Genomic DNA, 221,962 nt, shown 5'->3' with positions numbered 1-221,962 from the left:
GGCGCGACGCCGGCCTTGTCGCGGGCGATCTCGCCGACGGTGTCGCCGAGGAGGTCGGTGTGTTCGAGCGTGACCGCGGTGATCGCGCTCGCCGCCGGGTCGACGACGCTCGTCGCGTCGAGCGTCCCTCCGATGCCGACTTCGAGGACGGCGACGTCGACGTCCTGTCGGTCGAACTCCCAGCAGGCCATCGCGGTCACCGTCTCGAAGAACGTGGGCGACTGGCCGTCGGCGGCCTGTTCGGTCGCGTACTCGCGGAACTCGCCGACGAACTCGGCGACGGCCGACTCGGTGATCGGCCGGCCGTCGACGCGCACCCGCTCGCGCACGTCGTCGAGGTGCGGCGAGGTGTACAGCCCGACGGAGAGCCCGGCCTCCCGGAGCGCGCGCTCGACCATCCGGGCCGTGCTCCCCTTCCCGTTCGACCCCGCGACCTGGACGCACAGCAGGTCCTCGTGGGGGTCGCCGAGGTGGGCGAGCAGCTCCCGCGTCGGGGCTAACCCCGGCCGCGGCGCGAACCGCCGCAGATCGAAGAGAAAGTCCGCCGCCTCGTGAAACTCCATGCACGTGCGGTTCCAGATGGGTCCGCTTAGACCTGTCGGACTCACCGACGAGCGCGTCGTGACCGCCGACACAGTCGCCACAGAAGGGTCGCGCCGCCGGGTGTGGGCGGCCGGCTACAGGCTTCGCCGTTCGACCGCGGGGTCGATCCCCGCGGCCTCTAGGTCCAGGCGGATCCGGTCGCGCAGCGGCGTCGGCACGGTGTCGCGCCCGACCGGAACCGCCGTCTCGCCGCCCTGCTCGGGCGGTACCTTCCAGTAGATCACGCAGTCGCTCGGGGCGTAGTACTCGACGCTGTAGCGGTCGCCCTCGCCCTCGTAGTGGACCCGGGCGGCCGACCCCTCGACGCGCCAGCCCTCGCGGTCGGCGAGACCGTCCAGGGGGCCGCGTGCTTCGGTTCCGTGTTCGGGACCGTCACTCATCGTCGCGGTCGTCGGCCGGTCCGTCGACCAGCGGGTCCCGCGGGGGGTCCTCGCCGAACTTCCGGACGGCCGCAGCGACGACGGCGAGCGCCGCCAGTCCGACGAGCGCGCCCACGTCGGAGTCGTTTCTCGTCTGTGGCGCGGTCCGCGGCGCGCTGGGGCCCTCGTCCTCGTGGTCTCGGTCGCTACCGGAGTCAGACGCCTCCTGCGCGTGGCGGACGGTCTCGTCGACGGGCCGGTCGGCGTACTCCTCCCGGTCGCGGCTCGGCGCCTTCGCGCGGCGGCGCGCTTCCGGCACGTCGCCGGTCACGTTCTCGGGCGACGGCGACCCGGACTGCTCGTCGTCGCTCCCGAGTTTGTCGCTCGCGACCTTCTTGGCCTTCCCCAGGTAGCGGTAGGCGAGAAAGCCGACGACCGCGAGCACGGCGAGCGCGATGCTCCCCTTCAGGAGGATCGGCTTGAGCTTCTCCTTCCAGCCGCCCTCCTCGTCCGTGTCCTCGGCCCCTGGCGACGGGACGCGGCCGCCGACGGGCCGCTCGTCCCCCGGGCTCGGCGTGTCGGCGCCGGCGCTCGAGCCGGCGCTGGTCCCCACGGGGATGCGCCCGCCCGGTCCGTCGTCGGCGTCGACCGCGTCGTCCACGAGGTCGGTGCCGTCGAGGTCGTCGGTCGGTTCGTCGGTGTCGCGGCGGCCGCTCGCGCCGGTCTCGTCGCGCGGACCGCGTCCGCCGTCGGTGAGTTTCTCCAGTTCCTCCTCCGAGAGCAGACGCTCGACGAATCCCCCCACTGGCGACTCGTCGAGGTCGATCCCCAGCAGCGTCTTTCCCATGTCACGTCGTTGGGGCGTCGCCCGGAAATAACTGGCTGGTCGACGCGCCTCGCCGCCGGGTCAGTTCCGCTCGGCGATGCGCTGGTCGTCGTCAAGGCCTCCGAGTTCGTCGTCGATGGCCGAGACGCGGTCGCGGTGGACTCCCTCCTCGTCCATCACCCGCTGCATCCGCTCCTCGAACTCGAACTCGGAGATGTCGCCGGAGACGTAGCGGTCTTTCAGGCGCTGGATCCGGTCGTCAGCGCGCCGGTCGGGCGAGCGCGAGTCGAAGTGCTCGACGAGGTCCGAGAGGCCGACCAGTCGCGCGATCTCGCTCTCGCGTTCGACGTAGGAGGCGACCTGCCCGAGGCGGACGCCGGCGAACTCGGTCCGGTCGCTGACCGCCGAGGACGCTCGCGTCGCCAGCCCGACCGCCGCGGCGATGAGCGCGACGGCGGTCGCCGGCACGCCCACGACCAGGCCGAAGAGGAACAGCGGCAGTAAGGTCCCGAGCGTCGACGCGCCGCCGAGGCCGAGGAGTGCCCAGAGCGCCCACGCGGCGACGCCGAGGAGCGAGACGGCCGTCAGCGTGCCGAAGACGAGCGACAGCGCGATCGTCGCCAGGAGGTGCTTGCGCGCCCAGTCCGTGAGTCCCATGTCCGTGCCAACGTCGCGGGCACACCTAAGGACACCGGCCGGGTCGCGGTCCGGCGGTCGGCGGAGTGTAGTCCGGCGGTCCGCGGCCGGGAGCGGAACTCACAGTTCGACGTTCTCGCGCGCCTCGGCGAGCAGTTCCTGCACGTCGACGGCCTCGTCGCGCTCGCTGCTCTCGATGGCCGCTTCCACCAGCGCGACCGACTGGAGGTTCGACTCCACGTCGGTCGCCATCGGTTCGTCAGTGTCCAGCCAGTCGAGGAACTGCTCGACGAGCCACGCGTTCGCCCAGTGGTCCTGCTCGTCGAGCGGCACTTCCTCGCCCTCGACCTCGTTCGTGCCGCCGACCGTCTCTTCGGCCTGATCGTAGGGGTAGCGCGTGATCTCGCGGCCGTCGAGGACGAGCGTCTCGTCGCGGCACTCCGCGCGGAGGTAGTCGTTGCCCCACCCGTTGAGCGTGGTCGCGTTGGCCTTCGCGCCCTCCCAGGTGGCGCGGACGCCGTTCTCGAAGCGCATCTGCACTGTGGCCTGCACGTCGTCCTCGTACTCGGCCCACTCGGGGAGCCACGTGTCGGCGTACAGCCGCTCGCACTTCGCGCCGGCCATGTCCGCGAGGAAGTCCAGTTGGTGGACCGCGCCCTCGACGAGCAGCGGGTTGTCCATCTCGTGGCGGAACGCCCCCCACCGGCCGTAGGTGCGGGCGTTACAGGTGAACCGACCGACCAGATAGTCGAGCGGGCCGGGCTCGCCCGAGTGCAGGCGTCGGCGCATCGTCGTCTTGTCCCGGTCGAAGCGGTGACTCATCGTCACGCCCATCTTCAGGCCCGCTCGCTTCACCTTCTCCGCGATACGGACCGACGCTTCGAGCGTGTCGGCGATGGGCTTCTCCGAGAGGACATCGAGGTCGTGTTCGACGGCGGCGTCGACGACCTCCTCGTGCGTCCACGGCGGCGTCACGATTGTACAGAAGTCCGCGTCGGTCTCGGCGAAGGCTGCCTCGGTGTCGGTGTAACAGTCGGACTCGTCGAGACCGAGGTGTTCGACGGCGTTCTCGTGCGCGTCGGCGTCGACGTCGACGGCGGCGACGACGTCGATCCGGCCGCTCTCCACGTGCGGCGGCAGGTACGATTCGCACCAGCGAGCGCCCTGCCCACCGGTCCCCACTTGAATAACGCGGTACGTCATACCCTATCGCGCGCCCCATCGGACCGTAAGTGATACGATCGCGGAAGGTCGGCCGAGTAGGACGGTCCGGACGCTCCGGCGCTCAGTCGTGGCGGAAAGCGCGCTGGCCGGTCATGACCATCGCGATGTCGTGTTCGTCGGCGGCCTCGATCACCATGTCGTCATTCTTCGACCCGCCGGGCTGGATGACCGCCTCGATGCCCGCCTCGGCGGCCTTCTCGATGCCGTCCGGGAACGGGAAGAAGGCGTCCGAGGCCATCACGGCGCCCTCGGCGTCCTTGCCCTCGGCGTCCTTCTCGGCTTTCATGCCCGCGATCTCGACCGCGTCGACGCGGGAGACCTGTCCGGCGCCGACGCCCACGGTCTCGGTGCCCTTCGCGAAGACGATGGCGTTGGACTTGACGTGCTTGATTGTCTGCCAGGCGAACAGCATCGCCTCGATCTGCTCGTCGGTCGGTTCGCGCTCGGTGACGACCTCCAGGTCGTCGGGAGTGAGCGACTGGGTGTCCCGTTCCTGGACGAGTCGCCCGCCGACGAGCTTCTTCTCGGTGACGGCCTCGGTGACGTCGTACTGCTCGCTCACGTCGAGGACTCGCAGGTTCTCCTTCTCGAAGAGCGTGTCCAGCGCGTCGTCCGTGTAGCCGGGCGCGACGACGACCTCCTTGAACGAGTCGATGATCTGGGCCGCGGTCGCCTCGTCGCACTCGCGGTTGAGGGCGACGATGCCGCCGAAGGCGCTCTTGGGGTCGGTCGCGAGCGCGTCGGCGTAGGCGTCGGCCAGCGTGTCGGCGGTCGCACAGCCCGCCGGGTTGGTGTGTTTGATGACCGCGGCGGCGGGCTCGTCGAACTCCTTGATGAGGTTGAGCGCGCCGTCGGCGTCGTTGTAGTTGTTGTAGCTGAGCGCCTTCGCGCCCTCGTTGCGCTGGTCGGCGTGGACGACGCTGGCCTCGTCGACCGTGTTGTCGGCGTAGACCGCGGCGTCCTGGTGGGGGTTCTCCCCGTAGCGCAGGTCGGCGGCGCGGTCCTCGGAACTGAACAGGCGCGAGGGCAGATAGCCGCCGGTGTCGCCCTCGACGGACACCTGGTTCGCCTCGTAGTCGACGGTCACGTCGCCGTCGGCGAACCACTTGACCGCACGCGGGTAGGCCTTGAACTCGCCCTCGTAGAGGACGCGCTCTTTGAGGTCGTCCTCGTCGTCGCCCTCGTAGACGGGGATCGGCTCCTGCGTGACGACCGGGCCGCCGTCGACCTCTTCCTCGATGATCTCGCCGTCTTCGTCGATGGCGTTGGTGACGACGTGGACGGTGCAGCCGACGACCTTCGCGCCGTAGTCGAGCGCGTCACCCCACGCGTCCATGCCGGGGAACGCGGGGAGCAGCGACGGGTGGACGTTCAGCGTCGTCGGCGCCTCGTCGAGGAACGTGTCCGACAGCAGGCGCATGTAGCCGTCCAGCGTCACCAGTTCGAAGTCGTAGTCGGCGAGCGCGTCGAGAATGCGTTCCTCGTGGTCGCGGCGGTCCTCGCCGTCCTCGCGTTCGACGACTTCGGTCGGGATCCCCCGTTCGGCCGCCGCGTCGAGGACGGGCGCGTCGGCGTCGTTCGTGAGTATCACCGAGAACTCGGCCCCTCCGGGGGCGCGGTCGGCGATGTTGAGCAGGTTCCGTCCGCGATTGCTTGCGAGTCCCGCGAGTTTCATGTGTGAACGCCGGTCGCCGCCGCGCAAAGTAGTTGCGAATAGGCTGAGACACAGTCGACACGGACGACACAGTAGCGCCGCCGCTCCGCCGGCTTCCCCGGCGAACGCGGGCGGACCCGCTCGCGGACGCCGACCGATACCCTCTTTGGCCGACTCGCCGCAGGGGCGCACATGACCGACCGTTCGTCACTGCAGGCCGTCTCGCCGCTCGACGGGCGCTACGCCCGTTACACCGAACCGCTGGTCCCCTACGCCAGCGAGCAGGCGCTGATGCGAGCGCGCACTCGCGTCGAAGTGGAGTACCTCATCTCGCTGGCCGACCTCCCGCAGACGCCGCTCTCGATCAGCGGTCCCCAGCGCGAAGAGCTCCGGGCGGTCTACGAGGAGTTCGACGAGGACGACGCGGCGCTCGTCAAGCAGATCGAGACCGAGGGGTACGGCGAGTACTCCGCGACCAACCACGACGTGAAGGCCATCGAGTACTTCGTCCGCGAACGCTTCCCCGAGGACCTGAGCGCCGCCGAGTGGATCCACTTCGGCCTCACCAGCGAGGACGTGAACAACCTCGCCCACCGCCTGCTCGTCAAGCCCGCCGTCGAGGAGGTGCTCGTCCCCGAACTCCGCGAGGTGCGCGACGCGCTGATCGAGATGGCCCGCGAGTACCGCGACCTGCCCATGCTCGCGCGGACTCACGGCCAGCCCGCGACGCCGACGACGTTCGGGAAGGAGCTCGCGGTGTACGCCTCCCGGCTGGGCCGAGCGCTCGGCCGGATCGAGCGCGCGAGCGGCGAGCTGTCGGGCAAGCTGGCGGGCGCCTCCGGCACCTACGCCGCCCACGAGGCGGCCTACCCCGACGTGGACTGGCCCGCCTTCTCCCGGACGTTCGTCCGCGACCTGGAACTGGACCACGAGCCCGTCACGACGCAGGTCAACCCCTGCGACGACCTCGCGGCCGTCTTCGACGCGCTCCGGGGCGCGAACAACGTCCTGCTCGACCTCGATCTCGACGTCTGGCTCTACGTCTCCGACCGCTACCTCGGCCAGGAGGCGGCGGAGGGCGAGACCGGGTCGTCGACGATGCCCCACAAGGTCAACCCGATCGACTTCGAGAACAGCGAGGGCAACCTCTCGAAGGCCAACGCCGACCTGACCTTCCTCGGCGACTACGTCACCAAGTCGCGCCTCCAGCGGGACCTCTCGGACTCGACGGTCAAGCGCAACATGGGCGCCGCGCTGGCTCACTGCCTCATCGGCTACACGAAGCTCCAGAACGGCCTCGACAAGGTCGTCCCCAACGAGCAGGTCATGCGCGACGACCTCGAATCGACGCCGGAGATCGTCGGCGAGGCGGTCCAGACGATCCTCCGGAGAGAGGGCTTCGACGACGCCTACGAGCACGTCAAGAAAGCGACCCGCGGGCGCGACGTGTCGATGGAGGACTTCGCGGCGATGATCGACGACCTCGACGTGAGCGAGGACGTGCGCGAAGAACTGCACGCGCTGACTCCCGCGGGCTACACCGGCGTCGCCAGCGAACTGGTCGACGAGGTCCGCGAGTGAGCACTCGCGCTGCGTCCGCGAGTTGCGGAGCGGAACAGTAGGGTCGGAACGATGTTTTCGGAGATCTAGCAGCACGGGTTCCGAGCAGCGATCGCCGGCCACAGACATTTGCCCGTCAGACGCCTACGCACACCCATGTTCCGCGACCGGACGGACGCGGGTCACCGACTCGCCGACGCGCTGGAAGCGGGGGGGATCGCGGCCGATATCGTCGTCGCGATCCCGCGCGGGGGGTTGCCGCTCGGTCGCGTGGTCGCCGACCGCCTAGGCGCGCCGCTCGACGTGATCGTCGCCTCGAAGATCGGCGCGCCGCGCAACCCCGAGTACGCCATCGGCGCCGTCGCCGAGGACGGCGCCGTCTGGCTCAACGACGAGGCGCTCGCGCGCGCGTCGCCTTCGGAGGAGTACGTAGCGACCCAGCGGGAGCAGGAGCGAGCCGTCGCCGCCGAGAAAGCGAGGACGTATCGCGAGGGCGACCGCCCCGACTTCAGGGGCCAGCGAGTGGTGGTCGTCGACGACGGCGTGGCCACGGGCGCGACGATGCGGGCCTGCCTCCGCCTGGTTCGCGAGGACGACCCCGCCTCGCTGGTGGTCGCCGTTCCGGTCGGCCCGCCGGACACGCTCGAGGAACTCGAAGCGCTCGCAGACACGGTGATCGCTGTCGAGCGTCCCCGACGATTCCGGGCCGTCGGCGCTCACTACAGGAACTTCGGCCAGGTCAGCGACGACGAAGCGATGTCGTACCTGGCGTAGAATGGGCGGGGCCGTCGCACCGGTCAGGCCGCGTTCTCGGCGCGGAGTCGCGGCAACACGACGTGGTAGGCGACGTTGAGTCCCGCGTAGATGAGGACGGCGCCGAACAGGGCTTCCCAGAGACCGAGCGTCGTCTGCCCGGCTGTGAGGTCGTGCACACTCGCTTGCTCTGCGAGCGCGCCGACGACGGTCAGCGCCCCGGCGACCACGACGTAGAAGACAACGCCGAGCACTTCGGCGAGCGGTCCGAACAGGAGTTCTCGCATAGGGGCCCGATATGCGACATCCCCACATATGGTTTGCGTGAGACCGTGTGACGGAGCGACGCGGGAACTTTTTGTGCGGGCGCGAGCCATCGAGAGCCATGACGCAGTACGTGTCCACCGACTACCCGTCGCTCGCGAAGACCGGGTTCCTCCTCGGGGTCTCCCTGTTCGCTCTCGGCGCCGCGGGCGAACTCGTCGGAACGGCAGTCCTCGGCGGGGTCCCGGGCTGGGAACAGACGCTGTTTTTCGACATGGAAGTGCTCGGCATCCTGCTCGGCCTGTTCTCGCCGCTCGTGTTCGGCATCGTCCTCCCGCTGGTCGAATAGCGACTCGGGGACGGACCCCGATAGAGAATCGAAGTCTACAGCAGCGCGTCGACCGCGTCGCGGACCGCTCGCGCGGCCGCTCGGACGTCCTCGCGGCGGACGTACTCGCGCTCGCTGTGAGCGACAGCGCCCTCCTCGTCGGCCAGGTCGCCCGGCCCGAAGACGACCGTCGGCGCGTGCTCGGCGAAGTAGGAAGCCTCCGTCGCGGCGCCGAACGGCCGCACCTCGCCGCCGCTGGCGTTCGCGAGCGACTCGACGAGCGCCTCCGCGGGGTCCGTCGCGAACGCCGTCAGGAACGGCGTCTCCCGCGGCGAGAGGGCCACCTGCAGGTCCATCCCGGTCGGGACCCACTGGGAGAGGTGGTTCTGCAACTCGTCCCGGAACTCCTCGGGCGTCTCCGGCGGGACCGGTCGTCGGTCGAACGTCAGCACGCACTCCTCGGGCACCTGGTTGGACGCCTCGCCGCCCTCGATCACCGTCGGCGTGAGTGTCGGTCGACCGAGCGACTCGTGCTCGCCGGGACCGCGCTCCTCGTCGTACGTCTCCATCGCCTGCAGGATCGGTGCGGCGGCCCGGATCGCGTTCGCGCCGCTCTCGGGCGTGGCCGCGTGGGCGGCCGATCCGGTGATCGCGATCGACCCCTCGTACTGGCCGCGTGCGGCGTTGCAGACGTCCAGCCCGGTCGGTTCGCCGACGACGAACCCGTCGGCGTCGAGGGTCCCCGCGAGGTGGGCGGCGCCGGTCTGGACCGTCTCCTCGTCGGGCGTTATCGCGAGCGTCAGCCGCCCCCCATCGCCCCGCACGCCGGCCGTCAGGAACGCGTCGACCAGCGCCGCGAGCGGCCCCTTGGCGTCGCAGGCGCCCCGGCCCTCGACGACGGCGCCGTCCTCGCGCTCCGCGTAGGGCACGTGTGGCGGTACCGTGTCGATGTGCGTGTTGAGGACGAGGTGCGTGTCGTCCGCGTCGCCGTCGCGCTCGACGGCCGCGTCGCCGGGTTCGAAGCCGTCGACCGTCCGCGTCGCGAGCGTGTTGCCCGCCTCGTCGACCACGGGGTCGGCGCCGGCGGCCTCCAGCGTCTCGACGAGCAGGTCGCGCATCTCGCCGACGGACTCGTGCGATTCCGTCCGAACCGCCTCCTCGTGGAAGTCGAGAACGTCGAAGGTCATCGCCGTCGATCACCCTCCTCGGCGCTCGGCGCCTCGCGTTCGACCCTGGTCACGTCGTCCATCGACTCCCGCCGGCGGACGACCCGCGTCTCGTCGCCCTCGACGGCGACTTCCGCGGGCCGGGGCTGGGAGTGGAACTGGTTGGCGAGTTCGTAGCCGTAGGCGCCAGCGTTCCCGATGGCGAGCAGGTCCTCCCGCTCGGGGCGAGCGATCGGCCGGTCCGTGCAGAACACGTCCGCGCTCGTGCAGCACGGTCCACCGACGGACACCGGCTCCAGCTCCCGGTCGGGCGCGGAGACGTTCGCGATCGGGTGATAGGAGTCGAACATCGCCGGCCGGATGAGCGTCGCCAGCGAGGCGTCGACGCCGACGACGGTCGCCTCCGGCGTCTCCTTGACCGTGTTCACTTCGGTCAGGATCAGTTCGGCGTCGGCGACGACGTAGCGGCCGGGTTCGAGCTTGATCTGCGCGTCCAATTCGCCGACGGCCTCGCGTACCTTCTCGCCCACCGTCTCCACGTCAAGCGGCTCCTCGTCCTCGCGGTAGGGGACCCCGAACCCGCCGCCGAAGTCGACGAACTCCAGGTCGACGCCGGTCTCGGCCGTGACCTCCCGCGCCAGGTCGGCCACCTTCCCGATGGCCCGGCAGTGGTCGTCCAGGTCGTCGTGCAGGACGCCGCTCCCCATGTGCGCGTGCAGCCCGACGAGGTCGAAGCGCTCGCGCAGGTCGTCGGCCAGTTCGACCACCTCGTCGTAGGGGATCCCGAACTTCGCGTCCTTCCCGGTCGCGACCTTCTCGTGGTGGCCCGTGCCGATGCCGGGGTTGATCCGGATGGCGACGCGGCCGTCGTATCCCCGCGCCTCTAGCCGGTCGAACGTGTCGCGCGCGCCGCCGGTGACGGTCAGTCCGGGGTGTTCGGCGCCCAGTTCCGCCGCGTAATCCAGGTCCGCGTCCGGCGGGTTGACCGCGGTGTACTGGAGCGTGTCGGGGTCGGCGCCGGCGCCGATCGCCCGCTGGAGCTCACCGCGCGCCGCGCACTCGATGTCCGCGCCGGCGTCGAGCAGCGTTTCCAGCACCGCGCGGCCGGTGTGGGCCTTCGCGGCGTACATCACGTGGGCGTCCGGGAACGCCGCGGCGAATCGCTCGTAGTTCGCCGCGACGCGGTCGAGGTCGACGACGTACAGCGGCGTGTCGTGCTCGGCCGCGAGCGCCGACAGCTGATCGAAGTCCCAGTCCGTGACGCGGCGGACCGGCGGCGAAGCGTGGCTCATTGGCAGAACTCGGGTGACGGCGGCTAACAAGCCTTGCGAACCATCTTTTTCGCTGGGGGGTCGCTCGCGGTGCTCGCGACCCCCCAGCGAAAAAGATGGGTGAAAAAGGCCGCTCGCGCTCCGCGCGAGCGGGGAACCGCGCCTCACTTCGCTCGGCGCGGATGCTCAGTACAACTCCCTTTCACGAAAGAAGCAGAGTGAGACGACGGACAGAGTCGGTCAGAACCAGCGGGAGACGAACGAGTCGGCCGAGTTGCGGTGGGCCGTCAGTATCGGCTTCGCATCCGTGTTCTGGGTCACCTCGTCCGTGGTCGATCCAAAGAGGAAGCGCCGGAGCGTCCCCTTCTCGGGCGCGCCGAGAACCGTCATGCTGTGGTACCCGGAGTGCTCGATGATCGCCTCGGCCGGGTCCGACGCCCGCAGGACGTGCGTGTCGACGTCCACGTCGTCGTCGAGCCGGTACTGGTACGCGTCGAGGAGTTCGTCCGCGTCCCGCTCGGCCTCCGACGGCGCGTCCTCCGGGACGACGTGGAACAGCTCCATCCAGCAGTCGTACGCTCGGGCGATCGCTTCCGCGATCCTGGTCGCGAGCCCCGAGTGCGGCCCCCTCGCGACCGGGACGAGGATGCTCGACGGCGACTCGAACGCCTCCATGCCCGTTCCGACGACGGTGTGGCAGTCGCCGGGGACGGCCTCTTCGGTCCCCCCGAGCGAGAAAAAGCCCTCCTCCTCGTGGTCGACGACGGTGGTCGTTATCGAGTTCGAGCGGACGAACGACTCGAGCAGCGACTGGGAGTACTCGTCGGTCTGCTGGATCACGGGGACGTCGAACTGGTCCTGGACGTCCCGTTTCAGCTCCACGTGTTCCCGGATCTCGGACGGCCTGGTGACCTCCCCGTCGTCGACGGCGTGGAGAATGTAGAGGCTCCCGTCCGTCCCGAACGCCACGCTCGCCCCGAGAAAGCTCGTCTCTGTGAGGTTCACGGCGTCGTGGAACGGCACCAGGACCCGCTGTTCCTCGGGCGGCCAGTCGACCCCCTCGTGGTCGAGGGTCTGGGGCCACGGACGATCTTCGGAGTTGATGCTCATCGAACAGTGGTCTCTCTCGGGGAATAATAAATGGAACCCCTGTGGACGAGCGACGATACGCCACCACACTGCCTCGCGTCCCGGCCGTAGACGGCCGCTCTCGCGCGGTTGACGGCCGAGCGTCTGACGCGGATCACCGATAGCGCCGGTTCCGCCACGTTCAAATCAGACCGGAGCGACCGTGGGTACAATGACACGGCAAGTGTGGCTGAAGGCCGACGACGAGGTCGGCGACTGGGACGAGCGCAAGCGGCGGATCACCGCCGGACTCGAAGCGGGCGTCGACTGGGTCCTCGTCGACGAGCAGGACGTCGAGCGGGTCCGCGACCTCGGCGCCGTCGACGTCGCGGCGTTCACCAACGGCGACGTGCACGTCATGGACGCCGAGGCCGACGAGGAGGACGAACCCGACATCGCCGTCGTCGGCAAAGACGGCGAGGGCGACGGGTCGATGGACATCCCCGGCGACCTCTCGGGCTCTGCGGATCTGTCCGTCCTCCGCCAGGACGGCAAGGCGACGGCTGGCTACGTCCGCATCTTCGACCAGCGCTACGAGGAGTTCGCCGAGGAAGTCGCCACGGCGGCCGACTACACCATCGTCGTCGGCGAGGACTGGCAGATCATCCCGCTCGAAAATCTCATCGCCCGCATCGGCGACGAGACGAACCTGGTCGCCGGCGTCACGACCGCCGAGGAAGCCCGCACGGCCTACGAGACGCTGGAAATCGGCGCGGACTCGGTCCTGCTTGACACCGACGATCTGGACGAGATCCGCAAGACCGTCGAGGTGCGCGACGAGATGGGCCGCGAGCAGGTCGACCTCGTCGAGGCCGAGATCCAGGAGATCGAACAGACCGGCTCGGCCGACCGCGTCTGCATCGATACCGGCAACCTCATGGAACACGACGAGGGGATGCTCGTCGGGTCGATGTCCCGCGGTCTCTTCTTCGTTCACGCCGAGACCGCCGAGTCGCCCTACGTCGCCTCCCGCCCCTTCCGGGTGAACGCCGGGGCCGTCCACGCGTACGTCCGCACGCCCGACGGCGGGACGAAGTACCTCTCGGAGCTCCGGAGCGGCGACGAGGTGCAGGTCGTCGACACCGAGGGCCGCACGCGCGAGGCCATCGTCGGCCGCGTCAAGATCGAGAAGCGGCCGATGTTCCGGGTCAGCGCCGAGGTCGAGACCGACGAGGGCGTCGACCGCATCGAGACGCTGCTGCAGAACGCCGAGACGATCAAGGTCGCCACGTCCGATGGCCGCAAAGCCGTCACCGACCTCGAAGAAGGCGACGACGTGCTCGTCTACTACGGCGACAAGGCCCGCCACTTCGGCGAGGCCATCGAAGAGAGCATCATCGAGCAGTAACGCGGCCGCGCGCTCTACCGTCGGCTCTCCCAGTTTCTCCCGGTACTGTCTCTCCGTTCCCCGCCTCGGACTCACATCTGAGCTGTCAGTGCGCGTCGAAACGGCTCGGTTTGTGAGTCCGATGTGAGTTGCAGCGCAAAGATTTAAGTACATCATCTGCTAGAACTCACGTCATGGCGAGAGAGGTGCGGATCACTATCGACGACGACGAGGTCTTCGAGCGGATGAAGGCCCGCAAGCGCGAACTCGACCTCTCCTGGGAGGAGGTGCTCCACCGCGGGTTACGCGAGGTGCCCGAGGAGCGACCGGGAGAGCCACAGCCGCCCGGCGCGAGCCCCGGCCGAGAGGGGGACCGCCGCGCGGCGGACGACCGGCGCGGTCACCACGGCCACGACGTCAACGTCGAGTTCGGTTCCGGCTCGGTCGACCACGGCGACTCCATCGGTGCGATGGTCGAGGAGATCAAGGGACAGGTCCACGACCAGGTCCGCGAGTCGCTCCGCGCGTCGATGGAGTCGGTCGAGACGGCGGGCGCGGGCCTCGAACGCGAGATGACGGAGCTCGAACGCGCGGAGGACGCCGTCCTCCGATTCGACGACGTGACCGGCGACGACCCGCGCTACCGGGTGCCGCTGCGCGTCCGCCTGGAGACGAGCCGCGGCGGTCTCGACTTCGAGGTCGTCGCCGTCCGCGGGGGCAAGTCGGTCGCCGGGATGAACCGCTTCGACCGCGAGACCCGCCAGGCGATAAACGAACACCTCGCCCGCGGCGGGACGGCGACGCTGTCGTTCGACAGCGAGGAGGCCTACGAGGTCGGTCCGGCCATCGCCTGGCGCCGCGACGACGACGGGGCGCCGGTCGTCTCCGACGTCGGGATCCCGGAGGTGCTCTTCGATGATGAGTGAACAGGCGAACGGCGGAGACGCGCCCGGCGAGCGCGACGATGCGCGCGGGGTCGTCGGCGCGGATGGCGACGAGCGCGCGGACCCGGCGGCGGTGTCGGACACGTTCACGCTCCTCAGCAACGAGACGCGGGTGCGCATCCTCGCGGCGCTCGCCGACGCCGACGAGGAGACGGTGCGCTTCTCGGACCTGCGCACGCGGGTGGACGTGACCGACTCCGGCCAGTTCAACTACCACCTCGACCGACTCCGCGGCGACCTCGTCGCGAAGACCGACGACGGCTACGCCCTGACCGAGTCCGGACGAGCGGTGGCGAGCCTGCTATGAGGGTCAGCCACTACTTCGAGGGCGAGGGCGTCGTCACCGGCGGGTTCGCCCAGTCAGTCAACAACCAGCGTGCGATCCTCGACGAGCACGACATCGACTACACCACCGACCCCTCCCTCGACGTCGACCTGCTCCACCTCAACAACGCCGGCCCGCGCTCTCTCTACTACGCCAAGCGCGCCCGCCGGCGCGGGATCCCCGTCCTCTTTCACACCCACAACACGGCCGCGGACTTCCGGGACAGCTTCGTCTTCTCGAACGCGCTCGCCAAACCCCTGCGACCCTATCTCGCGTACGCCTACGGCCTCGCCGACCACCTGATCTGTCCCTCAGAGCACAACCAGGAGGTGATCGCCGAGTACACCGACACCCCGTCGACGGTCATCTCCAACGGGTTCGACCACGAGCGCTTCGCCGGCTGGGACGACCCGGCCCTCCGCGAGGAGTACCTGGACCGGTACGATCTGGAGCCGCCGGTCGTCTTCATGTTCGGCCACGTCATCAAGCGCAAGGGTCTGCGGACGTTCGTCGAGACGGCCCGGGCGCTCCCGGAGTACGACTTCGCCTGGTTCGGCTACCTCAACCCCACCGGCGGCCGACTCGACAGGTTCCTCCAGCCCCGCGAGACGCGAAAGCTCGTCGAGTACTCGCCCGAGAACTGCACCTTTACCGGGTACATCGAGGACCCGCGGGGCGCGCCCGCGGCCGGCGACGTGTTCTTCTGGCCGTCGAAAAATGAGAACGAGGGGATGGCGCTACTGGAGGCGATGCACTGCGGGAAGCCGCCCGTCATCCGCGACATCCCGACCTACGAGTGGCTGGACGACGGCGAGGACTGTCGCAAGTGCGCGACGGCGACGGACTTCGCGGACGCCATCGCCCGGCTCTGCGAGGACGCCGACGAGCGCGAGCGGATCGGCGCGAACGCCGCGGCGACCACCGAACAGTTCACGCTCGACGCCGTGGGCGAACAGCTGATCACGCTCTACGACGAGGTCGTGAGCGGGCCGACGAACGAGCGGACGCCGACGGGGTGACCCCTCGTCCGGCGAGGTCGACTCCGCGATTCAGACGCCGGACCCGGAGTCCTCGGACTCCGATTCGGGGGCGATGCGCTCGGTGCACCAGTGGCAGAAGTCGATGTCCGGGTCGACGTCCCGGCCGCAGTTCGGACAGGTCGTCCCCTCCTGGACGGCGGCGTCGCGGTTCTGGCGCTTGGCCATCCAGTAGGCGTCGATCATGCTGAAGACGGTGATGGAGACGAGCGCGAGCGCGGCCTCCGGCGGGATGTTCTCGGCGGCGCGGAAGAGGGCGTCGAGGCTGGTCGTCTCGGGCATCGCCTCCTCGTCCATCAGGAGGGCGAAGCTCGTCACGTTGAGGAAAAACCAGACGAGCGCGCGGAGCCACTCGCGGAGATAGACGTGCCCGAGCCCGGGGTAGAGGAAAGCGAGGACGACCGCCAGCCACGGCCGTGTGTTGTTCCGAGTACTCACTGTTAGTTGCCCGATTTCGGTCGTCCCGCGTTGTTAAGCTTCCGACTCCCCGGCTTTCGGCCGCTCGCTCCGCAGGCGGTCGACGAGCCCCGACAGCGTCGCGAGGTCGTACTGCCCGGGCGCGGTCGCGTCGGCGGGGTCGACCGGCGCGTACCCGATGCGCGAGCCGTACAGCGGTGCGACGGCCCGGGAGTGGCGGCCGGCTTCGCCCATCGCCATCGTCGCGACCGTCTCGCCGGCGGTCGTCGCGTCCCACGTCGCCCCGAGCAGGTCGAGCACGTCGCCGGCGCCCTCGGCGGTGACGGCGAGTTTCGCCACGTCGCCCCAGCGGCTCGCCTCGGCGAGCAGCTCCCGCATCGTGTCGCGATGGGGCGTCTCCGCGAAGTCGTGGGTCGAGACGACGACCGCCGTCCCGCGGTCGCGGGCGTAGTCGACGACGTCGGTCGCGTCACCGTCTTCCAGCGCCGCCAGTTCGACGTCGATCGCGGCGACCGCATCGTGCGCGGCGGCCGTCCGGAGCGCGTCGAGGCGGTCCTCGCCGTCCGCCGCCTCGCCGCCCTCCCAGGTCGGTCGGTTGGTCGCGATCAGCGGCAGGTCGCCGTCGTAGGCCGCGAGCGCGTCGAGCGGGTCGCTCGCCATGTCCAGGCGGAACTCGACGGCGTCGGCGTGGTCGCGCGCGTGCGGTTCGTCGCTCAGGTCCGCGGTCGCGGCCGCGAGCACGAACGACGAGAAATCGATGTCCATGTCCGGTCGTTCGGCGAGGCGAGAAAAAAGCGTCCGGATCCGCGCCGGCCGGTCGGCGCGGGTCACCGGGTCGCCCGCGACTCGGCCTACGAGTCGAGGTCGCGGACGAGGTCCTGGATCTCGGTGATCTGCGCGGTCTGCTGCTGGTTGGCCGCGGCGATGCGTTCGATCTCGCTGGCGACCTCCTCGGCGCTGTCGGCGGTCTGGTCGACCATCGAGGCGACCTCCTCGGTCGAGGCGGCCTGCTCGTCGGTAGCGCTCGCGACCTCCTGGGCGCCCTGGGCGGCCTCCTCGACGGCCGCGTCGATCTCCCGGAGCACGTCGACGGTGTCGTCGACCTGTTCGATCCCCTCTTCGACCTGCTCGTTCGCGTGGTCGATGCTCTCGACGGTGCTCTCGGTGTCGCTCTTGATGTTCGAGACGAGCTGTTCGATCTCCGTGGCGTTCTGCTGGGACTCCTCGGCGAGGCTCTTGACCTCGTCGGCGACGACGGCGAACCCCTCGCCGGCCTCGCCGGCCCGTGCCGCCTCGATCGAGGCGTTCAGCGCCAGCATGTTCGTCTGGTCGGCGATGTCGTTGATCACTTCGACGATGTCGTCGATCTCGTCGATGCGGTCGCGCAGTTGCTCGACGTCGTCGGAGACCTCCGTGTTGGCCTCGTCGACGGCTTCCATCGCGTCGATGGCGTCGTCGGCCATCTCGCGGCCGTCGTCGGCGAGGTCGCGCGCCTCGGTGCTGACCTGACGGACCTGGCTCGCGCTGGAGGCGACCTCTTCGACGGTCGCGCTGAGGTTTGAGATCTCCGCCGCGACCTCCCGCATCGTCTCGGACTGCTCGTTCGCGAGTTCGCTGATCTGCTGTGAACTGCCGGAGACGCTCTCGGAGGCCCGCAAGAGCTCGTCGATCGCGGTCCCCAGTTCATCTATCGTCATGTCTCCCGCCTCGTCGGAGACGTCGAGTGTATCGGAGGCGAGATCGCCGGATTCGGAAGCCATGTGCGTACCGCCGGAAGCGAGCGAATTAAGCGTACCTGCGCGGTTATCAGGCCTGATTCTCGAACGCGCTTCGAGGCGGACCGACGCGTCGCTCGTCGGGGTCGATCAGGAGCTGTCGGGTCCGAGTCGGCGGCCCGGTCCCGGATCGGGAGGACAGGCGGTCGCGGGCGACGTCCCCGTCAGGCCACCGGGAGGCCCTGCTCGGCCTCCAGCAGTTCGTGGTAGCGATTCCGGATGGTGACCTCGGAGATGTCGGCCACCTCGGAGACCGCGGCCTGGGTCGTCTTCTCGTTCGTGAGCAGGGCGGCGGCGTAGACGGCCGCGGCGGCGAGGCCGACGGGCGACTTGCCGGAGTGGACGCCCTGCTCCTTGGCGTTCTGGAGGAGCGTTCGAGCGCGGTGCTCGGCCTCGTCGGACATCTCCAGCGAGGAGGCGAACCGCGGGACGTAGCTCTCGGGGTCGGCGGGCGCGACTTCGAGGCCGAGTTCGCGGATGACGTAGCGGTACGTGCGAGCGATCTCCGACTTCTCGACGCGGGAGACCTCGTTGATCTCGTCGAGGCTACGGGGGACGCCCGCCTGGCGGGCCGCGGCGTAGACCGACGCCGTCGAGACGCCCTCGATGGAGCGGCCGGGCAGGAGGTTCTCGTCCAGCGCGCGGCGGTAGATGACCGACGCCGTCTCGCGGACGTTCTCGGGCAGGCCGAGCGCCGAGGCCATCCGGTCGATCTCGCCGAGCGCTTGTTTGAGGTTGCGCTCTTTCGAGTCGCGGGTGCGGAAGCGCTCGTTCCACTTCCGTAGGCGCTGCATCTTCTGGCGCTGGTTCGAGTTCAGCGAGTTCCCGTAGGCGTCCTGGTCGCGCCAGTCGATGTTCGTCGAGAGGCCCTTGTCGTGCATCATGTTCGTCGTCGGCGCGCCGACACGGGACTTCTCGTCTTTCTCGCTGGCGTCGAAGGCGCGCCACTCGGGACCGCGGTCGATCTCGTCGGTCTCGACGACGAGGCCGCAGTCCTCGCAGACCGTCTCGCCGCGCTCGTCGTCCACGACGAGGGCACCGCTACACTCCGGGCACGACTGGTGGGTTCGCTCGTCGGTCTGTTCGTCTTCCTGTTCGTCCGTCCGCTGGGTTCTGATTCGAGAGTCGCTCATAGCTCTGGGGCGTACTCATCCGGGTCGGGAACGCCGCAAAAATCCCGGACGCGTCCGATGGTGAGACAACCATTCGGAGAAATTTTTATAAATCTGTCGGTCTCACGTTCGCGATCGGACCGAAACTGTATCGAGGCGGGATTTCGGTGAGCATGTGAACGCTTTCCACGCCAGTTAGTTACCGCTTTATGTACCTGCCGTGGGACGTGGCCCGAACCGAGAGCGAAACGGCCAAGCGGTCGGTGACGAGAGCGTTCGGGCATGGAACGCGTCGCAGTCGGGAGCACGAATCCGGTGAAGGTCAGCGCGACGGAACGAGCCACGGCGGCGCTGTTCGACGCCGACGTGACGGGCGTCGATGTCGACTCGGGCGTCTCCGAACAGCCGATCAGCCAGGCGGAGACGGTGACCGGGGCGGAGAACCGCGCGGCACGGGCGCTCGAAGCCGACCCCGAGGCGACCTACGGCGTCGGTATCGAGGGCGGAGTGGCCGAGTTCGACGAGCGACCCGGCCTGTACCTGATCATGTGGGCGGCGGTCAGCGACGGGGACCGACTGGAGCGCGGCGGCGGCCCGAGCCTGCGCCTCCCCGACGGCATCGCCGAGCGGGTCCGCGACGGCGAGGAACTCGGGCCGGTACTGGACGACGTGCTCGACACCGAGGCGATCAGCGAGCGAGAGGGCGCGGCAGGCGTGCTGACCGGCGGCGCCATCGACCGCGAGTCCGCGCTGGCTCACGCCGTCGCGGGCGCGTTCGGGCCGTTCGCCACCGACTTCTACTGAAAACGAGCCGGCGGGCCGAGGCCCCTCAGTCCTCGGTCGCCGCGGCGGCCTCGACCTCGTTTGCTTCGCGGCTCTCCTCGACGGCGGTGGTGAGCGAGACGTTGAGCCACGCCATCGAGGCGAGGCCGCCGACGATGGTGACGGCGTTCTTGACGACGTGGTCGACGATGGAGATGGCGAAGGCGACGTGCGCCGGAATCCCCGTGAGCCCGAAGACGATGAGCGTGAACGCGCCCTCGTAGAGGCCGATCCCGCCCGGAGAGAGCGGGAGCACCTTCGCGAGGTTGCCGACGCTGACCGCGAAGAAGGCGGTGGCGACGAGTGCGGGGGTGATCACCCCACCGAGCGCGGGCCTGATCGCGTCGCCGAACGCGTAGAACACGACCAGCGCCGTCAGCACGTCGACGACCCAGATGACGAGGCTGCCGACGCCGACGCGGGCGAAGGCGCTTCGGTCGCTGATGACCGCCTCGATGTCGCCCACGAACTGCTCGATGACGCCGGCGACGTAGTCCGCGTAGGAGTCGTTGCTGACCGCCGTGACCGCGCGGTGGACGTAGTCGGAGTCCCGGCGGGCGCTGAGTAGAATCGCCGTGACGGCGACGACCGCCGCGCCGCCCACGACCGCGGCGACCTGCAGCGCAGTCCGGGCCGCCGCGCCCGGGTCGATCGTCTCGCCGCCGACGGTGACCGGCGGCACCTCCGCGGCGATGGCCTGTGCGATCTGGTCGGTCCCGCCGGTCAGGACCAGGCCCACGAGTACCGTCCCGGCGAGGACGGTGATCGCCAGCAGGTCGAACACCCGCTCGATCGCCAGCGACGCGAACCCGCTGGGATACGGCACGTCCCGTCGGGCTTTCACCACGTACGCGCGGACGCCGTCACCGAGCCGGGCCGGGAAGACGAGGTTCCCGGTCTGGCTGATGAAGATCGCGCCCGTCAGGAACCACGTGTCGCCGGAGTACCCCAGTCTGTCGAGGATGTCGCGGTAGCGCAGTCCGCGCAGCGGCCACGAGAGCAGGTAGACGACGCCGGAAGCGACGACCCACCGCGAGTCGGCGCCGCTCATCGCGTCGAAGACGGCTTCCAGGTCGAAGACGACGCCGACCGCGACGACGAGCGCGAGCATGACGAGGACCGAGCCGGCGGCCATGCTCACGCGCCGTGAGAGCCGCGGGCTCACGGAGAGTTGCCACCACGTCCGGAGGATCTGGCTCCCCATGCCGAACACGTCCCGGACGAGGTCGACCTTCGTGTCGCCCTTGGGCTCCCAGTCGACGGGGAACTCCTTGACCCGGTAGCCCCGGCGCTGGGCGAGCACGAGCACTTCCGTGTCCCAGAACCAGTGTTCGTCCTCGACCTCGCCGCGGAGCGCGTCGAACGTCTCCCGCGAGATCGCCTTGAACCCGCACTGGTGGTCCTCCAGGTCCGAGCGGAGGAACAGGCGGACGAGCGTGTTGTACCCGAGGCTCGACACCGCGCGCTTGGCCGGTCGCTCGGCCTTGTTCTCGGGCATCCAGCGCGAGCCGGTGGCCACCTCGTACTCGCCGGAGCGCACGCTCTCGACCAGCTCTTCGAGGTGTTTCATGTCCGTCGCGAGGTCGGTGTCGAAGTAGACGAGCGTCGATCCCTCGGCGCGCTCGAAGGCGTACTCCAGCGCGCCGCCGCGGCCGAGGCGCTCGTCGCTGTGGATGTGGCGCACGCGGTCGTCCTCGCTCGCCATCCGCGAGGCGATCTCCGGCGTGCGGTCGTCGCAGCCGTCCTCGGCGACGATCACCTCGAAGGCGTCTGCCGGCAGAAAGGAGGCGAGCGTCTCCAGCGTGACCTCCACCGTCCGCTCGATGGTGGCCTCCTCGTTGTAGGCCGGGAGGACGACGCTCACCTCGACGTCACTCATTGGTGCAGGTAGCGGCAGGCACGGCCAAGAACCTTCTGTTCGCCTGCGCAAGGTCCGGCGGTCGAACGGCGCCAGTCGCCGCCTCCGACGTTCGCGGTCGCCGGTTCGGGGACGGTGGTAGCCGTCTGCTTCTGCCCCCTCAGTCGCCGACTTCTGACTGGCCCGGGGCGTCCGCCACGTCCGCGTAGTCGGCGCGGTCCGGTCGGTCGGCCAGGCCCGGGATATCGACCGGCTCCGCGCCGTCGACCGTGGCGAACGTCGAGAGATCCGCGTCGGTGCCGACGGCGTCGACGGTCTCGTAGGGGCGGTCGACCACGATGTCGCCCGCGGTCGACCGGCCGACGCCGGGGACCGCGCGCAACTCGTCCATCGACGCCGAGTTGAGGTCGAGCGGGTAGGGCACGCCCGTCACCGAGCGGTAGCCGTGGTCGGTGATCGCCACGTCGACGGTCTGCCCGAGTTCGCGCTCGCCGGGAATGGCGACGAGCAGCGCGTAGGTGCCCAGTTGCCGGCCGAATGTCTTGCCGTCCTGGTGGTACTCCAGGTGGACGTCCGGCAGGACGGTCCCCGGCGGCGCGACCCGCTGGAGCATCGCGTTGTCGATCTCTTCCCGCACTTCGCGCTTGTACTGCTTGAACTGCTGTTTGTGGTCGCGGGCAATCTCCGCGCCCGTCTCGCTCATCTCGGTCCCCTCGAAGGCCATCACCTGCCGGATGTTGATCCGGCGGACCATCAGCCCCTCGTCGAGGATGCGCTGCAGGAACCGCTTGTTGTGCTCGAAGGTCTCCGAACGCTCGCCCTTGAGCCCGTGGACGAGGTTGATCCCCGGCAGGAGTTTCGGGAGGCGCCGGGCGGCGTCGTCGCCGAAGTTGGGGGCGGAGTCGCGGTCGCCGCCCGGACGCCAGCCGCCCTCCTCGTTGACGATGCGGACCGCTTCGAGGCACTCCTCGGCGCTCACCAGCAGGTTGTTCTCCTCCTGGACGAGCGGGTCGGCCGATTCGAGGCCGAACGCGGCGGTGTCACCCGGGGTGTTGTGCTCGGCGATGATCCGGATCCCCTCGCGGGACTTCTCCGGGTAGTCCGTGATCGTCACCGGGTTCATGTTGTCGAGGTGCAGCGTCCGCAGGTCGGGCGCCACCTCGCGGATCCCGCCGTAGAGGTCCCGGAGGGCGTCTGGATTCGGTGCCTCGCCGTCGCCGCCGAAGGCGAGGATGTCGGCCTGGCGACCCAGACGGAAGTCCCGGACGCCGTGGTCCGAGAGCGCGTCGACCTCGTCGACGACGGACTGCGCCGAGCGGAACGCGGGGTCGCCGTAGAGCGGTTCCGTGCAGAACGAACAGCGGTAGGCACAGCCCCGCGAGGTCTCCATCTCGGCGATGAGGTAGTCGGGGTGGTTCGGGTGCTGTTCGACGACGAACGCGCCCTGCTCGGCCCAGCGGGCGATCTCCTCGTTGTCGCGCATCCGGTCGCCGAACCCCTCCAGTCCGTTCGCCGCGAGGTCGTACGCGGCGGCCTCGACGTCGCCTTTCGCCACGAAGTCGTAGTCGAGGTCGTCGCGTTCGGTCTCCTCGGCGCCCTTGTTCTCCTCGCCGACGCCGAAGCGGATGGGACCGCCCAGCAGGGTCGTCCCGTCGGCTTCCCAGGTGAGTCGGCGCACCTCGTCCGGTTCGGCGGGGGTGCCGCCGACGTACTTCCCGGGGACAGTCATCCCGCCGACGTAGATCATGAGATCCGCGTCGGCCACGTCCGCCCAGCGCCGGCGCTCCTCGCGGAGCGCGTCGATGGTGTGGTAGGTGATCTGCGACTCGGGAACGCCGGCGTCGACGAGCGCCCCCGCGGTGTAGCGCGGGTACGTCGAGACGTACGGCGGCACGCCGAAGTGCGCCGGCTCGTCGACGTACCCGTCGACGATCGTCACCGAGAGCGTCGCGGGGTCGGTAGTCATCGGAGCGGACTACTGCCTCGACGGGTAAAAGCGCGCGCATCTCTTCTGAGACGGGCTCCGCGGCCCCGACCTGCCGCCCCAGGATCGCGGAGGTATCGGCGAGCGGCGGCACCGACCCGAGCGAGAGCGGCCCGCTCTCACTCCGTCGGGCGCGGTCGCGCGACGAACTGCTTCAGGACGGGACTGAACGGGTTGTACACCGACTGGTGGCACTGGCAGTAGACCTCGTTCGAGGCGTCGAAGTTCGCGCTGCCGGTGAGGACCTTGTACCCGGGGACACAGCAGAAGTGCGTGCACTTGTTGAGCCAGGCGATGAAGTCCTGCTCGGTCGCCGCCTCCACGAACGACCTGGCCTGCTCCGGCACGTTGCTGTAGTCGTAGAACCCCTCGCCGCCCTCGACAAGCGTGCTGATCTCGGGCGACCGGAGCACCTGAATCGGGATCGTCTTCGCGTCCTCCCCCTCGGAGCGCCACCGCCCCCAGGCCGGCTTGCCGAGGCCGTCGACGCCGATGCCGTTGCCCCACTCCTTGTAGTCGTCGAACATGTCGACGGTCAGGACGGTCCCCTCGTCGATGTCCTGTTGCCACTCGTAGGCCGGGGGCGGACTCGACGCCGCGCGGAAGAAGTTGTCCGCGTCCGCGGTGGGCTGGACGCCCTGGTACTGCTCGACGCCGCAGTACTGGAACCACCGCGGCGAGTACGTCACTCCGCCGATCTCCGTCTCGGCGACCGTCCGCTCGACGCCCGCGACCACCTCCGTCTCCGGTTCGGGAAACACCCCGCGGAGTTCGCCCGCGTCGGTCACCTCCATGGGGATTATCGGCATCCCTCGCGGGGCCGGGCCGTCGATGTTCTCGATCGCGACGAACTGCGTCGGGCCGCCCCCGCCGCCGGACGGCGCCGTCGTGAGGTTGATCGCGGCCGCTCCGCCGACGCCGAGGCTAGCGAGCGCCGAGCTCCCGACCACGCCTTTCACGAACCGCCGCCGACCCGTCTCTCCGGGATACTTGTCTTCGTCCAGTGGCATGTGTATCACTCTCGAATAGCTGTCGCCGCAGACCCGGCTCCGTGTCGAGGCGTGCCGCGTATCCGACGGAGACCCGTGTCGTCCTGAGCGGCCGTCGCCGTCGGTGTCCGCTCGCGACCGCTGCGCCGTCCCGCGTTGGCCGGGTCCGACGCGCCGTACCTCCGTTTACGCGAGGACGGGTATGAGTAGCGGGCCTGCATTTCCAGCACCCCGCGAATTCCGGACCGCTGTCGTCGGCATCGGCGCTGCTCGCGACCGACGGCCGTCAGTCGTCCGCGCTCACGGGCCGTTCGTCGGCCTGGGCGTACCACAGGTCGGCGTAGTCGCCCTCGTCGCGGAGCAACGCGTCGTGGGTCCCGCGTTCGACGATCTCGCCGTCGTCCATGACGACGATGCGGTCGGCGTCGCGGATGGTCGAGAGCCGGTGGGCGATGACGAAGGCCGTGCGGTCCTCGACCAGCCGGTCGAGGCTCTCCTGGATGCGCTCCTCGGTCTCGGTGTCGACGTCGCTGGTCGCCTCGTCGAAGATGATGATCTCGGGGTCGTTCAACAGCGCGCGAGCGATGGCGACGCGCTGGCGCTGGCCCCCCGAGAGCTTGATGCCGCGCTCGCCGATCTGGGTGTCGTAGCCCTCGGGGAGGTCCTCGATGAACGCGTCGGCCTCGGCGGCGCGGGCGGCCTCGCGGACGCGTTCGCGCGCCGCGTCGTCCCCGGCTTCCTCGCCGTCGAGTACCTCGCGGTCGCCGTAAGCGACGTTCTCGGCGACGGTGCCCGAGAAGAGGTACGGCTGTTGCTCGACGACGGCGACGTGGTCCCGGAGCGACTGGAGCCCGTACTCGCGTACGTCGCGGCCGTCGACGCTGACGACGCCCTCGTCGGGGTCGTGGAAGCGCGGGACGAGCTTGAGGAGCGTGGACTTCCCCGCGCCCGTGGGGCCCGCGAGCCCGATAGTGTCGCCCGCCGAGACGTCCAGAGAGACGTCCTGAACGACGGGCTCCTCGTCGTATGCAAAGGTCACGTCCTCGAACGCGACGGAGCCGTCGATCCGGTCGGGTTCGTAGGGGTCGTCGGGTTCGGTGACGTCGGGCTCCTGGCCGAGCAGGCCGAACACGCGCTCGGCGCTGGACTTGGCGAGCTGGTACTTGTTCGCGGACTTGCCGACCCGGCGCATCGGGGAGTAGAGCCGGCGGAGGTAGAGGAAGAAGACGGCGAAGGTCCCGGCGCTCAGCGCCGCTTCGCTCTCGGGGTTGTTGATGAGGTCCATCCCGGCGACGTAGAGGATGGCGACGAAGACGACGCCGGTCAGGAGACGCAAGGCGGCGAAGAAGCCCCGGCGGATGCGGAGCGCGGCGACCTTCTCGTCGTGGTACGTCTGGCTCTGGGCCTCGACGCGCTCGCGCTCGAAGTCGTAGCGGTCGAAGGCCTTGATCACCGCCGCGCCGCTGAGGTTGTTCTCCAGGCGGGTGTTGAGCCGCGCGACGGTCTGGCGGATCGACCGGTAGCGCGGTTCGATCCACGTGAGGAAGAGGCCGCTCGCGAGGCCGATGATCGGGACGGGCGCGAGCGCGATGAGCGCGAGCTTCACCGAGTACGTCGAGAGGATGACGGCGATGCCGCCGACGGTGGCGACGACGCGGATGAACTGGCGGAACTCCGTGTTCAGGAACGACTCCAGCCGGTTGATGTCGCTGTTGAGGATGGACATCATCCCGCCGGTCTGGTGGTCGGCGAAGAAGTCCATCGAGAGGTGCTGCAGGTGGTCGTAGGTGTCGTTTCGCAGGTCGCGCTGGACCTTCTGGGCGGTCGACTGGAGGAGATAGCGGGAGGCGAACCGCGAGACCGACCGGACGAGGTACGCCACCGCGGCGATGACGACGAGCCGCTGGAGGAACGAGACCTTCGCGGCCTCGCTCGTGATTTCGCCCGGCGGGAGGATGCCCGCCTGTGTCAACAACCCGGGTTCGCTGTTGTTGAGGACCACGCGGTCGATGGCCGCGGCGACGATTATCGGCGGGACCAGCCGGGCGAAGCGCGTCAGGAACGAAGCGAGGACCCCGACGGTGAGGCGGAGCCAGTACGGCGTCGCGTAGCCGATGAGCCGCCACATCGGGTTGCCGTCGAGGTTCTCGCGAACGCCCTCGAACCCGCCGTGTTCGTCTGCCATGCGGGCCAGTTCGACTCCGGACTGAAATATCCCGGGCTTGCAGCCAACGGCTCCGGTTCGGGTCCGCGGCCGGGTCCGGTCGGCGGCGCGTTCCGCCGCAGTCTGCTCGATTATCGTCTGAAAAAATACGGCAGGTAGCTATAACACCCCGTCCGGGAAATCTATCCTATGATACGTACGTCGTCGATAGACGTGCTCCTCGTCGACGATAGCGGCTTCTTCAGGCAGATCGTCTCGGACAAGCTCGGCGAGTCGGAGGACATCTCGGTGTCGAAGGCGAGCAGCGGCGAGGAGGCGCTGGAGACGCTCGCGGATGGCTCAGTCGACTGCGTGGTGAGCGACTTCGAGATGCCCGGGCTGAGCGGCCTGGAGCTGTACGAGCGCGTCGAGGCCGAGTACGGGCTCCCCTTCATCCTGCTGACGGGCCAGGGCGACGAGCAGACGGCCAGCCGGGCGATCGGCACTGGGATCGACGACTACCTGCGGAAAGACGACATCGCCGAGGAGGGCCAGCTCCAGCTGCTCGCCAACCGGATCGAGAACGTCGTCACCCAGCGCCGCGCCAACGAGAAGTACGAGCTGCTGGTCAACAACACGCCCGACGAGATCACGCAGGTCGCCGCGGACGGGACGATCACCGCCGCCAACGACGCCGCCGCGCGGTCGTTCGACACGACGCGCGAGGAGCTGATCGGGAGCCACCTCACCGACGTGCTCCCGACGGAGTCGGCGGCGACCCGCGTCGAACACGGCCGCAGAGCGCTGACGGCCGGGTCGGCGGTCACCTTCCAGGACGGCTACGGGGTCCGCCACTTCCACAACGTCGCCGCGCCTGTCAGGGTCGGGAGCGAGTCCGACTCCTTCCAGCTCATCACTCGCGACATCACCGAGCAGAAACGCCGCGAGCGGGAGCTACAGACCCGGACAGACGAACTCGCGGTCATCAACAGGCTGGTGCGCCACGACATCAACAACGACGTCCAGCTGCTCATCGCCTGGGCCGACGGCATCGACCGCCACGTCGACGACGACGGCCAGGAGTACGTCGACCGGATCCAACACACCTGCGACCACATCGCGGAGCTGACGAACATCGCGCGGGACTTCGTCGACTCGATCGGCAGCGACGCGGAGTTCGCGCTCACCGGCGTGAACGTCCGGCACATCCTCGAAGACGAGGTCGAGAAGGCCGACCGGCGACACGACGACCTGACGGTCACCGTCGACGGCGAGATCCCCCACGCCGCGGTCAGGGCCAACGAACTGCTCTCGTCTGTCTTCGGGAACCTGCTCAGCAACGCCGCTCGCCACAACGAAGGGGCCGACCCGCGCGTCACGGTCAGCGCCGAGGAGTCCAGGACGGACGTTCGCGTTCGCGTCGCTGACAACGGGCCGGGGATCCCCGACGCGCAGAAGGAGTCCGTCTTCGGCAAGGGCGAGATGGGACCCGATAGCCCGGGGACCGGGATCGGGCTGTACCTCGCGCACACGCTCGTCGAGCAGTACGGCGGCACCATCTCGGTCGAGGACCGTGACCCGGACGGTTGCGTCTTCACCGTCTCGCTCCCGAAACACGCCTGAACGGGTTCTACGAGAAAGCACTGCACGCCGAAGTCCCGAAACCTGACCGTCCGGCCGACTCCGGCCAGCCTCCGGTTCGTCCGGGCGCCGAAAACAGTATCCGTCGGCCGTCCGAACCCGCGACCATGCCACCGACGAAGGAGATCAAGTGCACGAGCGAGGACTGCTTCCTCGACATGTTCGAGAACCACTACACCTACGACGTGCCCGACGATCACTCCGTCGACGACCTGCAGTGCCCGGTCTGCGGCGGGACCGACTGCCTCGAAGAGATCGAGCTGTAGGGATCCCGTTCTCCAGTTCTGTCCTGCGTCCGCGGGCACAATCCTGAAGGGAGCACCGGCCTAACCGCCGGGTATGAGCAAGATCCGCCACATCGGGGAGTCGCTCGGCAACGCCGTCCTGGAGAACGTCGGCCGCGCGATGGGCCGCGCCCAGGAGCGGACGCCGCTGCCCGTCGACCTGCTGGAGAACGACGAGGAGTACCTCGCCGTCTTCGACGCGCCGGGCGTCCGCGGGTCGGACGTGCAGGTGCAGTACGACGACGGCGCCGTCGAGGTCCGCATCGACCGCTTCCGCGGGTTCCACGAGGGCTTCGAGATGCGCTACCCCGGCCGCGGCCTCGCGCTCGACGGTCGCGTCGAACTCCCGGAGCACGCCCGTGTCGACGCCGAGGCCGCGACCGCGACGCTCCGCGACAACGGCACGCTCGAAGTCGAGATCCCGAAGACGGACGAACCAGTCGAGGCCGACGTCGACGAGGCGCTCGAAACCGAGAGCGTCGACGAGGCCGACGCCGACGCGAACGAACTCGACGCCGAACCGACCGCTACCGCCGGCGACGAGAGCGGAACCGACGCGGACGACAGCGCGAACGAAGATACCGACGAATCGGGCTGGTCCGACGCGACGGAATAACGGGCGGCGACCGGGCCGCGATCGCACCGCTTCTCGCCGCTACTCCTCGCCGCTACTCTTCGACGGTCATCCCCTCGACGACCTCGAACGACTCGTCGCCGTCGAAGCGTCGCGGATCGAACGCCTCGATCCCGTCACCACCGAGGATCGCCTCGGCGATCCGCTCGCCGAGTGCCGGCGCGCGCATGAAGCCGTGGCCGTGCCAGCCGGTGGCGACGAACAGGTCGGATTCGACGGGACCGAGTAGCGGGTCGCGGTCGGGCGTGGCCGTACAGAGCCCCGCCCACGACCGACGGATCCCGAACTCGCTCTCTCCCCGCTCCGTACTGACGGTGTCGTCCAGCCAGTCGAGCGACGCCCGCTCGAAAGCGGGGTCGGCGTCGGCGTCGTAGTCGTCGGGGTCGAACTCCCGTTCCTGTGTCCCGTCGCCGACGAGCAGTCCGCCCTCGCGGGGCCGGGCGTAGCGCCCAGCGGTCGCGTCGTAGCAGGTCGGAACCGCGCCGGCGCCGTCGAACGGGCCGGTCGCGAGCGCCTGCACGCGGTAGGGTTTCATCGGGATCGGGACGCCGACGCCGGCGAGCAGGCGCTTGGTGTGCGCGCCCGCGGCGACCAGCACCGCGTCGAACGACTCGGTGTCCGACGGCGTCTCGACTGTGGTGCCGTCGTCGGCGAGCGCGACTTTCGTCCCGGTCTCGACGGCGGCGCCCGCCGCCGCGGCCCGGTCGGCCATCGCCCGCACGTACGACTTGGGATCGAGATAGCCGGCGTTGCGCGCGACGGCGGCGACAGCGACGTCGACCGACGCGATCGCGGGGAACCGGTCGGCGATCGCGGCGGCGTCGAGCAGTTCCACGTCCCGACCGTTCGCTCGCATCCGCTCAACGCTCTCGCGGACGGCGTCGGCGTGGCGCTCGTCGCCCGCTCGCGCGAACCAGACGTAGGGGTGGTCCGCGAACTCGATGGCTCCCTCGGCGTCGAGTTCCCGGAACCGCTCGACCGCGCGCTCGGCGACCGCGGCGTCGACGTCCTCGGCGAAGGCGTCGTACGCGATGCCCGCCGCGCGACCGGACGCGCCGCTCCCCACCTCGTCGCGCTCGTAGAGAGTTGCGTCGGCGCCCCGGACCGCCATGTCGCGGGCGGCGGTCACGCCGAGGGCGCCGCCGCCGACGACGGCCACGCGCCGGGACATCTACAGGACGGGGTCCAGCCCGCGGGCGGGGTAGCCGACGACGTGGTCGGCGCCGGCGTCTCGCAGTTCGGCGACCCGGTCGGCCACGCGGTCGGCGTCGCCGACGAGGCCGTAGTCGCGGACCGCCTGCGAGAGCACCTCGCGGGCGCGGCCGTCGGCGCTCGCGTCCGTCGGCGCGCCGTCGGGGAGCGCGGCGGCGACGGGACCGCGGCGGGCGGCGTAGGCGCCGAGCGCGTCCAGAACCGCGTCTTCCTCGTCGGTCAGGACGGTCGGCGCGTAGACGGCGACCTCCCCCTCGAAGCCGGCCTGTCTGAGCGCGCGGAGCCGGCGGGCGGTGCCGGGCCCGAGCAGTTCGAACTGGGTGCCGCCGACCGCGAGGGCGATGCGTTCGATCCCCTCGGTGCCGACCCAGGGGTCGCGGCTCCGCGCGGCGGCCGCCCGGAGTCGCGGGGCGACCGCTCGCTCGCGCTCGGTGTCGGTGAGATACGCCGGGTGGCCGGCGACCAGCACGCGCCCGACCTCCTCCGGGAGCGCCGTCGCGAGGTCGTCGGCCCCCAGCGGGTCGAAGCCGTCGGCGCGGACGGGCGTGGTGACGCGCACGTCCGCCTCGTCGGCCAGGGCCGCGAGCGTCTCCGGCGACGGCAGGTGCTCGCGGCCCTCGTAGTCGACCGCGAACGCGTCGACGTCGAGGTCGGCCGCGCGCCCGACGTCGACCTCCGCGGGCTTGATGGCGACCGCGTCGATCCCCGCTCGTTCGAGCGTCGCTCCCTGGAGCATCTGTGGTACCCCCCGCTATAGAGCGGCGGGGAAAAGCTCTGTCGCTTCCGCCGAAATCCGCGACCACCGACCGGTTTATGCCGGTCTGCGGCGAACGCCCGGACCGATGCTCTCCGACGGTGACGCCGCGCCCGACTTCATCCTCCCCGGCACCGACGGCGACGCCGTCCGCGAGTACATGCTCGCCGAGCACACGCGCGACGGGCCGGTCGTCCTCAGCTTCTACCTGTTCGACTTCAACCCCGGCTGTACCGACCAGCTGTGCGCGCTCCGGGACGCGCTGTGGCTCGACGGGCGCGACGACGTGACGGTGCTCGGCGTCTCGCGCGACAGCGCGTTCAGCCACCGGGCGCTCGCCCGGGAGCACGACCTTCCGTTCCCGCTGATCTCGGACAGCGACGGCGCCGTCAGCGAGCGATACGGGGTCAGGTACGCCGAACTCGCGGGCCACCGGGACGTGTCGAACCGCGCCGTGTTCGTGATCGACGCGGAGACGACAGTCCGCTACGCCTGGGCCGCCGACGACCCGGAGGAACAGCCCGACTGGGACGCGGTCCGCGCGGCGCTGGACGGGCTGTAGCGGACGCAGCGCCGAGCGCAGGTCGCCGGAGTCGCGCCGCCTACGAGGAGTTGCGACCGATGTCCCGGAAGGTGTCGACGATCTCCTCGAAGTCGGGACGCGACTCCTGGAGTTCCCGGCCCAGCCGTTCGGCCTCGCGCTTTCGCCGCTCGTACTCGTCGCTCTCGGCGAGCTCCGCGGGCGTGAGTTCCTCTTCGAGGACCTCGATCTTCGACACGACGGCGAAAAACTCCTCGAGCTTCGGGTCCCCCGACCGCCTGCTGTCGATCTGCTGGTCGAGCGTCGTCAGCAGCGTCTCCGTCTCGATGGGCTTCGAGAGGTAGTCGTCGAAGTCCATCTCCAGGATGTTCAGGTCCGGGTCGACGGCGGTCGTCATCACGACCACGCAGTCGTAGCCGCGCTCGCGTATCTCCGCGAGCACCTCGTCCCCGTGGATATCTGGCATCCGCCGGTCGAGCAACACCGCGTCGACGGTCTCGTCGATCGCCTCCAGCGCCTCCTCGCCGCCGTACGCGACCCGCGTCTCGTAGTCGTCCCGGAGTTTGAGCGCCAGCACGTCCGCTACTTCTTCCTCGTCGTCGACGACGAGGACACTCGGTCGACCGCCGACACTCGATGGCACGTCTCTGGTACCCCTCGGGACTGCCGGGATTTGACTCTGTTGGCGCGGGACCGCGACCGTCGGCCGCCCGCGCACCGCGGTCCGGACTGTTGCGGCGACAGTGTTATATGTGAACGAGTATCATGGTACGACGGGGATACCGATGCCACAGCACCCAGACTGGTTCCGCGGCGCGGACGCAGCGATCTTGAGCTACCTCTCGCGAGAGCGGCCGACGTACGTGCCGCTCATCGCCAACCGTCTGGGGATGCCGACCGACTACGTCCAGCGCCGGACAGAGAAACTGGTCGAGAGCGACCTGGTCGAACCGGTGAGCGCCGAAGTCGTCTACCGGATCACCGAGGACGGCGAGCGGCACCTGGACGCCTACACCGAGCGCGAGGGCGTCCCGGAGCCCGGCCTGGTCGCCGGCAACTGACCGAGCGCGCCCGCTCGCGTGGCGGTTCCGCCCGGTCCGAGTGAGCTACGCCTTCTCGCGGCGTTCGTAGAGGACGAGCCCGACCATCGAGAGGGCCTCCTCGCCGTCGGCCTCGGTCGTGATCGCGACGGAGACGAGCCCGCTGTCGTCGTCCCAGTCCTCCTTCTCGACGATCTCGGTCCGGACCACGAGTTCGTCGCCCGGCCTGACCGGCCGGCGCCACCGGAGATCGTCGACGCCGAGCGCGCCGCGGGTCGCTCCATCGGCGAGGTGGTTGTCGACGAGCAACCGCATCGTCATGGCGGCCGTGTGCCAGCCGCTGGCGACGAGCCCGCCGAACGGCGTGTCGGCCGCGGCCTCGGGGTCTGTGTGGAACGGCTGCGGGTCGTACTGCTCGGCGAAGGTCGTGATCTCCTCGTCTGTCACCTGGTAGCTGCCGAAATCGGCCGTCTCGCCGACGGACAGGTCCTCGAAGTACTGCATGGAGGCGCTACGGACCGGTCCGTCAAAAGAGCAGCAGCCGCTGGGTGAGGGATCGAGAGCGCAGAGCGAAAACCGGGAAAACGCGCCGCGAGTGGACTTACGGGGAGAGCGCGGCGGTCTCGTTGGCCGCGGTCCCGTTGCCGGCGGTGGCGTTGCCGGCGGTGGCGTTGCCGCCCGAGCCGCCGGAGCCGCTGTTCTCGGCGAGCCAGCTCTGGAACTCCTCCTGGCTCCGCACTTCGACGGTACCGAGCATCTGCGAGTGGCCGACGCCGCAGTACTCGGCGCAGTAGAGCTGGTACTCGCCGGTGTCGGTGGGCTTGGTGAAGATGTAGTTCGACTGCCCGGGGAACGCGTCGGTCTTCAGTCCGAGGCCGGGGGCGTGGAAGGCGTGGAGCCAGTCGGCCGAGGTGACGTTCAACCGGACTGGCCTGTCGGCCGGCAGGACGAGCGTGTTGGCGTTGCTCACCCCCGACTCGGGGTAATTGAACTGCCAGTTGTACTTCTGGGCGGTCACCTGTACGTTGAGGACCTCTGCCTGGTCCTCCCCGAGGTTCTCGGCGACCGTGTCCTGCGTGGCGGTGACGTACGGCTCGGCGAGCACCTGGTAGGAAGCGACGCCGACGAACAGCAGGATGACGGCCGTCGCGACGGTCCAGGTGATCTCCAGCCGACGGTTTTCCTTCGTGGGGAGCGGCGACTCGTTGTTCTTGAACTTCCAGACGGTGTAGAAGAGAATGGCCTCCACGAGGACCGTGATCGGCACGGCGATGTACAGCAGCTGGTTGTTGAGGTCCCAGATGAGTTCCTCCGTGGTCGAGTCGGCCCCGGCCTGCGCGGCGGCGGGCTCGATCGCCACCGCGGCCAGGACGGCCCCGAACAGCGCCAGAAGTGCGACGCGCTTGCCCTTCATTGTTGGATCCGGCTTGGGATTGTCCGCATATTAACGTGCTGAATCCCGTCGCCGTGTCCGAAAGATGATGATACTTCCCGCCTGATTCTTTCCCCGAACGTGTGCGGGCCTCGCGAGCGCTCGACGCCGATCCGACCGCCTGGAGCGGGCCCGAAGCGCGAACACTAAGTGCGGACGCTCCAAAGTCGATGCAACAGCGGGGTTCCCACGTGTTCAATCGCGACGCTCGACCCGACGTCTCCGCGCTGCTCGCAGCGACCGCGATGGGCGTCTACCTGCTCGTCGTCGCCGGCGCGACGGCTTCCATCGCCGACGCCGCGCGGGCCTGCACGAACTGGCCCGTCTGTCGCGGCCCCGTCACGCTCGCCGAGCCCGCTCTCCTGATCGCCTGGGGCCACCGCGCGGTAGCGCTGCTCGTCGGTTGCCTCGCGCTCGCGACCGGCGTCGCCGCCGTCCGCGCCCGCCATCGGTTGCGACCGCGCGTGCTCGCCGCGCTCGCGCTCGGGGTCGTGCTCTTCCCCGTCCAGGTCGGTATCGGCGCCGTCGTCGTCACCTCCGGGCCGACCGACCTCCTGACCACCGCGCACCTCGTCGTCGGCATGGTCCTGTTCACCGCCCTGGTCGTCGCGCTCGCGTGGGAACTCGAACCCGACGCCTCCGACGCGCCGGACGACGGCTGGGCCGTCGAACCCGGCCTCGACTCGTCCGACGAGTCGGACGAACCCACGGTCGCGGCGGACGCAGCGACCACCGCGCCGGCCGACCTCCCGCCGCTCCGCCGCGCGACGGCGACCCTCTCGGCGTACTTCCGCCTGATGAAGCCGCGCCTGATGTGGCTGCTCTGTCTCGTCGCCGCGGCCGGCATGGCGCTGGCCTCCACCGGCGGCGACGACCTGACCGTCCGGGCGGTCGTCCTCACCCTCGGCGGCGGCGTCCTCGCCATCGGCGCCTCGGGCACGTTTAACCACGTGCTCGAACGCGAGAAAGACAAGAAGATGGACCGCACGTCGGACCGACCGATAGCGACCCACCAGATCCCCGTCCGGCGAGCGGTCGCCTTCGGCGTCGGGCTCGCCGGGCTCTCCCTGGCCGTGTTCGCCCAGGTGAACCTGCTCGCGGCGGCGCTGGGCCTCTCGGCCATCCTCTTCTACAGCGTCGTCTACACGCTCGTCCTCAAGCCCAACACCGTCCAGAACACGGTCATCGGCGGGTTCGCCGGCGCGCTCCCGGCGCTCATCGGCTGGGCGGCCGTCACCGGGACCTTCGGCCTGCCGGGGCTGGCGCTCGCGGGCGTCATCTTCCTGTGGACGCCGGCGCACTTCTACAACCTCGCGCTCGCGTACAAGGAAGACTACGCGAAGGGGGGCTTCCCGATGATGCCGGTCGTCCGCGGCGAGGCCGAGACGCGCAAGCACATCCTCTACTACCTCGCCGCGACCCTCGTCGCGGCCGTCGCGCTCGCGGCGATGACCGGACTGGGGTGGGTGTACGCGGCGACCACCTGCGCCTTCGGCGGCGTCTTCCTCTGGGCCGTCCTCCGACTGCACCGCGAGCGCACCGAGTCGGCCGCGTTCCGGGCGTTCCACGCCTCGAACGCCTACCTCGGCGCGCTCCTGGTCGCCATCGTCGTCGACGCCCTGGCGGTCTGACCCATGAGGACCATCGACACGGGGGCGCTCGGCGACGCGCTCCGCCCGCGCCGGGAGACGCTCCTCTGGGGCGCGCTCGTTCTCAACACCGAAGTGATCCTCCTCCTCGCGTACGCCGCGTTCGGCACGCAGGACCTCCTCTCGGTCCGGGGGCTGCGGCTGTGGATCTACCCGTTCGTCTGGATCAACGTCTCGCTGTGGGCGGTCGTCCGCACCGACCCCGCGTCGGCGTCGACCCGCAACCGCCGCATCGGGGCGGCCCTGGCCGTCGGGTACTTCGCGGTCCTGGCGTACACGGGCGGCCTCGTCGGGCCCGGCCACGGGCCGACGACCTACCGGATCTCGTGGGCGCTCCCCCCTGGGTGGTCGCCCGCGGTCCTCTTGAACGGCGCCGGGGTCTCGCTGACGCTCATCCCCTACAAGCTGATCGGCTACGCGACCCTCGCGTATCTCGTCTACGCCACGGTCATCGACGCCGCGCGGTCGGCCGTCACGGGCGTCCTCGGCCTGCTCTCCTGCGTCTCCTGTAGCTGGCCGATCCTCACCTCGATCGCCACCGGCGTCGTCGGGAGCGGCACCGGCGTCGCCGCCGCCGTCTCCAACGGGTCCTACGGCATCTCGACCGCCGTCTTCGTCGTCACCGTCGCCCTGCTGTACTGGCGGCCGTTCGGTCGGGAGTAGGCGTCTCGGCTCGCCGTCCGGCGCAGTATCGCGGCGGCGGTCGCGTCGCACGGCTTATCACCGCGCCAGTCGGAGTGGGTACCATGACGGCCGTGACACTGACCTACTGCGTCCCTTGCGGGTTCAGGGAGCGCGCGCTCGACACGCAGGAAGCGATCCTCACCAGCCTCGAATCGGAGATCGACAGCTTCGAACTCGTGATGGGCGACCACGGCGTCTTCCGCGTCGAGGTCGACGACGAGATCGTCTTCGACAAGGAGGCCGACGACTTCGACATCGACGGTATCGTCCGCGACGTTCGGAACCAGATCTGAGTCCCGACGTTTCACTTAAATCTTTCTCCGACTTGTCGGGCCGGAAAGTCGCGTTCGGTACTTACCGGGTAGGCGGTCCTCGGTCCAACTGCAATGGCCCCTCCCACGCCAGACGCCCGCACCTCGCGGGCCATCGTGCTCGTGTGTAGCCTCGTCGTCGCGCTCGCGCTCCTCCCGGGCGCGGCGGCCGCAGCGCCCCAGGACGCCGACAGAGTCGTCGGTCCGAACGAGACCGTCGGCGGCGACCTGACCGCCATGACCGGGGACGTCCTCGTCCGCGGGACCGTCGAGGGCGACGTGACGGCGGTCGCGGGTTCCGTCGAAGTGGCCGACGGCGGCAGGGTCGACGGCGACGTGACCGCGGCGTCCGGGTCGGTCACGGTCGCCGGGTCGGTCGGCGGCGACGCCACCGCGGCGTCCGGGTCGGTCGAGTTGACCGGCGACGCCCGCGTCGAGGGGAGCGCCAGCGCCGGCAGCGGGTCGGTGACCGTCGCCGAGGGCGCGACCGTCGAGGAAGACATCAGCGCCGGCGGCGGCGACGCCGAAGTCGCAGGCACGGTCGACGGCGACGTGGCGAGCGGGCAGTCGGTCGTCCTCGGTTCGACCGCGACCGTCGGCGGCGACGTGACCTACCACGAGAGCCTCGACCGCGAGGACGGCGCCGCGGTCGCGGGGACGGTGACCGAGAAGTCCAGTTCGGAGTGGCACGTCGGCGGTCAGTTCGGGGTCGGCCCTGACGAGGTGTTCGACGCCGTCTTCTCGCCGCTGTTGGCCGTCTACTGGACGCTGCTGTCCCTGCTGGTCGGCGCGGTCCTGCTGGCGCTGTTCCCCGAGTTCTCGGCCGAACTGGTCGAGACGGCGACCGACGATCCGGCGCGGACCGGCGCCGCCGGGCTGGCGGCGCTGTTCGCCGTCCCCGTCCTCCTGGTCGCGGTGACGCTGACGATCGTCGGTATCCCGCTCGCGTTGGCGGGCGGCGCGCTGTTCTGGCTGGCCGCCTGGGCGGCGCTCGTCTACGGCGAGTACCTCGTCGGCCGGTACGCGCTGACCGCCGCCGACGTCGAGAACCGCTGGGCCGCGCTCGTCGCCGGCGTCGTCGGCGTCGAGGCGGTCGGGTTCGTCCCGTACGTCGGCGGTCTGGTCACGTTCGTCGTCCTCCTGCTCGGCCTCGGCGCGGGCGCGCTCGTCGTCGCCGCCCGCTGGCGGGGCGACGGCGACGACGGCGTCGAGACGCCGCCCCCCGACCCCTCCCCGAGAGCGGCTTGATGTCTTCCACCTTCCCCCGCTGACGCCTGTCGCCCTCTCCGCTGACGCTACCGCCCTCCCCCACTGACGCCCGCCACCTGCTCCCGCTGACGCCTCTATCGGCCCCCCATCGACGCGCCCCCGCTTCCGTCGCGGTCCGCCGGTCGCCGCGCCGCCGACGGCGAACCGAACCGCCTTTGCGACCTCCACTGGTGCGTTCGGCTATGACAGCGACGCTCGTCGCCGAGGACGTGCGGCGGACCTACGGCGACACGGTCGCGCTCGACGGCGTCTCGCTCTCGGTCGGCGCGGGCGAGGTGTTCGCCCTCGTCGGCCCGAACGGCGCGGGCAAGACCACGCTCGTCCGCGCGCTCACCGGGACGACCGACGCCGAGGGCTCGGTGACCGTCTTCGGAACCGACCCCCGCCAGGTCGACCGCGAACGCATCGGCTTGCTCCCCCAGGCGTTCGACCCGCCCGCGCGACTCACCGCCCGCGAACTCCTCACCTACTACGCCGGCCTCTACGACGACAGCCGCGACGCCGACGCGGTGCTGGCCGACGTGGGCCTGACCGAGGCCGCAGACACGTGGTACGAGAACCTCTCCGGCGGCCAGCAGCGTCGGACTTGCGTCGGTGCGACGCTGGTCAACGACCCGGACCTGCTCTTCCTCGACGAGCCGACGACCGGCATCGACCCCGCGGGTCGCCGGTCGCTGTGGGACCTCCTCGAATCGCTCGCCGCCGGCGGGACCACCATCGTCCTCACCACCCACGACATGGCCGAGGCCCACCGGCTGGCCGACCGCGTCGGCCTGCTCGCCGACGGCCGACTCGTCGCCGTCGACGACCCCGACGCCCTCGTCGCGGAGTACGGCGGCGAGAGCCGACTCGTCGTCGAGACCGACGCCGAGCCGGCCGCGCTCGACCTGTCGTATCCGGTCGAGCGCTCGGACGGCGCGCTCGTCGTCTCAGACGTGCCGCCCGAGGCGATCGGCGACGTCGTCGACGCCCTCGACGCGGCGGGGGCGAGCTACGACGCCCTCTCCTGGAGCGAACCGGACCTCGAAGACGTCTATCTGCAACTCGCCGGCGGCGCGGGACGCGAGTACGGCCACGGCGCGGGCGCCCGAGAGGGCGAGCGGTCGTCCGGACGGGCGACCGCGGAGGGCGAGCGATGACCCGGACGGGCCGGATCGCGGCGTCCGTCCGCGCCGGCTGGCACTCGTTCCTCCGCCGGCGGACGGCCGTCTTCTTCACCTTCTTCTTCCCGCTCCTGATCGTCGTCATCTTCGGCGTCCTCGTCCAGACGCAGCCGACAGCCGGCGGTGGCGGCGGGCTGTTCACGGAGCCGGCGGTCTACTACGTCCCCGGTTACCTGGCCGTGGTCGTCCTGTTCACCCCGCTCTCGCGCGTCGGGAGCGAGGTGGCGCGCCACCGCGACGGCAACCGCTTCGAGAAGCTGGCGACGACGCCGCTGTCGCGGACCGAGTGGCTCCTCGCCCAGACGCTCGTCAACGTCGTCGTCATCGGGCTCGCCGCGCTCATGCTCCTCGCGCTCGTCGTCGGCCTGACCGGCGCGGACGTCGCGCTCTCGATACCGGTCGTCGGACTGCTCGTCGGCTACGTCGTCCTCGGGGTGGGGCTGTTCTGCGGGATCGGCGCGCTCATCGGCTCGCTCGCCGACTCCCAGGACGGCGTCATCGCGACGAGCAACTCCGTCGCGCTCCCCCTGCTCTTCCTCTCGGAGACGTTCGTCCCGCTGGACATGCTCCCGGCGTGGTTCCGCCCCGCGACCGCGCTCTCGCCGCTCACCTACTTCGCCCGCGGCGTCCGCGCGACGACCGACGGCGGCGACGTCGTCCCGGTCGGCCCGGTCGCGCCAGAACTGGGCTACCTGCTCGTGGTCGCCGCGCTCGCGGTCGTCTTCCTCGCGCTCGGCGCTCGCGCGCTCCCCCGGACGGACTAAACAGTCCTACCCCCGCCCCGCTCCCCGCCCGCGGACCGCCGAGACGGTCACTCGCTCCCGCCGTCGGCCGGATCGGTCGCTTCTTCGCCGCCCCCGCCTCCACCCCCGCTCCCGTCGGCCGGCGGGTCGTCGGCCTGGGTCCCGTCGGCGGACTGGCCGACCGGCGGTCCCTGGCCGAAGCCGGCACCGGCCGCTCCGCCCTCGCCAGTGGATGGTTCCTGTCCGTCGGCCCCACCCTGACCCGGTTCCGCGCCGTCCTGCGCTTCGGACGCTCCCTGTTCGGGGGGTCCCTCCGGGAGTTCGATGGTGACGATCCCCTCGCCCGCGGTGTACTCGTAGGCGACCCACTTCGGGAGGGTGAGCACGCCGCTCATCTTGCGGACGCGGATCTGCTTGATGAGCGAGCCCTCGACCAGTTCCTCGTCGAGTTTCATCTCGACGATGCCGTCGACCATGTAGTTGAGGTCGTGGGGGAACTGCTGGTCCTCGCCGGTGACGGTCGCGCCGGCGTAGATGGGGACGAAGCGGCTCTTGCACACCTCCGCGCGGACGTCCTTCAGGAACGCGTAGGCCTTGACCGGCTGGACGAGCGCCCCGAACTCCGTCAGCGAGTCGATGACGACGATGCCCCTGTCTTCCATCTCACAGGCTTCCAGCACGCTGTCGAGCCGGTTGTTCAGCTCGCCCAGTTCGGTCGGGTCGCGGACCTGCGTCGTCGCGCCCGCCGCGACGTCCGAGAGGAAGGCGTTCCAGTCGTTGAGCCGGTCGTACATCCGCTCGCGGTTCTCCAGGCGGTAGGTGAAACAGTCGAGGATCTGCAGCTGGCCCGACTCCAGGTAGGGGAGGACGTTCCAGTCCAGCGTGACGAACTCCTGGATGACGGACATCGGCGGTTCGAGGAAGGAGACGAAGACGGCCGGCTCGCCCCGCTGGAGCGAGCGCCAGACCAGTTCCGCCTGGATGGCCTCCGTGCGCGTGCCCGCGAGGTCCGTCAGCAGGACGAACGAGTTGCGCGGGATCCCCTGCGGCAGGCTCTCGTCGAGCGGGGCGACGCCGGTCGGCACCCTCCGGAAGCCGTGGTACTGGGTGAACACCTTCTCGCGTTCCCGCGAGGAGTCCCGACAGGACTTACAGCAGTAGTCGTACTGCTCGCCGTCGCACTCGGCGGTGATCGGCTCTCCCGGGATCGGGAGTCGGCAGAAGTCACAGCGCCCCGTCTCCGGTGCTGGTTGGCCCTTTCCACCGTGGGGGGCGGTCCGCTGTGTCGCGTCTGTTCCGGCCGGCGGGTCCTCGGCAGGTGCGTCGGGCTGCTCGGCCATGTGAGACCGTAGCACGTGCTGCGGGAAAAGGAATCGGACGCGCGGGCCGCGTGCGTCGAGCGCCGCTCACTCGTCGTCGCGACCGGCGACGAACGCCCGGACCGACGGCCCGACGGCGAGCAACAGGAACGCGGCGTGGCCGCGTTTCTCCCACATGTAGACGTGGTTGAGCAGGAGGTAGGTCACGATGCCGAGGAAGAGGCTGAGCGACCACGCGGCGACGGCGATCCGGCCCACGCGCGCGTGAGAGGTATCGCGTAGCTCCGAGGGGCTGTGGGTCAGTCCGAGCACGACGGCGTGGAGGACGACCGGCACGGCCAGCGCCGAGAGGAGGATGTGGACGGCGAGCATAGCGAGGTAGGCGTAGTAGACGACGCCGGAGGCGAGGATCGACTTCTCGAACCCGCCGCCGACCTTCAGCAGGTACATCGTGAGGAAGACGAGGATGAGCGCGAACGCCGTCAGCATCGCCGTCCGGTGTTTCTCCACCTCGCCGCGTTTGATGTACCGGACGCCGATCAGGATCGAGACCAGCGCCAGCGAGTTGACGACCGCGATAGCGTCGCCCAGCAGGATGACCGCGTCGTCGCTGATCGACGGGAACGGCGCGTACGGCGTGAACGCGCCGACGACGAGGAGATACCCGATGGCCGAGAACACGGCCGTCACTCGCCGCGGGTTCGCCCGTGCCCGGGACTGGAGGGAGTCGGCGACTGCCATATCGATCCTGTGGACGCCGTCGGTATACCCGCTTCGGAATCGAGGATGCCGGACGGGACCGGCCGTGGACCGCGGGTCTCGCAAAAATCACCGCAAACGTGAAACCGGAACCGGGACAACTAGCGGGCATGAGCGCAGAGCAGGGACAACGCCAGATCCGCTGTCTCGTCGCCAAGGTCGGCCTCGACGGGCACGACCGCGGCGCGCACGTCATCGCGCGGGCGCTGCGCGACGCGGGCTTCGAGGTCATCTACTCCGGGCTCCACCGCTCGCCGGACGAGGTCGTCCAGGCCGCCGTCCAGGAGGACGTCGACGTCCTCGGCATCTCCATCCTCTCGGGCGCTCACAACACGCTCGTCCCCAAGATAATGAACGGGCTGGAGGAGTACGGCGCCCGCGAGGACACGCTGGTGCTCGTCGGCGGCATCATCCCGGACGACGACAAGGAGTTCCTCTACGACGAGGGCGTCGCCGAGATCTTCGGCCCCGGCGCGTCGATGGACGAGATGATCGACTACATCCGGGAGCACTCCCCCGAGCGACGATGACGGAGGGGGACCCGGACGGCCGGGGAGACGACGCCGAGGCCGCCGACGCCGGGTCAGACGCCGCCGTCGATCCCCTCATCGCCGACCTGCTCGACGGGAGCCACCGCGCGCTCGCCCGGACGATCACGAAGATCGAGAACCGCTCGCCGGGCTACCGCCGACTGGTCTCCCAGCTCCACGCCCACACCGGCGACGCCGACGTGATCGGGATCACCGGGAGCCCCGGCGCCGGCAAGTCGACGCTCGTCGACAAGCTCGCGAAGGCCTACCGCGATCGGGGGCTGACGGTGGGCGTCATCGCCATCGACCCCGCCTCGCCGTTCACCGGCGGCGCCGTGCTGGGCGACCGCATCCGCATGGCCTCGAACGTGGGCGACATGGACGTGTTCTTCCGGTCGATGTCCGCCCGCGGGACGCTCGGCGGCCTCTCGACGGCGACCACGGACGCCGTGAAAGCGCTCGACGCCTTCGGGAAGGACAAGGTGATCGTCGAGACCGTCGGCGCCGGCCAGAACGAGGTCGACATCGTCCGCACGGCCGACACCGTGGCCGTGCTCGTCCCGCCCAGCAGCGGCGACGACGTCCAGATGCTCAAGGCCGGCATCCTGGAGATAGCGGACCTGTTCGTCGTCAACAAGGCCGACCTCGACGGCGCCGACCGCACGGTGCAGGAGCTCCGGGAGATGCTCCAGTTGCGTGACGGCGATATCCAGGTCGGCGGTGGTCACCACGGGTTCGAGGAGACGACCGTCGACGTCGGAGGTGGGGACGGGGACGGGAATCCGGCGGACGGCGACGCGGCGAGCGACGACCCAGCCGGGGACGACGCCGACGCGGTCGAGCCCTGGGATCCGCCGATCGTCGAGACGGTCGCCAACCGCGGCGAGGGTGTCGAGGACTTCCTCGACGCGCTCGCGGCCCACCGCTCGTACCTGGTGGATTCGGGGCGGCTCGAAGCCAAGGCGCGGACGCGCTACGCCGAGGAGATCCGGACGCTCCTGCGCGAGGACGTCCGGGGGCTCCTGGCCGAGGAGATCGAGGCCCGGGGCGGCCTCGACGAGCGAGTCGAGGCGGTGCTCCGCCGGGAGACCGACCCCTACACCGTCGCCGAGGAGATCCTCGAACCGCTCGCCGACTGCGTCGCCGACCGCCGGGACTGAGGCGGCCCAGCGCCGTCTCGCCGGCAGTTCAGACGGACGGCACCGCGAGAGCAGACCGTCGCGGCCGATCTGTGGGCCGGGCATCACTTATATGCGGCAGAGGCCCCTACGTTCGGGCATGAAACTGCGGACTCTCGTCGGAGCGACGTTCGGAGCCGTCGGTGCGGCCGCCGTGACCAACCGTGCGCTCGGCCGTCGAGCGGGCGAGTTGGGACCGCCGCTGCGGGGCAGGTCCGACACCTACCGCTGGCGCGGGTTCGACGTGGCCTACACCGAGGCGGGCGACCCCGACGATCCGGACCTGGTCCTCCTCCACGGCATCAACGCCGCGGCGACGAGCCACGAGTGGCGCGAGGTGTTCGAGGAACTGGCCGAGGACTACCACGTGATCGCGCCGGACCTGCCCGGGTTCGGGCTGTCCGACCGGCCGCCGCTGACGTACTCCGCGTCGCTGTACACGACGTTCGTCCGCGACTTCGTCACCGACATGAGCGAGGACGCCGTCGTCGTCGCCTCGTCGCTCACGGGCGCCTACGCCGCAGACGCCGCCCGCGATCTCGACATCTCGCGGCTCGTCCTGATCTGCCCGACGGCCGACACCGTGCCCGGGCGGCGCGTGTGGCTCCGCTCGCTCGTCCGGGCGCCGGTCGTCGGTCAGGCGATATACAACGCCATCGGGAGCGAGCGGTCGATCCGGTACTTCCACGACGACCACGGCTACTACGACGTCTCGAACCTCGACGACGAGACCGTCGAGTACGAGTGGCAGACCGCCCACCAGCCCGGCGCGCGCTTCGCGCCCGCCTCGTTCGTCAGCGGCCACCTCGACCCCGACATCGACCTGAGCGAGGCGCTCGGCGACCTAGACGTCCCCGTCACGCTGGTGTGGGGCCGCGAGAGCGACATGCCGCCGCTGTCGGACGGGCGCGCGCTCGCGACGGTCGCCGACGTCGAACTGGTCTCCATCGGCGAGTCGGCGCTGCTCCCCCACGTCGAACACCCGACCGAGTTCCTCCGCGTCGTCCGCGGCGAGGCGACCGAGCACCCCGAGATCACCGAGTCCGACGAGTAGCCTTACTCGTCGCGGACTGTTTTCGACACCCCCGGCCCGCTCCCGAGCGGCGCGAGAACCGCACGTCCTCTCCGGGAGGGGTAGTATGAAGGTCCGACAGCGCGACCGTGCCTGAGAGTGACACCACCATGACCCGCGAGATGGAGTCGCTGGACAGAGGGGTCGTCGCAGTGCCGGTCGAGGAGGGCGTGTACGTCCGCTGGCGGCTGTTCGGGACCGACCCCGACGGCGTCGCGTTCGCGCTCTACCGCGACGGCGACCGCGTGACCGACGAGCCGATCACCGGCAGTACCGACTACCGCGACCCCGACGGGACGACCGAGTCGACCTACGCCGTCGCGCCCGTGATCGACGGCGAGGAGGGCGAGCGCTCGGAACCGGTCGATGTCTGGGACCGGGAGTACCTGGAGATCCCGCTCGACAGGCCGGCGGACGCCGAGCACCCCGAGGACGGCTCGACGGTCAGCTACCACGCGAACGACGCGAGCGTCGGCGACCTCACCGGCGACGGCGAGTACGACGTCGTCCTCAAGTGGGAGCCGTCGAACGCGAAGGACAACGCCCACGAGGGCCACACCAACCAGGTGATCCTCGACGCGTACGCGCTCGACGGCACCCGCCACTGGCGGATCGAACTGGGCCGGAACGTCCGCGCCGGCGCCCACTACACGCAGTTCCTCGTCTACGACTTCGACGGCGACGGGCGGGCCGAACTGGTCTGCCGAACCGCGGACGGGACGACCGACGCCGCCGGCACCGTCATCGGTGACCCCGACGCCCTGTATCCCGACGAGACCGGGCGCGTCATCGAGGGGCCGGAGTACCTCACCGTCTTCGACGGCGAGACCGGCGAGGCGCTGGAGACCGTCGACTTCGAACCGGCCCGCGGGGACATCGCTGACTGGGGCGACGACTACGGCAACCGCGGCGACCGGTACCTCGCCGGCGTCGCCTACCTCGACGGCGAGCATCCGAGCATCGTGCAGGCCCGCGGCTACTACGAGAAGACGATGCTCGCCGCGTTCGACTACCGCGACGGCGAGTTGACCCACCGCTGGACCTTCGACAGCACCGACCCCGGCAACGAGGCCTACGAGGGACAGGGCAACCACCAGTTGAGCGTCGCCGACGTCGACGACGACGGCAAGGACGAGATCGTCTACGGCGCCTGCGTCGTCGACCACGACGGCACCGGCCTCTACTCGACGGGGTGGGGCCACGGCGACGCGCTCCACGTCGGCGACTTCGACCCCCAGCGCGACGGGCTGGAGGTCTATCAGGTCCACGAGGAGGCCGACGCCGAGTACGGCGCGTCGATGCGCGAGGCCGGCACGGGCGAACTTATCTGGGGCGAGTACACCGGGACCGACACCGGCCGCGGGATGATCGCCGACATCGACCCGACGCACCCGGGCGCGGAAGCGTGGGCGCCGGCCGGCGTCGGGCTCTGGACCGCCGACGGCGAGAAGATCGGCGACGAGATCCCCCAGTCGTACAACTTCGGGATCTGGTGGACCGGCGACCTCCGGCGGGAGCTGCTCGACCACGACTGGGACGGCGACGCCGGAATCGGCGTCGGGACGATCGACCGCTGGCACCACGAGGCCGGGGAACTGGAGCCGCTCGTCAGCTTCGACGGCACTCGTTCGAACAACTGGACGAAGGGCAACCCCTGCCTCTCGGCCGACATCCTCGGCGACTGGCGCGAGGAGGTGATCTGGCGCGAACCCGACAGCGAGGCGCTGCGGCTGTATGCGACGACCCACGAGACAGACCACCGGATCCCCACGCTGATGCACGATCCGATGTACCGGACGGCGGTCGCCTGGCAGAACGTCGCCTACAACCAGCCGCCGCATCCGAGTTTCTTCCTCGGCGTCGGCATGGACGACCCGCCCGATCCCGACATCGAACCGGTCGGCGAGGACCCGGCCCAGGGGTAGCGCCAGGAACGTAACCGCCTTCAGCGCAGCGGACCTACCGGTTCGTATGGACCCGGCCGTCGTCTTTCTCGGCGTCGTGTTGGTCGGGCTGGGCGTGTTCGCGATCGGGTTCCCGAACTACCTCCGGAGTTTCGTCTCGGCGCGGACCTGGACGGAAGACCCGGAGCGAGCCGAGCGGTATCAGCGGATCTGGGCCTACGGCGTCGGCGTGACCATCGCCGCGCTCGGGTTCGTGATGGTCGTGCTCGGATTCGTCACTTCCTGAGTCAGGGCCGCATGTAGGCGTAGCCCTCGTTTTCCAGTCGCGTCACTTCGACCGCGCCCTCGGGGACCGTCTCGGCGTTCCCGAGGAGTTCGGACTCGTCGATGCCCTCCATCTCCAGCGTGTTGGCGCAGGCCTTGAACGAGGCCCCGTTCTCGGCGAGCGACTCGACCTCCTCAGTGAAGCCGCCGTCGCTCGTGATCGCCTCGATGCCGCCCGCCTGCGCGACGACCGCGACGTCGTCGATATCGCCGGACTCGTCTTCGAGGAGGTTCTTCGCGATGGTGAGCGTCGTCTCCTGTTCGCTCTCGTCGCCCGAGACGAGGTGAAGTACTGATTGCATACACTTCCGCTGGGGACCGGCCAGGGGAACGTCCCGTGCTTGCAGGACACGGGCGGAGAATCTGGGGCGGAGAATCGGGGACGAAGACCGCCCTGCGAGCGCTACCGCGGCCGGAAGACGATGGCTCGGTCTCCCGTCGTCTCGCGCTCACCGACGTCGATGCCGACGGGCATCCCGACCTCGATATCGTCGGGGTCCACGCCGCGCAGCAGGCCCGTCACGCGGACGGGGCCGTAGTCGACGATGGCCGTCGTGTACGGGGTGTCCTCGCTGAACTGCGGGGTGGCGACCGACACCGTCGTGTACGTCGCCACTTCGCCCGAATCGGGCAGCGGCGTCTCGGTCAGCTCGCGGCTGCGACACTCCGGACACACCCGCCGCGGCGGGAGCCAGCCGTGGCCGTTCGCGCACTCCACGTAGTACCCCTCGCCAGCTTCGATCGCGTCGAGCAGGTCGTCGTACTGCCCGTCTCTGGCTTTGTCGCTCATTCCATCACCTCCATCACGTGAACTGTGGCACTCGCGACGGTACCGCCGGCGTTGTGCGCGACGCCGACCCGCGCGTCAGCCACGTCGTCGGACCACGGCGACTCGCCGTCCAGCACCTCCGTCAGCGAGATGATCTGCGCGACCCCTGTCGCGCCGACCGGGTGGCCTTTGGCCTTCAGCCCGCCCGAGAGGTTGACCGGCATCTCGCCGGTCGCGTGGGTCTCGCCCTCGCGCGCGGCGATGATTCCCTCTCCGTCCTCGTACAGGCCCAGCGACTCGACGGCGAGCACCTCGGCGATGGTGAAGCAGTCGTGGACCTCGGCGACGTCCACGTCGGCGGGACCGACGCCGGCGTCGGCGTACGCCTCGTCGGCGGCCTTGGACGCGGCCGGCGACTTCAGGAGGTGATCGCGGTCCTGGAGCGCCATGCGGTCGCTCCCCTGGCCGGTCCCGGTGATCGCGACCGAGGCGTCCAGATCGTGTTCCTCGGCGTACTCGGCGCTGGTCAGGACGGCGGCGCTGGCGCCGTCGGTGATCGGGCAGGCGTCGTAGAGCCCGAGCGGTTCGGCGACCATCGGCGCCTCCAGCGCGTCCTCGACGGTGATCTCCTTGCGGAGCTGCGCGTGCTCGTTGGGCATCGCGTGGTCGTGGTTCTTCACCGCGACGTGTGCGAGGTCTTCGCGCGTACCGCCGTACTCTCGGAAGTACGCGCGGGCCATCAGCGCGTAGGCTCCGGGGAAGGTCATCCCCGCGCGGATCTCGTAGAGGTCGTCCGCGGCGATGGAGAGGGCGTCCGTCGCGCCCGCGGTGCCGATGTTGGTCATGCGCTCGCTCCCCCCGACGAGGATCACGTCGGCTTCGCCGCTGCGCAGGTGCTTGACGGCCTCGCGGACCGCGGCGCCGCTGGAGGCGCAGGCGGCCTCGAACCGCGTCGCGGGCACGTCCAGCCCGACGGCTTCGGCCATCAGCGGGGCCTGGTGGCCCTGGTGCTCGGCGAGTTCGCCCATGAAGTTGCCGTAGAACAGGGCCTCGACGTCGTCCGGGTCGACGCCCGAGTCGTCCAGCGCGGCCAGCCCGGCCTCCGCGAACAGGTCCCGGCCCGTCCGCTCGGAGTGCTCCCCGAAGCGGGTCAACCCGACGCCGGAAACGCGTGGGTGCGTCATCGACTCCCCGTAGGAACTCCAGGCGGTAAAAGGCGCCCGTTACTCCGTGAACCGATCGCACGATCACCGGGTTCGATCGGGAGACGGCGGAGGGATCGACGCCGGCGAGCTACCTTCTCCCGTTCGCCGCTCGGTCTACATCCCCATGTCCGCCGCGGCGTCGGGCACCGGCAGGTCGTGGGGAGCGACGCCGAGCAGTTCGGCGGCGTGGTCCAGCGCCATGTCGAACCCGTAGTAGCGCTCCAGTTCGTCGCCGTCGGCGCTCGGCCGGACCTTCAGCATGGCGTAGCCCTCGACGTTCTGGGCGACCGCCGCCGTCCGGCCGTCGCGCTCGAAGGTCAGCAGCCGCTCGGTGTCTGTCTCCTCGTAGCGGGCCGTGATCCCGTCGCTCGTCGCGGTCGCGTCGGTCATTGCCGAGAGTCGGGCCCGCTGGTAGTCGTAGGCTTCGATCTGTCCCCGTCCATGACGGCGACCGCCCGTCCGGCAACCGCAAGAGTCGAACCGCCCCCGGACCCAGGGGCGGGTATGACCAAGTGGCTCCAGAGCGGGCGCCGCCGGGACCTGACGATCATCCTCGCCGGAGAGGGGCCGCTCCACGGCCAGGCGCTCAAGTCGCGGCTCGAATCGCACTACGACGAGCGCATCGAACCCCGGTCGTTCTACGGTGCGCTCGACACCCTGGTCGACAACGGCCACCTGGAACTCCGGGAAGCGGGCATCCACGACGAGTACGCGCTCACCGACGCCGGCCGCCGGATGGTCGAGGAGCAGTTCGCGTGGATGCGTGGACATCTAGAGGATTCCTGATTTTCGCTCGTCGTTGTGACGGCGGATCCAGCGAACAGCAGGCGTTGAAAGCCCTCGACGCGCTCGCGGTCGCTGAGCGGGATATCCTCGCTCGCTGCGCTCGCTCGGATAGGGCCGCGCTCAGACGACTGAACTACACGCGAGCGCGCCTCGCCCTTTCAGTCCACCAGGGAAACCGCTCCGCACGGCACCGCGCCTCACGCCTCCCCAACCGATTCGCTCCCTGCGGTCGCTCATCCCTCGCACGGCTTCGTCGCGGCATGAACGCCGCGACAGCGCGCGCCACCGCACGCCACTCACTGAGTCACCTCCATCGGAGGCCCCCGTGGTCGAGATGGCACGCTTTTCCCCGCCGGGACCGAACCGCCGATATGGTCACCAGGGACGCGACGTGGGCGTACCGTGACGAGTTCGGCGACCGGTTCGCCCGGACCTACTTCCGGCGGTTCGGCGAGGGGGTCGTCTCCAGCATCGGCGTGGGCACCTACCTCGGCGACCCGACCGACGAGGCCGACGACGCCTACCGCGAGGCCATCGTCCAAGCGCTCGAATCCGGCGTCAGCGTCGTCGACACCGCCATCAACTACCGCAACCAGCGCAGCGAGCGGGTCGTCGGCCGAGCCATCGAGGAGGCCGATATCGACCGCGAGGCCGCGCTCGTCGCGACCAAAGGCGGGTTCGTCCCGTTCGACGGCGAGCGACCTGACAACCCGGGGCAGTGGATCCACAGCGAGTACGTCGACACCGGTATCGTCGACACCGACGACCTCGTCGCCGGCCAGCACTGCATCGCGCCCGGGTTCGTCGACGACCAGCTCGACCGCTCGCTGGAGAACCTCGGTCTCGAAACCATCGACCTCTACTACGTCCACAACCCCGAGACGCAACTGGCCGAACGCCCGGCCGACGAGGTGTACGATCAGCTCGAAGACACGTTCACGCGCCTCGAAGAGCGGGCGGCCGAGGGGGACATCCGCCAGTACGGCGTCGCGACGTGGGAAGCGTTCCGCGTGCCGGCCGACGACGACAGCTACCTCTCGCTGGCGGAGGTCGTCTCGCGGGCGCGGGAGGCGGCCAAGCGGGCGAACAACGCGGCGACGCACTTCCGGGCGATCCAGTTGCCGTTCAACGTCGTGATGGCCGACGCGTTCACCGTGCAGGCCCAGGAAGGCAGCGAGGGGACGCAGTCGACGCTGTGGTTCGCCCACGACGCGGGCCTGAACGTCTTCACGAGCGCGTCGCTCGCGCAGGGACGGCTCGCGTCGGCCGGACTCCCCGAGGACGTGGCCGAGCGAGTGGCTGGCGAGACGAGCGCGCAGAAGGCGATCAACTTCGCGCGGAGCGCTCCCGGGGTCACCTGTTCGCTGGTCGGGATGGGCTCGCCGGAGCACGTCGCCGAGAACGTCGCGGCGGGCACCCATCCGCCGCTCGGTGCGGACTCGTTCGACGCGGTCTTCGAGTGACGAGCGAGCGCGAGAAACGGGCTACTGTCGGGCGGGCGTTCGTCGACGGGAACGCGCCTATCCCACTTTCTTCCACTTGTTGCCGCACTCGGGACAGACCCGAACGGTCCCGATCTCGTCGGGGTCGTTCTCCGTCCCGAGCTCTTCGCCGCACTCGCTGCAGGCGAGTCGCTCGTAGACGTCTTTCTCGATCTCGCCCGAACGGAGCCCCTTCCGGACCGATTTCATGGGCGGGGGTACGATACGGACTCTCAAAAACCCCATGCATAGATCTGGCGCACCGAGGCCCTCGCGGTCGGGCGATACGCCGGAACGGCGGTCGGATCGCCGGTCGCAGTCGCAACGCTTGAAGGGCCGCGCACCAACCCCGCGGTGTGACCCGCCGCCACCTCTTCGGCTCGCTCTGCGGGATGGTGTTCGTCGTCAACCTCGGGCGGGTCGTGTTCGCGCCGCTGCTCGACCCGCTCCGGGCGGCGCTCGCCGTCGACGCCTCGGCCGTCGGCCTGCTCGCCTCGCTCGTCTGGGTCGGCAGCGCGGTCCCGCGCATCCCGACCGGATACCTCCTGACCCGCGTCCCGCGCCACGCCGTCGTCTTCGCGACCGGCGCGACGCTGACCGCGGCCACTGCGCTCGCGTCGGTCGCGCCGGGCATCCGCGCGCTCCAGGCCGCGGCGTTCCTCATGGGGGCGGCCGGCGGCGCGTACTTCATCGCCGCCAACCCGCTGGTCAGCGAACTCTATCCCTCCCGGGTCGGCACCGCGCTCGGCGTCCACGGCACGGCCGCGCAGATCGCAGCAGTCGGCGCCCCGCTGTTCGTCACCGCCGTCCTCGACGCCGGGCGGTGGCCGACCACCTTCCGGGTCATGACCGTCGGGACCGCCGTCGCGACAGTCGCGTTCACCGTCGCGGCCTGGCGCACGGACCTGCCCGAGGCCGGCAGCGAGGACCGACAACTGCTCGTCGCCGTCCGCGCGCAGTGGCGACTCGTCCTCGCCGCCGTCGTCATGCTGGGCGCCACGGGGTTCGTCTGGCAGGGCGTGTTCAACTTCTACCCCACCTACCTCGCGGAGACGAAGTCGCTGACCGAGTCGACCGCGCGGACGGTCCTCTCGGTCGTCTTCGGCGCCGGCGTCCCCGCCATGTTCCTCTCCGGCCGACTGGCCGACCGCCTCGACGTGGTCCGGTATCTGCTCGCGTTGCTCGGCGGGTTCGTGGCCGTCCTGCTCGCACTGACGGCCGTCTCCGGGCTCCTCGGTGTCGTCGCTCTCAGCATCGCGCTGGGCTACGTCACGCACAGCCTCTTCCCGGCGATAGACACCTACCTGCTCGGGTCGCTCCCGGACCGCCACCGCGCGAGCGCCTACGCCGCCTACTCGGGGACGATGATGTTCGTCCAGGCCGGCGGCTCGTACGCCGTCGGCTTCCTCCGCGACGCCGACGTGGCCTTCGACCTGATATTCCGGACCTTCGCCGGCGCGCTCGTCGTCGTCCTCGCCGCCCTCGTCGTTGCCCAGCGGACCGGGCGACTCCCGAGCGGTGCGCGCGCGTGAATCGACCGCGCCGGCTCGCAGTTGCCGGCCCGCGGTCGCCAGCCCGCAGTCGCCGGCCGACCTCGTCCGCCGAAACAGCGAACTATATGGGAATCGAGTCGTTAGCGGGCGTCGATGGAGTACGTCCAGGAGCGGGTGGCGACGCTGCACGACTTCGGCGACGCGAGCCCCGCGGCCCCCGTCGACCGGGCCACCGTCGTCGTGCCCCTGACCGACCGCGACCACGCCAGCCTCGCCGCCGAGCAGGTGCTCTCGACGCTCGGCGACGTCGACCCGCAGTCGGTCCTCGTCGCCCTCCGCGCCGGCGGCGGGACCGTCGACGACGTCCGCGAGTGGGTCGACTCGATCGACGTCGACGCCGACCTGCTGTGGTGTAACGCCCCGGCCGTCCGGTCACTGCTCGACGAGCATGGCCTGAACGGCGAGGCCGGCAAGGGCCGCGACGTGTGGCTCGCGCTCGGCGTCGCCGCCGCCCGCAGCGAGTTCGTCGCCGTCCACGACGCCGACGCGACGACCTACGGTCCGGACCACGTCCCCCGCTTGCTCTTCCCGCTCGCTCGCGACTACTCGTTCGCCAAGGGCTACTACGCCCGCGTCGAGAACCGCCGGCTCTACGGCCGCCTCTGTCGCCTCCTCTACGAACCGCTGGTCGCCGCGCTCGGCGAGTCGCGCGACGATCCGATCGTCGACTACCTCGGCGCGTTCCGCTACGCGCTCGCCGGCGAGTTCGCCGCCACCAGCGACCTCGTCCGCCAGCTACGGCCGCCCCGCGGCTGGGGACTGGAGGTCGCCACCCTCGGCGATGCCTTCCGCGAGGCCGGCTTCGATGGGACCGCGCAGGTCGACCTGGGCATCCACGAGCACGACCACCGCGCCGTCAGCGGCCGCGGCGGGCTCTCCGACATGGCCGACGAAGTCGCGGCCGCGCTGTTCGGCGCGCTCGCCGACCACGGCGTCGCCGTTGACCACGACGCCCTCCGCGAGCGCTACCGGACCACCGCTCGGCGGTTCGTCGACCAGTACGCCGCCGACGCCGCGTTCAACGGGCTGGAGTTCGACCGCGTGGCCGAGCACGAGCAGGTCGACGCCTACGCCGAGTCCGTCCGCCCGCCGGCGTCAGACGACCGACTCCCCGCTTGGACCGAGACGGACCTCGACCCCGACGCTGTCTGCCGGGCGTCCCAGGACGCCCTCGACAGTGTGGCCGGGGAGTGAGCGTCGGCCGATCGACATTTATTCTGGCCGCGCTGTCGCGCGTCTCGTCCCGCGACGGCGCCGTGCGAGGGGTTTCGTCGCTTGCCGTCACCAGCGGTCGAACCCATTCCTAACGAGCGGGTCGAGATCAGATGCGGGACAGAATCACCAACGACCGGAGTACCGGCGACTGCACAGACAGGGAGAACAGCTAGATGTCGCCGGCCATGGCGTCGAACAGCCGATCGACGAACTCCTGGCGGTCGAGGCCGTCGCCGGGGCCGAGGCCCTCCATGTGCTCAACGGAGAGCTGGCCGCCGCCCATGCGGGCGTGGCCGCCGGCATTGGCCATGGGGATCTCCTCGACCACCGCCCTGAGCGTCTTGCCCATGTGGACGCGGTCGTCCCGGGAGCGGCCCGAGAGGTGCAGCGTGTCACCCTTCTGGCCCATCACGACGACGGCGGTCACGCCTTCGAGGCGAGTGAGTTCGTCCGCGGCCTGGGGGATGGCGTCGGCGTTGGACACCTCGCCGACGTCGCTGACGGCGAAGGCGTTGCGGACCGAGCGCCTGTCGATGGCGCGGGCCTTCACGTCGAGGACCTCGGCGTCGACCTGCGGGTTGGCGATGCGGTCGAGGCGGTCCTCGTCGATGCCGTCGTAGAGGTAGGCGCTGGCGGCGAACTCCGCGGCGGAACAGCCCTTGGTGAGGTGTTTGGTGTCCGACTGGATCCCGTAGAGCAGACCGGTGGCGGTGTCGGAGTCGAGGACGCGGTCGGCGTCGCCGTTGACGGCCTCGGCCTCCTCGGGCGAGAGGGCGTCCCAGTCCTGTTGCTCGAAGTACTCGGCGAAGATGCTGGCGCAGGCGCCGTGGTCGGGGCGAACGTCGGTGAACTCCGAGCCGGTGCCGTCGCCGGGGTGGTGGTCGACGACCGCGACGGGGTCGACGCCCTCCGCGCCGGCGAACCCGCGGGGCTCGTTGTGGTCGACGAGGACGACGTTCTCCGAGAGCAGGTCGCTGGCGGTGTCGATCTGGTCGAAGTCCAGGTCGAGGACGGTCTCGAACGCCCGGTTCTCCTGGTGGCGGATCTGGCCGGGGTACTGCAGCGAGGTGTCGACGCCGACCTCCTCGGCGAACTCGGCGACGGCGAGCGCCGAGGCCATGGCGTCGGGGTCGGGGTTGGGGTGCATGAGGATCGAGACGTCCTCGTAGTCCGCGAGGTGACTGACGAACCGCTCGCCGGGCGTCCGGCGGAGGCGTCTGATCCCCCACCAGAGCGCGACGAGGACCGCGAGCAATCCGACGACGGCGGCCGCGAGGACCAACGGGTCCTGCTCTGCGACCGCCGACGCGGCGTCGGAGGGCGCGGCGATCCCGACGCCACCCGCGGCTGCGTGTGGCATATCCGGGCTGTCGCCTTCGAGGGTCAAGTAGTTTCTCACTGTTCCGCACGCCGGGTATCCGCCCGAATAGAGGCCACAGAATCGATTTCTGCGGCGATTCGCCGACTGGACTCGCCGACCGCGTTCGCAGGAGTTCACACCCGCCAGCGGCAGGCCGTCACTCACCCTCGCGGTCGCCGTCCCCGAGATACGCGTCGACGGCTGCCCGGTACCCTTCCCGGAACGTGGGATACTCGAACTCGTAACCCAGCTCTCGCAGCCGCTCGTTGGAGACGCGTTTGCTCGTCCGCAGGCGCCGCTCGACCGTCTCCGAGAGGTCCTCGGCGGCGAGTCGGTCCTCGATGGTCCGCTTTTGCGGTTCGGGTTCCTCGCACTGCTCGGCCAGCCAGTCGGCGAACGCCCACTTGTCGACCGGTTCGTCGTCGACGACGTTCATCGCCTCGCCGCGAGCGCGGTCCGATTCGAGCAGGTACCCCACCGCCCCCGCCGCGTCGTCGCGGTGGATCATGTTGAGATAGCCCTCGGTCACCGGTCCGTCGACGTAGCGCGACAGGCGGTAGCGGTCCGGCCCGTACAGCCCGGCGTAGCGCGCGACGGTCCCCTCCGCGCCGTACTCCGCGGAGCGTTCGAGCGCGATCCGCTCGGCCTCGGCCAGCACTTCGGTCTTGGGCGTCGTCGGCTCGATAGGCGTCGACTCGTCGACCCAGTCGCCGCCGTGGTCGCCGTATACGCCTGTGCTCGACGTATACACGACTCGGTCCGGCTGGTCTGCGCGCCCGCAGAAGTGGTCGATCGCGGTGGTGAGACCGTCGACGTACACCTCGCGGGCGGCCTCGGCGCCGCGACCGCCGCTGCTCGCCGCGAAGACCACGGCGTCTGCGTCGGGCACCGCTTCGAGCGCGTCCGCGTCGGTCACGTCCGCCTGGACGCCGGAGAATCCGGCCGCGTCGATACGCTCGACGCCATCCTTCGAGCGGCGGACGCCGACGACGTCGTGGTCGGCCGCGAGTCGCCGGCCGAGTTCGAGGCCGACGTAGCCGCAGCCGAGGATGGCGACGCGCATGTTATCGCGATTCGAGGAAGTGGTGGATCGCCGCGTACTCGGCGAGGGTGATCGGGTAGCGCCCCTCGACCTTCTGCTGGATCTCCTTGGGGTCCATCTCGTCGTTCAGGCCCGTCGCCACGGCGTCTACGTCGACGACCGCGGTCGTCATCCCCATCAGCAGCATGTCGAGGGCGTCCATCTTCAGGGTCTCGCCGTCTGGCCGCTCCGGGTCCGTCGAGAGGATCGCCGCCGCGGCCTCCAGCGTCAGCTCGGGCTCCTCGCCGGCCGCGACCGCCTCGACGACGTCGCGGTCGACGCCCGAACGCTCGGCGACGGTGTCGACGCCGACCGCCTCGACCGTCTCCGCCAGCGCCTCGCCGTACGCGCTCCGCAACTCCTCGGGTGACAGTTCGCCAGCCGACTCGAACTCGCCTCTGAGCATACCCGACCTTGGCCGTCGGCCTACAAGTCACTGTCACTCTCCGCCCGGCACTCGGGGTCGGTCTCGACCCCGGCCGGACGGGGGTCGACGGGGGCGTCGGGACCGTCCGAACGGTCGCAGGTATCGCCCGACCCGTTGATAGACAGCGGGTACTTCTCGCCGGTCCACGGCCGCTCCCGGTCGACCGGGCCGGGGATGGCCCACCCCTTCGACTCCTCGATCGCCTTACCGTCGATGTCGCCGACGCCGGTCCCGCCGGCCGGCACGACGACCACGACGGAGGTCCGAGTGGTGAACGTCACCCGCGAGGCCCGGCCCAGTACGTCAGCCTCGCCGTCTTCGTCGATGTCGAGCGTCGCGTTCGAACCGTCGCGGACGTAGTTCAGTGAGGCGTCGCCCGCACCGGGCGTCCGCCGCGGCGTCTCGACGGCGAAGCGCGCGTACTGCCCGCGCACCGTCACCGACCAGACGTTCATCGTCGCGACCCAGTTGCCCAGCGGCGGCGCCAGGGGGATCCCGGCGGGGATCTGGTTGACCGACTCGTTGAATTGCCTCTCCAGGACGCCGGAGACCTCCGATTTCACCCGCTTCCTGACCGCGGCCTTCACGTGTTCGGTCGCGCCCGTCACCGCCGGACCCGAGACCTTCCCGCGCTCGGACTCCAGCGAATCGTACAGCGCCGTGCGGAGGCGGAGCCGCACCCGGTCGCGCTCTCGGGTCGTCCAGCCGTCGTCGGTCGTCCGCTCCTCGGCCGCCGCGACGATCGGGTCGATCACGGACCCGTTCGACAGCGCGAGCGCTCGCCCGTCGAGGGTGTCCCACTGCGAGAGCCCGTCGTCGACGATCCGGTCGCGCTGTGCCGAACCGTTGCCGACGCGCAGGCGACGCAGTTTCCGTCCCAGAGCGTCCCGAATCGCGTCGACCGTCGAGTCCAGTTTCACGCGCAGTCGGTCCCGTCGTTCCTCGACCGTCGCGTTCGGCCGATGGTCGAGCGTCTCGTTGGCGGCGCGGAGCGCGCGGGCGGCGGTCACGAGCCGTCGCTCGCGGCTCGACCCGCCCGGCATGAGCGCCGTCAGCACCGCGTCCGTCGCGTCTCCGTACGGGATGGTGACGTAGTTGACGTTCCTGGCGGTCAACGGGTACGTCGGGGAGTCCTCGTCGCGCACCGCGGTGACGTCGCCCGTCTTGACTTCGGTCAGCGTCAGATACGGCGGCGCACCGTCGACGTGCATGTCCAGCCCGGTGACGGGATCGGTCCCGGACTCGCCAACGCGTCCGCCGGATCCCGAACTGCTCCCCCGGTCGGCGGCCCGGCGGGCATCGTATCCGCTACGAAGTTGCGAGAGCGACGGACCGCCCACGCTTTCGAGCGCGTCCGCGAGCGCGGCCTCGCGCTTGGAACGCTCGTCCGCTCGGTCCTCCAGCCGAGCTATCACGAGATCGAGATACCGGCCCCGGACGGCGGCGCGGGCCTTCGCGGCGACGTGCGGGTAGGTGGACGGCGCGCCGACGAGCGCAGCGCGTCGGTCCCGGAGATGGGCGGCGAGTTTCGCGCCGGGGTTGACCTCGTGGGTGCCCATCTTCCCCCGCGAGACCGACACCGACGCGTTCCGGACGGTCCGCCGCAGGTCGACGAGCCCGCCGTAGATCCACGGCGACACCTCGCCCGGCCACTCGCCGTCGATGGATCTGGGACTCGTGTCGAGCGCGCCGCGAGCGGCTCGTCCGGCGAGCGCGTCCCGGCCGCCCCCGGCGTCGAGGACCTCCTCGCGGACCTTGCCGGGCACGTCGGCGAGGTTCGGGCCGTCGAAGGGGCCGCCGCGCTCGTGGACCGTCGCGATCGGGTTATCGGGCGCGTGCCGCGTGACGGCGTGGTCGCCGACGACTGCGACCGTCACGCGCTCGGTCTCGGTGCTCGTCCGCGTCGTCGCGTTGACCGAGCCGTTGTGGTACCAGACGGCTCGTCGCTCGTGCCGGAGGCGGACCCACCGGACGTACGTATCCAGCCGGTGATACCCCGACGGGACGGTGACGCTCGGTCCGCGCGTGGCGTTCGAGACGTCGATCACGTCCGTGTCGGTCGTCTCCGCCCGGAACTCCCAGCTGTTCGGGTCGTCCGGCGGTCCCGGTCGGTCCGGTTTCCCGCCGCTGACCCGTTCGGTCGCCGCGACCGTCCGGACGCGTGCGCCGTAGACGGAGTCGATCGTCCCGTTGATCGCCTCCTCGCGGAGCAACTCCCGGAACGCCCGGTCAGCAGAGAGCCCGACCGACACGTCGATGGTCTCGTTGGGCGCCGGCGCGTCCGTGCCGCCCGATGCCAGCCCGGGAACCCCCGCGCTCTCGGCCGGCGCCGTCGCCGATCGCAGTTGCTGCTGGAGGAGTTTGTTGACGCCCGGATCGGCGGGACCGCGCGCCGAGACCAGATCCTGAATGCCGACCGCTGCCATCGCACCCAGGAGCGCCTGTCGCCCGTCGGGGTCGCTCCGCCCGAAGGTCGACCGCTGGACGCCGAGGATGGCACCGTTGGCCATGAGTTCCACGTGGCGGTTGGCGACGACGTTGTCGATCGGCGCACCGCCGTACTGGGCATATCCTCGTGCCCACGCGACCGCGTAGAGGCGAGCGGTCAGTCGCTGGCCCAGCCCAGGCTCCGCGACGCCCGCCTTCAGCCGCTCCTGGTACGCCTCGACCCGGTCGTGGACGGCCAACACCGGTGTCGCGACGACGACAGTGAACGACACCCGCTCGGTGCCGACGACCCGGCCGTCGTCGGTCGCCTGCACGGTGACGTTCGAGATCTCGACCCGGAGGCTCGTTCCCTTCGGACCGGTCCGTTCGACCTCGACCCGTTCGATCGCTTCGCCGAGCGCTTCGGGCGTCGGCGTCGGTGCCAGCGACGCGTTCGCCGTGACGCCGCGATGGGTGCGCGCGACCGAGCCGAGCCGCTCGCGCGCGGCCAGGTAGATCCGCGCCCGGAGCGCGTCCTCGAACGCCGTCTCCGGGTCGAGCACGTCGCCCCACTCGTTGTTCGCCGGCGTCAGAACCGGATCGCTGGCGGCGGCCACGCCCGCGTCAGCGACCGCGGTTCTGACGGCCGCCCTGGCGTCCGCCGTCGTCCGCTCGACGGCCAGGTCGACCGCGGGTTCGGGCGTCGGCTGCGGCCTGTCGACGGCGCTGGCGAACAGCGCGCTGGAGAGGACGAGGAGGACGCCGACCAGCGCGAACGGGACTCGACCGCGCGTCCCCAGTTCGAACCCGCGCCGGCTCACGGCGACCACGTCCTGACGACGAGGCGAACCTGATGAGTCCGGATCGCTCGCGCGGCCGCCTCCGGCGTCTCGAATCGCTCTCGCATGTCGGCGCGCAGCCGCTCCGCGAGCGCGCGAGTGAGCTTCCGGTTCGCCGCGTCGACCCCTCGCGGACGCACCAGATCAGCCGTTTCGACGCCCAGTGCGTCCGACGCTCGACGATATCGGTGAGCCGTCAGCGCTCGGTCCGGTCCCTCGCTGTAGAGCGCCGCTCGCATCTCCGACGGGGAGAAGAGCCCGTCGACGACGGACCGGGCGACCACCGTCGCGACGCCCCCGTAGCCGCCGCGCCCGGCGGCTCGTCGGGCCTCGGTGGTGACGTTGGGGAGACCGCTCGCCGCGGACACCGTCGTGATCGACACGTCCGCGTCCGACGGCGGCGCGTCGCCCACGGCGAACGACGACGCGAGCGTCGCGCCGGGATACGGCCGCCAGGCGACGGCGACCTGGACGTTCGCCTCGCGCGTATGGAGCACGCGCTCGGCCGCGACGCGGCTCTCCTCCCGCAGTTCCCGACCGGCGCCGACTAGCGGCGATCCGTCGAGCGACGGCGTCGAGACCGCGGCCGCGGCGAGCAACTGTGCGTGCGTGCCGCGGGCCGTCCGCGTGACAGCGACCGACTGGCTCTCGGTGCCGCCGAGGAGCGACGACGACTCCACGGTGACCGAGCGCGTGTAGGTCACCTCGGTGGTGCTCGTCGCGAGCACGTCGGCGGTCTCCTCGGCGATGCGGTCGCCGTCGACGCTCCTCGCGTCGACGCCGGCGAGGACGCCCACCGCGACGCCGACGAGCAGGACGAAGATCACGGTGTCGAAGGCCGTGCTCGACGCCCTCACGTCCATACGTGCACCTCCAGTCGACCGGAGGCCACGCGTCCGGCCCCGACGCGGACGCTGACCCGTCGACTCGCGCTGTCGGCGGTCGTCGGGGCGGCGGAACCGGCGTGCTCGGTCCGGTCGCCCACCGTGAGCGTCGCGTTCGCCTCGAACCCGGTCGGAACGCGGTCGAGCGCGTCGCCCAACCGCCCGGGCCTGGCGACGCCCCCCGCGGTTATCGCCCGTTCGACGCGGTCGGCGGCGGCCTCCGCGTGGTCGCGGTCGACAGAGCCCGGCAGACTCCCCTCGAACGCGCCGGCGTACACCGCCAGCGCGAGCGCCACCACGACCACGGCGACCAGGGCCGCGACCGGTTCGGTCTGGCCCCTACTCGCCGACGAGGGTCGCATTGACCTCCCCCCACGTGACGCGACGGACGACGAGCGTTTCCGGCGCCGGTTGCCACGACGGGTCGCGGACGCGCGACCGGTCGAGCGCTCGTGCGAACCGCTGTTTGCTCGCGAACACTCGGTTCGGCGGTACCCCCTCCAAGACCGCGGCTAGTCGGTCGCCGTCGCCGCCCGTCGCAGGCACGACCGGACCGTACGCGAGCGACGCGTGCGCGTCCCCGCCGGGACCGCGCAGACCGAGGCGGTGCGAGCCGAGCCGGATCTGCCGGGCGTCGAGCGGGTGTCGAGCGGTCGCCTCGTGCGGGCTCGACGCGACGCTGTCGACGGTGCGAGCGACGCCAGTCGCGTCCGGCGGCGGTGCGGTCGGGATCCGGAGCGCCAGGCCGAACACCCCGGCGCCGACGACCGCGAGGGCGAGCCAGACGTACGTCGATTCCACGGCGGTGTCGAACATGGGCCGGCCTGGTCGCCCGACCGGATTTAAACCTTCAGACGAGCCACCCCGTGCCGACCAGTCCGGCGACGAAGACAGCGCTGGAGAGACAGAGGGCCCGCCCCACTCGATAGCCCACGAGCGAGCGGTCGAGCCCGCGTTCCAGGCCCGTGGCGAGCACCGTCAGGATCACCGCGAGCACCGCGACGTAGACCCCGACTGCGGTCCCGAGCGCGGCGGGCGAGACGGCCGCGGTGAGCGGCCCGTCGGAACTCATCTGCTCGGCGAGCGTGACGGTGGCACCTCCGACGAGCGGGCCGAACACCGCGGCCGTATTCGCCAGCGTCGACGTGACCCGCTCCAGGTCCCGTCTGACCTCCCGCTCGACGCCGCGGAGGTCGTCGAGGTGGTCCGCCATCGCGACGACCGCCGGCCCCGCGGGCTGGCCCTCCGAAGCGGCGACGGCGAGCAGTTCCGCGGTGCTCCGGGCCCGCTCGCTCGGGACGGTGGCGAGCGCGCCGTGTTCGCCGAGGAACGACTCGCGGACGCCCGCGCGGACCTGGCGCTGCTGGCGTGCGGCGTCGGCGAACACGTCGCCGGTCGCCGACTCCAGCAGCCCGACCGCGTCGTCGAGCGCCGTCTCGACCGACCGGCCCCGGCCCACCTCACGGCCGACGAGGTAGAGGGCGTCGGGGAGGCCGGCTTCGACGGCCGCGACCCGGTCGCGTACGGCGGTCATCGGGCGATAGGCGACGACGAGCGCGACGCCGACGCCCGCCGTGGGCGCCGCCACGAGCCCCGTCCACGGCGCGGCGACGTGATCGACGACCGGCCAGGCGGCCGCCGCCGCGATACACCCCGCCACGGGTGCCGGCCACCGCCGGTCGGGCACGTCGGGGTGGTCGCGAGTGATGGGCGTGGGCGGGAACGCGACGGGTCGCCGCGAGAGCAGCCACGCGCTCGCCGCGATCAGCGTCGCGGGGAGGAGCACGTCGTAGCCGAGCACGACCGCGGCGAGCGGAACTTCGACGCCGACCGTGCCGGCCGTCGGGAGCAGGGCGACGAGCGCGAGCGGGAGCAACACGCCGAACGCGTAGAGTGCCGTCGCAGGCCCCCGAACGGAGGCAGCGAACTCGGCCATCGTCTCGCGGGTCCCGTCGAGCGTCACGTCGAGCGCGGCGTCGAGCGCGCGTTCGCGCTCCTCCGCGGGCGCCGACCCCGCCGACTCCACGAGCGTCAGCGCGCGCCGCAACGCCGGGAACCACTCGGCCCACTCGTCGGCGAACGCGGAGAGGCCCGACCGACCTGTCCCGCGACCGCTTCGGACGTGTTCCGCGAGACTCCGGGCCAACCTCCCGTCGCCGGTCCCGGCCGCGAACGCGGCCGCCGTCTCCGGCGTCGGCGTGAGTCGCATCCGCAACACGGCGCTGCTGACGAGTTCCGGCGCGGTCCCCAGCGCGCGGGTCCGCCGCGCGGTCGCGACCAGGCGAGGCAGATATCGCGCGACGGCCGCGACTGCCGTCCCGACGAGGAGCCCGGCGGCTATCGCCGCCGACGGCGCACCGAGCAGGACGATCACCGGCACCGCGACCGCGACAGCGGCGACCACGCCGGCGCCGTCGCCCGCTCGCAGAACCGTTTCGGGGTCGAGGTCGTCGTCCAGGAAGGCGACCGCCCGTGTGAGCACCGGGTCGGTCTCGGGCGTCCACGCCGGGATCGACGCGAGCGCCTCGACCACGGGGACGAGGCGCGACGCGTCGCTCGGTTCGGTGGTGCCAGCGGGTCTGAGCGTCCGGGAGCCCCGGTTCGGCCCCCCGGACCGGCCGTCGGGAGTCACGATTTCACCCGCTCGACGCGGGCCGGTTCGACCGTCTCGGGCGCGGTCCGACCCGTCGCCACGAGGTCGTCCAGCCACGACGCGCGGGCGGTCAGCTCCTCGCGGAGGTCCGCGTAGGTCTCCGCCGGACCGGCCAGCGACTCGACGAGCCGGCTGTTCCCGCGCTCGATCCGGTCGGTCGAGTCGAGCCCGTCCGCGTCGCGCTCGAAGAGCGCGGCGAACGCGACGGACCCGTTCCCGGTCGGCTCACCGCATCCGGCAGCGCCCGTCGTCGTACCCCCCACCCGTCGGACTTCCTCGACGGAGCGGACGCGCCGCTGGGTCCCCTCGTCCGTCTCGGTGGCTTCGAGGGTGACCAGGAAGTCCGTCGCGGCGAACGATGCCGGAGCGACGCCCAGGTCCGCGACCACGCGTTCGCGGACGTCTTCGCCGCCGTCGCCGTGGATCGTCCCGAGCACCGCGCCGTCGTTCGCGCCGACGCGCATCGCTTCGTACAGCGTCTCGGCCTCCTCGCCGCGTATCTCGCCGACGACGAGCGCGCCGCTCCCGAGGCGGAGCGCCGTCCGGAGCGCGTCGGTCGGACTGGGGCCCGCGCCGTCGAGCGAACTCCGGAGCGCCTGCACGTCCCGTCCCCCGGAGTGGAGCGCGTCCACCGGGAGTTCCGGCGTGTCCTCGATGATGACGCTCCGGGTCTCCGGCGGGACCTCCCAGAGGAGCGCACTCAGACAGGCGGTCTTGCCGGCGCCGCGGGGACCGGTGACGAGGCCGGCCGCGCCGCGTTCCACGGCGACCGAGAGGAGCGCGGCGGCATCGGCCGTCATCGTCCCGTTCGCGACGAGCGCCGGCAGCGTCCAGGGGTCGCGGTCGCCCGCGCGGAAGGCGAATGCGATGCCGTCGCTCACCGGATCTGTCACCGCGGCCACGCGGACGCGCCGGTCGCCCGACGCGACCGCGGCGTCGAGGGTCGGGTCCGCCCCGGAGAACGCCCGGCCGCTCTCGCGGCGAAAGCGGGAGGCCAGCGCCTCGGCGCCGTCGCGTGTGAGCCGGACGTTCGTCCGCATCGTCTCGCCGTCGACCCGGACTCGCAGGGGCGTCGACGCGACGGGTGCGGTGGCGAACACGTCGGAGACGCGCTCGTCGGCGAAGAGATCCGAGACGACGCCGTACCCGCGCGCGTGCTTCCGGAGCACGGCCGCGATATCCTCGACGGGATCGTCCTCCGCGGCGACGCTCCGCACCGCTCGCCCGGGCGCCCGCTCCGCGCCAGAGACCGCGCCGCCCGCCAGCCGCTCGTAGGCGGCCGCGAGCGTCGCCGACGCCGACGCGCCGAAGCGCGCCTCGACCGGTTCGAGGTGGTACGTCCGGACGGCGTCGTCCGGCCGGTCGTAGATGCGGACGATTCCGCCGGAGTCGAGCTCCCGGCGCGAGTCCAGTTGCGCGTCGGACGGGGGCCTCGCGGCGACCCGAGAACGGCTCACGGTCGGCCCCACGAACGGACGGAGCGCGTCCTCGTAGTCGCGCGCCCGGGCAGCACCGTCCGCCAGGCCGGTTTCGGCGGCGATCCGATTCACGGGACCGGCCCGACCGGTCGCTTCCCGCGCGGCGGCGAGCGGATCGCGGGTCGCCAGCTCGGCGAGTCGCTCGTCGCGGAACCCGGCGGCGTCTGCGAACCGGCCCGCGGCGACGAGCAACGCCGCGGCGTCGCCTTCGTAGGCCCGGACGACGCCGTCCGCACGGGTGGTGACAGCGGTCGCGTCCCGTTCCGTGAGGCGGTCGACGACGGTATCGCGGCAGTCAGCCGACGATTCGAGCCGGCCCGCGTCGGGGCAGTCGTCCGCGTCGACGACGAGCCGGTCGCCCTCGAAGCCCGGGCGACACCGACACGCCGTGGCGTCGTCGTCCTCGCGGAGTCGAGACAGCAGCGCGTGCATGGCCGCGGCTGGTCGCGGGTTCGTACTTCAACCTTCGCGCCGGACGCGCACGACGGTCTGCCCGTCCTCGTCGACGAGTCTGAGGATCACCCGCGTCTGTCCGCCCGACAGGCGGAGGGGCCGACCGCCGCGCGGCCGGATCCGCACGCCGTCGGCGACGACGGTGTGCTCGGTTCCACCCGCGACCCGCCACGTGAACAGGGTCGACTCTCTGTCAGTTCCGCTCCCGTCACTGGTTTCGCCGGACGCGGACGTCGCCCCGTCTGCGTTCGGGGGTCCGAGCGAGAAGTGCTCGACCCCGGCACTGGCGAAGCCGTCTGTCGGGAGGGCGAGCACGACGGCGCGGCGTGCGGGGACCGTGTCGCTGGGGAGCGCGTCGTTTCCGGCCGCGAGCGCTCGCGCCTCGCTGACGAGTCGCTCGACGGCGTCCCTGACCGCCGTGTCGCCGCGCTGGACGCCCGCGTACTCCGTCGCGGGCACGACGACGCCCGCCACGGCGACGAGGAGCGCGACGGTGAACGCCACCCTGACCACGGGTCACAGGGCGTCCCTGACGCGTTCGATGAACTGCTCGGTCTGGCTCTCCGCCTCGGCGGGCCCCGGTTCGTCGCCCTCGCGCTCGCCGCCGTCAGGCCGCGATGGCTGCGACCGACCCCGCCCCCCGCCACCGCTCTGGCGACCGGGTTGGGGTGCGCTCCCGTCCTGCGAAACCGGACCGCCCCCGGAGGGGTCCCCGCCGGTACCTTGCTTGGTCGCGCCGTTATCTGGCTGGGTTGCGCCATCACCTTGCTGAGTTGCGCCGTTGCCTCGCTGAGCCCTACCGCTACTGGCGTGAGTCCCGGGACCCCTCGATTGAACTCCGGTACTCGGCGAACGGCGGGCCCCGGCGTTCGCCGACTGAGACTCGTCGGGACTCGGTCCGACGTTCGCGCCCTCCGGAGTGGTCGAGTTCCCGGGCGCTTCGCCGACGTCCGCAGACTGTCCGCCGAATCCGTTGCCGTTCTCGCGTGGATTCGCGGAGGGATCGGCGTCGTGACTCGACGCGACGCGGTCGTCGCGCGCCCGGTCGTCGGGATTTCGAGCGGGAACGGTCGGTCCGGCGGAGGCGTCGTCTTCGACGGTGGCTTCGAGCGTCTCGGCCTTGGCCAGCGCGGCGCTGGCGCGGCGTTCGACCTCGCGGTTGACTGCGCGGACGTTCCCGGCGTAGCCGCGGACGGCCTGCAGTCCCGCTTCGAGTTCCGCGACCCGGGATTCGAGCTCCGTGACTCGCGACGCCAGATCGCTTGCCTCGCTGACCGCGTCCGCGGTCTCCCGGAGGTCGGTCAGGTCGGTGCCGTCGTCGGTCAGCGCGCGCTCGACGGCGTCGAGTCGCGCTTCGAGGTCTCGCTCGGACATGGGCGACCCTCGTCCCGTCACCGCACTTGAACCCTCGGGCGGTCCCAACGTTCAATAACCATTGCACCGAGGGTACGGGTATGAAGGTCGTCCTGATTGGTGTCGGCCAGGCCGGTGGGAAGGTTACCCAACGGCTGGCCGAGTACGATTACGACATGGGGTTCGGCGCCGTCCAGGGCGCCATGGCGGTCAACACCGCCCAAGCTGATCTCCAGAGTCTGGACATCGACACGATGCTTATCGGCCGCGACCGCGTCAAGGGTCACGGCGTCGGGGGGGACAACGAACTCGGCGCCGAGATAATGCAAGACGAGGCGACGGAGGTGATGGACGGCCTCGACGCGAAGCTCTCGACGGAAGCCGAGGCCGTCGTCATCGTCGCCGGCCTCGGCGGCGGCACCGGCAGCGGCGGCGCGCCAGCGCTCGCTCGCGAACTCAAGCGCATCCACGACATCCCCGTCTACGTCGTCGGCGTCCTCCCCGGCCGCGACGAGGGCGCGATCTACCAGGCCAACGCCGGCCGCTCGCTCAAGACCGTCGCACGTGAGGCCGACTCTCTCCTCCTCATCGACAACGACGCCTGGCGTACGGCCGGCGAGAGCATGGAAGAGGGCTACCAGGAGATAAACGACAACATCGCCCAGCGGCTCGGCCTCCTGTTCGCCTCCGGCGAGATCGAGGCCGTCGACGACATCGCCGAGAGCGTCGTCGACTCCTCTGAGATCATCAACACGCTCCGCCCCGGCGGCATGGCCGTCCTGGGCTACGCGAGCGCCGCCGCCAGCGAGGACGCCGGCGAGAACGTCAACGCGATCACGTCGACGACTCGCAACGCCCTCCTGACCGGGACGAGCGTCCCCAACGTCGTCGAGGCCGAGACGGGCCTGCTCGTCGTCGCCGGCCAGCCCGAGCGCATCTCGCGGAAGGGCGTCGAGCGGGCGCGCTCGTGGATAGAAGAGGAGACCGGGAGCATGCAGGTCCGCGGCGGCGACTTCCCGCTGGACTCCGAGCGCATCGCGACGCTCGTGCTCCTGGGCGGCGTCGAGCGCTCCAACCGCATCGACGAGTTCATGGAACGCGCCCGCGAGGCCGCTGACGCACAGGAGGGAGCGGGCCCCGACGCCAAAGAGGCGTTCGTCAACGAGGAACTCGACGACCTGTTCTGAACCGGGCGCGCCGAGTCCACCGCAGTTGTCGGGTTCCCGGCGTCGTCGTCCGCGCTACCCCGCCGTCTGGAAGCGAAAGCTCTAATCGCCGGGGAGGAAAAGGGAGACACATGGCTGACGACGAGTCCGACGAGGAGGAGGAACCCGCGGTCGAGCTCGGCGAGGGCGAACCGGTCGAGGGCGCGCCCCTCGCGCGCGTCGCCTCGCGACTTAACTGGGGGATGGCCCACAGCGAGATCGTCGACCGCGAGGGCGACGCCACGATCCGGACCCCCGACGGCCCCCGGCAACTGGCCGACGTGATGGCCGAGGTCGACGTCCCCTACTTCGAGAGCCGCCGGGAGCTCACCGACGCCGTCCGCGAGGTCACCGGGACCGGCCCGATCCCCACCGCCGACGAGTAGCGAGTTCGCCCGGTCGCGGGGCGTCTCTTCTCCCGGCCGACTTCCCGCGTCGGTATCCGGTCGATCGGTTCTCACACTCCCGTAGCATCTTTCACACGAACGGTCGACACCTCCGCCATGGATGAGGAAGTCGCCGTGATCGGGGGCGGTATCGTCGGGGCGAGCGTCGCGTACCACCTGAGCGAGCGGACGGCCGCTCCCGTCACCGTCTACGAACGCGGCGAACTCGCGTCGGCGACGACGTTCCGTGCGACGGCGATGATCGGTGTTGCTGGACCAGGTCCCTACCACCGGATGAAAGAGTACGGTTTTCGCCAGTACAACGACTTCTTCGCCGACCCCGAAGCCGAGCCACGGTATCGACAGTCGGGGCGACTGCGGGTCTCGACGACCGATGGTGGTGCCCGGGAACTCGAAGCGCTCGCGTCCACTGCGTCCGAACGATCGGGAGCGGAGCCGCCGGAGACGACGGGCGCGTCGAAGTACGCCAACAGCCTCGTCGACTACGTGCCGGGCGCAAAGCTCCGCGATCGGTTCCTCCTCCCGCCGCTGAACGCCGGCATCGTCGAGGGCGCGCTTTACCGGCCGCAGTACGGTTACGTGCAGGACGACAGCCGGACGCTCGGGCCACGCGAACTCGTGATGGAGTTCGTCGAGCGCGCCAGCGCGAACAGCGTGATATTCGAGACGGGCACCGAGGTCACGGACATCGGCGTCGCCGACGGGGCCGTCACCCGCGTCGAACTTGACGGCATGGAATCAGTCCCGGTCGAATCGGTCGTCTGCGCGGCGGGGCCGTGGAACGCCGAAATCGCGGCGCTCGCGGGGGTCGACCTGCCCATCGAACACATCCGCTCGCCCGTGTTCGCGCTGGAGCTGGCCGACCCACTGCCGTACTCACTGCCGATGATCAAATCGCACGACGCCTCGGTGGGGATCCACCCCAAGCGCGACGACACGATTCTCGTGACCTACACTCCGCGCGAGGACGAACGGGAGTCCCGCCTCGACCCGTCTGCGGTCAGCGACACGGCGCCCGACGAGTACCGCGAGACGGCGCTGCGGGTGGCGAATAAGCTGCTGCCGAGACTTGAGGACGCCGAGCTCGTCGACGAGTGGGTCGGCGTGGGGACGAGCACGCCGGACGGCAAGCCCATCGCCGGCTGGACCGGCGTCGACGGGCTGGCGCTGGCCGCGACGCGGGCGGGGATCCAGTACGCGCCGGCGGTCGGTGATATCGTCGCCCGCCAGCTCGTCGACGGCGACCCGACCGAGTACTACGAGGCCGTCTCGATCTCGCGGTTCGACGGGTACGAGGACGGGCGAACGGTGGACGGAGAGCGCTAACGTAGAACGGATCGAGCCTACGAGTTACGGTCGATCCACGTGCAGAACGATTCGAAGTCGTCCGCGCCGGCGTCGGCCGCGATGTCTCGAAGCGTCCCGATACTGATCGAATCGTGTACGGGCACCGTGACCGTCCGCGGGTCGGTGTCTGCGTGGCTTTCCGGAGGATCCCAGCGAAGAATCAGATGGTCGCCGGTCGTTCAAACGTGTCGGAATCCCCCGACGTTGACGAGTACTTTGTACACATCTTCGCCCGAGAAATCGCGCGTAACCATCCGCTACTGGAGCACGTCCGGAAGGTCGTCGTCCTGCGTCCGGGCGGTCTCGGGGTCGACACCGAGGTCACGAAGCTCACTGTCGGTGGGCTCGTGACCACCGTCACCGACAACCGTGTCGACGACTGCGTCTAGGTTCTCCAGCGCGGCCGACCGCGTCGAGCCCTGTGCGGAAACTTCCGCTTGCAGGTCGCGAGCTGTCCACTGCCCGTCGGGGTTCTCGACGAGTCGGATCTCTCTGGGTTCGTCGTCACCCGTCCCCGCATCGGCACGTGCCATATCCGAACGTGGTGCCCTATCGGTGAAAACGCTTCGGGGAGGGGTTCGTGACTCGCTATGACCGCACTCAGTCGAGCAACTGATCGGCGATCGTGTTCCGCAGCACTTCGCTCGTCCCCTCGTATATCTCGTTGAGTTTCGCGTCCCGGTAGTACCGCTCGACCGCGAAGTCCGTCGTGTAGCCGTAGCCGCCGTGGATCTGAATGGCCTCGTTGCACACCTCACGCGCCATCTCCGAGGCGTAGAGCTTCGCCTGGGCGGCCTCCTTGACGTAGCGCTCGCCGCGCATCTTCCTGTCGGCCGCGGCGTGCATCAGGTAGCGGGCCGCCTGGATCTTCGTGTCCATGTCGGCCAGTTTGTGCTGGATGGCCTGGAACTCGGAGATGGGCTGGGCGAATTGCTCGCGGTCTTGGGCGTATTCGAGCGCGTCGTCCAGCGCGGCCTGCGCGAGTCCGATCGAGCGGGCGGCGATCGTGATCCGGCCGCCGTTGAGCGTCTTGAGCGCCTGGACGAGCCCCTCGCCTTCCTCGCCGAGACGGCGGTCCGCGGGGACCTCCAGGTCGTCGAAGCGCAATTCGGCGGTGGGGCATCCCTTGTCGCCGAGTTTGTGTTCGGTCCCCTCGACGTGGAACCCGTCGTCCTCGTCGGGGCGGACGACGAACGAGGAGATGCCCTTGCCGCCGGCCTCGGGGTCGGTCTTGGCGAAGACGACGACCGTATCGGCGACGGAGCCGTTCGATATCCAGAGCTTCCCGCCGTCGATGGTGTAGGTGTCGCCCGACCGCTCCGCCGTGGTCTCCATCGCCGGCACGTCGCTCCCGGCGCCTGGCTCCGAGAGGGCGAACGCGCCGATCTCTTCCCCTTCGGCCATCGGCGTCAGGTACCGCTCGCGCTGGTCCTCGTCGCCGAACTCGTAGACCATGTTGCACGCCAGCGAGACGTGAGCCGCGACGATAGTCCCGAGACCGCCGCTCCCCCGAGATATCTCGACCAGCGCCTCCGGATAGGCGTGGTAGTCGAGGCCCGCACCGCCGTACTCCTCGGGGATCGGCATTCCCATCAGGCCGAGTTCGGCCATCTGGTCGACGAGATCCCGCGGGAACTCGTCGGTCTCGTCGATCTCGGCGGCGCGGGGGGCGACCTCCTCGTCGACGAACTCCGCGACCATGTCGCGGATCTGGCGCTGTTCCTGCGTGAGCGCGAAGTCCATGCAGGCACTACCCGCGCTCGTCCCTTGATTGTTCGGCAGGTATTGCGCGGTCGCGCCGGTCGCCGACCGCGAAACGAGGAAGCACGGGCCGGATTACCCACCTTTTTCGCGGCACAGTCCTTGCGTCCGGGCATGGACACGCGAAAGTTCGGTTCGACGGGCTACGACGTCACGGAGATCGGCCTCGGAACGTGGAACGTCGGCCCAAGCTGGGGCGACGTGACCGACGAGCAGGCCAAGGAGTCCATCCGCACGGCGCTGGACGACGGCGTGAACTTCCTGGACACGGCCGAGGTGTACGGCGACGGCCGCGCCGAGCGGCTCATCGGGGAGGTCCTCGACGAGCGCGACCCCGACCGGCGCATCTACGTCGCGACGAAGGCGGCCCCGGACGAGGACGAAGGCCACTCTGAGGAGGGGCTGCGCGCCTCCGTCGAGGGGTCGCTCGACCGCCTCGGCGTCGACTCGCTGGACCTCGTCCAGCTGCACTGCCCGGAGACCGAGGCGTTCTACGACCCCGAGAACTTCCGGGTGCTCGAAGCCCTCCGCGAGGAGGGGAAGATCGAACACGCCGGCGTCAGCGTCGAGAAGGTCGAGGAGGCGTCGAAAGCCGTCGAGTACGACGTCGTCGAGACGGTGCAGATCATCTTCAACCCGCTCCGCCAGCGCCCGGCCGAGCGCTTCTTCGAGCGAGCGGCGAACGAGGACGTCGGGATCATCGTGCGCGTCCCGCTCGCCTCCGGCCTGCTCGCGGACGTCTTCGAGGGCGTCGACGACTTCGGCGAGGGCGACCACCGCCGCACGGCCGCCGAAGAGGGCGTCGATGCCGGCGTCGGTCGGAAGGGCGGCGAGACGTTCGCCGGCGTCCCGTTCGAAGACGGTCTCCGCGCCGTCGACGACCTGCGACCGTTCGTCCCCGAGGACGCGACGATGGCGCAGTTCACGCTCCGCTGGATCCTCGACCACGACGCCGTCTCCACCGTGATCCCCGGGTCGACGACGCCCGAGCACGTCAGCGAGAACGACGACGCCGCCGCGCTCGACCCGCTCTCCCACCAGACTCACGGCGCCGTCCGCGACATCTACGAGGAGCACGTCGCCGACTACGTCCACCACCGCTGGTGAGGGGCCGACGGCGACTGGCGAGCCGATACCCGTCGCGAACGCGGACTGTCGACCCGTTCGGGACCGAAACGTTCTTACGGTCTGCAGGTGCCGTGGTTTCCAGCCCACTGGGTGGCGGCGGCGGCCGTCTCGAAGGTGCGTTTCGACAGGAACAGTTATCCGGGAAGCGCCAGCGCCGTCGAGCGATTCTCCACTCGAAACCAAAGGGTTGATTAGGGGCATTCAACTCCGCCGCGTCTGACGCTCGTCCGACGGGTCTGGCGGTCATCTCACACCGACGGGTCGCGCGTCGCGGGGCTCGTTCCGCCGGTCACCGTCCCGTCTCGACCGAGTTCGCGACCGAGGAGATACAGCGGGACGCCGAAGCAGACGGTCGCGGCGGCCCAGGGAATCGTCGTGAAGAGCGAGCCCAGTAGCGCTATCGCCGCCGACGCTGGCGGGTGAAAGAAGACCGCCGCCCCGAACGGCGAGAGCGCCAGCGCGCCGGCGACGAATCCGGTCACCCAGCGGTCGCTTCCCAGCGCACGCCCGAGCGGGAACCAGAGGGCGACGGGGATCGACAGGAGCGCCGTCTGGAAGGCCACCACGGAGACGACGCTCGCGACCGCAGCCACGACCGCCGTCGCCCCGAGCGTCCAGCCGAGCGCGACTCGCGGCGACGGGCGGTCCAGCATCAGTGCGGCCCCCGCGACCAGCGCGTACAGGGCGGCGAACGAGGCGACCGATTCGGCGACAGTCGCATCGAGCAGGGCCGACGCGACCAGCGCCACCGATGCGACCGCCGCGACGACGACGCCGCCGCCCGCGATCCCCTTCGCGACGAGTCCGGGGTCGACGGCGGGGAGCGCACCGCCCCACCGACGGAGCCCCAGGACAGCGCCGCAGAGCGCGACCGCGGGAATCACCCCGAGCGGGACAACGCCGGGTCCGGCGAGCGCGACCCCGTAGGCGACGATCGCGATCGTCGTCAGGCTCTGCGCCACCACCCCGTCGGAGCGCGCGAACGCCAGTCGGGTGTCGCCGCCGAACCCGTCCGAGTCGGCCGAGCGCCACACAACCGACCGGCCCTCCGCGGTCGCCCCGGGAGGTGCCCGGGTCACGGCGGTTCCGTTCGGCCCGCGGATACGCAGTTCGTCGGCGTCGAGGCGGAGGCCCGCCGCGCGGGTGCGCCAGTCGAGCAGGTCGACGAGGACGACGCCGCCCGCGCCCCGGTGCGCGACGCCGGCCACGTCGAAGTCGACGACGAGCGTCGCGTTCTCGACGCGCGTCCGCAGGTTCCGCGGGTCGTCGACGACCGTGCGCCGATCGAGGCTCGCGCGGACGACCCGCTCCCGGAGCGTCTCGTTCGCCCGCAGTCGGTCGGCGGCGTCGCCGTCGATCCGGACGCGGGCGTGCCAGTGGCCGGTCCCGTTGTCGCGGACGTCGATGGTCGCCGCGCCGCGTTCGACGGTCAGCGCGAGTCCGGCATCGTCGGCGGCGGATTCGAGCCCGTCGCCGCAGACGCCGCAGACCGCCTCCGGCGGCGGGGCCGCGCTCGCGGGACCGGCGGGGACCGCCGCGACGAGCGAGCAGACGACGAGGAGGGCCGCGAGGAGGACGGGGCGACGGGCTGTCATTACCCGTTCGTCTCGCCCGCGTATCAAGTCGGTTCCGGAGGATCAGACTGTGATTTGAGTCTCGGCTGGCGTTCCGTGCGCTCAGTCGTACTCGTAGAAGCCCCGTCCGGACTTCTTCCCCAGGTCACCGGCCTCGACCTTTCGCTTCAGCAGGTAGGCGGGCTGGTAGCGGTCGCCGAGTTCCTCGTGGAGCGTCTCGGAGGCGTGCAGACAGACGTCGAGGCCGATGTGGTCGGCCAGTTCGAGCGGTCCCATCGGGACGTTCGTGCCGAGTTCCATCCCGCGGTCGACGTCCTCCTTCGAGGCAACGCCCTCGTCGTAAGCGCGGATCCCCTCGTTGATCCACGGCATGAGGATGCGGTTCGTCACGAAGCCCGGCTTGTCGTCGGCCTCCCAGGTCTCCTTCCCGAGCGCTTCGGCGAAGTCGTGGGCGAACTCCGCGACGGCGGGCGCGGTCTTCTCGCCGACGACGACTTCGACCCCTCGCATGACCGGGACGGGGTTCATGAAGTGCAGACCGACGACGTGCTCGGGGCGCTCGGTGGCGCTGGCGATGGTCGTGATCGAGAGCGTGCTCGTGTTGGTCGCCAGCACGACGTCGTCGTCGGTCACCTCGTCGAGGTCGGCGAACACCTCCCGCTTCACGTCCATCTCCTCGACCACCGCTTCGATCACCACGTCCGCCTCGGCCAGGTCCTCCAGGTCGGTCGTTCCGTCGACGCGCTCGCGCATCGCGTCGGCCTCGTCGGCGGTGATCTCCCCCTCGTCGGTGAGCCGGTCGAGCCCGCCCGAGAGCGTCTCGATCCCGCGCTCGACGAGGTGGTCGGCGACGTCGCGGAGGACGACGTCGTATCCGGCCTGCGTCGCGACCTGAGCGATCCCGCTTCCCATGGTGCCGGCGCCGACGACGCCGACGGTGTCGATGGCATCGAGTCCGCGCATACCTCACGCTCCGCCCGCCCGGGGCGTAAGCCTGCTGGCGCACCCGCCCGTCAGCTGGCGACCCGACCCGCGCGGCGACCGCTTGCCGACCCGGAAATAATCTCGTAGTTGAAACTTCGTTACCAGCTAATTGTCGATTACGCCCGAACCCGCGATATCGGGGCTTTCAGCCCGTGCGGATGCGTCGCACGCGCCAATCGTTTACTCGGCCAGTAGTAAATAGTGTCAGAAAGAAGATATATAACGCCGGTCCGAGTACGCGTATTCGTAATGCGACCCATCGACGACGCTCCGGTCACGCGGGACGGGAAAGTACTCGTTTTGGCGTACGATCACGGCATCGAGCACGGGCCGGTCGACTTCGACCCACAGCCCGAGAGCGCGAACCCGGAACACGTCTTCGAGGTCGCCACACACCCGGCGGTCACGTCGCTCGCGGTCGGGAAGGGCGTCGCCGAGGCCTACTACCCCTCCTACGAGGACGACGTGTCGCTGCTCGCCAAGCTCAACGGCACCTCCAACCTCTGGATGGGCGAGCCCGACAGCGCCGTCAACTGCTCGGTAGAGTACGCCGCCGAGGAGTTGGGCGCCGAGTCCATCGGCTTCACCGTCTACCCCGGCACGAACTGCGAGGTCGAGATGTTCGAGGAGTTCCGCGAGGTCCAGGAGAAGGCCCGCGAGTACGGCCTCCCCGTCGTGATGTGGTCCTACGCCCGCGGCCAGGGCGTCAAGAACGACACCAAGGACGACGTCATCGCCTACGCCGCCCGGCTCGGGCTCGAACTCGGCGCCGACGTGGCGAAGGTCAAATATCCTGGGAGCCGGGAGGCCATGGAACGGGTCAACCGGATGGCGGGGCCGACCAAGGTGATCATGTCCGGCGGGTCGAAGAAGAACGACCGCGAGTTCCTCGAGAACGTCAAGAGCGTCATCGACGCCGGCGGCGCCGGTCTCGCCGTCGGCCGCAACGTCTGGCAGCGCGAGAACCCGCGGCGCATCCTCGACGCGCTGGAGAAGGTCATCTACGAGGAGGCGTCCGTTGACGAAGCGCTCCAGGCCGCGCCCGCCAAGGCATGAATCGGTCGGCCCCGTCTCCGGCCGAGTGGACCGGCGACGAGGGAGTCGACGCCGTCTTCGACGTGGTCCGCGAGACGGCCGTGGAGGTCCGCGAAGCCCTGCCCGAGCGCCGCGCCTACGTCGACGGCGAGAACCCCAGCGGCGAGCGCGTCAGCGCCGCCGACGAGCACGCCGACGAACTGTTCGCCGAGCGCCTGCTCGACCTCGACGCGGTCGCCTCTTACGCCTCGGAGGAACGCGAAGACCAGCAGCGCGCCGACGGCGGCGAGTACCACCTCGCGCTCGACCCGCTCGACGGCTCTTCGAACCTCCGGTCGAACAACCCGGTGGGCACCATCGTCGGCGTCTACGACGAACCGCTCCCGACGAGCGGGTCGGATCTCGTCGCCGCCGCGTTCGTCCTCTACGGGCCGAACACGACGATGGTCGTCTGCGACGGCGAGACGGTCGACGAGTACCTGATCGAGGGCGGCGACCGGAAGTCCCTCCGCGAGGACTTCACTCTCCCAGAGGACCCGACCGTCTACGCCTTCGGCGGCCGCCGCCCGGACTGGACGCCCGGCGTCACGGCCGCCGTCGAAGGCTTCGAGGAGGACCGGTTGAAACTCCGCTACGGCGGCGCCTTCATCGCCGACGTGACGCAGGTGCTCACCCACGGCGGTATCTTCGCCTATCCCGAACTCGAAGACACGCCGGAAGGGAAGCTCCGCTACTGCTTCGAGTGCGCGCCGGTCGGTCTGGTCGTCGACGCCGCCGGCGGTCGCGTCTCCGACGGGTACGGCGACCTGCTGGACGCCGACCCCGACGAACTCCACGAGCGCAGTCCCGTCTACCTCGGAAACGCGGACCTCGTCGACCGGGTCGAAGCCGAACTGTCGTAACCGCCGCCCTCGCTGTTTTCACCCGCTCGCGCTGTCGCCGCCACCGCCGACCTTCCCCAGGACGAACCGCAGGAGGGCGAGCACGAGTAGCAGTCCGAGAATCCCGCCGAGCGCCATGCCGATGAGCCGGAGCGGGAGGACGGAGAGGAACGAGAACACGGACAGGAACGAGAACAGGCCGCCGCCGCTGCCGACGACGACGGGGCCGGCCTGGGTGCCGTTGACCATCACGGTGTGGTTGCCCTCGGTCGCGAACTGCGTCGTGAACCCGACCTCCCGCCGTTCGCCAGCGGGCACCGCGACCGACTCCTTGGCGACGAACGAGACGTTCATGCCCTGGATCGTCTGGAGACCGGCCGTGTACGTCCCGTCGCCCTCGCCCTTGTTCGCCAGCGTGACGTTGACCGCGACGGACTCGTTGACGGCGACCTCGGTCCGGTTGACCGTGACGTTGCTGACGATGATCTGCGCCGCGGCGCCGTCGCCGTCGGCGCCGCCGTCGGCCCCGTCGGACTGTGTCCCGTTCCCGGCCGCCTGATCGCCGGTGGTGCCGTTGCTCACCGTTCCGTTGGCCGCTGTTCCGTTACCGACTGTCCCGTTGCCAGTTGTGCCGTTCCCGGCGGCGTCGGCCGGCGCGGGTTCGGTCGCCAGCGAGAACACGGAGAGACCGGGCGACTCCACCGCGTAGCGGGCGTGGGTCTCGTTCGACGCGACCAGTTCCGTCCCGATCGCCGACCAGTTCCCGGCCGACCGCCGGTACACCGAGAGGTTCGCCGGGTCGAGGCCGTGAGCGTCGAGGTACGCCCGGCGGACGGTGAGTTCGAAGGTGACGCCGCTGACCGCGTCGCCAGCGACGGAGTGCTGGACGGTGACGGTCGCCGCCGAGTTCGCTCCGTCGGGCGCGCTGAGCGCCGATCCCGCCCGCTCCCGGGCGACGACGGTCGCGGTGACGTTGGTGTCGGCGGCGAGCGCGATCGAGAGGGCGTCGACGGACACGTTCTGGGTCGCGGCGACGGCGCTGGGCCCGTCGGCGTCGGGGATCGAGACCGTCGTCCCGGCGGCACCGCCGCGGACGGTCACGGACGAACTCGCCGTGCCCGCGCGGCCGTCCTGGAGCGGTTCGACCGTCACGCGCGGCCAGTCGTCGGCGTCGCCCCCGTCGGCCTCGTCGACGAACGTCTCCTGCGTGCGGCCGTCGACGGCGAAGCGCCTGGTGTGTTCGATCCCCTTCGCGTCCGTCGCGCGGACGATCACGTCCGTCCGGTTCGCGGCGATGGTGACCTCGCGGTCGAACTCGACGCGGTCGCTGCGCGACCCCGAGTGGACGACCTGATAGTCGAGCGTCTCGCCCGTGTCGGCGCGGCGCGTCTCGACCACGAGTCGACGGGTGACGCCCTCGTAGGCGACGCCGGTGAGGAACAGGCGTTCGGGGCCGAGCACGACCGTCCTGTCGCGGTCGATCTCGATCTCCGGCGCCACGTCGCGTTCCTCGTGTGGCTTCCGTTCGATCGTCACCGTCCGGGTCGTCCGCTTGCCGGTGATGTCAGTGACCGATACAGTCGCCTCGTAGGTGCCCGGGAAGAGGGTGTACACCGACTCGTTGAACGACTTCGAAAGGCGGTCGGGGTCCAGTCGTCGGGTGCGGCGGTCGGCGATCGATTCGGTGTCGCTGACGTTCCCGTCGATCCCGGTGACCGTCAGGTTGGCCTCGCGAATGCCGACGCCGTCCGTGACGGTGCCTGCGAGGGGGATCCGATTGCTCGTCGTCTCGTTGGGGAACGGTTCGAGCGAGATCCGGGGGGCGCGGTCGTCGGTGACCTCGACAGAGAAGTCGTAGAGGCGGACGTTGTCGAACTCGTCGGTGACGGTGATCCGGAAGTCGTTGGTCCCGCTCTCGTTCCCACCGGTGTACCCCAGGAACATCTCGACCGAGAAGTTCTCGCCCACGTCCCGCAGGACGCGGGTGGACCGCTCGCCCTGGAAGGTCCGGGTGATGTGGAGTTTCTCCACCGTGGAGTCCTCGATGACGTTGCCGGCGATCGTGGCGCGCGACCGGTTGGTCGTCCCGTCGGCGATCGGCTTCCACGGCGCCGACTGGTACGGGCTGGTCAGATACACGTGGGGCGCTTCGGCGTCTTTCGCCACCGTGAACGCGGTCGAGTTGACGTTCCCGGCGTCGTCGGTCACGATGACCCTGAGCGAGTTGTTTCCGTCGGACAGTTCCGGCTCGACCCGTTCCGACGCCGAACTGCCGTTGACCGCGATAGAGCGGGCGTGCTCGCCGTTGACGCGAACGACGATCTCCGAGAGTTCGGTGTCGGCGGCCGCATCGGCCCCCACCGAGGCGTTGATCGCGAGCGTCACGTCGTCGCCGGTCTCGTAGGTGTCGCCGTCGTCCATCGGCGTCGACCCGATGGTGACCGCGACTGCGGGCTTCTCACCGACCGACGCGCCTGTCGATCCGCCGGCGACGGAGGGCGCGACGACGGAACTCGCGAGGAGGACGATCAGACAGAGCGACCGGAGACGCATTGGCGCGAGGTTGACCGTTCACCTACTTAACCGGTCGCCCGGGGCTATCAACTTTGAAACCCGCGCGCCCGGAACAGCGGGTCGAAGGCGGGCCGACGGGGCCGACGGGGCCGGGAGCAGACGGGGCCGGGAGCCGACGTGGGCCGCGGGACGGGGCGGCATATTTTACCGATAGCGTGCGACGTAGCAGACATGCGAGTTCGAATCGCCCAGGAGGCGAGCGTCGACGAGGCGGAAGCGATCGCCTCCGCCCTGGAGCGACACGTGTCCGGCGACGGCCACGTCGAGGTGTACATCGGCGACGACGACGACCCCGCCGTCGTCCGCGACGTCGACGCCGACGCCTCCGATCGAAGCGCCGGACCCTCTCCCGCCGCCGACGAGGACCTCGGACCGACAGCCCGCGAACGGGCGCTCCGCGAGGAGATCGCCGACATCCGCCGGGGCGGGCCCGAGAAGTACCGCGAGCGCCTGGCCGAGCAGGGGAAACTGTTCGTCCGCGACCGTCTCGAACTCTGGTTCGGCGACACCGACCCGGTCCCCGGGGAGCGCGCCACCGGCGACGGCGCGGCGACCGCGGAGGACCCGTCGGGCCTGCGCTTCGAGGACGGCACGTTCGCCAACTTCGACGCCTGGCACGCCGACTCGCCGGAGGTCGACGGCGAGTCGGACGACAGGCTCCCCGCGGACGGCCTCATCACGGGCGCCGCCGAGTTCGAGGGACGAGACGTTCACTTCATGGCCAACGACTTCACCGTCAAGGCGGGGTCGATGGCCGAGCACGGCGTCGAGAAGTTCCTCCGGATGCAACAGCGCGCGCTGAAGACCGGCCGGCCCGTCCTCTACCTGATGGACTCCTCGGGCGGGCGGATCGACCAGCAGACCGGCTTCTTCGCCAACCGCGAAGGCATCGGGAAGTACTACTACAACCACTCGATGCTCTCGGGACGAGTTCCCCAGATCTGCGTCCTCTACGGCCCCTGCATCGCCGGCGCGGCCTACACCCCCGTCTTCGCCGACTTCACCGTCATGGTCGAGGACATGTCCGCCATGGCGATCGCCAGCCCGCGGATGGTCGAGATGGTCACCGGCGAACAGATCGACCTCGACGACCTGGGCGGCCCCGACGTGCACACCCGCCACTCCGGCTCGGCGGATCTCGTCGCCGAGGACGAACATCACGCCAGGGACCTCGTCGCGCAACTGATCGCTTACCTCCCGGACAACAGCGACGAGAAACCGCCACGGACCGAGGGGCGTGCGCCCGCGAAGTCGCCCGGTGGCATCGACGGCGTCGTCCCGCAGGAACCGAACAAGGGCTACGACATGGAGCGCGTGATCGAGCGGGTCGTCGACGCCGACTCGTTCTTCGAACTCCAGCCCGAGTTCGGTCCGGAGATCCTGACCGGGTTCGCCCGGATCGACGGCCGGCCCGTCGGCGTCGTCGCCAACCAGCCAGCGCGTCGCGCCGGCGCGATCTTCCCCGACGCCGCCCGCAAGGCCGCCGAGTTCGTCTGGAAGTGCGACGCGTTCGAGGTCCCCCTCCTGTATCTCTGCGACACACCGGGGTTCATGGCCGGCTCCGGCGTCGAGAAGGAGGGCATCCTCGAAGCGGGCAAGAAGATGATCTACGCCACCTCCGCGGCCACGGTCCCGAAACAGTGCGTCGTCGTCCGGAAGGCCTACGGCGCCGGCATCTACGCGATGTCCGGTCCCGCCTACGACCCCGAGTCGACGCTCGGCCTCCCGTCGGGCGAGATCGCCATCATGGGCCCCGAAGCGGCCATCAACGCGGTGTACGCCAACAAACTCAACGAGATCGACGACCCCGATGAGCGCGAGCGCCGCGAGCGAGAGCTCCGCGAGGCTTACCGCGAGGACATCGACGTCCACCGGATGGCCAGCGAGGTGGTCATCGACGAGATCGTCCCGCCCTCCGATCTGCGCGAGGAACTCGCCGCACGGTTCGCCTTCTACGAGTCCGTCGAGAAGGACCGCCCCGACAAGAAACACGGGACGGTGCTCTGACCGGTCAGAGCTGCCCCGCCAGCGCGCGTACCTCGACGAGTATCAGGACCGACGCGGGGAGGACCACGCCGAGCAGATAGCCCAGCGGCGTCCCCGCGAACGCCAGGAGCGCTCCGTACACCGGGACGGAGAGGAGGACCTCGCCGACCACCTGTGACTCCTCGACGCGCCAGTCGTCGAGGCGGTCGTTCGCGTCGCCGCGGGTCACGTACCCCCTATCGGTTTCCTCGACGACCCGGTGAGTGACGGTCCGGTCGCCGTGGCGGAACGTGATGACGTCGCCGGCGCCGTAGTCACCGGTCGCTCCGACGTAGACGAGCGACCCGCTCGCGAACGTCGGGGCCATGCTGTCGCTACTGACTACATAACTCGCGGTTCCCGGAGCGAGCGACATGGCGACGTGTCCTAACACGGGTGCCACCACCAGCAAGACCGCAGCGGTCACGAGGAGGTGTCTGTTACGCATACTGGATCGTGTTGCTCGTCGACGCGTCCGGGTCCCCGAACCCCGTCGTCCGGACCGTGAGCGTGACGGTGATGTCGACGCCGTCGGTGGACCCGACGCCGGAGATGAGGTCCGACGACCCCGAGAGCGCGATGGTCAGATCGCGATTCCCGCCGACACCGATCCCCGTGCGACCGGAGAGCGTCGACGGGTTCGAACCGAGCGTCAGATCCTCGACGTCGAGGATCCCGTTGCCGTTCTCGTCGGTCAGTTCGCTCGCGGTCAGATCCGTCCCGGCGTAGTGGAACGCGGTCACCTCGAGCGTCGAGGCGGTGTTGGCGGCGTTGCCGTCGTCGGCGTCCGAGTCGTTCTCGGCGAAGTCGACGGCGATGTCGACCTGATCGGCCGTGAGCGACGACGCACCGTTCTGCAGCGTGAGCGTGTTGGTCACGTTGTGTGCACCGAGCGCGTCGTGGTTCAGGTCCTCCAGCGTGTCCGCGACCGCGTCGGCGCCGCTCTCGTCGGTCGTGCTCCCGTGACCGTTGGTCGGCCCCGTCTCGGCGAGTTTCAGGTCGAGCGTCCCGCCCTGGACCGCGTTCTGGTTCCCCGCGGCGCCGTTCCGGTAGAACGCCTCGGTCGCCGGGGACCCGACGGTCGCGAGGACGAGGGCGACTACCACCGTGAACGCACCGATCGCGGAGAGGGGGGAGCGGTCGGTCACGTGTGTCACTGCGTCGCGTCTTGGTTGAGTGTGACCGTCACCGTGACGTCGATGCCGTCTGCCATAGCGTCCTCGTCGTACCCGGTCAGGTTCCCGGCGGTGTTGCCGCCTTTCACGAAGGAACCGTCGTCGCTGACGAACTGGACCGCGATGGAGAGTTTCGTCGTGGTCCCGCCGTTCGTCTGTGGCGCTTCGAGGTCGTCGAAGGCGGCCTCCTGGTTCTTCACGTCTTCGAGGTCGATCACGCCGTTGCCGTTACCGTCAGTCATGCTCGCAATTGCGTCGTACTGGACGGTTCCGTCCGAACGCACGTACTCCAGCGTAGTCACACGGATCAGACTGGCCGTCTCTTTCGCCGTCAGTTCGACGCCGAGGTCGGGATCCCCCGGTTCGGACGCCGGGTCGTTCTCAGCCAACCCGAACGATACCTCGACGTGGTCGGCGGCGGTGCCGCCGTTGTTCGTCAGCGAAAACACGTGACTCGTGCTATCGCCCGGTCCGCCGTCGACTATCGAGAACGATCCCGAGACCGAGTCAGACCCGTCAATCCGGAGATCCATCGCGTCTGCCCGAAGGCTGTTCCCGCCAGCAGAGTCGCTGTCCTCGTAGTATGACCACGTCATCGACCCCAGTGCCGTCCCCGCGAATCCGATAATTAGAATCGAGAACAGTATCTCCCGACGGAACATCTTCGAATCTCGTATCTTGTCGATCATGTCTTTGTCCCCTCTACCACATCCGCTGCAACTTCCCGATTCGAGCCGCGTTCGCCGGCGAGTAGGCGATTTATGGCCGTACTCGATTTTCCACGACGGGCTGGCGCGGTTCCTCTCTAGAGGTGCTCGGGTATCCGGGATCAAACCGATCCCTAAGTTCTTAGGGTACGTAGCGAATATCGATACTGAATACACGTTGTTGGGTACGATATGAAACAAACTGACGGCTCGATCGTCGAGTTAGAGTTCGCGCTCGAAGAGTCGGAGTTCTTCCTCGCTCGGGCGTCCGGCGAGGCGGCCTACGAGTTCGAACTGGAGACGATCACGCCTCGCTCCGACGGGAGTGTACTGGAGTTTCTGACGGTCCGGGGCGTAGAACCGGGGCAGGCCGAGACCCTGTTGGCGTCCTCGCCGGGGATCTGCGAGGTACAACTGGTCTACGCGACCGACGACGAGGCGTTCTTCGAGTGCGTCTCGGACAGCCAAATCGCGACCGCGCTCGCCGACGAGCAGACCATCGTCAAACGGATTACCGCCCGCAGCGGCGAGGGACGGCTGGTCGCGGAGGTCCCGCCGCACGTGGACGCCTCCGCGGTCATCGACAGTTTCTTGGCCGAGTACCCAGGTGCCGAGCTACTGGCTCGCCGACAGACCGACCGACGTGCCCCGAAGCTGACCGAACCGCAGTTTCTGACGGGGTTGCTCTCTGAGCTCACCGAGAAGCAGTTCCGCGCGGTCAGGGTCGCGCACGCCAACGGCTACTTCGACTGGCCGCGCGAACACACGGCCGACGAGATCGCGGACATGCTCTCGGTTTCGACGCCGACGTTCACCGAACACCTCCGCGTCGCCGAGCGGAAGCTCCTGGACGAGATATTCGACTGAGCTCACTCGCTCCCGAGCAGGCCGAGGTCCTCGGCGACCAGGTCGCGCACCTGGTCGGCGAGCGCGGGGTCGACCTGTGCCACCTGTTCGCCGTCGTGGAGCCGGTCGTTGTGTCGTTCGACCGCCTCGGCGACATCGTCGAGCGAGATATCGGTCTCGGTCTCGCACTCCGCGCATATCACCGGCACCGTCGGGTCGTCGCTTTCGTCTGCCATCGGTTCTCGTCCCATCGTTCGACGGCCCGGGTAAAACATCTCTCGGCTTCCCCTGCCCCGCCCGCGCGGCCGACCCCGAACGGCTTATGGCCGGAGCGCCTACGCCGAGTATGCGACGCGTCATCGTCGATACGGACACTGCGGGCGACGACACGCAGGCGCTCGCCCTCGCCGTGCTCTCCGACCGACTCTCCGTCGAGGCCGTCACCGTCGTCGCCGGCAACGTCCCGTTCGACCGCCAGGTCGAGAACGCAAAGTACACGCTCTCGCTGGTCGACTCCGCGGACGTTCCCGTCTACGAGGGTGCCCGAAGCCCGCTCGTGAAGTCCCACGAACACAGTACCGAGATCCACGGCGAAGGGGGGCTCGGGGGCGACCTCCACCCGGAGACCGCCATCGACTCCGCCGAGGGGTTCGGGCCCGACGAGATCGTCCGCCGCTGCCGGGAATCGCCGGGCGAACTGACGTTGCTCTGTATCGGTCCGCTCACTAACCTCGCGCTCGCGCACGCCCGCGAGGAGTCGCTCCCGGACCTCGTCGACGAGGTCTGGGTGATGGGCGGCGCCGTCAACTGCCGGGGGAACGTCACGCCCGCCGCCGAGTTCAACTTCTGGGTCGACCCCGACGCCGCGGCCCGCGTCGTCGACGCCTTCGACGTGACGCTCGTCGACTGGGGCCTCTGCCTGCGGACCGCCTTCGGCGCCGACGCCCTCGACGCCGTCGCCGACATGGACACCGACCTCGCCGAGTTCTTCCTCGAAGTCACCAAGACCGTCCGCGCCCGCGGCGAGGCCGACGGCCTCGACGGTATCACCCAGCCCGACGGACTGACGACCGCCCTCCTCGCCTACCCGGAACTCCGCGAACGCGTCTCGATGTACTCGGTCGCCGTCGACGAACGGAGCGGGCTCACCCGCGGCTACACCAGCGTCGACGTCGAGGGCGACACCGACGACCCCGCAGACACGCGCGTCGTCGAGGCCGCCGACTCCCGCGGGTTCACCGACGTGATCCTGTCGATGCTCCGTGACCGCGATCCCGACGCCGGCGTGGTATAGTGTCTGCCGTTCCCCGTCCGCCAAGAGCCACTCGCGGGGCTTCGGTAAGAGTAGTCGTGACGAGACCGCTCGCACCGCTCAGCAGGTCGCGCCAAGTCAGAAATGGGTTGGGGCGGATTTGAACCGCCGGCCTCCTCCATGTCAAGGAGGTGTCATAACCAACCTAGACCACCAACCCTCGCGTGCTTGCTACACTTGCGAGTTGAGTACAGGGATAATTGAAGGTTTCGAAGACCGACCGAAAGTGACGGAGTAACGGGAAAAATTTCGCCGACGGCGCCGGGGTCGTGAGGACCGCGCCACAGCTCGGCTCGACAGGCCAGTCGCTGGTCGATCGGTGAGGACAGAACCGGGCGGTGAGACGGGAGGCGACCGCGCTCGCGCGGTCGTCAGAACGAGAAGTCGTCGTCTTCCTCGCGCATGCCGGGGTCCTCGGCGGTGTCCCACATGTCGTCGGCGAACTCGTCGGCCATGTCGGTCTCCGCGACTTCCTCTCCCGTGTCACGCGTGTACGCGTCGAGGCCCATCGAGAGCAGTTCCTCGACGGCGGCCTCGCGGCTGACGAACTCCTCTTCGGTCATCCGTTCGAGTTTCGTGTATACGTCTTCCGGCAGTGAAACTTCGACTGTGGGCATGAGTTATCAGTTTACACTCGGGGGTGAAGTGTTTTGAGTATTTGGGCTGTCGACGCGCCGGCGCTCGCGACTCGCCGTCGGCGAACAGTTAGCGACCGGCCGTGATCTGCAGTTCGACTGTGGCCGTCCCGGCGCCGCTAGAGGAACCGCCAGACGAATCCGCTGTCGAGTCCGTCTCGGCGTCTCCCCCCGTCGAGTCGGTCGAGTCCGTGGCCATCGAATCCGTCGACGCCGGAGTGGACTCGAGCGTCGGCGTCGGTTCGGGCGTCGGTGGCTGGGCCTTCGCCATCTCGGAGTTGTCGAAGACGAGGTGGTAGCTCCCGGAGCTGATACTCGCCGAGGAACTGGCCTCTTTGCTCTTCTGGACGCTGTGCGCCGAGTTGTAGTTCACCTTGTGGCCGTCCTTGAAGTAGCCGAACTCGCCGTCGCGGATCAGCAACACGTCGATGGCCGGCCCGCTCGTGACGGTGAAGTTGTACTTGAGCGCGCCGCCGTTCTCGAAGTCGATCGCGTACTCCGTGAACTTGCCGGCCGGGATCTCGATGGTCGTGTCTTTCGTGAAGAACGTCTCCGTGACGTCGGTGTGCTCGGGGAACGGTCCCGAGTTACCGCCCCCGCCTCCGTTTCCGCCACCGCCGCCGGAGCCGTTGTTCCCTCCGCCCAGACACCCTGCGACTGCCGAGAGGCTTGCAGCACCCATCGCCAGCACGGCACGACGTGTTCGAACCATGGAGGCAGGTACCGCCTTCCAGTACAAATATGTGTCGACGGCTAGCACACTCGCACGTCCACCAATACTGAACGATAGAGGCGATCTCGGCGCATATTCTGCCCCCTCGCCACCGAGTACTACAAGTGCGTTTTCCGATACAGAACAGCGAGTCAATGTGGATTGCGAACCTGCGGCGGACTGTCGTGCTCACTCCGCACACTGCGCGGGTGACGATGACGGGGCGCAAATCCACTCGAGATACGACTTGCTGTTCCCAATTGGTCGCAGCAAAACAGTGGGCCAACGCGGGTATACCGACCCACTGTAGCGTTGCGACGGGATCCGAACTAACTGCGGGTTGTCGATTTTCATAGGTCGTCAGGGATGAAGTCTCGCCGGCGGTGCATTCGCTGGCGCTTCGACGCCTGGTCGTAGTGCTTCTCCAGAATCTTCTCCGACACGTCCCCTCGGTCACTCACGACCTCGCGGGGCGTGCCGGCGTCACGGTGGGCTGTGATGCTCCCCGCTCGAATCGGGTGCGGGGAGAACACCACCGGACACTGACTCATGTACCCGTGACGGCGCGCCTCGCACTCGTCGGGGTCGCGCCCCTCCGGGCACTTCTCACCCAGCCGGCAGGGCTGGGTCCAGAAGTACATCCAGTTCCGGAGCGTACTCGTGCAGGGACGCCCCTGTCTCGTCGTGATGAGGGGTTCCCGGCCGTAGTCGTCCGTCACGTCGTTGCGGTGTGGTCCCTCGATGTAGTCCTGAATCACCTGGGCGACGTGCGGCTTCAGGGACACGTCGCGCTCGCTGTTGAGCTTGTTCTTCAGCGGGGTTCCCTCGTCCGGGCGGTGTCGGAAACTCAGCGCGTTCTCGTCCGGGTCGAAGTCCGACACGTCGAGCGACCGGAGACCACCCAAGCGGCACGAGGTGCGCCAGAACAGCAGGAACGAGACGTGATGCGGCGTCGCGTACTCCCAGGTGTGGAGATGGTCGAGAATCACGTTCGCGCGCTCTGCGTCCAGTACCCGGTCGTCTACGTCTTCACCGTCCGGCACTTTCGGGAGACGGATCCGCTCGTGGAAGCCAGACGGGACCGCCTTGATATCGGCCAGACGCTCGAAGAACACCCGGAGCGTAGACACCTGTCCCGACATGGAGACGGTGTTGCACGGGTCCTCGTCCGGCCAGTTCTCCTCCCGCTTGAACACGCGGTACGCGTGGACCGTCCGCAGGTCCACGTCATTCATGTTCGAGATCTCGCCGTCGCCCTTCTCCTCGTCGGTGAGCCACCGGGCGAAGGAGTCGAGTCGGTACTGGTGAGACTCGTAGGTCTCGTCGGCGAGCTCGTACTGACGAGTGTTCAGGTAGTAGTCAACCGCGGCGTGGGGCGTGATGGGGTCTAAGTCGTCGCTCATGCGGCCCACCCCCGGCTATCAGCCTGATTACTTTCGACTCGATGCGCAAACTTACAGTCGTTCCACTGGTTGCATCGCATGGTGTACCTCGCTCTATTGGGGGCACCGTGGCCGCGTACCGCGGATGCCAGGCCCGTCCAAAGCTCAGGCATCCGCGGCAGGCGACCACGAGCCAGTGCGCATGTTCTGTCGCCCTTGTAAAAGGGGTCAGCCTTGTACGCGTAGTGAAAGTGAAAGTAATTGGTAACCAGACCCGTCCCCCGAAAAACCGCTATACGGCGGGTGAAAGTGAAACCGGGTTCTGGCCGATTCTGCTCGGTACCTGACTTTTGACTGCGTGGGATTTCCCTGTGCATGTGTTCGCTCGAAAGAGCGGCACACCCGGCCGCCGGACACACTCGTCGGCTGGCGGCAACATCCTCATGACCCTACTTCCGTAGCGCCGGGTGACTCGCTCCTGCTCCGCCAAACGTACCAGCCTGTCTTAAGTTTTGATGCACGTATCGTAGTTACTAGATGCGCATATGGTAATCGGTTCACCCTTACCGGATATACTATGAACGATCCATCAGATACTGAAAGCGAGATGCACCGAGAGGTCGAGTGGCTGAAGCCCTCTGATAGGGTCATAGTTGCCGAACTCGCAGAATACGGAGGGTGGATGAAGCCGTCCTCTCTCGCTCTAAATATCTCCTACACTCGCCGCCATATCGCTCGACGATGCCAGGTCTTAGCTGAACATGGGGTAATTGAACGTCACGAGGAAACGGCCGGATATCGGATAACTGAGTTTGGCGTAGCGTTCTTAAATGACGAGATATCCGCAGAAGATCTCTCCAACGAATTGGGGAACGGTTCGTAGAACAGCTAATTAGAAACAAGCGATATTTCTCCGTGTCTCCAAATATAGCCAATTAACGTTAGAAGTGAGGGTGTCATAGAAAGCCTCACACACGAGGACGCAGGGTGTTGGAACTGTGTCTACGAGCGCCAGCACCCTGCAAGAAGAGGGTTCTATCGACGAGTTCTTCAATGTCGTGGCTACCGAGACGCTCGCGTTGTTCGAGCATCTTGAGTTCGACTTTTTCAGCGAGTTCGACGTGTTCGCCCCCGCTCGCCGGGGGCGAACACGAGACCACCACCCACCAGAACTCTTCCGAGCGTTCCTCCACTGCTACTACAAGGACATCTACGGCATTCGCCCGGTCACACGAGAACTCCAGAACACGGTCGTCTGGCTCAGCTGTGGCTTCGATCGACCGCCCTCAAGAGACGCGGTCGATCGCTTCCTCACCGACCTCGAACACGTCGTCGACGAAGTCTTCGACCACCTCGTCGAGCAGGCCGCCGCCCGCGGCCTGCTCGACATGACCTACCGAATCGATTCGACGGACGTGCGAGCGATGCCATCCGACCCAGATGCGTCGAAGAACTACGACCCAACCGCTGAGGAGTACTATTACGGCTACGGCTGTACGATCGTCTCAACCGGCGCAAAGATCCCGATTGCAGCCGAGTTCACCGAGAGCAAACAAGCCGCAGAAGAGACGGCGATGCGCGTCACCCGTGACGCGCTCGCCGTCGCCCAGCCGATCTGGATGCTCGGTGACAGCGCCTACGACACGCTCGACTGGCACGACCTCCTGCTGACCGCAGGAGTCGTGCCAATCGCCCCGTACAACCCGCGAAACACCGACGATCCGCTCAATATCAAGTACAGAGTCGAAGACCGCATCGAGAAACACAGTGACGAGATTCAGCTCAAACAGTCGATCCTAGACGAGACGTACAACCGCCGGAGTCAGGTCGAGCGAACGAACGATGCGGTCAAGGACTGCGGCCTCGGGACGCTACGCGCCCGAGGCCGCGTCCACGCCCGAGCGCAGGTGTTCCTTGCGCTCTGCGTTCGACTCGTCGTCGCCGTCACCAACTACGAACGAGGTGACAATCCGGGAAGCACCGTCATCACGGTATGAGATGGATTCTATGACACCCTCTTTGCTACTCTATAGTCGCAGTCATATGCGGTTCTAAATGCAATCAGAGGAGATTCAGTCGCGTTGCACCTGATAGACACATTTGAACCATATTTTGGGTTTTCAACAGTCGGAAAGTTATTTTCTACATCAAGCGATGTTCTTGCAGTAAAATTCTGAGACTCCTGGGGAGACAAGTCGTTAAAGAGCGGCCCGGACACGTGAATCCCCCCTAATGTAGACGAAAATAGGAGCAAGAAAATGAGACCACTACCGGGGGATGAAGGGCGTAGCTGCTCTGTGGATAGAACCAGAAAAGTCAGTACAAGAAGGATTGATATCATAAATATTGTATTTTGTTGCATACCCGTAGAAGACAAAGAGTAGAGAAGATACCCTGCCCCGATTAGTACGACTAAGAAAGTGGTAAGATAACTCCAAGAGATTCTATTCCGCAAAGTTTCCCCGATATAGGTCATAATAGCAGGAAACTTGTTTTGATGGGATAAGTTTAACGTTCATCACTTTCACTTGCGCCAAATCAATTAAATCTTCTACAGCACTGGCTTCTATCAGCCAATTACGTACTTTTACTTTCACTCTGACCCTCAGACTCGCTCCTTTTACAAACCCATCCAAATCTGCCGTCTGGCTATGTCGAAGTTGACGATTGAGACGCAGGCGGATAGCTGGCGACTCCGCTGTCCGAACGGGCACAAGGTCGCACCGACGAACAACCATTGGTACTGTCGCCAGTGTGCCCGGCGATGGGACGATGAGGCAACGCCGGAGATTGAGGAAGCCATCGACAAGAAAACTGGCAAACGGCTGAGCCGCGACGACGTGGAACTCGACTACGAGACTTCAGGAGTCTACCATGCGTAAGTCAGGAATTAGGCTCCGAAATGTCTCGGAGATCGGCATCACCCTGGAGATATTCAGTCCCTCTCTCCGAAATCCGGTACCAGGGGCCTTTCTCCGAGACTACTACTATCAGGCCGGCTTCGTGGAGTTTTGGGAGCCGTCGCTTGATAGTGGAGTAGGAAATATCGTATCCCTCTTCGCGGAGGTTAATTTCGAGACCCCGCTTGTTGAGAGCCACGCCCGAGTCCTCCAGATACTCCAGGATGATCTCATCTCTCCCAGTCATCCATGGAGCGCGATTCCTTCGGGCCACACGCTATGCGCGCTTTGCACCCCGATAATTCCAAGGGGAATGCTATGCACTAACCAATTTCCTTCCATCCCGGACCAATATATTGGTCAAACTATAAGGGCCATGACCAAGATAGTGGTCATCACGACCGACACGCCACTCTCGCTTGCGCCCCATCTGGAAAACGGTGGTTGGCGCCCGTGTCTCCAGCACGGGAGCCGTGTCGGTCAGGAAGGTGACCGTACAGTGGTAGACGACACACGCCGGAAAAAGTATAGTGGGGTTACGAGCGCCGAGTACAGTATTCTGACCGACAGCCCGCGCTCTGGGCTTCGAGATTCGACAGTAGAACGATGAGCAAGAGCAACGGCCACGACGGACCGAGCGACCTGTCTCCGCGGGAGGCACTTGAGCGGTTCCTCGACCGCAAGCGCATCGAGACTTCGAAGCAGACGATTGGGACCTACCAGTCTCGTCTCAAACTCTTCGTGGAGTGGGCCGAGGAGGAGCAGATAGCCCGCGTGAGCGAATTGAACGGGTGGCTCATCGACAAGTATGAGACAGCCCGCCGAGCGCGCGATATCGCGCCTCTGACCCTGAACAAAGAGATGGGGTCGCTCCGGCGGTTCATCGAGTACCTCGAACGCATCGAGGCGGTCGAAGAAGGACTGTCCGAGAAGGTTCCGGAGGTACACGTTCCGAAGGAAGACCAGAGCGACGACACCAAGCTGCCCACCGCGAGGGCGAACCTCCTACTGGAACACTTCCGCCCCTTCGAGCGCGAAACTCGTGGGCACGCGTTTCTGGAGATCGCGTGGAACACGGGCGCCCGTCTCGGGGCGCTTCGAGCGCTCGACCGGAGAGACTTCGACCCCGAAAACCACGCTATAGCGTTCCGTCACCGGCCGGACACCGGGACTCCGCTGAAGAACAAGGCAGAGGGCGAGCGCGTAGTCGCTGTGACGCCCGAGGTGGTCCAGGCGGTCGAAGATTACCTCGACGGAGACCGGTGGGACAAGCGCGACGAGTACGGCCGTGAGCCCCTCTTATCGTCGCGCCAGGGCCGTCCGGGTATCAACACGGTTCGCCGAATGTCCTATCAGGTGACGCTCCCGTGCAACTACGGAGAGTGCCCACACGGGCAGGACATCCCGGAGTGCGATTTCCGCGAGGTGAATCACGAGAGCAAGTGTCCTTCTTCGCGGGCTCCACACCACATCCGGACCGGTTCTATCGGGTGGCAACTCGACTGTGGCATCCCCATCGAGGTCGTCGCCACCCGGGTCAACTCCGCGGTGAAGACGATCAAGAAGCACTACGACAAGACGACTGAGCGTCAGCGAATGGAGCGCAGAAGACGGCAACATATCGATAAACTATCATTCAACACTACCCAGTGAAACAGATGACTCTCAAACCGACTTTCCCCGAGAATTGTGGCATCGAGACGCTATCAAACCAGTATTTCAATCAGGGGTGTGAGAATCACGAAATTCAGGTTACTGAAACTACCATATTCCCGAGTGGTCCAGAACCGCCCGAACCCATTTTTCGACGGCGTGCTGACGGACACAGCGGGACGCCCATCACTCGGAAGTAGTCACGGTGGAGTTTGAGCAAACGAGGTGAGCACCGAGACGAGCACGTTTCGGCGGGTGATCGCGCTCTCGATAGAGGAACGGGCCCAGGACGAACTGTCGGCGAGTTCTACGGATTATCCGAAGGGAGTATCGTGACAGAACGGGAGACGGTCGTTCAGAAAGCTTATGCCAGAAACCGGGAAACGCCAGGTAGGCACTCGGACGGGCGTTTCGGGTAGGGGTACACGAACGCCAGTCCGAGCCTCTGCGGTGAATTTTATCGGAGGCGAAGATCAGTGACGAGTCGAGCGAAGACACTAACTGCGACCGGTCGGCGAGTACGTCACCGACGGCGAGTACTCAGCTCCCGGTGAAACGGTGACAGGAGCGGCGGCACCCGCTCCCGCGATCTCCGCCCGATTCTGTCTCGGTGCATGGTTCCATTCGACCTCATAACTGACCGCTTCACAGCGTCTATCGTGGATACCCGACACCTCGATACTGCGTGCCGAAACCATAAGTGACGGTTCGTGGTACCGTGACCCATGGCAGTGTGCCCGCACTGTGACTCCGACATCTCGGACTGGGCGAACCGGCTCGAGAAGGCTCCGGCGGCTAACACGCCGAAAGTGTGGACCTGTCCGGACTGCGACGCGGTGCTCGGAATCTCCGACTGGGGGTCCGACTGAGGCGTCGAGCTGTCTCGATCGCACGGTCCCAGTGTGGTCCGATCATGCAGCGACCGGTGAAGTCTCCGCCACGCTCTCTGCGACGAGTCCGGGTGGTCCGGCGACGGACGGTGACCCTGAACACGACCGAATCTGCACAGCCTTCATATATACGGACGATTCTGTAGGAGTATGTCGGTCGCGGACACGGTTCTCCGTCTGCTTGCAACGGTGGTTGTCGTCGCCCTGGTCGGCCGCGCGTGCCAGCGGCTCCTGGGAGACTCCGACGAGTCACACGAGGAATTGGTCCCGGCGTGGGAACGACGAGCGACGACCGCCGTCGGCGTTCCGCTCACACTCGTCGGACTCTCGACGATGGTCGAGGGTCCGCTCGCGGTCCCGTTCGACGCGCTCGCGATCCTCCTGCCGGGGATCGTGTTGCTGGTCTACCCGGACTTCTCCCCCTCGGCGGTGTAAGCCGACAGCGGCCACGGACGGCGGCCGAACGGCGGGCTGGCAGCCGGGCTACACCTGATGCAGCGTCGCATCGGCGCCCTGATACTCCTCGGGGCAGTCGCCGATGTCCCATCCCTCGCCGGTCGGTTCGACGTACGAGTACGTCCGGCCGTCGAGTTCCCAGTACCAGCCCTCGGGATCTTCCTGGTAGATGCCGCACGCCATGTGACCCGGCGGCTGGATGAGTATCGTGTCGTAACCGAACGGGTCGGCTTCGAGAATAGCGGCGAGCACGATCGCCGTGTCTTCGCAGTCGCCCTCGGCTTCGGTGACGGTCTCGGCGATGAACTTGGTGTAGTCGTCGAATCCCGTGCTCGCGTCGTCGGTGACGTACGGGAGCCGCTGGACGAAGTCGATCACGAAGTCCACCTTCTCCCTGCTCCCCGTGAATCCGACATCCTCGGCGTCGGAGTCGAGGATAGTCGCCAGGTCGCTGCCGATGCCCTCGGTGAGTTCGTAATCGACGTACTCGGGCCGGGACCTGCCGCGCGAGCGCTCGACGGCTTCGACGTAGGCGGCCTTCCAGACGATCAGCCGGGTGGTCCAGTCGGTCCCGTTCGTCCGTCCCGAGAGTTCGAGGTCGTAGGCGCCCTCGACGAGACTCCGGTCGAAGGCGTCGCCGGAGTCGGCGTCCAGTCCGTCGGGGTGCGGCGACCGAACCATCCCTCGGTCGGGTTCTCGGAGTTCGAACGGGTCGGTGGACATGAGATACGCCCACTCGTCGGTGGATATCTCCTCGTCGGGCCTGTCCGGGACCACGAACGCGGAGACCTCCAGTCGCGTCTCCGTCGGGAGCGCTTCCCGGTCGATTGAGACCCTGACGTCTGTCCCCTCGTTTGTCAGTGTAAATCCAGTACTGGTGTTCCGGGTGACAGTCCGCTTGCGGGGAAACTCCGAGACCGTTACCCGGAGCCTCGCCTCGGTGTATTCGACGTCGACGTCGGACGCGTAGACTTCGGCCGCGACTTCGTCGACCCCGTAGGCGGTTATCGAGGAGACCCCGTCCCAGTAGTCGTCGGTGACCGCGAACGAGAACGTCGGGTCCGACGCCGGTTCGGTCCGCGTCGGCGTCGGCGACGCCGTCGGTGTCGGAGATGGCGTCGGCGTGGGACTCGGCGTCGGCGACGGGGTCGGAGCGGGCGTCGGCGACTGCGAGGGCGACCGGGTCGGTGACGGAGACGACGCCCGCGCTGTCGACGCGCCGGCGTCGGACCCGCCGTCCGGGTCTGCCGTCCGAGCGGGTGTCACCTTCGGTCTCGGGGTCCCACCGGTGAGATCGGACTTCTCCTGGACGGTGGCGTCGTCCGGCGCGTAGTCCTCGCTGTCTATGACGCCGTCGCCGTCGCTGTCCCGGATCGAGTCGCCGTCTGATCCGCCCAGCGTGGAACATCCCGCGATACCGGCCGTCACCGCGGACAGCCCCAGTACCGCCTCGCGTCGCGACATCCTCTTCTCCATACCTCTCAGAGAGCCCGATCATGACGCATAATCGTTGGGATACCGCCACGCGACGAACCGACTGATCGCGGCTGTTTCGCGTTTGTGCTTGCACGCCGGGCGTTCGCGGGCCGTCCGCGGCGCTCGCCAGGTCAACGGTGTGTCGACAGAGATCCGGAGAGAACGCCGGGTATCAGTAATTTCAACCCGGTACCGGCCCAACGGCGAGTCGGTGACAGTTCTATGACGACGGTTCCGACGAAGACGCTACCGAGCGGCGACGAACTCCCGCAACTCGGTTTCGGCACGTGGGACATCGGCGGCGAGACGGTCAAAGAGGGCGTCCGTACCGCCCTCGACGCCGGGTACACCCACGTCGACACGGCCGAGGGGTACAAGAACGAGGCGGAGATCGGTGAGGTGCTCGCGGAGTACGACCGCGACGACGTCTTCCTCACGTCGAAGGTCCTCCCGAAGAACCTGAACTACGACTCGCTGATCGAGTCGTGCCGGGACTCCCTCGACCGTCTCGGCACCGACTACCTGGACCTGTATCTCATCCACTGGCCTAACCCCGCCGTCTCGCTGCGGGAGTCGCTGGACGCGATGGCGACGCTGCACGACGAGGGGCTCGTCAAGAACGTCGGCGTCTCGAACTTCAGCGCCTACCAGCTGAGCTGCGCCCACCACATCTCGGACGTGCCCATCGCCGTCAACCAGATCGAGTTCCACCCCTGGTTCCAGCGCCCCGACCTCGTGGAGTACTGCCGCGAGACCGACACCGTGATCGAGGCCGCGGCGCCGCTCGGCAGGACCGAAGTCTTCGAAGACGACGCCGTGCAGGACCTGGCCGACCAGTACGACAAGCACCCGGCGCAGATCGTCCTCAAGTGGGCGATCGAGCGGGACATCGTCGCGCTGCCGAAGTCCTCGTCGCCGGAGCACATCCGGGCGAACTTCGATCTGTTCGACTGGTCGCTCGACGACGAAGACCTCGCGGCGCTGGACGACCGCGACCGCGATCACCCGGTCTACGACCACCCCGCCCGCGACTGGTCCGGCGACGTCTACGGCATCAATCAGTAGCGGCGTTCTCGTCCCCTTTCGGGGTTGCCTGTTCCATCCGTCCGCCATACTGCAACTTTGACTCGTCCCGAGGCAGGACCTGGTAATCAATTTCGATAACACCCATTCGCGCCGTCCACGCCTGGGCAGGATAAAATCAAATTAGTCCCTCGATACCGAATAAATATTGAAAGTGTGCGTGAAGCGGGACAGAAATCAAAGTATTCATGGTGTGGTCCTGTGTAGAGGTGATTATGAGCACTGATACGCGGTCGCCCGGCGGACGGGTGACGGGCGAACCCGAGGTCGTCGCGACGGTCGACGAGGCGGACGGGAGCGCCCGGTTTGTCGTCGCCGACATCGCCCGGGACGAGGCGTGGGTCTCGGCCACGGCGACCAAGGCCTACCCGCTCGACGAGTGGCGATAACGGGACCGCGTACGGTCGTCGCGGTGGTGAACGCAGTCCGCTTTCTCACAGGCTTCGAACGCGTCGAGCCACGGCGTCGACCCGCGGCCGGTCTATGTCACTCTCGTCGGACGCCCACGGGTCGCTCGCTCCGCTCGCTTCCCGGGCTGTGACTCGTCTCGTTCAAATCCCTTCCGTGACGCATAGCAGGCGCTCGCGGGTTGCGAGCGCCAGAGAGAGAGAGCGGGCCGGAAGGGATTTGAACCACGCCCAGACGTGCTCGCTACGCTGCGCGCGTCTGGTCTACTTCAAATCCTTCGGAGCCGTTCGCCGTTCACGGATTGCGAGCACACGCTACGCGGTGCTCGCGGTCTGTTCACGTCAGAGACGGGCCGGAAGGGATTTGAACCCTCGACCGTCTGATTAAGAGTCAGACGCTCTGCCGGACTGAGCTACCGGCCCTCGAATTCGACTTACGGAGGTTGGTTGATATACGTTACTGTTCGGGGACGAGGACGCGGCGAAATGTGGGGAATTATATGTCTCGTGGCCATGTAAGGTGACACGATGAGCACCGGCATCACGATGGCGTCGATGTCTCGCTACGCCATCCTCGGGTGTGGGAGCGTGGGCCACGCCGTCGCCGAGGAACTCGTCAGCGAGGGCAAGGAGGTCGAGATCATCGACCGCGACGAGGGCCGCGTGGAAGCGCTCCGCGACCAGGACCTCGACGCCAACGTCGCGGACATCCGCGACGAGTCGGTCGTCGACGAAGTCGCAGACTGCGACGTCGTCCTGATCATGTCTTCCGACGTCGAGGCCAACTCCGCCGCCGTCGGGAACATCCGCGGCCGCGGCGGCGACCACTTCATCGTCGCGCGCGCCTCGGACCCGGTCTCCGCCGACGAACTCACCGAACTCGGCGCCGACGTGGTGATCAACCCGTCGGCCGTCATCGCCGACTCCGCCCTCCGCGCGCTGGAGACCGGCGAACTCGAGTACAAAGCGCGTAACCTCGCCGAGGTCATCGACGACACCGACGGCCGGATGGCGATCCTCGTCCACCGGAGTCCCGACCCGGACTCCATCGCGAGCGCGGCCGCGCTGCGAGACATCGCCGCGAGCCGCGACGTGGAGGCGGACATCATCTACGAGGGCGAGGTCGGCCACCAGGAGAACCGCGCGTTCGTCAACCTGCTCGGCATCGACCTCGTCTCCCGGGACGACGTCGACATGGACGAGTACGACACCGTCGCGCTCGTCGACTACGCGAAGGGCGGCGCGCCGACGGCCGAGGGCATCGACATCCTCGTCGACCACTACGAACACGAGAACGAAGACCTCGACGCCCGCTTCGAGGACGTCCGCTCGAACGTCTCCGCCACCTCGACTATCCTGACCAAGTACATCCAGGAGCTCGACCTCAATCTCAGCCAGGAGGTCGCCACCGCGCTCCTCTACGGGATCCGCGCCGAGACGCTGGACTTCAAGCGCGACACGACGCCCGCCGACCTCACCGCCGCCGCCTACCTCTACCCCTTCGCCGACCACGACACGCTCGAACAGGTCGAGTCGCCGTCGATGTCGCCCGAGACGCTGGACGTGCTCGCCGAGGCCATCAGGAATCGCGAGGTCAGCGGGAGCCACCTCGTCTCCAACGCGGGGTTCATCCGCGACCGCGACGCGCTCGCCCAGGCGGCCCAGCACCTCCTGAACCTCGAGGGGATCACGACCACCGCGGTCTTCGCCATCGCCGACGACACCATCTACCTCGCCGCGCGCTCGAAGGACATCCGGATGAACATCGGGAAGGTCCTGGACGACGCCTTCGGAGAGATGGGCGAGGCGAAGGGCCACTCGACCGACGCCGCCGTCGAGATCCCGCTGGGCATCTTCACCGGCATCGAGACCAGCGAGGACAACCGCGAGACGCTCCTGCAACTCACCGAGGAAGCCGTGCGGAAGAAGCTCTTCGACGCCCTCGGCGTCGAGTCCAGCGGCGAGAGCAACGGGAACTGAGGCCGATCGCGGTTCGTTTTCCGGACGACAGCGCTCGACGAGCGGGAGATACATACCGGAGAGGGTCTAACGGCAACGCATGAGCGACAGCGACTGGAGCGACCGGATCGTCGGCGAACGGATGCAGGTCGACCAGGAGTTCGCCGAGAAGGTCGCGGCCTCGAACTTCTCCCGCCAGCAGTGGGGCCTCATCATGACCGCCGTCGAGTTCGAGATCGAGGGTCCCGAAGACCCCGAGACGGCACGCCTCGTCGCGGACACGAGCAAGGTCGAGAGCATCGTCCCCGAACTGGAGAACGTCGACCGGGCGACCGGGATGGCCGCCGGCGGCGGCCGACCGTCCGACGACTCGGGCGGCGGCCTGCTCGACGGGGTCAAAGACGCTCTCGGGCTGGGCGGGGGCGGCGGCGTGGACAGGGAGCAACTGGCCGCCGCCGAGGAGATGGCCCAGATGTACGCCGGCGACCTGCAGGAGAAACTCGAATCGCGGGGCAAGTGGGACGAGGTCTGCGTCCTCGCACGGGAGTGACGCCGTCGACCGTCGGCCGCAGTCGCGCCGACGGGCGGCTCCCGGCGATCACGCCCGGTCGCGTCACTCGTTCGTGAACAGCGTCAGTCCTTCCGCCTCGTAGATGTTGATGAGTTCGGTGACGACCTCGTCGTAGGACTCGTCGTCCACCCGCAGCGCGTCCAGCCGCTCGATCGTCTCCTCGTCGAGTTCGACCGTTGGCATACGGTCGGCAGTGAGACGGCTGAGAAACTTAAATTTCCGGGACGGAACGGGGATCGTTCGGCGTTCGAACGCGAGTACGAGGGGGATTCAGAGGCGGTCGACGACTGCCTCGGTGACCTCGTCGGTCGAGGCGTCGCCGCCGAGGTCGGGCGTGCGCGGCCCGTCGGCGAGGACGCCTTCGACGGCTTCCCGCACGGCGGTCGCCTCGTCGCCGTATTCCAGGTGGTCGAGCAGCATGGCGGCCGAGAGGATCATCGCCGAGGGATTCGCGATGCCCTGACCGGCGATGTCGGGCGCGGAGCCGTGGACGGGCTCGAACAGCGCGTTCTCCTCGCCGACGTTCGCGCTCGGGAGCAGGCCGAGACCGCCGACGAGGCCGGCGGCCAGGTCCGAGAGCATGTCGCCCGCGAGGTTCGGGCAGATGACGACACCGTAGTCCTCCGGATGCATGACGAGGTGCATCGCGAGCGCGTCCATCAGCGCCGTGTCGTAGTCGACGTCGAACGAGTCGCCGACTTCCTCGGCCGTTTCGAGGAACAGCCCGTCGGTCTGGCGCATGACGTTGGCCTTGTGCGCGATGGTCACGTCGTCGAAGCCGTTCTGTTTCGCGTAGCGGAACCCGAACTCGGCGATCTCGCGGGAGGCGTCCTCGGTGATCACGCGCGTCAGCGTCCGGACGCCCTCGTCGATCTCCGCCTCGATGCCGGAGTAGACGCCCTCGGTGTTCTCGCGGATGAACACGAGGTCGGTGTCCGGCTGGACGGCGTCCAGCCCGGGGTACGAGCGAGCCGGTCGGACGTTGGCGAACGACCCGACGACGTCGCGGAGCGGGAGGATGACGTCGGCGGCCGTCTCGCCCGCGGCGCCGAACAGCGTCGCGTCGGCGTCGGCGGCGAGTTCCCGAGTTTGGGTGGGGAGCGCCTCGCCCGTCTCCTCCTTCACGGCGTCGCCCGCCTCGCCCTCGACGAAGTCGAAGTCGACGTCGATTGCCTCGAGGACTTCGACTGCCGCCGGCGTCACTTCCTGTCCGATCCCGTCGCCGGGGATCACGGCGATCTCGTGAGTCATGACGCTATCTCCCGGCGGTGCCGAAAAGAGGGTGTCGATGTGTGTCAGGTCGACCGGGCGGGCGGTCGCCGCCCGTCACCCGTCTCCGTCCGGGTACGCGACCGCTCGGACCGGCGACGCGTCGGCGTTTGCGAACTTGAGCGGATAGGCGTGTAGTTCGAAGCGATCGGGCAGCCGGTCGAGTCCGCGGAGGTTCTCGACGATCAGCCGACCCTCATCGAACAGCGTCTCGTGGACCGGAAACCCGTCGGGTTCGTCGGCGGTCGCCTTCTCTGTCGGCGTCGGGTCCGGGTTGACGGTATCGACACCGAGGTCGCACTCGCGCTCGGCGAGCCACGCGGCGGCGTCAGCGGTGAGATACGGGTGGTCGAGGTAGCGATCGCTCTCCCAGTGGTCGTCCCAGCCCGTGACGACGGCGAGGAGGTCCACTGCGTCCGGATCCGCACCGGCCGGAAGACTGTCCCGGAGGGCGTCGACGCCGATCGGCTCCCGGGGATCGAGCGGACGGAGGTCGGCCGCGGTCGCGTCGAACCGGAACCGGTCCGCGGAGAACCCGTCGAGCGAGGGGCCGTCGATCAGGTGCGCCGGCGCGTCCACGTGCGTGCCGGCGTGGGAGTCCACGTCGAGGCGCGTCGTCCGGTAGCCGTCGGCCTCGCGGGTCGCTGCGGGTTCGACGCCGATCGGTTCGGTTCCGGGATAGACGGGCATGTCGGTGGCGAGCGAGTGCGAAAGGTCGAACGTCTGCACGCGTGGCTATCGCTCCCGGGCGAGCATAGGTCCGTCGGACGATGTCGGAGAAGTCGCCGAGAACAGTACTGATGCGGTCGAGAACCGAATTTCCGCCGTCAGTCCGCGGACTCGACGTACGGCAGCGAGTCGGCGGTTTCCTGGATCGCGTTCTGGTTGGCCTTCATCAGCGCGGTCGTGTCCCAGTTGCCCTCGACGAGGGCCTCGCGCTGGGCGCGGTCGACGCTGACGCTGATCTCGTTGTCGCCGTAGGTCACCGTCTCCGCCCGCACGTCGACCTCGATGTCGCCGTCGGGGTTGTCGTCGACCCACTGCTGGAGCGCGTTGATCGTCTCGTGGTCGGCGGTCACGGTCGGAATGCCGAGCGCGAGGCAGTTGCCCGCGAAGATCTCGGCGAAGGACTCGCCGATGATGGCGTCGATGCCCCAGCGCATGAGCGCCTGCGGGGCGTGCTCGCGCGAGGAGCCGCAGCCGAAGTTGGCGTTGACCACCATGACGTTGGCGTCCTGGAAGCGCTCCTCGTTCATCGGGTGGTCCTTCTGTTCGTCCTCGTCGTCGAAGCGCAGGTCGAAGAAGGCGAACTCGCCCAGGCCGTCGAAGGTGACGACCTTCATGAACCGCGCAGGGATGATCTGGTCGGTGTCGATGTCGTTGCCGCGGATCGGGATGCCCGTCCCCTCCACGTAGTCGACCGACGGGATGTCCTCGGTCGGGTCACTCATGCCAGGTTCACCTCCTTCAGTTCGCGCACGTCAGAGACCTCGCCGGTGATCGCCGCGGCGGCGACCATCCGCGGGTTCATCAGGACGGTGCGGCCGTCCTTGCTGCCCTGGCGGCCGACGAAGTTGCGGTTCGACGAGGACGCGCAGGCCTCGTCGCCTTCCAGCTGGTCCTCGTTCATGCCGAGGCACATCGAACAGCCGGCGTTGCGCCAGTCGAATCCGGCTTCCTCGAAGACGTCCTTCAGGCCCTCTTCCTCGGCCTGCTTCTGGACGCGCTGGCTGCCGGGGACGACCATCGCGCGCACGTCGTCGGCGACCTCGCGGCCCTTCACGATGCGGGCCGCGCGGCGCAGGTCGGGCAGGCGCGCGTTCGTACACGAGCCCAGGAAGGCGACGTCGATGTCGTAGCCCTCCATGGTCTCGCCGGGCTCGACGCGCATGTGCTCCTGGGCGCGCCGGGCGGTGTCCTGCTTGTCCTCCGGCAGGTCCTCGGGGGCCGGGATCGGGTCGTGGATACCGATTCCCTGACCGGGCGTGGTACCCCAGGTGACGACCGGGTCGAGTTCGCTCGCGTCGATGTGGACCACGTCGTCGTACTCGGCGTCCTCGTCGGAGCGGATGGACTCCCAGTACGGCTTCAGCTCGTCGAACTTCTCCGGGTTCTCCTGGAAGTAGTCGGTCTGCTCCAGCCACTCGTAGGTGGTCTCGTCGGGGTTGACGTAGCCCGCGCGAGCGCCGCCCTCGATGGACATGTTGCAGATGGACATCCGGCCTTCCATGTCGAGGTTCTCGATGGCCTCGCCGGCGTACTCGTAGACGTAGCCGACGCCGCCCTCGGTACCGAGACGGCGGATGATCTCCAGGATGACGTCCTTGGCCTCGACGCCCTCGCCGAGTTCGCCGTCGACCTGGATCTTGCGGACCTTCTGCTTCTCCATCGCGATGGTCTGGGTGGCCAGCACGTCGCGGATCTGGCTGGTCCCGATACCGAACGCGAGCGCGCCGAACGCGCCGTGCGTGGAGGTGTGGGAGTCGCCGCAGACGATCGTCTTGCCGGGCTGGGTGATGCCCTGCTCCGGCCCGATGACGTGGACGATGCCCTGGTCGCCCGTCGTCGGGTCGGAGAACTGGATGCCCGCGTCGCGGACGTTCTCCTCCAGTTCGGCCATCATGCGCTCGGCCGCGTCGTCGGCGTACGGTCGGTCCTGATTGGCCGTCGGGACGATGTGGTCGACCGTCGCGTGGGTCAGGTCCGGGCGCGCGACCTCCAGGCCGCGCTCCTGGAGCATGCCGAACGCCTGCGGGCTGGTGACCTCGTGGATGAGGTGCAGCCCGACGAACAGCTGGTCCTGCCCGTTGGGCAGCGTCGTTACCTTGTGTCGATCCCAGACCTTGTCGTACAGTGTACCCTGACTCATACTGAATCCGCTGGCTCCTCGTTGCCCCGCTGGAAGACGCGATTCGCGTCCTCCGCGTCCGCCTCGGGGTGCTCGTGGTCGACGTCTCTCATCGTCTGTTCGCCGTCGTCCTCCGCGTCTGCGCGTCCACCGTCGGACCTGCGGTCCGACGAGGCTCGCGGAACTGCGTTCCGCTCACCCCCGTCAGCCGCGACTGCCGGGCCCCGCTGGAAGGCGAAGTCGTCGCCGAACGCCTTCCCCGTGTGGGGGTTGGTGTGGCTGAACTCGGCCATCGTCGCCTTCGGGGCCGCGTCGCCGACGGTGTCGGTCGTGGTTTCGGTCGCGTGTGTCGTGTCGTCTGTCATCTGTCTGGTGTGCTCGCTACTCCTCGTCGGCCCACGCGAACAGCTCGCGCAGGCGCCCGCCGACTTCCTCGATCTGGTGGTTCGCTTCCGCGTCGCGGTACTGCTTGTAGGCCGGGCGGCTCGCCTGGTTCTCGTTGATCCACTCGCGTGCGAACTCGCCGTTCTGGACGCCCTCGAGGATGGACTCCATGCCCTCGCGGTCGATGACCTCTTCGCCGCGGGTGAGCCCGCCGTACTCGGCGGTGTCCGAGACGGAGTCCCACATGCCCATGTGGCCGCCCTCGTACATGAGGTCGACAATGAGCTTCAGCTCGTTCAGGCACTCGAAGTAGGCCATCTCGGGCGCGTAGCCCGCGTCGACCAGCGTCTCGAAGCCGGCCTTGACCATCTCGGTGACGCCGCCGCAGAGGACGGCCTGCTCGCCGAACAGGTCGGTCTCGACCTCTTCCTTGAAGCTCGTCTCGATGACGCCCGCGCGGGCGCAGCCGATGGCCTGCGCGTAGGCCAGCGCCTCCTCCTTGGCGGCGCCGGTGGCGTCCTGCTCGATGGCGATGAGGCCCGGCGTCCCCTCGCCGCGCTTGTACGTGCGGCGGACGAGGTGGCCGGGGCTCTTCGGCGCGACCATCGTCACGTCGACGCCCTCCGGCGGCTCGATCTGGCCGTAGTGGATGTTGAACCCGTGGGCGAACTGGAGCGTGTCGCCTTCCTCCAGGCCGTCCTCGACGGCCTCGAACACGGCCGGCTGGACGGTGTCCGGGACGAGCATCACGGTGATGTCCGCCTCGGCGACGGCCTCGTCGGGCACCGCGACGCGGATGCCGTCCGCTTCGGCTTCCTGGCGCGAACTCGACCCCTCGCGGAGGCCGACGACCACGTCGACGCCGCTGTCGGCGAGGTTCTGGGCCTGCGCGTGGCCCTGGCTGCCGTAGCCCAGGATGGCCACGGTCTTGTCTTCGATGTACGATTCGTCGGCGTCGCCGTCGTCGTAGACGGGCGTGGTGAATTCGTCAGTCATCTGTAGCTGTCTCCGCAGTCTCGGGGGTGTCTGATACCTTCGTCGTTTTCCGTCGCTCGTCTTCCAGCACGTCCGCGCCGCGCTCGACCGCCGCCGCGCCCGTGCGGACGACCTCCTGCACGTCGAACTGGTCGAACGCCGCGACGGCCGCCTCGATCTTCTGCTGGCTGCCGGTGATCTCCACCGTGATGGCCTCCGGCGAGGCGTCGACGACGTTGCCGTCGTACATGTCCGCGACCGCGTTCACGTCGTCGGGCTTCTCGCCGCTGACCTTCACGAGGATCAGCTCGCGCTGGACCGCCTCGGGCTCGAGCTCCTCGACCGAGACGACCGGCACGAGCTTCTTCAGCTGCTTCTTCGCCTGGTCGACGCCCGGCTCGGGCTCCTCGATGACGATGGTCATCCGAGCGATCTCGTCGTCGTCCGTAGCGCCGACGGTCAGGCTCTCGATGTTGAACTGCCGGCGGCTGAACAGGCCCGACACTTCCGCGAGCACGCCGGGCTCGTGTTTCACCAGCGTCGACAGCACCGCCTTGCGCGGCTGGTGAGTCGCCTCTGCTTCCGGGTCGATGCGAATCCCCTGCGAGTTCCGTCGGCCCTCCGGACGCATCCGCTCGTCCGGGTGCGGGCCCTCCATGCCTTGTGTCATCGTTGGTCCTCCGTTGTCGTCATTTCAGATGTCTCCCAGCTGGTCGCCGTTCAGTGCGAACAGCCCGTTGTCCCCGCCGGCGGGGACCATCGGGTAGACGTTCTCGGCCGGGTCGATGATCGCGTCGACGACCGCCGGGCCGTCGTACTCGCGCGCGGCCTCGATGACCTCGTCGACCGATTCGTAGTCCTCCAGGCGGAACCCGCGCGCGCCGAACGCCTCGGCGAGCATGTCGAACTGCGGGATCCACGGGTACTCCGAGGCCATCCGACGGCCCTCGTAGAAGCCGTCCTGCCACTGGCGGACCATCCCGATCGCCTCGTTATTGAGAACGACGTACGTGATGTCCAGGTCCTCCCGGACCGCGACGGACAGCTCCTGGACCGTCATCAGGAAGGAGCCGTCGCCGTCGAAGCAGACGACTTCCTGGTCCGGTGCGGCGATCTTCGCGCCGATGGCCGAGGGGACGCCGTAGCCCATCGTGCCCAGGCCGTGGCTGGAGACCCACGTTCGGGGCTCGGTGTACGTCCAGAACTGGCTGGCCCACATCTGGTGTTGCCCGACGCCGGTCGTGACGATGGCGTCGTCGTCGGCCAGCTCGGAGAACCGCTCGACCACGTACTGCGGTTTGAGCGGCTCGTCCTCGGGCATGTCGTACTCCATCTCGTACTCGTCTTTCCAGGTCTGACACTGCTCGCGCCACTCGGCGTAGGCCTCGGGCGAGGTGTCCATCGCCTCGTAGGCGACGGGCATGGCGTCGTCCAGCTGGCGCAGGACCTGCTTCGCGTCGCCGATCAGCGGGTAATCGGCCTCGATGTTCTTGCTGATCTCCGCGGGGTCGATGTCGACGTGGATCAGCTCGGCGTCCGGCGCGAACGACTCGACGCCGCCGGTCAGGCGGTCGTCGAAGCGCGTGCCGACGGCGAGCATGCAGTCGGTGTTCGTGATCGCCATGTTGGCGTAGCCGGTGCCGTGCATCCCGGCCCACTCCAGGCTCAGCTCGTGGTCCTCCGGGAACGAGCCGATGCCGGGCATCGTCGTGATGACCGGAATCTCGTACTCTTTGGCGAACTGCCGCAGTTCGTCGCTGGCCTCGGCCTTGATGACGCCGCCGCCCGCGAGGATGACCGGCCGCTCGGCCTCCGCCAGCGCGGCGGCCGCCGAGTCGACGGCGTCGGCGTCGGCCGTCGTCGGCGGGTTGTACGTGTCGGGCGTCTCCGGCTGACCGGGGAACGCGTCTGTCTCGCCCTGCGTGACGTCCTTGGGCAGGTCGACCAGCGTCGGGCCCTGGCGGCCCTCGTCGGCGAGCGCGAACGCCTCGCCGACCTCGGTGCCGACCGTGTCGGCGTCGTCGGCGAAGTAGCTGTGTTTGGTGACGGGCTGGGTCACGCCGACGGTGTCGGTCTCCTGGAAGGCGTCGTTGCCGACCATCTCCGTCGAGACCTGGCCGGTCAGCGCGATCATCGGGTCGGAGTCCATCGACGCGTCGGCGATGCCCGTCACGAGGTTGGTCGCGCCGGGGCCCGAGGTCGCCAGGCAGACGCCCGGCTTGCCCGAGACGATGCCGTAGGCGTCCGCGGCGTGGGAGGCCCCCTGCTCGTGGGCCATCGTGACGTGGGTCAGTTCCTCGGAGTCGTACAGCGCGTCGTAGACGGGCATGATCGCCCCGCCCTGGACGCCGAACAGCGTCTCCGCGCCGGCCTGTTCGAGCGCCGCGACGACCGACTCCGCGCCCGTGCTCACGGTATCGCTCGTCGTCGGGCTTCCCTCGTCGGTCGGTTCGGCTGTCTCCGTCGTCTGTTCGTCCGCGTCTGTCTCGCCGTCCGGTGGCGACACTGGTGTTTGCTCACTCATATCTGGGTTGTCGTGTCCGTCGAATCCGCTCCGCGTCGAATCGATGCGTCCGCCGAAAATGGATGTGTGCGACTGGTGGGGCTAGGGCGCCCCTACAATACGAACGCGAACGCCGCCGCTGAGGGCGAGCGGTCCCTCGCCGAACCCAGCGGTTTCTCTCATCACTACGACACTCTGTACACCGGCGGCAATAAATTTTCCGAGTCCCGCTCGCGGAGCGCCGCGCGGCTCCCGGGTCTGGATAGCGCTCTCGCTGGGTGTGCTCGGCGACCGTGGAGGCGGGCATCGTCCTACGCCCGGACCTCCTCTTCCTCGACCTCGCGGTCGACGCCGACGTCCTGGGCGAACTCCTCCAGGACCTGCATGGTGACGCGGTTCTTCTCCGCGCCGTACTCCTTGACGCGTCGGGTGACCGCGCGAACCTCCTCGTCGGTGGGCTCGTAGCCCGCGTCGACCAGCCGCTCTCGCACCGAGTGCTGGCCGGTGTGTTTACCCAGGACGAGCTCGCGCTCGGCCCCGACCATCTCCGGGGTCATGACCCCCGGCTCGAACGTGTCGGAGTTCTCGATGACGCCGGCCGCGTGGATCCCGCTCTCGTGGGAGAAGGCGTTGCGGCCGACGACCGGCTTGTTCGCCGGCACCGGAATGTCGCTCTTGCCCTCGATGGTCCGGGAGATCTCGGTGATCCGCGTCGTGTCGATCCCGGTGTCGACGTCGTACAGCGACTCCAGGGCCATCACGACCTCCTCGTAGGCCGCGTTGCCCGCGCGCTCGCCGATGCCGTTGACCGAGACCTGCGCCTGCGCGGCGCCGGCCTCGTAGCCCGACAGCGCGTTCGCGGCGGCCAGCCCGAAGTCGTCGTGCGTGTGCACGTCGATGCGGGCGTCCGTGCGGTCGACCACCTTCGCGATCATGTCGCGGAAGCGGCCGGGCGTCGCGACCCCGCAGGTGTCGGGGATGTTGATCCAGTCGGTGCCCGCCTCGCTGACGGCGTCGACGACCTCCATCAGGAACGCCTCGTCCGTCCGGGTGGCGTCCATCGGGGAGAACATGCACTCGACGCCCGCCTCCTTGACGCGCTCGACCGACTGGACGGCGCGCTCTTTGGCCTGCTCGCGGGTCGCGTGCATGGAGTCTTCGAGCTGTACGTCGCTCGTCGAGACGAACACGTGGACTAGCTCGACGCCGGAGTCCAGTGCCGCTTCGACGTCTTTCTCGACGACCCGCGCCAGCCCGCAGGTCGTCGTCGAGGTCGCCTCCGCGATGTCGCGGACGGCCTCGAATTCCGCGTCGGAGTTCACTGGGAACCCCGCTTCGATGACGTGGGTGCCCATGTCGTCCAGCACGGCCGCTATCTCGCGTTTGTCTTCGTACGAGAACGACGTGCGTGGTGACTGCTCTCCGTCGCGGAGCGTCGTGTCGAAAATGCGTGCCTCAGTTACTTCAGAGGTACTATTCAGAGTACCCCGGAAGAACTCGATCCGCCGGCGAAGCCGACGTGCCCTCAGTGTTGGACATTGTACCTGTAACCTGTTCCTTCGTGATATATAAAGTCTCCGCTCGGAACGGCCCCTCGTCAATCACTGTCACGGCGCGAGTCGGGAGCCAGCGGGCCGAACGTCGGCGAAAGCGGCGTCGAGGGCGGTCAATCCAGGAACGAGAAGTCCGTCCCGTCGCAGTTCGGACAGCCGTCTCGGCCGACGGGCTCCGGGTCCCGCGGCCCGAGCGCGAACAGGAGGGCCCCGCACGAGTCGCACTCGATCTGTTCCGGCACCGTCGTCCACCCCGGTCAGCCGTCCATGGCGTTGCGACCGTTCGACGCGGACGACGCCGTCGTCTGCGACTCGGTCGTCTCCTCGGTCGATTCCGGGACTGGAACGTCGTCTGCGGGGGCGTCTCGTTCGAGGACGACCTCGTGTCGGTCGCGCGCGTGCTCGTTGAACATCGCCTGGGCGTCGGCCCACTCGTCGTGGGCCCACCGTTTCTCGCACGTGTAACAGACGCAGCGAAACATCCTACGGACTCACCTTTCTGTCGCGGACGCGGACGCTCCCGTCGGCCCCGACGACGACAGTCCGTCCGGCGTACTCGAAGTAGAGACGAACGCTCGAGTCCGAGCCAGCGAGGAGCGCCTGCATCGCCTCCGTGTCGATGGTCTCGGTCAGCGGCGGGAGGTCGAAAACGTCGACGCCCGCGTCGTCCGCGACGGTGGAGACGATCTCCATCACTAGCTCTTCGCACTGTCCGCGTGCGATCCACCGGTCTTGCCCCATCGGTGGGTACCTGGGGAGCTTCGAACTAAAGTATTATCGAATAAATTCAACAAGACCGTAACTTCCGGGGAGGTAATTTTGATTTCCCAAAAATAGACAGATGTATTATGGTTGTCCGTCGTCACTGTTCGTCGACGATATCCGTCCCGAAGTGGTTGAACGGGCGGTGGTGGCTCTTGCCCATCAGGCGCTCGCTTTCCAACCGCAGGCCAAGTTCCGACAGGCTCTCGGCGATCTCCGTGATCTCCTCGGAGCTGTTCGTGACGGCGACGACGTGGAGATTCTCCTTCCCGCTCAGGATCTCCTGGACGTGGACGACGTTGGAGATCTCAAGCGCCTCCGTCGCGAGGTCGCTCCGCTCCTTGACGGGCGCCGTGCAGACGAACCGGAGCCGGATCGGGAACCCCGCATTCTCGTAGTTGATGATGGGGACGTACCCTTCGATGACGTCGTTGTCCTGGAGGCCGCTGATCCGATTCCGGATCGTCTGGGCCGAAACCGGGAGTTGATCGGCCATGTCGACCGGCGTCGTGTTGCGAGCATCTCGCTGTAATAACTGGAGGATGCCGTAGTCGATCTCGTCCAGTTCTACCATGAGTGGGTGTGTCTCTACGCCGCCCTGCAATGATTCTTTTGACCCGGCGGGCGATCCGATTCGCCTGCCCAGTGCGTCGTCCCGGCGCGAGCGACGACGGCGAAGACGGGAGCGACACCGAACGGACGGACCGCTCGAACAGCCGGTACCTTATTCGGGTGCCGAGAGCGATATCCCGGAGAGGCGATCACGCTCGCATGCCCTTCACCCCGTTTCACCTCGGCCCCGCGCTGCTGATCGGAGTCCTCTGCCTCCGCTGGCTCGACCTCCCGACGTTCCTCGCGGCGAGCGTCCTGGTCGACGCCCGGACGACGCTCGTGTTCTTCGGGTACCTCGACGGCCCGCTGCACGGTCCGCTCCACACGCTGCTGGGTGCGACCGTCCTCGCCGGTGTGCTGACCGCGGCCGCCGCTCCGCTTCGGCCGTCGCTCGATCCGGTCCTCGACTGGGCCGGTCTCCCGCAGTCGACCGCCCTCGGTCGAATCGCGGCCGCGGCCCTGGGCGGCTGCTGGCTCCACGTCCTCCTCGACGCGACGCTGTACACCGACGTGTTCCCGTTCGCGCCGGTGTCGACCGCAAACCCCCTGTTCGGGGCCGTGGGACCGCTGACCGTCTACGTAGGGTGCGTCGCCGCAGGGCTGCTCGGAGTCGGACTGTACGCCGCGTCGCGAGTCGACCTCCTCACGCTCGCCGACGCCGGTTCGGCCTGAACGCCGCTGACGGCCCCGGTTCCGGACCTGTCGCCGGGACTGTCGCGGTCGGTCCAGTCCCTCGAAACCGCGGCGGTCGCTCCGGTCTCCGAACCGCGGAGAGCCGGATCGCCCTCAGAACGGGTAGTCGCGCGGTTCCCGCTGCAGGGAGATCCACTTCGTCTCGGTCACCTCGTCCAGTATCGTCCCGTCGTTGTACCCGCCCATCCCCGACGCTCGCGTGCCGCTGAACGTGACGTGGGCCTCGTCGTTGATCGGCTGGTCGTTGACGTGGACGTGTCCGGTCTTCATCCGGTCAGCGATGTCCATGCCCGTCCCGATATCGCCGGCGTGGACCGACCCCGACAGCCCGTACTCGGTGTCGTTGGCGATCTCGACGGCCTCGTCGACGTCCGAGAAGGAGATCACCGGCGCGATGGGGCCGAAGTGCTCGAAGCACGCCGCGGACATGTCGTTGGTCACGTCCGACAGCACCGTCGGCTTCACGACGAGCGAGTCGTCGGCCCCCTCGATTTCGGCGGTCTCACCGCCCGTTTCCAGCGTCGCACCGGCGTCGACCGTCTCCTCGACGTACTCCAGCATCTGGTCGCGCTGAGACTCGTCGATGATCGGGCCGACGATCGTCTCCTCCTCGTGGGCGCTCCCGACCGGCAGTGACTCGGCGCGGTCGGTCAGCGCCGCGACGTAGTCGTCGTAGATCGACTCGTGGACGACGTGGCGATTGATGGAGATGCAGACCTGCCCCTGGTGGACGAACGACCCGAACGTCGCGCTGTCGATCGCCTGCTCCAGGTCGGCGTCGCCGGTCACGACGTGGGCGTTGTTGCCGCCGAGTTCCATCGCCTGCGCGGCGAGGTTCTCGGCGGCCGTCGCGGCGACCTGCCGACCGACGGGCGTCGACCCCGTGAACGCGACCATGTCGCTCTCGGGGTGGCCGACGACGGCGTCGCCGATGTCCGACCCGCTGCCGGTGACGACGTTCAGCAGTCCGTCGGGGAGCCCCGCGTCCTCGAATATCTTCGCGAAGACCAGCCCGCCGGTGATCGGCGCGTTCGTCGCGGGCTTGAGCACCACGGCGTTGCCCGTCGCGATGGCGGGGGCCACCGCCCGCATCGAGAGGTTCAGCGGGAAGTTCCACGGCGAGATGGCCGTCACGACGCCGCGGGGGATCCGCCTGACGATGTTCTCCTTGCCCTCGACGTTCGAATCGGCGAACTCGCCTTTCATCCGGCGGGGCATCGTCGCCGCTTCGCCCAGCTGGTCGCTGGCGATCTGTACCGACGTCTCGCCCATGATCTGCCCGCCGCCCGCCTCGTAGGCGAGCAGATCGATGACCTCGTCGCGGTGTTCCTGGAGCGTCCGGAGCGCGTCCTGGACGACGCCCTCGCGTCGCGCCGGCGGCTGGTCGGCCCACGACTCCTGCGCGGCGGCGGCCGCCTCGTAGGCGGCGTCGACGTCCGCTTCGGTCCCCGCGGGAACCTCCGCGACCGTCTCGCGCGTCGAGGGGTCTTCCACCGGGATCGTCTCTCCGCCCGCGGCCTCGGTCCACTCGCCGTCGATGTACAACGACGCCCAATCGGCGTCGATTGCGTAGCTGTCTGGCACGAGTGGCCCCTGTAAGCGATTCGGAGGGAAAAGCCGCCGGCCGGCAGACGCCGAGCGGGCGTCAGCCCCTCGATAGGCGCCGCAGACAGCGGCCGACGCGACGACGGACGTACAAGTCGCCGGGCCCTCATCATCGAACCGGATGCACACGCCGAGGACCGCTGTCGGAGACGCGACGCCGCGAGGGGGCGCCTGAGATGGCCGGTCCCCATCAGGATCAACCGCTGGTCACCGCGGGCGCCCCGCTGTCGGTCGCCGACGCCGCGGCGGTGCTCGTCCACGGACGCGGCGGGACCGCCGAGGGCATCGTCGCGCTCGCCGACGAGTTCTACCGCCACGGCCTCGCGCTCGTCGCGCCGCAGGCCCACCGCAACCGCTGGTACCCCGGGTCCTTCCGCGCGCCGGTCGTCTCGAACGAACCCGGCTTCTCGTCGGCGCTCGACGCGGTCGGCGACGCCGTCGAGACGGTCGCGGCCGCGGGCGTCCCTGCGGATCGGACGCTCCTCCTCGGCGTCTCGCAGGGCGCCTGCGTCCTGAGCGAGTTCGTCGCTCGCGCGCCGCGACCCCGCGGCGGCGTCGTCCTGTCCAGCGGCGGCCTGATGGGGCCGGACGTGGGCGAGTACGGCGGATCACTCGACGCGACGCCGGTGCTCGTCTGCGGCCACGAGGGCGACGACCGAGTGCCGGTCGAGCGCCTGCGCGAGACCGCGGTGGTGTTCGCCGCGCTTGACGGCGACGTGACCGAACGGATCCACGAGGGGGACGGCCACGGATTCACTGACGGTGACCTCGCAGCCGTCGACGTGCTGGTCGCCGATCTGATCGGCGGCGCAGGGGGTCGTTTCGCCGGCGATTCGCCGGAGTGAGCGAGGCGATTTCAGACGAGCCGTAACGCCCGATATCGAGGGTTTGAGTGCGTCGACAAAGGGGTTATCGGCGTCGAAATCCTACCGTCGGATCATGCCAGCCGACATTCCCGGAATCCACCACGTGACTGCGATCGCGAGCGACCCGGGGCGCAACTACGAGTTCTACACGGAGACGCTCGGGTTACGACTGATCAAGCGCAGCGTCAACCAGGACGACGTGTCCGTCTACCACCTCTTCTACGGCGACCGAGACGGGTCGCCGGGCACGAGCATGACCTTCTTCCCCTACACGGACGCCAGCCCCGGCCGCGTCGGGACCGGGCAGGTCGCGGCCGTCCAGTTCCTCGTCCCGGGGGCGTCCGTCGACTTCTGGCTCGACAGGCTCGAATCGGAAGGCGTCGAGGCGGAAGAACCGCACGACCGCTACGGCGACACCGTGATCCGGTTCCACGACCCCGACGGGCTCCCCCTCGAACTCGTCGCGAGCGCCGACGCGCCCGCCGGCGACCCCCCTGAGGGACCAGTTCCCCCGGAGTACGCGATCCGGGGCTTCTTCGGCGTCACGCTCTCGCTCGCGACGTGCAGCCAGACCGCCAGCCTGCTCAAGACGATGGGCTTTCAGCCGACGCGGAGCGAGCGCCGCAGACAGCGGTTCGAGGCGAACGGCGAACTGGGGTACGTCGTCGACCTCCTCGAAGACCCGGAGGCGCCCCGCGGCGAACCCGGCGCGGGCACCGTCCACCACGTCGCCTTCCAGGTGTCCGACGCCGAACAGGCCCAGTGGCACGACGCCCTGGTCGAGCGCGGGCTGCGGCCGACCCAGATCATCGACCGCAAGTGGTTCAAGTCGATCTACGCCCGCACCGAGGGGGGCGTCCTCTTCGAGTTCGCGACGAAGGGCCCCGGCTACACCGTCGACGAGGACGTCGACGAACTCGGGGAGCACCTCGTCCTCCCGGAGTGGCTCGAAGACCGACGGGCGGAGATCGAGGCCAACCTCCCGGAGTTGACCGTCACGCCGCGGTCGGATTGAACCGGCGGCCTGGCGGGGGAGCGACTCACCCGTCGTCGAGCGGCGGAAGCTGCCCCGTGATCATCTCACGGTCCGCTTCGAGCCACGGCGGTAACACGAGCGACCCGGCGGGGTCCGGTTCGCGGTCCGCGACCCCGAGCCCCGGTCGCTCGGTGGCCAGTTCGAACAGGATCCCCGCGCCGTCACGGACGTACAGCGACTCGAAGAAGTGGCGGTCCTTCACCCGCGAGGGGTCCAGGTCGCGCTCGACCAGGAGGTCGCGCCACTCCCGTAGCTGCGACGAGTCCTCGACGCTCAGGGCGACGTGGTGGATCGACCCGCGGCCCTCTCGGCCGTAGGACGCGTCGTCGGTCGGCAGGTCGACGACCGACTCGCGGCCGCCCGGCAGCCGGTAGCGGACCGCGTCCGCCCGCTCGGCGACGAGTTCGAACCCGAAAGTGTCGAGCAGGCTCGCAGTCACGTAGGGGTCCGCCGACCGCATCGACACGCCGCGGATTCCCCGGATCGCCCGGTCGGCGCGAACGTCCCCGCCGGACCACGGCCGCGTCTCGCCCCGGTCGAGGTCGGTCGGCGGAGTGGTCGCGTCGTCCACGGCGACGAGTTCGAGCGGCGTCCCGTCGGGGTCGCGAAACGGGAGGACCGACTCGCCGAACCGCTCCTCGACCGGGCCGCAGTCGACCCCGTGGTCGGCGAGGCGGTCCCGCCAGTAGGGTAACGACCCCGCGGGGACCCGGAGTGCAGTCGTCGTGATGTCGGGCTTCCCGATCCGGCCCGGTTCCTCGCGGGGATAGGTGAAGAAGGTGAGCACCGAGCCGGGCGCCCCGCGCTCGTCGCCGTAGTAGAGGTGGTAGACGAACGGTTCCTCGAAGTTCACCGTCCGGAGGAGAAAGCGGAGGCCGAGCACGTCGGCGTAGAACCGGCGGTTCTCGGTCGGGTCGCCTGCGATGACGGACACGTGGTGCACGCCGAGGACGTCCGAGAGCACTCGCTCACCTACGGACCGCACGGGGAAAAGCGTGGGAGCGGCCGACCGCGTTCAGCCGAGTCAGCGACCGGGCTCACTCGAACCGCTCGCCGGCCGTGACGGTGGTGTCCAGCCAGTTCTCCTCGGGCGGGTACGGACAGGCGAACGTCTCGCTGAACGCGCAAAAGGGCGAGTAGGCGAGGTTGAAGTCGACCGTCACCTCGTCGCCGTCTGCGAGTTCGCCGTCCGGCTCCAGTTCCATGTACCGGCCGCCGTCGTAGGTCTGCTGGCCGGTCGTCTTGTCGCGGAACGGGACGAATATCGAGTCGTCCTCCGGCCGCTGTCTGTACCCGTGGATCTCCCGCGACTCGCCGTCCAGCTCGAACGAGAAGGTGACGACGCGCTCGTAGCGGACGGTCCGGCCGTCGCTGGTCTCCATCTCGACGGGGTCGGGCTCGTCGTGGACGGTCGCGGTGGCCTCGACGCGGTAGTCGGGGTCGGGCTCGAAGTAGTCGAGGCCGTCGAAGTCGTCGCGCTCCCCCGGCGGGATCGGCGACTGCGGGTGCTCCGCGAAGAACTCGTCTTTCTCGGCCCTGTTGGCTCGCAACTGTTCGGCCCAGTCCGCAGTGTCGCTCATACGTCTGGATTGCCGCCACAGTGGTTTGAGTCCGGCGGTCGCCCGGGAATCACGTTCGGTGCAGCGCACGTCTCGGTCGCGCGAGTTTCACTGATAGTGATTCAGAGGGATGCACCTTCCGAAAGACTATTCGACGAATTCTTTGATTCGAACGTATGGATGTCGAGGAGGCCATTCTCGTCGAACTGTTTGCGATACTCTTGGTGTTGTTTGCGGGAGTCAACGAATTGACCGACACGTGGCTTCTCGCGGAGTGGGACGTGATCGGGAATATGACAATTTGGATGGCACTGGGACTCCTGATCGGATTATACGGGGTTATCGCTGGAATCCGTTCGGAAGACACCTAACCCGTCAGCGGTTTCCGAACAAGCGGGTGGAAGAATGGGGTCCGTCAAATCCGCACACGGACCGAACGTCACCACGCTCGGGCGCACACCTTTTTCTCGGTCGACGCTGAGATGGGGGTATGAGCGAGATCGACCTCGACCTCCAGACGGTCGAGGAGGAACTGACCGAGGAGGAAGACGGCGACGACGACAGCGGCGGACGGGTCGTCCTCGGCGTGCTCGACGGGTCGACGCCGGAGGAGGAGTGGCTCGCGGCGATCGAGGACGGGCAGACGCTCGTCCTCTCGGTCGAGGGGGACGTGAACGAACTCGCCTCCGGGTTCGCCCGCGACGTCCGCGACGCCGACGGCGAACTCATGCACTTCCGGGGCTTTCTGGTCGTGACGCCCCCGGGCGTCAGCATCGACACCAGTCGGCTGGACTGAGCGGGCGGAGTCCGCCGCCGCGGAAGCGGTTGTGCGGTCGCGGAACGGCCCGGCTCGCCGCTTATGTGTCCGGCGCCCCAACGCCGATCTATGCCGATGAAAGCCACCGGGAGGGCGTCGTCGTGGCGGGAGATCGACGAGTGGGACGGCGGGACGGGCTGGATCGCCCACCCCGACGAGAGGATGCAGCGGGCCAGTCACGCGCTCGTCGACGGCGAAGACGTGTGGCTCGTCGACCCCGTCGACGCCGCCGGCCTCGACGAGCGACTGGCCGACCTCGGGACGGTCCGCGGCGCCGTCGTCCTCCTCGACCGCCACACGCGCGACTCGGCGGCCATCGCCCGGCGACACGACGTGCCCGTCTTCGTCCCCGAGTGGATGGACGACGTCGCCGCGGAGGTCGACGCGCCTGTCGAACCGATCCGCCGGCGACTCCCCGAGTCCGACTACGACCTGCACAGGCTCGTCGACAACCCGTTCTGGAAGGAGGGGTTCCTCTACGACGAGAATTCGAAGACGATGGTCGTCGCGGAGGCGGTCGGGACGGGGTCGTTCTTCCGGGCGGGCATGGAGCGACTGGGCGTCCACCCCGCGCTGCGCCTGACGCCGCCGCGGTCGCTCGGCCGGTTCGCGCCCGAACGGATCCTCGTCGGCCACGGCCACGGCGTGTTCGACGACGCCGCCGGGGCGCTGGCCGAAGCGCTCGACAGCGCTCGCTGGCGGGCGCCGCGGCTCTACGCCGAGACCGTCCGGGAGTTCGTCCTGTAATCGACCGGGGTTCGATCGAGCGACGGAGTTTTCCCGATTCCCTCGAAAGACCGCAGTGTGGTGTACGCGACGCGCGGACTGGTCGAGTCGTGCCTCCGCTTCGCCAGGGAGTCCGACCCCGACCCCGTGACCATCTCGCTCTCGGTGACGACGGCCGCAGAGCTGCCCGGCGTCGGACTCCCCCCGGAGACGCCGGTTTTCACTCACTTCTACTACCCGGACTCCGCGGGGTCGGTCAACTTCGTCTTCGGGGTCGACCTGGGGACGCCGGCCGGCCAGACGCAGGGGCGGTTCGTCTCTCACCCCAACGGCGAGTTGCGCGTCCGCCAGCGCGACGACTTCCACCAGTTCATCTTCGTCGCCGTGCCGCCCTGGGACGAGGAGTCGATCGCCGTCTTCGACCGGCGCGGCCAGGAACAGCCGCTCGAACTGCTCGACGTCGAACCGCCCGAGGAGTTCCCCGAGTGAGCCCGACCGCAGGAACGCGGCCGGTCAGCGGCCGTCAGTCGAGATAGCCCAGGTCCTCGAGCTGGTCGGCGATCTCCGAGAACTCCGCCTCGGTGAGTTCGCCCTGCTGTTCGCGCTGGATGACGATGCTGCGGAGGAGAAAGCGGACGAGGTCGCTCGTGCTGGAGAAGCTCGTCCCCTCGATGGTCTCCTCGACGCGGTCGGCGAGGTCCTTGGGGATCGAGACGGTGGTGTAGTCGGTCATACCCACGGGATAGGTGTGGCCGCGGTTAGTCGTTGTGGCTGCGGGCGGACGTGAAGTCGCCGGTTCCGTTGGGTAGTCGCCCGCCGCGTTCGCGTGTCACGCGGGACACAAGAGCTACGAGGTGGACCAGCGTACTGGCGGATAATGCCCTCCAGCGATCAATCCGATTCGCTCCGTGCAGACCTCGTCCGCCGCTGGAAGGAAGAGCTGTTCTCCTCCGACACGGTGGTCGCGCTCGTCGCCGTCGCCGTCGCGCTCCCCGCCGGCCTCGCCGCGGCGGTCCTCGTCGAACCCGGAGCGCTCTACGCGGTCTGGTTCGCGAGCGCCGTCGGCCCCACCTTCGGGTACTGGCGCGGCCTGCGGATCGAGGTCGACTACGGGACCGCCGCGAAGGTCGGACTGGCGCTCTCGCTCGCCACGGCCGTCGTCGCGACCGGCGTCGTGGCGCTCGCGACCGCGCTCGCCGCGACCCAGACGGTCGCGGTCGGCGCCGGCACCGTCGTCGGACTCCTCTTCGCCGGCGTCGCCAGCCAGGTCGCGTTCCACCGATACGCGGGCCGGACGGCGTAACGGGGGCTCGGCCTCAGAGCGTGAGTTCGACCGGGTAGTCGGTGAGGTTCTCGTAGCCGCCCTCGGTGACGACCACCAGGTCTTCGATGCGGACGCCGCCGACGGCGGGGTCGTACAGGCCGGGCTCGATGGTGATGACGTGGCCCGGTTCGAGTTCACCGCCGCTGGGCGCGAGGCTCGGACCCTCGTGGACGTCGAGGCCGACGCCGTGGCCCGTGGAGTGGATGAACCCCGTCTCGGCGGCCTCGTCGCTGCGGAGCGTCGGCTCGCCGGCCTCCTCGTACACGTCGCAAGCGGCGTCGTGCACGTCGGCGCCGGTCGCGCCCGGTTCGACCGCGTCTAGCGCCGCGCGGTAGGCCTCCTCGGTCAGGTCGTACCACTCGCGGACGGTCTCCGTGGGCTCGCCCTTGCAGAAGGTCCGGGTCATGTCCGCGTGGTACTTCGTGGCCTTGTTCTGCGGGAAGATGTCGACGATGACGGGCTCGTCCGCGGCGAGCGGGCCGCTGCCGCGCTCGTGGGGGTCGGCGGCGTCCGCGCCGCAGGCGACGATGGTCTCGTCGAGCGCGCAGCCGTGGCGCAGCAGCGTCACCTCGATCTCGGTCTTGACGGCCTCGCTCGTCAGCGGTTCGCCCTCGTGATACAGCGTTCCGTCCCGAACGTCCGCGTTCGCGATCAGGTCCTCGGCGGCGTGCATCGCGGCCTCGTTCGCCTTCTGGGCCTCGCGGACGTGGTCGATCTCCTCGTCGGTTTTGACCGCGCGGATGGCCGAGACGGTTTCATCCCGATCGGCCGTGACGCTCACGCCGAGGTCGCGCAGGCCGTCGGCCGTGTGGACGGGGAACCGCGGCGGCACGGCGACGGAGTCCACGTCGTACGCGTCGAGGAAGTCGGCGAGGACGCGGTAGGAGGCCTCGTGAGGGTCGTACTCCTCGCTGTACTCGCCGTAGCCGTAGTCGATCGAGCGCTCGACGGTGGCGGCCCGGGCCTCGCGCCGGGCGCGGCCGTACTCCAGGCTCCGGTGGAAGAGGAGGCGGACCTCGCCGTCGTAGAGGGTGACGAAGGGATCAGGCGCGTCGAACCCCGAGAGGTAGTACTGGTTCGAGTCCGTCGAGTCGGCGTCGACGAGGTAGCCGTCGAGGTCCTGTTCGTCCAGAAACGCGTCCAAGTCCGAGAGGTCCGGATCCATACTGGCGTTCACAAGCGCCCCGACTAAATATGATAGCCCTCGGCCGGCCGGTCTGCGCCGGCGGCGAATCGAACGCAACGCGAACGATGCCCCCCGGTGTCGGCGGGGTCGGAGTGGTGGCGTCGCCGCTGCCGCGTCCGGTACTGACATACCTGACCGCCGCGTCGGGCCGCACATGGACGCGACCATCGAGCGGTCGACGCTGCGGGGTCGGGCGCGCGCTCCGCCGTCGAAGAGTTACACGCATCGGGCGATACTCGCGGCGGGCTACGGGAGCGAGGCGACGGTCCACGACCCGCTCGTCAGCGCCGACACGCAAGCGACCCGACGCGCCGTCGAGGCCTACGGCGGCGAGACCGACCTCTCCGAGGACCGGAGCACGCTCACCGTCGAGGGCTTCGACGGCCGCCCCGACGTGCCCGCCGACGTGATCGACTGCGCCAACAGCGGGACGACGATGCGGCTCACCACTGCCACGGCCGCCCTCGCCGACGGCCTGACGGTCCTCACCGGCGACGGGTCGCTGCGCTCGCGCCCGCAGGGACCGCTCCTTGACGCCATCGAGCAACTCGGCGGACGAGCCGAGAGCACCCGGGGCAACGGGCAGGCGCCGCTGGTCGTCGGCGGCCCCGTCGACGGCGGCACGGCGTCGATCCCCGGCGACGTGTCCTCGCAGTTCGTCACCGCGCTCCTGATGGCCGGCGCGGTCTCCGACGACGGGATCGCGGTCGACCTCGAAACGGAACTCAAGTCCGCGCCGTACGTCGACATCACCGTCGAGGTGCTGGAGGCGTTCGGCGTCGAGGCCGAAGAAATCGACGGCGGGTACCGCGTCGAGGGCGGCCAGTCCTACGCGCCCGAGGGCGGCGAGTACCACGTCCCCGGCGACTTCTCCTCGATGTCGTATCTCCTCGCCGCGGGCGCGCTCGCGGCCCCCGACGGCCTCGTCGTCGAGGGCGCCTACCCGAGCGCGCAGGGCGACTCGGCCATCGTCGACGTGCTGGAGCGGATGGGCGCCGACATCGAGTGGGACCGGGAGGCCGGCGAGATCACCGTCAGCCAGTCCGACCTGACGGGCGTCGAAGTCAGCGTCGCCGACACGCCGGACCTCCTGCCGACCATCGCCGTCCTCGGCGCGGCGGCCGACGGCACTACCTCGATCGTCGACTGCGAACACGTCCGCTACAAGGAGACCGACCGCGTGAGCGTCATGGCCGAGTCGCTCACGGAGATGGGCGCCGCCGTCGTCGAGGAGCAGGACCGACTGTCCATCCGCGGCGGCGAGACGAACCTGCGCGGCGCGACCCTCCCCGGTCGCGACGACCACCGTATCATCATGTCGCTGGCCGTCGCCGGCCTCGTCGCCGACGGCGAGACGACGATCACCGAGGCCGAGGACGTCGACGTGTCGTTCCCGGGCTTTTTCGACACGCTCGCCGAACTCGGCGCGAACGTCTCGAAGTAGGACCGGCGACCGGCTCAGACCGTCGACTGCGCTGTCGCCGCCGACGACCCGTCCGCGGCGGCCTCCGGTTCCGGACAGATCGACCCCACATCGCGCCACTCGTGACCGATGTCCCGCATCAGTAGCGCGTTGTCGAACGTCACCGCGTCGGCCGGGAACCGCCGCTCGTCCTCGAAGAAACTCGCGCTCACGTCCTCGACAGACAGCGGCGTCACCCGCCACTCGTCGGTCGCGAGTTCCACCCCGTCGAAGCGGTCGCCCGCCCCGCCGGCCGCGGGCGAGTAGCCGACCGCACCCCGCCGGTGGTACGCCGACGCCTCCTCGACGGAGTCGAAGACGCTGTCGGCGGGGATCCCGTCGGCTACGCTGGCCGTCACGGACATCCGGGTCTCGCCGTCGCGGCTCCGCATCGACACGGCGTAGCGGCCGTCGCGCTCGTCCACGTCGAAGTCGGCCCGGTAGTACTCGCCGAACGACCGCCGGCCGACGGCTGCGGTGAGTCGAGACGAGGAGTCACGTCGGGGGACGTACACACCGGACTCTCGCTTACCGTCGTCCGCCCACTCGACGCCGACGCGGTGAGCCGCGTTCTCCGACCGCGTCCCGACGAACGCCGGCAACCCTCGCGGCCGAACGTCGGTCAGCCGGAGCAGACAGATACCGCCGATGGCGTAGCCGTCGACCGTCCGCGGTTCGAACGGGTCCGGGAGGACGGCGTCCAGCGCGTCCGCTTCGATCCGGAAGTTGACGAGAATGCGCCGGTCGATGACGCCGCGCAGCGACGGGAGCCGTACCATACCCGGCGATTCGCTCGGACGACTGATATATCTTCGCGAGTGAAATCGGCGAACCAGTCAGTCGTCCGACTGCGCCGCCTTCGAGGCGAACTGCTCGCGCACCTTCTTGACCTTCGGTTCGGCGTGGAACTGGCAGTAGCGGTCGTTCGGGTTCTTGTCGTAGTAGTCCTGGTGTTTCTCCTCGGCGACCCAGAACTCCTCCAGCGGTTCGATCTCGGTGACGATCTCGTCGTTCTCGTAGCTGTCGAACTCGCCGCCCTGCTGGAGGTTGTGGACGAACCGCTCGACGATATCCTTCTGCTCGTCGTCGTGGTAGTAGACCGCCGAGCGGTACTGCGACCCCACGTCGGGCCCCTGCCTGTCTTCCGTCGTCGGGTCGTGGATCCGGAAGAACACCTCCAGCAGGTCCTCGTACGCGATGACGTCGGGGTCGTACTCGACCTGGACGACCTCGGCGTGGCCCGTCGAACCGGAGCAGACCTGCCGATAGGTCGGGTTCTCCGTGTGTCCGCCGGCGTACCCCGAGGTCACCTCCTCGACGCCGTCGAGTTCCTCGAACGCCGCTTCGATGCACCAGAAGCACCCGCCCGCGAGCGTCGCTTTCGCTGTCTCTGTCATTACTCGGTGTTAGTGACCGAGCCGTTTGAACCCAGCGGCGGACGAGAGCGCGACCCGTTCCGGTCACGTCGGTCTGCCGCGCGAGAACGCGGAGCCGAAGAGTATACGGGCGGGCGGGGAACGTAGTAGGGTATCGATGGCTCCGGGAGCACGCGAGGACTGCGACTACGTCGTCGCCGCGGACGGGAGCGGCGACTACGAGCGGCTACAGGCGGCGATCGACGACGCGAAGTCGTTCCCGCCGGACCGGGTCTCGATCTTCGTGGCTGACGGCGTGTACGACGAGAAGGTGAAAGTCCACGCCTGGAACACGAGGGTCGACCTGGTCGGCGAGAGCGTGGAGAACACGATCGTCACCTACGACGACCACTTCGACGAGATCGATCGAGGCCGCAACAGCACGTTCTTCACGTATACGCTGAAGGTCAGCGGAAACGACTTCACCGCGCGGGACCTGACCGTGCGGAACACCGCCGGTGCCGACGTCGGGCAGGCCGTCGCGCTCCACGTCGAGGCCGACCGCGCCGCCTTCGAGAACTGTCGGTTCCTCGGCGCCCAGGACACGGTCTACGCCGCCGGCGAGGGATCGCGGCAGTACTTCGACGACTGTTACGTCGAAGGCACGACCGACTTCGTCTTCGGGGCCGCCACCGCCGTCTTCGAGGACTGCGAGGTGCACTCGAAGGCCGACTCCTACGTCACGGCGGCCTCGACGCCGCAGCGGGAGCCATTCGGGTACGTTCTCGACGGCTGTACGCTGACCGCCGACCCGGACGTGTCCGAAGTCTACCTCGGTCGACCCTGGCGGGACCACGCTCACGTCGCCGTTCTCCGCTCGGAACTGGGCGACCACATCCATCCCGCCGGGTGGCACAACTGGTCGCGTCCCGAAGCCGAGGAGACCGCGACGTACGTCGAGTACGACAACAGCGGTCCGGGCGCGGTAGAGGCGGACGAGCGAGTGTCATGGTCGGAGGAGCTGACGCCGTCGGAGGCCGAGCGGTACGCGCGCGAGAACGTCCTGCTACGCGAAGGGGACCGAGAGTACGCGCAGAACTGGTACCAGATCGTCGCCGAATAGCTCCCGCGGGGGAATCGAACCAGCAGTCACAGCGCCGCGACGGCGAGTCCCGTCGCGAGCAGGTTCGCACCGAGGTGAGCGACGGTGCTCGAGGCGGTTCCCCATCGCGCCCGGAGCGCGCTGAATATCACCGCGAGGATCACGAGGGACGCGAGCCTGATCGGGTCGGCGCCGCCGTCGACGACGACGTGTTTCAGGACGAATCCCGTCGCGGCGACGGCGCTTCCGGCGAGCACGCCGTAGGAGTCCATCAGCGCGGTCTGGATCACGCCGCGCCACGCGAGTTCCTCGGCGAGCGGGACGACGAGCCCGTTGACGATCAGGAGCGCGGCCAGCACCCACGTCGCCGCGCCCGGTTCGACGGGGGGCGTCGCGGTACCGGCATCGGGCATTCCCTGAATCGCGGTGATCGTCAGGACCACGGCAAGGAGCGCGACGAAGAACGCGACGACGCCGCCGACCCCGGCGGCGACCGACCGGAGCGACACCTCGTAGTCCCAGTCTTCGGGTTCGATCCCTCGGCGCCGGCCGAGCCAGGCGATGGCGCCCGCGAGGAGCGGGAACCCGATCCCGACGAGGAGCATGTCGGCGCCCCGCGGACTCCCGATCGGGTCGGCCAGGATCGCGACCAGTTCCCACCGCAACGCGATCTCCGCGACGACCCACAGGACCATCGCACCCGCCGCGAGCGCGGCGTACCCGGGCACGCCGCTCTCGTCAGCCCCGATCCGCTGGTCAGTCGACATCTGTCATCGAACCGACTCTCGGCGTCGTGAAATACCTACGGGTGGCGCGGATCGACGACCGAACGCCGGCGTTGCCGGGCGCCGGAATCGCGGATCCGCGCGCGGCGCGGCCACATCCGCCCACATCTTCAGAACTATAAGCCCGGCCCACCGACCCCGTGGTAATGAACGGCAACGAGTTCGGGCGTCTCTTCCGGTTCACGACGTTCGGCGAGAGCCACGGGGAGGCGATGGGCTGTACAGTGTCCGGGTGTCCGGCGGGGGTCGAGATCTCCGAGGACGTGATCCAGGAGGAACTCGACCGCCGCAAGCCCGGCCAGTCGATGATCACCACCTCCCGCGGCGAGCCCGACGAGGTGTCCATCAAGTCCGGCACGCTGGAGGGGTACACCACCGGAACGCCCATCGGCATGGTCATCCAGAACAAGGACGCCCGCTCGGGCAAGTACGAGCCCTTCATCACCGCGCCGCGGCCCTCCCACGGCGACTACACCTACTCGGCGAAGTTCGGGACGCGCAACTGGGGCGGGGGCGGCCGCTCGTCGGCGCGGGAGACCGTGAACTGGGTGGCGGCGGGCGCCGTCGCCAAGCAGGTCTTAGAGCAGTCCGACCACGACGTGCAGGTCAAGGCCCACGTCAACCAGATCGGCGACATCACCGCCGACGACGTGACCTGGGAGGACATGCTCGAACACACCGAGGAGAACGAGGTCCGCTGCGCCGACCCCGAGAAAGCCGAGGAGATGCGCGACGCCATCGACCGCTACCAGCAGGAAGGCGACTCCATCGGCGGCTCCGTCTACTTCGAGTGCCGCGGCGTTCCCCGCGGGCTCGGCGCACCGCGGTTCGATTCCGTCCCCGCTCGACTCGGGCAGGCGATGTTCTCGGTGCCGGCGACGACCGCTGTCGAGTACGGCCAGGGTCGCGAGGCCCGGGAGACCCGCGGCATCGAGCGCAACGAGGACTGGGAGTTCGACGACGGCACCCGCGACGACGTCGTCAGCGAGGAGGGCGACCCCGTCCCCGTCGGCAACGACCACGGCGGCCTGCAGGGCGGCATCACGACGGGCGAACCGATCTACGGCGAGGTGACCTTCCACGCGCCCGTCTCCATCCCGAAGACCCAGACCACCGTCGACTGGGAGACCGGCGAGAAGAAGGAGGCGAAGGTCGTCGGCCGCCACGACCCGAGCCTGCCGCCGCGGGCCGTCCCCGTCCTCGAAGCGATGCTCCGGGTGACGATTCTCGACTTCATGCTCCTGGGCGGCCGCATCAACCCCGACCGCCTCGACGGCCGCCCCGGCGAGTACGACACCGCGTATCACCCCGAGAGTCCGCAGAACGACCCCGACGACGCGGACACGATGACCGAGATGGTCGACGAGGACTGATAGGCGTGGAACCACTACAGCGACCGGACCACCCATAATGGACGCACGACAGGACGAACTCGCCAACCCGTTCGGGATGGACGAGGAGTGTACGAACTGCCCGGAACTGGTCGAGACGCGCCAGCAGGTCGTCCACGGCTACGGCGACGTGGGCGCGGACTTCGTCGTCGTCGGCGACCAGCCAAGCGCCGCCGCCGACGAAACGGGCGTCCCCTTCGCCGGCGACCAGTCGCTCGTCTGGGAAATCCTCGACCGCGTCGGCCTCGTCGAGGGCGACCCCGGCGCCGAAGAGCCGGTGCCCGACGACGTCTACCTGACCTACGTGACCCGGTGTCGCCACCCCGACCGCCCGGCGACCGACGAGGAAGTCCGCAACTGCGAGGCCTACCGCTCCAGCGAACTCCGCATGATCAACCCGGAGATCATCGTCCCCGTCGGCCAGCGGGCCATCGAGGCGCTCGCCTTCCAGTACACCACCAAGAGCGAGGACGACCTCGACGTCGAGGAGTTACACGCGACCACCATGCGCGGCCGCGGGTTCGAACTCGTGCCGATGCTCGACCCCGAGGACCAGTCGCCCGAGGAGACCGAGGCGTTCGTGGAGCACTTCGCCGACCTGCTCGGGACGGACTACCGCCAGACCAAGGGCCGCCAGGGTAGCCTGGAGACCGGGCGCGGCCCCGACGACGGCGAATAGCTGTCCGATATCGCCTCTGTTGCCTATGCTTCGACTGACCGGAACGCCCGGAGCGTTCCGTCCGCGCTCGTGTAGACGAGGTCGTCGGCGACGACGGGGGTCGTTCCGACCCGATCGGCCGGGCGGGTCCAGCGTTCGCTCCCGTCGGAGGGATCGAGACAGAACAGCGTCTCCTCCGTCCGAACGAGGACCGTCTCCTCGGCGACGACCGGCCGACCAGCCGGCGCGTCGATCGAGTGGGTCCACCGCTCGGAGCCGTCAGCCGCCGATAGCGCGCGCAGGACCGGTCCCTCGCCGCCCCCGGTGACGACGTACAGCGAATCGGGGCCGACGGCCAGCTGGAACCCGGTCCCCTCGGCGGGGAATTTGTCGTCCCAGGCCGTCCCGAACGGCGGAGCCGGCGTCTCGAAGGCGGCGACCTGGCCGAAGATGTTGAGGGCGCCGTAGAGCCGTCCGTCCCGGTAGCACTGCGGGACCGGCGAGTCGTGGGGGAGCGGCGTCGGCTGTCGCTCGGCGTCCGGGAGGTCGGTCTCGCCGTCCGCGACGGCGACCGACCACGGTCCGGAGGTCTCCGGGTGACTGAAGAAGACCGACTCCTCGCTGGCGATCAGCCGGCCCGCCGGCGACGAGCCGTCCACGGTAGTCCGCCAGTGCTCGCTCCCGTCGGCCAGCGACCGCCGCACCAGCGCGTCGTCTGCCTGTTCGGATACGTAGAGACCGTGAGCGGCGGCGAGAAACCCGACGAGGTCGCCGGTCTCGATCCGCCACAGTTCCGTCCCGTCCGCGGCGTCGAGCGCGACGACCGCCTCGTAGCCCTCGACGTACACCCGGCCGTCGCGGACGCTGGGCCGATCTGCCGTGATACCGACGGACTGCTCCCAGCGCCGCTCGCCGGTCCGCGCGTCGAACGCGTGCACGCCTCCCTGGCTGCCTCCGACGAAGACCGTCTCGTCGGCGACCACCGGCGCACTGAACTCGTCGTCGGCTTCGACCGACCAGAGTTCGCCGATCGGTGCCGTCGGTCCAGCGGTCCCGGCGGCGTAGTTCGTCTGCCCCTGGTCGGCTCCGGGAATCGGCCACGACGAGGAGACGGCGTCGGGCGTGGCCGGTTCGCGGACCGTGTCTGTGGGCGAGGCAGTGTTCGTGTCCGTCGGCGACTGCGTAGCAGATTGCTCGGTCCAGTGCGGTGTGTCCGCCGGCGTGCGGCCCTCACCCGCTGACCGGTCTGTTGGCGTGTCGGTTCTCTCGTCGGCGGCACAGCCCGCCAGACCGAGGCCGGCGAGCGTGGCAAGCAAGGTGCGTCGCGTCGAGGGCGGGGACATACGTCGGCGTTTCGACAGTCGCGGTAAGTACCTTCTGGCCGGACACGACGGCGAGCGCGCCGTCGAACGACCGCGGGAAGTCCGCGGCCCTGCCCGACACTCAGTCGCCGATATCGACGACGAGAACCGGTGTGTGCACGTCTTCGAGGACGCGGTCGGTGACGCTCCCGAGGTTCTGGACGCGGTCGCGGCCGGTGCGCCCGTGGGTTCCCATCGTCACCAGGTCGATCCCCGCTTCCCCGACGTAGTCGACTATCTCGCGGTGAGGGATGCCGTCGCGCATCTCCGTCTCGACGACCAGCCCGGCGTCTTCGAGGTCGACCCGGAGGTCCTCGATCGCCCGCTCGCCCTCGACCTCCAGCGATTTGACGATCTCGTCTTTCGTGTCGGGCTCGGCCGCGCGGTAGCGCCGGCTGTCGACGACGTACAGCACGTGTACCGTGGCGTCGTTGTCCCGGGCGATCGAGATCGCGTGGTCTACCGTCTCGGTCGTCCCCTTGCTCCCGTCCGTCGGCAACAGGATGTCGTCGTACATGCGCGGGAGTTGGGTGCCCGGGTAAATAGTGGTAGGTGGCCGTCCGCAGACCGGTGCCCTCACACCGGCGGTGCGCCGTCCGCCGTCAGCGACCGGTGAAACTCGGGTGGTCGCTGACGTGTTTCGGGAGGTACCGCTTCTTCCGCGGGAGCCCCTCGGTCTCCTCGCGGACGCGCTCGCGGAGGTCTTCGGGCGTCATCTCGACTTCCTCGTCGTCAGCGCGGACGTTGACGTCCAGGCTCCCGCTGTCGACCTCGCGGTCGCCGACGACGACGTAGTACGGCACCCAGTCGGTCTCGGCGCGAGCGATGCGCTTGCCCACCGTCTCCGAGCGGTCGTCCACGTCGGCGCGCACGTCGGCCGCGGCGAGGTCGTCGACCAGTTCGTCGCAGTAGTCGACGTGTTCCTCCCCGACGGGGATGAAGCGGACCTGCGTCGGCGAGAGCCAGGTGGGGAACCGCGGCGTGTCCATCGTCGCCGTCTCCTCCAGCAGGGCGGCGACGACGCGTTCGATCCCGCCCGAGGGCGAGTAGTGGAGGATCGGCGGGTGGTGGCTCCCCTCGGCGTCGGTGTAGGTGATGTCGAATCGCTCGGCGCTCTCGACGTCGATCTGGACCGTCGGGTTCTCGATGGGGCGGCCGAGCCCGTCGATGGCCGCGAAGTCGATCTTCGCCGACCAGTAGTGGTGGCGCTCCGGGATGATCTCCACGAGGGAGGGCTTGTCGAGTTCGGCGACGACCTCGGCGACCCACGCCTCGTTGTCGTCGTAGAACTCGCGGGTCATCCGCAACGCGGGCTGGTAGTCCAGTCCGAGGTCGTCGCTGGTCCGCAGGGAGAGCTTCGCCTGGCGCATGAGTTCGTCACGGGCACCGTCCATGTCGGCCGTCGCGGTGTGCATGTCCGGCATCGTGAACGATCGCAGCCGTTTCAGTCCCGTGACCTCGCCCTTCTGCTCGCGGCGGAACGAGTAGGTCGACATCTCGTAGATCCGCAGCGGGAGGTCGCTCGCGGCGATGTGCATGTCCCGCATGATCGAGAACTGGCCGAAGCAGGCGGCGAAGCGGAGCATCATCCGGCGGTCGCCCGACTCGAAGCGGTACTGGCGCTCGCCGAACTTGCCTGCGTGCTCGTCGATGGGTCGAGCACCCAGGTCGTACATGATCGGCGTCTCGACGGGCATCCCGCCGTAGTCGACGACGAGGTCGTTGACGTACTCCATCAGCGAGTCGCGGACGAGCTTCCCGCGGGGGTACCACCGCAGGTTGCCCACGTCCGAGAGGTCGTCGTAGCCGACGAGGGACTTCTCTTGCATCAGTTCGACGTGGGGCGGCTCCTCGCCCGGAGAGGCGGTCACGTCCTCCACCTCGTCCTCGATGAACGCCCGCATGTCCCCGTTCACTTCGCCCTTCGCGGGAACTGCGTCCTCCGTCGACCCGTCGGGCCACATCACGAGCCACTCGCTGGGCTCGCGGTCCGGTTCGCCGGCCTCGTCCCCCTCGCCCGTCCCCTCGTCGCGGTGGGCGGAGACGTGCCGGGAGAGCTCCGAGAGCGGGTGGCCCTTGCAGGACACCTCGAAAGACTTGTACCAGCCGAACGGCGCGCGGAGGACCTCGTAGCCGTCCGCTTCGAGTTCCGACTCCAGCCCCCGCATGACCTCCTTGGCGGCGTCGGGGTTCGCCAGGTCCTCGCTGAGGTGGGCGTAGGGGTACAGCACCACTCGGTTCGTGTTGAGTTGTCCTGTCACGTCCCGGAGCTCCGCCGTCGCGTTCGCGACGACGCCGTCGAGGTCGGTCTCGTCGTCGGACTCGACGCTGATGAAGGCGGTCACGCACTCCTCCATGCGGCCGTCCATCGGGACGCCCTCCCGCTCGGCGAGGTCGTCCGGGCCGGCCTGTTCGCGCGCCTCGAACTCCAGGTGGTCCGAGTGGATGAACAGGAGTCGCATACTGGAACGTGTCGAGGGGTGAACAAAAATGTGCTGCCGGCGTCGGCGGGTTCGCCGCCGCCGATCAGGCCGTCGAGTCCGTCCCGGTCGTCCAGCGGGGCGCTACTGCTCGTCCTCTTTCAGCTCTTCCAGTTCGGCCTCTACCTCGGAGTCGTCGACCGAGACGTCCTCGCCGCCCTCGCCGTTGACGTCGACGTCCGGCGCGTCTACGTCGGCGGCGTCCACGTCGACGTCTTCGGTTTCGACGTCCGCGCTCCCGGAGTCGGATCCGCCCGCGTCGGCGCTCTCGGTCTCGGTCTCCGTCGTGCCCTTGCCCATCTCGCCTTTCAGCGTGTTCAGCTCGGCGTCGACGGAGCTGTCGGTGCTGAGCTGTTCGAGTTCGCGGTCGATCGAGTCCTTGTCCGAGAGGACGTCGTCGAACGCGCCGGTCTCCTGGAGTTCGTCCATCGCCTGCGAGCGGGCCTCCATGTCCTCGGTGCGCTCCTCGGCGCGCTCGATGGCGCGGCCGACGTCCTCGAACTCGTCGCCGGCGCCGGTCATCGCCTCGGAGACCTTGGCGCTGGCCTCGGCGGCCTCGTAGCGGGCCTTCATCGTCTCCTTCTTCGTGCGGAACTCCTCGATGCGGCTCTGGAGCTTGTTCTTCTGCTCGACCAGCTTGTCCTGCTGGCCCTGCAGTTCGGCGATCTGGCCCTCCAGGTCCTCGATCTGGTTCATCTTCTGCTTTTTCTTCTCGAGGGCCTTGCGGGCGAGGTCGTCGCGGTCCTGCCGGACGGCCTCGCGGGCCTGTTCGTTGTGCTTCTCGACGTTCTCCTCGAGGCGGCGCTTCTGTATCTCCAGGCGCTTCTTCTGGGTCGTCAGGTCCGCGATTCCCTGTTTGACGTCCTGGAGCTGGTCGCGCAGTTGCTCGTAGGAGTAATCGAGCGTCTCGGAGGGGTCCTCCGCCCGGTTCAGGATAGCGTTGATCTTCGACCGGACGACGTAGGAGGCGCGCGAGAGTATTCCCATACCCCCGCTTTGTGCCCGAGCCTTTAATTGTTTTTCAGCCCGAATTTGGTGTTCCCACGCACGAACGCCGCCCGCCCGGCCCCGGACGCGGCCGATTCGACCGGAGTCACGGACAGCCGAATCGGTGGGGCGACGACCGATCCAGCGACTGGGAGAGCAGACCGCGCGAATCCCCCGAGAGAGCCGGAACGGCGGGGGATCGAGGCGTGAGAGCGCCGACGAACTCGCCGACGGGAGCGACCTCGCGGTTTCACGACCGAGACTGGCGCCCAAACCGTTATTGCCGATCTTACAGATGTTCGAACTAATGAGTTCGGCCTCCACGGAGGACATCCGGGTGCTGACTGTCGACGACGACCCGGATGTCGCGGACCTGACCGCCACGTTTCTCGAACGGGAAGACGACCGGTTCACCGTCGAGACGGCGACCGACGCCGACGAGGGGGCCGAACGGCTCGCGACCGGCGAGTTCGATTGCCTCGTCTCGGACTACGACATGCCCGGGCGGACGGGGATTGAGTTCCTCGAAGCGGTCCGGGAGGACTACCCGGACCTGCCGTTCATCCTGTTCACGGGGAAGGGGTCGGAAGCGGTGGCCAGCGACGCCATCTCGGCCGGCGTGACGGACTACCTCCAGAAGGAAGGCGGGACCGACCAGTACACGGTGCTGGCCAACCGCATCGCCAACGCCGTCGAACACTACCGGACGCGCCGGCTCGCCGAGCGGAGCGAGAACCGCCTCCGCGAGATCGTCGATTCGCTCCCCGAACACCTCTACGTGGTCGACGAAGACGGGACGTGTCTGCTCGCGAACGAGTCCCTGGCGGCCTTTCACGGCACCCCCGTGTCGGAGCTCGAAGGGACGAACGTGAGCGACGTCCTCGACGAGGAGGTCGCCGCGGGGCTTCGAGCGGCCGTCGCAGAGGTGGTCGAATCGAACTCCACCGAGCGACTGCACGAAGTCGAGTTGCGGGACGCGGAGGGCGAGACGCACGTCTTCGAGCCGCAGTTGCTCCCGTACGACTTCACCGACACCGACGCGGAGGCCGCCCTGGGGATCTCCGTCGACGTGACCGACCGCAAGGAGCGAGAGCGAGCCCTCGAACGCACGAACGCGCTGCTGTCGACGCTGTTCGACACGCTCCCGGTCGGCGTGCTCGCCGAGGACGAGTCGCGGAACGTGCTCACGGCCAACGCGCAGTTGTTCGACCTGTTCGACCTGTCCGGGACGCCCGAGGGCGTCGTCGGGTCGGACTGCGAGCGGCTGGCCGAGACGATCGGCGAGTCGTTCGCCGACCCGGAGGCGTTCGTCGACCGCGTCAACGAACTCGTGGCCGACCGCGAGCGGGTCCGCGACGAGGGGCTCTCGCTCCGCGACGGCCGGACCGTCGCCCGGAGCTACCGACCGATCGAACTCGCGGACGGCGACGGCCACCTCTGGGTGTACCGCGAAGTCACCGCCCAGAAGACGCGCGAGCGGAAGCTCAATCGCCTCCAGGAGCGGACGCGCGCGCTGATGCACACGCGGACGAAGACCGAGACGGCCCGGGTCGCCACCGACGCGGCGGACGAGGTCATCGACGCCCGGTTGAGCTCCGTCCACCTGGTGAACGACGCCGGCGACCTCCTCACTCCGGCCGCGGTCGTCGACTCGGTCCGCGACGTCTTCGACGAGATCCCGACGTACCCGCGCGATGCGCCCGAGGGGACGCGCGCCGCCCTCGTCTGGGACGTGTTCGAGCGCGGCGAGCCGGTGCGCATCGACGACGTGCCGGGGTACGAGGGACTGACCGAGGACACGCCCGCCCGGAGCGTCATCCTCTATCCGATGGACGACCACGGCGTGTTCATCGTCTCCTCGGACGACGCGGGCGCGATCACCGAGACGGACGAGACGCTGGTCGAGATCCTGTCGACCACGCTCACGACGGCGCTCGACCGGGTCGAGCAGGCCCGCCGCCGCCGGGAACGCGAGCAGCGCCTCGAACGCCTGCAAGACCTGACGCTCGAGCTCATGCAGACCGAGGGGCGCGATGTCATCGCCGACCTCGTCGTCGCGGAGGCCGAGGACATCCTGGGCTTCCCGCTCGTGATGGTGCGGTCGTACGACGCCGACGAAGGCGGGCTCGTGCCCGTCGCGTCCAGCGACCGCGTCGACGAGGTGTTAGACGACCGGCCGACGTTCACCCCGGAAGGCGGGAGCTTCAACTGGGAGGCGTTCGAGACCGGTGAATCGCGGGCGTTCGACGACATCAGCCGGTACGACGACGCCGTCGACGCCGACACGGCGCTGCAGAGCCTCCTGATCTTCCCGATCGGGGAGTTCGGCACGCTGTCCGCCGGTTCGACCGAGCCCGCCACGTTCGACGAGACGGACGTCTTCCTCGGGCGGATCCTGGCGACCGCGGCGAACGCCGCGTTCGAGCGCGCCGACCACGAGGCCGAACTCAGGCACCAGCGCGACGAGCTCGAACGGAAGAACGAGCGCCTCGAGGAGTTCACCAGCGTCGTCTCCCACGACCTCCGGAATCCCCTGACCGTCCTCAACGGCGCGCTGGAGATGGCCGAGGAGACCGGCGACCCGGAGCACTTCGAGCGCTGTCACCGCTCCGTCGAGCGCATGGAGCACCTGATCGAGGACCTCCTGGCGCTGTCCCGGCAGGGCGAGACGATCTCCGAGCCCGAACCCGTCGACCTAAGAGCGGATCGCGACCGCGAGCTGGCGGAACGTCGAGTCCGGCGACGGCGAACTCGCGGTCGCGACCGACCGGGCCATCGTGGCCGACGGGGACCGGCTGCCGCAGTTGCTGGAGAACCTGTTCCGGAACGCGCTAGAACACGGCGGCGACGACGTCCGTATCACGGTCGGCGACCTGGACGACGGGTTCTACGTCGCGGACGACGGCCCCGGTATCGCGGGGGACGTGCGCGACCGCGTGTTCGATTCCGGCTTCTCGACCTCCCCCCGAGAACACGGGATTCGGCCTCGCCATCGTCGAGCGGATCGTCGAAGCACACGGCTGGGACGTCGCCGTCACCGAGAGCGAGGACGGCGGCGCACGGTTCGAGATCACCGGCGTCGACTCCGCACCGCGGATCAGCGGCGACGACTGATCGAAACTCGCCCGCGACAGGCCGCGAAGTCGGCAGTGGCCCGACGACACCTTTGAGGCCCCGAGCCGCGTCTGTCGGGGCATGAGCGAAGCGGTCGTGATCCCTGGCGCCCGCGACGTGCGCGGGTCGCTCGACGCACCCGACGGTGAGTCCGAGGACCCGGGCGAGCGGGCCTGCGTCGTCGCCTGTCCGCCCCATCCGCAGCTGGGCGGCTCGCGCTCGGACCGGCGGCTGACGGCCGTCGCGGACGCGCTGGTCGAACGAGGGATCGCCTGCCTCCGGTTCGACTACGGCGACTGGGACGAGGGGCCCGGCGAGTTACGGGACGCGGGGAACGCCCTGACGTGGGCCCGCGAGCGCCACGCGGCCGTCGCCCTGTTCGGCTACAGCTTCGGCGGGTGTCTCGCGCTCGTCGCCGCGGACGAGGAGTCGAGTTCCGGGGCCGACCTCGCGGCCGTCTCTGCGCTCGCGCCGGCACCCCGTATCGACGACGACATCGACGCCGTCGCGGCGACAGAGCGGATCGCCTGTCCGGGACAGGTCGTCTACGGCGAGCGCGACGACACCGTCGAGTGGCGACCGGTGGTCGAACGGGCGGAGGCACGTGGGTTCGCCGTGACGGAACTGGCCGCGGACCACCACTTCGTCGGCCAGTCCGGCAAGGTCGCCGCGGTCGTCGCCGACTTTCTCGTCGCCGAACTGTGAGCGACGGACGGGAACCCGTTCCGACCCGACCGTGTTTTCGACCCCACCGCGTTTCAGACCCCACCGCGTTTCCGGCCCCACCGAATTTTCGGCCCGACCGCGTTTCCGGTTCAACCGGAATTCGCTGGATCGGCGCCGCGGCCGGTAACCGTTGACAATTAGGCAGGTTTGCAGTGTCTCCCGAAACGGTTTTGGGCGGGCACCGCCGACGGTCAGTATGCCGACGGAGCCAGAAACAGAGTACGACGAGACTCTGGGGAACAAGTTCGTTTTCGTCACAGGGGGCGTGATGTCCGGTCTGGGCAAGGGCATCACCGCCGCGAGTACCGGCCGACTGCTCTCGAACGCCGGGTTCGACGTGACCGCGGTCAAGGTGGACCCGTACCTCAACGTCGACGCGGGCACGATGAACCCCTTCCAGCACGGGGAGGTGTACGTCCTCAAGGACGGCGGCGAGGTCGACCTCGACCTGGGGAACTACGAGCGGTTCCTCGACATCGACATGACCTCGAAGCACAACGTGACCACGGGCAAGGTCTACCAGTCCGTCATCGAGAAGGAGCGCTCGGGCGACTACCTCGGGAAGACCGTCCAGGTCATCCCGCACGTCACCAACGACATCAAGCGGCGCATCCGCGAGGTCGCCGAGGGCAGCGACGTCTGCATCATCGAGGTCGGCGGCACCGTCGGGGACATCGAGGGCATGCCCTACCTCGAAGCCCTGCGCCAGTTCGCTCACGAGGAAGACGAGGACGACATCCTCTTCGTCCACGTCACGCTCGTCCCGTACTCGAAAAACGGCGAGCAGAAGACCAAGCCCACCCAGCACAGCGTCAAGGAACTGCGGTCGATCGGGCTCCAGCCCGACATCCTGGTCGGTCGGGCCGACGACCCGCTCGACCCTCAGACCAAGGAGAAGATCGCGCTGTTCTGCGACGTTCCCACGGACGCCGTCTTCTCGAACCCCGACGTCGAGGACATCTACCAGGTCCCGCTGGTCGTCGAGGACGAGGGCCTCGACGAGTACGTCATGGAGCGCCTCGACCTCTCCGACCGCGCGCTCCCGAAAGACGAGCGCCACAACGAGTGGCGCGATCTCGTCACCCAGGAGCAGACCGGCTCCGTCGACGTGGCCCTCGTCGGGAAGTACGGCCTCGAAGACGCCTATCTCTCTATCTACGAGTCGCTGAAACACGCCGGCCTCGCCCACAACGTCAACGTGAACACCGAGTGGATCCACGCGGAGAAGCTCGCTGACGGCCACAACGGAGAACTCGACGGCATGGACGCCGTCGTCGTCCCCGGCGGCTTCGGCTCGCGGGGCACCGAGGGCAAGATGGAGGCGATCCGCTACGCCCGCGAGAACCGCGTCCCCTACCTCGGCCTCTGTCTCGGCTTCCAGCTCGCGGTCGTCGAGTACGCCCGCAACGTCCTCGACCTGGAGGGCGCCCACTCCACGGAACTCGACGAGGAGACGCCCTACCCGGTCATCGACATCCTGCCCGAGCAGGAGGGCGTCGACGACATGGGCGGGACGATGCGCCTCGGCGCGCACGTCACCGAAATCGAGGAAGGCACCGTCGCCCACGAGGTCTACGGCGCCGACACCTGCACGGAGCGACACCGCCACCGCTACGAGGTCAACCCCGAGTACATCGACGACCTAGAAGCCGCGGGCCTGCGCTTCTCCGGGAAGTCCGGCCGCCGGATGGAGATCCTCGAACTCCCCGAGCACCCCTACTTCTTCGGGACGCAGTTCCACCCCGAGTTCCGCTCGCGGCCCGGCCGCGCCAGCCCGCCGTTCGTCGGCCTGCTCGGCGCCGCGCTCGACCTGCAGGACGAGGCGCGCAAGGGCGAGCAGACGCGTGGCGACGCCCGCGACTCCGAGGAGGTGGAGGTCTGATGGTCGACGTCGACTCGTTCATCGACGAGAAGATCGAGGAGATCGCCGACGCCGTCGGCGACGCCAACGCCGTCATCGCGCTGTCGGGCGGCGTCGACTCCTCGACGGCCGCCGCGCTGGCCTACGAGGCCATCGGCGACCAGCTGACCCCCGTCTACGTCGACACCGGCCTCATGCGCAAGGGCGAGACCGACCAGATCCGCGAGACCTTCGACTACATGGACTCGCTGCGGATCGTCGACGCGAAAGACCGCTTCCTCGACGCCCTCGAAGGCGTGACCGACCCCGAAGAGAAGCGCCACGCGATCGGCGAGCAGTTCATCCGCGAGTTCGAGACGGTCGCGACGGAGGTCGACGCCGACTACCTCGTCCAGGGGACCATCTACCCCGACCGCATCGAGTCCGAAGGGACGATCAAGTCCCACCACAACGTCGGCGGCCTCCCCGAGGTCGTCGACTTCGACGGCATCGTCGAGCCGATGCGCGACCTCTACAAGGACGAGGTCCGCGAGGTCGCCCGCGAACTCGACCTGGAGGAGATCATCGCCGAGCGGATGCCGTTCCCCGGCCCAGGCCTCGCCGTCCGCATCATCGGCGAGGTCACCGAGGAGAAACTGGAGGTCGCCCGCGAGGCCAACCACGTCGTCGAGGAGGAACTCGAAGAGCACGAGCCGTGGCAGGCGCTCGCCGCAGTGCTGGGCAAGGCGACCGGCGTCAAGGGCGACAACCGCGTCCACGGCTGGGTCGTCGCCGTCCGGTCCGTCGAGAGCCGCGACGGCATGACCGCCCGCGCCCAGGAGGTCGACTGGGACACGCTCCAGCGCATCCAGAGCCGCATCACCGGCGAGAACGAGAACGTCTCCCGGGTGCTGTACGACGTGACCCACAAGCCGCCGGCGACCATCGAGTACGAGTAGGCGGTCCGACCCCGGTTTCTCGACGATTCTCCGCTCAGTTCGGCCCGAACGCCGCGATCCCCTCGCTCGTCGCGACGAGGAAGTACTCGCCGGCGATCGCCTGGGGGCCGACCCTGGGTGCGTCCCACTCGTCGACGGTCGCTGTCCCGAGCTTCTCGTCGGCCGCCGGATCGGTCGCCGAGACCGACAGGCGGTCGCCGCCCGACGCGCCGTAGACGACGCCGTCCGCCGCGAACAGTCCACCGACGTTTTCCGTGCGCTCGACCGCGCCGTCCGCGGCGTCGACGGCGAAAACGCCCCATTCGCCGCGTCCCATGCCCTGCGCGTAGACGGTGTCGTCCAAGACGAAGGGGATCCCGTAGAACGCGGCCTGCTCGAACGCTTCGGGGTCTCCCTCGTAGTTCGCGGGGTCGTCGCCCTCGGGGATCGCCGTCCACAGCTGTGACCCGTCCTCGACGTCGATGGCGACCATCCCGCCGGTGTCCCTGTTGGCGATGCGACCGCAGACCGCGTAGGCGACGCCGTCGACGACGACCGGGGAATTGAACGGCGCGCCGCGCTCCTGGTAGAGGACCGAGTAGAAGTCGTTGCTCGCCGTCCAGCGCGCCTCGCCGCTCTCGCGGTCGACCGCGCGGATCTCGTCGTGCGCCGTCGCGAAGACGGTGTCCTCGGTCACCGTCGGCGGGTAGCGGTTCCGCCACTTCCGGTCCTGATCCGTCTCGTAGCGCGACTGCTGACTCCCGTCGTCGGCGTCGTACACGGCGTACAACTGGTCGCCGAGGACCAGCGATCCGGAGTCGGCCGTGATCGGCGCCCGGGTGGGCGTGTCGAGCGCGTGCTCCCACTCCGTCTCGCCGTCGCTCGGCGACAGCGCGCGGAGCGCCCAGCCGTCGGATCTCGTGGCGACGACGAGCCGTTCGCCGTCGGAGACGAGCGTCTGTGCCGATGCCCCTCCTTCGCCTCCGCCTTCCCCCGTCAGGGGAAACGAGCGTTCCCAGCGGCGTTCGCCGCTCTCCAGACCGAACGCGGCGACGACCGTCTCGGCGGTCTCTCTGGTCTGCACGTTGGCCGCCGCCGCGACCGTCCCGTCGAGGACGATCGGGGAGGAGACCTGACCCATGCCGGGAACCGCTCCCGCGTCCTCGCGGTACGTCGCCGTCCACGCGAGCGAGAGGTCGCCGCCCGGGCCGGGTGCGGAGGGGTGTACCCCGTTGTTGCACGCGTCGAACCGGTAGCTCGGCCAGTCGGCCTCGCCGGGTTCGAACCCGGTCGATTCGCCGATACCGGCCGGACAGCCGGCGAGCGCGACCGCGCCCGCGACGCCTGCCGCCCGGAGGAGGGACCGCCGTCGGAGGGACCGTTCCATGTCGAACGGTTCGGGCCGACTGGTAAGTGTTTTTTCATGACTGTGTGACCGGTCGCCGGGGCCGCCCGAAACGTGAGACACAAGCCCCCGGGCGCCATCGGTGCCGGTATGAAAGCAGTTTTCGCGGGGAGCGACACGGAAGGGCTGGCCGACGAGTTGCGCGACCGGGGAGCGACGGTGGCCGTCGTCGACGGCGTCGTGAACCGCCCTGCGCTCGAAGAGGCCGGCGTCGTCGAGGCGGACGTGTACGTCCTCACCGACATCGGTCAGGCGACCTCTATCGTCGTCGCGCGAGACCTCAATCCCGATATCCGGGTCGTCACGTACACGAACGAGTCGCTCCCGGAGTTCGTCAGCGGACAGCAGGTCCTCGGGATGGACCCCGCGCTGTTCGACGCCGAGACCGTCGCCGAGGAACTGACCGCGGAGGCCGACGCGGACGACTGACACCGGGATCGATCCCGGACTCTCGACGGGAACGCTCACGACGGGACCGATAGCGACGCCGAAGACGTCCGCGGACCTGTCCCCGGAAGCTTATGCCCGACCGCCGAATAGTTAGCTCGATGACCGATCAGATCCCGAGCGAGCGGTTCGCCGGGGCCGTCCCGGGGGTCCGGTCCGAGCTACGGGTCTTCCGCGACCGGGTCGAGTACGATCCGGGCGGACTGCGCGGCCTCGTCCGGGGGTCGAAGGCCGTCGATACCGCGGAGATCGACCTCGTCGTTCGCCGCGACGGGCGGCTCGACGGGTTGCTCGGCACCGGGAGTTACGACCTGATCCGATCGGGAGAGCCGACGGTCAGGCTCCACCACCTCGCCGATACCGAGGGGGCGGAGCGCGCGCTCGGCGACCGCGTGCCGGCGCCGCAGGAGCGGGTCGAGGCGGGCGGCGGGACGGAGGTCCGAACGGCGCTCCAGCGGGAACGCGTCGTCTGGCGACGCTGGCCGGAGGACGAACCGCTCCCCCGCTCGGCAGTCGTGACGGATCCCGACCTGGTCGAACGGCTGCACGCGGGGGAAGAGATCGAGCGGCCCGAGGTGACCCGCGCCGGGGACTCCCGCCCCTCCGGCGTCACCGCCGCGGACTTCGAGAACGGGAACTTCCCCGGCGGTGGCGGCGGCGGGAGCGCCGACTTCACCGGCGGGACCGGCCGCCAGTCACCGGGCCACGCCTCCAACGACCGCGGCGCCGAGAGCAACGTCGGCAACGACGACACTATCGACAGCGAGTTCGTGTGACTGTCGCTCGGTAGCCGTCGGCCGGCGTCCGTTACTGCCGAACTCGCTCGGGTTCGCGGTCGTGGCCGAAGCGCGCCGCGAGTTCGTCGAACCGCGCCCGCCCAGCCCGTTCGAACGGGACGCCGTGGCCGACGGCGGCCACGTCGAAGTCGGGCGCGTCCGCTGCGAGTCGGCGGACGCTCTCGCGCACCTGGCCGCCGTCGTCAGTCACGATCCACGGCATGGGTTCGAGGCGGCCGTCGGACTCGCCGACGAGGTCGCCCAGGAACGCGACGCCCAGGTCCTCGCTCACGTACGCGAGGTGCCCGGGCGTGTGTCCCGGCGTCTCGTAGACGGTGAACGACCCGATCTCGTCGCCGTCGGCGAGCGGGACGACCTCGTTGCTCGGCGGCGTGTACAGCGGCCCGAGCAACCGCTGGAGGGCGCCTTTCGGGATCGAGAACGGCGGCGCCTCCCGGCCGGTGACGAGCGAGGCATCGCGCTGACCGGCATAGATCGTGACGTCGAGGCCGTCGAGGCGGGAGAGACCGCCGGCGTGGTCGACGTCGTAGTGGGTGAGCAGGACGTGCTCGAGGTCGTCGAGGACGTAGCCGGCTTCGACGATCGCGTCGACCACGCCGCCGCCCTGCCACGGCATCCCCGCGTCGACGAGCGTCAGATCGCCGCCCTCGTCGACGAGATAGGCGTTGACGCCACGCAGGTCGATCCACCAGACCCCCTCGCGCAGTTGCGTCGCCATGTCGTCGCGTTCGTCCGGAGGAGCCATAAAGCGTCGTGAGGCGTGGGCAAGCGTATCGACCGCCGTCGGCCGTGTCACCAGCACGTTTTTGCTCGACGCCCGCGCCGGGTGATCCATGCGAACGGAGGAGGTCCCGCCGGTCCACGAGCGGGTCGCCGCCGAGGTCCGCGAGCACTTCGACGGGGACGACACGGGCCACGACATGGCCCACGCCTGGCGAGTCTACAGACTGGGTCGCCGACTCGCCGAGCGCGAGAACGCGGACTTCGCCGTCGTCGGCGCCGCCGCGCTGGTCCACGACCTGCACCGCCTGCGCGGCGACGGGTTCACTCACCCGCGCGAGACGATCCCGGAGGTCCGGGAGATCCTCGCCGACGCCGACTTCCCCGCGGACGGGCGCGAGGCGGTCTGTCACTGCGTCGCTCACCACGAGGAGTACGACTTCGCCGAGACGACCGACCTCGACCACGAGCCGACCGTCGAGGAGCGAGTGCTGCGGGACGCCGACAACCTCGACGCGCTCGGCGCGGTCGGCATCGGCCGGGCGTTCACCTTCGGCGCCCACCACGGCCAGGGGATGTACGACCCCGACCGCGAGGTGCGCGAGACGTACGACCGGAGCGACCGCGACAACACCGTGATCCAGCACGCCCGCGAGAAGTTACTGCGCCTTCCCGACGCGATGGAGACCGCGACAGGCCGCGAACTCGCCGCGGACCGGGCGGCCTTCGTCGAGGAGTTCGTCGAGCGGTTCGAGGCCGAGTGGGGCGGGGAGCGCTAGCGGTCGACGGACACCTCGAGTCGGAGGTCCCGCGAGGAGCGGCCCACCGAGACGACGTGCTCGCCCGCGTCCACGGTCCAGCCGTCGGACTCGTCGTAGCGCCCGAACGCTCGCTCGTCGAGGTCGACGGCGACGCGACGGGACTCGCCGGGGTCGAGCGAGAGCGCGGTGAAGCCGCCCAGTTCCCGCCGCGGCCGTTCCAGGTCGTCCGGCGCCTCCGGCGAATCGACGTACGCCTGTGCGACTTCTCGACCCGTGCGGTCGCCGGTGTTCTCGACGGTGACTTCGACCGTCGAGTCGCCGACGGCCGCGGCGTCGCTGTACTCGAAACTCGTATAGGAGCGGCCGTGGCCGAAGGGGTAGGTCGGGTCCGCGTCGGTCGCGTCGAAGTGTCGGTAGCCGACGAGCAGCCCTTCCTCGTAGTGGACCTCGCCGTCGACGCCGGGGAACCGCCGCTCGGTGTTCGCGGGGTACTCGTCCTCGGGCGCGAACGTGACGGGCAGGCGGCCGCCGGGGTCGCTGTCGCCGTAGAGGACGGCCGCGGCGGCCTCCCCGTGGGCCTGCCCGGGGTACCAGCCCGCGAGCACCGCCGCCACGTCCTCGCGCCAGGGCATCTCGACCGGGCCGCTCGTGTTGAGGACGACGACCGTCCGGTCGGTGGCGGACGCGACCGCCTCGACCAGTTCGTCCTGCTCGCCGGGGAGCGCGAGCGTCTCGCGGTCGGCGGCTTCCGTCGCCTGGTCGCGGACGAACACGACCGCCGCGTCGGCGTCTTCGGCCGCCGCGACGGCGTCGTCGACGGACACGTCCGGAGCCTCGTCGTCGTCTTCGTCGTCCGGACCGAACCCGTCGAACAGCGACACGTCCTCGATCCGCGGGATGCCGCGGGCGACCGACACGTCCCCGTCGGCGCGGGCCTCGATCCCATCGACCGGGCTGGTCTCGGTGAACGGCGTCGTCTCCGAGGAGCCGCCGCCTCCCAGGATGGCCTCGTCGACGTTCGGGCCGATCACGGCCACGTCGGCGTCGTCGGCGAGCGGCAGAACGCAGTCGTTCTCCAGCAGGACCGTCCCGCGGACGGCGATCCGCTCGGCCAGTTCCCGGTGTTCGGGCGTGTCGATGGCACCCTCGCCGTCGCGTCCCTCGTCGAGCAGGCCGTGACGTTCGAGCTGGGTCAGGTACCGCGTGACCATGTCGTCGAGTCGGGACTCGGGGACGTCGCCGGCCTCGACGGCGTCGGCGAGTCGCTCGCGGAACAGGCCGCCGGTCCGGGGGTCGGGCATCCCGTCCGCGTAGTCGAAGCCGCTGGGATCGAACTCGTCGGCGGGCATGCCCATCGACTCGAACAGTTCCTCGGCCGAGATCCCCGGCATCTGGAGGTCGAGGCCGCCGTTGGCGGCGTCGACGACGCTCTCGGTGCCGAACCAGTCGGACATGACCACCCCGTCGAATCCCCACTCGTCTTTGAGCACCTCGGTCAGGAGGTGTTCGTGTTCGCTCATGTACGTCCCGTTGACGCGGTTGTACGCGGACATGGCGGCTCCTGCGCCCGCGTCGACGGCGTCGCGGAATCCCGGGAGGTACAGCTCCCGGAGGACGCGCTCGTCGACCTCGGCGCTGACCGAGGCCCGGGCGGTCTCCTGGTTGTTCGCGACGAAGTGCTTCGGCGTCGCGACGACGTCCGCGGACTCGATACCGTCGACGACGCCCGCCGCGAACCGGCCCGTCGCGACCGGGTCTTCGGAGAAGTACTCGAAGTTGCGGCCGCAGTGGGGGACCCGGACGAGGTTGAGCCCGGGGCCGAGGAGCACGTCCTGGTCCCGGGCGGTCGCCTCGCGGCCGAGCGCGGCGCCGAACTCGCGGGCGAGGTCCGGGTCGAAGCTCGCGGCGAGGGCCATCGACGCCGGGAACGCCGTCGCCGGCTCGTCCGTCCGGACGCCGAGCGGGCCGTCAGTGAACCGGACGCCCGGGACGTCGAGCCGCTCCACACCGGGGACGAATCCCGTCGCCGTTCCCTCGGTGTCCGCCGCGCCGTGCGTGAGCTGAACCTTCTCCGCGAGCGTGAGCTCCGACAGGAGCCGCTTCACTGCATCCGAAGTCATTGACTGAACGTTCAGTCAGAAGCGACTTAATCGTTGCCCCAGCGCCTTTCCCCGCCCGGGTTTCCCCGCGCGACCGCGGCGCGCTGCGGGACCAGCGTGGTGGGTACGCGGCCACGTCATTCGGTCACGGACCGACAGCCCGCGACCCGTCGACCGGAAAGAGAGGAATGAAAACACCGTCAGATCTTCGCTCTGACTGTGAACCGGCGCTTTCGGCGCCCGGTGCTCGATACTAGGGACTGAAGCGACGCCCGCGACGAGCGCTCTACGCAGCTCCCGCCTGCGAGTTCCTGCCGGACGCAACTGATCTACTGCTCGGCCTCGATTTCTCGCGCGGCCGCGACGATGAGGTCGTCGTCGACGTGTTCGAGGAGTTCCTTCTGTCCCTGCTCTCTCCGGCGGGTTATCTCGTCGGTGGAGAGATAGGTGTCGAACCGGCGGTCGATCAACCGCTCGCGTATCGCGGTGCGCCGCTCCTCGTCGAGGTCGTGGTCGTCGGGGAACTGGTCGTCGATCCACTCACGCCAGCGGTCGCGGTCGCCCCACTCGCCGTCGAGTTCGGCGTCGGAACGGAGCCAGTCGTAGTGATCGACGACAGCCTCCGGGTACCCCCAGTCACGGCGGCCGTCCTCGATGACTTGCAGGCCGACTCGGGCGCCGCGCCCTGCTGCCACGATCACCTGCCGATCGGCTTCTTCGGAGGGGGAGGCGACGTACAGTCCGTCCACCGGCGTCGTCCCGTCACTGGCTGCGTAGGTGCGGTCGAAGTGCTCCTGCGCTTCGCCGTCGTGGTCGCGCGTTTCGAACATCGCCGCGTCGGTGTCGAGTCCCCGCAGGTACTCGCCGTCGTATCGCGTCGCCGCGATCACTCGTCGAGCGGTGACGGGCTCGCCCTCCTGCGGCGCGACGACGAATCCCTCGTCGGCCTCGGTGCGATCGACGGACTCGACGTGGTCGGCGACCAGCTCGCAGCCCGCGGTTTCCGCGTGGTCGTGCATCAGTTCGTAGAAGGTCTCGACGTCGATGCCCGCGGGGAACCCGAGGTAGTTCTCCAGGTGGGCACACCGCTTGAGCGACGAGTTTCCGCGGTCGAAGACAGCCGTGTCGAGACCGTATCGGGCGGTGAACACGCCCGCCGAGCAGCCCGCTGGTCCGCCGCCGACCACGACGACGTCATAGTCGAACGCGGACTCGGTGAGTGATTTCGTCTCCATCCGTTCAGAGATCTCCGTTGACGATGTCCACGATCCGCTGTCGGTCGAACAGCCGCTCGTCCTCGGGGAACTGTTCCGGATACAGTTGCTTGCCGAGGGCCTCGGTGTTGAAGAGGTTAGTGATGGGCCCTTGCTCGCCCATCCCCGCGGGATACACGCGACCCGCTGAGACCGCGGTCAGATCGCTTCCGGCGGCGTTGCGTTTCATCTCCGCGACGTGGTCCGTTCGCCACGTCTCTGTCCCCTCGATCGCGAGGGACCGAGAGACCCCGGGGAGGTGGTTGTCGAACAGCAGCACGTCCGGATCGACTTCGAGCAGCGTCTCGTAGTCGCCCTCGATGAACGTCTCGCCCCCGAAGTCGAGGTCTGCGAACGCGTCGTCGATCGCCAGGTCGCGATAGTGCTTGTGGCGCGAGCCGGCCTCCGTGATACGCGAGAGGTAGAACGTCCCCGCTGCGGGGTCGCTCCCGCCCAGCAGGACTCCCACCGAGGGGCGCTCTGACTCTGGCGGGAGCCGCGAAGCGACTGCGGACTGGACCTCCTCGTGCACGGCGGCGAGTTCGTCGTACCTGTCGCGCTCGTCGAACACCCGTGCGTATCGCTCGAGCAGGTCGTACATCGGGACGAGATACTCGCTGTTCCAGCCCCGGTCACGGCCGTTCGACTTCCCGAACAGGGCGCCGACGTTCGATTCGATCTCCGCGACGTCGCTCCCGTCCCACGCGTCGTCGGCGGTCGTGATCGTGTTCGGGTCGATCAGATGGATGTCGGCGTCGATCTCGTAGAAGGCCTCCTTGTCGAACCCGCCGTCGTACCCGTACACCTCCGTCAGCTCGGCGGGGAGTCCCTCGATGCCGAGTTCGTCGAACAGGAAGCGCGTAGATTCGTAGTAGTACGCGTACGCGATCCCCGAGAGCCCCCCGGCCTGTCCGAGAGCGACCCCGTAATCGACCTGGGCGGGTCCGGCGGCGACCCAGCGCTCCGGCGGCTCTTCGAACGTGAGACAGCCGACCGGCTCCATGCACACTTCGTCGGAGCCGTCCGTTTCGGTCGACGTCGTTTTGTCCGCCTGCGTCGGCGTCGCTCCCGCTGTCTCGGTCGGTTCCGCCGTCTCCGTCGCGGTTCCCGAGTCCGTCGACCTGCCCCCGCCGTCTCCGGCACTGCCGTCTCCGGCACTGCCGTCTCCGGCACAGCCGGCCAGCAGCGCCCCACTCACGACCGCGCCGCCGTACTTCACGTATTCACGCCGTGTCGGTGCCACCCGTTCGATGGAATCGTCACACATGGGATTTAGGCTAGCCTAAAATATTATAACCGTTCTGGTTTCTCACCGGTCCGGATCTCCATCGGCGGGACACAACCCGGTACGCTCACCGCCCCGTATCAGCAGTGTGATTCCCGACGACGGAGAAGAGCGTCGCGCCCGGAACGTAATGGATTCGGCACGACACTATCGACAGCGAGGACGCCTGACAGAAGAGGGGGTAGAGAGGGGGAGTCGGCGACGGACACCGAGTCCGAGTCCGTCTACGACGAGCGGATCAGTGCTCGATGATGGTGCCCCCGGCGCCGACGGCGATCTCGGGGTCGCTCTTCCGGAGGACCGCCTTTAGGTTCTGGCCCGTCGGGGTCGTGTCCGGTTTCCACTCGCCGCTCTCGCGGTCGTAGACGTTGCCGCCGCCGCCGACGGTGAGGCCCTCGCCGTTCTCGACCTCGATGTCGCGCAGGCCGGCGTCGCCGGTGTCGGCTGGGACCCAGCTGGTCCCGTTCCAGTGGAACACCATCCCGCCGCCGCCGGAGACCCAGACGTCGTCGGCGCCGTCGGAGTCGACGCCGTAGAAGTTGACGTTGGCGTCGGCCAGCCCGATCTTGTCCCAGGTCGAGCCGTCCTGGGTGTGGAAGACGGACTTGTTGCCGTCGACGATGTGGCCCTTGCGGTCGTCGTAGAAGTCGACGGCGTTGATGGCCGAGCCCGAGCCGGGCGTGACGTAGTCCCAGGTCTGGGTGGCGCCGTTCTCGAAGCTGTAGTACATCTTCCCGGAGTCGCCGGCGACGTAGACGTTCGCCTCGCCGGCCTCGCCGGTGACCGCGACGTCGTTGAAGTTGCTGGTCACGTCCATCGGCGCCGAGTGGTCGTTCAGGTTGCCCGTCGTCACGTCGTACTCGCCGATGGAACCCGACGAGCCGACGAACCACAGGCGCTTGCCGTCGTCGGTCACGTCCGCGCCGTAGAGGTTGTTGCCGTTGCCGGTCGGGCCGCCGTCGAGGACCTTCTTCCAGCCCTTCTCGGTGCGTTCGAGGACGACGCCGGCGTCGCCCACCGCGTACGCGCCGGCGGTCGTCTGCTCGATGTCGTAGAGCGTCCCGCCGACCGGCGACTCGACGTCCGTCCAGCCGGACTCGTTCGTCGACGCGGACGCGACCGACGGGAGGGCCGCCGCGCCGAGCGCTACGCCAGTCGCCTTGAGCACGCTGCGTCGCGTCTCAGTGCGTTCGGACATTGCATCCGGTCGATGCGACCGTTCGCACTTAATGGGGGAAAGCGCTTGAACCGATTTAACGCCGTTTTACGGCCCGAAACCCGCGAATTTTTCCAACTCCTTCCGATGACATGACGAATTCGACGCCCCGCGCTCCCCCCGGCCAACTCGGGTTAATCGGCGTGAAACGCCGAAAGGTTGAAGTGATGAAACGAACCGCAGTCGATCGGCACGGAGAGGCCCGAATACGTTCGTTTCGCGGGAGGACAGGATACCGAATTACTGTGGTACGTCGGCCGCGATCCGTCCGGTCGCGTCGGTGAGCGCCACCGGCGGTCAGTCGTCGCGGCGGGCGAGACCGACCAGGTGGCCCATCTCCTCGACGATGAGTTCCTCCGTGGCGAGCCTGACGGCGGCCTCGCTGCCGGGGAGACAGAACACGGCGACGCCCTCGACCATCCCCGCCGTCGCTCGCGAGGCCATCGCCCGGGTCCCGATCTCCTCGTAGGAGAGGATGCGGAACAGTTCGCCGAAGCCCGGGAGTTCGCGGTCGAAGAGGGGACGGGCCGCCTCGACGGTCACGTCGTCGGGCGTGACGCCGGTGCCGCCGGTCGTGACGACCACGTCCACGTCGTCCCGGCCGGTCAGGTGCAACAGGGCGTTCTGGACGCCGTCGAGGTCGTCGCGGAGGATCTCCCGGGTCACGACCTCGTGGTCTGCCGCCTCGATGACCGCCTCGATGACGTCACCACTGGGATCGTCGTCGTGCGTGCGCGTGGACGAAACCGTCACCACCGCCACGCCGAGCAGGTCGACGTCCGCCGCGTGCGCGTGCCCGTGGTCGTGACTCTCGTCGTGTGCGTGCACGCTCCCGTGGCCGTCCACCTCTGAGTGCTCGTGGCCGGCATGGCCGTGACCGTCCGCCCCTGAGTGCCCGTGGTCGGCGTGGCCGTGACCGTCGTCTACGGCCTCGGTCGACCCTCGATCCGGTGTTCCCGCCGAATCCGTCGACTCGGAAGCGGTGTCTGCCGAACCTCCGGCCGTTTCCGCGTCGGCGGTGCCTCCGTCCGACTCGGACGACGGTTCCGGTGCGGTACTCGACGGCGCGAGCGGATCAGTGTCGGCCCCGGCGGAGTCGTTCGAGTCCGATCCCGCGGCTCCGGTGGAATCGTTCGTACTCGGTTCCGTGGCCCCGGCCGACCCCGAGGGCGCCAGCGGGTCCGAACTCGGTTCGGCCCGTCCGGGCCCATCGGATTCCGAAGCGTCCCCCCTCTCGCTCTCCGGTTCCGACTCGGTCGGCGATTCGGGGGACGCGGCGTCCCCGACCGCGGATTCGCCGCCGTTCCCGGCGTCGGACGCCGCCTCCCCACCGGACGTGTCCGCGGTCGCGTCGGTGTTCTCGGCCGGCGAGTCCGCCTCCGAGCCGACCCTCGAGTCGGCCGTCGACTCCTGCGGTTCGGCGGCGTCCCCCTCCTGCTCGCCGGTCTCGTCGGCGGATTCGTCCGTCGCCGAGTCGCTCGTCGACGCTTCCCCCTCCTCGTCGTCCTCGTCGTCACCGTACCCCCTGCTGGTGTCGCGAGACTGGAAATCGACCATGGGATCGATACCCGACAGCGGACCAAAAACCCCAGCATGCCCTGGCGGCGTCTGGCGGACCGCGTCGGTCCTGGGGGCAGGTGCGGGTCCGGTCGCCACAGTTTTGCCCGCTGCGCGATTGGCTGAACGTATGCACGCAGTTCAGTTCGCGGACCACGGCGACCGCGGCGTCATCGAGTACGCCGAGCGGCCCGACCCCTCCCCGGGCCGCGGCGAGGTGCTCGTCGACGTGAAGGCGGGCGCGCTCAACCACCTCGACGTGTGGACCCGGCGCGGGCTCCCCGGAATCGACCTCGACCTCCCGCACGTCCCCGGGAGCGACGCGGCGGGCGTCGTCGAGTCCGTCGGCGACGGCGTGACGCGGTTCGAACCGGGCGACCGTGTCGCGGTCAGCGCGGGCGTCAGCTGCGGCGAATGCGAGTTCTGCCGCCACGGCGAGGAGTCCCAGTGCGTCGACTACCACATCATCGGCGAACACGTCCCCGGCGTCCACGCCGAGTACGCCGCCGTCCCCGAGGACAACCTCGTCGCCGTCCCCGAGGGCGTCGACTGGGCGACCGCCGCGGCCGCTCCGCTGGTGTTCCAGACCGCCTGGCGCATGCTGATGACTCGCGCCGACCTCGCCGCCGGCGAGTCCGTCCTCGTCCTCGGCGCCTCGGGCGGCGTCGGCCACGCCGCCGTCCAGATCGCCGACTTCGCGGGCGCCGAGGTGTTCGCCACCGCGAGCACGGAGGAGAAACTCGACTACGCCCGCGAGGTCGGCGCCGACCACGCGATCAACTACGCGGAGACCGACTTCGCCTCCGAGGTGTTCGAGCTGACGGACGGCCGCGGTGTGGACGTCGTCGTCGACCACGTCGGCGGCGAGACCTGGGACGACTCGCTGAAGAGCCTCGCCAAGGGCGGCCGGCTCGTGACCTGCGGGGCGACCGCGGGGAGCCGGCCGGAGACCAACGTCAATCGCGTGTTCTGGAACCAGCTCTCGATACTGGGGTCGACGATGGCGACGCCGGGCGAGGTCGACGACGTCCTCGCGAAGGTGTGGGACGGCACCTTCGAGGTGCGCGTCCGCGACCGACTGCCGATGGGCGAGACGGCCCGCGCGCACGAACTGCTCGAAGACCGCGAGGGATTCGGAAAGGTCGTCGTCGTCCCGGACAGTGAGTTCGATGCGTGACTCCACAGAGGCCGACGGCGCGACGAACCCGGACACCGCCGGGTACGACGTCCCCAACCCGGAGGAACAGGAGTTCGGACTCCGGGGGTGGGGACTGGTCCTCACGCTCGTCCTCACGCTGATCGTCATCCCCGTGTCCATCGTCGCGCTCCCGGGAGCCGACCACGTCCTCGAATCGCTGCCGCTCGGGTGGCGCGACGCCTACCTCGTCTTGCCGTTCGTCCCAGCCCTGTTCCTGGGCGTGATCGGCGCCTGGACCGCCGTCGCCAACCGCCGCCCCTGAGGTCGGCGTCACCGTCTGCCGTCCCCGAGGTCGGCGGCACCGATCCAATTCTGATATCCGGCCACCTACACTTATTTCGCGGTCCGAGTAACCTCTCCTCGTATCGATGGCGACGCCGCTACTCACGCCGGTCGTGTTGCTGGGGGCGATTCTGGGCAGCGGCGTCGCCGCGTTCGTGTGGGCGTTCCGCGACACGCCGGGCGCGAAGCCCCTCGGCGTGTTCATGATCGCCGCGAGCGTGCTGGCGCTCGCGCAGGGGATGGCGCTGGCGACGCCGCCGCTCGCGGCCAAGATCTACTGGACGAACGTCGCGGCGACCGCCACGACCGCGCTCCCGCTGGCGTGGCTAGCGACCGTCCTCACCTACGCCGACAGCGACCGCGCGGTCCGCGGACGGACGCTCGCCGTCCTGCTTCTCGAACCGGCGGTGTTCGCCGCGCTCGTCTGGACCAACGCGGACCACTCGCTCGTCTGGACCGAGCGCTGGATCGAGACGGCCGGCGGTGCCTCCGTCCTCGTCTCCGAGTTCGGGCTCGCGATGTGGGCGCACGTCGGATACTCCTACCTGCTGGTCGCGCTCGGCGGGCTCGAACTCGTCCGCGTGACCGTCCGCACTAACGAGTACTTCCGCAGCCAGGGCACCGCGCTGCTCGGCGCTATCTTCGTGCCCGTGGGCATCGTCGCGCTCTCGATGTACGGCGTCGTCCCGGCGCAGTACGAGCTGATCGGACTCGGGTGCGTCTTCGCCGGCCTCGTCATGACGGCGACGCTCTTTCGGGGACGACTCCTCTCGATCACGCCGGCCATGCGCCAGCTCGGCCGGGAAGCGGTCATCCACGAGATGGACGACAGGATCGTCATCCTCGACGACACCGACCGGATCGTCGACGTCAACCCCGCCGCCGCCCGGCTCTTCGACGCCGACTCCGAGGAGGTCGCCGGCGAGAAACTGGAGGGCATCGCCCCGAAGCTCACCGGTTCGATCGCCTCCGTGCAGGCCGGCCAGGCGGAACTCGCCCTCGACGGCCCCGACGGCCGCCGCTACTACGACGTGCGCGTCTCGCCGCTGTACCGGAGTTACGGCGGCGTCGCCGGCCGCGTCGTCAGCGTCCGCGACGTGACCGCCCGTCGCCAGCACGAACAGCGCCTCGACGTGCTCAACCGCGTCCTCCGGCACAACCTCCGCAACGAACTCAACGTCGTCCGGGGCAACGCCGAACTGCTCCGCCGCGACGTGGCGCCCGCCGACCCGGACGTCGAACACCGCCTCGACCGCATCGAGCGCACCGTCGACACCATCTCGACGCGCAGCGAGAAGATCGGACAGGTCTCGCGAACGCTCGACAGGGACTGCGACGAGCGATTCGACGCGGCGACGCGGCTGGAGAAGCTCGCCGAGGCGGTCGAAGACCGCTATCCCGGCGTTACCGTCCACGTCCGTGTCCCCGACGGGCTGACCGTCGTGGGGGGACCGTCGCTGGAGCGCGCCTTCGAGGAACTGCTGGAGAACGCCGCGGAACACGCCGGCGACGCCCCGACCGTGGAGGTGACCGCCGGTCGAACCGACGGCGCGTTCGCCGAAGTCCGGATCGAGGACGACGGCCCTGGGATCGACCGCCAGGAGCGCGTCGTCATCGAGGAAGGGCGCGAGACCGCGCTCGAACACGGCAGCGGCGTCGGCCTCTGGCTCGTCAACTGGGTCGTCCACGAGTGCGGCGGCCGTATCGCGTTCGCCGAGACCGACGACGGCACTACTGTGGTCGTCACGCTACCTGACGCCGATGCCGACGGCGGCCTCGGATCCGAGCACGGTTCGGTCGACGCGCCAGACGACGGCGACGCGCCGGTCGGCCCCGGCGAGCGGTCCGGACTGGAAGCCGACGACTGATCCGCTCGCGAACGGCGCTCACTCCCCCGTCGACTGCACCCACACCGTCTTGCGGTTGACGAACTCGCGGATCCCGTCGCGACCGAGCTCCCGGCCGTAGCCGGAGTCCTTGACGCCGCCGAACGGCAGCCGCGGGTCGGACTTGACGAGTTCGTTCACGAACGTACAGCCCGCGTCGAGTTCGCGGGCGAGACGCTCCCCGCGGTCCAGGTCCTCCGTCCAGACCGACGCGCCCAGTCCCAGGTTCGTGTCGTTCGCCAGTTCCACCGCGCTCTCCTCGTCGGCGACTTCGAAGACGGCCGCGACCGGCCCAAACACTTCCTCCGTCGCGACGGCCGCGTCGCGCGGGACGTCCGTCAGTACGGTCGGTGGGTAGTAGTAGCCCTCGCGGTCGAGCACCTCGCCCCCGCACTCGACGGTCGCGCCGGCGTCGACGCTCCGTTCGACCTGGTCGTGCAGGTCCTCCAGGAGGTCCTCGCGGGCCTGCGGCCCGAGGTCGGTCCCCTCCTCGGTCGGGTCGCCCACCGTCAGCGAGTCCATCTCGGCGACCAGGCGCTCGGTGAACTCGTCGGCGACGCCCGCGTGGACGACGAAGCGCTTGGCCGCGATGCAGGACTGCCCGGAGTTGATGCAGCGAGCCCGCGCGCCGGTCTCGGCCGCAGCCGCGAGGTCGGCGTCGTCGAGGACGACGAACGGGTCGCTCCCGCCGAGTTCCAGTACCGACTTCTTCAGCTCGCGACCGGCCGTCTCGGCGACGGCGCGGCCCGCCCGTTCGCTCCCGGTCAGCGTCACCGCGGCGACGCGGTCGTCGGCGATCACCTCGTTCGCGGCGTCGGAATCGACCACGAGCGACTGGAAGACGCCTGCGGGGTACCCCGCCCGCTCGAACACCTCGGCGATGGCCCGCGAGCAGCCGGGGACGTTCGACGCGTGTTTCAGCAGACCGACGTTGCCCGCCGTGAGGTGCGGCGCGGCGAACCGGAACACCTGCCAGAACGGGAAGTTCCACGGCATCACCGCCAGGATCGGCCCCAGCGGCTCGTGGGCGACGTACGTCTTCGCCCCCGACTGGCCGCCGATCCGCCGGTCCTGGAGGTGCTCGGGCGCTCGCTCGGCGTAGTAGTCGCACACCCAGGCGCACTTCTCGACCTCGCTCCGCGCGCTGTCGATCGGTTTGCCCATCTCACGGGTCATCAGTTCGGCGTACTCGTCGACGTTCTCGCGGAGGACCTCGCCCGCGCGTTCGATCGGTTCGGCCCGTTCTTCGACGGGCCGCTCCCGCCACGAGTCGAACGCCTCGGTCGCGGTCGCGAGCGCGGCCTCCACGTCGTCGCCGTCGTCGGTCGCGACCGGTTCCAGCGGCTCGCCGGTCGCCGGGTTGACGCGTGCCATACGTTGGCTAGCGCGGCGGAGTCGAATGTAGTTTTGGCCGGAAAAGAGCGCGCCGCCGCCTCACTCGAAGTCGCGGCGCATCGCGATCTCGAACCAGGGACAGAGGCGGAGTTGGCGGTACCACCGCGGGTGTTCGTAGAGGCGCTCGTAGGGGACCCACATCAGCCCGCCGACCTCGTCGGGGTCCGGGTCGAGCGACGTGTCGAGCAGGGTCGCCTTCAGCACCGCGCAGACCTCGTGCTCGACGCCCTCGTCCATGTAGTACCGCTTGTACTCGAAGCGGTCGGTCACGCGCAGGTCGTCGTACTGGTCCGGCGTGACGCCGAGTTCCTCTTCGAGGCGCTGGCGGGTCGCTTCGACCTGGGTCTGGCCCTGCACCGGATGCGAGGCGACCGTGCCGTCCCAGTAGGTGTCCCAGAGGCGCTTTTTCGGGCTGCGCTGGGCGAGCAGGATCCGGCCTTCCTCGTCGAACAGCAGCGACGTGAACGCCCGGTGGCGCGTCCCATCGCCCGTGTGCGCGTCGAGTCGATTGACCAGGCCCTGCTCCTCGTCGTTCTCGTCGACGGCGATCACGGCCTGCTCGGCGTTCTCGTGGTACTCGTCGTTCGCACCGGTACCCGGCGCGTCGTCGGGACCGCTGGAAGCCCCCGCGTCCTCCGAACTCATGAGGTTTACATTGGAGAGCGGGTTCAAACAGTCTTCGACTCACGGCGGTCCGCCCCGACGCGGGCGCCGGCCGATCCACGTCACTCAGGCGGCCAGGGCGCCGGCTCCGGTTCGTACGCGTCGCCGACGCGAAACCGCATCGCCCCCTCGCGGACGCTCGCGTCGATCGACTGGCGCTCGACGATCTCGCCGTCGAAGCTGAACGCCATCGGCCGGTCGGTCGTCGTGACGAGGAGTTCTGCCGTGGTGAGCCGCGTGAGGTGCGAGGCGTCCCGCTTCAGTAGCCGCTGGAGCGCACCCTCGGCGAGGTAGTCGATCGCGGGGGCCTGCTCGACGATCACGACCTCCAGCCGCCCGTCTTCCAGGTTCGCCTGAGTGCGGCCCCCTCCGAGGAAGCGTCGGCCGTTCCCGATCAGCAACACGAGCGCCGTGCCCGACCACAGCGGGTCGTGGGACGCGCCGGCGCGTATCTCCAGCAGCGGCCCCTCGTATTGACGGGCGTCCGAGAGCGTCTGGAGCGCGTAGGCGAGCGAGCCGATCCGCGCCTTCGCTTCGTCGTCGGTGTCCTCGCTGGCCTCCGCGATCAGGCCGCCCAGACAGGAGTTGACGAAGAGGGCGTCGTCGGCGACGCCGAGGTCGAGCCGCCGGCGTTCGCCCGTCTCAGCGACCTCGAACGCGTGTTCGACGGACTCGATCCCGAGGTTGGCCGCGAAGTTGTTGCCCGTCCCGGCCGGGACGACGGCGAGTTCCACGTCGTCCAGCGCGTCGGCGGCCGCGACGCCGCGGACAACCTCGTTCACCGTGCCGTCGCCGCCGCAGGCGATGATCTGGTCGGCCTCTGCGGCCGCCGCTCGGGCCAGCGCCACGGCGTCTCCGGGTTCGTCGCTGTCCCGGACATCGATACCCCGTTCGCTCGCGCGCTCGCGGGCGGTCTCGACGTCAGTCCCGTCGCCGCCGGTCGGGTTTCGGACCATGACGCGGCGCATGTGAACACGAAGGACGGCAGGTCTTTACGACTATCGCCCCTTGCTAGCACGTGTTCGCAGTCGACCTCCACCTGCACACGCGGCCGTTCCACAACCCGCGTGGCGCCCCGACGGCGTTCGATCCGTACGGAGCGAGGCTGATGGCCGCGTCGGCCCGCAACAGGGGAATCGACGGGCTCGCCCTCACGAACCACAACTACCGCGTCCCGTACCTGAACGACGACCCGCTGTTCGTCCCCGGCATCGAGGTGACGACCCGCAACGGCCACGTCCTCGTCGTCGGTCCGGACCCCCCGGATCGGACGTACGGCGACAGGAGCAGCCCCGCGGCAGTCGTCGAAGACGCCCACGACCGCGGGTGTGCGGCCGTCATCGCCCACCCGTTCCGGAACAGCACCGTCGCGGACGTCGACGCGCCGTTCGACGCCGTCGAGGTCAACGGCAAACACCCCGAACGCCGGGCGGAGATCGAGCGGATCGCCGACGAGCGCGAGATACCCGTCGTCGGCGGCAGCGACGCCCACTTCCCGTTCGAACTCGGCCGCGTCCACACGCTCGTCTACGCCGACGATCTCACGCCCGAGAGCGTCGTCGACGCGATCCGGGACGGGCGGGTCGAACCCCGGCGACAGACGTACCTCACCGACAGGCTGTTGCTGCCCATGTACGACGCGATCCACGGCGCTCGCGACGCGCTACAGCGAGCGGTCCCCGGCTGAGAAGAGGGAACCTCGGTCGACGAGTTGGTCACGGGGCGGTCGCGCTCGGTCGGCTCCGGGGCGAGTCCGTTATCCGACGCGCTCGTCCAGAATCAGTCTGGTCTTCGTGCTCACGACTTCCTCCAGCTCTCGGGTCTGGGTGATGATCTCGTTGACGCGCTCGGTGTCCTGGGCGTCGACGACGAAGACGACGTCCTCCTCGCCGGAGACCTGCCAGACGAAGTCGACCTCCTGCCACTCGGCGACGCGCTCGCTGATGTCGTGGGTGTCGACGCTCACGTCGACGCCGACCTCGATCATCGCTTTGACGTTCCCCGTCCGCGTCGCCACGGTAAAGCGCTCGATGACGCCCTCGTCGACGAGCGACTCGACGCGGTTGCGGACGGTCCCCTCGGAGGTCCCCACGCTGTCCGCGATCTCCGTGTACGGCGTCCGCGCGTCCCGTCGGAGGATGTTCAGGATCTGCCTGTCGAGGTCGTCCATCGAATACCGGTGGCTTCCCCGCGCCCCCACTTGACCGTTACGAATTTCGTAACCTGGCTTCGAAAGCAAGGCTTATGCACGGAGATGGTATACGCATCTCGTAATGACGGACGCCTACGTGGCACTGGAGGGAGGACGCGTCGTCGAGGCGCGCGCTCGCGCTCCGGGCACGACTCGCGGCGAACTGGTCTTCACGACAGCGTATACGGGTTACGAGGAGAGCCTCACCGACCCCTCCTACGAGGAGCAGATTCTCACCTTCTCCTACCCGCTCATCGGGAACTACGGGGTCCGAGAGGAGCGATTCGAGTCCGACCGCGTCCACCCGCGCGGCGTCGTCGCGCGCGACCTGACCGACGACGTGGCCGAGTGGCTCGAAGCGGAGGGCGTCCCGGCGGTCGACAAGCTCGACACGCGCGATCTGGTCACCGAGATCCGCGACTCCGGCGCGATGAAGTGCGGCATCGCCGCGGGCGAGGGCGTCACCGAGCAGGACGCGCTGGACGAACTCGACCAGTGCAAGCACATGAGCGACCACGTCGACATCGGCGACCAGGTCACCACGCCCGAGACCGTCGTCTACAACGAGGACGGCGACGGCGCGGACGTGGCGCTCATCGACTGCGGCGCGAAGGGGTCGATCATCACGTCGCTCGTCGAGCGCGACGCGACGGTCCACCTCATGCCCCACGACACCACCGAGGACGAAGTCGCCGAGCTCGACCCGGACGTCCTCTTCATCTCCAACGGCCCCGGCGACCCGGAGAACTTCGACGAGGCCAACGAACTCGTCGACAGCTACGTCGGCGAGACGCCCATCGCCGGCATCTGCCTCGGTCAGCAGGTCGTCGCCAACGCGCTCGGCGGCGAGACCGAGAAGATGGAGTTCGGCCACCGCGGCGTCAACCAGCCGGTCCGCGACCTGCGGACCGACCGCGTCGTCATGACCACCCAGAACCACGGCTACACCGTCGCCGACCCCGGCGACAACCTCGAAGTCACCCAGATCAACGTCAACGACGACACGCCCGAGGGCCTGGAAAACGACGAACTCGACATCCTCACCCGCCAGTATCACCCCGAGGCCAACCCTGGCCCCAACGACTCGAAGGACTTCTTCGACGACGTGCTCGCGATGGCCGAGGACGACTCCGTCGCGACGCGGACGAACTGACCGCCCCACCCCGCTCGCCGATTCTCCGCCCGGTTACCGCTCCCACTCGTAGAACCACCAGGACGCGCCCAACAGCAACAGCCCCGCGCCGAGGACGGACGTCGCGGGCTCCGGGAAGACGAAGAGGACGAATCCGATCAGTATCAACAGACTCGGTTCGATCTCGTTCCAGTACTCGGAGTAGCTCGGCAGGGCCATACGCCGTGTTGGACCGGCGCCGCGAAAAAGATGGTCTCGCCGAGCGCTCGCGAATGCTGTCAGTCGCCGCCCGGGCCCTTCCGTCTCAGGTCGATCCCGTCCCGGACCTGCATCGACAGGTCGTAGCGCCAGCGGAACTCGGCGACGAGCAGGGCGAACAGCGACGCCAGGCTGATGCCGATGGCGGCGACGTGCCACACGCGCATCCACGGCGGGACCAGGAACACGGCCGCGGACATGAGCTTCGCCGGCGCCATCCGGAGAAACGCCCGTTTCAGCCCGATGAGGTCGATGAGTTTGCCACTGTCGTCGTTGTCGGTGTCCCGTTCGATCTCGCCGGAACTCGTCAGGTTCTGACTGGCGGCGCTCCACCCGCCGGCGCTCTCGTCGCCGGTACCGAGACGTTCGGCGTCGTACGCGCTGGAGAGGGTGACGTTCCACACCACCGACCCGTTGGGGGCGACTTCGAGCACGCGGCCGCCGTTGGAGTCGACGATGAGGGTGTTGCCGTTGGGGAGGCGGTCGGCGTCCCGAGTCCACTGCATGTCGTCGTCCGACCACTGCCAGGACTGCTCCCACGAGCCGTTTCGCCGCTGGAACTCGACGACCCGGTTGTTGTGCGAGTCGGCGACGACGACGGCCGGGCCGCCGCGCGATTCGGGGATGTAGTCGGGGTTGTGCTGTTCGTACAGGACCGAGTAGTTGTTCTCGGCGCCGAGCGTCCAGTTCTCCTGCAGCCCGGTCTCCGGGTCGATGAAGACGACCTGGTCCTGGTTGCGGGGCGAGGCCATGACACGCCCGTCGGGGAGCATCTCGACGTCGTTGAGGTGGGTCCAGTCGTTGGGCCACTCGCCGCCGCCGCTGCGGGGGAACTCGGTCATCGCCTGCCAGGACCACTCGTGCATCCCGGTGGAGGTGTTGAGCTGGTACACCCGGTCGTGGACGATGTCGGCGACGACGAATCTGTTCGGCCCGACCCTATCGACGTCGTGGATCTTCTCGCTGTACAGCGCCGGCGCGACGATGCTGTAGAGCGTCTCGGTCTCGCCGGTCGTCAGGTTGATCCGCAGGATGTTGTCGCGGACGCAGCGCCGCACCGACGCGTCGCACTCCTCGGGGTAGACGAACTCGGAGGCGACGACGGTGACGGTGTACCGGCCCTTCGGCGACGGGTCCACGTCCTGGTACTTGTTGTACTCGTCGTGGTAGTAGAGGACGCGACCGTCCGGCGCGAAGGCTGTGAGCGAGTCCCTCGCCCGGTCGGCGAACCCCTGCCCGGTGATCACGGTGACGTTGTCCCGCGGCGGTACGATCTGCTCGCGGTCCTCGAACGGGACCTCTGCCTGCTTCGCCGCCGCGTTCGCCGCGCTGGAGTAGCTCAGATACCCACTCACCAGGTAGAGACACGACGCGGCGACGATGCAGAAGACGGCGATACGGAGGGCGCGGCGCTTCATACCCCAGAGAGGCGAACGCCCCCACAAAGGTGTTGCTCTTTCTGTCAGATACAGCGCTACGTCGCGTCCGCTGTCAGGACGGTGCCGTGTGCCGGCCGCTCCGGTTGTCCACCGCGATCGGACCCTGCAGGTCTACCAGGCCCCCGCCGCGGGGACGTCACAATGCCTCGATAGTCGCTCGACGTCGATCTACGCTGGTTCTTCGGAGGAGGGCCTTCACAACCCACGATTGCAGGGAGGGCGCGAAACGGCCGCCAGTCGCCTCAAGCGGGCGACGGCGTCTGGACGGTCGAGATGTAGCCCGTGAGGTCCGTCGTCGAGATCATGCCGATGACGCCCTCGTCGTCGTCGACGACGGGGACGTGGTGGATCCCGTGTTCGATCATCGTGTCCGCGACGTCGACGATAGAGGCCTGCGCCGACGTCGTGATGACGTCGGTCGTCATGTAGCGCTCGACGGTGGTCTGGGCCTTCGGCTTGCTCTTGGCGACGATGTCGACGAAGTCCGTCGTCGTCAGGATGCCCAGCAGCCGGTTGTCGTCGTCGACGACGACCAGCGACCCGATCTCCTGGGTCAGCATCTGCTCGGCCGCGTCTTCGACGAGCGTGTCCGGCCCCACCGTCTGGATGCCCGAACTCATCAGTCGAGCCACGAAGATGTCGTCCATACCAGTACATCACATATCCAGAATATAAACACCGACGGTTCTCCCCCGACTGGACGGCGCCGGTCCGTCGCGCGTCGCCCTCCGCGTACCGAACCGGAAGGCACAGGCCCGACCCGCCGAAAGGCCGCGACATGTCCTGGTACCTGCTCGGGATCGCGGGCCTGTTCGAGATCGCCTGGGCGATCGGCCTGGAGTACTCGGAGGGGCTCACCCGACCGGTCCCCACGGCCGCGACGGGCGTCGCGATGCTGATCAGCGTCGTCCTGCTCGCGAAGGCCGTCGAGACCCTGCCGGTCGGTACCGCCTACGCCGTCTGGACCGGCATCGGCGCCGTCGGCACGGCGGCGCTCGGCGTCGTCCTCTTCGACGAGCCGTTGAGCCCGGCCCGCGTCGCGTTCGTCGGTCTCGTCGTCGTCGGTATCGTCGGGCTGAACCTCACGGCCGGCCAGTGACGCGACCGCGGCGGGCCGGCGGTCGCCGGTTCGCTACCACTGCCGGTACGCGAGGACGAGGACGCCGAGGACGATGAGCGCGATCCCCCACATGAAGTCGCCGCCGGGGAGGACGCCGAGCAGTATCGTGACGACACCCGAGGAGAGGAGCGACCATCCGATCGTCGTTCGATAGGCCATACCCGCAGTAGGGGCATCGGACGGAAAGACCCACGGCCGGCAGTTCCGTCTGCGACGGCCGCCGGTGTCCTCTCGAATCCAGTCCGGGACCTTCCCGCCACCGGGCTGACCGGTATTGCTAAGTGGTACCACAGCGCCACGTTCTGCAAGTCACACACCGATCACGATGGAACGCCACGATACCGCGACGAGACGCCGAGAGACGTACAGTATGAACCCCGACTGGCGAGTCCACGTCGGCGACCCCGAGAACGCAGCAGCGCTCGACTTCGACGACTCGGCCTGGGACCGGGTCAGCCTGCCCTACGCCTGGAACGAGGACGAGGCGTTCCGGGAGGACATCTACGGGCTCTCGACCGGCGTCGCGTGGTATCGCAAGCGGTTCACGCTGCCCGAGGACGCCGCGGAGAAGAAGGTCTTCGTCGAGTTCGAGGGCGTCCGGCAGGCCGCCGAGGTGTACCTCAACGGCGAGTTCGTCGGCCGCCACGAGAACGGCGTCATGGCCTTCGGGTTCGACCTGACCGAACTGGCCGACCCCGCCCCGGAAGAGAACGTGCTCGCGGTCCGGGTCGACAACGACTGGGACTACGAGGAACAGGCGACCGGCCAGCGCTACCAGTGGGCCGACCACAACTTCAACGCGAACTACGGCGGGATCACGAAGAACGTCAAACTGCACGTCACCGACCGGCTCTACCAGACGCTGCCGCTGTACTCGTGGCTGGGTACGACGGGCGTCTACGTGTACGCCGACGACATCGACGTCGACGAACAGTCCGCCGAGGTCAACGCCGAGTCGCAGATCCGCAACGAACACGACGAACCGCGGGCGGTCCGGTACGAGGTCGAACTCCGGGAGACCGACGGGGAGACGGTCGCGGCGTTCGAGGGGAACGAGCGGGTGATCCCGCCGGGCGCGACGACGACCGTAGAAGCGTCGCAGGACGTGGCGGATCTGGAGTTCTGGAGCTGGGGATACGGCTACCTCTACGACGTCGTCACCCGGCTCACCGTCGACGGCGAGGTGGTCGACACCGTGACCACCCGGACCGGGTTCCGGAAGACGGCCTTCGAGGACGGCAGGATCGAACTCAACGACCGCGCGATCCAGCTCAAGGGCTATGCCCAGCGGACGACCAACGAGTGGCCCGCGGTGGGCCGGAGCGTCCCCGCGTGGCTCAGCGACTTCAGCAACGGCCTGATGGTCGAGGGCAACGCCAACGCCGTCCGCTGGATGCACGTCACGCCGTGGAAGCAGGACGTCGAGTCCTGCGACCGCGTCGGACTGATCCAGCTCCTCCCGGCGGGCGACGCCGAGAGCGACGTCGAGGGCCGCCAGTGGGACCAGCGCGTCGAGCTGATGCGCGACGCCATCGTCTACAACCAGAACAACCCGAGCGTGCTGTTCTACGAGGGCGGCAACGAGGTGATCAGCGAGGAGCACATGCGCGAGCTGGTCCGGCTCCGCGACCGCTTCGACCCCCACGGCGGCCGGGCGATGGGCTGTCGCGAGATGCTCGACAGCGACGTGGCCGAGTGGGGCGGTGAGATGCTCTACGTCAACAAGAGCGCGGACAAGCCGATGTTCGCCACCGAGTACAACCGCAGCGAGGGACTGCGCCGCTACTGGGACGAGGACTCGCCGCCCTACCACGAGGACGGCGCCGGCGAAGGCGAAGGGGAGCGCTACAACCGCAATCAGGACTCGTTCGCCGTCGAGGACGTCCGTCGGTGGTACGAGTACTGGCGCGAGCGGCCGGGCACCGGCCGCAGGGTCAGCTCAGGCGCGCTGAACATCGTCTTCAGCGACACCAACACCCACTACCGCGGCGAGGAGAACTACCGGCGCAGCGGGGAAGTCGACCCGATGCGGGTCCCCAAGGACGCCTACCGGGCGCACGAGGCGATCTGGGACGGCTGGGTCGAGGTCGAAGACCCCGGCGCCGCGATCCTGGGCCACTGGAACTACGAGCCCGACACCGTCAGGGACGTGACCGTGATCTCCGGCGCGGAGTCGGTCGAACTGTTCCGCAACGGCGAGTCACTCGGCTACGGCGACCGCTCCGACCGCTTCGTCTTCACGTTCGAGGACGTGGCGTGGGAGCCCGGGACGCTTCGCGCCGTCGGCTACGACGACGCCGGCGAACGGGTCTGCCAGGACGTCCGCGAGACGGTCGGCGAGCCGGTGGCGGTCGAACTGACGCCGAGGACCGGCCCGACCGGCTGGCGCGCCGACGGCCACGACCTCGCGCTCGTCGAAGTCGAAGTCGTCGACGACGAGGGCCGGCGACACCCGACCGCCTTCGACGAGATCGAATTCGATCTGGAGGGGCCGGCCGAGTGGCGCGGCGGCATCGCGAAGGGGCCGGAGAACCACGTGCTCTCGCAGGAGCTCCCGGTCGAACTCGGCGTCAACCGCGTGCTGATCCGCTCGACGCGGGAGGCGGGGACCGTAACGGTGACCGCCCGGAGCGAGGGGCTCGCGCCGGACACCGTCGAACTGGAGACGGAACCGGTCGAGACGAGCGGCGGACTGACGCCCCACCTACCGGGCGAGGACCTCCCGTCGAAGCTAGATCGCGGGCCGACCCCCGAGGGGCTGGCCTACGAGAGCGAACGCCGACCGCTCCCCGTGGTCGACGTCAGCGCGGGGTCGAACGCCGAGGAGGCCGCCCACGCGATCGACGACGACGAACTGAGTAGCTGGGAGAGCCGCGGCGACCCCGAGGACGCCTGGATCCGGTTCGACCTCGGGGAAGCGACGGCCGTCGGCGAAGTGCGGCTGAAAGTCGCGAACCACCGGACGACCGGCTACCCGATCCGGGTCGCCGTCGACGGCGAGGAGGTCTGGAGCGGCGAGGTCGGCCACACGCTGGCCTACGACGCGATCACGTTCGACCCGACCGAGGGACGGAGCGTGACCGTCGCCCTCGCCGGGGTGACCCGCGTCGAGGACGCGTTCGGCGAGATCGTCGAGATCACCGGCGAGCGTCACCACTCCGACGTGGACGAGGAGCGAAACGCGCTCGAACTCCTCGAAGTCGAACTCTACGGCCCCGACCCCGAAGCCTGAACGCGGCGGGTTCGGTTCCGCGGATCGAACGGTTACAGTGGAGAGAGCGAAATCAACGAAAAGACCGAGAGAGAAGCGGTCAGGACCGCGAGCGGCGATCGGGTGTCCGTTCGCGGTTCAGTTTTCCTTCGGCTGGCCCCAGTACTCGTCGCGCTTGACGCGCTGGCCGACGGGCTGGACGTCCAGCGGTTCGTCGGCGGCCTCGATGGCTTCCAGCGCCGCGCGGGCGCTCGCGAGCGTCGAGAAGTAGGTGATCTCCTCCTCGACGGCCGTCTGGAGCGGGGCGCGCTGGCGCGAGACGATGAGGTCGACCTCGCCGTTCTCGATGGCCGCGACGAACTCGTCCTCGTCGTCGAACGTCACGAGGTCGAAGTGCTCGGCGTAGCCCTCGACCAGTTCCTCGCCGGCCTCCGTCTCGCGTCCGGGGAACTCGCTCTCGGAGAGGTCGACGACGGCGGTGCCCTCGAGCGGGATGGGCTTGCCGACGGACATCTGGGCCTTCTGGTAGGCCTTGCCGAAGCTGTCAGCGGTGCCCATGACCTCGCCCGTCGACTTCATCTCCGGACCGAGGCGCGGGTCCGAACCCGGCAGGCGGTCGAACGGCAGGACGACCTCCTTGATCGAGACCTGCTCGGGGACCTGCTCGTGGACGTCGAGGTCCTCGAGGGTCTCGCCGGCCATGACCTTCGCCGCGAGCTTCGCGATGGGGACGCCGGTCGCCTTCGAGACGAAGGGGACCGTGCGCGAGGAGCGCGGGTTCGCTTCGAGAACGTACACCTCGCCGTCCTTGACGGCCAGCTGGACGTTCATCAGCCCGACCGTGTCGAGCGCGCGGGCGATGTCCTCGGTGACCTGCCGCACCTTGCGGTTCACGTCGCGTCCGAGCGAACGCGGCGGGATCATGCAGGCCGAGTCGCCGGAGTGGACGCCGGCGGACTCGACGTGCTCCATGATGCCGCCGATGAGGACGTTCTCGCCGTCGGAGACGGCGTCGACGTCCAGTTCGACGGCGTCCTCGAGGAACTCGTCGACGAGGATGGGCTTGTCCGGGCTGACGCGGACCGCTTCCTCGATGTACTCCTTGAGGTCCTCGTCGCTGTAGACGATGTCCATGGCGCGGCCGCCGAGGACGTACGAGGGGCGAACGAGGACCGGGTAGCCGATCTCGTGGGCCAGGTCGAGCGCTTCCTGTTCGCTGGTGGCGGAGCCGCCCTGCGGCTGGGCGATGCCGAGGTCGTCCATGAGGCGGTTGAAGCGGTCGCGGTCCTCGGCGAGGTCCATGGCGTCGACCGAGGTACCCATGATCTCGCAGTCGAGGCCGCGGCGTTCGAGTTCCGCTTCGAGCGGGTGGCCGATGTCGACGGAGGTCTGGCCGCCGAACTGGACCATCACGCCGTCGGCGCCGGTCTCTTCGACCACGTCGGCGACCTCCTCGGCGGTGATTGGCTCGAAGAACAGCCCGTCCGAGGTGTCGTAGTCCGTCGAGACGGTCTCGGGGTTGTTGTTGACGACGTGCGCGTCGATGCCGACCTCTTCGAGCGCGCGGACGGCGTGGACCGAACAGTAGTCGAACTCGACGCCCTGCCCGATGCGGATCGGGCCGCCGCCGACGACCACGACGCTCTCGACGTCGCGGTCGACCTGCACCTCGTCGCGGCCGAGCCCCGAGATGGGGTCGCGCGAGGAGTAGTAGTACGGCGTCGTCGCCGCGAACTCGCCGGCACAGGTGTCGACGAGCTTGAAGTCGCGGTCCGAGGTCTGGTCGTCGACCTCGTCGACGGTCGCGTCGGGACCGGGCGAACTGGCGGCCTCGGCGGACTCCGCCTCGGCCCCTCCGTCGGCCATCGCGGTGTCGTCGTCGGGGGCGTCCGGGCCCTCGACGACCGGGAGCCAGGACGCGTGGGTGTCGTTGAACTCGCCGCCGGCCAGCGCGGTGATCTCCTGGTCGGTGAAGCCGACGTCGGCCGCTTCCTGGTAGTCGCCGTTCTGGGCGGCCTCGGCGGCCTCGGCGATGCGCTTGAACCGTTCGAGGTACCACTCGCGGATCTCGGTGATCTCGCGGATCTCCTCGACGGTGTAGCCGCGACTGAACGCCTCGAAGATCGCGTAGGGGCGGTCCGGCGACGGGCGTTCGAGGTAGTGGTCTTCGAGCTCGTCGTTGAAGACCGTCGAGAAGTCGGCGGCGGGGTCGTACTCCGAGGAGCGCAGCGCCTTGAGCAGCGACTCCTCGAAGGTGCGACCGATGGCCATCGCCTCGCCGGTGGACTTCATCGCCGGGCCGAGCTCGAACTCGACGTCGCCGAACTTGTCCTTGGGCCAGCGCGGGACCTTCGTGACCACGTAGTCGATGGCCGGCTCGAAGGCGGCGGTGGTCTGGCCGGTGATCTCGTTTTCGATCTCGTGGAGGCGCTTGCCGAGCGCGACCTTCGCCGTGACGCGGGCGATGGGGTAGCCGGTCGCCTTCGACGCGAGCGCCGAGGAGCGCGAGACGCGCGGGTTGACCTCGACGACGCGGTACTCGCCGCCGGGCGTGCCGTCGTCGCGCCAGGCGAACTGGATGTTACAGCCGCCCTGGATCCCGAGTTCGCGGATGACGTCCAGGGCCGTGTCGCGCATGACCTGGTGGCCCTCGTCGGGGATGACCTGCGAGGGGGTGACGACCGTGGACTCGCCCGTATGGATGCCCATCGGGTCGAGGTTCTCCATGTTGCAGATGATGATACACGAGTCGTCGGCGTCGCGCATCACCTCGTACTCCAGTTCGATCCAGCCGTCGATGGACTCCGTGATCATCACGCGGTCGTCCCGGGAGAGGCGGAGCCCCTTGTGGACGGCCTTTTTCAGCTCGTCCATGTCGTCGATGACGCCCGACCCGGCACCGCCGAGCGTGTAGGTCGTCCGCATGATGACCGGGAGGCCGCCGACGGCCTCGACCGCGTCCTCGACCTCGTCCATGGACTCGATGGTGATCGACTCGGGGACCGGTTCGCCGATGGACTCCATGCGCTGGCGGAACTGGTCGCGGTCCTCGGTGGCATAGATGGTGTCCAGCGGCGTGCCCATCACGTCGACGTCGTATTCGTCGAGGACGCCCTCCTCGGCGAGTTCCGCGGTGACGTTGAGCCCGGTCTGGCCGCCCAGGCCCGCGATGACGCCGTCGGGGTTCTCCTTCCGGATGATCTCCGAGATGGCCTCCGTGTTGATCGGCTCGATGTACACGGCGTCGGCCATCTCCGGGTCGGTCATGATCGTCGCCGGGTTCGAGTTGACGAGCACGACGCGGGCGCCCTCTTCCTGCAGCGCGCGACACGCCTGTGCCCCCGAGTAGTCGAACTCGGCCGCCTGCCCGATCTTGATCGGGCCGCTCCCGATGAGCAAGATCGTACGGTCCTCTTCCTGTGTCATTACTCGGGGAGAGTCCGTTCATCGTAATAAGCCCGGCGATAGAATACGGATATCGAAACCGAGTTTCGAAAATCGTATTCTGCGGGCGTCGTCCGCCTGTCCGACGGATTCGGGGAGAAACGACGTCGCCGACGACGGTCCGAGGGGCGTCTCGGCGGTCCGGTTGGTCACCAGCGGGGTTCGACGCGGCGGTTGCGTCGCTACCGAAACCAGCGCGACGATGCATAAATCATCGACGGTTCGGGACGGAGGCTTCCCTCGGTAGACCGCGACGGGCGACCAGTCGCGGCGTCGAAGCGATCACCCGTTCCGGTCGGTCACGCGGTACCGGAACGGCTGCTCGCGGACGATCTCGACCTCGCCCGACTGCGCCTGACGGCCGAGGACTGTTGCGACCCGGTGGGCGCTGTCGAACTCCTCGCCGTGGGCTTCCAGCACGTCGAGGATCTCGCGCGCCGTCAGCGGTTCCTCGGCGTCGGCCTCCCGGAGCACCGAGCGGATCCGCTCGAACTCGCGCTGACGGATGCGCATGCGGACACCTCCGGGCGCCGACACTATCAAACGCCGTCAGACGACCGTCAGACGTGCGAGCGGCGTCGAACGAGCCAGAGACATCGGCCGAGCGAGAGTCGGGTTCGGGGCGGCTCAGACCGCGGAGTCGTGTTCGGTCTCGAACTCGCGCTCCTCGCGGTACTGGTCGACGAACGCGGGCACGTCGAACTCGTGGAGCCACTGCTCGAACTGCGCGGCGGCCTCCTCGTCGTCGGCGTGGCTCACGGCGTGGTCCATGAGTTCGACGACGAGTTCCACGACGACCTCGTGGAGCCGGCGCGCGTCGAAGTCGGTGAGCCAGACCATCGAAAACCCGGCCTGGCCGTCCTCGGAGACGTCCTCGACGACGACCTCCTGGGGGAACTCCTCCATCACGCTGGCCATGACGTGGGCGGTCGTGAACTCGGGGAACTCGTCGGCGGTCTCGATGGTCTCGGTGAGCACCTCGACGAGGAACTCGGGGACGAACCGCCCGAGCGGGTGGACGTCCATGACGACGGCGTGGTCGTCGCCGCAGGCGCACTCGTACTCGCGCAGGCCCATGTCCAGGTCGTGGACGGCGACGGTCTCGCCGCAGGGCAACTCGATGTCGGCCCCCTCGCTCCCGGGGACGCGCGGCTCTGCCATTGTCGGAGGTACCGCTGTCAGCCGTTTAAACGCCGCGATCGGGACCGAACGGGACCGGCCGCGCGGTCCGGACCGAGCGCCCGCCTGCGCCCCTCCGCCACCGCCCGAACGCCCCCGCCCGCCGCGCTCTTTATCAGTATCCAGCCGTCAATAGCGATACGTATCGCTATGATGGCCACCACGCACGGGTTCGTCGCGCTCGCGGCCGCGACGCTCGCGCTGCCCGTCCTCTCGGAGTACGTGTCCGCCCCCGTGGTCCTGACGGTCGCGTTCCTCGGCGGGGTCGCCCCGGACCTGGACCTCGCCGCGGTCCACCGGCGCACGCTCCACTTCCCGGTCCTCGGCCCGGTGAGCGCAGTCGTCGCCGGGGCGATGGCCATCGCCGTTCCGACACAGTGGACCGTCGCCGCGGCCGTCTTTCTCGGCGGCGCTGCACTGCACGCGAGCTCCGACGTGCTCGGAGGTAGCGCCGAGCACGAGCCGTGGAACCCGACGACGGAACGGGGCGTCTACAACCACGCCCTCGGCCGGTGGCACCGACCGCGGCGGGTCGTCCCGTACTCCGGCGCGCCGGCGGACCTGCTGTTCGCCGCGCCGTTCGCGGCCGTCACCGTCCTCTCCACCGCGACCGGTCGATCGGCCGACGGCACCGTGCTGGCGCTGTTCGTCGGATCGGCGGGCTACGTCCTCGTTCGCAAGCGCCTCGGCGCGGTCGTCGCCGCCCTCCAGCGGACGCTTCCGATCCGATGACCCCGTCGGCGCGTCGGTCACCGCCACCCGGAGCTTTATTCTGCGAGCGGGCGACGCGCCGCACGGATGACCGGACTCTGGCGGCTCACCCGGAACCGGTACGGTCGCACCGTCTACGACGGGCTCGCGGCGGTCGGCGTCACCGCGACCTGGATGCGCGAGTACGTCGCCGACCCCAAATCGGTCCCGTCCCCCGACCCGCCCTCCGGCGTTTCGGTCGGCGAGGTCGATCCCAGCCGCGTCGCAGCGCTCGACGCCCCGGTCGGCGAACTCGTCGACGGCGAGCGGGTGGTCGCGACCACCGACGGCGACGAAGCGGTCGGCTACCTGTTCTGCTCGACCGACGCGACCCACCGGATCCACCCGCTCGAACGGCGCCTGTCGTTCGACGGCGCCTACATCAGACGCGTGTTCGTCGCGCCCGAGCACCGCCAGCGCGGCGTCGCCTCGGCCCTCGTGCGCGCCGCATGCCAATGGGCGCGCGAACGGGACGCCGACCGGGCGACCGCGCTCGTCGCGCTCGACAACAGACCCTCCCGCGCCCTCTTCGAGAAACACGGCTTCGTCGCCGAGCGCGCGCACCGCTACGTCCGCCTCGGACCCCTCTCGACCCGGTCGGTCGCGGAGATAGAGTGATGCCGAGAGCTACGTTCCGGACATAGCTATATAGACATGTACTGAGTAAATAATTCTCAGAGTATTTTTATATTCGACGGCGTCGTGGGTTCGCCCGAGGGATGACCGGATCACTCCTGCGGGCCGTGCGGGGCGCCTGGCGCCGGGTCGAACAGTCAGACCGGGTCGTTCACGACGCGAGCGGGAGGACGAACGTGTTGGCGCGGTTGACCGGAGCGGACTACGTGAGTCTGACGGCGCTGTTCGTCGGATGGGGGAGCACGCTCCTCCTGTTGGGGGGTGAGCCGAACCTCGGACTGCTGGCGATGTTCGCCGGGTTCGGCCTCGACAAACTCGACGGCTGGTGGGCCAGGCGAACCGGGGCCAGTTCCCCGTTCGGTCGACAGATCGACTCGTTCATCGACGTGTTCGTTTACCTCGTCCCGGGCGCGCTGCTGTTTCACGTCGCCCTCGCTCCCGCCGAAGTCGCCTCCCTCGTCGTCGGCTTTCTGGTCCTCTCGTTCGGTGGCCTCCGGCTGGTCCGTCACAACAGCGAGGGCTTCGGGAGCGACGGCGGGACCTCCTTCTACCACGGGACGACTGTCGTCCACACGAACCTCGTCGTCGTCGCGAACTACTTCCTCGCGGCGTTCGTCGCCCCCTGGAACGGGTGGATCGCGGGGGTGACGATCGCGGCCGCCTGTCCGCTCATGGTCTCGGACTACAAGGCCTACAAGACCGACGGCAGCCACATGCTCGCGGCGATCGGGGTGCTCGTGGCCTGCGGGTTCGCCATCGGACTCCACTGGGGGTACATGTGAGAGGCGTGACCGACGGAACCGACGCTCGTCGCGTCCGGATCGACGCGCACCTCCACACGGTCGCTTCCCACGACTGCCAGACGCCGCCCGAGGACATCCTCGCCGCGGCGCGCCGGAGCGACCTCGACGGCGTCGTCGTCACCGACCACGACACCGTCGAAGGCGCACGGATCGCCGAATCGCTCGCCGGCCCAGACGACCCAGTCGTGATCCGCGGCTGCGAGGTGTCGACGGCGCACGGCCACCTGCTCGGGATCGGCGTCGACGACGCGCCGGCACCCGGCCGTCCCCTGGCGCGGACCGCCCGCGAGATCCGACGGCAGGGCGGGATCGCGGTCGTTCCGCACCCGTTCCAGCGGTCCCGCCACGGCGTCGCCCGGGACGCGGTGAAAGCGGTCGACGGGATCGAGGTTTACAACGCGCACACGCTCACGAACGTCCGCAACGCGCAGGCCCAGCGATTCTCCGCCCGGCACGATTTCCCGGAGTTCGGTGGCAGTGACGCCCACACCGCCGCCAGCGTCGGCAACGCCGCCACAGAAGTGGCGATCGACGCCGGGCGATCGGTCACGCATGGCGCCGTGCTCGACGCGATGCGCGCGGGGCGGACCGAGGCGGTCGGCCGGCGGGTCCCCGCGCTGCGCTACGTGGGTCGCATGGTGAACGCGGCGACCCGCAAGACGCTCTCGTTCCTGTGACGATGGCGGCCGCCGGTTCCGACGACACCGACGATTCGGCGGACGACGCGGACGATCAATCGACGGCGCGGGTGTTTCGCTCGCCCGCGGCCCGTCGCGACGCGCTGGTCCGCGGCCTCGCGCTCGCCGGCGTTCTCGCTGGCGCGACGGTAAGCGTCCTCGCGCTGTTTCCGCAGGTCACGGACCCGATCTGGGTCAGAGCGCAAGTATCGGCGCTCGGTCCCCTCGCGCCCGCCGCGTTCGTCGGCCTCCAGACGGCCCAGGTCGTCCTCGCACCGCTCCCGGGACAGGTCATCGGCGCCAGCGCGGGCTACGCGTTCGGCACGGTCGCGGGGACCGTCTACAGCATGGTGGGCGTCCTCCTCGGGACGGCGATCGCGTTCACCGCGAGCCGGCGCTACGGGCGGCCCTACGTCGAACGCGTCGTCGATCCCGCGGCGCTCGCCCGGTGGGACGGGTTCGTCGACCGCCGCGGGGCCGCCGGGCTGTTCGTCCTCTTCCTCCTGCCGGTGTTTCCCGACGACCTGCTGTGTTTCGTGGCCGGCCTCTCGGAACTGCGCCTCCGGACGGTCCTCGCGCTCGTCGCCGTCGGCCGGACGCCCTCGTTCCTGGTCGCGGCGTTCGCGGGCGAGCGACTGGCCGACGGCGAACTCGTCGTCTTCGCGGCGGTCTCGGCGGCCGTCGTCGTCGGATCGCTCGCCGTGTACGTCGGGAGAAAACGGGTCCTCGACCGCCTCGACGGCGCTGTGTGACCGAGCGGGAGTCAAGGCCAGTCGTCGCCGGTGGTTTCGGCTGGCGACGCCGGCTGGTCCAGCACTCTCTCGGTCGGATCCGCTCGTCAGTCGCCGCCGGTGGTCGTCTCCGCGAACGTCTCGTCGACAGTGCCCTCGCGGACCGCCCGGACGTACCGGTCCGGGTTGTCGAGCGCCCACTCCCGAGCCGCGTGGAAGTTGTAGCGGTCGAGCGTGTCGAGGATCCCCTCCTCGAAGGGGTCGACCCCCATCTGCCCGAGCGTCTGTAGTTCGCAGTGGACTTGCCGCGGGACGGCGACCGGCCCGTCTCCGCGGCGCTCTGCGGTCGGTTCGTCAGATCCCGTGGTCTCGGCTGTCTCGCCTGTCATCGGTGTGGTCTCGCTGTCTGTGTCGAACTGCGCCCGCGACGGTCGTCTACGCCGGTCCGAACGGCCGCTCGGCGTAAGTGACGTCGCCGATTCCCTCCGCAACCCGTCGCTCGTACGCCCGGGCGAACTCGCCGACGGTCGACCGGGAGAGCGCGTCCCGGTCGGCGTACAGGTACGCGAGGCGGACGACGGGCGTCGCCGAGTCCACGTCACCGGCCGTCGTCCGGACCAGCCAGTCGCCGGGTTCGTAGTACCCGACGCCGCCGGCGCCCACGGCGTACTGGTACGCCCGACTGCCGCGAACGAGCACGTCAGCTGACGGTGCCGAGGACGCTTCGCCTCCAGGGGGCCCCTCCGAACCGCGCTCGACAGTCCGGGTCAGTGCCCCCGCGATCCGGGAGACGCCGGAGTCGACCTCCGCCCACGTCTCGACCGGCCCGTCGCCGGCCCACGTCCCGGCGATACCGCTCGGCGAGAGGCACTCGACCCACGACGACTCCGGGGGCCGAAGCACGGCGGCGCCGGAGACGATTTCGCGACCCCGGTAGTCGACGCCCTCGTCCGCGACGCGAGCGCGCTCCGAGGGAAGCATCGGCCTGCTCCCAACCAGGGCGTCGACCTCCCCGGCGGCGAACCGCTCAAGCCCGTCGGTGGTCTCCGCTCGCTCGACCGCGACGGCCGCGTCGGCCCGCTTGACCGCGTCCCGGGCAGCGGCGTGCTCCGCGGGACTCGCGGCGACCGTCGGCGCGGCCGCGCCGCGACCGGTGACTGCCGCCGTTGACAGCCCGGCGCCGGCGACCGTCCCGGTCGTCAGCAGGAAGTCGCGCCGCGAGACCGACCCGGGGCCGCCGTCGTCCGCCGCTGGCTCACGTTCGGTCATCGCGGACTCCGTTCACTCGCCGCCCCCGGAGTCGGTTGCGGTGTCAGTCCCGGTGTCCGTTCCCGTGTCAGTCCCGGTGTCCGTTCCCCCGCCGTTCTCTTCCGTCGCCAGCGTGTCTTCGCCCTGCGGGACCGGACTGTTGAACGTCGCCGGGTCGGACTTCTCGATCTTCGGGTCGAACCCGTCGAGGTCCTGCTGGGTGATGTACGAGAACGTCCCCTCGTCGTCCGGCGAAATGCCCGTCGTCCACGGCGTCTCCGGGTCGGGCTGTTCGTCGAGGTTCGTCGACATGAACGCGTAGTTGAACTCCTGGTTCTCGGCCTCGTCGGGGAAGCTGTCTGGGATCGGGAACGCGTCGAACGCCGCCTCGGAGTCGCCCAGGTCCTTCAGGATCTGTATCCACTGGTTCTGGTGCATCGTGTCGCGGGCGATGAGGTACGACAGCATGTCCTTCATCCCCGGGTCGTCGGTCATGTTGTACAGCCGACAGGCGAGCTGGCGCCCCGTCGACTCGGCGGCGATGTTGGCGGTCATGTCCGCCGCGAGGTTGCCGCTCGCCATTACGTAGTTCCCGTTGAACGGCGTGCCGTTCGCGTCGGTGAACAGCGGGTTCAGCCCCGCCGTGAGGTACTGTCGCGGCTGGTAGTTCGTCGGATCCCCGCCGACGGACGTCGACGACCCCTGCAGGTTCTTGTGGATGGCCGTCGCGTACATCTCGATGTGGCCGAACTCCTCGGCCGCCGTGTCGATCAGCGCGCGCCGATACGGCTTGAACTTCTCCGTCTTGGGCAGCCCCATCGCCTGGGCCATGTACTGCAACGCCACGCGGAGCTCGCCCTCGACGCCGCCGATCCCTTCCTGGAGCATCTTCGCGAACTCCGGGTCCGGTTCCTCGACTTCGACCTGATACTGGAGCTGGTCTCCTTCGTGATAGAACATTGTGCCGTTCCGTTCGGCCGATGGGAATGTCAGTTAGAAAGTCCACTCCAAGCAACAGCAAGCGTCGACGATCACCCAGAATCAACGGAAAACGCGGACGAACGGAATTCGAGCAGGCGAATCGCCGCCGCCTCTCACCGCGCGGGCACGGCGCTCGCCCGCGCCGGAACGCCGGTTCAGGGCCAGTCGTCGCGCTCGTCGTCGCCGGCCGCGTCCTCGGGGACCTCGGGTTCGCCCAGTTCCCAGTCGGCCGCCTCGGCGGCGTCCTCGACGGCGAGGTACTCCCAGTCGACCTCCTCGGCCAGGTCGGCGTCCTCGTCGCCGGTGCCGACGAAGACGTGGCGCTCGGTGCCGAACTGGCGTTTGACGTTCTCGAGGCTCTCGGCGCGCGAGCGGGGCCCCGAGAAGAAGTCCTGGCGGATCCGGTGTTTGCGCGTGAAGTTCGTCACGACGTAGGTCGGCTGTTCGGAGACGACGCCGACGTACTCGCTCCACTGGCGCGCGTCCTGGAACACTCGGTCGGGATATGCCAGTTCCTTCAGCGCGTCCAGGTCGAACGCGAGCGTCATGTCGCTGCTGCCGCCGCTGTCCATACTCGACAGACGGACAGCAGGGTGGAAAACGGCTTCGATCAGGCCCCGAGGCGGTCGCTCTGGCCGGCCGGCGCGGCGCTCGCCTGTCCTGCGACGCCGCCGACCGCCTGCAGGTACGCGCTCGTCAGCATCGAGATGCCGAAGACGATGACGCCCGTCTCGACCGCCCGACGGAACGGCCCGCTGAGGTCGCCGAGCGGGATCAGCCCGGCGACGAACCACGCGACGCCCCACGACAGCCAGAAGACGATCCCGAGGACGATCATCTGGGTGGCGTTCTCTTTCACCAGCGCGTAGCTCTGGGAGATAGCCTCGAAGACCCCGTCGCCGGCCAGCGCGATCCGGTGGCGGACGAAGAAAAACAGGACCGCCAGCGCGATACCCGGGACCAGGAAGAACAGCGTCCCGAGGACGATCAACACCAGCGCGATGAAGTTCGCGACCAGCGACTTCACGTATGCACCAGGCAGACCCGACGTGATCTCGTCCACAGGGACGCTATTCGGGTCTCGCGCCGCCAGTGCCCGCACCCCGACGACGTGCAGGAGCTCCGCGATGAAAGGGAGCGTCGAGACCAGCGCGATGGCGACCGGGAAGGACACGTCCATTCCCGCCTTGTCGACCGCGTCGACGAGCGGAAGTAGGAAGTCGTACCCGCGCTCGATCAGTTCCAGTTCCAGTTCCCTGATGGAGTATCCCCCCGCTTCCCTCAGGGCGAATTCGATCCCGCGCGCGAAGAACGTCTCGTAGATCACCGGGTTGGTGAGCCTGAATCCGAGGAACAGGACCAGCACCAGGAGCCCCGGGACGGTCATCAGTCGTTGCACCGCGTCCTCCAACGTGTCACCCACCGACACTGACATGAGCCGGATTGGTAGGCTCTCTTACTTAAAGGGATCTATATCATTCAGCCTGTCTGACGACTCTCCGGGAGCGACGCGGTCGGAACGCGATAGCGGTTCGGCCGGAAGGACGGAAATCGAGCGGAAACGTGCGGAAACGAGCGGGAAGAACGGAAACGAGCGCGGACGGGAGCGGCGAGCGGGTCGACCCGCGACGTTACTCGGCTTTGGGCGCCGCTTCTTCGAGTTTGTCCATGTCGACGTCCTCCTCCATGAGGAGGTCCTTGTGCTGGGCGACCTCGCGCTCCTCGCGGATGAGCTTCTTGTACTTGGACTGCTGGGAGAGGTCGCCGATCAGGACGCCGCCGATGATCTTGCCGTCCTTGAACGCGAGGCGGCGCCACTCGGTGTCGCTGTACTTCTGGCTGGCCTCGTCGTCGCCGATGGTCGGGTGGCCGAAGGAGAGGAACGGGAAGTCGAAGTGGGTGATCGAGTACGAGGAGACCCAGCGGAACTCCTCGGGGTCGTCGGTCCTGCCGCCATCGCGGAGGTCCTCGACCATGTTCTGGCCGGCGATAGAGCCCTGTTCCTTCGCGGAGCCCCACGACCCGTTCTCGCCCATGTCGTCGAGGATGGTGTCGTAGAACCAGGTGATGTCGCCCGCGGCGTAGATGTCGTCGACGTTGGTCCGCATGTACTCGTCGGTGACGATGCCGTTGTCGTTCGTCTCGACGGGCGTGTCCTGCAGGAACTCCGTGTTGAAGCTCAGCCCGATGGCGACGCCGGCCCAGTCGCCCTCGAAGCGCTCGCCGTTGGGGTCGATGGCCGCCTCGACCTGCCCCGTCTCGTCGGTCTCGAAGCGGTCGACGCCGGACTCGAACACCGGGGTGACGCCGCGTTCGCGCATCGCGTCGTGGAGGATCTCCGCGCCCTCCTCGTCGAGCGCGTAGCGCCACCAGCACTCACCGCGCATCAGGTAGTTGGCTTCCAGACCCTGCGCGCCGCAGATCGCCGCGAGGTCGATGCCGAGCAGGCCCGCGCCGACGATGATGCCCTGGTCGGCGTTCTCGACGTTCTCCTTGATCGAGCGGGCGTCCTGAAACGTCCAGAAGTGGTCGATGCCGTCGGCGTCGGCGTTCTCGATGCCGAAACTCGCGAGGCTGGCGGGCGTACCGCCCGTCGCGACGAGGAGCTTGTCGTAGTCGTAGTCGGTGCCCTCGTGGGTGTGTACCTCGTTGGCCTCGGTGTCGATGGTCGTGACGTACGTGTTGAGCTGGAGGTCGATATCCCGCTCGTCGTACCACTCCGGTTCGTGGATAGAGATGGGCGCCTCGGGGAGCTTCCCCTTGGCGAACTCCTTGATCAGAATCCGATTGTACAGTGCCTCCCCCTCATCGGTGATCACGGTGATGTCCGCGTCAGGGTCCTCCTCCCGAATCGTCTCCGCTGCCGAACTCCCCGCGATGCCATCACCGATGATGACGTGGGATGCGCTCATGCCCGGCATCTTCGTAACCGTGGTTAATGTGGGTTGCTATCTCTCCGTGCGGTTGGTTGTCAAACGCACGCCCTGAACGGAAATTCTGATCGTTCCGGCATCCGAAACGCGATTTACACCCGGGAGTAAACACGGAGCGGCCCGACCCCCCGCGAGCGGGACGTTCAAGAACGTCGGGTCCTAACCGCTCCGACGAGATGAAACTCCGCCAGAACGCCCGACACTTCGCGGCGAAGCAAGCGCTGACGCTCCCGGTCGTCGGCGAGAAGGTCACCGACCGACTGGTCGGGATGCACACGGACATCTTCGCCGGGAAGGCCGAGGAGGGTCACCGCGACGAACGGCGCGAGCACCTCGACGACTTCTTCGGCGCGACGATGGACGCCTACGTGGCCGCACTGGAGGAGGGGTACCCAGAGGCAGAAGCCCGGGAGATCACTCACGTCCAGGCCAACTTCGACTTCTACAACCACGGCTGGACGGAGATGATGGAGTTCCCCGGCGACGAACTGGAGGCCCACTACGACCGCTACGCCGACTTCTTCGAACGTCACGGCATCACCATCGACGACCCGCTCGGCGAGTTCCGCCCCGCCGACGGCGTCGCCGAAGCCCCCTCGACGCCGGAGAAGCTGGAGGACCCCGAACACCCCCACGCCGAGGGCGGGTTCGCCGACGACGTGTACGTCGAGACCGACGACGGCGACCTCGTCGTCGGCGGCCAGGAAGAACCCGAGGACGTGTCCGCCGAGGAGGCGCCGGGTGTCGACGGCGACGACGCCGAGACGTAGCGGTACCGGCGCGACTGAGTTACTGCCTGCGAGCGAAGCCGAACAGCGTCAGGAATGCACCCGCGAGTAGCATCGTGAGGGCTGTGAACCTGGGACCAGTCCCGGCCGTGGTCGTGGTCGTCTCCCGTGACGTGGCCTGTTCGACGCGTGCGGTCGTCGCTGCCGTCGAACCGTCGGTCTCGGTGACCGCCGAGTCGTCGGTCGCCGCGCTGGTTTCGTCGACTGTCGCCGATTCGGTCGCTCCGCCGGCAGTATCGGTCGCCGTCACTGCCGTGGACACCTCCGTTTCCGCCGGCGTCGGCGTGTTCGTCTGCGTCGGCTGTCTCGGTGACCCCGGCGATGGCGGTGCGAAGCCGGTCTCGGCCGCGGCGTCACCGGTCGTTCCGTACGGTCGGTCGACAGTCGCGTTATCGAACCAGCGGTTCTGGTTCCCGTCGCGGTGGACGACGGCGACGAGCGCGTCGGAGCTTTCCGTGGCGTAGCCGACGTACACCGGAACCTCCTCGTGCCTGCCGGGCGAGAGATTCCCGGAGACGCCCGCGATCGGACCGGTGGCGCTCCCTCGGTGGAGGACGACGAAGCCGCCGCGCGAGAGCGTGGCGTCGACTGTGACGGCGTCGTAGCTCCCGGAGGCGTTCCGTTCGGTCCCCCGAAGTTCGATACTCCCGGTCGGAGCCGTTACGACGACGGTCGCCGACTCCGGCGGATCGTAGCCCTCACGGTCCAGGATGTTTCGATCGTCGAGGCGGACGGTCGCGTCTACTACGGTGCCGTTCGAGACATCGCTCAGGTCGAACGCCGCCGAGAACGTCCCGCCCTCCGCGACGGTGGCCGTCGTCCGGCGGGCGACCCACTCGTCCGAGTCCGACGCGGTGAAGTCGGACCGGAGACGGACGGTGACGTTCAGCCCGGGCCGGACGTTCGTCACCCCTCTCAGCGTCTGGTTCGGCGCCGAGTCGAGGTAGACCCGCTCGCGCTGTTCGTCGTCGTACCGGATCTCGGCGGTCCGGATCCGGACGACGAAGTCCCGCGTCGCGACGACGCGCTCGTCGTCCGCCGTCAGGTTCGACCCGCCGGTCAGGGTCACGTGGGCGCGGACGTGGTCGTACTGTTCCAGATCCGGCGGGTGCTCCACGATCGGTTGCGAGACGTTCCGGTCGACCCCCGGGCCCGGCGAGTCCGAGTAGGTGACCGTCACGCGGTCCGTGTCGACGACGACGTACGTCGTGTCGTTGGCCGCGTCGACGAACGCACGCGTCCCGTTCGGGAACGGGTCGATCCATTTGGAGGCCCGCTGAGGACCGGTCTTCCCTTCGAACGTCAGGTTCGCTGCGGATGTCCCGAACCGGTCCAGCAACGCCGTGGTGGCGTTCCCGTCGCCGAGTTCGGCGGCGAGACCGGCGTGCGTGATCTCGACGACGAACGGGTCGCCGACCGTGAAGTTCGCTACCTCGGGGAGGCGCCCGGCCGCGATCTGTCGGCGGACGGCGGCCGTCGAGTCCAGGTCGCCGAACGCGACGCGCGCTCCGGTCCGGAATGTGAGATTCAGCCCGTCGCTCTCGACCGCCGTCCGCTCGGCCGTCGCCCCGGTCGGCGGGTCGAGTTCCGGTGCCGCGGCCACGCCGGGTGGAACGGCAGCGGTGAGCATCACGACCACGACGGTGATCGCGGCTATCGAGAACCCGGTCGCCTGAGTGGAGGGCATCGATCGCCCGCCCGGCCGGCCGAGATAAATGTCTTCTGTCGGAACGGTTTTGTCCGCGGCCGGCGACTCGCCGACGATGCCCTCCGAACAGTCTCGCAGACGGTTCCTCGCCTCGCTCGGCGGCGTCGCGGGCGTGGGGGTCCTCGGCGCCGTCGCTCGCTCGGGGTCGACGGGCGACGCGAACACTACCGGGAGACGCGGGTCGGGTCGCGCCGGGTCCGCCGGTCGGAGCACCGCCACCATCGCGCCGCGAACGCCCTCGCAGTCCGACGCGGTCTGGACGGAGACGTTCGGGACGCAAGACGACACGCCGGTGGGTGCGGTGCCCGCACACGGCGAGGGCGCCGCCCTCCTCGTCAGCCCCCGCGAGACGGACTACGGACTTCGAGTGGTCCAGTTCCTGCACGACGGGACTACGGAAGTGGACGCTCGCCTCGACGCGCCCGAGTGGTACGACGGGTGGTTCGTCCGCGTAGACGACGGGTACGTCGCCGTCACCCACGCGAGCGACGAGAGTCGGCCGTGGATCCTGTCGCTCGGGCCCGACGGCGAGCGCCGATGGGACAGGTACGTGAAGCTAGGCGACGCACTCGAAGCCAACTCGACTGCGATCGGTCGGCGACCGGACGGCGGCGTCGTCCTCGGCGGCGGCATGGGCGAGGACGAGGACCGGGTCGCGTGGGCCCTCGGGACCGATGCCGACGGCGACCGGGAGTGGTTTCACACCTACCACTTGGACGATTTCAGAGTCTCCGACATCACCGCTCGGCACGACGGCGGCTACCTCCTCGTCGGCGAATCGAGACCGTCCTCGGTCGAGGGGACCGTTCCCACGCTCCTCGCGACCGACGAGTACGGCGGCGAGCAGTGGCGCCGGACCCTCGCGGGGTACGCCGAGGGGGCGCTCCGTGTCTTCCCCCGGTCCGGCGGCGCGGCCATCCTCGGGGAGATTTTCGACTACGACAGACAGGAGGTGGTCCTGTCCGTCGTCGACGACCGGGGGTTCCCCGTCTGGCGACGCGCGTTCGAGGGCCTCGCCCCGACCGACTTCGTCCCCCTCGACGAGGGCTTCGCCGTGGCGACCCGTACGCGGCTGTTCGGGACCGATCAGCTCGGGCGACGGGACTGGGACCGGACGTTCGAGTACGAGGACATGCAGGTCGTGACGGCCACCGAGGAACAACTGTTCGTCGCCGGGCAGGTCGACTCCATGGACCGAGGAGGGAGTCCGAAACTGTGGGCCGCCGGTGTCTCACGGCCCGATCGGTAACGCGGCCCCGTAGTCACCGCACCGAATTTCCGGTGGTTACCGGACAGACCCGTTCGTGATCAGGTCCGCGCAGGCGTAACCGGCCTCAATGCCGCCGTTGAGCGAGCGCTCGGGATACTGCGCCCGGGAGGCCATCCCCGCGTAGTAGACGCCCTCGGCAACCTCCTCGCCCAGGTCGTAGGGCACTACCATGTCGAGGTAGCCGCGCTCGTAGATGGGCGCCGTCCGCGGGTTGCGCGCCGTCTTCACCCAGTTGACGCTGTCGGGGTCGAAGTGCGGGAACAGATCCTCGATCCCGGCTTCCCAGTGGGACTCGACCTCCGCGTCGGACATCTGCCAGAGGTCCTCCTCGGGGCTCTGGATGTAACTCGCCGTGTAGTAGAGGTGTTCGCCGCCGTAGCGCTCGGGCGGGACGAAGTTCGTGTGCTCGATGAAGACGCCGAACGGCGCCTCGTCCTTGATGTTCAGCCAGTAGGTGTCCGACAGCGACTCCTCCATGCTCCAGACCGAACACACCGTGCCCTGGAAGTCGATCTCGCAGGGGTAGCCCGTCAGGTCTTCGAGGACGTTCGGCATGGCCGCGACGACGACGCCGTCGACCTCGTGCGTCTCCCGCTCGCCGTCGCGCTCGACGGTCAGCGACTCGACGGCGCCATCCGATTCGGTCAGTTCCGTCACGCGCGCGCCCGTGGTGACCGTATCGCGGCCGACGGCGGCCAGCAGTTCGTCGAGGAGGCGGCCGAACCCGCCGTCGAGATAGCCCAGTTGCTCGCCGCGGATCGGGTCGCGCTCGCCGCGGAACTTCACTCGCCCGAGTAGCCAGGCCGCCGAGACGTCCTCCTTGCGCGACCCGAACTTCGCGTCGAGCAGCGGCTCCCAGAACGACTCGTAGACGTGCCTGGTCGTGTGCTCCAGCAGGAACTCCTTGATGGGCACGTCCTCGAAGTCGGTGATGTCGTCGTAGGTGTCGAACTTCGGCCAGCCGCCGCGCACGTCGATCTCCTTGACGAGCATGGCGAGGCGGAACTTGTCGTAGATCGACAGGTGCGGGTAGGCGAGGATCTCCCACGCCTTCTCCATCGGGTGGACCACCCCGTCGACGTAGTAGGAGTCGGTCTTGTAGCGCCACTCCAGGTCCTCGCCGAGGCCGAGTTCCTCGATCAGTTCGACGATGGTCCCCTCCGAGGCCGAGAGGTGGTGGTAGAACGTCTCGATGGGGTCGCCGGCGGTCTCGTAGACCGCCGCCAGCCCGCCCACCTGGTCGCTCGCCTCGTAGACCTGCACGTCGCGGCCGCGCTGCTGGAGGCGATACGCGGCCGCGAGGCCGGCGACACCGCCGCCGACGACACCGATCATACCCGTCAGTTCCGCCGTGACGGGAATAGCCCTTTCGCTCGCCCACTCGCGGACGACCGAGCGCGTGGCGGACGTGTACTCTCGGCGCCGGCCGATCGTCGTCCCACTCGGACGCCCTCGTCCGGTCATTCGCGCGTCAGTACGGGAGTCCGCTACCTTTTTGCCCGCACTCCGGGAATTGCGTCGCATATGGTGACGGTGCGGGCGCCGGCGACGAGCGCGAACCTCGGGAGTGGCTTCGACGTGTTCGGCGTGGCGCTGGACAGGCCTGCCGACGTGGTCAGAGTGGAGCGAGCCGCGGAGACCACCATCGACGTGACGGGCGCCGGCAGCCAGTTCATCCCCGAAGACCCCGACGAGAACACCGTCGGCGCGGTCGCCGAGGCGCTCGACGCCCCCGCGCACATTGAGATCGACAAGGGCGTCCGCCCCGCCTCGGGACTCGGTTCGTCCGCGGCGAGCGCGGCCGCCGCGGCCGTCGCCCTCAACCGCCTCTACGACCGCGGGCTCACCCGGAAGGAGCTCGTCCCCATCGCCGCCGAGGGTGAGGCCGTCGTCTCCGGCGACGCCCACGACGACAACGTGGCGCCGGCCATCCTCGGCGGGTTCACGATCGCGACCCCGGACGGCGTCTCGAAGGTCGACGCCGACATCCCGCTGGTGACCTGCCTGCCGGACATCGTCGTCTCGACCCGCGACGCCCGCGAGGTCGTCCCCGAGGGCGCGCGCGTCAGCGACATCGTCGAGACCGTCGGTAACGCCGCGACGCTGACCACGGGAATGCACCGCTCGGACCCGGAACTCGTCGGCCGCGGGATGGAAGACGCCGTCGTCACGCCGGCGCGCGCCAAGCTCATCGACGGCTACGATGACGTCAGGCAGGCGGCGTTCGACGCGGGCGCGACCGGCGTGACCATCAGCGGCGCCGGCCCGAGCGTCATCGCCGCCTGCTACGAGTCGGACCAGCGAGCCATCGCCTCGGCCATGGTCGACGCCTTCGAGGACGTCGGCGTCGACTCGCGCGTCTACCAGACGAGGATCGGCAACGGCGCGACCTTTCACTGAATCCGTCCCTGCTTCACCTCGTGTCCGGCGGCGAGCCGTTCTCACCCCGGCCCCGGCAGTCTACTCCCCGGTCGGCCAGTATCGCCTACCCGAACCGCCGGACCGACCGCCGGCTACGGTCGACCCACGCCGCGTTCCGCCGGTCGCGACACGTCGCGTTCTCCCGTTCGCTCGACCGGACCAACCGGGCCCGTCGAGCGGACCGTCGCGGTCGAGTCAGTCGGCGCGGGCCGACGCTTGCCCGCGTCGGCGACCCAGACGTCCGCTTCCGGGTTCTGGAACGGTTCGACGACGAGCCGACCGTCGAGGCGGGCCGTCTGGAGGACTCCGCCCGCCGCGGGGCGACTCGCACCGCCCAGGACCATCATGGCGTCTATCAGGATCTGTCTCGGGACGGGCGGCGACGGGGCGTCCGGGGTGGCGACCCTGGCGGTCGCCAGGTCCGCGGCGATGACTTCGACGTACCGAACGGGATCGCGGACGCCGCCGAGCGACCGGTGCCAGTGGGCGGGGTAGACGCTCACCCGACCGGCCTCCACCTCGTAGAGGGCGTCCGGAAGCCACAGGTCGAGGTCAGTGATGCGACCGTCGAGGATCCGTTCGAACCGCTCGACGGTGTACGGCGCTCTGGGCCCTAACTGCCCCAGCAACTCGGCGACGTACCGCCTGACGACCGTCCGCGGGACGCCGGGTCCCGCAACCCCGTGGAAGCGCTCGATCACGTCGACGACGTCGGTCGGATAGAGGTACCGACCCCTGCGAAACAACTCGTCGACGATCCACGGCTGGAGTGGGTCGCTCATTACGACGGACACTTCGTCCACCAGCGGCATAAATTGCCGCGTCGGTCGCGCGTCCGCCCCGCGAAACGCCCCGCGGGAGCGGCGGTCGGCCGAACTTCCGAGAGACTCGCTCCGCTCGTCTCTCGACGTTCGGGCGCTTCGCTCCGCTCAGCGCCCGAACCACCGTGAACCGAAGGTTCACGTGATTCGGTCTATCGACCGAACCGCCGCTGACGGTTCTGATAGTCCCGGAGCGCCCGGAGGTAGTCGCGCTGCCGGAAGTCCCGCCAGTTCACGTCCGTGAAGTAGAGCTCGGAGTAGACGGACTGCCAGATCATGAAATCCGAGAGGCGCTCGGCGCCGGTCTTGACGACCAGATCGGGCTGAACGGGGAAGACGAGTTCCCGCTCGATGGCGGTCTCGTCGATGTCCTCGGGGGTCAGTTCGCCGGCTTCGACCTCCTCGGCGAGGCCCTGAACGGCGGTCGCGAACTCGTGTTTCCCGCCGAGGCCGATGCTCACGACGATGGGGGCGTCGGCCTGCTCCTCGTCGCCGGGGCCACGGACGGCGAGTTCGCGGGGCGCACGCACGCCCGCGAGTTCCTCGCGGATCGTCCCGACGACTTCGCCGTCGAGGACGCTGACGTAGACGGCGATCCGCTCGGCGCCGAACTCGACTGCCCACTCGAAAAATCGCTCCAGCGTCCGGTAGCCGTCGGACTCGAGCAGGTCTCGCTCGGTGACGATGACCGCGACGGTCTCGGGGAGGTCGGCGTCGCTGTTACGCAGGCGGAGGGTGAGATACCATTCGTAGAGGCCCACACCGGTCATTCCGACGGACGTGTCCTAAATCTCACGTTCGGCGACGGGACGCCGGAACGCGGACGCCGGGTTCGACGACGGCTCCGTACGCGGACCGGGCCGCGAACGTGTCACGGTGAATGCACGGACGCGACGGTTCGGAAACGGTAAGTAGCTCTCCGCGGGATACCGACAGTAGCGTGACACCCACAGTCCGGCGTGCGGGCGCGTTCGCCCTCGTCGGGACGCTCGCGCTGGCCGTCCCACCGATCGCCAGCAACACGAGCAGGGCGCTCGCGACCGTCGCCGCGCCCGGCCCGTTCCTCCTCGTCGCCGCGCTCGCGCTCTACGTCGTCGACGACGGTCCGGTGTTCGAACTCTTCGCGCGGCCGGGCGACCGCCGCGACGGCCGGCTCTACGGGCTCGCCGGCTTCGCCCTCGCGGCCGCCGCGCTCGCCCTCCTCGCGGTCCGGTTCGCGATGCCCCTGTCAGTCTTCGTCGGGACCGTCCTCCTGCTCTCGTGGGGGAACCTCGGCGGCCACGTCGTGCGGACAGTCCGCGACGAACCGGTCCTCGCGACCGTCGGGTTCGTCGTCGCGGGATTTCTCGCCGGGAGCGCCGGACAGTACGCCGCGGCGCTGCTCGTCGATACCGCGGTCCACTGGCCCCTGGTCACGTTCCTGGCGGCCAGCGGCGCCCTGCTCGGGGCGCTCCTGCGGGCCGTCCTCTTCGAGCGCGACGACCCGCTGGTCATGATATCCATCGGCATGCTCCTCTGGCTGTTCGCCGACCTGCCGCTGTCGGTCGACACGTCGGGGGTCGCCGTCGCGCTCGCCGTCGCGGTCCTGCTGGGCGCGCTCGCCTACGCGCTGGAGACCGCGTCGCTCCCGGGGATGATCACCGGCGTCTTCCTCTGCCTGCAGACCATCGTCCTCGGCGACGTCGGCTGGTTCCTCCTGCTGGTCACCTTCTTCGGCGTCGGCGGGCTCTCGACGAAGTTCCGCTACGAGGAGAAAGAGTCCCGCGGGATCGCCGAGGAGAACGACGGCGCTCGCGGCAGCGGGAACGTCCTCGCCAACTCGCTTGTCGGGCTGTTCGCGGTGCTCGGCTGGTCGGCCAGCCCGACGCTGACCGGGCTGGAACCGGAGCTGTTCCTGTTCGCCTTCGCCGGGTCCATTTCGGCGGCGATGAGCGACACTCTCTCCAGCGAGATCGGCGGCGTCTTCGACGACCCGCGGCTGATAACGACCTTCGAGCGCGTCGAACCCGGGACCGACGGCGCGGTCACCTGGCAGGGCGAGGTGGCCGGGCTCGCCGGCGCCGTCCTCATCGCCGCTATCTCGCTCGGCGTCTTCGAGGTCGTCGACGCCCGCGGAGCCGGCGTGGTCGTCTTCGGCGGCGTCGTCGGGATGACGGTCGACAGCCTCCTGGGCGCGACAGTGGAAGGCGTCTTCCTCGAGAACGAGGGCGTCAACTTCTTCGCGACGCTCGCCGCGGGCGTCGCCGCGGGGCTCGCGGCGGTCGTCGTCGTCGGATCGGTCGCGATATGACCCGGATCCGCGAGGGCCGACCCGGCGACCTGCCCGCGTTGCGAGCGATCCAGGAGGCGGTGCTCGCCGAACCCTGGCAGGAACTGCTCACAGTAGCCGTCGACGGGCCGCCGACGCTCCTCGTCGCGACCGAACCAGCCGCCGAGCGCGGCGAAGCGGCGACGAGTGACAGCGTAGCCGCGAACGACGGCACAACGACGAGCGCCGGCCCGGCAACCCCGGTCGGCTACGCGCTCGCGGTCACGGACGGCGGCGACGCCGGCTATCTGGCGGAACTCGCCGTCGCGCCCGGCTCGCAGGGCGCCGGCCACGGCTCGGCGCTCGTCGACGCGCTGGTCGAGCGACTCCGCGAGGCGGGCGTCGGGGAACTGCGCGTGACCGTCCGAGAGGTCGACGAGCGCGCCCGCGAGTTCTACGGCGACCGCGGCTTCGAGCGGCGCGAGCGGATCGCGGACCACTACGAGACCGGGGACGGGCTGTTGCTCGTCCGCGAGCTCGAAGGTGAAAACGAGTGAGTCCGGCGCTCAGACCTCGTCCGCGGTGAGCACCCGGACGTTCACCGGCTGTTTGACGTACTCGCCCTCCGCGGCGCAGACGACGACGTCGACGCCGCGCTGGGCCGCCACGTCGAGGACGCGCTGGGAGAGTTCGCCGTCGATGACGACCGATGAGGGCACCCGATCCGCCGACTCCAGGAGGGCGAACGCCTCGTCGGCCGGTCCCTCGGCTGTCGCCTCGTGCGTCGCGTCGAGCAGCCGCACGGTCCCGCTTGCGGCACCGACGACTTGCTCGACGTGGTTCGCGAGCGAGTCCGGTGCGTCCGAATCCGCCGGCTGGTCGGCCACCTCCACGGCGGGTTCGGAGACGGCGGCTTCCGCGGACCCTGCGGTCGGGCTCGCCGTCGACGTATCGCCGTCGGCCTCCAGGGACTCCATCGAGGCGTCGCCGCGTTCGTCCTCGTCGGCGGGCTGCGCGCCGTCGTCGCCCGCGTCGGCGTCTGCGTCCGCCAGGGCGGCGTCGGATCCCTCGTCGACTTCAGGCCGGTCCGGTTCGACCGGCGAATCCGGGTCGACCGTCCCCGAGTCGCCGTCGGGCGGCGAGGGCTGGGCGCTCCCGTCGGTGGCGGCGAGCCCGTGGGGCTCGTCCGTCGCGGCGTCGGCGGCCGAGACCGTCTCGAAGGGCACTTTGTCGCGGAGCGCACTCATGAGTTCGCTGCGCGACAGGTCCTCGACGGAGCGGTCGGTGGGCGCGAGCGCGACGTAGTCGATGTCGCCGACCTGCGCGAGTTCCTTGAGGATGAGGTCCCCCCCGCGGTCGCCGTCGAGGAAGGCGGTCACCGTTCGGTCGGCAGTCAGTTCCGCGACTGCGTCGGGCACGTCCGTCCCCTCGACCGCGATGGCGTTCTTGATGCCGTACTTCAGGAGCGTCAGCACGTCGGCGCGGCCCTCGACGACGATGATGGCGTCGCTGTCCTCCACGCGCGGGCCAGCCGGCATACCCGCGAACTCGGTGATGTCCTCGACGCGGACGCTCCGGCGGACCTCGTCGACGAGGTCCTCGCTGGACATGGTCGTCGCGTCGAACTCCGCGAGGAGTTCCTTCGCGCGCTCGACGACCTGCCGTCGCTTGGCCGAGCGGACGTCCTCGATGTCGCGTACCTCGACGTCGGACTGGGAGGGGCCGACGCGCTCGATGCTCTCCAGGGCGGCCGCGAGGATCGCCGTCTGGACCCGGTCCAGACCGCTGGCGATCGTTATCTCGCCGAAGGAACTCCCGCGCTCGGACTCGATCTCGACGTCGATCCGCCCGAGCTTCCCCGACTCCTGCAGGTCGCGCAGGTCGAGTTCGTCGCCCAGCAGCCCCTCGGTCTGGCCGAAGACGGCGCCGACGACGTCACTCCGCTCGACCACCCCGCTGGTCCTGATATCCGCGTGAATGAGATATTTCGCTGAATCGTACATTGATGAACTGCCCCTGTCCGGGGCGCTGTGATGGTGAATGTCCGTCCATGAACCGTCTCATGGAACCACCCCTAACTTGTCACTGGAAGACTCTAATATCTGCGGATCCCGCGACTCTCACCCGGCCGTCCGCTACACGCGTTCGGCCGGCGGCCCGAACGACCGGGTCACGTCCGCCCGCCGACCCACCGACGCGTCCGGCCAAGTGAAGAAAAATCCTCTTCGAAGTACTGTTTCGTTTGCGATCGGCGAAAGGTTAACGGGAACGCAGTCGGACACGGGGTGTATGCACGAACGGGCGCGCCTGATCGGCTGGTCGGCCGTCGGAGTACTGCTCGCGGCGCTGGCCGTGCCGTGGTTCATGTGGGGCGGGGACGCGGTCGCCTCCGGACTGCCGGTGTGGGTCTGGTGGCACGTCGGCTGGCTGTGCCTGACGGCCGTCGTCTTCTGGGTCTTCACGCGACGTGCGTGGGGGCTCGGCGTCGAGGGGGTGAGCCGCGATGGCTGACGCGACCCTGCAGGTCGGGATCATCGTGGGCTACATGCTCGTCGCCCTGGGCATCGGCGTCGTCGCGTATCGCCTCACCGAGCGGACCGCCGAGGACTACTACCTCGCCTCGCGGACCCTGGGCACCGTCGTCCTCCTCTTCACCACGTTCGCGACCCTCCTCTCGGCGTTCACGTTCTTCGCCGGCCCGAACATCAGCTACGCGGCCGGCCCGGAGTGGATCCTCGTCATGGGGCTGATGGACGGCGTCATCTTCGGGATCCTCTGGTACGTGCTGGGGTACAAGCAGTGGCTCGTCGGCAAGGAGAACGGTTACGTCACCCTCGGCGAGATGCTCGGCGACCGCTTCGGGTCGCTCCCCCTGCGCGTGCTCGTCGCCGCGATCAGCATCTTCTGGCTGTTCCCGTACGTGATGCTCCAGCAGCAGGGCGCAGGCACCGCTATCGAAGCGCTGACCGGCGGCGCGGTCCCCTACTGGGCCGGCGCCGGGGGGATCACGCTGTTCATGATCGGCTACGTCGCGCTCTCTGGGATGCGCGGCGTCGCCTGGACGGACACGCTCCAGGGCGCGTTCATGCTCGTGATGGTCTGGGCCGCGTTCGTCTGGGTCGCCTCGGCTGCCGGCGGCGTCGGCAGCGCGACGGCGACGCTGGGCGACGTGGACGGCAACTTCCTCGCGCTCGGCGGCGGGCTCTACACGCCACAGTACGTCCTCTCGACGGCCGTCTCCATCGCCTTCGGCGTCACGATGTTCCCGCAGGTCAACCAGCGCTTCTTCGTCGCCGATTCGAAGGCCGTCATCAAGCGGACGCTCCCGCTGTGGCCGGTGCTCGTGATCCTGCTGTTCGTCCCCGCGTTCATGCTCGGCGCGTGGGCGAAGGGGCTGGGCATCGAGGCCGGCGCGAACGAGAACGTCCTCCCCCTGTTGCTCGCCGAGTACACGCCCGCGTGGTTCGCCGCGCTCGTCGTCGCCGGCGCGATGGCCGCGATGATGTCCTCCAGCGACTCGATGCTGCTCTCGGGTTCGTCCTATTTCACCCGCGACGTGTACCGCCCGCTGGTCGAGGAAGCGAGCGAGCAGCGCGAGGCGTTCCTCGGTCGGGTCGGCGTGGCTGTCTTCGCCACGCTCTCGTTCGTCGCCAGCCTGTTTCAGCCGGCGACGCTGCTGGACATCGGCAACACGGCCTTCGGCGGGTTCGCGCAGTTGGCGCTGCCCGTGATGGTCGCGCTCTACTGGCGCGACACGACGAGATGGGGCATGTACGTCGGCGTCGGCGGGAGTCAACTCGTCTACGTCGCGGGCGCGCTGTTGCCGAAAATCACCGTGCCGGTGCCCGTCGTCGGGTCGGTCACGCTCGTCCCCGGTTCGATCTACGGCTGGAGCATCTCGGTGTGGTGTATGCTCCTCGGCCTCGCGCTGACCGTCGGTACCTCGCTGCTGACGAGCGCGAGTCCGGATGAAGACGCGTCGGTGTACGCGACCGGCGCGGACTGACACGCCCCGACCCGCGGTCAGCAGTCGGCCGTTCGACCGGCTATCGCTGCCGTCGTGGCGACGGCGCCGTCAGCGCACCTGTCACTTGCGATTGGTAGGGTATTTATCCGACGAGTAAGCCGCTAGCAACTGGAGACTGCGGTAGCGACCACGCCGTTCGGGCGTGCGACCCGGAGACAGAGTCGGACGCCCGGACACGTGGGTGGGAACTGCGACAAGAGAGTGGAGAACGATGGCACCAACGAAGACGCAACTGGGGTGTCTGTTCCTGGCAGTGCTGACTGCGGCGTCAGTGTTCACGGGGGCAGCGCTCGGAGGACCGATAGACGCACAGGCGAACGACCAACTACTACAGGAGGCCGAAACGGACGGGTCCCCCATCAGCGTGGCGCCCGGCGTGGCCGGGACCACGAACGACTTCACGTTCACGTTGGACCTCAGCGGGAACGCCTCGGAGGTCGAGGTCGAGAGCGCGTGGATCGACTTCGGCGACAGCGGCGTGAACGGGACCGCGCTCAAACAGCGGGTCGACAGCGGCGAGAGCGAGATCACGGCGACCGCCAACGGGACCAGCATCGAGTTCTGGGGGGTCTACTACCAGAACTCCGCGGGCGTGCTCGTCGGCACCACGCACTTCGAGGTCGGCGACGCCGACTCGCTGACGATCACGATCAGCGACGTGCCCGTTCCGGACGACGGCGAGTTCACCGCCGCGTACGAACTGAACAACGGCACGCACGGGACGCTCGAAGCGCAGTCGGTCTCGGACTCTTACACGATCGCCGCGGCGTCGACGCCGACGCCGACCGCGACGGCGACGCCGACCGCGACCCCGACGGTCACGAAAACGCCGACGGCGACGCCAGCGGAGACGCAGACGGCCACCGCCGCTACGACCGCGACCCAGACGCAAACGGCGACGGCAACCGCTACGGCGACGCCGACCGACACGGCGACGCCGACGGCTACCGCAACGCCGACGGCCACGGCGACTCCGTCGCCGACGCCCGACGACAGTACGCCGACGGAACAGGAGGACGAGTCCGGCGGTCCGTCGGAAGCGACCGACGCGTCCGTGGAGACGACCTCCGGGGGCGGCCCGGGCATGGGCGTCCTCGCGGCGCTCCTGGCGGTCGTCGCGCTCGCGGTCACAGCGACGCGGCGCGACTGACCGTCGTAACCGAGTCGTCCGCATCGACTCCGGCTATCGGGACACGCGGCCGACGGGAGCGGTGACGAGTCGGCCCCGGCGGGTTCGGGTCGACGGTTATCGGCCGCGTGTCGCACGTCTTAACCCTTACAACCCTCCGCTCGGTAGCCGTCGGCATGCAGACACACATCGTGCCGGTCGGGTTCGACTACGACCGGCTCATCGCGCCGCTCGTGCGCGATAGGCTCGACGTCGACCGCGTCGTCCTCCTCGAGGGCGCGGTCGGGAGCGAGGCCAACGTCGAGTACTCACGGAACCTCGCCGCCAAGCTGGAGAAGGACTACCGGAACCTCCTCGGGGCGGCCACCGAGCGCTTCGTCGTCGAAGACGTCTACGACTACGACGAGGCCTTCGAGCAGGCGTTCGAACTCATCAACGCCGAACTCGACCGTGAGGACGACGCCAGCGTCTGGGTCAACATCTCCGCGATGCCCCGCACCGTCTCGTTCGCCTTCGCCACCGCGGCCCACTCCATCATGGTCGAGCGCGAGGAGGACCGCCAGCGCATCCACACCTACTACACCGTCCCCGAGAAGTACCTCGAGACCGAACTCGCCGAGGAACTCCACCGCGGCATCGACCTGCTCTCGGACCTCCAGGGCGCCGTCGACGATCCCGAACTCGCCGAGCGAGTCGACGAGCGGCTGGACGCCGCCGAGGAACTGCTCTCGGAGTTCGACGAGCGCGGGACGACCATCGGCGCCAAGGAGTTCGACGGCAAGCACATCCTCGAGCTCCCCGTCGCGTCGTTCTCCAACGTCAAGCCCTTCGAGGAACTGATCCTCTTCACCCTCGGCGAGCACGGCGAGTTCGAGTCCGTCTCGGAGTTGGCCCAGGAGCTCGCCCGAGAGCTCGGCGAGGAGTACACCGACAGCTTCCGCTCGAAGGTCATCTACAACGTCGACCGCCTGGGCCCGGGCGGCAAGGGCTACATCGAACAGGAAGAACACGGGAAGTCCTACCGGACGCGCCTGTCACGGATCGGCGAGCTCTGGGTCCGCGCGCACTCGGACGACTGAGCGGTACTCCGCCGGTCCGGTTACTCCCTGGCGACCGACGCCGCCGTCGACTGCGTCTCTTCGCCCGCTTTCTCGGCCGACTCGCCGCCTTCTCGGACTCGCGCGACGCGGTCGTCTATCGACGGCGGCACAGCCCCGTAATTGTGAGCGATCCCACCGTTGCGCCGCGCGAAGTTCACGGCCCCTACCCGCTCGAGCGCCCGGGCGTAAACGCCGGGACTCGTCGCCGCCGCGGCGTACTCGTCGGCACGGTACTCCTGGCCCCGTGCGAGCCACCGGAGGGCGTACTGGTAGACCCACGCCGGAGCCAGGAACGCCCACAGGCCCAGTGACACCTTGACGACGGCCGCGAACGCGAGCGCCCAGTACCCGAGCGTGAACAGCACCTGATTGCGGAGGTGTCGGCGCTTGACGTGGCCCAGTTCGTGCGCGACGAGCGCCCGGATCTCCTCGGCGTCGAACTCCGCCAGGAGGTCGTCGGTGAGGAAGACCCAGTAGTAGCCCGCGAACCCGGTGATCACCGCGTCGGCGTGGCGAGCGTCTCCCGTGTCCAGCAGCCGAATTCCGCGGACGGACACGTCCTGGCGGTCGCAGAACTCGGTCACCTCGCGTCCGACTTCGGCCGTCACTGCGCCGGTGTCGTCGAACGCCCTGATCGCGAGCGGTCGCAGGAACTGGTCGACCGCCACCAGCAGCGAGACGACCAGACCGCCGAGGAGCGGCCACTGTACGATCGCCGGCGCGAGCGTCAGCAGGACGACGCCGGCGGCCCAGTAGCGGCCGAGGCGGTAGAGCGCCGACTTCCCCCAGTCCGCGAGGGACGCCAGCGGACTGTACCGGGCGTCGACGAGGTCACGGACCACCGGTTCGGTGGCGAACGCCGTACTGAGCCAGACGGCACAGATGAACGGGGCCAGCCCGACTGCCCACTGGGACGCCGACACCCACGCGCCCGTGGGGACGGCGGGGAGGAACGCGTCCGCGACCAGCGACACGAGCGACTGACTGCCCAGCCACAGCACGATACCGGCCGCCGCGGCCGATCCGAGCAGGACCGCGTTGGCCCTCGTCTTCCGGACAGCGTGGACCCGGTCAGCCGCCGGTTCGGGACCGTCCGCGATCGAGCGGGCGCGGTACCGGACCACGGCGTACGTCCCGCCCGACGACAGGACGAGGAGGGCGGCCAGGGCGTTGATCGTTCCGATCGGGAACCGGTAGGTGATCGCGTCCTCGCCGCGCACGTCGGCGTGCGTCAGTTCGTACCGAGCGTTCCAGAGCGACCGCGACCGGACCGACCCCTGACTGACCGTCGTTCCGGGCGGGACGTCGACGACGAACGTCGGCGCGTCTGTCGGCGCGACTCCGGCCAGTGCCTCACTCGGGACCGCTCCGCTCAGCGGCCCCGTCCGGGCGTCGACCTCGGTCCGGATCTCGGTCCGGTAGAGTTCGCCTCCCTCGACGAGCTGTCCGTTGACGTACTGCGATATCCTGGCGTCGACTTGGCGAGTCGACACCTCGTGGACGGGGATCGACGCGTCGTCGGCCAGTCGACCCGCGGCCGCCTCCGGGTCGTCGGTCGACCGGACCGGCAGGAACACCGTCACCGTGTCGTCCCCGGACGGCCTGATGTCGACGAGTACGGCGTCCTCGGACGGGATCGTCAGGCTCTCTCCGGCCCCCTGGCCGTGGACCGAGGCGACGCCGACGGAGAGGAAGACGGTCGCACACACCAACGCCGCCACCCCAGCAGCGACCAGCCTGGACTCCATAGTACCGTGGACCGATCGGGTCGTATTTAATTTTCCGCTGTCACGACGAGTCCGGTGGCACGGTCCCGTCCCCGCCGAGTGCGGGCGAGAGCGACTGACGCGGGGAGCGGAGCGGATCCACAGGTCTCGGAGAGACCACGGACATCGGACTCGGTTTCGATGTCGGCCTCGCGGCGTTTCGCACCGTCCCACGGACGCGGCGTCCGCTCGCGGAAGGCGCTCGTGTAACATTTTCTACAGCAAAAGTATAGAAGGGCAGAATGATACCGTAGTTACACGTAAATGGCGACGAAGGAACTCCTGTTCGTCGGGTTGGGCGCGGCGCTGGCGGTGGCGGGCGTGGTGGCAGTCACCGATATGGGCCCGGTCCAGGTCTCGGTGCAGGTCGAGGAGACGGGGGGCAGTGGCACCGACGAGGTCGAGGTTCCGAACGGCGGCGAGGGGATCAGCCTCCTCGACGAGGAGACCGCCACCACGGCGGAGGAACACGAGTCCGGCGTCAAGGGGACCGACCCGCCGACGGTCGACCCCACGCCGACACCCGAGCCCCCGACAGTCCCGCCGACCGACGAGCGGGAGACCGACCTCGATATCTCGAAGATCGAGTTCGCTATCCACAACCGCGTCAACGAGATCCGGACCGAGCGGGGCCTCTCGCGGCTCCGGATGGCGCCGAAACTGCGGGCGGCCGCGCGGTATCACAGCCGCGACATGGCCGAGGCCGGCTACTTCGCGCACACCTCGCCCGACGGAGAGACGCGCGCCGACCGCTACGATCGCTTCGGCTACCAGTGCCGGATCGACACCGGCGTGGGCGACGAGTTCGTGACCGGCGCGGAGAACATCGCCTACACCTGGGCCAACGTCACCGTCGAGTCGGACGAGGGATCGATCTCCTACAACGGTAACGAGACGGCGATCGGACGCGGCATCGTCGCCCAGTGGATGGACTCCGAGGGGCACCGCGAGAACGTCCTCCGCTCGTACTGGGCGCACGAGGGGGTCGGCGTCGCCACCGCGGAGGTCGACGGCGAGGTGAAGGTCTACGCCACGCAGAACTTCTGCTGAAGCGCGTCGCCGGGCGCGGCGTGTGAATCTCCGTCGGGATGACGTAAGAGTTATTTTCCAGCCTCGTCCACTCTCTACCGATGACAGGGCCGTTCGCCGGAATCGACGGTCGCGCCACGAACGAGCCCCCGGCCTCCGTAGCCGACGCCGTACGTGTAGGGGCCCCTTAGCCCCGCACAACCCCATTCTGACGCCGCGTTCGCACCGCTTCACCGACCAGCAGCCGATACAGACCGATGGACGACGCCACACTACACACCGACCGACAGCATCGACGGACGAACAGCCCGCTCGGGCCCCGGACAGAACCGCCCCTCCAGGGGAGTGAATCCCGATGAGTACCGACAGCGACGCAGGGGCCGCCGACGCCGGCGACGACGGGACTGCGGAGTCCGACGCGGCACTCCCCGGCGAGTACGACCCCGAAGCGGTCGAATCGAAGTGGCAGCGCCGCTGGGTCGAGGAGGACACCTACGCCTACGACCGCGAGGCCGCGCTCGACGCCGACACGGCCTTCAGCATCGACACGCCGCCGCCGACGGTCTCGGGCGACCTCCACATGGGGCACCTCTACCAGTTCACCCTGCAGGACTTCGTCGCGCGCTATCACCGGATGGCCGACCCGGCCGTCTACTTCCCGTTCGGCTACGACGACAACGGCATCGCCTCCGAACGCCTGACCGAGCGCGAGCTGGGCATCCGCCACCAGGACTTCACGCGCCGGGAGTTCCAGGAGAAGTGCCGCGACGTCTGCGCCGACTACGAGGCGTCGTTCACCGACGACGTCCAGTCGCTCGCCGTCTCCGTCGACTGGGACAACACCTACAAGACCATCGAGCCGCGCGTCCAGCGCATCTCCCAGCTCTCGTTCATCGACCTCTACGAGCAGGGCCGGGAGTACCGCCAGCGCGCGCCCACCATCTGGTGTCCTGACTGCGAGACGGCCATCTCGCAGGTCGAGCAGGAGGACAAGGACAAGCACACGCTGTTCAACGACATCCACTTCGACCTGCTGGAGACCGGCGAGGGCGAGGCCGACGAGGACGCCACGTTCACCATCTCGACGACCCGTCCCGAACTCCTGCCGGCCTGCGTCTCCGTGTTCGTCCACCCGGACGACGAGGACAACCAGCACCTCGTCGGCGGCACCGCGCGGGTCCCCATCTTCGGGCAGGAGGTCCCGATCATCGAGGACGAGCGGGTCGACATGGAGACCGGCAGCGGCATCGTCATGTGCTGTACCTTCGGCGACCAGAACGACATCGAGTGGTACCAGGCCCACGACCTGCCGCTGCGTATCGCCATCGACGAGTCGGGGACGATGACCGACCTCGCCGGCGACTACCAGGGCATGACCACCGAGGAGGCCCGCGAGGCCATCATCGACGACCTCGACGACGCCGGCGCGCTCATCGAGAGTCGCGACCACCAACACACCGTCCAGGTCCACGAGCGCTGCGAGACGGAGGTCGAGTACCTCGTCACCGAGCAGTGGTACGTCGAGATGCTCGACAAGACCGACGACTACCTCGAAGCGGGCCGCGAGATGGAGTGGTATCCCGAGAAGATGTTCACCCGCTACCAGCACTGGATCGAGGGGCTGGAGTGGGACTGGTGTATCTCCCGCCAGCGCGACTCGGGCATCCCCATCCCCGTCTGGTACTGCGACGAGTGCGGCGAGACGATCATGGCCGAGAAGGCCGACCTCCCCGTCGACCCCCTCTCTGACGACCCGCCGGTCGATAGCTGTCCCGAGTGCGGCGGCAGCGACTTCCGCCCCGAGGAGGACGTCTTCGACACCTGGGCCACCTCGTCGCTGACCCCGCTCGTCAACGCCGGGTGGGACTGGGACGACGAGGCCGAGGAGTTCACGATGGAGCGGCCGGAGCTCTACCAGTTCGACCTGCGCCCGCAGGGCCACGACATCATCTCGTTCTGGCTGTTCCACACCGTCGTCAAGTGCTACGAGCACACCGGCGAGGTCCCCTTCGAGAGCGTCATGATCAACGGGATGGTCCTCGACGAGAACCGCGAGGCCATGTCGAAGTCGAAGGGCAACGTGATCCCCCCCGAGGAGGTGACCGCGAACTTCCCGGTCGACGCCGCGCGGTTCTGGGCCGCGGGCACCTCCATCGGCGACGACTTCCCCTACAAGGAGGGCGACCTGGAGGCCGGCGAGCGCCTGCTCCAGAAGCTCTGGAACGCCTCCCGCCTCATCGACCAGTTGACTCCGGCGCCGGAGGCCGTCGAAGCGCCGGCCGACGAGGACCTGGCGGCCGTCGACCGCTGGATCCTCGCCGAACTCGACGACGCGATCGCCTCGCTCACCGAGCAGTTCGAGGCCTACGAGTTCTCGAAGGCGCGCAACGAACTGCGCTCGTTCTTCTGGAACACCTTCTGCGACGACTACCTGGAGATCGCGAAACAGCGCCTCAGCGACGGCGGCGACCCGGGGACGGAGTACGCGCTGGTCACGGCCCACCGGACGTTCCTGAAACTGTTCGCGCCGTTCCTCCCCCACGTCACGGAGGAGCTGTGGCAGCGCCTCTACACCGCTGAGCAAAGCTCAGCGAGCCCTCCCTCGTCTTCGACTCGCGAGGACGCCGACGGCGGGATGGACGACGGGAGCGAACTGGACTCCGTCCACACGACCGACTGGCCGGAGACCCGCGGCTACGAGGCCGACCTCGACGCGGGCGAGACGGCGATGGAGGTCATCGCCGCGCTGCGCCGGTACAAGACCGACTCGGGACTGGCGCTCAACGCCGACCTCGACCGCGTCCGTGTCTACGGCGGCGTCGCCGGCTTCGAGGACGCCATCGCCGAGGCGATGCACGTCGACGAGCTCGAGACGCTCGACGAGGCGCCGGAGGTCACCACCGAGGTCACCGGCGTCGACCTCGACTACTCGCTTGTCGGGCCGGAGTACGGCAGCGAGGTCGGCGACATCGACGCCGCCATCGAGGCCGGCGAGTTCGAGGAAGTCGACGGAAAACTGCAGGTCGCCGGCGTCGAACTCGACGCGGAGATGTACGAGATCGAAGAGGCTCGAACCTACTCGGGCGAAGGCGAGATGATCGAGACCGAGAGCGCCATCGTCATCGTCGGCTGAGCGCAGCGCTCTCCGTTTCAGTCGAGTTTTACAGGTAGATCCGTCCGATGTAGCGAGTAGTGCGGCGGGTCGAATTCGGTGACCAGCGCGTGCACTTCGACGCCCGCGTCGGCGACCTGCGCGAGCAGATCGGCGAACTCGGGGTCGACCTCGCGGAACGGTTCCCACCGCTCGACGTCGGGCCGCTGGACGACGAAGACGAGATGCGCTTCGACGCCGTCGGCGACCAGGGATTCGAGGCTGCGGAGGTGGCGGCGACCGCGTTCGGTGGGTCGGTCGGGGAACTTCGCGACGGCGTCGTCGACGTGCGTCGTGGACTTCACCTCGACGTAGGCGGTCCGGTCGCCGTCGGCGGATTCGAGCCGGAAGTCCGCGCGTCCGTGGTCGGGCAGCGACGGCTCCGCCGTGACCGCGTCGGCCCAGTCGAACGCCGGCAGGTGACCGGCGTCGAGCGCTTCGAAGAACAGGTCGTTCGCGAGCGCGGCGCGGAGGCTGACCTGGACGGGATCGCTCCCGTCGTCGCCGTCGACCCGGATCGCGATGGCGTCGTAGTCGGTCGCCCGGTCGGGGTCGTCGACGGGGTCGCAAAGCACCTCGTACCCCGGGACGAGCACGTTCCGGAGCTTCCCGGGGTCGCCGAGGTAGGCGTCGCCGACCTCGTCGCCGAAGTCGACGCGGATCACGAAGCGGTTCTCGCGCTCGACGAACTCGCCGGTGACGGGGTCGCCGTCGCGCGAGCGGAGGGGGTCGGTCATCGGGACGCCGTAGCCGTCCCACCGGCGTATGGGTTGCGTTCCGGTCCGACAGGCTGGGGCAGGTTCGAAATCAGTGAGCGCTCCGCTTCACTTTCTCGACGCGGGTCGCGAGCGCGAGGAACGTCGCGACGAGCGTGAGCACGACGGCCCATCCCGCCGCCAGATCGTGGGCGAGGACGGCGTGGTCGGGGACGCCGACGGCGGCGAACGGTTCGGCCCGCAGCCAGGTGTGGTGCGGTCCCTCCAGCACCGGCCAGAAGTAGTCGACGACGTCGTTGAACCCGTACCACGCGAGCGCGACGGCGACCGAGCCGACGGAGAACGCCGCGTAGCGGTGGATCAGGAACGCCTCGACGGCCATCGCGAGGTGGCTCAGGATCAGGAACCAGTAGAGCCAGGCGGCGATCCCGCCGGGGCCGTTGAGGACGAGCTGGACGAACGGCGTCCAGAGGCCGAGCTTGATGCAACCGAAGAAGGCCAGGGCGTGCAGCGGCCCGGCGTCGACGTCGAGCCGCCAGGCGGCCAGCGAGAGGCCGATGAACATGGTCGCCACGGGCGAGTCGGGGATGAGCGGGTAGGCGAGCAGCGGTGCGGCGCCGAGTTGTCCCCCGAGGAGCGGCGGTGCGAGGTTGGCCGGTTGCCCCGCGTAGTACCAGAAGCCGAACAGCGTCCCGACGAGGTTGACGAGCGCGATGGGCCAGGCGAGGCGCAGGCCGACGTCCTCGACCCAGTCGGGCAGCGGGGCGACGTAGCGGGGCAGCCCCTCGGAATCGGGCAGCGGGGCGTCGAAGTATCGGGCGACGACGCGCTCGAACCGCCGGCCGACCCCGTCGGAGGCGGACATGGCAGACGGGACGGCCCCCGCCGGCAAAAACGGTAGTGATCCGGGCGGCGAAACGCGTCGCTCGACGATCCCGGTCAGTCGATCCGCAGTCGCGCGACCGCTGACGGCGCGAGCGCGACTTCGAGCGTGCCGTCGTCGCTTACCGTCTCGGTCGAGTGATCGATGCGGTAGGCGTCAGGTTCGGTGCGGGACTCCTGGCTGTCGTGTGGGCTCTCGGTCGGTTCCAGCACCTCGACGGTGACCGAGCGGCCGGCCGCGTCGGCGTCGAGGTCGACGCTCACTGTCCCCTCGTGGGAGAGGTTGCGATTCGTCAGGAAGACCACAAGTTCCTCGCTGGCGTCGTCGACAACGGCCGTCGCGTCGACGTACGGGACGCCCTCCATCCGTTGGATCCGGGTGCCCAGTTCGGGGAGCGTCCGCGTCGGGCCGCCGACGTCGACGCCGAGGGCGTGCCACGAGCGGCCGTCGGCGAGCACCTCGGCGTACAGTTGCTGGACCCGCGCGACGGGGGAAAGCGGCGTGGCGTTCGTCCCGCCGGTGTCGGGGAACTGCTTGATCGGCATGTGGGTGTGCGATGCACGACGGACGGCGTCGCCCTGCCGGACGAACGCGCCGAACATCCCCGACGTGTATGCGGCGTTGGCGGTCGTCCCCATCCCGATGTCGGGCCAGTCCTCGCCGACGTGGACGTACAGGCCCCACTCGCCGACGTTGATGACGAACGGATCGACGCCGTGCTCTGCGGCGTCCTCCGCGAGGCCGGCCAGCTCCTCCTCGTACTGCGTCGGGTAGGCGACGAGCGTCTCCAGGTAGTCCACCGGCCCGGCGTCGTGCTCCTCGACCCACTCTTCGGGGCTGTCGTCGTCACTGCGGCGGATCCCGAAGTTGTAGTGGTGGGTGTCGACGCCGTCGATGCGGTCGCCGACCTCGGTGAACAGCGCCTCGGCCCACTCGTCGGCGTCCGCCTCAAAGCGGGTGTATCCGGGGTCGAGCAGGTCGGCGAAGACCGTGATGTCCGGGTCGACCGCGGTCATCGCGTCGTAGTAGGCGTCGGCGCCCTCGCGCTCGTCGGACCCGCGGGCGAACTCCCGGGGATCGGAGGTGTGGCCGAACTGCCAGTCGCCCCAGACCTCGTTGCCGATCTCCCAGTACTGCACGTCGAATGGCTCCTCGTAGCCGTGTTCGGCCCGCAGCGCGCCCATCTCGGTCTCCTCGGGGTCGCCGTTGCAGTACTCCACCCAGTCGGCGGCCTCCGCGGGACCGATCTCCTCCCACCAGCCGACCGTGATCATCGGCTCGACGCCGAGCTTCCGACAGAGTTCGATGTACTCGGCCGTCCCGAGGAAGTTGGGTTCGAGGCCGCTCCAGCCGGGCGCCTCGCTGACGGGCCGGTCTTCGAGCGGGCCGACCCCGTCGCGCCAGCGGTAGTGGCTCGCGAAGTTGCCGCCCGGCCACTTGATCGACTCGACCTCCATCGCTTCCATCCGCTCCAGCATCTCGGGGTTGAACTTGCCGTCGACGGCGTCGCCGGACATGAGCATCACCCAGTCGAGGTCGACGTGGCCGTCGCCCTCGGCGACGAACTGGAGCCTGTACTCGCCGTGCGGGGCGGAGTTGTCGCGGAAGTTGCCGTCGGTCCCCTCGGCGGGGTAGCGAGCGTCGCTCTCGCTAGCGAGTTCGAGCGAGAGGTCCTCGTGGCGGACCCACTCGCCGGTGACCGGGATCGATTCGGAAGCGAGCACCTCGCCGCCGAAGTCTGTCAGTCGCGCCTCGACGGCGTCGACGTCCGCGCCGCGGACCGAGACGGAGAGATCGTACTCGGCCGTGCGGTAGTCCGGCAGGGGGACCCGCTGGGAGACGCCGCCCGCGGCACTGTCGTCTGCAGCGCCGTCTCCGTGGACGGTGATTCGCTGGAAGTGGGCGTCGTCACCGCCGTGGACGCCACCGGTCGGCATCTCGTAGTCGGCGTCGCCGATCGGCTGCCACGGGTAGGCGATGCCGTCGTGTTCGGGCAGGTCGTCTTCGTCGTAGGCGAGGCGGCTCCGCTCGGCGGTCTTCCGGTCGAAGTTCCACGGCTCGAAGGAGTTGTTCGTCGCGTGCTCGGCGTAGATGCCGGGGTAGATCTCGCGGCCGTAGTGTTCGACGTAGGCGCCGAAGATCCGCGGGGAGACCGACCAGTCGCTCCGGTCGTCGGCGTCGATCGTCACCTCGGCCGCGAACGGCCCGTCCGTCGGCTGCGTGTCCGTCATGCTCGCGCCAACGGGCGAGCGTGCCAAGAGTGTTAACACACGGCGGCGGTCGCGGCGACCGGTGGGGAAGGAGACGCGCAAACGATACTCGTTAAGTGATTCCGACGCGAAGTTCGGGACATGACCGACGAAACGGACCTTGAGGAACTCCGCCGCGGGACCGACCTGGTCAAGCGCGGGTTCGCGAAGATGCAGAAGGGCGGCGTCATCATGGACGTCGTGAACCGCGAGCAGGCCCGCATCGCCGAGGACGTGGGCGCCGTCGCGGTGATGAACCTCGAAGCCGTCCCGGCCGACATCCGCAAGCGCGGCGGCGTCGCCCGGATGGCCGACCCGGCCTCGCTCCGGGAGATCATCGACGAGGTGTCCATCCCGGTGATGGGCAAGGCCCGCATCGGCCACACGAAGGAGGCCCAGATCCTCGAAGCCGTCGGCGCCGACATGGTCGACGAGAGCGAGGTCCTGACGCCCGCCGACGACCGCTACCACATCGACAAGCGCGAGTTCACCGCGCCGTTCGTCTGCGGCGCGCGCAACCTCGGCGAGGCCCTGCGCCGCATCGACGAGGGCGCCGCGATGATCCGGACGAAAGGCGAAGCCGGCACCGGCGACGTGAACCAGGCCGTCCACCACCAGCGCAACATCAAAAGCGCCATCCGCGAGCTCCAGGGCATGACCCACGAGGAACGGGAGGCATGGGCCCGCGAGAACGACGCGCCGGCCGACCTCGTCCACGAGACCGCCGAGATGGAGCGCCTGCCGGTCGTCAACTTCGCCGCCGGCGGCATCGCGACGCCGGCCGACGCGGCGCTGATGATGCACCACGGCTGCGACGGCATCTTCGTCGGCTCGGGCATCTTCGGTGCAGAGGATCCCGAGGCGATGGGCCGCGCCATCGTCGAAGCGGTGAACAACTGGGACGACCCCGAGAAGCTGGCCGAGATCTCCTCGAACATCGGCAAGGGGATGAAGGGCGACGCCAACGTCGACCTGCCCGAAGAGGAGAAGATGCAGGGCCGCGGCGTCTGAGCGGGCGACTCTCGGAACTTCTCACTCGCGTTCGTCCGGCGTCTCGAACCGCTCCAGCGCGAGCGTCGCCGTGTCGAGGTCGTAGTACGATTCCCACACCGGCGCCAGCGCGACCACGCGACTCTCCCCGATAGTCGTCTCGGCGTGGCGGTGGTGGTGGCCGACGAGACACAGCGCCGGCTCGACGGCGTCGATCAGTTCGTCGACCGGATCGCTCCCCGGGTCGTAGCCGTAGCTGATGAGGCCGTGTGGCGCCTCGTGCGTCAGGAGCACGTCGACGTCGGCGTCGCGTCCGCTGTCGATAGCGCGCTCGACGTCCGCGCGTGTGAAGTGACGGCGCCGGCCGCCGGTGAGGTCGCCGCGGTCGCAGTCGTACTTCGTCGGCGCGAAGTTGCCGGAGAGCCCGAGTACCGTCAGGCCATCGACCTCGGCGAGTTGGCCGGCGAGCAAGTGAACGTTCCGGACGCCGCCGTCGACGCTTTCGCGTTCGTTGCCGTCCGAAGCGGTCGCTCGCAGCGAGTCGATCACGTCGAAGTCCTCGTTGTTCCCCGCGACGAACCACGTGGGGACAGGCAGGTCGTAGTGCTCCAGGTCACCGACGTGGAGCGCGCGGTCGGCGTCGCCCGCTTCGTAGGCGGCGAGCAGGTACCGGCGGTTGTCGGGATCGGCGGCGTGGGCGTCGCCGAAGACGAGCACGGCGGTCACCCCGCGGCCAGCAGGTCGTCGATCCTGCCTTCGAGGTGGTCTATCTCCTCGCGGATCTCGTCGGCCTCGTCGTCGTCGAGTTCCTCAAGGCGGTCCCTGAGTCCGCGGAGGCGGGTGCGCTTCTCCCCGGAGTCGACGCCCGTCTTCTGGACGTAGTACTGGTCGTGGATATCGTACACCTCGTCCTCCCCGACGTCCGTCGTGGCGACGACCACGTCGAGTTTGTCGGGGTCGACGCCGAGGACCCACTCGCGGGGCACGTCCGCCTCGTCGAGACGGTCGAAGATCGCCTCGTCGTCTTTCAGCTGGCGGCGCTTCCGGTGGGTCCGGGTGATCGTGCCGAACTGCCCGCTGAGTCGCCCCTCGGGGCCGACGTAGTCGAGGAGTTCGTCGCCGACGTCCCGGCGCAGGTCGTCCGCGCCCCGCTGGACGTCCGAGAGGAGGACGTACAGGTCGACGGCGTCGGCGGACGACAGCGTACCCAGGTCGGTCGCGTCGTGGCGCTCCAGCCAGTCGGCGAGCAACAGCGCGTCGTCGTGGACCGACTCGGGCGGCCGGCGCACGTCCCACCGCGATCGGACGAACGGGCTGTCGTACTCGCCGCCGGTTTCGCGGCCGATATCGCCCGCGTCGCTCGCTTCGTCCGTCGTTCGGAACGCGCCGCCTTCGACGACGAACCCCGGCGCGAGCGACAGGACGGCCACGTACGGACCGACGCCGGGCGGGAGCGAGTCGAGTTCGAGCGGGTCGTCCGCGACGCGGTCCGCGAGCGTCTCGAACTGGTCGCGCCGGAGCGTCCGCTCGCGCCCCTCGCGGAACGTGACGAAGATCCCCTCGTCGTCTGTGCGGTCGACCGCGAACACCCGTTCGTCCCCCGGCGTCACCAGGACCGCGTCGGGTTCCAGCGAGTCGCAGCGTTCGCGGAGCCGCCGCCATCGGTCGTCGAATGACATACCCACAGTTGGTGCCTCACGTGGAAAAGCGTCTGGCTCTCCCCGGTCGTACTCGGAGCGCAGACGTGAATGAAACGGCCGATATCGGGCGCCTAATCCGCTCGTACCCGCTTCCGGCAGTGCGTGAGTGCGAGCGCGGACCCGACGCTCAGAACGAGCGGGACGCCGGCCGTGAAGACGACGCTGGCGAAGACGATCAGGAAGTACGAGGGGACGGCGGAGAGTCCTGTCGTCATCGACGCGCGGCCGGCGAGCAGGCTCCACGCGACCACGACGAGGCCGAGGGTCAGGTGCGAGGCGACGCCGACGAGCAGTCCGGTCGCCGCTCCGCGCCGGTACCCCCACTCGTCCGAGAGGTCGCGACTCGACCAGACGAGCCAGGTGACGACGGCGGCGTTCGTGACGGTCAGCAGGAACAGCGCCGTCAGTCCGGCCACCGCCTCGTACTCCCCCGCAGCGACTGATCCCCAGTGGCCGAGGACCATGTTCCCGTAGTAGAGCCCGCTGAACGCCAGCGCCGTCGTGCCGACGACGCCGGCGGCGGTCGCGGGTTCGTCCGCGCGCTCGCCCAGTCGGCGCACGACGGCCGATCTATCGGTCGGGAACCCCATGAGTGAGTACTGTCAGCGGATCGTGAAAGTGCTGGTGGTCCCTTCCCATCTGGGCCTCACCGTTCGGCGACGATCAGCGAATCGGGGCCGGGCAGGTCCGCCCGCCGAGTCTCCGAGAATCCGGCCTCGTCGAGCCACGACTCGCACTCCGCGAAGGTGTATCCGCGGCCGCCGTCCATCGTCACGAGCATGTTCAGGCTCATCAGGAGCGCGTGAGCGTTCTCCCGGCGGTCGTCGTCGACGATCGTCCCGTAGACCACGAGTCGGCCGCCGCCGGCCAGCGCGTCGGCGACCCGTTCGAGGAGGTCGAGCGCGACGAGGGCGTCGAAGAAGTCCGCCGCGCCGCGGTCGGCCACGCCGGTCCGATCGGCGAGCGCGTCCCGGGACAGCGGCTCCGCGGCGAGTTCGGCGAACACGCCGAGTTCGACGGCCGCGGCGAGCGCGCGCGAGGCCATGAACCCGAACCCGAGGTCGAACAGGTGATCGGCGTCTTGGGGCTCAGGCACTTGCCTCACCCCCGGACGCAGTGACGGGGCCGTCGTATCGACGCCGGAGATAGCCGAGGCCGAGGCCGGTGAAGGTTGTGACGACGACGGGCGTCCCCGCCGTCGCGACGAGGGCGATGACCGTCCCGACCATCCCGTACGCGACGGCCGATAGCAGGGTTCCCGCGATCAGCAGCGGCGTGATGAGCGAGACGTCTGGCGGCCAGCTGGTGACCAGCGGCGACATCATCCCGAGCACGGCGAGCGGGGGCGCGAGTACGAGCGTCATGACTCCGACGAGGAACCCGGCCAGCGCGTGCCCGCGGTACGTCCGCTCGGCGGTCCACGAGAGCGGGTAGCGCCAGACGATCGCCCCCGAACAGAACGCCGCGACGGACGCGGAGACGACCAACACCGACGCCGACACGACGAAGAGGCCGTACGGACTGACGAATCGAACGTACGCGGCCGTGTACAACAGCGCCGACGCTGCGAAGGCCACGCCCGCGCCGAGCGGTCGATTGGCGGACCGTGCCACCTGACCTGTCACTCCCACAGACAGACACCCATAGGACGTCAACAGGCGGGACCGGTAAAGTAGGTTTGGCGTGCGTGTTCGCCGGTGCAGCGCGCGTGTTCGTCGGTCAGGACGGCCGCTGCGGGCCGCCGTGAGAGCCGTTCGCTCGGGGCCTGAACAAACACAACGCCCAAGCCGATCGATTCACGATGGGACAGGTATGCTCCAGGCGACGGCGGTCGAGTCGATCCGCGCGTTCCTCGCCGGGTTCGAGACGCTCGGGAGTCGACTGGGCGCGACGGCGCTGCTCGTCGCGGTATTCGCTGTCGTCGGCTGGGTCGTCCTCCCCCGACTCGCGGCCATGGCCCGGCAGTCGACACTACAGTGGGCCCTCAGCGGGGCGCTGTTGCGCGCGGTCCAGCTCGGGTTCCTCGTCGTGGGCGGACTGTCGCTGCTGGTTCTCTGGGGCCACGGCGCGTACATCGACGAGACCGTCCAGGAACTGGACGCCCCGGCGAAGGCCGCCGGTCGGCTGGTCGCGAGCGTCCTGATAGCGCTCAGTGCGTACGCCGGCGCGCGATTCCTCTCAGACGCCGTCGCGAACCTCGGCCGGCAGGCCGACTGGATGACCGACCACCAGGAGGAGATCGTCCTCCGGACCTCTCAGCTCGTCCTCTTCGGATTCACCGGCCTCGTCATCCTCAGCGTCTGGGGACAGAACCTGAGCGGCCTGCTCGTCGGGGCCGGGTTCCTCGGCATCGTCGTCGGCTTCGCCGCCCGCCAGACGCTCGGGTCGCTGATCGCCGGGTTCGTCCTCATGTTCTCCCGGCCGTTCACCATCGGCGACTGGGTCCAGGTCGGCGACCAGGAGGGGATCGTCACCGACATCACCATCTTCAACACCCGCCTGGAGAACTTCGACGGCGAGTTCGTCATCATCCCCAACGACCGCGTCTCCGACCGGCCCATCACGAACCGCAGCCAGAAGGGGCTCCTGCGGATCTGTGTCGACGTGAGCATCGACTACGCCGCCGACCCCGAGCGCGCCAAGCAGGTCGCCGTCGAGACCATCTCCGGGCTCCCGGAGGTCGTCGACGCGCCGCCGCCGCAGGTGTTCCCGAAGGAGTTCGGCGACTCAGCGGTCGTCCTTGAGATGCGCTTCTGGATCGACCACCCGACGCCGCCGCGCAAGTGGAAGGCCGTCTCCGCGGTCATCTCCTCGGTGAAGGCCGCCTTCGAGGAGGACGGCATCAAGATCCCCTTCCCGCAGCGAGAACTCGCCGCTCGCCCCGAAGCCGGCGGCTTCCGCGTCCAGGACAGCGACGCGGCGGCCGACGGCCGCGCAGACGTGACCCCCGAAGCGCGCGGCAACGACTGACGGCGTGTCTCGACGAGTGACGGACAGGTCCGCAAAACGAGTTCCTCGGCCCTTCTCGACGCCGTGCTACTACTCGACGCCGAAGTATCCCTCCACGACGAGCGCGAAGCCGACGACCCAGACTCCGGCCAGCGCCGTGACCGCCGCGACGTGGAACGCCCACGTGATCCCCTCGCCGCCCAGCAGCGGCGTGGCCATCGCTTCGCCGACCCAGGCCACCGGTCCGGCCGTCCCCTCGCGAGTCACCGCGACGAGAAACGCGGTGAGGATCGCCGGCCCGGCCGCCCCCAGCATCGCTAGCCCGAGCCGGCGACTCGCCCGCGCGACGCTCCGGGGGCGCCTCCCGCGCGTCACGAACGCGTCGGCGTCGGAACCCGAATGTGCCATGATACTCTATGTCACTCCGCACCCGACTTAAACGTATCGTCACGCGTACACGCGTGGCACGAGAGCGGCCACCGAACGAACCGAACCGGACGGAAACGGAAGAAACGGAGTTCTCGCGACGATCGGCCCGGCGTCGTCGCGGGGTCAGTCGGCCGGGTGTTCGAGTTCCGCGTCGGTCTCCTCTTCGATCGCCTGGCGTTCGGCGCTGGGGAGCGCGTCCTTGAACCGGCTGAGGACTCTGCGGGCTTCGCCGACTTCGGCGTCGCCCAGCGCCTTGACGAGCGCCAGCGCTCGCCTGGCGCGGGTCTTGCGCCAGGACTCCTCGCGGTGTTCGTAGGTGCGGATCGACCGCAGGAAGTCGACCTTCCGGAACTCCGGCCAGTAGGGGGTACAGAAGTAGACGGCCGCCTCGTTGCCGTTGGCGTGCCACGGCAGGAAGTTGGACGTGCGCTCGTCGCCGCCCGTGCGGACGATCAGATCGACGTCGCGGCTCGGTCCCCTGTAGAGGCGCTCCTCGACCGTCTCGACGTCGATGGCGTCGGGGTCGAGGGCGCCCTCGTCGACCTCGCGAGCGACGTCCCGGGCGGCCGAGAGCAGTTCCGCCCGACCGCCGTACGCGAGGGCGATGTTCAGGTGAAGCTGGTCGTAGCCGGCGGTCCGGCGCTCGGCGTACTCGACCGCCTCGCGGACCCGGTCGGGCAGCCGGTGGGTCTCGCCGATGGCCCGGATGCGGACCTCCGAGTCGTGGACGCGGTCGGCGTCCGCGAACTCCCGAAGCTTCTCGCAGAGCAGGTCGAACAGCGCTTCGTTCTCCTCCTCGGGCCGGTCGAAGTTCTCCGTCGAGAAGGTGTACAGCGTCAGTTCGTCGACGCCGACTTCCTGACACCACTCCAGAACCTGCTCGGTCGTCTGGGCGCCGGCGCGGTGCCCGTCGGTGGCGTCGTCACCGTTGTTCCGTGCGTACCGGCGGTTGCCGTCCTGGATGACGGCGACGTGACTGGGAGTCCCCGACAGCTCCCATTCGAGCAGTCGCTCGTAGGCTCGGGACGCCAACTGCCGCACTCGCTTCATCTATTTAGTTCTTTCAGGCCGACGATATGAGTTTTGTGTTTGCCGACCCCCCAGACGACCCGCGAAGCGACCCGAAGCAATTTTGACAGCTACGAGCGTAGCGGGCACTCGTTCAAAACGAGAGATGACAGAGTTGCTATGATAGAACTCAGTGCCGGCGACAGCGACGCAGTGCCGACCGACGCCAGGGACGGGGTGGACGGGCTCGACGCCGACGCTCCGCGGATAGTCAGCGTCAGCGACCTCCACGGCTACCTCGGCGACGCCCGACGCGCCCTCACGACGCTCGGCGACCATCCCGACTACGATCCGCTCGTCGAGGCGGACGACGAGGGCCGGCTCCACTGGGCCGCCGGCGACGAGTCGGTCCTCGTCGTCAACGGCGACCTCGTCGACCGCGGCCCCGACAACGAGGGCGTCATCGAACTGGTCGAGCGCCTCGCCCGCGAGGCCCCGCCCGGCCACGTGCGCGTGACTCTCGGCAACCACGAGTGGGGCGTGCTCTTCCGCGACCTCGTCAACTGGGAGGCGTGGTTCTCCGGGCAGCGAACCGACGCCGAGCGGCGACAGCTGTGCGAAGCGGTCGAACGCGGCGGGCTGGTCGCCGCGTACGAGGGATACAACTTCACCTACGCTCACGCCGGCCTCGTCACCGACTACGAGGCCGCGGATCTCAACGACCGGTTGGTCGACGCCGCACTCGAACTCCGCGAGACCGTCGGCGCGTCCGAAGACGCTGACACCCAGCGCCGCCTCGTCGACGACTACCGGCGAGTCCTCGGACTCGGCCGACAGAGCGGTCGCGGGTTCGGCGCCGGCGTCGCGTGGCTGGACTTCCAGTTCCTCCCCGGCAACGCCCAGCCGCAGATCGTCGGGCACACGCGCCAGGACGAACCAGTCCAGAAGGGCAACGTCGTCTGCGAGAACGTCATCCGCGCGAACCGGTCCGCGGACGGCGGCCAGGCCGTCCTCGTCGAGACGCCCGAGTCGCTCGTCTCGCTCGCGCGCACCGGAGACGGGGGCGTCGAGCGCGCCGAGTTCGACCTCCCCGAGACCACTCACTAACGTCGCCGAGACGGCCGCGGGCTGCTGTCGCCGCGGCCGCTGCTTGCTGTCTCACCGGATCGCTGTCGCGGTCTTACTCGTCTGTTCAATCCCTTACTCGCCGATATCCTCCGCCGACGGCGTGTAGACGTGCTCTTCGATGTACTGCCAGTCGTCGAACGGGTCGCCGTCGGAGTACCCGAGCACCTCGCGACCGCTGTTGTAGTTCATGACGCTGGAGTACTCACCGTAGGGGACGCCGTCGGAGTCGATCCCGCGGTACGTGCCGTGACCGAGGCCGACGGAGTGGCCGAGTTCGTGCATGAAGTGGTTGGCCTGATACAGCGGGGGATCGAGCGCTTTGCACACCATCGCCCCGTTGTTGTTCCGGATAGACGAGAAGCCAGCGACGTCGCGCCCGTTGAGGTACGGATCGACGGCGAAAACGCCGTAGTGGTAGCCCTTCCCGTCGTGGTCCATGTGCTCGGCCATGATCTGGCCGCGCTCGGTGAGGTTCGTCGTCGGCGATCGCGCGATCTCGTCGTCGACGTCGACGTGGAGCGAGATGCCCGTCGAGCCGTCCGGGTTCTCGACGGGGGCGTCGGCGTACTCCTCGACGACCATGTCGATGGCCTCCGCGGAGGGCTTCCGCCCGCTCATGTAGTCGAGTTCGACGAAGACGTCGAACCGAGCGGGGTCGGCCTCGGCCATCGCCGGATCGTCGGAGACCTCCTCGCCGTCAGAGAGGCCGTCGCCGTCGCTGTCCGTCGCGGTCGGCTTCGACCCGTAGTCGTTCACTTCCTCGCCGTCCGGGACGCCGTCACCGTCGGTGTCGGCGACCAGCGGGTCGGCGTTCGCACCGCGCTCGCGACCGTCGACAAGCCCGTCGCCGTCGGAGTCAGCGGCGGCGGGATCGGTGTCGTACTCGTCGATCTCCGCCCCGTCGTCCAGGCCGTCGTCGTCGGAGTCGGCGGCGCCCGGGTCGGTCCCCAGCTCGCGCTCGCGGCCGTCGGCCAGCCCGTCACCGTCGCTGTCCGCAGCGGCCGGGTCCGAATCCAGTTCTTCTACTTCGGTGCCGTCCGCGAGTCCGTCGCCGTCGGAGTCGGCCGCGAGCGGGTCCGTCTCGTGTTCGGTAATCTCCGTCCCGTCCGCGAGTCCGTCAGCGTCCGTATCCGCGACCGTCGGGTCGGTCCCGTGGTCCTCGATTTCCGTCCCGTCGGGGATCCTGTCCCCGTCTGAGTCGATCGAATTGGGGTCCGTCCCGTAGCGGTTCAGTTCCAGACCGTCGTCCATACCGTCGCCGTCGGAGTCCAACGAGAGCGGGTTAGTGCCCCGTGAGATCTCCTCGCTGTCGTCCAGTCCGTCGCCGTCCGTGTCGGCGGCGAACGCGTTCGTCTCCGATGTGAGTTCCATCGCCAGCGAGCGTCCGTCCCCGTCCGCGGAGACTACGCCCGCCGAGGCGCCGCCGACCGCGATCATCACGACGAAGATCCCGACCGCCGACTTTGCCTGCTCCATGCCTACAGTCGATCATAGTTTCCTCTTATATTCCTTTCTGTGCGCTGATTTTGGCTGTAATTAACTGCTTGATACGAGCGTAGTAGTTACCAGATGACGGCGGACAGGTGGGGTTGGGTGCCAGTTCGAGAGAGTTGAAACGGGTACTCAGAGGCCTCAAGGTACGAAAGGGGTCCCCGTTCCGACGAGAGGGTGATGAAGGTGTGGGGTATTACATGATGAACGATCAAGATACTGTGATTCGACCTGCAGAGAATACTCACGGAGTGGTATCGAAGTAGATTCTATGGCGGAGAGGACCGGAATCAACTGAGAATCATCGATCGACTGGGGACGAGATCTCGATAACGCCGTGGCTTCGTGAAAGTCCGATGGCCCAGGGAAGACACTGTCCGAATGGGAAACGGCAGCAGGTCGGATCTCAGCCCGAGCGCGAGCGAAAGTACACGGGAATGGAAAAAGGGGTGTCGAAGTGCTGACAGACAGGATCCTGCCGCTGTCCGGTCTTATTTGAGGTGTGAAAGCTTTGATGGGACCGCCGAGCTACGCGCTTCCTCTTCGACGCTATGCATCTGGTCTATGGGGGTGTTGTCGTGCATCTGTCAGTCACTCCATATAACTTCGCCGCGATTCCATCCGCTTCAGCAGGTCCGGCTTGTCGTAGTGCGTCCGGATGACCTCGGGAGTCGCGTTCACGCGCTCCGCGAGGACCTCCGGCGGCCAGTCCTCGTTTCTGTGGTTCGTAATCGCGCCCGTCCGTATCCGGTGCGGGGACCGGGACGACGGACAGCGCGATTCGTAGCCGTGTTCCAACGCCTCGCAAGTGTCCTGGTCGCGGTCGTGCGGGCACGTCCCGTAGCGGCACGGCTGGGTCACGATGTTGAACCGCGACCGAATCGCGCCCTTCGACATGCGACCGGACCCCTTCCGGCTGGAGAACAACGGCTTCCGACCGTGGTCATCTTCCACCTGCGGCCGGGACACCTCGATGTACTCCTGGAGGAGTTCGCCGATCTCGTCGGACAGCGCGACGGGCCGCTCACCATCACCCTGGTTCTTCAGCGGCGTATCCAACTGCGGCCGGTGGCGGACGTAGACGAACGGAGCTTCCAGCTCGTCGAGGTCTTCCTGGTCGACATCGCCCTCGTGGGCGAGTCGGTCGAGGTCGTCCTCTTCCAGGTAACAGTCTCGCAAGTCGAGCGACCGGAGCGCACCCAGTCGCATTGCCGTGTGCCACGCCAGCGCGAACAGCGCGTGATCACGGCTGGCGAAGTCGTACCGTTCGAGGCTCTTCAGGATGTTCTCGGCCCGCTTTGCGGACAGCTTCTCTTCGTTCGCTCGCTCGGCCTTCGACAGCGTCGGCACGTCGACCTTCGCGGGCAGTTCCGGCGGGACCGCCTCGACGTCGACGCAGAACTCCAGGAACAGCTTGATGGTCCCGAGTTGGTTGTTCAGCGCACTCTTGCTCAGGCCCTCGGACCGTCTCGACGAATCGTAGCGGAACACGTCGCGGCCGCTGAGTTCGTTCAGGTTCCGGATTCCGTCGTCTTCCAGCCACTCGACGAACTGCCGAACGCGGTAGAAGTAGCTCTGCACCGTCTGTTCGGACTTCTCGGCCTTTTGCCGGTCGACCCACATCGACAGAGCTTGCTCGGGAGCAAGCTCGGTCAGTTCGTCGTCGCTCATCGGCTCACCTCGCGGAGGATTCCGGTACGGCACCGGGTTTTCTGGTTCATGACAGCACCAACTGAAGACAGCCTGCCTTTAATCCGGGATCCCACGGAGGTGAAAGTGGAATCTGAAACTTCAGCGTCTGAAGTGACGGATTCCCCCATTTCACCACCTGGGACCGGCGTATCCGTCGACGACTCGGAGCGGACCGACAGGCGGGTCACGGTTCACCTCGTTCGAAGGTGAACGCGAGCGACAGCGGGTCACCCGTGTCGCCGCACGCCGGGCACTCCCGCACCGGCTCGAACGTCACCGTCGAGCACGCTTCGCAGATGAACAGACGGTCGTCTGTCATCGGGTCGGCCTCCGGCGTGATCCGCGCGGGGCGGCACCGGGTTCTTGGTCGGCGAGCAGTACAGCGGTCGGTGCGAGACTTTCATAGTCTCGCGGTGTCTCGGTCGGCATGCTTCCGTACCTCTGCTACGGAAGCCACGCGGACCCGCTGTGCCAGCAGCGGGGTCCGCTCGTTCTCGGAGGTCGACCCATCGACGAGCGACACACCGAGCGGCTTCCGGTGATTATCCAATCACTAACCCGTGATAATAAATCTAATCAACGATTAGTGATATAATAATCATCGAACAGCGACTTCGTATCAGTTTGTCGGAAACATTTTGCACACGGATCGAGTTTCACCGATATGCGACAGCCCGCAGACTGGATGCAACCAATGGATGAGCGGATTTTGGAGGCATTACAGTCCTGCGGGCTAGTTCTTTCACCATCGATTATAGCCTACAACATTGACAAAAGCAGAGAAGCGGTCGGTAGAAGACTATCCGAATTATCCGATTTTGGATTGGTTGAACGGGTGGACCGGGGTAAATATATAATCACTACGGAAGGCGAAGACTACCTGAACGGCGATTTAAACGCGAGTGAATTAGAAAAGAAACCATAGACACCACATCAATAGGACGCTCTCCCATCGGGGACTCATTCGACGACTGTTCACAGACACGTCTAACCTAACTTATCATCCCACATAGCGGTATATTCACTTGCGAGTACTCAGTTGTCGACAGCCTATCAAGGAATCAGCCACCAAGCGTACCTGCTACGCGTCTTTTATATATAACCCCTGTAATGTGTTGGAGTTTGAAAATAAATGTAGGGATCCAATGCTTACGTTCAATCTCTTCATCAATCAGTGATCTAACTCCTGTGAACCAGTGGGTCTGGCCTTCCGAGCTACTTTCCCAGGTCTCATGAGTTGGAATTGCATCTTGAATCTGTTTCTCAACATCATCATTCCGTATATTGTTTTCCATCACTTCGAGACGGGTGGTATCACAGAGGTACAATAACCGATTCAATATACGATCATCAATCTTCTTGAGGTCGTTTTTATCTACAGAATCCAATCTATTTTCGATATCTCTGTTTATCATCCGAACGACCAAATAGTGATACCAAATCGCATCTTCAGTATCATCAGGTATCTTTGTCGCGGTTCCAGAATTTACAAAGTGGTCAAAAGCTGATGTTTGTAAAGGAACGGTGTCAATAGTCAATAACTCTTGTAGATTATTAGGCCTATCTGAAAATAAATCATGTACCATACTCTCTACCAATTCATCATTGTGTTTCAGTTCCGTTTTTATTGCTCTCAATGCAGATAATGTCGCCTGTTTTTCTCGGAACCAGAAAGTAAGAAAAACAGTTCCAATAGCTACAGCGACAGGGAGAACAATATTGGTGAAGCTACTGCCCATCACTTAGAGTCGAATTCATTTCTTTATCCATTTATAAATAGTGGGTTTCAGCGAAAATTTAGCACCATACATCTGCAATTGGGATTTTCTACCGATCTGCTACGGTTACGCCTCCCGTCATGGGTAAAGCACTCCAGGACTTCGAGGTTTTGTCGGTTGACATTGAACGCTATTCGTCTACTGGACCGGTCGTGAACATCTCTACGCCGTCGTCGATAACGATGTACGTCTCACCGTCGAGGTCGACGCGCTCCTCTTCCCACAGCTCGTCGTTCTCTTCGTCATAGCCTTCGACCACGTAGCTCGCACCGAACGGGAGTTCTCCGTCGATCTCGCGCCGCTCGCCTGTCTGGATGTGTTCCAGTACGGCCATGAACTACGTTCTATCGCGCAGTCACTAGAGTATTCGGGACCGAGTTATGTATCTAAATAGTTTTATAAATATTTTCATCTACCTCATATATATGGCCATCCATCATCAATTCTTCAATAGTAGCGTCAATTTCGTCTTCACTCATACCTGTCGAAAGCAAATCCTCCTTTGATGCACCCTTTTCGTGAGCTAACTCAGACTGCCTAATTATTTTGTATAAATCTCTTTTATTATCAGATGAAAATTTAACCTTTCTACTCTGGCGATCATCGTTTGGTTGGAATTCTCCCAACAAAGATTGCGAATTTGACTCCAAGTTTGAATTCCGTATTGTCGTCTCTAATTGGTTTACTTTTTTGTCTAATTTATACATTGTTTCTAACACTTCAGCAAGATTTTGGTCAGTAGGATCCGCACTTTCACGCAAGGATTGCATCTCCGCCGACTCAGAAATTGGGTTATCGAACTCCGGTTCTCCATCTAACAAGGATTCTAATAGACCTCGAATTTTCTCTTTTGCTTGTTCCGCTTCGTCCACTTCCAATCCGTATTTAATTGTTCTAAAGTCAGATATATCAAATGGAATTGATTCATTGATTTTTATGAGTTGAATATATGGTTCGCCAGTTGCGTGTCTTACCGCAAGTTCGTAAAATACGTTTGGATTATGACCGGTTAGGTCTGCTATTACGAGTTCGCTGTTTACCGTCTTTTCTATCACCTGATTCGTGATGCTCCCTGGTTGATCCATTTGGTCTGCTCTCGTCACGGAATACCCGTAGTCAGATACAGTTTCTTCTACAATGTACTCCATAACTTTGTTCGACCGCTCCCGGACCTTACTTTCTTTATCACCAATGGGTGCAATAAAGAAACACTCTTTATTATCGCTCATATTATATCCAAATTCTGTTTGACAGAGTTTAAATTTGACCTCTTCTCTGGCGCACTAAGCAGTGTCCCAAAAAAGTTGGAAAAACGAATTCACCCAGGTCGTACGGGCGACGGCGGCCGACACTCCGGTTCTTCGAAGCACTCCACGAGGTCGTGGTCCGGATGTCGACGTTGGAACTCCATACGCAACTCCGCGGCCCACGGCTCTCTGTAGCCGAGTCCGACCAGCCGAGCAGCCTGACCGCGTGCGCTGTAGGACGCGACTGACTCGCCGGGACCGTCCGACCCGTGGACGACGATCGTCGGGGACTGCTCGTTACCGTGGTACTGCAACCGGGTTTCGTTCAGCAACCGCTCGACGGGCATCACGACCTCGGCCATGTCGACGCCGCCGCCGGACGCGGCCGGGTGTTCCTCGTCCTCGACGATCACCGCGTCGAGCCGCCAGTCGGGCGGGTCGTCGAAGCCGACCGCTTCGGAACGGTCGACACCGGCCATCACCTCGCGGACGAGACTCGCGTCGTCGGGCGGGAGCGAACACAAACCCAGTACCTCGGTCACTGTGGCGTTCGGGTGTCTCTTCAGGTGCGACTCGATGGCCTGACGCTTCTTGCGCTCGGTCGGTGTCTCACCGACCGTCGCCGCCGCGGTCGCGGACGGCCACTGTTCGCGCAGCTGCTCTTCGCGGTCGGGGACCTCGACGCCGCCGTCTGCGACGGCCGTGGTTCCGCCGCTGTCGCCGGCGGACAGCCGGGCAGCGGTCAGTGTTTGGTCCTGGTCGATGCCCCACGGTGACCCGCACTCGGCACACTCGTACTCGACGCCGCGCCGGTCGGAGACGACGATCTCCTCGCCGTGGGTCACCTCCTGCTCACTCTTGTCCGACTCGAACCGTTGCTTACACGCGTCCGCTGTAGCTGCCCAGCCGGCCGCGTTCGAGCGCGTTCGGCGCTTCCTGTTCGCAGCCCACTGCGTCGCCGCCCAGGCGACGTACTCGATGGACCGCTCCAGGAGACCGGCCGGCTGGATACCGGTGTAGCTCGCTACGTACGCGGCCACGTCCTCGACCTCGTCGGCGGGCAGCACTTCGACCGCTCGCTCTACCGAATGCGCGTCGTCACCGGCCCAGTCGCAGTCCTCGACGTGTTTGTCCATCACCGGGCGGAAGTCCTCGGCGGACACCTCGCCGTCGACGATCAACATCACATGCTCGTGGGTGTAGCAACTGTTCAGCGAACCGCCGCGTTCGGACTTGTGCGGCTCTTCCTTCCGGTAGTAGTCCCACTGGTCGCTCTCGAAGCCCAGCGACCGCAGCCGGTTCCGCAGCGTGTGGTACACACCTTCCCAGGGCGTTCGGACCTGCTCGGTGTGGTCCACCGGTGGCCGGCGGTCACCGTCCGGTACCGACGAGGCCGTCCGGGTCAGCAGCGCGAGGTGCGGGTTCTCGAACTTTCCGGGACACTCGCCGCCGCTCGGGCGCGTACCGCCGATGGTCTCACGGACCCAACCTTTCAGTTCGGCGAAGTACCGTTTCTGGTACGACGGCATCCACGAGGTTTCAGCGTCCTTGTGGAACACCTCGTGTTCCGGGTGACCTTCGTAGCCGCGTTCAAGCTTCAGCGTCGTGTTTCTGGAATCCTCGTACGACTCCAGCAGTTGCTCTACGGCCGCTTCCCAGGTGAGCGGGACGCGCTTGTCCAACTCAAACACTGTCGTCGCGTCCTCCTGGTCGGTCAGCGGTTCCACCTCGACCTCAGTCGTGTACTCTTCGAGCAGCGACGCACGCAACCGCTGGCCGGGTACTTCGGTGAGCGGCAGCCGGGCCAGGTGTCCGTACTCTTCGCGGAACTCTGCAACGCGCTCAGCCGGGGTCGGTAACTCGCGCTCGTCATCGGCGGAGTTACCGGGCTGAGACGGGGTTACAGAGTTAGTCTCATTGGTGTGCCGAGAACCGCACTCTCCCGAACTCATCGTAGTGCCTCCGCACCGCGACAAGAGTGGGGCCGACCGGAGGTCGGCCCGTGCGCTCGGGCTTCCGCGTCGACCCGCAAGGGGTCGAGGCGGCGGCGGCCGACCTGAGCGCGCCTCGGGGCGCTCGGCGCGCTCCGGGCGGTCGGCCGCTCTCCCTCGCTGGCGGTGGACTGTGCCAGCGTTCGGGGCGAATGCTGGCCAGTCTCACCGCTGGTGTGGCGATGAGCGAGGCGATCGGGAGCGCGCGCCTCACCCCCATTGAGGGGGAACCGGCGCGCGCGGTCGCTCGCGGGAACGTGCAGCTGGGCGAGCGAGGGGTGACCTGCGGGAGCGTGCGACTGCGCGGACGGCAGACGCCGGACGGCCGGACCCATCTCAGTCCGCTATCCGGTGGCAGGCTCTACACTCGCGCTCTTCGGCGGGTCCGGAGTCGAGCGGATTGATACAGCCCTGCCGGCAGTGTCGACACCGGTAGGCTTTGAGGTCCGACCAGTCGACTTCCGGCGGGATGGGGCCGGATTCGCCGTCACCGGATGGACCCGTTATCTCCGGGTAGTTCGGCTGTCGTTCGAACCACCAATCCGGCGGGTCGACATCAGCGTGCTTCCAGTAGTGACGACGAGACGAGTTTTTCAGCTCCTCGACAGTCGGCTTCTGTTGTTCTAACCACTCGCGTCTGCGTTCTCGACGAGAGCGAGCGACAGGGCCGAGTTCGTCGCTTTCACTCATCGCCAGCACCTCGCTCGTGGGCGGCGTGCGTCAGGAGTACGCCATCCGGGTGATCATGGACGCGGATCGTATCTCCCGGGACAGCGTACAGCGGAGCCAGCGCCGGGTTGAAGAGGTGTATCGAGATGTCACCGCGCGGAGTCATTGAGACGGTGTACTCCGCGAGGTAGTCCGGGGTGTACCGGTCCGGTGTCTCCTCCGGTTCGGAGTCGGCTGCCGGTTCGTCGTCCGTCTCGGTTTCGTCCGAACTCGTGGGCGGCCACGGCGTGCCGTACTCGGTTTCAGACACGCCGATCACCTCCCTCGACGGCGCGGACGGCCTCGCGGACCTCTCGATCCGTTGCACCGTCAACGACAAGCTGAGAGGCACGTACGAACTCGTTCGGCGAGTACGGCCACGACTGTCGGCGCTTCAGTTCAACGACGCAGTGCAGCTTTCGCAGAGTTCTCGCGGGGTCCGCATCGACACTTAAAGAGCGACTAATTTCCAGCCGTATCTCGGAAGGAAATTGGTCGCTCACACACCCGAGGCTTCGGGTGTGGGCATCTTGTAGAAAGTTTGATGGGACCGCCGAGATTCGAACTCAGGTCCGACGCACCCCATGCGCCGAGGATACCGCTACCCCACGGTCCCGCGTATTGGCAGATGAGCCTACCCTGATTAAGCCCTTCGCTTTCGGTTCGTCAGACCAGCACCCGTTCGAGCTCGATTACCACCCCTTCGTCGGCCTCGGGATCGCCGGCGAGCGTGCCGAGACAGACCGCAGCGCCGTCGGGCGTGTAGCAGGCGAGCAAGTCACCCCGAAACACGTCGTCGATTTCCAGCAGTCCGGGCGCGTAGACGGGCGCACCCTCGGCCACCTCGCGGGCGGCGCTCTCCGCGATGGTCGCGCCCGGCAGGTCGACGAGCGCCCGTTCGGCCGGCTGAACGACCTCGCGCAACGCATCGGTG

General features: G+C 68.5%; 223 protein-coding genes, 3 tRNA genes and 1 pseudogene (2 of these 227 running past the window's edge). 93 read left to right on the top strand and 134 right to left on the bottom strand.

Going from position 1 to position 221,962, the window contains the following annotated elements:
* From folP to purH, 6 genes are all read right to left on the bottom strand, one after another.
* A protein-coding gene (gene folP / locus PSC72_RS06425) for a dihydropteroate synthase (protein WP_274325064.1) crosses the window boundary here: on the bottom strand, positions 1-563 show its 5' end (the start). It extends 2,014 nt beyond the left edge of the window; 563 of the gene's 2,577 nt are visible here — the first part of the coding sequence; it begins with the start codon at positions 561-563; its stop codon lies beyond the left edge, outside the window.
* A gap of 114 nt (positions 564-677) precedes the next feature.
* A complete protein-coding gene (locus PSC72_RS06420) occupies positions 678-983 on the bottom strand; it encodes a DUF7538 family protein (RefSeq protein WP_274325063.1) in 306 nt (101 codons plus the stop codon).
* Positions 976-1,809: a hypothetical protein gene (locus tag PSC72_RS06415; protein ID WP_274325062.1), complete on the bottom strand. Its 834-nt coding sequence runs from the start codon at positions 1,807-1,809 to the stop codon at positions 976-978. The genes PSC72_RS06420 and PSC72_RS06415 overlap by 8 nt, the downstream gene beginning before the upstream one ends.
* A gap of 60 nt (positions 1,810-1,869) precedes the next feature.
* The gene (locus PSC72_RS06410; protein ID WP_274325061.1) at positions 1,870-2,445 is read right to left on the bottom strand and encodes an SHOCT domain-containing protein; all 576 of its coding nucleotides are present in this window, start codon (positions 2,443-2,445) and stop codon (positions 1,870-1,872) included.
* A 99-nt stretch (positions 2,446-2,544) separates the two neighbouring features.
* Positions 2,545-3,627 (bottom strand): Gfo/Idh/MocA family protein, encoded by a 1,083-nt coding sequence (locus PSC72_RS06405; RefSeq protein ID WP_274325060.1) that lies wholly within the window; start codon positions 3,625-3,627, stop codon positions 2,545-2,547.
* An 82-nt stretch (positions 3,628-3,709) separates the two neighbouring features.
* Positions 3,710-5,323, bottom strand: a complete 1,614-nt coding sequence (gene purH / locus PSC72_RS06400; protein ID WP_274325059.1) for a bifunctional phosphoribosylaminoimidazolecarboxamide formyltransferase/IMP cyclohydrolase — start codon at positions 5,321-5,323, stop codon at positions 3,710-3,712.
* Positions 5,324-5,494: 171 nt separating this feature from the next.
* On the opposite strand from purH, the gene purB reads away from it, so the two are divergent.
* Both purB and PSC72_RS06390 read left to right on the top strand, forming a co-directional pair.
* The gene (purB, locus tag PSC72_RS06395; RefSeq protein WP_274325058.1) at positions 5,495-6,883 is read left to right on the top strand and encodes an adenylosuccinate lyase; all 1,389 of its coding nucleotides are present in this window, start codon (positions 5,495-5,497) and stop codon (positions 6,881-6,883) included.
* A gap of 135 nt (positions 6,884-7,018) precedes the next feature.
* Positions 7,019-7,636: a phosphoribosyltransferase gene (locus tag PSC72_RS06390; protein WP_274325057.1), complete on the top strand. Its 618-nt coding sequence runs from the start codon at positions 7,019-7,021 to the stop codon at positions 7,634-7,636.
* 23 nt (positions 7,637-7,659) lie between these two features.
* Here PSC72_RS06390 and PSC72_RS06385 read toward each other — a convergent pair whose 3' ends face one another.
* A complete protein-coding gene (locus PSC72_RS06385) occupies positions 7,660-7,902 on the bottom strand; it encodes a hypothetical protein (protein ID WP_274325056.1) in 243 nt (80 codons plus the stop codon).
* 98 nt (positions 7,903-8,000) lie between these two features.
* Here PSC72_RS06385 and PSC72_RS06380 point away from each other — a divergent pair, with 98 nt between their 5' ends.
* A complete protein-coding gene (locus PSC72_RS06380; RefSeq protein WP_274325055.1) occupies positions 8,001-8,228 on the top strand; it encodes a DUF7860 family protein in 228 nt (75 codons plus the stop codon).
* A gap of 35 nt (positions 8,229-8,263) precedes the next feature.
* Here the strand turns inward: PSC72_RS06380 and PSC72_RS06375 are convergent, their stop codons facing one another.
* The 3 genes from PSC72_RS06375 to PSC72_RS06365 all read right to left on the bottom strand — a co-directional run bounded on the left by PSC72_RS06375 (position 8,264) and on the right by PSC72_RS06365 (position 11,754).
* A complete protein-coding gene (locus PSC72_RS06375) occupies positions 8,264-9,394 on the bottom strand; it encodes a M20 family metallopeptidase (protein ID WP_274325054.1) in 1,131 nt (376 codons plus the stop codon).
* Positions 9,391-10,665 carry a diaminopimelate decarboxylase gene (lysA, locus tag PSC72_RS06370; protein WP_274325053.1) on the bottom strand — a complete coding sequence of 425 codons (1,275 nt, stop codon included), beginning with the start codon at positions 10,663-10,665 and terminating at the stop codon, positions 9,391-9,393. Before lysA ends, PSC72_RS06375 begins: the two co-directional genes overlap by 4 nt.
* A gap of 219 nt (positions 10,666-10,884) precedes the next feature.
* On the bottom strand, positions 10,885-11,754 hold the full coding sequence (locus tag PSC72_RS06365) for a universal stress protein (RefSeq protein WP_274325052.1): 870 nt from the start codon (positions 11,752-11,754) through the stop codon (positions 10,885-10,887).
* A 190-nt stretch (positions 11,755-11,944) separates the two neighbouring features.
* On the opposite strand from PSC72_RS06365, the gene PSC72_RS06360 reads away from it, so the two are divergent.
* The 4 genes from PSC72_RS06360 to PSC72_RS06345 all read left to right on the top strand — a co-directional run bounded on the left by PSC72_RS06360 (position 11,945) and on the right by PSC72_RS06345 (position 15,387).
* Complete coding sequence (locus tag PSC72_RS06360) at positions 11,945-13,120, top strand: 3-dehydroquinate synthase II (protein WP_274325051.1); 1,176 nt, start codon at positions 11,945-11,947, stop codon at positions 13,118-13,120.
* Between the two features lie 173 nt (positions 13,121-13,293).
* The gene (locus tag PSC72_RS06355; protein WP_274325050.1) at positions 13,294-14,025 is read left to right on the top strand and encodes a hypothetical protein; all 732 of its coding nucleotides are present in this window, start codon (positions 13,294-13,296) and stop codon (positions 14,023-14,025) included.
* Positions 14,018-14,350: a winged helix-turn-helix domain-containing protein gene (locus PSC72_RS06350; protein ID WP_274325049.1), complete on the top strand. Its 333-nt coding sequence runs from the start codon at positions 14,018-14,020 to the stop codon at positions 14,348-14,350. Before PSC72_RS06355 ends, PSC72_RS06350 begins: the two co-directional genes overlap by 8 nt.
* Positions 14,347-15,387: a glycosyltransferase family 4 protein gene (locus tag PSC72_RS06345; RefSeq protein WP_274325048.1), complete on the top strand. Its 1,041-nt coding sequence runs from the start codon at positions 14,347-14,349 to the stop codon at positions 15,385-15,387. Before PSC72_RS06350 ends, PSC72_RS06345 begins: the two co-directional genes overlap by 4 nt.
* Positions 15,388-15,417: 30 nt before the next feature.
* Here PSC72_RS06345 and PSC72_RS06340 read toward each other — a convergent pair whose 3' ends face one another.
* The 4 genes from PSC72_RS06340 to PSC72_RS06325 form a co-directional block, all read right to left on the bottom strand.
* Positions 15,418-15,843 (bottom strand): zinc ribbon domain-containing protein, encoded by a 426-nt coding sequence (locus tag PSC72_RS06340; RefSeq protein WP_274325047.1) that lies wholly within the window; start codon positions 15,841-15,843, stop codon positions 15,418-15,420.
* 33 nt (positions 15,844-15,876) lie between these two features.
* Entirely contained in the window at positions 15,877-16,587 is a 711-nt protein-coding gene (locus PSC72_RS06335) for a type I 3-dehydroquinate dehydratase (RefSeq protein ID WP_382261337.1), read from the bottom strand.
* Positions 16,588-16,673: 86 nt separating this feature from the next.
* Positions 16,674-17,582 (bottom strand): methyl-accepting chemotaxis protein, encoded by a 909-nt coding sequence (locus tag PSC72_RS06330; protein ID WP_274325046.1) that lies wholly within the window; start codon positions 17,580-17,582, stop codon positions 16,674-16,676.
* Positions 17,583-17,761: 179 nt separating this feature from the next.
* Positions 17,762-18,730, bottom strand: coding sequence for a transcription initiation factor IIB (locus PSC72_RS06325; RefSeq protein ID WP_274325045.1), 969 nt, complete (start codon positions 18,728-18,730; stop codon positions 17,762-17,764).
* Positions 18,731-18,991: 261 nt separating this feature from the next.
* On the opposite strand from PSC72_RS06325, the gene yjjX reads away from it, so the two are divergent.
* Positions 18,992-19,513 carry an inosine/xanthosine triphosphatase gene (yjjX, locus tag PSC72_RS06320; RefSeq protein WP_274325044.1) on the top strand — a complete coding sequence of 174 codons (522 nt, stop codon included), beginning with the start codon at positions 18,992-18,994 and terminating at the stop codon, positions 19,511-19,513.
* 25 nt (positions 19,514-19,538) lie between these two features.
* Here the strand turns inward: yjjX and PSC72_RS06315 are convergent, their stop codons facing one another.
* From PSC72_RS06315 to PSC72_RS06300, 4 genes are all read right to left on the bottom strand, one after another.
* The gene (locus tag PSC72_RS06315) at positions 19,539-21,410 is read right to left on the bottom strand and encodes a flippase-like domain-containing protein (protein ID WP_274325043.1); all 1,872 of its coding nucleotides are present in this window, start codon (positions 21,408-21,410) and stop codon (positions 19,539-19,541) included.
* A gap of 139 nt (positions 21,411-21,549) precedes the next feature.
* On the bottom strand, positions 21,550-23,355 hold the full coding sequence (locus tag PSC72_RS06310; RefSeq protein WP_274325042.1) for a radical SAM protein: 1,806 nt from the start codon (positions 23,353-23,355) through the stop codon (positions 21,550-21,552).
* Positions 23,356-23,492: 137 nt separating this feature from the next.
* Entirely contained in the window at positions 23,493-24,383 is an 891-nt protein-coding gene (locus PSC72_RS06305; protein WP_274325041.1) for a ubiquinol-cytochrome c reductase iron-sulfur subunit, read from the bottom strand.
* 265 nt (positions 24,384-24,648) lie between these two features.
* Positions 24,649-26,547, bottom strand: coding sequence for an ABC transporter ATP-binding protein (locus PSC72_RS06300; protein ID WP_274325040.1), 1,899 nt, complete (start codon positions 26,545-26,547; stop codon positions 24,649-24,651).
* Between the two features lie 168 nt (positions 26,548-26,715).
* On the opposite strand from PSC72_RS06300, the gene PSC72_RS06295 reads away from it, so the two are divergent.
* From PSC72_RS06295 to PSC72_RS06285, 3 genes are all read left to right on the top strand, one after another.
* Positions 26,716-28,128 carry an ATP-binding protein gene (locus PSC72_RS06295; protein ID WP_274325039.1) on the top strand — a complete coding sequence of 471 codons (1,413 nt, stop codon included), beginning with the start codon at positions 26,716-26,718 and terminating at the stop codon, positions 28,126-28,128.
* 125 nt (positions 28,129-28,253) lie between these two features.
* Entirely contained in the window at positions 28,254-28,412 is a 159-nt protein-coding gene (locus PSC72_RS06290; protein ID WP_274325038.1) for a DUF7559 family protein, read from the top strand.
* Positions 28,413-28,485: 73 nt separating this feature from the next.
* Positions 28,486-29,046: an Hsp20/alpha crystallin family protein gene (locus PSC72_RS06285; RefSeq protein WP_274325037.1), complete on the top strand. Its 561-nt coding sequence runs from the start codon at positions 28,486-28,488 to the stop codon at positions 29,044-29,046.
* A 52-nt stretch (positions 29,047-29,098) separates the two neighbouring features.
* On the opposite strand, the gene PSC72_RS06280 is transcribed toward PSC72_RS06285, so the two are convergent.
* Entirely contained in the window at positions 29,099-30,235 is a 1,137-nt protein-coding gene (locus PSC72_RS06280; protein ID WP_274325036.1) for an NAD(P)/FAD-dependent oxidoreductase, read from the bottom strand.
* Positions 30,236-31,012 carry a DUF7388 family protein gene (locus PSC72_RS06275; protein WP_274325035.1) on the bottom strand — a complete coding sequence of 259 codons (777 nt, stop codon included), beginning with the start codon at positions 31,010-31,012 and terminating at the stop codon, positions 30,236-30,238.
* Between the two features lie 106 nt (positions 31,013-31,118).
* Between PSC72_RS06275 and PSC72_RS06270 the strand changes: the two genes are divergently transcribed.
* The gene (locus PSC72_RS06270) at positions 31,119-31,592 is read left to right on the top strand and encodes a redoxin domain-containing protein (protein ID WP_274325034.1); all 474 of its coding nucleotides are present in this window, start codon (positions 31,119-31,121) and stop codon (positions 31,590-31,592) included.
* 40 nt (positions 31,593-31,632) lie between these two features.
* On the opposite strand, the gene PSC72_RS06265 is transcribed toward PSC72_RS06270, so the two are convergent.
* On the bottom strand, positions 31,633-32,214 hold the full coding sequence (locus tag PSC72_RS06265; protein ID WP_274325033.1) for a response regulator transcription factor: 582 nt from the start codon (positions 32,212-32,214) through the stop codon (positions 31,633-31,635).
* 142 nt (positions 32,215-32,356) lie between these two features.
* Between PSC72_RS06265 and PSC72_RS06260 the strand changes: the two genes are divergently transcribed.
* A complete protein-coding gene (locus PSC72_RS06260; RefSeq protein WP_274325032.1) occupies positions 32,357-32,632 on the top strand; it encodes a helix-turn-helix domain-containing protein in 276 nt (91 codons plus the stop codon).
* 45 nt (positions 32,633-32,677) lie between these two features.
* Here PSC72_RS06260 and PSC72_RS06255 read toward each other — a convergent pair whose 3' ends face one another.
* Together PSC72_RS06255 and coxB are read right to left on the bottom strand one after the other, a co-directional pair.
* Positions 32,678-33,115 (bottom strand): MaoC family dehydratase, encoded by a 438-nt coding sequence (locus PSC72_RS06255; RefSeq protein ID WP_274325031.1) that lies wholly within the window; start codon positions 33,113-33,115, stop codon positions 32,678-32,680.
* 97 nt (positions 33,116-33,212) lie between these two features.
* Positions 33,213-34,025, bottom strand: a complete 813-nt coding sequence (gene coxB / locus PSC72_RS06250; RefSeq protein WP_274325030.1) for a cytochrome c oxidase subunit II — start codon at positions 34,023-34,025, stop codon at positions 33,213-33,215.
* 188 nt (positions 34,026-34,213) lie between these two features.
* Between coxB and PSC72_RS06245 the strand changes: the two genes are divergently transcribed.
* The 6 genes from PSC72_RS06245 to PSC72_RS06220 all read left to right on the top strand — a co-directional run bounded on the left by PSC72_RS06245 (position 34,214) and on the right by PSC72_RS06220 (position 39,883).
* Positions 34,214-35,674, top strand: coding sequence for a heme o synthase (locus PSC72_RS06245; protein WP_274325029.1), 1,461 nt, complete (start codon positions 34,214-34,216; stop codon positions 35,672-35,674).
* Between the two features lie 3 nt (positions 35,675-35,677).
* A complete protein-coding gene (locus tag PSC72_RS06240) occupies positions 35,678-36,355 on the top strand; it encodes a DUF7546 family protein (RefSeq protein WP_274325028.1) in 678 nt (225 codons plus the stop codon).
* A gap of 83 nt (positions 36,356-36,438) precedes the next feature.
* Positions 36,439-36,669, top strand: a complete 231-nt coding sequence (locus PSC72_RS06235) for an Rdx family protein (RefSeq protein ID WP_274325027.1) — start codon at positions 36,439-36,441, stop codon at positions 36,667-36,669.
* A 93-nt stretch (positions 36,670-36,762) separates the two neighbouring features.
* Positions 36,763-37,935, top strand: coding sequence for a bactofilin family protein (locus tag PSC72_RS06230; protein WP_274325026.1), 1,173 nt, complete (start codon positions 36,763-36,765; stop codon positions 37,933-37,935).
* Positions 37,936-38,138: 203 nt separating this feature from the next.
* The gene (locus tag PSC72_RS06225; protein WP_274325025.1) at positions 38,139-39,095 is read left to right on the top strand and encodes an ABC transporter ATP-binding protein; all 957 of its coding nucleotides are present in this window, start codon (positions 38,139-38,141) and stop codon (positions 39,093-39,095) included.
* On the top strand, positions 39,092-39,883 hold the full coding sequence (locus PSC72_RS06220) for an ABC transporter permease (RefSeq protein WP_274325024.1): 792 nt from the start codon (positions 39,092-39,094) through the stop codon (positions 39,881-39,883). The genes PSC72_RS06225 and PSC72_RS06220 overlap by 4 nt, the downstream gene beginning before the upstream one ends.
* 47 nt (positions 39,884-39,930) lie before the next feature.
* Here PSC72_RS06220 and PSC72_RS06215 read toward each other — a convergent pair whose 3' ends face one another.
* A complete protein-coding gene (locus PSC72_RS06215) occupies positions 39,931-41,202 on the bottom strand; it encodes an ATPase domain-containing protein (RefSeq protein WP_274325023.1) in 1,272 nt (423 codons plus the stop codon).
* A 66-nt stretch (positions 41,203-41,268) separates the two neighbouring features.
* A complete protein-coding gene (locus tag PSC72_RS06210) occupies positions 41,269-41,922 on the bottom strand; it encodes a DUF420 domain-containing protein (protein WP_274325022.1) in 654 nt (217 codons plus the stop codon).
* 128 nt (positions 41,923-42,050) lie between these two features.
* Between PSC72_RS06210 and PSC72_RS06205 the strand changes: the two genes are divergently transcribed.
* From PSC72_RS06205 to PSC72_RS06185, 5 genes are all read left to right on the top strand, one after another.
* Positions 42,051-42,470, top strand: coding sequence for a cobalamin B12-binding domain-containing protein (locus PSC72_RS06205; protein ID WP_274325021.1), 420 nt, complete (start codon positions 42,051-42,053; stop codon positions 42,468-42,470).
* Positions 42,467-43,630 carry a methylmalonyl Co-A mutase-associated GTPase MeaB gene (gene meaB / locus PSC72_RS06200; protein ID WP_274325020.1) on the top strand — a complete coding sequence of 388 codons (1,164 nt, stop codon included), beginning with the start codon at positions 42,467-42,469 and terminating at the stop codon, positions 43,628-43,630. Before PSC72_RS06205 ends, meaB begins: the two co-directional genes overlap by 4 nt.
* Positions 43,631-43,748: 118 nt before the next feature.
* On the top strand, positions 43,749-44,702 hold the full coding sequence (locus PSC72_RS06195; RefSeq protein ID WP_274325019.1) for an alpha/beta fold hydrolase: 954 nt from the start codon (positions 43,749-43,751) through the stop codon (positions 44,700-44,702).
* Positions 44,703-44,842: 140 nt separating this feature from the next.
* A complete protein-coding gene (locus tag PSC72_RS06190) occupies positions 44,843-46,645 on the top strand; it encodes a rhamnogalacturonan lyase (RefSeq protein ID WP_382261849.1) in 1,803 nt (600 codons plus the stop codon).
* A 46-nt stretch (positions 46,646-46,691) separates the two neighbouring features.
* Positions 46,692-46,910 (top strand): hypothetical protein, encoded by a 219-nt coding sequence (locus PSC72_RS06185; RefSeq protein WP_274325017.1) that lies wholly within the window; start codon positions 46,692-46,694, stop codon positions 46,908-46,910.
* Between the two features lies 1 nt (position 46,911).
* Here PSC72_RS06185 and PSC72_RS06180 read toward each other — a convergent pair whose 3' ends face one another.
* The 4 genes from PSC72_RS06180 to PSC72_RS06165 form a co-directional block, all read right to left on the bottom strand.
* Positions 46,912-47,250 (bottom strand): DsrE family protein, encoded by a 339-nt coding sequence (locus tag PSC72_RS06180; protein ID WP_274325016.1) that lies wholly within the window; start codon positions 47,248-47,250, stop codon positions 46,912-46,914.
* 101 nt (positions 47,251-47,351) lie between these two features.
* Positions 47,352-47,738: a Zn-ribbon domain-containing OB-fold protein gene (locus PSC72_RS06175; RefSeq protein ID WP_274325015.1), complete on the bottom strand. Its 387-nt coding sequence runs from the start codon at positions 47,736-47,738 to the stop codon at positions 47,352-47,354.
* On the bottom strand, positions 47,735-48,901 hold the full coding sequence (locus PSC72_RS06170) for a thiolase domain-containing protein (RefSeq protein WP_274325014.1): 1,167 nt from the start codon (positions 48,899-48,901) through the stop codon (positions 47,735-47,737). The genes PSC72_RS06175 and PSC72_RS06170 overlap by 4 nt, the downstream gene beginning before the upstream one ends.
* Positions 48,902-49,036: 135 nt before the next feature.
* Complete coding sequence (locus PSC72_RS06165) at positions 49,037-49,312, bottom strand: DUF7111 family protein (RefSeq protein ID WP_274325013.1); 276 nt, start codon at positions 49,310-49,312, stop codon at positions 49,037-49,039.
* 114 nt (positions 49,313-49,426) lie between these two features.
* On the opposite strand from PSC72_RS06165, the gene PSC72_RS06160 reads away from it, so the two are divergent.
* Complete coding sequence (locus tag PSC72_RS06160) at positions 49,427-49,708, top strand: PadR family transcriptional regulator (protein ID WP_274325012.1); 282 nt, start codon at positions 49,427-49,429, stop codon at positions 49,706-49,708.
* Between the two features lie 371 nt (positions 49,709-50,079).
* Positions 50,080-51,171, top strand: a complete 1,092-nt coding sequence (locus PSC72_RS06155) for an aldo/keto reductase (RefSeq protein WP_274325011.1) — start codon at positions 50,080-50,082, stop codon at positions 51,169-51,171.
* Positions 51,172-51,228: 57 nt separating this feature from the next.
* On the opposite strand, the gene PSC72_RS06150 is transcribed toward PSC72_RS06155, so the two are convergent.
* Positions 51,229-51,399, bottom strand: coding sequence for an HVO_0758 family zinc finger protein (locus tag PSC72_RS06150; protein WP_274325010.1), 171 nt, complete (start codon positions 51,397-51,399; stop codon positions 51,229-51,231).
* 146 nt (positions 51,400-51,545) lie between these two features.
* Between PSC72_RS06150 and PSC72_RS06145 the strand changes: the two genes are divergently transcribed.
* Entirely contained in the window at positions 51,546-52,721 is a 1,176-nt protein-coding gene (locus PSC72_RS06145) for an MFS transporter (protein WP_382261324.1), read from the top strand.
* A 114-nt stretch (positions 52,722-52,835) separates the two neighbouring features.
* Positions 52,836-53,936, top strand: a complete 1,101-nt coding sequence (locus PSC72_RS06140; RefSeq protein WP_274325009.1) for a glycosyltransferase family protein — start codon at positions 52,836-52,838, stop codon at positions 53,934-53,936.
* A gap of 190 nt (positions 53,937-54,126) precedes the next feature.
* Here the strand turns inward: PSC72_RS06140 and PSC72_RS06135 are convergent, their stop codons facing one another.
* The 11 genes from PSC72_RS06135 to PSC72_RS06085 form a co-directional block, all read right to left on the bottom strand.
* On the bottom strand, positions 54,127-55,317 hold the full coding sequence (locus PSC72_RS06135; RefSeq protein ID WP_274325008.1) for a DHH family phosphoesterase: 1,191 nt from the start codon (positions 55,315-55,317) through the stop codon (positions 54,127-54,129).
* Positions 55,318-55,474: 157 nt separating this feature from the next.
* Entirely contained in the window at positions 55,475-56,380 is a 906-nt protein-coding gene (locus PSC72_RS06130) for an SDR family oxidoreductase (RefSeq protein WP_274325007.1), read from the bottom strand.
* Position 56,381: 1 nt separating this feature from the next.
* The gene (locus PSC72_RS06125) at positions 56,382-56,804 is read right to left on the bottom strand and encodes a DUF5791 family protein (RefSeq protein WP_274325006.1); all 423 of its coding nucleotides are present in this window, start codon (positions 56,802-56,804) and stop codon (positions 56,382-56,384) included.
* Positions 56,805-56,824: 20 nt separating this feature from the next.
* Positions 56,825-60,073, bottom strand: a complete 3,249-nt coding sequence (locus PSC72_RS06120; protein WP_274325005.1) for a DUF7286 family protein — start codon at positions 60,071-60,073, stop codon at positions 56,825-56,827.
* A complete protein-coding gene (locus PSC72_RS06115) occupies positions 60,070-60,954 on the bottom strand; it encodes a DUF7284 family protein (RefSeq protein ID WP_274325004.1) in 885 nt (294 codons plus the stop codon). Before PSC72_RS06115 ends, PSC72_RS06120 begins: the two co-directional genes overlap by 4 nt.
* A complete protein-coding gene (locus PSC72_RS06110; RefSeq protein ID WP_274325003.1) occupies positions 60,945-61,337 on the bottom strand; it encodes a DUF7285 family protein in 393 nt (130 codons plus the stop codon). The genes PSC72_RS06115 and PSC72_RS06110 overlap by 10 nt, the downstream gene beginning before the upstream one ends.
* The gene (locus tag PSC72_RS06105; protein ID WP_274325002.1) at positions 61,315-61,791 is read right to left on the bottom strand and encodes a DUF7283 family protein; all 477 of its coding nucleotides are present in this window, start codon (positions 61,789-61,791) and stop codon (positions 61,315-61,317) included. Before PSC72_RS06105 ends, PSC72_RS06110 begins: the two co-directional genes overlap by 23 nt.
* A gap of 34 nt (positions 61,792-61,825) precedes the next feature.
* Entirely contained in the window at positions 61,826-63,607 is a 1,782-nt protein-coding gene (locus PSC72_RS06100; RefSeq protein WP_274325001.1) for a type II secretion system F family protein, read from the bottom strand.
* Entirely contained in the window at positions 63,604-65,538 is a 1,935-nt protein-coding gene (locus PSC72_RS06095; RefSeq protein ID WP_274325000.1) for a type II/IV secretion system ATPase subunit, read from the bottom strand. The genes PSC72_RS06100 and PSC72_RS06095 overlap by 4 nt, the downstream gene beginning before the upstream one ends.
* A 27-nt stretch (positions 65,539-65,565) precedes the next feature.
* Positions 65,566-66,072, bottom strand: coding sequence for a DUF7311 family protein (locus PSC72_RS06090; protein WP_274324999.1), 507 nt, complete (start codon positions 66,070-66,072; stop codon positions 65,566-65,568).
* 3 nt (positions 66,073-66,075) lie between these two features.
* A complete protein-coding gene (locus PSC72_RS06085) occupies positions 66,076-66,933 on the bottom strand; it encodes a DUF7310 family coiled-coil domain-containing protein (RefSeq protein ID WP_274324998.1) in 858 nt (285 codons plus the stop codon).
* Positions 66,934-67,013: 80 nt separating this feature from the next.
* Between PSC72_RS06085 and PSC72_RS06080 the strand changes: the two genes are divergently transcribed.
* The 3 genes from PSC72_RS06080 (at position 67,014) to PSC72_RS06070 (ending at position 69,850) form a co-directional block, all read left to right on the top strand.
* Positions 67,014-68,099 (top strand): tubulin/FtsZ family protein, encoded by a 1,086-nt coding sequence (locus tag PSC72_RS06080; RefSeq protein ID WP_274324997.1) that lies wholly within the window; start codon positions 67,014-67,016, stop codon positions 68,097-68,099.
* Between the two features lie 110 nt (positions 68,100-68,209).
* Entirely contained in the window at positions 68,210-68,503 is a 294-nt protein-coding gene (locus PSC72_RS06075; RefSeq protein ID WP_274324996.1) for a DUF5789 family protein, read from the top strand.
* A gap of 117 nt (positions 68,504-68,620) precedes the next feature.
* Positions 68,621-69,850 carry an NAD(P)/FAD-dependent oxidoreductase gene (locus PSC72_RS06070; protein WP_274324995.1) on the top strand — a complete coding sequence of 410 codons (1,230 nt, stop codon included), beginning with the start codon at positions 68,621-68,623 and terminating at the stop codon, positions 69,848-69,850.
* A 17-nt stretch (positions 69,851-69,867) separates the two neighbouring features.
* Here PSC72_RS06070 and PSC72_RS25450 read toward each other — a convergent pair whose 3' ends face one another.
* The 3 genes from PSC72_RS25450 to PSC72_RS06055 all read right to left on the bottom strand — a co-directional run bounded on the left by PSC72_RS25450 (position 69,868) and on the right by PSC72_RS06055 (position 71,614).
* Positions 69,868-70,032: a type II toxin-antitoxin system HicA family toxin gene (locus PSC72_RS25450; RefSeq protein ID WP_328518192.1), complete on the bottom strand. Its 165-nt coding sequence runs from the start codon at positions 70,030-70,032 to the stop codon at positions 69,868-69,870.
* Between the two features lie 96 nt (positions 70,033-70,128).
* On the bottom strand, positions 70,129-70,404 hold the full coding sequence (locus PSC72_RS06060) for a type II toxin-antitoxin system HicB family antitoxin (protein WP_274324994.1): 276 nt from the start codon (positions 70,402-70,404) through the stop codon (positions 70,129-70,131).
* Positions 70,405-70,471: 67 nt separating this feature from the next.
* Positions 70,472-71,614 (bottom strand): acyl-CoA dehydrogenase, encoded by a 1,143-nt coding sequence (locus PSC72_RS06055; protein WP_274324993.1) that lies wholly within the window; start codon positions 71,612-71,614, stop codon positions 70,472-70,474.
* Between the two features lie 132 nt (positions 71,615-71,746).
* On the opposite strand from PSC72_RS06055, the gene PSC72_RS06050 reads away from it, so the two are divergent.
* Positions 71,747-72,739, top strand: coding sequence for an aldo/keto reductase (locus PSC72_RS06050; protein ID WP_274324992.1), 993 nt, complete (start codon positions 71,747-71,749; stop codon positions 72,737-72,739).
* Between the two features lie 269 nt (positions 72,740-73,008).
* Here PSC72_RS06050 and PSC72_RS06045 read toward each other — a convergent pair whose 3' ends face one another.
* Both PSC72_RS06045 and PSC72_RS06040 read right to left on the bottom strand, forming a co-directional pair.
* Entirely contained in the window at positions 73,009-74,355 is a 1,347-nt protein-coding gene (locus PSC72_RS06045; RefSeq protein ID WP_274324991.1) for a hypothetical protein, read from the bottom strand.
* Between the two features lie 81 nt (positions 74,356-74,436).
* Positions 74,437-75,297: a 3-hydroxyacyl-CoA dehydrogenase family protein gene (locus PSC72_RS06040; protein ID WP_274324990.1), complete on the bottom strand. Its 861-nt coding sequence runs from the start codon at positions 75,295-75,297 to the stop codon at positions 74,437-74,439.
* Positions 75,298-75,567: 270 nt separating this feature from the next.
* Here PSC72_RS06040 and PSC72_RS06035 point away from each other — a divergent pair, with 270 nt between their 5' ends.
* Together PSC72_RS06035 and PSC72_RS06030 are read left to right on the top strand one after the other, a co-directional pair.
* Positions 75,568-76,374 (top strand): class I fructose-bisphosphate aldolase, encoded by an 807-nt coding sequence (locus tag PSC72_RS06035; RefSeq protein ID WP_274324989.1) that lies wholly within the window; start codon positions 75,568-75,570, stop codon positions 76,372-76,374.
* A complete protein-coding gene (locus PSC72_RS06030; RefSeq protein ID WP_274324988.1) occupies positions 76,371-77,255 on the top strand; it encodes a class 1 fructose-bisphosphatase in 885 nt (294 codons plus the stop codon). Before PSC72_RS06035 ends, PSC72_RS06030 begins: the two co-directional genes overlap by 4 nt.
* 18 nt (positions 77,256-77,273) lie before the next feature.
* Here PSC72_RS06030 and PSC72_RS06025 read toward each other — a convergent pair whose 3' ends face one another.
* Positions 77,274-79,787 carry a hypothetical protein gene (locus tag PSC72_RS06025; RefSeq protein WP_274324987.1) on the bottom strand — a complete coding sequence of 838 codons (2,514 nt, stop codon included), beginning with the start codon at positions 79,785-79,787 and terminating at the stop codon, positions 77,274-77,276.
* Positions 79,788-79,979: 192 nt separating this feature from the next.
* On the opposite strand from PSC72_RS06025, the gene PSC72_RS06020 reads away from it, so the two are divergent.
* Complete coding sequence (locus PSC72_RS06020) at positions 79,980-81,815, top strand: acyl-CoA carboxylase subunit beta (RefSeq protein ID WP_274324986.1); 1,836 nt, start codon at positions 79,980-79,982, stop codon at positions 81,813-81,815.
* A gap of 4 nt (positions 81,816-81,819) precedes the next feature.
* On the opposite strand, the gene PSC72_RS06015 is transcribed toward PSC72_RS06020, so the two are convergent.
* From PSC72_RS06015 to PSC72_RS06005, 3 genes are read right to left on the bottom strand one after another with little or no spacing between them, the layout of a single operon-like run.
* Positions 81,820-82,281 carry a signal peptidase I gene (locus PSC72_RS06015; protein WP_274324985.1) on the bottom strand — a complete coding sequence of 154 codons (462 nt, stop codon included), beginning with the start codon at positions 82,279-82,281 and terminating at the stop codon, positions 81,820-81,822.
* Positions 82,274-82,981: a hypothetical protein gene (locus tag PSC72_RS06010; RefSeq protein ID WP_274324984.1), complete on the bottom strand. Its 708-nt coding sequence runs from the start codon at positions 82,979-82,981 to the stop codon at positions 82,274-82,276. Before PSC72_RS06010 ends, PSC72_RS06015 begins: the two co-directional genes overlap by 8 nt.
* Positions 82,982-82,986: 5 nt before the next feature.
* A complete protein-coding gene (locus tag PSC72_RS06005; RefSeq protein ID WP_274324983.1) occupies positions 82,987-83,697 on the bottom strand; it encodes a hypothetical protein in 711 nt (236 codons plus the stop codon).
* A 210-nt stretch (positions 83,698-83,907) separates the two neighbouring features.
* Here PSC72_RS06005 and PSC72_RS06000 point away from each other — a divergent pair, with 210 nt between their 5' ends.
* A complete protein-coding gene (locus tag PSC72_RS06000) occupies positions 83,908-84,582 on the top strand; it encodes a helix-turn-helix domain-containing protein (RefSeq protein WP_274324982.1) in 675 nt (224 codons plus the stop codon).
* A 2-nt stretch (positions 84,583-84,584) separates the two neighbouring features.
* Here the strand turns inward: PSC72_RS06000 and PSC72_RS05995 are convergent, their stop codons facing one another.
* Positions 84,585-84,797 carry a hypothetical protein gene (locus PSC72_RS05995; protein WP_274324981.1) on the bottom strand — a complete coding sequence of 71 codons (213 nt, stop codon included), beginning with the start codon at positions 84,795-84,797 and terminating at the stop codon, positions 84,585-84,587.
* Between the two features lie 110 nt (positions 84,798-84,907).
* Between PSC72_RS05995 and PSC72_RS05990 the strand changes: the two genes are divergently transcribed.
* A complete protein-coding gene (locus PSC72_RS05990) occupies positions 84,908-85,855 on the top strand; it encodes a nucleoside hydrolase (protein ID WP_274324980.1) in 948 nt (315 codons plus the stop codon).
* 103 nt (positions 85,856-85,958) lie between these two features.
* Here PSC72_RS05990 and PSC72_RS05985 read toward each other — a convergent pair.
* From PSC72_RS05985 to PSC72_RS05970, 4 genes are all read right to left on the bottom strand, one after another.
* Positions 85,959-86,033, bottom strand: a tRNA-Val gene (locus PSC72_RS05985).
* Positions 86,034-86,244: 211 nt separating this feature from the next.
* Positions 86,245-86,490 carry a DUF7120 family protein gene (locus PSC72_RS05980; protein WP_274324979.1) on the bottom strand — a complete coding sequence of 82 codons (246 nt, stop codon included), beginning with the start codon at positions 86,488-86,490 and terminating at the stop codon, positions 86,245-86,247.
* Positions 86,491-86,578: 88 nt separating this feature from the next.
* Complete coding sequence (locus PSC72_RS05975) at positions 86,579-87,220, bottom strand: hypothetical protein (protein ID WP_274324978.1); 642 nt, start codon at positions 87,218-87,220, stop codon at positions 86,579-86,581.
* A 350-nt stretch (positions 87,221-87,570) separates the two neighbouring features.
* Entirely contained in the window at positions 87,571-88,623 is a 1,053-nt protein-coding gene (locus PSC72_RS05970; RefSeq protein WP_274324977.1) for a tyrosine-type recombinase/integrase, read from the bottom strand.
* A gap of 556 nt (positions 88,624-89,179) precedes the next feature.
* Between PSC72_RS05970 and PSC72_RS05965 the strand changes: the two genes are divergently transcribed.
* The 3 genes from PSC72_RS05965 (at position 89,180) to PSC72_RS05955 (ending at position 91,484) form a co-directional block, all read left to right on the top strand.
* Entirely contained in the window at positions 89,180-89,485 is a 306-nt protein-coding gene (locus PSC72_RS05965; protein WP_274324976.1) for a phage repressor protein, read from the top strand.
* A 115-nt stretch (positions 89,486-89,600) separates the two neighbouring features.
* Entirely contained in the window at positions 89,601-90,599 is a 999-nt protein-coding gene (locus PSC72_RS05960; protein ID WP_274321708.1) for a transposase, read from the top strand.
* A 654-nt stretch (positions 90,600-91,253) separates the two neighbouring features.
* Positions 91,254-91,484: a hypothetical protein gene (locus PSC72_RS05955; RefSeq protein WP_274324975.1), complete on the top strand. Its 231-nt coding sequence runs from the start codon at positions 91,254-91,256 to the stop codon at positions 91,482-91,484.
* 1 nt (position 91,485) lies between these two features.
* On the opposite strand, the gene PSC72_RS05950 is transcribed toward PSC72_RS05955, so the two are convergent.
* The gene (locus PSC72_RS05950; RefSeq protein WP_274324974.1) at positions 91,486-91,749 is read right to left on the bottom strand and encodes a winged-helix domain-containing protein; all 264 of its coding nucleotides are present in this window, start codon (positions 91,747-91,749) and stop codon (positions 91,486-91,488) included.
* A gap of 359 nt (positions 91,750-92,108) precedes the next feature.
* Here PSC72_RS05950 and PSC72_RS05945 point away from each other — a divergent pair, with 359 nt between their 5' ends.
* Positions 92,109-93,155 carry a tyrosine-type recombinase/integrase gene (locus PSC72_RS05945; RefSeq protein WP_274324973.1) on the top strand — a complete coding sequence of 349 codons (1,047 nt, stop codon included), beginning with the start codon at positions 92,109-92,111 and terminating at the stop codon, positions 93,153-93,155.
* 1,040 nt (positions 93,156-94,195) lie between these two features.
* Complete coding sequence (locus PSC72_RS05940) at positions 94,196-94,480, top strand: hypothetical protein (RefSeq protein ID WP_274324972.1); 285 nt, start codon at positions 94,196-94,198, stop codon at positions 94,478-94,480.
* Between the two features lie 48 nt (positions 94,481-94,528).
* On the opposite strand, the gene PSC72_RS05935 is transcribed toward PSC72_RS05940, so the two are convergent.
* Positions 94,529-95,977 (bottom strand): hypothetical protein, encoded by a 1,449-nt coding sequence (locus PSC72_RS05935; protein WP_274324971.1) that lies wholly within the window; start codon positions 95,975-95,977, stop codon positions 94,529-94,531.
* 222 nt (positions 95,978-96,199) lie between these two features.
* Between PSC72_RS05935 and PSC72_RS05930 the strand changes: the two genes are divergently transcribed.
* The gene (locus PSC72_RS05930) at positions 96,200-97,042 is read left to right on the top strand and encodes an aldo/keto reductase (RefSeq protein WP_274324970.1); all 843 of its coding nucleotides are present in this window, start codon (positions 96,200-96,202) and stop codon (positions 97,040-97,042) included.
* Positions 97,043-97,275: 233 nt separating this feature from the next.
* On the top strand, positions 97,276-97,449 hold the full coding sequence (locus PSC72_RS05925; protein ID WP_274324969.1) for a DUF7556 family protein: 174 nt from the start codon (positions 97,276-97,278) through the stop codon (positions 97,447-97,449).
* Between the two features lie 367 nt (positions 97,450-97,816).
* Here PSC72_RS05925 and PSC72_RS05920 read toward each other — a convergent pair.
* A tRNA-Lys gene (locus tag PSC72_RS05920) sits at positions 97,817-97,890 on the bottom strand.
* 105 nt (positions 97,891-97,995) lie between these two features.
* Between PSC72_RS05920 and PSC72_RS05915 the strand changes: the two genes are divergently transcribed.
* Both PSC72_RS05915 and PSC72_RS05910 read left to right on the top strand, forming a co-directional pair.
* Entirely contained in the window at positions 97,996-99,447 is a 1,452-nt protein-coding gene (locus PSC72_RS05915) for a DHH family phosphoesterase (RefSeq protein ID WP_274324968.1), read from the top strand.
* Positions 99,448-99,526: 79 nt separating this feature from the next.
* Positions 99,527-99,976 (top strand): DUF5799 family protein, encoded by a 450-nt coding sequence (locus PSC72_RS05910; RefSeq protein WP_274324967.1) that lies wholly within the window; start codon positions 99,527-99,529, stop codon positions 99,974-99,976.
* 63 nt (positions 99,977-100,039) lie between these two features.
* Here PSC72_RS05910 and PSC72_RS05905 read toward each other — a convergent pair whose 3' ends face one another.
* The 14 genes from PSC72_RS05905 to PSC72_RS05840 form a co-directional block, all read right to left on the bottom strand.
* On the bottom strand, positions 100,040-100,180 hold the full coding sequence (locus tag PSC72_RS05905) for a DUF7557 family protein (protein WP_274324966.1): 141 nt from the start codon (positions 100,178-100,180) through the stop codon (positions 100,040-100,042).
* 87 nt (positions 100,181-100,267) lie between these two features.
* Positions 100,268-101,248 carry an isocitrate/isopropylmalate dehydrogenase family protein gene (locus PSC72_RS05900; RefSeq protein WP_274324965.1) on the bottom strand — a complete coding sequence of 327 codons (981 nt, stop codon included), beginning with the start codon at positions 101,246-101,248 and terminating at the stop codon, positions 100,268-100,270.
* 75 nt (positions 101,249-101,323) lie between these two features.
* A complete protein-coding gene (locus PSC72_RS05895; RefSeq protein WP_274324964.1) occupies positions 101,324-101,995 on the bottom strand; it encodes a cyclase family protein in 672 nt (223 codons plus the stop codon).
* Positions 101,996-102,093: 98 nt separating this feature from the next.
* Positions 102,094-102,717 carry a 3-isopropylmalate dehydratase small subunit gene (leuD, locus tag PSC72_RS05890; RefSeq protein ID WP_274324963.1) on the bottom strand — a complete coding sequence of 208 codons (624 nt, stop codon included), beginning with the start codon at positions 102,715-102,717 and terminating at the stop codon, positions 102,094-102,096.
* Positions 102,714-104,135 carry a 3-isopropylmalate dehydratase large subunit gene (gene leuC / locus PSC72_RS05885; RefSeq protein WP_274324962.1) on the bottom strand — a complete coding sequence of 474 codons (1,422 nt, stop codon included), beginning with the start codon at positions 104,133-104,135 and terminating at the stop codon, positions 102,714-102,716. The genes leuD and leuC overlap by 4 nt, the downstream gene beginning before the upstream one ends.
* Positions 104,132-104,479: a hypothetical protein gene (locus PSC72_RS05880; protein WP_274324961.1), complete on the bottom strand. Its 348-nt coding sequence runs from the start codon at positions 104,477-104,479 to the stop codon at positions 104,132-104,134. The genes leuC and PSC72_RS05880 overlap by 4 nt, the downstream gene beginning before the upstream one ends.
* Before the next feature lie 16 nt (positions 104,480-104,495).
* On the bottom strand, positions 104,496-105,494 hold the full coding sequence (gene ilvC, locus PSC72_RS05875; RefSeq protein WP_274324960.1) for a ketol-acid reductoisomerase: 999 nt from the start codon (positions 105,492-105,494) through the stop codon (positions 104,496-104,498).
* The gene (gene ilvN, locus PSC72_RS05870) at positions 105,487-106,143 is read right to left on the bottom strand and encodes an acetolactate synthase small subunit (protein WP_382261307.1); all 657 of its coding nucleotides are present in this window, start codon (positions 106,141-106,143) and stop codon (positions 105,487-105,489) included. Before ilvN ends, ilvC begins: the two co-directional genes overlap by 8 nt.
* A 24-nt stretch (positions 106,144-106,167) precedes the next feature.
* Positions 106,168-107,997 (bottom strand): biosynthetic-type acetolactate synthase large subunit, encoded by a 1,830-nt coding sequence (gene ilvB, locus PSC72_RS05865; protein WP_274324959.1) that lies wholly within the window; start codon positions 107,995-107,997, stop codon positions 106,168-106,170.
* Positions 107,998-108,287: 290 nt separating this feature from the next.
* Positions 108,288-109,544, bottom strand: coding sequence for a LeuA family protein (locus PSC72_RS05860; protein ID WP_274326147.1), 1,257 nt, complete (start codon positions 109,542-109,544; stop codon positions 108,288-108,290).
* A gap of 98 nt (positions 109,545-109,642) precedes the next feature.
* Positions 109,643-109,771, bottom strand: a complete 129-nt coding sequence (locus tag PSC72_RS05855; RefSeq protein WP_274324958.1) for a hypothetical protein — start codon at positions 109,769-109,771, stop codon at positions 109,643-109,645.
* Positions 109,772-109,786: 15 nt separating this feature from the next.
* Positions 109,787-110,011 (bottom strand): hypothetical protein, encoded by a 225-nt coding sequence (locus PSC72_RS05850; protein WP_274324957.1) that lies wholly within the window; start codon positions 110,009-110,011, stop codon positions 109,787-109,789.
* 1 nt (position 110,012) lies between these two features.
* Positions 110,013-110,270 carry a HalOD1 output domain-containing protein gene (locus tag PSC72_RS05845; protein WP_274324956.1) on the bottom strand — a complete coding sequence of 86 codons (258 nt, stop codon included), beginning with the start codon at positions 110,268-110,270 and terminating at the stop codon, positions 110,013-110,015.
* Between the two features lie 121 nt (positions 110,271-110,391).
* Complete coding sequence (locus PSC72_RS05840; protein ID WP_274324955.1) at positions 110,392-110,865, bottom strand: Lrp/AsnC family transcriptional regulator; 474 nt, start codon at positions 110,863-110,865, stop codon at positions 110,392-110,394.
* Positions 110,866-111,062: 197 nt separating this feature from the next.
* On the opposite strand from PSC72_RS05840, the gene PSC72_RS05835 reads away from it, so the two are divergent.
* Entirely contained in the window at positions 111,063-111,575 is a 513-nt protein-coding gene (locus PSC72_RS05835; RefSeq protein WP_274324954.1) for a hypothetical protein, read from the top strand.
* 114 nt (positions 111,576-111,689) lie between these two features.
* On the opposite strand, the gene PSC72_RS05830 is transcribed toward PSC72_RS05835, so the two are convergent.
* On the bottom strand, positions 111,690-113,180 hold the full coding sequence (locus PSC72_RS05830) for an aldehyde dehydrogenase family protein (protein WP_274324953.1): 1,491 nt from the start codon (positions 113,178-113,180) through the stop codon (positions 111,690-111,692).
* 197 nt (positions 113,181-113,377) lie between these two features.
* On the opposite strand from PSC72_RS05830, the gene PSC72_RS05825 reads away from it, so the two are divergent.
* Complete coding sequence (locus tag PSC72_RS05825) at positions 113,378-114,046, top strand: alpha/beta hydrolase (RefSeq protein ID WP_274324952.1); 669 nt, start codon at positions 113,378-113,380, stop codon at positions 114,044-114,046.
* A 94-nt stretch (positions 114,047-114,140) separates the two neighbouring features.
* On the top strand, positions 114,141-115,082 hold the full coding sequence (locus PSC72_RS05820; protein WP_274324951.1) for a VOC family protein: 942 nt from the start codon (positions 114,141-114,143) through the stop codon (positions 115,080-115,082).
* 25 nt (positions 115,083-115,107) lie between these two features.
* Here PSC72_RS05820 and PSC72_RS05815 read toward each other — a convergent pair whose 3' ends face one another.
* The gene (locus PSC72_RS05815) at positions 115,108-116,067 is read right to left on the bottom strand and encodes a VOC family protein (RefSeq protein ID WP_274324950.1); all 960 of its coding nucleotides are present in this window, start codon (positions 116,065-116,067) and stop codon (positions 115,108-115,110) included.
* A gap of 73 nt (positions 116,068-116,140) precedes the next feature.
* The gene (locus PSC72_RS05810; protein ID WP_274324949.1) at positions 116,141-116,683 is read right to left on the bottom strand and encodes a DUF1684 domain-containing protein; all 543 of its coding nucleotides are present in this window, start codon (positions 116,681-116,683) and stop codon (positions 116,141-116,143) included.
* Positions 116,684-116,838: 155 nt separating this feature from the next.
* On the opposite strand from PSC72_RS05810, the gene PSC72_RS05805 reads away from it, so the two are divergent.
* The 4 genes from PSC72_RS05805 (at position 116,839) to PSC72_RS05790 (ending at position 118,694) form a co-directional block, all read left to right on the top strand.
* The gene (locus PSC72_RS05805; protein WP_274324948.1) at positions 116,839-117,033 is read left to right on the top strand and encodes a hypothetical protein; all 195 of its coding nucleotides are present in this window, start codon (positions 116,839-116,841) and stop codon (positions 117,031-117,033) included.
* A 119-nt stretch (positions 117,034-117,152) separates the two neighbouring features.
* Positions 117,153-117,458 (top strand): DUF5779 family protein, encoded by a 306-nt coding sequence (locus PSC72_RS05800; RefSeq protein WP_274324947.1) that lies wholly within the window; start codon positions 117,153-117,155, stop codon positions 117,456-117,458.
* Positions 117,459-117,548: 90 nt separating this feature from the next.
* A complete protein-coding gene (locus PSC72_RS05795) occupies positions 117,549-118,226 on the top strand; it encodes a hypothetical protein (protein WP_274324946.1) in 678 nt (225 codons plus the stop codon).
* Between the two features lie 57 nt (positions 118,227-118,283).
* Positions 118,284-118,694, top strand: a complete 411-nt coding sequence (locus tag PSC72_RS05790; protein WP_274324945.1) for a hypothetical protein — start codon at positions 118,284-118,286, stop codon at positions 118,692-118,694.
* A 34-nt stretch (positions 118,695-118,728) separates the two neighbouring features.
* Here the strand turns inward: PSC72_RS05790 and PSC72_RS05785 are convergent, their stop codons facing one another.
* On the bottom strand, positions 118,729-118,938 hold the full coding sequence (locus tag PSC72_RS05785; RefSeq protein WP_274324944.1) for a ribbon-helix-helix domain-containing protein: 210 nt from the start codon (positions 118,936-118,938) through the stop codon (positions 118,729-118,731).
* A 144-nt stretch (positions 118,939-119,082) separates the two neighbouring features.
* Here PSC72_RS05785 and PSC72_RS05780 point away from each other — a divergent pair, with 144 nt between their 5' ends.
* Positions 119,083-119,508, top strand: coding sequence for a hypothetical protein (locus tag PSC72_RS05780; RefSeq protein WP_274324943.1), 426 nt, complete (start codon positions 119,083-119,085; stop codon positions 119,506-119,508).
* A 13-nt stretch (positions 119,509-119,521) separates the two neighbouring features.
* Here the strand turns inward: PSC72_RS05780 and PSC72_RS05775 are convergent, their stop codons facing one another.
* Positions 119,522-120,694, bottom strand: a complete 1,173-nt coding sequence (locus PSC72_RS05775) for a M24 family metallopeptidase (protein ID WP_274324942.1) — start codon at positions 120,692-120,694, stop codon at positions 119,522-119,524.
* 175 nt (positions 120,695-120,869) lie between these two features.
* Between PSC72_RS05775 and aroA the strand changes: the two genes are divergently transcribed.
* Positions 120,870-122,159, top strand: a complete 1,290-nt coding sequence (gene aroA / locus PSC72_RS05770; RefSeq protein ID WP_274324941.1) for a 3-phosphoshikimate 1-carboxyvinyltransferase — start codon at positions 120,870-120,872, stop codon at positions 122,157-122,159.
* Between the two features lie 14 nt (positions 122,160-122,173).
* Here aroA and PSC72_RS05765 read toward each other — a convergent pair whose 3' ends face one another.
* Entirely contained in the window at positions 122,174-122,956 is a 783-nt protein-coding gene (locus PSC72_RS05765; RefSeq protein WP_274324940.1) for a DUF2071 domain-containing protein, read from the bottom strand.
* Positions 122,957-123,013: 57 nt separating this feature from the next.
* Positions 123,014-123,574, bottom strand: a complete 561-nt coding sequence (gene msrA / locus PSC72_RS05760) for a peptide-methionine (S)-S-oxide reductase MsrA (protein WP_274324939.1) — start codon at positions 123,572-123,574, stop codon at positions 123,014-123,016.
* Between the two features lie 136 nt (positions 123,575-123,710).
* Between msrA and PSC72_RS05755 the strand changes: the two genes are divergently transcribed.
* The gene (locus tag PSC72_RS05755) at positions 123,711-124,655 is read left to right on the top strand and encodes a pectinesterase family protein (protein WP_274324938.1); all 945 of its coding nucleotides are present in this window, start codon (positions 123,711-123,713) and stop codon (positions 124,653-124,655) included.
* 26 nt (positions 124,656-124,681) lie between these two features.
* Here the strand turns inward: PSC72_RS05755 and PSC72_RS05750 are convergent, their stop codons facing one another.
* Complete coding sequence (locus tag PSC72_RS05750) at positions 124,682-125,401, bottom strand: CPBP family intramembrane glutamic endopeptidase (RefSeq protein ID WP_274324937.1); 720 nt, start codon at positions 125,399-125,401, stop codon at positions 124,682-124,684.
* A 164-nt stretch (positions 125,402-125,565) separates the two neighbouring features.
* Here PSC72_RS05750 and aroC point away from each other — a divergent pair, with 164 nt between their 5' ends.
* Together aroC and PSC72_RS05740 are read left to right on the top strand one after the other, a co-directional pair.
* Positions 125,566-126,792, top strand: a complete 1,227-nt coding sequence (gene aroC / locus PSC72_RS05745; protein ID WP_274324936.1) for a chorismate synthase — start codon at positions 125,566-125,568, stop codon at positions 126,790-126,792.
* A gap of 37 nt (positions 126,793-126,829) precedes the next feature.
* Entirely contained in the window at positions 126,830-127,489 is a 660-nt protein-coding gene (locus PSC72_RS05740; RefSeq protein WP_274324935.1) for a uracil-DNA glycosylase, read from the top strand.
* A gap of 23 nt (positions 127,490-127,512) precedes the next feature.
* Here the strand turns inward: PSC72_RS05740 and PSC72_RS05735 are convergent, their stop codons facing one another.
* The 4 genes from PSC72_RS05735 to PSC72_RS05720 form a co-directional block, all read right to left on the bottom strand.
* Complete coding sequence (locus PSC72_RS05735; RefSeq protein WP_274324934.1) at positions 127,513-128,811, bottom strand: outer membrane protein assembly factor BamB family protein; 1,299 nt, start codon at positions 128,809-128,811, stop codon at positions 127,513-127,515.
* 100 nt (positions 128,812-128,911) lie between these two features.
* Positions 128,912-129,346 (bottom strand): universal stress protein, encoded by a 435-nt coding sequence (locus PSC72_RS05730; RefSeq protein WP_274324933.1) that lies wholly within the window; start codon positions 129,344-129,346, stop codon positions 128,912-128,914.
* Between the two features lie 85 nt (positions 129,347-129,431).
* A complete protein-coding gene (locus PSC72_RS05725; RefSeq protein WP_274324932.1) occupies positions 129,432-131,291 on the bottom strand; it encodes a threonine--tRNA ligase in 1,860 nt (619 codons plus the stop codon).
* A 102-nt stretch (positions 131,292-131,393) separates the two neighbouring features.
* Positions 131,394-132,296, bottom strand: coding sequence for a PspA/IM30 family protein (locus tag PSC72_RS05720; RefSeq protein ID WP_274324931.1), 903 nt, complete (start codon positions 132,294-132,296; stop codon positions 131,394-131,396).
* Positions 132,297-132,591: 295 nt separating this feature from the next.
* Between PSC72_RS05720 and PSC72_RS05715 the strand changes: the two are divergent.
* From PSC72_RS05715 to guaA, 5 genes and pseudogenes are all read left to right on the top strand, one after another.
* Positions 132,592-134,901, top strand: a pseudogene (locus tag PSC72_RS05715) (GAF domain-containing protein); the annotation flags it as partial.
* Positions 134,902-135,073: 172 nt separating this feature from the next.
* Positions 135,074-135,466, top strand: a complete 393-nt coding sequence (locus PSC72_RS05710; protein ID WP_274326146.1) for an ATP-binding protein — start codon at positions 135,074-135,076, stop codon at positions 135,464-135,466.
* Between the two features lie 25 nt (positions 135,467-135,491).
* Positions 135,492-136,115, top strand: a complete 624-nt coding sequence (locus PSC72_RS05705; protein WP_274324930.1) for an alpha/beta hydrolase — start codon at positions 135,492-135,494, stop codon at positions 136,113-136,115.
* 217 nt (positions 136,116-136,332) lie between these two features.
* Positions 136,333-138,018 carry a CTP synthase gene (locus tag PSC72_RS05700; RefSeq protein ID WP_274324929.1) on the top strand — a complete coding sequence of 562 codons (1,686 nt, stop codon included), beginning with the start codon at positions 136,333-136,335 and terminating at the stop codon, positions 138,016-138,018.
* Positions 138,018-138,935, top strand: coding sequence for a glutamine-hydrolyzing GMP synthase (gene guaA, locus PSC72_RS05695; RefSeq protein WP_274324928.1), 918 nt, complete (start codon positions 138,018-138,020; stop codon positions 138,933-138,935). Before PSC72_RS05700 ends, guaA begins: the two co-directional genes overlap by 1 nt.
* Before the next feature lie 34 nt (positions 138,936-138,969).
* On the opposite strand, the gene PSC72_RS05690 is transcribed toward guaA, so the two are convergent.
* On the bottom strand, positions 138,970-140,301 hold the full coding sequence (locus PSC72_RS05690) for an outer membrane protein assembly factor BamB family protein (RefSeq protein WP_274324927.1): 1,332 nt from the start codon (positions 140,299-140,301) through the stop codon (positions 138,970-138,972).
* Positions 140,302-140,409: 108 nt separating this feature from the next.
* Here PSC72_RS05690 and PSC72_RS05685 point away from each other — a divergent pair, with 108 nt between their 5' ends.
* The gene (locus PSC72_RS05685) at positions 140,410-140,748 is read left to right on the top strand and encodes a DUF7126 family protein (RefSeq protein ID WP_274324926.1); all 339 of its coding nucleotides are present in this window, start codon (positions 140,410-140,412) and stop codon (positions 140,746-140,748) included.
* Between the two features lie 119 nt (positions 140,749-140,867).
* Positions 140,868-141,542, top strand: a complete 675-nt coding sequence (locus PSC72_RS05680) for a hypothetical protein (protein WP_274324925.1) — start codon at positions 140,868-140,870, stop codon at positions 141,540-141,542.
* Between the two features lie 31 nt (positions 141,543-141,573).
* Here PSC72_RS05680 and PSC72_RS05675 read toward each other — a convergent pair whose 3' ends face one another.
* Positions 141,574-142,281: an MBL fold metallo-hydrolase gene (locus PSC72_RS05675; RefSeq protein ID WP_274324924.1), complete on the bottom strand. Its 708-nt coding sequence runs from the start codon at positions 142,279-142,281 to the stop codon at positions 141,574-141,576.
* 115 nt (positions 142,282-142,396) lie between these two features.
* On the opposite strand from PSC72_RS05675, the gene PSC72_RS05670 reads away from it, so the two are divergent.
* Positions 142,397-143,062 (top strand): HD domain-containing protein, encoded by a 666-nt coding sequence (locus tag PSC72_RS05670; protein ID WP_274324923.1) that lies wholly within the window; start codon positions 142,397-142,399, stop codon positions 143,060-143,062.
* On the opposite strand, the gene PSC72_RS05665 is transcribed toward PSC72_RS05670, so the two are convergent.
* From PSC72_RS05665 to PSC72_RS25445, 5 genes are all read right to left on the bottom strand, one after another.
* Positions 143,059-145,164, bottom strand: coding sequence for a beta-glucosidase (locus PSC72_RS05665; protein ID WP_274324922.1), 2,106 nt, complete (start codon positions 145,162-145,164; stop codon positions 143,059-143,061). The genes PSC72_RS05670 and PSC72_RS05665 overlap by 4 nt on opposite strands.
* A gap of 308 nt (positions 145,165-145,472) precedes the next feature.
* Positions 145,473-146,378 carry an FAD-dependent oxidoreductase gene (locus tag PSC72_RS05660; RefSeq protein WP_274324921.1) on the bottom strand — a complete coding sequence of 302 codons (906 nt, stop codon included), beginning with the start codon at positions 146,376-146,378 and terminating at the stop codon, positions 145,473-145,475.
* A gap of 4 nt (positions 146,379-146,382) precedes the next feature.
* Positions 146,383-147,663: an ABC transporter substrate-binding protein gene (locus PSC72_RS05655; RefSeq protein WP_274324920.1), complete on the bottom strand. Its 1,281-nt coding sequence runs from the start codon at positions 147,661-147,663 to the stop codon at positions 146,383-146,385.
* Between the two features lie 256 nt (positions 147,664-147,919).
* Complete coding sequence (locus tag PSC72_RS05650; protein WP_274324919.1) at positions 147,920-148,879, bottom strand: beta propeller repeat protein; 960 nt, start codon at positions 148,877-148,879, stop codon at positions 147,920-147,922.
* Positions 148,880-149,194: 315 nt separating this feature from the next.
* Positions 149,195-150,454 carry a molybdenum cofactor synthesis domain-containing protein gene (locus PSC72_RS25445; RefSeq protein ID WP_328518177.1) on the bottom strand — a complete coding sequence of 420 codons (1,260 nt, stop codon included), beginning with the start codon at positions 150,452-150,454 and terminating at the stop codon, positions 149,195-149,197.
* 130 nt (positions 150,455-150,584) lie between these two features.
* Here PSC72_RS25445 and PSC72_RS05640 point away from each other — a divergent pair, with 130 nt between their 5' ends.
* From PSC72_RS05640 to PSC72_RS05630, 3 genes are all read left to right on the top strand, one after another.
* Positions 150,585-151,631, top strand: a complete 1,047-nt coding sequence (locus PSC72_RS05640; RefSeq protein WP_274324918.1) for a zinc-binding dehydrogenase — start codon at positions 150,585-150,587, stop codon at positions 151,629-151,631.
* Positions 151,624-151,914, top strand: coding sequence for a hypothetical protein (locus tag PSC72_RS05635; protein WP_274324917.1), 291 nt, complete (start codon positions 151,624-151,626; stop codon positions 151,912-151,914). Before PSC72_RS05640 ends, PSC72_RS05635 begins: the two co-directional genes overlap by 8 nt.
* A 106-nt stretch (positions 151,915-152,020) precedes the next feature.
* The gene (locus PSC72_RS05630; RefSeq protein WP_274324916.1) at positions 152,021-153,802 is read left to right on the top strand and encodes a histidine kinase N-terminal 7TM domain-containing protein; all 1,782 of its coding nucleotides are present in this window, start codon (positions 152,021-152,023) and stop codon (positions 153,800-153,802) included.
* A gap of 18 nt (positions 153,803-153,820) precedes the next feature.
* On the opposite strand, the gene PSC72_RS05625 is transcribed toward PSC72_RS05630, so the two are convergent.
* The 3 genes from PSC72_RS05625 to PSC72_RS05615 all read right to left on the bottom strand — a co-directional run bounded on the left by PSC72_RS05625 (position 153,821) and on the right by PSC72_RS05615 (position 156,846).
* Complete coding sequence (locus PSC72_RS05625) at positions 153,821-155,194, bottom strand: NAD-dependent succinate-semialdehyde dehydrogenase (protein WP_274324915.1); 1,374 nt, start codon at positions 155,192-155,194, stop codon at positions 153,821-153,823.
* A gap of 60 nt (positions 155,195-155,254) precedes the next feature.
* Complete coding sequence (locus PSC72_RS05620) at positions 155,255-155,860, bottom strand: NUDIX hydrolase (RefSeq protein ID WP_274324914.1); 606 nt, start codon at positions 155,858-155,860, stop codon at positions 155,255-155,257.
* An 80-nt stretch (positions 155,861-155,940) separates the two neighbouring features.
* Entirely contained in the window at positions 155,941-156,846 is a 906-nt protein-coding gene (locus PSC72_RS05615; protein ID WP_274324913.1) for a diacylglycerol/lipid kinase family protein, read from the bottom strand.
* Between the two features lie 50 nt (positions 156,847-156,896).
* Between PSC72_RS05615 and PSC72_RS05610 the strand changes: the two genes are divergently transcribed.
* On the top strand, positions 156,897-157,565 hold the full coding sequence (locus PSC72_RS05610; RefSeq protein WP_274324912.1) for a PHP domain-containing protein: 669 nt from the start codon (positions 156,897-156,899) through the stop codon (positions 157,563-157,565).
* Between the two features lie 69 nt (positions 157,566-157,634).
* Here PSC72_RS05610 and PSC72_RS05605 read toward each other — a convergent pair whose 3' ends face one another.
* Positions 157,635-158,048: an Lrp/AsnC family transcriptional regulator gene (locus PSC72_RS05605; RefSeq protein WP_274324911.1), complete on the bottom strand. Its 414-nt coding sequence runs from the start codon at positions 158,046-158,048 to the stop codon at positions 157,635-157,637.
* A 103-nt stretch (positions 158,049-158,151) separates the two neighbouring features.
* Between PSC72_RS05605 and carA the strand changes: the two genes are divergently transcribed.
* Positions 158,152-159,222: a glutamine-hydrolyzing carbamoyl-phosphate synthase small subunit gene (gene carA, locus PSC72_RS05600; RefSeq protein ID WP_274324910.1), complete on the top strand. Its 1,071-nt coding sequence runs from the start codon at positions 158,152-158,154 to the stop codon at positions 159,220-159,222.
* Between the two features lie 33 nt (positions 159,223-159,255).
* Here carA and PSC72_RS05595 read toward each other — a convergent pair whose 3' ends face one another.
* The 3 genes from PSC72_RS05595 to PSC72_RS05585 form a co-directional block, all read right to left on the bottom strand.
* Entirely contained in the window at positions 159,256-159,420 is a 165-nt protein-coding gene (locus PSC72_RS05595; protein WP_274324909.1) for a hypothetical protein, read from the bottom strand.
* A 59-nt stretch (positions 159,421-159,479) separates the two neighbouring features.
* Positions 159,480-160,877 (bottom strand): aryl-sulfate sulfotransferase, encoded by a 1,398-nt coding sequence (locus PSC72_RS05590; protein ID WP_274324908.1) that lies wholly within the window; start codon positions 160,875-160,877, stop codon positions 159,480-159,482.
* A gap of 263 nt (positions 160,878-161,140) precedes the next feature.
* Positions 161,141-161,545 (bottom strand): CBS domain-containing protein, encoded by a 405-nt coding sequence (locus PSC72_RS05585; RefSeq protein WP_274324907.1) that lies wholly within the window; start codon positions 161,543-161,545, stop codon positions 161,141-161,143.
* A 131-nt stretch (positions 161,546-161,676) separates the two neighbouring features.
* Between PSC72_RS05585 and PSC72_RS05580 the strand changes: the two genes are divergently transcribed.
* Positions 161,677-161,997, top strand: a complete 321-nt coding sequence (locus tag PSC72_RS05580) for a DMT family transporter (RefSeq protein ID WP_274324906.1) — start codon at positions 161,677-161,679, stop codon at positions 161,995-161,997.
* A gap of 33 nt (positions 161,998-162,030) precedes the next feature.
* Here the strand turns inward: PSC72_RS05580 and PSC72_RS05575 are convergent, their stop codons facing one another.
* Positions 162,031-162,177, bottom strand: a complete 147-nt coding sequence (locus PSC72_RS05575) for a hypothetical protein (RefSeq protein WP_274324905.1) — start codon at positions 162,175-162,177, stop codon at positions 162,031-162,033.
* A gap of 211 nt (positions 162,178-162,388) precedes the next feature.
* Here PSC72_RS05575 and PSC72_RS05570 point away from each other — a divergent pair, with 211 nt between their 5' ends.
* On the top strand, positions 162,389-165,250 hold the full coding sequence (locus PSC72_RS05570) for a DUF4982 domain-containing protein (protein ID WP_274324904.1): 2,862 nt from the start codon (positions 162,389-162,391) through the stop codon (positions 165,248-165,250).
* A 117-nt stretch (positions 165,251-165,367) separates the two neighbouring features.
* On the opposite strand, the gene carB is transcribed toward PSC72_RS05570, so the two are convergent.
* The 3 genes from carB to PSC72_RS05555 form a co-directional block, all read right to left on the bottom strand.
* Positions 165,368-168,655: a carbamoyl-phosphate synthase large subunit gene (gene carB / locus PSC72_RS05565; RefSeq protein ID WP_274324903.1), complete on the bottom strand. Its 3,288-nt coding sequence runs from the start codon at positions 168,653-168,655 to the stop codon at positions 165,368-165,370.
* Positions 168,656-168,955: 300 nt separating this feature from the next.
* Entirely contained in the window at positions 168,956-169,186 is a 231-nt protein-coding gene (locus tag PSC72_RS05560; protein ID WP_274324902.1) for a hypothetical protein, read from the bottom strand.
* A 114-nt stretch (positions 169,187-169,300) separates the two neighbouring features.
* The gene (locus PSC72_RS05555; RefSeq protein ID WP_274324901.1) at positions 169,301-169,834 is read right to left on the bottom strand and encodes a DUF5815 family protein; all 534 of its coding nucleotides are present in this window, start codon (positions 169,832-169,834) and stop codon (positions 169,301-169,303) included.
* Between the two features lie 168 nt (positions 169,835-170,002).
* On the opposite strand from PSC72_RS05555, the gene PSC72_RS05550 reads away from it, so the two are divergent.
* The 5 genes from PSC72_RS05550 to PSC72_RS05530 all read left to right on the top strand — a co-directional run bounded on the left by PSC72_RS05550 (position 170,003) and on the right by PSC72_RS05530 (position 173,470).
* Positions 170,003-170,584 carry a metal-dependent hydrolase gene (locus tag PSC72_RS05550; protein ID WP_274324900.1) on the top strand — a complete coding sequence of 194 codons (582 nt, stop codon included), beginning with the start codon at positions 170,003-170,005 and terminating at the stop codon, positions 170,582-170,584.
* A 66-nt stretch (positions 170,585-170,650) separates the two neighbouring features.
* Positions 170,651-171,220 carry a GNAT family N-acetyltransferase gene (locus PSC72_RS05545; protein WP_274324899.1) on the top strand — a complete coding sequence of 190 codons (570 nt, stop codon included), beginning with the start codon at positions 170,651-170,653 and terminating at the stop codon, positions 171,218-171,220.
* A gap of 101 nt (positions 171,221-171,321) precedes the next feature.
* Positions 171,322-172,020: a CDP-alcohol phosphatidyltransferase family protein gene (locus PSC72_RS05540; RefSeq protein WP_274324898.1), complete on the top strand. Its 699-nt coding sequence runs from the start codon at positions 171,322-171,324 to the stop codon at positions 172,018-172,020.
* A gap of 5 nt (positions 172,021-172,025) precedes the next feature.
* On the top strand, positions 172,026-172,718 hold the full coding sequence (locus PSC72_RS05535; protein ID WP_274324897.1) for a PHP domain-containing protein: 693 nt from the start codon (positions 172,026-172,028) through the stop codon (positions 172,716-172,718).
* A gap of 2 nt (positions 172,719-172,720) precedes the next feature.
* Positions 172,721-173,470 (top strand): TVP38/TMEM64 family protein, encoded by a 750-nt coding sequence (locus PSC72_RS05530; protein WP_274326144.1) that lies wholly within the window; start codon positions 172,721-172,723, stop codon positions 173,468-173,470.
* Positions 173,471-173,556: 86 nt separating this feature from the next.
* Here the strand turns inward: PSC72_RS05530 and PSC72_RS05525 are convergent, their stop codons facing one another.
* From PSC72_RS05525 to PSC72_RS05500, 6 genes are all read right to left on the bottom strand, one after another.
* On the bottom strand, positions 173,557-173,838 hold the full coding sequence (locus tag PSC72_RS05525) for a hypothetical protein (RefSeq protein WP_274324896.1): 282 nt from the start codon (positions 173,836-173,838) through the stop codon (positions 173,557-173,559).
* Positions 173,839-173,884: 46 nt separating this feature from the next.
* Complete coding sequence (locus PSC72_RS05520) at positions 173,885-174,718, bottom strand: type 2 periplasmic-binding domain-containing protein (protein WP_274324895.1); 834 nt, start codon at positions 174,716-174,718, stop codon at positions 173,885-173,887.
* Between the two features lie 12 nt (positions 174,719-174,730).
* The gene (locus PSC72_RS05515; protein WP_274324894.1) at positions 174,731-175,657 is read right to left on the bottom strand and encodes a manganese catalase family protein; all 927 of its coding nucleotides are present in this window, start codon (positions 175,655-175,657) and stop codon (positions 174,731-174,733) included.
* A 176-nt stretch (positions 175,658-175,833) separates the two neighbouring features.
* Positions 175,834-176,250 (bottom strand): DUF7124 domain-containing protein, encoded by a 417-nt coding sequence (locus tag PSC72_RS05510; RefSeq protein WP_274324893.1) that lies wholly within the window; start codon positions 176,248-176,250, stop codon positions 175,834-175,836.
* A 38-nt stretch (positions 176,251-176,288) separates the two neighbouring features.
* On the bottom strand, positions 176,289-177,113 hold the full coding sequence (locus PSC72_RS05505) for a hypothetical protein (RefSeq protein WP_274324892.1): 825 nt from the start codon (positions 177,111-177,113) through the stop codon (positions 176,289-176,291).
* A 196-nt stretch (positions 177,114-177,309) separates the two neighbouring features.
* A complete protein-coding gene (locus tag PSC72_RS05500; RefSeq protein ID WP_274324891.1) occupies positions 177,310-178,590 on the bottom strand; it encodes an NAD(P)/FAD-dependent oxidoreductase in 1,281 nt (426 codons plus the stop codon).
* Positions 178,591-178,787: 197 nt separating this feature from the next.
* On the opposite strand from PSC72_RS05500, the gene PSC72_RS05495 reads away from it, so the two are divergent.
* Complete coding sequence (locus PSC72_RS05495; protein ID WP_274324890.1) at positions 178,788-179,381, top strand: DUF6149 family protein; 594 nt, start codon at positions 178,788-178,790, stop codon at positions 179,379-179,381.
* Positions 179,382-179,400: 19 nt separating this feature from the next.
* Here the strand turns inward: PSC72_RS05495 and PSC72_RS05490 are convergent, their stop codons facing one another.
* The gene (locus PSC72_RS05490) at positions 179,401-181,086 is read right to left on the bottom strand and encodes a DUF7282 domain-containing protein (protein ID WP_274324889.1); all 1,686 of its coding nucleotides are present in this window, start codon (positions 181,084-181,086) and stop codon (positions 179,401-179,403) included.
* 76 nt (positions 181,087-181,162) lie between these two features.
* Here PSC72_RS05490 and PSC72_RS05485 point away from each other — a divergent pair, with 76 nt between their 5' ends.
* Positions 181,163-182,356, top strand: a complete 1,194-nt coding sequence (locus PSC72_RS05485; protein ID WP_274324888.1) for a hypothetical protein — start codon at positions 181,163-181,165, stop codon at positions 182,354-182,356.
* A gap of 36 nt (positions 182,357-182,392) precedes the next feature.
* On the opposite strand, the gene PSC72_RS05480 is transcribed toward PSC72_RS05485, so the two are convergent.
* On the bottom strand, positions 182,393-183,712 hold the full coding sequence (locus PSC72_RS05480; protein WP_274324887.1) for an NAD(P)/FAD-dependent oxidoreductase: 1,320 nt from the start codon (positions 183,710-183,712) through the stop codon (positions 182,393-182,395).
* 189 nt (positions 183,713-183,901) lie between these two features.
* Between PSC72_RS05480 and PSC72_RS05475 the strand changes: the two genes are divergently transcribed.
* Positions 183,902-184,777 carry a homoserine kinase gene (locus PSC72_RS05475; protein ID WP_274324886.1) on the top strand — a complete coding sequence of 292 codons (876 nt, stop codon included), beginning with the start codon at positions 183,902-183,904 and terminating at the stop codon, positions 184,775-184,777.
* Positions 184,778-184,890: 113 nt separating this feature from the next.
* Here the strand turns inward: PSC72_RS05475 and PSC72_RS05470 are convergent, their stop codons facing one another.
* Both PSC72_RS05470 and PSC72_RS05465 read right to left on the bottom strand, forming a co-directional pair.
* Positions 184,891-185,580 (bottom strand): hypothetical protein, encoded by a 690-nt coding sequence (locus PSC72_RS05470; protein ID WP_274324885.1) that lies wholly within the window; start codon positions 185,578-185,580, stop codon positions 184,891-184,893.
* A gap of 191 nt (positions 185,581-185,771) precedes the next feature.
* Positions 185,772-186,380, bottom strand: a complete 609-nt coding sequence (locus PSC72_RS05465) for an undecaprenyl diphosphate synthase family protein (protein ID WP_274324884.1) — start codon at positions 186,378-186,380, stop codon at positions 185,772-185,774.
* 179 nt (positions 186,381-186,559) lie between these two features.
* Between PSC72_RS05465 and PSC72_RS05460 the strand changes: the two genes are divergently transcribed.
* Positions 186,560-187,909 carry a DUF92 domain-containing protein gene (locus tag PSC72_RS05460; protein WP_274324883.1) on the top strand — a complete coding sequence of 450 codons (1,350 nt, stop codon included), beginning with the start codon at positions 186,560-186,562 and terminating at the stop codon, positions 187,907-187,909.
* Positions 187,906-188,424: a GNAT family N-acetyltransferase gene (locus PSC72_RS05455; RefSeq protein ID WP_274324882.1), complete on the top strand. Its 519-nt coding sequence runs from the start codon at positions 187,906-187,908 to the stop codon at positions 188,422-188,424. The genes PSC72_RS05460 and PSC72_RS05455 overlap by 4 nt, the downstream gene beginning before the upstream one ends.
* A gap of 9 nt (positions 188,425-188,433) precedes the next feature.
* Here PSC72_RS05455 and dnaG read toward each other — a convergent pair whose 3' ends face one another.
* Entirely contained in the window at positions 188,434-189,870 is a 1,437-nt protein-coding gene (gene dnaG / locus PSC72_RS05450) for a DNA primase DnaG (RefSeq protein WP_274324881.1), read from the bottom strand.
* A 286-nt stretch (positions 189,871-190,156) separates the two neighbouring features.
* On the opposite strand from dnaG, the gene PSC72_RS05445 reads away from it, so the two are divergent.
* From PSC72_RS05445 to PSC72_RS05430, 4 genes are all read left to right on the top strand, one after another.
* The gene (locus PSC72_RS05445; RefSeq protein ID WP_274324880.1) at positions 190,157-190,378 is read left to right on the top strand and encodes a DUF3311 domain-containing protein; all 222 of its coding nucleotides are present in this window, start codon (positions 190,157-190,159) and stop codon (positions 190,376-190,378) included.
* Positions 190,371-191,873, top strand: a complete 1,503-nt coding sequence (locus tag PSC72_RS05440; protein ID WP_274324879.1) for a sodium:solute symporter family protein — start codon at positions 190,371-190,373, stop codon at positions 191,871-191,873. Before PSC72_RS05445 ends, PSC72_RS05440 begins: the two co-directional genes overlap by 8 nt.
* A gap of 232 nt (positions 191,874-192,105) precedes the next feature.
* Entirely contained in the window at positions 192,106-193,044 is a 939-nt protein-coding gene (locus PSC72_RS05435; RefSeq protein WP_274324878.1) for a hypothetical protein, read from the top strand.
* A gap of 155 nt (positions 193,045-193,199) precedes the next feature.
* On the top strand, positions 193,200-194,102 hold the full coding sequence (locus PSC72_RS05430; protein ID WP_274324877.1) for an HFX_2341 family transcriptional regulator: 903 nt from the start codon (positions 193,200-193,202) through the stop codon (positions 194,100-194,102).
* A gap of 20 nt (positions 194,103-194,122) precedes the next feature.
* Here the strand turns inward: PSC72_RS05430 and PSC72_RS05425 are convergent, their stop codons facing one another.
* Entirely contained in the window at positions 194,123-195,871 is a 1,749-nt protein-coding gene (locus PSC72_RS05425; protein ID WP_274324876.1) for a M48 family metalloprotease, read from the bottom strand.
* Between the two features lie 282 nt (positions 195,872-196,153).
* Here PSC72_RS05425 and PSC72_RS05420 point away from each other — a divergent pair, with 282 nt between their 5' ends.
* The gene (locus PSC72_RS05420) at positions 196,154-196,939 is read left to right on the top strand and encodes a CAP domain-containing protein (protein WP_274324875.1); all 786 of its coding nucleotides are present in this window, start codon (positions 196,154-196,156) and stop codon (positions 196,937-196,939) included.
* Positions 196,940-197,273: 334 nt separating this feature from the next.
* Positions 197,274-200,051 (top strand): valine--tRNA ligase, encoded by a 2,778-nt coding sequence (locus PSC72_RS05415; RefSeq protein ID WP_274324874.1) that lies wholly within the window; start codon positions 197,274-197,276, stop codon positions 200,049-200,051.
* A gap of 17 nt (positions 200,052-200,068) precedes the next feature.
* Here the strand turns inward: PSC72_RS05415 and sfsA are convergent, their stop codons facing one another.
* The 3 genes from sfsA to PSC72_RS05400 all read right to left on the bottom strand — a co-directional run bounded on the left by sfsA (position 200,069) and on the right by PSC72_RS05400 (position 203,899).
* On the bottom strand, positions 200,069-200,806 hold the full coding sequence (gene sfsA, locus PSC72_RS05410) for a DNA/RNA nuclease SfsA (protein WP_274324873.1): 738 nt from the start codon (positions 200,804-200,806) through the stop codon (positions 200,069-200,071).
* Between the two features lie 70 nt (positions 200,807-200,876).
* A complete protein-coding gene (locus tag PSC72_RS05405) occupies positions 200,877-201,650 on the bottom strand; it encodes a DUF1405 domain-containing protein (RefSeq protein ID WP_274324872.1) in 774 nt (257 codons plus the stop codon).
* A 74-nt stretch (positions 201,651-201,724) separates the two neighbouring features.
* Complete coding sequence (locus tag PSC72_RS05400) at positions 201,725-203,899, bottom strand: hypothetical protein (RefSeq protein ID WP_274324871.1); 2,175 nt, start codon at positions 203,897-203,899, stop codon at positions 201,725-201,727.
* A 120-nt stretch (positions 203,900-204,019) separates the two neighbouring features.
* Between PSC72_RS05400 and pdxS the strand changes: the two genes are divergently transcribed.
* A complete protein-coding gene (gene pdxS, locus PSC72_RS05395) occupies positions 204,020-204,928 on the top strand; it encodes a pyridoxal 5'-phosphate synthase lyase subunit PdxS (protein WP_274324870.1) in 909 nt (302 codons plus the stop codon).
* Positions 204,929-204,949: 21 nt separating this feature from the next.
* Here pdxS and PSC72_RS05390 read toward each other — a convergent pair whose 3' ends face one another.
* The 5 genes from PSC72_RS05390 to PSC72_RS05370 form a co-directional block, all read right to left on the bottom strand.
* A complete protein-coding gene (locus tag PSC72_RS05390; RefSeq protein WP_382261847.1) occupies positions 204,950-205,624 on the bottom strand; it encodes a metallophosphoesterase family protein in 675 nt (224 codons plus the stop codon).
* Positions 205,625-205,629: 5 nt separating this feature from the next.
* Positions 205,630-206,586, bottom strand: a complete 957-nt coding sequence (locus PSC72_RS05385) for a hypothetical protein (protein WP_274324868.1) — start codon at positions 206,584-206,586, stop codon at positions 205,630-205,632.
* A gap of 92 nt (positions 206,587-206,678) precedes the next feature.
* Positions 206,679-207,197 (bottom strand): hypothetical protein, encoded by a 519-nt coding sequence (locus PSC72_RS05380; protein WP_274324867.1) that lies wholly within the window; start codon positions 207,195-207,197, stop codon positions 206,679-206,681.
* A gap of 56 nt (positions 207,198-207,253) precedes the next feature.
* A complete protein-coding gene (locus PSC72_RS05375; RefSeq protein ID WP_274324866.1) occupies positions 207,254-207,703 on the bottom strand; it encodes a methyltransferase family protein in 450 nt (149 codons plus the stop codon).
* Complete coding sequence (locus PSC72_RS05370; RefSeq protein ID WP_274324865.1) at positions 207,696-208,220, bottom strand: hypothetical protein; 525 nt, start codon at positions 208,218-208,220, stop codon at positions 207,696-207,698. The genes PSC72_RS05375 and PSC72_RS05370 overlap by 8 nt, the downstream gene beginning before the upstream one ends.
* Before the next feature lie 199 nt (positions 208,221-208,419).
* On the opposite strand from PSC72_RS05370, the gene PSC72_RS05365 reads away from it, so the two are divergent.
* Positions 208,420-209,577, top strand: a complete 1,158-nt coding sequence (locus tag PSC72_RS05365) for a mechanosensitive ion channel family protein (protein ID WP_274324864.1) — start codon at positions 208,420-208,422, stop codon at positions 209,575-209,577.
* Between the two features lie 69 nt (positions 209,578-209,646).
* On the opposite strand, the gene PSC72_RS05360 is transcribed toward PSC72_RS05365, so the two are convergent.
* Together PSC72_RS05360 and uppS are read right to left on the bottom strand one after the other, a co-directional pair.
* Positions 209,647-209,964, bottom strand: a complete 318-nt coding sequence (locus PSC72_RS05360) for a hypothetical protein (RefSeq protein ID WP_274324863.1) — start codon at positions 209,962-209,964, stop codon at positions 209,647-209,649.
* Between the two features lie 144 nt (positions 209,965-210,108).
* The gene (gene uppS / locus PSC72_RS05355; protein ID WP_274324862.1) at positions 210,109-211,035 is read right to left on the bottom strand and encodes a polyprenyl diphosphate synthase; all 927 of its coding nucleotides are present in this window, start codon (positions 211,033-211,035) and stop codon (positions 210,109-210,111) included.
* Between the two features lie 138 nt (positions 211,036-211,173).
* Here uppS and PSC72_RS05350 point away from each other — a divergent pair, with 138 nt between their 5' ends.
* On the top strand, positions 211,174-212,100 hold the full coding sequence (locus tag PSC72_RS05350; RefSeq protein ID WP_274324861.1) for a metallophosphoesterase: 927 nt from the start codon (positions 211,174-211,176) through the stop codon (positions 212,098-212,100).
* Positions 212,101-212,193: 93 nt separating this feature from the next.
* Here PSC72_RS05350 and PSC72_RS05345 read toward each other — a convergent pair whose 3' ends face one another.
* The 3 genes from PSC72_RS05345 to PSC72_RS05335 form a co-directional block, all read right to left on the bottom strand.
* Entirely contained in the window at positions 212,194-213,597 is a 1,404-nt protein-coding gene (locus tag PSC72_RS05345; protein WP_274324860.1) for a zinc metalloprotease, read from the bottom strand.
* Positions 213,598-214,203: 606 nt separating this feature from the next.
* Entirely contained in the window at positions 214,204-215,283 is a 1,080-nt protein-coding gene (locus tag PSC72_RS05340; protein ID WP_274324859.1) for a tyrosine-type recombinase/integrase, read from the bottom strand.
* 205 nt (positions 215,284-215,488) lie between these two features.
* The gene (locus PSC72_RS05335) at positions 215,489-215,623 is read right to left on the bottom strand and encodes a hypothetical protein (RefSeq protein ID WP_274324858.1); all 135 of its coding nucleotides are present in this window, start codon (positions 215,621-215,623) and stop codon (positions 215,489-215,491) included.
* Positions 215,624-215,968: 345 nt separating this feature from the next.
* On the opposite strand from PSC72_RS05335, the gene PSC72_RS05330 reads away from it, so the two are divergent.
* A complete protein-coding gene (locus PSC72_RS05330) occupies positions 215,969-216,229 on the top strand; it encodes a MarR family transcriptional regulator (protein WP_274324857.1) in 261 nt (86 codons plus the stop codon).
* A gap of 136 nt (positions 216,230-216,365) precedes the next feature.
* On the opposite strand, the gene PSC72_RS05325 is transcribed toward PSC72_RS05330, so the two are convergent.
* From PSC72_RS05325 to PSC72_RS05295, 7 genes are all read right to left on the bottom strand, one after another.
* On the bottom strand, positions 216,366-217,043 hold the full coding sequence (locus PSC72_RS05325) for a hypothetical protein (RefSeq protein WP_274324856.1): 678 nt from the start codon (positions 217,041-217,043) through the stop codon (positions 216,366-216,368).
* Positions 217,044-217,212: 169 nt separating this feature from the next.
* Positions 217,213-217,416, bottom strand: coding sequence for a hypothetical protein (locus tag PSC72_RS05320; RefSeq protein WP_274324855.1), 204 nt, complete (start codon positions 217,414-217,416; stop codon positions 217,213-217,215).
* Between the two features lie 52 nt (positions 217,417-217,468).
* A complete protein-coding gene (locus tag PSC72_RS05315; RefSeq protein ID WP_274324854.1) occupies positions 217,469-218,311 on the bottom strand; it encodes a hypothetical protein in 843 nt (280 codons plus the stop codon).
* An 89-nt stretch (positions 218,312-218,400) separates the two neighbouring features.
* Positions 218,401-220,281 carry a hypothetical protein gene (locus PSC72_RS05310; RefSeq protein WP_274324853.1) on the bottom strand — a complete coding sequence of 627 codons (1,881 nt, stop codon included), beginning with the start codon at positions 220,279-220,281 and terminating at the stop codon, positions 218,401-218,403.
* Positions 220,282-221,002: 721 nt separating this feature from the next.
* Complete coding sequence (locus PSC72_RS05305; RefSeq protein WP_274324852.1) at positions 221,003-221,299, bottom strand: hypothetical protein; 297 nt, start codon at positions 221,297-221,299, stop codon at positions 221,003-221,005.
* Between the two features lie 274 nt (positions 221,300-221,573).
* Positions 221,574-221,644, bottom strand: a tRNA-Pro gene (locus PSC72_RS05300).
* Between the two features lie 50 nt (positions 221,645-221,694).
* Positions 221,695-221,962, bottom strand: the final stretch of a protein-coding gene (locus PSC72_RS05295) for an RNA-guided pseudouridylation complex pseudouridine synthase subunit Cbf5 (protein WP_274324851.1). 602 nt of this gene lie beyond the right edge of the window; 268 of the gene's 870 nt are visible here — the last part of the coding sequence; the start codon falls outside the window, past its right edge; its stop codon occupies positions 221,695-221,697.

It is taken from the genome of Halosimplex aquaticum, assembly GCF_028747785.1.
GTDB lineage: Archaea > Halobacteriota > Halobacteria > Halobacteriales > Haloarculaceae > Halosimplex > Halosimplex aquaticum.
The sequence above is the reverse complement of the archived record's forward strand: the minus strand, read 5'-3'. Positions and strand labels throughout refer to the sequence as shown.

Excerpts from the sequence above, each read along its gene's own strand:
- PSC72_RS06420 (WP_274325063.1), bottom strand. The coding sequence starts at position 983 with ATGAGTGACGGTCCCGAACACGGAACCGAAGCACGCGGCCCCCTGGAC.
- PSC72_RS06415 (WP_274325062.1), bottom strand. The coding sequence starts at position 1,809 with ATGGGAAAGACGCTGCTGGGGATCGACCTCGACGAGTCGCCAGTGGGG.
- PSC72_RS06410 (WP_274325061.1), bottom strand. The coding sequence starts at position 2,445 with ATGGGACTCACGGACTGGGCGCGCAAGCACCTCCTGGCGACGATCGCG.
- PSC72_RS06405 (WP_274325060.1), bottom strand. The coding sequence starts at position 3,627 with ATGACGTACCGCGTTATTCAAGTGGGGACCGGTGGGCAGGGCGCTCGC.
- purH (WP_274325059.1), bottom strand. The coding sequence starts at position 5,323 with ATGAAACTCGCGGGACTCGCAAGCAATCGCGGACGGAACCTGCTCAAC.
- purB (WP_274325058.1), top strand. The coding sequence starts at position 5,495 with ATGACCGACCGTTCGTCACTGCAGGCCGTCTCGCCGCTCGACGGGCGC.
- PSC72_RS06390 (WP_274325057.1), top strand. The coding sequence starts at position 7,019 with ATGTTCCGCGACCGGACGGACGCGGGTCACCGACTCGCCGACGCGCTG.
- PSC72_RS06385 (WP_274325056.1), bottom strand. The coding sequence starts at position 7,902 with ATGCGAGAACTCCTGTTCGGACCGCTCGCCGAAGTGCTCGGCGTTGTC.
- PSC72_RS06380 (WP_274325055.1), top strand. The coding sequence starts at position 8,001 with ATGACGCAGTACGTGTCCACCGACTACCCGTCGCTCGCGAAGACCGGG.
- PSC72_RS06375 (WP_274325054.1), bottom strand. The coding sequence starts at position 9,394 with ATGACCTTCGACGTTCTCGACTTCCACGAGGAGGCGGTTCGGACGGAA.
- lysA (WP_274325053.1), bottom strand. The coding sequence starts at position 10,665 with ATGAGCCACGCTTCGCCGCCGGTCCGCCGCGTCACGGACTGGGACTTC.
- PSC72_RS06365 (WP_274325052.1), bottom strand. The coding sequence starts at position 11,754 with ATGAGCATCAACTCCGAAGATCGTCCGTGGCCCCAGACCCTCGACCAC.
- PSC72_RS06360 (WP_274325051.1), top strand. The coding sequence starts at position 11,945 with ATGACACGGCAAGTGTGGCTGAAGGCCGACGACGAGGTCGGCGACTGG.
- PSC72_RS06355 (WP_274325050.1), top strand. The coding sequence starts at position 13,294 with ATGGCGAGAGAGGTGCGGATCACTATCGACGACGACGAGGTCTTCGAG.
- PSC72_RS06350 (WP_274325049.1), top strand. The coding sequence starts at position 14,018 with ATGAGTGAACAGGCGAACGGCGGAGACGCGCCCGGCGAGCGCGACGAT.
- PSC72_RS06345 (WP_274325048.1), top strand. The coding sequence starts at position 14,347 with ATGAGGGTCAGCCACTACTTCGAGGGCGAGGGCGTCGTCACCGGCGGG.
- PSC72_RS06335 (WP_382261337.1), bottom strand. The coding sequence starts at position 16,587 with ATGGACATCGATTTCTCGTCGTTCGTGCTCGCGGCCGCGACCGCGGAC.
- PSC72_RS06330 (WP_274325046.1), bottom strand. The coding sequence starts at position 17,582 with ATGGCTTCCGAATCCGGCGATCTCGCCTCCGATACACTCGACGTCTCC.
- PSC72_RS06325 (WP_274325045.1), bottom strand. The coding sequence starts at position 18,730 with ATGAGCGACTCTCGAATCAGAACCCAGCGGACGGACGAACAGGAAGAC.
- yjjX (WP_274325044.1), top strand. The coding sequence starts at position 18,992 with ATGGAACGCGTCGCAGTCGGGAGCACGAATCCGGTGAAGGTCAGCGCG.
- PSC72_RS06315 (WP_274325043.1), bottom strand. The coding sequence starts at position 21,410 with ATGAGTGACGTCGAGGTGAGCGTCGTCCTCCCGGCCTACAACGAGGAG.
- PSC72_RS06310 (WP_274325042.1), bottom strand. The coding sequence starts at position 23,355 with ATGACTACCGACCCCGCGACGCTCTCGGTGACGATCGTCGACGGGTAC.
- PSC72_RS06305 (WP_274325041.1), bottom strand. The coding sequence starts at position 24,383 with ATGCCACTGGACGAAGACAAGTATCCCGGAGAGACGGGTCGGCGGCGG.
- PSC72_RS06300 (WP_274325040.1), bottom strand. The coding sequence starts at position 26,547 with ATGGCAGACGAACACGGCGGGTTCGAGGGCGTTCGCGAGAACCTCGAC.
- PSC72_RS06295 (WP_274325039.1), top strand. The coding sequence starts at position 26,716 with ATGATACGTACGTCGTCGATAGACGTGCTCCTCGTCGACGATAGCGGC.
- PSC72_RS06290 (WP_274325038.1), top strand. The coding sequence starts at position 28,254 with ATGCCACCGACGAAGGAGATCAAGTGCACGAGCGAGGACTGCTTCCTC.
- PSC72_RS06285 (WP_274325037.1), top strand. The coding sequence starts at position 28,486 with ATGAGCAAGATCCGCCACATCGGGGAGTCGCTCGGCAACGCCGTCCTG.
- PSC72_RS06280 (WP_274325036.1), bottom strand. The coding sequence starts at position 30,235 with ATGTCCCGGCGCGTGGCCGTCGTCGGCGGCGGCGCCCTCGGCGTGACC.
- PSC72_RS06275 (WP_274325035.1), bottom strand. The coding sequence starts at position 31,012 with ATGCTCCAGGGAGCGACGCTCGAACGAGCGGGGATCGACGCGGTCGCC.
- PSC72_RS06270 (WP_274325034.1), top strand. The coding sequence starts at position 31,119 with ATGCTCTCCGACGGTGACGCCGCGCCCGACTTCATCCTCCCCGGCACC.
- PSC72_RS06260 (WP_274325032.1), top strand. The coding sequence starts at position 32,357 with ATGCCACAGCACCCAGACTGGTTCCGCGGCGCGGACGCAGCGATCTTG.
- PSC72_RS06255 (WP_274325031.1), bottom strand. The coding sequence starts at position 33,115 with ATGCAGTACTTCGAGGACCTGTCCGTCGGCGAGACGGCCGATTTCGGC.
- coxB (WP_274325030.1), bottom strand. The coding sequence starts at position 34,025 with ATGAAGGGCAAGCGCGTCGCACTTCTGGCGCTGTTCGGGGCCGTCCTG.
- PSC72_RS06245 (WP_274325029.1), top strand. The coding sequence starts at position 34,214 with ATGCAACAGCGGGGTTCCCACGTGTTCAATCGCGACGCTCGACCCGAC.
- PSC72_RS06240 (WP_274325028.1), top strand. The coding sequence starts at position 35,678 with ATGAGGACCATCGACACGGGGGCGCTCGGCGACGCGCTCCGCCCGCGC.
- PSC72_RS06235 (WP_274325027.1), top strand. The coding sequence starts at position 36,439 with ATGACGGCCGTGACACTGACCTACTGCGTCCCTTGCGGGTTCAGGGAG.
- PSC72_RS06230 (WP_274325026.1), top strand. The coding sequence starts at position 36,763 with ATGGCCCCTCCCACGCCAGACGCCCGCACCTCGCGGGCCATCGTGCTC.
- PSC72_RS06225 (WP_274325025.1), top strand. The coding sequence starts at position 38,139 with ATGACAGCGACGCTCGTCGCCGAGGACGTGCGGCGGACCTACGGCGAC.
- PSC72_RS06220 (WP_274325024.1), top strand. The coding sequence starts at position 39,092 with ATGACCCGGACGGGCCGGATCGCGGCGTCCGTCCGCGCCGGCTGGCAC.
- PSC72_RS06215 (WP_274325023.1), bottom strand. The coding sequence starts at position 41,202 with ATGGCCGAGCAGCCCGACGCACCTGCCGAGGACCCGCCGGCCGGAACA.
- PSC72_RS06210 (WP_274325022.1), bottom strand. The coding sequence starts at position 41,922 with ATGGCAGTCGCCGACTCCCTCCAGTCCCGGGCACGGGCGAACCCGCGG.
- PSC72_RS06205 (WP_274325021.1), top strand. The coding sequence starts at position 42,051 with ATGAGCGCAGAGCAGGGACAACGCCAGATCCGCTGTCTCGTCGCCAAG.
- meaB (WP_274325020.1), top strand. The coding sequence starts at position 42,467 with ATGACGGAGGGGGACCCGGACGGCCGGGGAGACGACGCCGAGGCCGCC.
- PSC72_RS06195 (WP_274325019.1), top strand. The coding sequence starts at position 43,749 with ATGAAACTGCGGACTCTCGTCGGAGCGACGTTCGGAGCCGTCGGTGCG.
- PSC72_RS06190 (WP_382261849.1), top strand. The coding sequence starts at position 44,843 with ATGGAGTCGCTGGACAGAGGGGTCGTCGCAGTGCCGGTCGAGGAGGGC.
- PSC72_RS06185 (WP_274325017.1), top strand. The coding sequence starts at position 46,692 with ATGGACCCGGCCGTCGTCTTTCTCGGCGTCGTGTTGGTCGGGCTGGGC.
- PSC72_RS06180 (WP_274325016.1), bottom strand. The coding sequence starts at position 47,250 with ATGCAATCAGTACTTCACCTCGTCTCGGGCGACGAGAGCGAACAGGAG.
- PSC72_RS06175 (WP_274325015.1), bottom strand. The coding sequence starts at position 47,738 with ATGAGCGACAAAGCCAGAGACGGGCAGTACGACGACCTGCTCGACGCG.
- PSC72_RS06170 (WP_274325014.1), bottom strand. The coding sequence starts at position 48,901 with ATGACGCACCCACGCGTTTCCGGCGTCGGGTTGACCCGCTTCGGGGAG.
- PSC72_RS06165 (WP_274325013.1), bottom strand. The coding sequence starts at position 49,312 with ATGACCGACGCGACCGCGACGAGCGACGGGATCACGGCCCGCTACGAG.
- PSC72_RS06160 (WP_274325012.1), top strand. The coding sequence starts at position 49,427 with ATGACCAAGTGGCTCCAGAGCGGGCGCCGCCGGGACCTGACGATCATC.
- PSC72_RS06155 (WP_274325011.1), top strand. The coding sequence starts at position 50,080 with ATGGTCACCAGGGACGCGACGTGGGCGTACCGTGACGAGTTCGGCGAC.
- PSC72_RS06150 (WP_274325010.1), bottom strand. The coding sequence starts at position 51,399 with ATGAAATCGGTCCGGAAGGGGCTCCGTTCGGGCGAGATCGAGAAAGAC.
- PSC72_RS06140 (WP_274325009.1), top strand. The coding sequence starts at position 52,836 with ATGGAGTACGTCCAGGAGCGGGTGGCGACGCTGCACGACTTCGGCGAC.
- PSC72_RS06135 (WP_274325008.1), bottom strand. The coding sequence starts at position 55,317 with ATGCCACACGCAGCCGCGGGTGGCGTCGGGATCGCCGCGCCCTCCGAC.
- PSC72_RS06130 (WP_274325007.1), bottom strand. The coding sequence starts at position 56,380 with ATGCGCGTCGCCATCCTCGGCTGCGGCTACGTCGGCCTCGAACTCGGC.
- PSC72_RS06125 (WP_274325006.1), bottom strand. The coding sequence starts at position 56,804 with ATGCTCAGAGGCGAGTTCGAGTCGGCTGGCGAACTGTCACCCGAGGAG.
- PSC72_RS06115 (WP_274325004.1), bottom strand. The coding sequence starts at position 60,954 with ATGGACGTGAGGGCGTCGAGCACGGCCTTCGACACCGTGATCTTCGTC.
- PSC72_RS06110 (WP_274325003.1), bottom strand. The coding sequence starts at position 61,337 with ATGCGACCCTCGTCGGCGAGTAGGGGCCAGACCGAACCGGTCGCGGCC.
- PSC72_RS06105 (WP_274325002.1), bottom strand. The coding sequence starts at position 61,791 with ATGTTCGACACCGCCGTGGAATCGACGTACGTCTGGCTCGCCCTCGCG.
- PSC72_RS06095 (WP_274325000.1), bottom strand. The coding sequence starts at position 65,538 with ATGCACGCGCTGCTGTCTCGACTCCGCGAGGACGACGACGCCACGGCG.
- PSC72_RS06085 (WP_274324998.1), bottom strand. The coding sequence starts at position 66,933 with ATGTCCGAGCGAGACCTCGAAGCGCGACTCGACGCCGTCGAGCGCGCG.
- PSC72_RS06080 (WP_274324997.1), top strand. The coding sequence starts at position 67,014 with ATGAAGGTCGTCCTGATTGGTGTCGGCCAGGCCGGTGGGAAGGTTACC.
- PSC72_RS06075 (WP_274324996.1), top strand. The coding sequence starts at position 68,210 with ATGGCTGACGACGAGTCCGACGAGGAGGAGGAACCCGCGGTCGAGCTC.
- PSC72_RS06070 (WP_274324995.1), top strand. The coding sequence starts at position 68,621 with ATGGATGAGGAAGTCGCCGTGATCGGGGGCGGTATCGTCGGGGCGAGC.
- PSC72_RS06060 (WP_274324994.1), bottom strand. The coding sequence starts at position 70,404 with ATGGCACGTGCCGATGCGGGGACGGGTGACGACGAACCCAGAGAGATC.
- PSC72_RS06055 (WP_274324993.1), bottom strand. The coding sequence starts at position 71,614 with ATGGACTTCGCGCTCACGCAGGAACAGCGCCAGATCCGCGACATGGTC.
- PSC72_RS06050 (WP_274324992.1), top strand. The coding sequence starts at position 71,747 with ATGGACACGCGAAAGTTCGGTTCGACGGGCTACGACGTCACGGAGATC.
- PSC72_RS06045 (WP_274324991.1), bottom strand. The coding sequence starts at position 74,355 with ATGACAGCCCGTCGCCCCGTCCTCCTCGCGGCCCTCCTCGTCGTCTGC.
- PSC72_RS06040 (WP_274324990.1), bottom strand. The coding sequence starts at position 75,297 with ATGCGCGGACTCGATGCCATCGACACCGTCGGCGTCGTCGGCGCCGGC.
- PSC72_RS06035 (WP_274324989.1), top strand. The coding sequence starts at position 75,568 with ATGCGACCCATCGACGACGCTCCGGTCACGCGGGACGGGAAAGTACTC.
- PSC72_RS06030 (WP_274324988.1), top strand. The coding sequence starts at position 76,371 with ATGAATCGGTCGGCCCCGTCTCCGGCCGAGTGGACCGGCGACGAGGGA.
- PSC72_RS06025 (WP_274324987.1), bottom strand. The coding sequence starts at position 79,787 with ATGCGTCTCCGGTCGCTCTGTCTGATCGTCCTCCTCGCGAGTTCCGTC.
- PSC72_RS06020 (WP_274324986.1), top strand. The coding sequence starts at position 79,980 with ATGCGAGTTCGAATCGCCCAGGAGGCGAGCGTCGACGAGGCGGAAGCG.
- PSC72_RS06015 (WP_274324985.1), bottom strand. The coding sequence starts at position 82,281 with ATGCGTAACAGACACCTCCTCGTGACCGCTGCGGTCTTGCTGGTGGTG.
- PSC72_RS06005 (WP_274324983.1), bottom strand. The coding sequence starts at position 83,697 with ATGATCGACAAGATACGAGATTCGAAGATGTTCCGTCGGGAGATACTG.
- PSC72_RS06000 (WP_274324982.1), top strand. The coding sequence starts at position 83,908 with ATGAAACAAACTGACGGCTCGATCGTCGAGTTAGAGTTCGCGCTCGAA.
- PSC72_RS05995 (WP_274324981.1), bottom strand. The coding sequence starts at position 84,797 with ATGGCAGACGAAAGCGACGACCCGACGGTGCCGGTGATATGCGCGGAG.
- PSC72_RS05990 (WP_274324980.1), top strand. The coding sequence starts at position 84,908 with ATGCGACGCGTCATCGTCGATACGGACACTGCGGGCGACGACACGCAG.
- PSC72_RS05980 (WP_274324979.1), bottom strand. The coding sequence starts at position 86,490 with ATGCCCACAGTCGAAGTTTCACTGCCGGAAGACGTATACACGAAACTC.
- PSC72_RS05975 (WP_274324978.1), bottom strand. The coding sequence starts at position 87,220 with ATGGTTCGAACACGTCGTGCCGTGCTGGCGATGGGTGCTGCAAGCCTC.
- PSC72_RS05970 (WP_274324977.1), bottom strand. The coding sequence starts at position 88,623 with ATGAGCGACGACTTAGACCCCATCACGCCCCACGCCGCGGTTGACTAC.
- PSC72_RS05965 (WP_274324976.1), top strand. The coding sequence starts at position 89,180 with ATGAACGATCCATCAGATACTGAAAGCGAGATGCACCGAGAGGTCGAG.
- PSC72_RS05955 (WP_274324975.1), top strand. The coding sequence starts at position 91,254 with ATGTCGAAGTTGACGATTGAGACGCAGGCGGATAGCTGGCGACTCCGC.
- PSC72_RS05950 (WP_274324974.1), bottom strand. The coding sequence starts at position 91,749 with ATGACTGGGAGAGATGAGATCATCCTGGAGTATCTGGAGGACTCGGGC.
- PSC72_RS05945 (WP_274324973.1), top strand. The coding sequence starts at position 92,109 with ATGAGCAAGAGCAACGGCCACGACGGACCGAGCGACCTGTCTCCGCGG.
- PSC72_RS05940 (WP_274324972.1), top strand. The coding sequence starts at position 94,196 with ATGTCGGTCGCGGACACGGTTCTCCGTCTGCTTGCAACGGTGGTTGTC.
- PSC72_RS05935 (WP_274324971.1), bottom strand. The coding sequence starts at position 95,977 with ATGGAGAAGAGGATGTCGCGACGCGAGGCGGTACTGGGGCTGTCCGCG.
- PSC72_RS05930 (WP_274324970.1), top strand. The coding sequence starts at position 96,200 with ATGACGACGGTTCCGACGAAGACGCTACCGAGCGGCGACGAACTCCCG.
- PSC72_RS05925 (WP_274324969.1), top strand. The coding sequence starts at position 97,276 with ATGAGCACTGATACGCGGTCGCCCGGCGGACGGGTGACGGGCGAACCC.
- PSC72_RS05915 (WP_274324968.1), top strand. The coding sequence starts at position 97,996 with ATGAGCACCGGCATCACGATGGCGTCGATGTCTCGCTACGCCATCCTC.
- PSC72_RS05910 (WP_274324967.1), top strand. The coding sequence starts at position 99,527 with ATGAGCGACAGCGACTGGAGCGACCGGATCGTCGGCGAACGGATGCAG.
- PSC72_RS05905 (WP_274324966.1), bottom strand. The coding sequence starts at position 100,180 with ATGCCAACGGTCGAACTCGACGAGGAGACGATCGAGCGGCTGGACGCG.
- PSC72_RS05900 (WP_274324965.1), bottom strand. The coding sequence starts at position 101,248 with ATGACTCACGAGATCGCCGTGATCCCCGGCGACGGGATCGGACAGGAA.
- leuD (WP_274324963.1), bottom strand. The coding sequence starts at position 102,717 with ATGAGTGACCCGACCGAGGACATCCCGTCGGTCGACTACGTGGAGGGG.
- leuC (WP_274324962.1), bottom strand. The coding sequence starts at position 104,135 with ATGAGTCAGGGTACACTGTACGACAAGGTCTGGGATCGACACAAGGTA.
- PSC72_RS05880 (WP_274324961.1), bottom strand. The coding sequence starts at position 104,479 with ATGACAGACGACACGACACACGCGACCGAAACCACGACCGACACCGTC.
- ilvC (WP_274324960.1), bottom strand. The coding sequence starts at position 105,494 with ATGACTGACGAATTCACCACGCCCGTCTACGACGACGGCGACGCCGAC.
- ilvN (WP_382261307.1), bottom strand. The coding sequence starts at position 106,143 with ATGACACAAGGCATGGAGGGCCCGCACCCGGACGAGCGGATGCGTCCG.
- ilvB (WP_274324959.1), bottom strand. The coding sequence starts at position 107,997 with ATGAGTGAGCAAACACCAGTGTCGCCACCGGACGGCGAGACAGACGCG.
- PSC72_RS05850 (WP_274324957.1), bottom strand. The coding sequence starts at position 110,011 with ATGTTTCGCTGCGTCTGTTACACGTGCGAGAAACGGTGGGCCCACGAC.
- PSC72_RS05845 (WP_274324956.1), bottom strand. The coding sequence starts at position 110,270 with ATGGGGCAAGACCGGTGGATCGCACGCGGACAGTGCGAAGAGCTAGTG.
- PSC72_RS05840 (WP_274324955.1), bottom strand. The coding sequence starts at position 110,865 with ATGGTAGAACTGGACGAGATCGACTACGGCATCCTCCAGTTATTACAG.
- PSC72_RS05835 (WP_274324954.1), top strand. The coding sequence starts at position 111,063 with ATGCCCTTCACCCCGTTTCACCTCGGCCCCGCGCTGCTGATCGGAGTC.
- PSC72_RS05825 (WP_274324952.1), top strand. The coding sequence starts at position 113,378 with ATGGCCGGTCCCCATCAGGATCAACCGCTGGTCACCGCGGGCGCCCCG.
- PSC72_RS05820 (WP_274324951.1), top strand. The coding sequence starts at position 114,141 with ATGCCAGCCGACATTCCCGGAATCCACCACGTGACTGCGATCGCGAGC.
- PSC72_RS05810 (WP_274324949.1), bottom strand. The coding sequence starts at position 116,683 with ATGAGCGACACTGCGGACTGGGCCGAACAGTTGCGAGCCAACAGGGCC.
- PSC72_RS05805 (WP_274324948.1), top strand. The coding sequence starts at position 116,839 with ATGGATGTCGAGGAGGCCATTCTCGTCGAACTGTTTGCGATACTCTTG.
- PSC72_RS05800 (WP_274324947.1), top strand. The coding sequence starts at position 117,153 with ATGAGCGAGATCGACCTCGACCTCCAGACGGTCGAGGAGGAACTGACC.
- PSC72_RS05795 (WP_274324946.1), top strand. The coding sequence starts at position 117,549 with ATGCCGATGAAAGCCACCGGGAGGGCGTCGTCGTGGCGGGAGATCGAC.
- PSC72_RS05785 (WP_274324944.1), bottom strand. The coding sequence starts at position 118,938 with ATGACCGACTACACCACCGTCTCGATCCCCAAGGACCTCGCCGACCGC.
- PSC72_RS05780 (WP_274324943.1), top strand. The coding sequence starts at position 119,083 with ATGCCCTCCAGCGATCAATCCGATTCGCTCCGTGCAGACCTCGTCCGC.
- PSC72_RS05775 (WP_274324942.1), bottom strand. The coding sequence starts at position 120,694 with ATGGATCCGGACCTCTCGGACTTGGACGCGTTTCTGGACGAACAGGAC.
- aroA (WP_274324941.1), top strand. The coding sequence starts at position 120,870 with ATGGACGCGACCATCGAGCGGTCGACGCTGCGGGGTCGGGCGCGCGCT.
- PSC72_RS05765 (WP_274324940.1), bottom strand. The coding sequence starts at position 122,956 with ATGGTACGGCTCCCGTCGCTGCGCGGCGTCATCGACCGGCGCATTCTC.
- msrA (WP_274324939.1), bottom strand. The coding sequence starts at position 123,574 with ATGACAGAGACAGCGAAAGCGACGCTCGCGGGCGGGTGCTTCTGGTGC.
- PSC72_RS05755 (WP_274324938.1), top strand. The coding sequence starts at position 123,711 with ATGGCTCCGGGAGCACGCGAGGACTGCGACTACGTCGTCGCCGCGGAC.
- PSC72_RS05750 (WP_274324937.1), bottom strand. The coding sequence starts at position 125,401 with ATGTCGACTGACCAGCGGATCGGGGCTGACGAGAGCGGCGTGCCCGGG.
- aroC (WP_274324936.1), top strand. The coding sequence starts at position 125,566 with ATGAACGGCAACGAGTTCGGGCGTCTCTTCCGGTTCACGACGTTCGGC.
- PSC72_RS05740 (WP_274324935.1), top strand. The coding sequence starts at position 126,830 with ATGGACGCACGACAGGACGAACTCGCCAACCCGTTCGGGATGGACGAG.
- PSC72_RS05735 (WP_274324934.1), bottom strand. The coding sequence starts at position 128,811 with ATGTCCCCGCCCTCGACGCGACGCACCTTGCTTGCCACGCTCGCCGGC.
- PSC72_RS05730 (WP_274324933.1), bottom strand. The coding sequence starts at position 129,346 with ATGTACGACGACATCCTGTTGCCGACGGACGGGAGCAAGGGGACGACC.
- PSC72_RS05725 (WP_274324932.1), bottom strand. The coding sequence starts at position 131,291 with ATGCGACTCCTGTTCATCCACTCGGACCACCTGGAGTTCGAGGCGCGC.
- PSC72_RS05720 (WP_274324931.1), bottom strand. The coding sequence starts at position 132,296 with ATGGGAATACTCTCGCGCGCCTCCTACGTCGTCCGGTCGAAGATCAAC.
- PSC72_RS05705 (WP_274324930.1), top strand. The coding sequence starts at position 135,492 with ATGAGCGAAGCGGTCGTGATCCCTGGCGCCCGCGACGTGCGCGGGTCG.
- PSC72_RS05700 (WP_274324929.1), top strand. The coding sequence starts at position 136,333 with ATGCCGACGGAGCCAGAAACAGAGTACGACGAGACTCTGGGGAACAAG.
- guaA (WP_274324928.1), top strand. The coding sequence starts at position 138,018 with ATGGTCGACGTCGACTCGTTCATCGACGAGAAGATCGAGGAGATCGCC.
- PSC72_RS05690 (WP_274324927.1), bottom strand. The coding sequence starts at position 140,301 with ATGGAACGGTCCCTCCGACGGCGGTCCCTCCTCCGGGCGGCAGGCGTC.
- PSC72_RS05685 (WP_274324926.1), top strand. The coding sequence starts at position 140,410 with ATGAAAGCAGTTTTCGCGGGGAGCGACACGGAAGGGCTGGCCGACGAG.
- PSC72_RS05680 (WP_274324925.1), top strand. The coding sequence starts at position 140,868 with ATGACCGATCAGATCCCGAGCGAGCGGTTCGCCGGGGCCGTCCCGGGG.
- PSC72_RS05675 (WP_274324924.1), bottom strand. The coding sequence starts at position 142,281 with ATGGCGACGCAACTGCGCGAGGGGGTCTGGTGGATCGACCTGCGTGGC.
- PSC72_RS05670 (WP_274324923.1), top strand. The coding sequence starts at position 142,397 with ATGCGAACGGAGGAGGTCCCGCCGGTCCACGAGCGGGTCGCCGCCGAG.
- PSC72_RS05665 (WP_274324922.1), bottom strand. The coding sequence starts at position 145,164 with ATGACTTCGGATGCAGTGAAGCGGCTCCTGTCGGAGCTCACGCTCGCG.
- PSC72_RS05660 (WP_274324921.1), bottom strand. The coding sequence starts at position 146,378 with ATGGAGACGAAATCACTCACCGAGTCCGCGTTCGACTATGACGTCGTC.
- PSC72_RS05655 (WP_274324920.1), bottom strand. The coding sequence starts at position 147,663 with ATGTGTGACGATTCCATCGAACGGGTGGCACCGACACGGCGTGAATAC.
- PSC72_RS05650 (WP_274324919.1), bottom strand. The coding sequence starts at position 148,879 with ATGTCCGAACGCACTGAGACGCGACGCAGCGTGCTCAAGGCGACTGGC.
- PSC72_RS25445 (WP_328518177.1), bottom strand. The coding sequence starts at position 150,454 with ATGGTCGATTTCCAGTCTCGCGACACCAGCAGGGGGTACGGTGACGAC.
- PSC72_RS05640 (WP_274324918.1), top strand. The coding sequence starts at position 150,585 with ATGCACGCAGTTCAGTTCGCGGACCACGGCGACCGCGGCGTCATCGAG.
- PSC72_RS05635 (WP_274324917.1), top strand. The coding sequence starts at position 151,624 with ATGCGTGACTCCACAGAGGCCGACGGCGCGACGAACCCGGACACCGCC.
- PSC72_RS05630 (WP_274324916.1), top strand. The coding sequence starts at position 152,021 with ATGGCGACGCCGCTACTCACGCCGGTCGTGTTGCTGGGGGCGATTCTG.
- PSC72_RS05625 (WP_274324915.1), bottom strand. The coding sequence starts at position 155,194 with ATGGCACGCGTCAACCCGGCGACCGGCGAGCCGCTGGAACCGGTCGCG.
- PSC72_RS05620 (WP_274324914.1), bottom strand. The coding sequence starts at position 155,860 with ATGAGTTCGGAGGACGCGGGGGCTTCCAGCGGTCCCGACGACGCGCCG.
- PSC72_RS05615 (WP_274324913.1), bottom strand. The coding sequence starts at position 156,846 with ATGCGCCGCGTCATGGTCCGAAACCCGACCGGCGGCGACGGGACTGAC.
- PSC72_RS05605 (WP_274324911.1), bottom strand. The coding sequence starts at position 158,048 with ATGGACGACCTCGACAGGCAGATCCTGAACATCCTCCGACGGGACGCG.
- carA (WP_274324910.1), top strand. The coding sequence starts at position 158,152 with ATGACGGACGCCTACGTGGCACTGGAGGGAGGACGCGTCGTCGAGGCG.
- PSC72_RS05595 (WP_274324909.1), bottom strand. The coding sequence starts at position 159,420 with ATGGCCCTGCCGAGCTACTCCGAGTACTGGAACGAGATCGAACCGAGT.
- PSC72_RS05590 (WP_274324908.1), bottom strand. The coding sequence starts at position 160,877 with ATGAAGCGCCGCGCCCTCCGTATCGCCGTCTTCTGCATCGTCGCCGCG.
- PSC72_RS05585 (WP_274324907.1), bottom strand. The coding sequence starts at position 161,545 with ATGGACGACATCTTCGTGGCTCGACTGATGAGTTCGGGCATCCAGACG.
- PSC72_RS05580 (WP_274324906.1), top strand. The coding sequence starts at position 161,677 with ATGTCCTGGTACCTGCTCGGGATCGCGGGCCTGTTCGAGATCGCCTGG.
- PSC72_RS05575 (WP_274324905.1), bottom strand. The coding sequence starts at position 162,177 with ATGGCCTATCGAACGACGATCGGATGGTCGCTCCTCTCCTCGGGTGTC.
- PSC72_RS05570 (WP_274324904.1), top strand. The coding sequence starts at position 162,389 with ATGAACCCCGACTGGCGAGTCCACGTCGGCGACCCCGAGAACGCAGCA.
- carB (WP_274324903.1), bottom strand. The coding sequence starts at position 168,655 with ATGACACAGGAAGAGGACCGTACGATCTTGCTCATCGGGAGCGGCCCG.
- PSC72_RS05560 (WP_274324902.1), bottom strand. The coding sequence starts at position 169,186 with ATGCGCATCCGTCAGCGCGAGTTCGAGCGGATCCGCTCGGTGCTCCGG.
- PSC72_RS05555 (WP_274324901.1), bottom strand. The coding sequence starts at position 169,834 with ATGGCAGAGCCGCGCGTCCCCGGGAGCGAGGGGGCCGACATCGAGTTG.
- PSC72_RS05550 (WP_274324900.1), top strand. The coding sequence starts at position 170,003 with ATGATGGCCACCACGCACGGGTTCGTCGCGCTCGCGGCCGCGACGCTC.
- PSC72_RS05545 (WP_274324899.1), top strand. The coding sequence starts at position 170,651 with ATGACCGGACTCTGGCGGCTCACCCGGAACCGGTACGGTCGCACCGTC.
- PSC72_RS05540 (WP_274324898.1), top strand. The coding sequence starts at position 171,322 with ATGACCGGATCACTCCTGCGGGCCGTGCGGGGCGCCTGGCGCCGGGTC.
- PSC72_RS05530 (WP_274326144.1), top strand. The coding sequence starts at position 172,721 with ATGGCGGCCGCCGGTTCCGACGACACCGACGATTCGGCGGACGACGCG.
- PSC72_RS05525 (WP_274324896.1), bottom strand. The coding sequence starts at position 173,838 with ATGACAGGCGAGACAGCCGAGACCACGGGATCTGACGAACCGACCGCA.
- PSC72_RS05520 (WP_274324895.1), bottom strand. The coding sequence starts at position 174,718 with ATGACCGAACGTGAGCCAGCGGCGGACGACGGCGGCCCCGGGTCGGTC.
- PSC72_RS05515 (WP_274324894.1), bottom strand. The coding sequence starts at position 175,657 with ATGTTCTATCACGAAGGAGACCAGCTCCAGTATCAGGTCGAAGTCGAG.
- PSC72_RS05510 (WP_274324893.1), bottom strand. The coding sequence starts at position 176,250 with ATGGACAGCGGCGGCAGCAGCGACATGACGCTCGCGTTCGACCTGGAC.
- PSC72_RS05505 (WP_274324892.1), bottom strand. The coding sequence starts at position 177,113 with ATGTCAGTGTCGGTGGGTGACACGTTGGAGGACGCGGTGCAACGACTG.
- PSC72_RS05500 (WP_274324891.1), bottom strand. The coding sequence starts at position 178,590 with ATGAGCGCATCCCACGTCATCATCGGTGATGGCATCGCGGGGAGTTCG.
- PSC72_RS05495 (WP_274324890.1), top strand. The coding sequence starts at position 178,788 with ATGAAACTCCGCCAGAACGCCCGACACTTCGCGGCGAAGCAAGCGCTG.
- PSC72_RS05490 (WP_274324889.1), bottom strand. The coding sequence starts at position 181,086 with ATGCCCTCCACTCAGGCGACCGGGTTCTCGATAGCCGCGATCACCGTC.
- PSC72_RS05485 (WP_274324888.1), top strand. The coding sequence starts at position 181,163 with ATGCCCTCCGAACAGTCTCGCAGACGGTTCCTCGCCTCGCTCGGCGGC.
- PSC72_RS05480 (WP_274324887.1), bottom strand. The coding sequence starts at position 183,712 with ATGATCGGTGTCGTCGGCGGCGGTGTCGCCGGCCTCGCGGCCGCGTAT.
- PSC72_RS05475 (WP_274324886.1), top strand. The coding sequence starts at position 183,902 with ATGGTGACGGTGCGGGCGCCGGCGACGAGCGCGAACCTCGGGAGTGGC.
- PSC72_RS05470 (WP_274324885.1), bottom strand. The coding sequence starts at position 185,580 with ATGAGCGACCCACTCCAGCCGTGGATCGTCGACGAGTTGTTTCGCAGG.
- PSC72_RS05455 (WP_274324882.1), top strand. The coding sequence starts at position 187,906 with ATGACCCGGATCCGCGAGGGCCGACCCGGCGACCTGCCCGCGTTGCGA.
- dnaG (WP_274324881.1), bottom strand. The coding sequence starts at position 189,870 with ATGTACGATTCAGCGAAATATCTCATTCACGCGGATATCAGGACCAGC.
- PSC72_RS05445 (WP_274324880.1), top strand. The coding sequence starts at position 190,157 with ATGCACGAACGGGCGCGCCTGATCGGCTGGTCGGCCGTCGGAGTACTG.
- PSC72_RS05440 (WP_274324879.1), top strand. The coding sequence starts at position 190,371 with ATGGCTGACGCGACCCTGCAGGTCGGGATCATCGTGGGCTACATGCTC.
- PSC72_RS05435 (WP_274324878.1), top strand. The coding sequence starts at position 192,106 with ATGGCACCAACGAAGACGCAACTGGGGTGTCTGTTCCTGGCAGTGCTG.
- PSC72_RS05430 (WP_274324877.1), top strand. The coding sequence starts at position 193,200 with ATGCAGACACACATCGTGCCGGTCGGGTTCGACTACGACCGGCTCATC.
- PSC72_RS05425 (WP_274324876.1), bottom strand. The coding sequence starts at position 195,871 with ATGGAGTCCAGGCTGGTCGCTGCTGGGGTGGCGGCGTTGGTGTGTGCG.
- PSC72_RS05420 (WP_274324875.1), top strand. The coding sequence starts at position 196,154 with ATGGCGACGAAGGAACTCCTGTTCGTCGGGTTGGGCGCGGCGCTGGCG.
- PSC72_RS05415 (WP_274324874.1), top strand. The coding sequence starts at position 197,274 with ATGAGTACCGACAGCGACGCAGGGGCCGCCGACGCCGGCGACGACGGG.
- sfsA (WP_274324873.1), bottom strand. The coding sequence starts at position 200,806 with ATGACCGACCCCCTCCGCTCGCGCGACGGCGACCCCGTCACCGGCGAG.
- PSC72_RS05405 (WP_274324872.1), bottom strand. The coding sequence starts at position 201,650 with ATGTCCGCCTCCGACGGGGTCGGCCGGCGGTTCGAGCGCGTCGTCGCC.
- PSC72_RS05400 (WP_274324871.1), bottom strand. The coding sequence starts at position 203,899 with ATGACGGACACGCAGCCGACGGACGGGCCGTTCGCGGCCGAGGTGACG.
- pdxS (WP_274324870.1), top strand. The coding sequence starts at position 204,020 with ATGACCGACGAAACGGACCTTGAGGAACTCCGCCGCGGGACCGACCTG.
- PSC72_RS05385 (WP_274324868.1), bottom strand. The coding sequence starts at position 206,586 with ATGTCATTCGACGACCGATGGCGGCGGCTCCGCGAACGCTGCGACTCG.
- PSC72_RS05380 (WP_274324867.1), bottom strand. The coding sequence starts at position 207,197 with ATGGGGTTCCCGACCGATAGATCGGCCGTCGTGCGCCGACTGGGCGAG.
- PSC72_RS05365 (WP_274324864.1), top strand. The coding sequence starts at position 208,420 with ATGCTCCAGGCGACGGCGGTCGAGTCGATCCGCGCGTTCCTCGCCGGG.
- PSC72_RS05360 (WP_274324863.1), bottom strand. The coding sequence starts at position 209,964 with ATGGCACATTCGGGTTCCGACGCCGACGCGTTCGTGACGCGCGGGAGG.
- uppS (WP_274324862.1), bottom strand. The coding sequence starts at position 211,035 with ATGAAGCGAGTGCGGCAGTTGGCGTCCCGAGCCTACGAGCGACTGCTC.
- PSC72_RS05350 (WP_274324861.1), top strand. The coding sequence starts at position 211,174 with ATGATAGAACTCAGTGCCGGCGACAGCGACGCAGTGCCGACCGACGCC.
- PSC72_RS05345 (WP_274324860.1), bottom strand. The coding sequence starts at position 213,597 with ATGGAGCAGGCAAAGTCGGCGGTCGGGATCTTCGTCGTGATGATCGCG.
- PSC72_RS05340 (WP_274324859.1), bottom strand. The coding sequence starts at position 215,283 with ATGAGCGACGACGAACTGACCGAGCTTGCTCCCGAGCAAGCTCTGTCG.
- PSC72_RS05335 (WP_274324858.1), bottom strand. The coding sequence starts at position 215,623 with ATGACAGACGACCGTCTGTTCATCTGCGAAGCGTGCTCGACGGTGACG.
- PSC72_RS05330 (WP_274324857.1), top strand. The coding sequence starts at position 215,969 with ATGCGACAGCCCGCAGACTGGATGCAACCAATGGATGAGCGGATTTTG.
- PSC72_RS05325 (WP_274324856.1), bottom strand. The coding sequence starts at position 217,043 with ATGGGCAGTAGCTTCACCAATATTGTTCTCCCTGTCGCTGTAGCTATT.
- PSC72_RS05320 (WP_274324855.1), bottom strand. The coding sequence starts at position 217,416 with ATGGCCGTACTGGAACACATCCAGACAGGCGAGCGGCGCGAGATCGAC.
- PSC72_RS05315 (WP_274324854.1), bottom strand. The coding sequence starts at position 218,311 with ATGAGCGATAATAAAGAGTGTTTCTTTATTGCACCCATTGGTGATAAA.
- PSC72_RS05310 (WP_274324853.1), bottom strand. The coding sequence starts at position 220,281 with ATGAGTTCGGGAGAGTGCGGTTCTCGGCACACCAATGAGACTAACTCT.